Raw genomic sequence first — 223,745 nt, 5'->3', positions numbered from 1 at the left:
TCGAGCCCGGAGGGGCCCCGCCCCACCCCAAACGACAGCCCCCGCATTGAGCCCGTCCGGCGCTTGAGGACGGACACCCCGGCCGCAGTCACGGCACAGGCCAACCCCGTACACCCAGCCCGTCCGGCGCTTGAGGACGGACACCCCGGCCGCAGTCACGGCACAGGCCAACCCCGACAACCACACCCGCACCGCGCAGCGGACCCGCACCGGCCAACCCCGACAACCACACCCGCACCGCGCAGCGCAGCGCACCCGCACCGGCCAACCCCGACAACCACACCCGCACCGCCCGCGCAGCGACCCGCAGCGGACCGGTGGGGGCCAGGGGGAGGTGGTTACGCCTCCCCTTCGGAGTCCTCCGCGTCGGAGGGGACCTCCGTCGGCGCAGACGCCGCGTCGTCCGCCTGCAGCAGGCGCGACAGCTGTCGGCCCACGATGCGCTTGAACTTCCGCTGTTGCGGCCGGGTGCGGTCCAGGATCGCCACCTCCAGCCGCTCCGCGGGGATCTCACGCTCGGTGCCGTTGGTGTCCCGGGACAGCGCCTGCACCGCGAGCTTCAGCGCCTCGGCGAGCGACATCCCGTCGCGGTGCCGCTGGTCGAGGAAGCTGCTGATCTGCTCCGCGTTGCCGCCGACGGCGACCGAGCCGTGCTCGTCCACGATCGAACCGTCGTGCGGCAGCCGGTAGATCTGGTCGCCCTCCGGTGCGGCGCCCACCTCGGCCACGACCAGCTCCACCTCGTAGGGCTTCTCGCCCGCACTGGAGAAGATCGTGCCCAGCGTCTGCGCATAGACGTTGGCGAGACCACGGGCCGTCACATCGTCACGGTCGTAGGTGTAGCCACGCAGATCCGCGTAGCGCACGCCGCCGATCCGCAGGTTCTCGTACTCGTTGTACTTGCCGGCCGCGGCAAAGCCGATCCGGTCATAGATCTCGCTGAACTTGTGGAGCGCGCGGGACGGGTTCTCACCGACGAAGACGATGCCGTCGGTGTACTGAAGGACGACCAGGCTGCGGCCCCGGGCGATGCCCTTGCGGGCGTACTCCGCCCGGTCGGCCATGGCCTGCTGGGGTGAGACGTAGAACGGCGTCGACACCGGCTATCCGTCCCTTTCTGTCAGTGGCGCAGGGGCACCGCCCCGCGGTGGCTGGGAGATCATCAGAGCAGCGCGGCGCGCGGGCCGTCGGGCTCTTCGAGGCGGCGCTCCAGCACCGCGCGGGAGACCTCGGAGGCCTCACCCTCGGTCAGTTTGCGGAAGCCCTCGTCGGTGATGACGGTGATGACGGGATAGATCCGGCGGGCCACGTCCGGGCCCCCTGTCGCGGAATCGTCGTCGGCCGCGTCGTACAGCGCCTGGACGACGAGGGTGACGCTCTGCTGCTCGGAGAGGTCGTCGCGGTAGAGCTTCTTCATCGCCCCGCGGGCGAAGAGCGAACCGGAGCCGGTGGCCGCGTAGCCGTGCTCCTCCGAGCGGCCGCCCGTGACGTCGTACGAGAAGATGCGGCCCTTCTCCCGGTCGACGTCCCAGCCGGCGAAGAGCGGGACGACGGCGAGGCCCTGCATGGCCATGCCGAGGTTGCTCCGGATCATCGTGGAGAGACGGTTCGCCTTGCCCTCCAGTGACAGCTGGACGCCCTCGACCTTCTCGAAGTGCTCCAGCTCCAGCTGGAAGAGCTTCACCATCTCGATGGCGAGGCCGGCGGTGCCCGCGATGCCCACCGCCGAGTACTCGTCGGCGGGGAACACCTTCTCGATGTCACGCTGGGCGATGATGTTGCCCATGGTCGCCCGGCGGTCACCGGCGAGCACCACGCCGCCGGGGAAGGACGTGGCGACGATCGTCGTGCCGTGAGGCGCTTCGATGGCGCCCTGCACCGGTGGCAGGACGCGCTTGCCCGGAAGGAGCTCCGGGGAGTGGTTGCCCAGGAAGTCCATGAAGGAGGACGAGCCGGGCGTCAGGAAGGCCGCCGGCAGACGCCCGGTGCTACGAGGGTTGGCTTCCACGCGATTCCTTCCGAATTGGCGGCGGCCCGCCACCGGGGCCGGGCCGATCTTGCATGCACTGCACGGACATTACCCGTGCCGTCGCCGGTCATCCGTCCCGGCGCCTGCGGCCTTCGGCCGTCGGCACCGGGACGGGCAACCGTGGGTGTCCCCAACGCAGTTAGGGAGTCACTCTCCGCCCTTCTGGACGAAGGACCTCACGAAGTCCTCGGCGTTCTCCTCGAGGACGTCGTCGATCTCGTCGAGCACGGAGTCGACGTCGTCCGACAGCTTCTCCTGACGCTCCTTGAGGTCCTCGGAGGCCTGCGCGTCCTGCGCCTGCTCCTCGACCTCCTCGGTGGAGCGTGTGGCCCGCTGCTGCCCGCCGCCGGTGTCCTTGGTCGCCATATCCCTCACCCCGCTCGGTTTGCCCGTTTGGTTCGGCTCACTCAAGATCAGACCCTACAAGCAGGGTCTGACATCGGCCCCGCACTTTCCTCAACGTCCGGGGGTTACAGCAATGATTCCCGTACGCGGACCATTTCAGCCTCCGGACAGGACCCGGACCAGGTCCTCGGCGGTGCGGCACCGGTCCAGCAGCTCCTTGACGTGGTTGCGGGTGCCCCGCAGTGGCTCCAGGGTGGGCACTCGTTGCAGAGAGTCACGACCGGGCAGATCGAAGATGACCGAGTCCCAGGAGGCCGCAGCGACGTCGTCCGCGTACTGCTCGAGACAGCGGCCGCGGAAGTAGGCCCTGGTGTCCTCCGGAGGCTTGCTCTCGGCCCTCTGGACGTCTGGTTCGTCCAGGAGCCGCTTCATCTTGCCGCGGGCCACCAGACGGTTGTACAGGCCCTTCTCGGGGCGGACGTCGGCGTACTGCAGGTCCACCAGGTGAAGCCGCGCCGCGTCCCAGTCGAGGCCGTCCCTGCGCCGGTAGCCCTCGAGGATCTCCCGCTTGGCGATCCAGTCGAGCTCCCCGGACAGGCTCATGGGGTCGTTCTCGAGCCGGTTGAGGGTGTCCTCCCAGCGGGTCAGGACGTCCTTGGTCTGTTCGTCCGCGTCCACGCCGAAGCGCTCCTCGACGTACTTCCTGGCCAGCTCGAAGTACTCCATCTGCAACTGGACAGCGGTGAGTGTCCGACCGCTGCGCAGTGTGATCAGACACCCCAGGGTCGGGTCGTGCGAGACCTGGTGCAGGGTGCGCACCGGCTGGTCGACCGCGAGGTCGACGTTGATGAAACCGTCCTCGATCATGGACAGCACCAGTGCGGTCGTGCCGAGCTTGAGGTACGTCGAGATCTCGGACAGGTTGGCGTCGCCGATGATCACATGGAGGCGGCGGTACTTCTCGGCGTCGGCGTGCGGCTCGTCCCGGGTGTTGATGATGGGCCGCTTGAGCGTGGTCTCCAGGCCGACCTCGACCTCGAAGTAGTCGGCCCGCTGGCTGATCTGGAAGCCGTGCTCATGGCCGTCCTGGCCGATTCCGACGCGGCCCGCGCCGGTCACGACCTGGCGGGAGACGAAGAACGGCGTCAGATGGCGCACGATGTCCGAGAAGGGCGTCTCGCGCTTCATCAGGTAGTTCTCGTGCGTGCCGTAGGACGCGCCCTTGTTGTCGGTGTTGTTCTTGTACAGGTGGATCGGCTGGGCGCCGGGGAGCTGAGCGGCCCGCTCGGCCGCCTCCGCCATGATGCGCTCGCCGGCCTTGTCCCACAGGACCGCGTCACGCGGGTTGGTCACCTCTGGGGCGCTGTACTCGGGGTGGGCGTGGTCGACGTAGAGCCTGGCCCCATTGGTGAGGATGACGTTGGCCAGGCCGATGTCCTCGTCCGTGAGCTGGCTGGAGTCGGCTGCCTCCCGGGCGAGGTCGAAGCCGCGGGCGTCCCGCAGCGGATTCTCCTCCTCGAAGTCCCAGCGGGCACGTCGGGCCCGGTGCATCGCCGCCGCGTAGGCGTTGACGATCTGGGACGAGGTGAGCATGGCATTGGCGTTCGGGTGGCCGGGGACGGAGATCCCGTACTCCGTCTCGATGCCCATTACTCGCCGTACGGTCATGCGGCCCTCCTTGCCCGGCGGCGCTCCCGTCTGGGGGCGACGCTCAAGTACCGCTCGGTCTCCGGTGCGTGCGCGGTGCCCGTCCCCGCACTGCGCGACTCGGCGGTACCGACGAGCCTAGAACGCCTCTGCGCTGGTGGGGAGATCAATTCGGTCATTGCTCTGTGTCGTCGGGTTACCCGTCCAGGGCCCGTGGAAAGCAGGCGGCTGCGGACGTCCTTCCGGACATCCGCAGCCGGTCTGCGATCTACAGGTACTGACCGGTGTTCGCCACCGTGTCGATGGAGCGTCCGGTGTCCGCGCCCTGCTTTCCGGTGACGAGGGTGCGGATGAACACGATCCGCTCGCCCTTCTTTCCGGAGATCCGGGCCCAGTCGTCCGGGTTCGTGGTGTTCGGAAGGTCCTCGTTCTCCTTGAACTCGTCCACGCACGCCTGGAGGAGGTGGGAGACCCGTAGGCCCTTCTGGTTGTGGTCGAGGAAGGCCTTGATGGCCATCTTCTTGGCCCGGTCCACGATGTTCTGGATCATGGCGCCGGAATTGAAGTCCTTGAAGTACAGGACTTCCTTGTCACCGTTCGCGTACGTGACCTCGAGGAAGCGGTTCTCCTCGGATTCCGCGTACATCTGCTCCACGACCGACTGGATCATGCCGTGGACCGCGGCCTCCTTGGAGCCGGTGTGCTCGGAGAGGTCGTCCGCGTGCAGCGGCAGCGAAGGTGTGAGGTACTTGGCGAAGATGTCCTTCGCGGCCTCCGCGTCCGGACGCTCGATCTTGATCTTGACGTCGAGCCGGCCGGGCCGCAGGATCGCGGGGTCGATCATGTCCTCCCGGTTGGAGGCACCGATCACGATGACGTTCTCGAGGCCCTCGACACCGTCGATCTCGGCGAGCAGCTGGGGGACGATGGTGTTCTCCACGTCCGAGCTGACACCGGAGCCACGGGTGCGGAAGAGGGACTCCATCTCGTCGAAGAAGACGATGACGGGCGTGCCCTCACTGGCCTTCTCCCTGGCACGCTGGAAGACGAGGCGGATGTGCCGCTCGGTCTCACCGACGTACTTGTTGAGGAGCTCGGGGCCCTTGATGTTGAGGAAGTAGCTCTTCCCCGCGGGCTGGCCGGTCACCTCGGCGACCTTCTTGGCAAGGGAGTTGGCGACGGCCTTGGCGATCAGCGTCTTGCCGCAGCCGGGCGGGCCGTAGAGCAGGATGCCCTTCGGTGGCCGCAGTTCGTGCTCCCGGAAGAGGTCCGGGTGGAGGTACGGAAGCTCGACCGCGTCGCGGATCATCTCGATCTGGTTCCCCAGACCGCCGATCTTGTCGTAGTCGACGTCCGGGACCTCTTCGAGGACGAGCTCCTCGACCTCGCTCTTCGGGATCACCTCGTAGACGTAGCCGGAGCGGGGCTCGAGCAGCAGGGCGTCGCCGGGGCGGATGGTGGCGTCGAGGAGCGTGTCCGCGAGCCGCACCACCCGTTCCTCGTCGGTGTGCCCGATCACCAGGGCCCGCTCGCCGTCCTCGAGGATCTCCTTGAGGGTGACGATGTCCCCGGTGCGCTCGAACTCCATGGCCTCGACCACGTTGAGCGCCTCGTTGAGCATGACCTCCTGGCCGCGCCTGAGCTCGTCGAGCTCGACGCTGGGGCTGACGTTCACCCGGAGCTTGCGGCCCCCGGTGAAGATGTCGGCGGTGCCGTCCTCGTTGGCGTGCAGGAAGACACCGAAGCCGGCCGGCGGCTGTGCGAGCCGGTCGACCTCCTCCTTGAGGGCCACGATCTGATCGCGGGCCTCACGGAGCGTGTTCGCCAGTCGTTCGTTCTGAGCGGACACGCCGGCCAGGTTTGTCTGCAGCTCGACGATCCGCTCTTCGAGAATCCTCGTATGACGCGGAGAGTCGGCGAGCTTGCGGCGCAGGACGGCGATTTCCTGCTCGAGATAGGCAACCTGGCCGGCAGGGTCTTCAGACCCCCGTCCCGGCCGGAAGCCGCGGTTGTTGTCGTCGTCGTGGGCTGCCACGGTCCTCACCTCCTCCAAGGGGAGCTGGACGCTTCCTGACCCTACCTGGGTGGGTGGTGATTGAAACCCCTAGATCACAAAGACGGAAGGGGTGTGTCCGATCTTCACCCTTGCGCTCTCCCTCACGCCAGGGGAATACCCACCCATCAACATCGGAAAGCGGGCGGTTGTATCGTCGGAACGGTCAACACCCGTCAGGGCTCGCACCTATTGATGCACACCGCGCAGGAACGGCAGGCGACATGAACGAGGCTCTCGAAGTCTGGATCGATCAGGACCTGTGCACCGGCGACGGTATCTGTGCCCAGTACGCCCCTGAGGTCTTCGAGCTGGACATCGACGGACTCGCCTATGTGAAGAACGCCGGCGACGAGCTGTTGCAGCAGCAGGGCGCCACAACGCCCGTACCGCTGCCGCTGCTGACCGATGTCATCGACTCTGCCAAGGAGTGCCCCGGCGACTGCATCCATGTACGTCGCGTCTCGGACAAGGTCGAGGTCTACGGACCCGACGCCGATCAGTAGACGCAGGGTGACGGGTCAGCCACTGCTTGTGGCCGATACCGGACGGCGGGACTCGACGAACTTCCCGCCCTGCCACCGCCACTTGGCCTTCTCCTGCACGTCCGGGCAGCAGCGCGGGACGTTCAGCGAGGAGTAGCCGAGGAGCGTTGCCGTGACCGCTCCGTCACGGACGGCGAAATCGCTTACGCTGAGCCGCTCGGAGGGCTCGAGGAGGGTCGCCACGACGCGGGGAGCACCGGTCGTGGAGCGCGCCACCACGTAGACACCGCTGGGCGGGGTGCCGGATCCGGCCTCGCAGCGGGCCACCACGGCCGTCTCGGCGCCGCCGTCCCCGTCGAGGTCCCCCGAGGCCTTCTTCACGACTGTCGTACCGGCTCCGCCGCACTCGAGGGGCAGTTCCAGGGCGGTCACGTCCGGCGCGGGCGCGGCGGCTGTGGCCACCTGGGGGCCCGACTGGTTCGCTTTCGCGGCGTCCGGCTGCAGCAGCCCGGCGCCCGCGACGACGGCGGCCATCGCCGTCGCGGTGGCGAGCCAGTGCACCGGGCGGGCGTGCGTGTGCGCGAGGTCCGGAAGCGTCGCGGAAGTCTGCACGCGGGGTGCCTCCTGTGAGGAGCTGTGCTGGTGGGGTGGGACGCATAGTGCCACACGTCACAGGGGGCGGGAACAGGGGGGTGGGCAAGGCAACGTAAAGGTGCCGCCGTCGAGTTCCCCGTGACCCCGGGGAACTCGACGGCGGCACCATGCCGTTGTGCGGGGCGTCAGCCCTGGTACGGGCCTTGTCCTCAGCCCTTGTTCGGGCCCTCGTAGTCCTCGCCGTAGGCGCCCTTGGCGGGGCGGCGGCGGCGCATCGGGGGCTCCACGCCGTCCGCGAGGCGGCGGGCGGTGACGAGGAAGCCGGTGTGGCCGATCATCCGGTGGTCCGGGCGTACGGCCAGGCCCTCGACATGCCAGTTGCGGATCATGGACTCCCACGGCTGCGGCTCGGCGTAGCAGCCGATCTCGCGGATGGACTCGACGGTCCGGGCGAGCTGGGTGGTGGTCGCCACGTAGCAGCAGAGGATGCCGCCGGGGACGAGCGCCTTGGAGACGGCCTCCAGGCACTCCCAGGGAGCGAGCATGTCCAGGATGACGCGGTCGACGTCCGCGTCGGAGAGGTTGTCCTGAAGGTCACCGACGGTAAGTGTCCAGGCCGGATGCGGACCGCCGAAGTAGCGCTCCACGTTGCCTTTGGCGATCTCCGCGAAGTCCTCGCGTCGCTCGTACGAGTGCAGCATGCCCTCGTCGCCGATGGCGCGGAGCAGGAAGCTGCTGAGCGAGCCCGATCCCACACCGGCCTCGACGACGCGCGCGCCGGGGAAGATGTCGGCGAAGGCCAGGATCTGCCCCGCGTCCTTGGGGTAGACCACGGCGGCGCCGCGGGGCATGGACAGGACATAGTCGGGGAGCAGGGGGCGCAGCGCGAGGTAGGCGACGTTTCCCGTGGTACGGACAACACTGCCCTCGGGAGCGCCGATCAGCTCGTCGTGCGGGAAGGAACCCTTGTGGGTGTGGAAATTCTTCCCGGCCTCGAGCGTGAACGTGTAGTGGCGTCCCTTGGGGTCGGTGAGCTGGACCTGGTCCCCGACCTTGAAGGGCCCGCGACGGCGGGCGGCACCGGTCGGTTCGGACATGTGAACAGACTACCGGCCCGAGCTCACGCTCCCGACCGCGCCCACATCCGGCGGAGGTGGACCGGGCCCGCTAGGAGGAGGGTCTCGCCATGGCCTTGACGAAGGCCTTCTCGACGTCCGCCGTGGAGAGCACGCCGTAGATCTCGCCGCTGTCCTCGACGACGAGGTACTCGGTGGCCGGTGTTGCCCGTAGCCGGTCGAGCAACGCCTCGCCGGCGAGTTCGGCGGGCACCCGCATTCCTTCGGCGAGCTCCTGGGCGAGGCCGCCGACGGCCACCCAGGGCCGGCGGTGCTCGGGGACGCCGACGATGGCGCTCTCACGGACGAGAGCCATGGGCGCGCCCAGGCCGTCGACGACGACCAGGGCACGGGCTCCGGCCTGGTTCGCACGGCGGAGGGCCTCGGAGAGCGGGGTGTCGGACTCGACGGGAACGGCGCGCCGGGTGAGGGCGCGGGCGTTCAGCTCGGGGAGGTGTTCACGCAGGCGAGCCATGCGCAGGCTGTTGCCGGCCCCGGTCCAGATGATGGCCGCGAGGATCGCCGCGAGCAGTGCGTCGGTGACGGTGTCCATGCCGCCGATGTCCTGGGTGTCGTTGCCGAGGGCACCTGTGTGGGTCAGCAGGGGAAGGCCGATCAGTACGGCGACGGCGAGTGCGCGGCCGACCCAGGCGGCGGCGACGGTCCCGCTCATCGGCTTGCCGGTGATCTTCCAGACCACCGCGCGGAGCATCCGGCCGCCGTCCAGCGGGAGCCCGGGCAGCAGATTGAACGCCGCGACGATCAGGTTGGAGATCATCAGTCCGGCGAGCAGGACTCCGGGGACGGTGCCGGGCTCGACGGCCCGCATTCCGGCGTAGAAGACCCCGGCGAGGACGAGTGAGAGCAGCGGGCCGACGAAGGCGAGGACGAATTCGCGGCCGGGGGTCTCGGACTCCTTCTCGATCTCCGAGACACCGCCGAAGAACTGGAGCTGGATCCTGCGGACGGGCAGCTTGTAGCGCAGCGCGACCACGGTGTGGGCGAGCTCGTGGACGAGCACCGACGCGTAGAAGGCGACCGCGAAGAACAGCGAGACGAGATAGCGCGCTCCGCCGAGTTGGGGCAGGACCCGGTCGAGCTGGCCGCCGAAGACCCAGGTGATGAGGGCGGCGACGAGGAACCAGCTCGGGGCGACGTACACGGGTACGCCGAAGGGGCGGCCCATGAGGATGCCGCCGCCGGGCCCGTCGGAGTGCTGCTGCTTGCCGCTTTCGGGGTCCGCTTTCCCCGTGCCGGACCGCGGCCGCGTGTGCTCGCCGCTCTCCTCGTCCTTTTTCACGGGTTCCCTTCGTTGCGAGGCGTCACTAGCTCGATCATGCAGTGCGAGCGGGTCTGTCGTCGATGGTATTCCGCTCGCTGTCAGTGGCGGGCCGTAGGGTCTGAGTCATGAGTACGAGTCAGCCGCCCGCATCGGAAGGACCTCTGCCCGCTTCCCAGGGGCCGACGCCTGTCCTGGAGGACCAGCCGCCGGCCCTGGACGGTCACCCGTCGCCGGCCGGGACCGGGTCCTCGGTACCGGAGGTTCAGGAGGCACCGGAGGTCCGGCCGCCGATGTCGCTGTCGCCGTCGCGGGCCGGCGACTTCATGCAGTGCCCTTTGCTGTACCGCCTCCGGGTGATCGACAGACTTCCGGAGAAGCCGAGCGAGGCTGCGACACGCGGGACGCTTGTGCACGCCGTCCTTGAGCGGTTGTTCGACGCGCCGGCCGGGGAGCGCACGCCGCCGCGGGCCAAGGCGCTGGTTCCCGGCCAGTGGGCCCAACTGCTCGAGTCGCGTCCCGAGCTCGGCGAGCTGTTCGCCGGGGACACGGACGGTGAGCGGCTGGCGCGCTGGATGGCGGAGGCGGAGCAGCTGGTGGAGCGCTGGTTCTCGCTGGAGGACCCGACGCGGCTGGAGCCCGCCGAGCGTGAGCTCTTCGTGGAGACGGAGCTGGAGTCGGGTCTTCGGCTGCGGGGGGTGATCGACCGGGTCGATGTGGCGCCCACGGGCGAGGTGCGGATCGTCGACTACAAGACGGGCAAGGCGCCGCGGCCCGAATACAGCGAGGGCGCGCTGTTCCAGATGAAGTTCTACGCGCTCGTGGTGTGGCGGCTCAAGGGCGTGGTGCCGCGCCGGCTGCAGCTGGTCTACCTGGGCAGCGGCGAGGTGCTGACGTACGACCCGGTCGCGGCCGATCTGGAGCGGGTGGAGCGCAAGCTGCTGGCCCTGTGGGACGCGATCATGCGGGCCACGGAGACGGGCGACTGGCGTCCCCGTCCGACGAAGCTGTGCGGCTGGTGCGACCACCAGGCGGTGTGTCCGGAGTTCGGGGGGACGCCTCCGCCGTACCCGCTGCCGCTGGTGCGGCCACGGTCCCCGGAATGAGTGCGTGGAGCGGCCGGGGCCGCGGCTCGGGGGCCGTTCCATCGGGAGCGCGGCGCCGGCCCCCGGCGCCGCGTCGGGGTGCGCAGCGGGTGGTGAGACGCCCGGAGGAGTTTCCGCAGGCGGGTCAGGGCAGAATGGGGCGCGTCTAGCGAAGGAGATCCCGTGGCTGTCCGCGTCCTACTGGTCGATGATCAACCGCTGCTGCGTACCGGCTTCCGGATGATCCTGGAGGCGGAGCAGGACATCGCAGTGGTCGGTGAGGCCGGTGACGGCCTGCAGGCTCTGGAGCAGGTGCGGGCCCTGCAGCCCGATGTGGTGCTGATGGACATCCGCATGCCGCGGATGGACGGCGTCGAGGCGACGCGGCAGATCACCGGTCCGGGGCGCGACGGCCCGGCGAAAGTACTGGTGCTGACGACGTTCGACCTCGACGAGTACGTGGTGGAGGCGCTGAAGGCGGGGGCGAGCGGCTTTCTGCTGAAGGACGCTCCCGCGAACGAGCTGGTCCAGGCGATCCGGGTGGTCGCGGCCGGGGAGGCGATGCTGGCGCCGAGCATCACACGCCGGCTGCTCGACAAGTACGCGGACCATCTGCCGTCAGGCGACGAGCCGGTTCCGAACACCCTGCACACGCTGACGGAGCGCGAGGTCGAGGTGCTCAAGCTGGTCGCCCGTGGCCTGTCGAACGCGGAGATCGCCGCGGATCTGTTCGTCAGCGAGACGACCGTCAAGACGCATGTGGGCCATGTGCTGACGAAGCTGGGCCTGCGCGACCGGGTTCAGGCGGCGGTGTACGCGTACGAGAGCGGCCTGGTCCGCCCGGGCGCGCAGTGAGTCTTCGCCCGCTGTGAGCGAGGGCCCGGTCCGCGCCGCGGACCGGGCCCTCTGCCGTCTGCTCAGCCCTTCTTGATCTCCCAGAAGCGGAAGACGGTCGACGCGTCGAGCGTCCACTCGAGGCCGGTGATGTTGCCGTGGGCGACGGCGTACTGCTTGCCCTGCCACAGCGGGAGGACCGGCACCTCCTCGGCGACCACGTCCTGGAGCTCCTCGAACTTGTCACCGACGGCCCCGCGGTCCGCCGTGGCGGCGGTGTCGGGGATGATCCGGTCGGTGATCTTCTTGTTCTCGTAGTTGTTGCCGAGGACGTTGCCCTCACCGAAGAACGGAGCCGTGAAGTTGTCGGGGTCCGGGTAGTCGGGCACCCAGCCCTTGACGTACACGCCGTACTTCCCGGCCTTGATGTCCTTCTCGTACTGATCGAACTCGACGGACTTGACGCTCGCCTCGAACAGCCCGCTGTCGTTGAGCTGCTTGGCGATGGCGTTGAGCTCCTGGTCGGTGGCGGGGCCGTAACGGCTCGGCGTGGACCAGAGGGTGAGCTCCACCTTGTCGGTGATGCCCGCGGAGCGCAGTGCCTTACGGGCCTTCTCGGGGTCGGGGCTCGACCCGTAGCGGTCGAAGAAGGCCGTGTTGTGACCGCCGATACCGGCCGGGACGATCGAGTACAGCGGCTCGGCCGTGGCCTCGTACACGTCCCTGACCAGCGCGTCGCGGTCGATGATGTACGCGAACGCCCTGCGCACGGCGAGCTTGCCGGCGACGGCGTCCTTGGCGTTGAAGACCAGGTGCTGGACCTCGGCGCTGTCACCCTCGACGACCGCGATCTGCTGATCGTCGGCGGACAGGGATCCCTGGAGTTCCGTGACGTCCTTGGTGGTGAGTCCTCGGTAGGCGACGTCGACGTTGCCCTGCTTCAGGGCGGCGCCGAGGCCCTTCTGGTTCCCGTGGAAGAAGGTCAGCGTGACACCGGCGTTCTTCACCTCGGCGGTGCCCTTGTACTCGGGGTTGACCGAGAAGACCGCTTCCTTGTCGCTGAAGGAGTCGAGCTTGTACGGGCCCGAGCCGACCGCCTTGCCGTCGGTGCGCAGCCCGCCGGCGTCGTACTCGCGGTGGTCGACGATGGAGCCGGCGCCCGAGGCGATCTTGCTGGGGAAGGTGGCGTCGGGCACCTTGAGCCGGAAGACGACGGTCCGCTCGTCGGGGGTCTCGATGCGGTCGATCGTGGAGAGCAGCGGCACCGGACCGGAGTCGCTGTTGATCTTCAGCGCCCGCTCGAACGAGAACTTGACGTCCTCCGAGGTCAGCGGGTTGCCGTTGCTGAACTTGAGGCCTTCCCTCAGCGTGCAGTGGTAGACGGTGCTGCGACCGCCGTCGAACGCGCACTTCTCTGCGGCTTCCGGCTGAGGGGTGGAGCCGCCCTTGGGGAAGCTCATCAGGGACTGGAAGACGTTGTTGAAGAGCAGCCAGGAGCCGGGGTCGTAGCCGTCCGCCGGATCGGTGGCCAGGACCTCGTCGGACATGCCGACGACGATTCTGCTCTCCTCGCCCGACGGGCCGTCGCCCTGATCCGTGCCGCACCCCGCCAGCAGAACGGCGGAGAGCCCCGCGGCGAGCGGGGCCGTCCTTCTCTTGAATCTTGCCTTCACAGAACCTTGCCTCTTGCTCTGATGAACCGGCCGCGACGTTCGCGGCCGGGTACTGAAGATCAGGCGGTGCCGCGCGCGAGTTCCCACAACTGGAGGTCGGAGGAGGCGTTCAGCGTCCACTCGACGCCGGTGATGTCCGACCGGGCGGCCACGTACTGCTTGCCCTGCCACAGCGGCAGCACCGGCACATCGGTGGCGACGATGTCCTGCAGCTTGTCGAAGGGCTCGGACGCGGCGCTGCGGTCGGCCTGGCGGCGCGACTCGGGGATGAGCTCGTTACGGGCGACGGTGCTCACATACGGGGTGTTGAGGAAGTTGTCCTTGTCCAGGAACGGAGCGATGTAGTTGTCCGGATCCGGGAAGTCGGGGAACCAGCCGAGGCCGTACACGGCGTAGTCGCCGCGCTTCTGGGCCGGCCGGAACTTGGACCACTCGGTGCCCTGGACGGTGACGTCGAAGAGGCCGCCGGCGTTCAGCTGGTCGCGCAGCGCGGCGAACTCCTTGGCCGTACCTGAGCCGTAGTGGTCGGTGGTGTAGTGCAGGGTGAGCTTGACCGGGGTGTCGATCCCGGCGTCGCCGAGGATGCGGGCAGCCTTGCCGCGGTTCGGCTCGCCGTACTTGTTGAAGAATGAGTTGGTGTGCCCGGCGATGCTGGTCGGGATCAGCGAGTAGAGCGGCTCTGCAGTGGCGCCGTACACCTTGCTCGCGATCTGACCGCGGTCGATGACGGCGGCCATCGCCTGGCGGACCGCCTTGTCCTTCACGGACGGGTCCTTGGTGTTGAAGCCCAGGTAGCGGATCTCGAGGCCGGGCATCTCGCTGAGCGCGATCCCTTCCTTGGGAGCCGCCGTGAGCTGCGCGATCTGGTCGGGCGACATGGCGCGGGCCATCATGTCGATCTCACCCGATTCCAGGGCCGCGCCCATGGACTCGGCGTCGGGGAAGGAGCGGAGCTCGACCTTGTCGTTGCGGAGCTTCAGATCGCCCTTGTACTCGGGGTTCTTGGTGAACACCGCCCTGACCAGCTTGTCGCCGTCGGTCTCGGTGTCGAGGGTGTACGGGCCCGAGCCCTCGACGTCGAAGCCGTCGCGCAGCTTCTTGCCGTCGTACGCGTCACGGCTGAGGATGCCCGCCACGGGGGTCGAGAGCTTGTACGGGAACGTGGCGTCCGGGGTGCCGAGGTGGAAGACGAGCTCCTTGTCGGACTTGACCTCGATGGTGTCGATGTTGGCCAGCAGACCGGCGGCGCCGTTGTCGGACTTGATGTCGAGAACGCGCTGGATGGAGAACTTGACGTCCTCGGCGGTGACGGGCTTGCCGTCGGCGAAGTTCAGGCCGTCGCGGAGCGTGCAGCGGTAGCTCTCGCTCTCGGTGTCGGTGAAGGAGCAGCGGGAGGCCGCCTCCGGCACGGGCTCGCCGCCGCCGCGCGGCACGTGCATCAGGGTCTGTACGGTCTGACGGAGAACGTTCCAGGCGCCGGTGTCGTAGGCGTAGGCCGGGTCGAAGGGAGCCGGAGCATCGCCGGTGGCCACGAACTGGTCGGTGGTTCCCACGACAAGGGCGTCACCGCCGCCGGCCCCACTGCTCGTTGTGCCACAGGCGGCGAGCACGGGGGCGAGCAGGCCCACAACGGCCGGCAGCACCAGAGTCTTGCGGTTCATCCTCGACGTCTCCTCATCCCACACTGGGATACAGCGTTGTAACGGGATGCTCCACCGCGGCCGCCCGGTCGGAGCGGTGCGATCGGGCCGGGACACGGGGCGATCGGTACCTGTGCGCACGAAGACTTTGGGTGACGCCCGAGGCACAGGATTGGTGCGGCGAAGCTCTCGCCCCGAGATTAATGGGCGGCGCCAGGAACGCCCGACCGGGCGAGAGTTGGGACGCAATCACTCAGTGATCGGTCATGGCAGCATGTCGATATTCATGCAGCAGGACGATTCGTGCAGGTGCCCACGAATAGGGACACAAGGGCACGCCCAGCACACCCCGGGCGGGGCTCGGCCCATTCGGTCGGCCACTTCCGGCGTCACTTCGAGTGACGAACCTCACGCTCGGTGGGGGTTACGGAAAATACACGGTCAGATGCCCAGAGTTCCCAAAGGATTGAAGGGACACCCTCGGTGTAGCCCTTAGTTCATTCGGGTGATCAGGGTGCGGAGGAAGGACAGATCGACTTCCTCCAGGGAGCCCACGATCACCCGGCCGTCGGCGGGTGCGATGGGCGCGACGGACGGGACCGCGACCACCCGGCAGCCGGCCGCCTCTGCCGCGGCGACACCCGTGGCGGTGTCCTCGACGACGGCGCATCTGGCGGGCTCGGCGCCCAGGCCGCGCGCGGCGAGCAGATACGGGTCGGGGTGCGGCTTGGTACGGGCCACCTCGTCGCCCGCCACGGTCAGCGCGAAGCGGTCATGGCCCAGCGAGGCCAGAACGCGGTCGATGATGCGCCGGTGGGAGGCGGAGACAAGGGCCGTGGGGATGTTGTGCGCCGCGAGTTCGGCGAGCAGCCGCTCGGCGCCCGGCATCAGCGGCACTCCCCGGGTGATGCGCTGCTCGAAGCGTTCGTTGAGCAGCACGGTGAGCTCCGCGAGGGTGATGTCCGCGCCGGTCGCCTCGATGAGGTAGCCCGCGCTGCGGGTCATCGGGCCGCCGACCACCACGTCCCGCCATGCCTCGTCCAGCTCATGTCCCAGGTCCGCGAAGACGTCCACCTCGGCGTCCCACCAGAAGCCCTCGGTGTCCACCAGGGTTCCGTCCATGTCGAGGAAGACGGCCTGCAGGGTGTGGGGGCCTCCCCGGCGCAAGCCAGGGGTCGGGCCACCGGCCGCGCGGGACGAGGACGCGGGGACCGTACTGGTCATCGGCACACCTCCGAGAGGGACGAGAAGGCCGGCCCCCCTCCCGGTGAGGGAGGGCGGCCGGCCTGCACTGGACCGACCAGTGTACGTCCACTACGCCCGGCGCGCGCTGTCTGCCCACGCCGGGCGCGTCCCGGCGCCTGCGGGACCGCGTCAGCGGGCGTTGAAGTACTTCGCCTCGGGATGGTGGATGACGATGGCGTCGGTGGACTGCTCGGGGTGGAGCTGGAACTCCTCGGAGAGCTGCACGCCGATCCGCTCGGGCTCGAGCAGGGCGGCGATCTTGGCGCGGTCCTCGAGGTCCGGGCACGCTCCGTAGCCGAGGGAGAACCGGGCGCCGCGGTACCTGAGCGCGAACATGTCCTCGACATCGGCCGGGTCCTCGCCTGCGAAGCCGAGCTCGGCGCGCACCCGGGCATGCCAGTACTCGGCCAGGCCCTCGGCCAACTGGACGGACAGTCCGTGCAGTTCGAGGTAGTCACGGTAGGCATCGGCCTCGAACAGCTTCGCCGTGGCCTCGCCGATCTTCGAGCCGACGGTGACCACCTGGAGGCCGACGACATCCGTCTCGCCCGACTCCTCGGGGCGGAAGAAGTCCGCCAGGCAGAGCCGCCTGCCGCGGCGCTGGCGCGGGAAGGTGAAACGGGTGCGCTCGGAGCCGTCCTCGCCGAGGAGGATCAGGTCGTCACCCTTGGACACACAGGGGAAGTAGCCGTAGACGACGGCCGCCTCCAGCATGTTCTGGGTGTGCAGCTGGTCCAGCCAGCCGCGCAGCCGGGGCCGGCCCTCGCTCTCCACCAGCTCCTGGTAGGACGGGCCGTCGCCGGCGCGGGCCTCCTTCAGCCCCCACTGGCCCTTGAACAGGGCGCCCTCGTCGAGCCAGGAGGCGTACTCCTTGAGCTGGATGCCCTTGACGACGCGGGTGCCCCAGAACGGCGGCTCGGGGACGCGGTTGTCGGTGGCCACGTCCGAGCGCACGGCGCCCTCGTCGGCTCGCTCCTCGACGACGGCGCTGGTGGTGGCCCGTACCCGGCGCTGCTTGAGTTCGGGCAGGGTCGCGCCGGGGACGCCGCGCTTGACGGCGATCAGGGCGTCCATCAGCCGCAGGCCCTCGAACGCGTCGCGGGCGTAGCGGACCTCGCCCTCGTAGATCTCGTGCAGGTCCTGCTCGACGTAGGCGCGGGTGAGAGCCGCGCCGCCGAGGATGACCGGGTAGTCGGCGGCCATCTTGCGCTGGTTGAGCTCCTCGAGGTTCTCTTTCATGATCACGGTGGACTTGACCAGGAGGCCGGACATGCCGATCACATCGGCCCGGTGCTCCTCGGCCGCCTCCAGGATCGCGGAGACTGGCTGCTTGATGCCGAGGTTGACCACGTTGTAGCCGTTGTTGGACAGGATGATGTCCACCAGGTTCTTGCCGATGTCGTGGACATCGCCGCGGACGGTGGCCAGCACGATGGTGCCCTTGCCCTCCGCGTCCGACTTCTCCATGTGCGGCTCGAGATGGGCGACCGCGGACTTCATGACCTCCGCGGACTGCAGCACGAACGGCAGTTGCATCTGGCCGGAGCCGAAGAGCTCGCCGACGACCTTCATGCCGTCCAGCAGCGTCTCGTTGACGATGTCCAGGGCGGGGCGTTCCTGGAGGGCCTCGTCGAGGTCGGCCTCCAGGCCGTTCTTCTCCCCGTCGATGATGCGCCGCTTGAGGCGCTCCTCCAGCGGCAGGGCGAGCAGTTCCTCGGCCTTGCCGGCCTTCATCGACTTGGTGTTGACGCCCTCGAAGAGCGCCATCAGCTTCTGCAGGGGGTCGTAGCCCTCGGAGCGACGGTCGTAGATCAGGTCGAGGGCGGTGGTGACCTGCTCGTCGTCGAAGCGGGCGATCGGCAGGATCTTGCTCGCGTGCACGATCGCCGAGTCCAGCCCGGCCTTGACGCACTCGTCCAGGAAGACGGAGTTGAGCAGGATCCGGGCTGCGGGGTTGAGGCCGAAGGAGATGTTCGACAGTCCCAGCGTGGTCTGCACGTCGGGGCGACGGCGCTTGAGCTCCCGGATGGCCTCGATCGTGGCGATGCCGTCCTTGCGGGACTCCTCCTGCCCGGTGCAGATGGTGAAGGTGAGCGTGTCGATCAGGATGTCCGACTCGTGGATGCCCCAGTTGGTGGTGAGGTCCGTGATAAGCCGCTCGGCGATGGCGACCTTGTGCTCAACGGTGCGGGCCTGGCCCTCCTCGTCGATGGTCAGCGCGATGAGGGCGGCGCCGTGCTCCTGCGCCAGCCGGGTGACCTTGGCGAAGCGCGACTCGGGGCCGTCGCCGTCCTCGTAGTTCACGGAGTTGATGACGGCACGGCCGCCGAGCTTCTCCAGGCCGGCGCGGATGACCTCGACCTCGGTGGAGTCCAGCACGATGGGCAGGGTGGAGGCGGTGGCGAAGCGGCCGGCCAGCTCCTCCATGTCGGCGACGCCGTCGCGGCCCACGTAGTCGACGCACAGGTCGAGCATGTGCGCGCCTTCGCGGATCTGGTCGCGGGCCATCTCCACGCAGTCGTCCCAGCGGCCTTCCAGCATGGCCTCGCGGAACTTCTTCGATCCGTTGGCGTTCGTCCGCTCACCGATCGCCATGTACGCGGTGTCCTGGCGGAACGGCACCGTCTGATACAGCGAGGCGGCACCCGGCTCCGGGCGCGGCTCGCGCACGGTCGGGGTGACGCCGCGCAGCCGCTCGACGACCTGGCGCAGATGCTCCGGCGTCGTACCGCAGCAGCCGCCCACCAGGGACAGCCCGTACTCGCGCACGAACGTCTCCTGGGCGTCCGCCAGCTCGGCCGCGGTCAGCGGGTAGTGCGCGCCGTTCTTGCCGAGGACGGGCAGACCGGCGTTGGGCATGCAGGCGAGCGGGATACGGGAGTGGCGGGCCAGATAGCGCAGGTGCTCGCTCATCTCGGCGGGGCCGGTGGCGCAGTTCAGCCCGATCATGTCGATGCCGAGGGGCTCCAGCGCCGTCAGCGCCGCACCGATCTCCGAGCCCAGCAGCATCGTCCCCGTCGTCTCCACGGTGACCGAGCAGATCAGCGGCAGGCCGGTGCCGGTGGCGTCCAGGGCACGGCGGGCGCCCAGGACCGCGGCCTTGGTCTGCAGCAGGTCCTGGGTGGTCTCCACGAGCAGCGCGTCCGCACCGCCCGCGATCATGCCCTCCGCGTTCTGCTGGTAGGCGTCGCGCAGGACGGTGTACGCGGCATGCCCGAGGGTGGGCAGCTTGGTACCCGGGCCCATCGACCCGAGGACCCAGCGCTGCTGACCGGTGGAGGCTGTGAACTCGTCGGCCACCTCGCGGGCGATCCGCGCGCCGGCCTCGGAAAGCTCGTACACCCGCTCGGGGATGTCGTACTCCCCCAGCGCCGCGAAGTTCGCGCCGAACGTGTTCGTCTCCACGCAGTCGACGCCGACCTCGAAATAGGCCGAATGGACCGAGCGCACGATGTCCGGCCGGGTCACGTTCAGGATCTCGTTGCAGCCCTCGAGGTCCTGGAAGTCCTCCATCGTCGGGTCCTGCGCCTGGAGCATCGTGCCCATCGCCCCGTCCGCCACCACCACCCGCGTGGCCAGCGCCTGCCGGAGGGCATCGGGTCGGGTCCTGCTGACGGCGGAGGTCCCGCTGTCGGCGGAATGCGTGCTGTCGGCGGAAGGGGTCGGCAACGAGGCCATGGAAGTGCTCCCTGGGATGCGACGGCTGTCGGCTTTGCGGCTCCCCTGCGGAAGACGCACCCGGCCAGCGTAGCCGGGCGCGCCGGACGGCGGCGTGCCGTCCCAGCCGGTGGACCACAGGCTGTCCCGGGCAACTGGGTGATGACTCGATGATGTCTGGAGCCACCAGGTCTTGACACACTGTCCTGTCGGTAACACCAATTCGGCATCGACCGATAGTGTTCAGCATTGTCGAACCATGGGGAGAAGGGCCGGGCGATGGCGAAGAACATCCAGTCGCTTGAACGGGCGGCGGCGATGCTGCGACTGCTCGCAGGCGGCGAGCGCCGGCTCGGACTGTCGGACATCGCCTCGTCCCTCGGACTCGCCAAAGGAACCGCCCACGGCATCCTGCGCACCCTGCAGGCCGAGGGTTTCGTCGAGCAGGACGAGGCTTCCGGGCGCTACCAGCTGGGGGCCGAGCTGTTGCGGCTCGGCAACAGCTATCTGGACGTGCACGAGCTGCGCGCCCGCGCGCTGGTCTGGACGGACGATCTGGCCCGCTCGAGCGGCGAGAGCGTACACCTGGGCGTTCTGCACCAGCAGGGCGTGCTCATCGTCCACCATGTGTTCCGGCCCGATGACAGCCGGCAGGTGCTGGAGGTGGGCGCGATGCAGCCGCTGCACTCCACGGCGCTGGGGAAGGTGCTGACGGCGTTCGACCCCGTGGCCCACAGCGAGGCACTCGAGGTGGAACGCAAGGCCTTCACGCCGCGGACGATCACCGGCCTGGCCGACTTCGAGGAGCTGCTGGACCTGACCCGGGCACGTGGCTGGGCGGCCGATGTCGAGGAGACCTGGGCAGGCGTCGCCGCGGTGGCCGCGCCCATTCACGACCGGCGGCGGATGCCGGTCGGCGCGGTGGCCATCACCGGGGCCGTGGAGCGGATCTGCAACGGGACGGAGCTGCGTACCGGGCTGGTGGCTGCGGTACGGGACTGCGCGCGTTCGGTCTCGCGCGACCTGGGCGCCGGCAGGTTCTGAGCGGGGCACCCCGCCGCCGCATCCCGCCCGCCGGGGGATTCGGCTCTCGCCGGACGCTACGGGCCGGACGCTACGGGCCGGCTCCACCCGGACGAGCCCGCGACCGATGCGCCCGGACGGGCCCGGGTGGGCCCGGGTGGGCCCGGGTGGGCCCGTACCGGGATGTCCTCACGGACCCGGGCCGGCTCCTCGCCCGGTACAGCGAACCGTTTCAGCCAGCTGCGTCATGTGCATTCCGGCCGACCGCGGGGCCTCCGACCAGGCGCGCCCGCCTTCTGAGCGCCCTCCCCGAGGCCGTTCCCACCGCCTACACCAGGCGATTCTGATCGTTCCGGCGCATCATCGATAACGATCGGGTTATCAGCTACACAACCCTTGACGGCGTATTAACCCGGGGGCAAAACTGCCGTGCATCGGTCGGCATTGTCGAACACCTACCGGCAATACGCGCTAGAGTGTGGCAACGCCAAGGGCCGGTATCGCTCTCATCCCCGAGGGCGCGAACCGCGGAGGGACCCGTCGGTTCGCCTTCCCCTGGACGAAGGACAAAGGAGTCGCGGGTGTCCAGCTCCGACATCTTCATCGGCGAGATCATTGGTACCGCCGTACTCATCCTGCTCGGCGCCGGCGTCGTCGCCGCCGTCGTACTCAAGCGCTCCAAGGCGCGCAACGCCGGCTGGGTCGCCATCACCTTCGGGTGGGGCTTCGCGGTCCTGACCGCGGTCTACATTTCCGGCCCTCTGTCCGGTGCCCACCTCAACCCGGCCGTCACCCTCGGTATCGCGATCAAGGACGGTGACTGGAGTCAGGTTCCGGTCTACTGGGGCGGTCAGATCATCGGCGCCATGCTCGGCGCCTTCCTGGCCTGGCTCGCCTACTACGGGCAGTTCAAGGCCCACCTGACGGACCCGGAGATCATCGCCGCTCCGCCGCACGAGGAAGGCCTGGTCACCGAGCCGGCCGCCCCGAAGGCCGGTCCGGTGCTCGGTATCTTCTCGACCGGCCCCGAGATCCGAGTCGTCTGGCAGAACCTCGCCACAGAGATCATCGGCACGTTCGTGCTGGTCCTGGCCGTTCTCACCCAGGGCCTCAACGACAGTGGCAAGGGCCTCGGCGCCGTCGGCGGTCTGATGGTCGCCCTCGTCGTCGTCGGCATCGGCCTCTCGCTCGGCGGTCCGACCGGATACGCCATCAACCCGGCCCGTGACCTGGGCCCCCGCATCGTCCACGCCCTGCTCCCGCTGCCGAACAAGGGCGGCTCCGACTGGGGATACGCCTGGATCCCCGTCGTCGGACCCTTGATCGGTGGTGCAATCGCCGCGGGTATCTACAAGCTCGCGTTCGTCTGACCGACCCGTCCAGAGCCGATCTTCCACAGATTTCCAGGAGCACACCGTGACCGACGCACACGCCGGCCCGTTCATCGCGGCCATCGACCAGGGCACCACCTCCTCCCGCTGCATCGTGTTCGACAAGGACGGCCGGATCGTCTCGGTCGACCAGAAGGAGCACGAGCAGATCTTCCCGAAGCCGGGCTGGGTGGAGCACAACGCCGCCGAGATCTGGACCAACGTCCAGGAAGTCGTCGCCGGCGCACTCGAGAAGGGCGGCATCTCCGCCACCGATGTCAAGGCGATCGGTATCACCAACCAGCGTGAGACCACGCTGCTGTGGGACAAGAACACCGGTGAGCCCGTCCACAACGCCATCGTCTGGCAGGACACCCGCACCGACGCGCTCTGCAGGGAGCTCGGCCGCAACGTCGGCCAGGACCGCTTCCGCCGTGAGACCGGTCTGCCGCTGGCGAGCTACTTCTCCGGCCCCAAGGTCCGCTGGCTGCTGGACAACGTCGAGGGCCTGCGCGAGCGCGCCGAGCGCGGCGAGATCCTCTTCGGCACCATGGACTCCTGGGTCATCTGGAACCTCACCGGCGGTGTCGAGGGCGGTCACCACGTCACCGACGTCACCAACGCCTCGCGCACCATGCTGATGAACCTCCACACCATGGAGTGGGACGAGAAGATCGCCCAGTCCATGGAGGTCCCCATGGCCGTGCTGCCGGAGATCCGGTCCTCCTCCGAGGTGTACGGCCATGTCAAGGGCGGCGTCCTGGACGGAATCCCGGTCGCGTCCGCACTCGGCGACCAGCAGGCCGCCCTGTTCGGCCAGACGTGCTTCTCCGAGGGCGACGCGAAGTCGACGTACGGCACCGGCACCTTCCTGCTGATGAACACCGGCGACAAGATCATCAACTCCTACTCGGGGCTGATCACCACGGTCGGGTACAAGATCGGCGACCAGGCGCCCGTGTACTCGCTGGAGGGCTCCATCGCCGTCACCGGCGCCCTCGTGCAGTGGATGCGCGACCAGATGGGCCTGATCAACTCCGCCGCCGAGATCGAGACCCTCGCGTCGTCGGTCGAGGACAACGGCGGCGCCTACTTCGTTCCGGCCTTCTCCGGTCTGTTCGCCCCGTACTGGCGCTCCGACGCCCGCGGTGTGATCGCCGGCCTGACCCGGTACGTCACCAAGGCGCACATCGCACGCGCCGTACTCGAGGCCACCGCCTGGCAGACCCGTGAGATCACGGACGCCATGACCAAGGACTCCGGCGTCGAGCTGACCTCGCTCAAGGTCGACGGCGGAATGACCTCCAACAACCTGCTGATGCAGACCCTCTCGGACTTCCTGGACGCCCCCGTGGTGCGCCCGATGGTCGCCGAGACGACCTGCCTCGGCGCCGCCTACGCCGCCGGCCTGGCCGTCGGCTTCTGGCCGGACACCGACGCCCTCCGCGCCAACTGGCGCCGGGCCGCCGAGTGGACACCTCACATGGACGCTGCGAGGCGCGACAGTGAGTACAAGTTCTGGCTCAAGGCCGTCCAGCGGACCATGGGCTGGCTCGAGGATGACGAGAGCTGACGAGGAGTAATCGAGAATGACCACCCTGCAGAGCGTTCCCACCCTGGGGACGCACCCGGCCTCCGGTTCCCTGCCGAGCCGCGCCGAGACCCGGGAGCAGCTTGCCCAAGGGACCTACGACCTCCTGGTGATCGGCGGCGGCATCCTGGGCATCTCCACCGCCTGGCATGCCGCGCAGGCCGGGCTGCGGGTGGCCCTGGTGGACGCCGGCGACTTCGCCGGCGCCACCTCCTCCGCTTCCTCCAAGCTGCTCCACGGCGGTCTGCGGTATCTGCAGACCGGCGCGGTCAAGCTGGTCGCGGAGAACCACTTCGAGCGGCGGGCGGTGTCCCGTCAGGTCGCACCGCATCTCGCGAACCCGCTCACGTTCTATCTGCCGGTCTACAAGGGCGGCCCGCACGGCGCGGCCAAGCTCGGAGCGGGCGTCTTCGCCTACTCGGCGCTGTCCGCGTTCGGTGACGGTGTCGGCCATGTCATCTCCCCGTCCAAGGCTCAGCGCGATGTGCCGGAGCTGCGTACGGAGAATCTCAAGGCGGTCGCCGTGTACGGCGACGACCAGATGAACGACGCCCGCATGGCGCTCATGACGGTCCGCGGGGCCGTCCAGGCGGGCGCGGTGGTCCTCAACCACGCCGAGGTCACCGGGCTCCGCTTCACCAAGGGCCGGGTCACGGGCGCGGAGCTCAAGGACCGTACGGACGGGGCCGAGTTCGGCGTCAGCGCCCGCCTCGTGCTCAATGCGACCGGTCCTTGGGTGGACCACCTGCGGAAGATGGAGGACCCGAACGCGGCGCCCTCCATCCGCCTCTCCAAGGGCGCGCACCTGGTGCTGAAGCGCACCGCCCCGTGGAAGGCCGCCCTGGCGACGCCCATCGACAAGTACCGCATCACCTTCGCCCTCCCCTGGGAGGACATGCTGCTGCTCGGTACGACCGACGAGGAGTACGAGGGCGACCCGGCGGACGTCGCGGTCAACGAGAAGGACATATCCCAGATCCTCGACGAGGCCGCCTTCTCCATCCGCGACCAGCAGCTGTCACGCGATCTGATCACCTACTCCTTCGCAGGTCTGCGGGTGCTGCCGGGCGGTCCCGGTGACACCTCGAAGGCCAAGCGGGAGACGGTGGTCACCGAGGGCCGCGGCGGCATGCTGTCGGTGGCCGGCGGCAAGTGGACGACCTTCCGCCACATCGGCCGCACGGTGATGAACAAGCTGGCCCAGCTGCCGGGACGGCCGCTCGCCGACGACATGGAGCCGATCTCGCAGCTGCCGAAGAAGCTGCCGCTGCCCGGCATCGCCAACCCCCGCGCCGTCGCCCACCGTCTGCTGGTGGACGGCCCGGCGCCCGGCCCCCGGATGGCAGCGGACACCGCCCGGCACCTGGCCACGCACTACGGCTCGCTTTCGTTCGACATCGCGCGTCTGGCGAACGACAACCCGGAGCTGGCCGAGCGTGTTCACCCCGACGCCCCCGAGATCTGGGCACAGGTCGTGTACGCCCGCGACAACGAGTGGGCCGAGACGGCGGACGACGTACTGCGGCGCCGTACGACGCTGACGATCCGGGGACTTGCGACGGACGACATCCGGACCAGGGTCGAGGATCTGCTGGCCAAGAAGGCCTGACGACAGGCGTATCGCGCCTCCGCGCGGGACGGCGACGACGAGGGCGGCTCCTTCCGGGGCCGCCCTCGATCCACGCCGTCCCCGGTCGTCCGCTGTACGGGTCCCGCCCGGCCTGTGCCCCCTGCCGTACCGAAGTTCACCCGGCCGTGCACAGGGGCTCGGGCGGGCACCCGCAAAGCCGTAAGGTTGGTCCGTACGCAAGGAAACGTCGGAAGGAGGCACTGGGTGATCGAGCTCGAGGGGGTTCCCGAGCTGATCGACCCGGTCATGGTGGCCGCGTTCGAGGGCTGGAACGACGCCGGCGACGCCGCCTCCACCGCGGTCGCACATCTGGACCGGGAGTGGAAGGGCGAGGTCTTCGCGGCGCTCGACGCCGAGGACTACTACGACTTCCAGGTCAACCGGCCCACGGTGTGGCTGGACGGCGGGGTACGGAAGATCACCTGGCCCACCACCCGGCTCTCCGTGGTCCGGGTCGGCGGCGAGAAGCCCCGCGACCTGGTGCTGGTCCGCGGGATCGAGCCGTCCATGCGCTGGCGCTCGTTCTGCAACGAGCTGCTCGGTTTCGCCCATGAGCTGGGCGTCGAGATGGTGGTGATCCTGGGCGCACTGCTGGGGGACACCCCGCACACCCGCCCGGTGCCGGTCAGCGGAGTCACATCGGACCCGGACCTGGCCAGAACCATGGATCTGGAGGAGACGCGGTACGAGGGCCCGACGGGCATCGTGGGCATCCTCCAGGAGGCATGCACGCATGCCGGAGTGCCGGCCGTGTCGCTGTGGGCCGCGGTGCCGCACTACGTCTCGCAGCCGCCCAACCCGAAGGCGACACTGGCCCTGCTGAACCGGCTGGAGGATCTCATCGACCTCCGTATCCCGCTGGGTGAACTGCCGGAGGACGCAAGGGCCTGGCAGCTCGGCGTCGACCAACTGGCCTCCGAGGACAGCGAAGTCGCGGAGTACGTGCAGACGCTGGAGGAGGCGCGCGACACCGCGGAGCTCCCGGAGGCGTCAGGTGAGGCCATCGCCCGCGAGTTCGAGCGGTATCTGCGGCGGCGGGACGGCGGTCCCGGTCCGGGCCAGGCCCCTGGCGGGCATGCCACGGAGAGCGGCGACGGTGGTTCGTATCTGCGTGACACATCGAGCGGGCGGACCCGGCCGCCGAAGCCGCAGCGGCAGGACCCCGGGACGGATCCGGAGACGGGTCAGGATCCGGAGTCGGCCCCCCGGACGGGTCCGGAGCCGCAGTCGCAGTCGGAGTCGGAGCCGCAGCCGCAGTCGAAGAAGGATCCCGACACGGGAAAGGGGACGGAGCCCGGGGAGGGCCCGGATTCCCCTGACCCGTCCGAGGACTCCGAGAACTGAGCAGCACGGAGCGGGGTGGCCGCCGGGTCGGCGGCCGCCCCGCTCTTGTCTCCTGTGCGAGTCGTTCACCCGGACCACGTCGATCGGGTTCCGCTGCTGCTGGACGACGTACATGTCCTGCAGGACGGACCATGGAGCCGGGGGCCCGGTGCCGTCAGCCGTCAGCGGTCGCCATCACCATCAGCCGTCAGCCATCAGCCGCACCGGAATCGGGCAGCCGCCCAGTCCCCGTGGTCACCGCTCTTCGAGCCGTTGGTGTCCGTGACCAGCAGACGCACATGACGCGCGCCGGTCACGTCCACCTCCACAGGCACGGCGGCGGACGCTCCGCTGACCTTCGGCGAGCTCCACAGCCGCCTGCCGTCCGCCTCGACCGAGAAGGCCACCTCCCCGTAGCCGTCGATCTCGTCGTCGATGCCGACATCGGCCGTGAACGCGGTGCAACGGCCCCCGAGATGGACCTCGATGTCGGAGTCGGCGTGCGCCCCTATCCCCTTCTCGTAGGTCTTGCCGGCCAGCGTGAGCACATGTCCGTCGCTCGCTCCCGACTCACCGTTGCTTCGGTCGCGTTCGGGCGGTCCCCAGCCGTTCGTGGACTTCATCCACACCAGGTCGCTCGCCCAGACGTCGGCGCCCGGTGGCTCGGGCACGACCGAAACGGCGAATCTCTCCCCGGCGGTACGGGATTGACCCGCCGCCCGGTACCGGACGGTCGCTCCGAGCGTCGCCTCGCCCACTGCCGCGTCCTGCCCCGGGGTGGCCGTGACCTCGATGCGCTTCGTCGTCCCGGCGGGAATGCGGTCCGTCGTCGCCACCGGTTCCACGTGCCAGCCCGCCGGGGCGTCCAGCGAGACGGAGACCCCGGTCACGTCCCGGCTTCCCGCGGTGACATCGACCGCGATCCTGCCCCGCGTTCCGGCTCCCAGCTCCTGTCCTGCGGGTGCGGCAACAACGGCTGCCGCGCCGGGGACGGCCCCTCCGACCGCCGAGGTGTTCTCCAGTTCAAGCGCGAAAGCCCGGTCGGTGCGCAGGGCCGCAGTCCTGACCCTGACCACGCCTCCGCGGTAGTCCCCGTCGTACCACCAGCCCTGTGCGGCTGCCTCGTACGCCGCCTTGGAGGTGAGCCGGGGCAGCTTGCGGCCGCCGAGTTCCACGGCGCTCGGCGCGTCCCCGGTGTGCACGGTGAACTGGTACGGACGCGCCGTCTGCTTGCCTGTGAACGAGCCCTCGCTCGCGCCGATCCGCACCGTCACGTCCCCTGCGCCGCGGCGCGGGGCCTCGACCTCGGCCCGCTGCGTCGCGTACTTCCCGGCTCGGTGCTCGCGCGTCACCCCGTCGTCCTCGTACAGCGTGAAGGACGACGCCCCTTGGGGGTAGATGTCCCAGGCGAGCGGGGAGCCCGCAGTGCGGTCGGTGTACGAGCGGATGCTGCCGGGCCACATGGGGACGGCGGCCCCCGCGCGGACGAACAGCGGGAGCGTGTCGAGAGGTGCGCTGTAGCCGTCGACGGTGACCGGGCCCTCGTAGGTCCGGCCGCTCCAGTAGTCGATCCAGGTGCCCTTCGGCAGGTAGATGCCGTCGCGCTCCACGGCGTCCTGGTGGACGGGCGCGACGAGGAAGTCCTCGCCGCTCAGGAACTCGTACTTGGCCGCGTCCGTGGCCGCCCTGGGGTCGTCGGGGTACTCCAGCACGAGCGGGCGGGCGAGGCCGACGCCGGTCCTGGTGGCCTCGTGCGCGTGCGTGTAGATGTACGGCAGCAGGGCCTCGTGGAGCTTGAGGTGCTTCCGGTTGATCGAGGTGTACGGCTCGCCGTACCGGAAAGGCTGCTTGTCGTCGGCGGCCCAGCCGTCCATCGTCATCGTGACCGGCAGGAACATCTTCCACTGCAGGTCGCGGGTGTACGTCTTGGGGCTGCCGCCGAAGATGCCGTCCACGTCGCCGGTCGTGTAGGCGAGTCCGGACATGGAGGCGCCCGCGTAGGTCGGGATCTGCCAGCGGATGTACTCCCAGGTGCCGGACTGGTCCCCGGACCACTGGACTCCGCAACGCTGCGCGCCGGACCAGCTTTCCGGCGCCCAGGTGAATCCGCGGGCGTCGCTGTTGGCCTCGATGCCCTTGTACGCGTCCTTGCAGCCGTCGAGAGCGAACTTGTAGCCCGCGCCGACCCAGGCGACGTCGAGCTTGGCGACCCGCTGGCCGGCCTTGACCTGGTCGGCGAGCTTGTCGAGGCCGTCCTCGGTCCACAGACCGAGCTGCATCCCGCGCTGCTGGAGGCCCTGGGCGGCTTCCGCGAGGTTCTCGTAGCCGCAGCCGTAGCCGTCGTTGACGAGCATCCAGCCGTTGGGCATGTCGTTCTCGACGTAACCGTCGGCGACCTTCAGCGCGTCGAGGGTGTGGCGTTCGCCGCGGTTCGCGTTGTGCAGGTAGCAGTCGGCGTCGCCGATCTCCAGGCCGTAGACGGGCGGCATGAAGGGCTTGCCGGTCAGCCGGGTGTACTGCCCGATGACGTCCTTGGCCCCCGGCCCGGCGAAGTAGTAGGCGTCGAAGCGCTGTTCCTTCGCCGTCGTGGCCACGGGATCCGCGAAGACATAGGTGTTGGGTGCGTAAGTGTTGCGGTAGACGCCGTAGCCGGCCGACGAGAGGTAGAACGGGACGGAGTTGGGGTGGCCGCCGTCGTTCCAGTTGTAGTCGACGCCGACCTCGACGGTCCTGCCGCGGTGGGAGGTGTTGCCCCGCCCGTTCTGCATGCCCGCGCCGTAGAACTGCTCGTCGGTGTCGCGCGCGAGGGTCTGGGTGGTGGTGGTTCCGTTCCAGGTGAGGCCCTGGGTCTCGGCCCAGACCCGGGTGCCGTCGGCTCTGTGGAGAGCGAAGCGCAACGGCGACTTGTAGGCGCGCAATGTCACCTTTGACGTGCTGAGTTCGTAGCGGTCGCCGCGGTCCCTCCAGCGGGTGGCGGGCGGCCTGCCCTGCGGCAGGACGATGTCGGTGCCGGTCGGGTCGGTGAAGGCGCCGTCAGGGGCGAGTTCGATGCGGAAGGTCTCCGGGGTGACGAAGCTGACGCGGACCCGGGCCGCTCCGGCATCCAGCCGGTAGACGGGCCCCTCGGCCGTGAATCCGGTGATGTCCCCGACGGTTACGGGGGCCGTCCCGGCGCGCGCACTGCCTGGTCCCGCGAGCACCGTGAGGAGGCCGAGCAGCACCCCGGCCACCCCTGCTCTGATGCGTATTCGTGAGTGCATGACGCGTATTTAGCGCAGAAATGAGCATCGAGCCAGGGATAAAACGCAACTGCCCCTGGACTCATGACGAGTCCAGGGGCAGTCGGGGCGACGGGCGGGGCGGTCCCGTCACACGTCGCGGCCACCGGGACATGGCCAGGACCTGTCGTTCGGATCCGGCCGGGCTCGCGTACCCTGGCGCCGCACCTCGCTCACTGATCCGGCCTGATCCGGACGAACGACCCTAGAGGGCGACACCCAGCAGGGCGTCGACGGCACGCGACACGACACCGGGCGCACCCTCGTCCGTACCGCCCTCGGCGCCCTGGAGTTCTGCCCAGCGGTCGACGGCGGCGAGTGCGGCGGGGGCGTCGAGGTCGTTCGCGAGCGCCTCGCGGATCTCCTCGACGAACGCGTCCGCGGACGGCCCGTCGGGACGGGAGACTGCGGCACGCCAGCGGCCGAGGCGGGCCTCGGCCTCCTCGAGCACCTGGTCGGTCCACTCCCAGTCGGCGCGGTAGTGGTGGGAGAGCAGCGCGAGCCGGATGGCGGCGGGGTCGACGCCGTCGCGGCGCAGCGCGGAGACGAAGACCAGGTTGCCCTTCGACTTGGACATCTTCTCGCCGTGCAGGGCGACCATGCCGGCGTGCACATACGCCTTGGCGAACGGGTGCTCACCGGTGAGGGCCTGGGCGTGCGAGGCACCCATCTCGTGGTGCGGGAAGGCGAGATCGGAGCCGCCGCCCTGCACGTCGAAGCCCATGCCGAGGTGGTCGAGGGCGATCGCGACGCACTCGATGTGCCAGCCGGGCCGTCCGCGGCCGAGGCTGCCTCCGTCCCAGCTGGGCTCGCCCTCGCGGGCGGCCATCCAGAGCATGGGGTCGAGCGGGTTCTTCTTGCCGGTCCGGTCGGGATCGCCGCCGCGCTCCGCGGAGAGCGCGCGCATCACTTCGGTGTCGTAGTTGGACACTTCACCGAAGTGCGGATCGGCTTCGACGGAGAAGTAGATGTCCCCGTCGAGTTCGTACGCGGCGCCGGCGTCGCGCAGCCGCTCGACGAGGGGAACGATTCCGGGTATTGCCTCGACTGCACCGATGTAGTGCTTCGGGGGCAGCATCCGAAGGGCGGTCATGTCCTCCCGGAACAGCGCGGTCTCGCGCTCGGCGAGCCCGACCCAGTCCTCGCCGTCGCGCTGTGCGCGCTCGAGCAGGGGATCGTCGATGTCCGTCACGTTCTGGACGTAGTGAACCTGCCGCTTGGTGTCGAGCCACACGCGCTGAACGAGGTCGAACGCGTTGTAGGTCGCCGCGTGACCAAGGTGGGTCGCGTCGTACGGGGTGATGCCGCAGACGTAGATACGGGCGACGGGACCGGGGGCGAGGGTGACGAAGCCTCCGGTCGCGGTGTCGTGGATCCGGAGGTCGCGGCCCGTGCCGGGCAGGGCGGGGACCTCGGAAGCGGGCCAGGCATGCATGCCACGAGCGTAACCGGATGCCTCTTCCAGATACGAACCGGATGCCTCCTCTTGGCCGGTTCTGCGGTCTTGCGCGGGACTGCGGGCCGGAGGTATGGCCGGGGGCTGCCGCACGGGCCGGGAAGGGGCGCGGGGCTACACCGGGGGCCAGGGGATCGCCGGCCAGGCGCCGGAGGGCTGCGGGTGGCGGGATGCGGCGAGCAGCACGGTCACGCGGGAGCGCACGGCGCCCACCTCGGCAGGGGTGAGGAGTTCCGCGAGGCGTTTCGCCAGACGGCCACCGTCGGCCAGGGAGGCCGCCAGAGCGCCGAGCACCTCCACCGCCTCTGCCGACAGGGGCTCACCGGCCCAGCCCCACAGGAGCGTGCGGAGCTTGTCGTCGACGTTGAAGGTGACTCCGTGGTCGATCGCGTACAGGTGTCCGTCCGCCGTCGGCAGCAGATGCCCGCCCTTGCGGTCACCGTTGTTGATCACCGCGTCGAGGACGGCGAGCCGTCTCAGCCTGTTGTCGTCCGCATGCACGAGGAGCGCCGTCCGCCCCTCCCCCACATCGGCGAAGCCGACCGCTTTCCACCCGTCCCCGGGCTCCTCGTCCTCGACCAGGGCGAGGAGTCCGTCGGCGGACGGATCGGCCTCGATCCAGAGCTGGACCATGCCCTCGCCGTAGGGCCCGTCCCGCAGGACGGTGGGCGGCACCAGCCCCCATCCCGTCGCCTCCGAGATCTCGTACGCCGCCACCTCGCGCTGCGCCAGCGTCCCGTCGGGGAAGTCCCACAGCGGCCGCTCGCCCGCGATCGGCTTGTACACGCAGTGGGCCTCCTCGCCGTCGTACGCGACCGAGCAGTAGAGGACCGCGTTGGAAGCCTCGCGAACCCGCCCCTTCACCGTCAGCTCACCCTTGGCGAGCAGGTCGAGAGCCGTCACGCTCCGCGGCGGTATCCGTTCTGGCGCGGACATACGTGTCCCTCCGGGTCGAGCGGCAGGCTGCACAGCGGGCACGGTGGCCGTCCCGCGTTCACGACGTCGAGGGCGCGCTTGGCGAAGGCCCTCGCCTGCGCCCCGCTCAGCCGCACGCGCAGCATCGGCGGACCGTTCTCCTCATCCTGCAACAGCCGTTCCTCGGCCTCCGCGAGGTCCTCCTCGGAGTCCGCGTCCAGCTCGACCAGCGCCTGCGCCTCGACGATCATGCGCTGTTCCTCGCCGTCCCAGGCCAGTGCCATCGTGCCGACCCGGAACTCCTCCTCCACCGGGGCGTCGAGCGGCGCGGTGTCGGAGACGTCGGTGGGCGCCATGGCCGGCACCGGCGCGTTGCCCCCGGTGCGCCGCACCACTTCGTCGAGCAGTTCGTCGATGCGCTCTGCGAGCGCGGCGACCTGGGTCTTCTCCAGGGCGACACTGGTCACGCGCCCCCCGGCGGAGGCCTGTAGAAAGAACGTACGGCGTCCAGGCAGCCCGACCGTACCGGCCACGAACCGCTCCGGTGGGTCGTAGAGGAACACCTGACGGGACACGTCCTGTCTCCCTTGAGAATCAGCGGGCTTTCGGCCCGTCCACCCTACTGCGCGATCCGATCACGGTGCGCCCGCACCACCACCGACCACAGCGGTACCGTCCGGGCCCTCCTCCTGCGGCTTGTGCGGCTTGAGCGACTCGAAGTCCCCGGTGTCCCCGAGCCGCAGCAGGAACGGCCGCACGCGGGTGTAACGGATCGCCGTCATGGAACACGGTTCGACATGGATCCGCTGGAAGAGATCGAGATGCATCCCGAGCGCGTCGGCCACCACGGACTTGATGATGTCGCCGTGCGAGCACATCAGGTAGACCGCGTCGCCGCCGTGCTCCTCCTCGATGCGCGCGTCCCAGTCGCGTACGGCCTCGACGGCACGCGCCTGCATCGCGCGCATCGACTCGCCCGCCGGGAAGGCCGCCGCGGAGGGGTGCCGCTGCACGACGTCCATCAGCGGCTCGTCGGCGAGTTCGGCGAGTTTGCGGCCCGACCAGTCGCCGTAGTGGCACTCGCCGATCCGCTCGTCGGTGTGCAGCGGCAGTCCGGGGCGCTCGTCGAGCAGCGGGCGCAGGGTCTCCATGCAGCGCTGGAGCGGACTGGTGACGGCGGCGGCGAGCTCCACACCGGCGAGCCGCCCGGGCAGCGCGGCGGCCTGCGCGGCGCCGCGTTCGTCGAGTGCGACGCCGGGCGTCCAGCCCGCGAGCACCCCGGCGGTGTTGGCGGTGGAACGTCCGTGCCGTACGAGGATCAACGTGGCCATGTCGGCCAGGGTAGGCCGCTCATGGCGCAAAGGTGCGGCCGGACCCCGGGCACGGAAGAATGCGCGCCGTGATCGTGGACTGTGCCATCTACCGGGACGGGCGCCGCACCGAGGGCCCGGACGACCTCTCCGACGCGCTCGACCAGGCCCGCGCGACCGGGGACGCCTTCCTGTGGATCGGGCTCTACGAACCGACCGAGGACGAGTTCGAACTCGTCAGCAGCGAGTTCGGGCTGCACCCGCTGGCCGTGGAGGACGCGCTGAACGCTCACCAGCGGCCCAAGCTGGAGGTGTACGACGACTCGCTGTTCATCGTCCTCAAGCCGGCAATCTACGACGCCGAGACCGACACGGTCAGCACCGACGAGGTGATGATCTTCGTCGGTGATTCGTTCGTGGTGACGGTCCGGCACGGCGAGAGCTCGCCTCTGCATGAGGTGCGGAAGCGACTGGAGGCCGATCCGGATGTGCTGAGGCACGGCCCGACGGCCGTGCTGTACGCCGTGTGTGACACCGTCGTCGACCGCTACATCGACGTCGCGGCCGAACTCCAGATGGACCTGGAGGGGCTGGAGGCCGAGGTTTTCGCTCCGAACGGAGGGGCCACCCGGAACACCGCGGCCAAGATCTACAACTTCAAGCGGCAGCTGCTGGAGTTCCGCAGGGCAACCGTGCCGCTGGCTTCGCCGATGGCCCGGCTCGCGGGGGCTTCTGTGCCCTTCGTCCACAAGCAGGCGCAGCCGTTCTTCCGGGACGTCAGCGACCATCTGACCCGCGCCAACGAGCAGGTGGAGGGGCTCGAAAGGCTGCTCTCGGACATCCTGTCGGCGCATCTCGCGCAGATGGGCGTGCGGCAGAACGACGACATGCGGAAGATCTCCGCGTGGGCGGCCATGATCGCGGTCCCCACGATGGCCGCGGGGATCTACGGCATGAACTTCGAGCACATGCCCGAACTGCGGTGGACATGGTCCTACCCGGTGGTCCTGCTGGTGATGGCCGGGGCCGTGTTCGCACTGTTCCGGCTGTTCAAGCGCCGGGGCTGGCTCTAGGACGCGCCCGCGGGGGCCCGCCGGGCCCGCGACTCCCCTCCGCACGCCCGTGCCCCATAGCCCCTGCGGGCACGGGTGGCTCCCCGGTGATGCCAGAGTCAGTGCCCGCACCGCGCGTTGTCGGGCTCGTCCGATTGCGTCCCGTGCGAAGAACCTCCACCGGGTGCCGCCCGGACCGCTTTGCGGTCTCCTCGTGGCGGATCAGGGGGCAGGCCCGGCGTGCGCCCGTGGCGTCCCTGGCCGGGCCGTGACAGGGCACCGGCATGGACGGGCCGGTACGGGCCACCACCCGGGCCCCGCACGGGTGCGGCACGGGCGCCCGGTGCAAGCCGCGTCCGCGGCCCCACGGCGGCGGCCCGGCGGCACTCCGCGGTGCGCGGTGCGCGGTCGCCTGCCGGCCGCATCACCTTCTCGGGTCCTGCCACCGGCTCTTGTTGCCCGGGCGAAGCCAGGGAAGCCAGGGAAGACAGGGAAGGCAGGGGGAACGGCCCCAGCACCGGACGCCGCAGTCCAGGCCCTTCCGGCGGACGGTGCGTCCACCGCTGCCGTCGCCCGCGGGGCGCGGACCCGCGCCTGCACGCCGCGGTGGGCAGGCGCGGCAGGCAGGCGCGGCAGGCAGGCGCGGCAGGCAGGCGCGGCAGGCAGGCGCGGCAGGCAGGCGCGCCTCGTGCGGACACGACCCGGCCGACGGCACGGCGCGACGGGTCCGGGTCGCGCTAGAAGGCCGGAGCCGTCGTCGCGGGGCCGCCGAGCGCGTTGCGCCGTTCCGGCATCGTCAGGCTGACCATGCGCCGCCAGCCGCCCGCCCGCTCGTACGCGTACATGGCGCGGATGCCCGTGGCGAGCGCGGCGGACTTGGGCCGGGGCCACTTCAGCAGCCGGCCCATGTGGGACATGACGGCGAGGCTGACGTCCCGGTAGATCGCGATCTCGATGAGCGCGCACTCGCGGAGCGTGCTCTGGATGTCACGGCCGTGGCCGGCGTAGGCGAGACGGAGCAACTCCTCATGGCAGTAGGCCAGGTGGTTGTCCTCGTCGTGGCAGATCTGCTTGATGGCCTTGCCGACCTCGGGGTGCCCGCCGAAGTACTTGACGAGCATGTCCATCTGGTCGGCGGCCCGCTGCTCGGTGACGCGGCTGTGCGAGAGGTAGACTACGATGTCCCGCTCGGTGAGCCGCTCGTCGCGGCGCAGCTTGTCGTGGGCGAGGCCGATGCCTTGCTTCTCCAGCAGCATCGTGTAGTCGGTGTCGGGCGGAACGTCGACGGGGCCCAGGCCGCGCTTCTTCAGCAGACCGTTGAAGATCCGGCCGTGCTTGTCCTCGTCGGCGCCGTGCCGGGTGATCTTGGGTGCGAGGTCGCTCATGCTCTCGGGCACGAGGGCGGCGATCCTGCCGTTCTCCCAGCCGCCCTGTGTCTCGCCGCTGGCCGCGATCGAGCAGAAGAGCTGGAAGGAATCGTCGTTGTCGAGGATTTCCTGGAACAGGCTTCGGGCCGAGAGCATCACTGCCACCTCCGGTCAGGTGTCCGCAAAGAACGAGTCAAATGCGGACCGGCCGGACGGGCAACAGGTGGGTGCGTGAACTCGGCCGAACGAAGGAGTGCGGGCCCGCTGCGGGGCGCGCCGGCGCAGGACCGGCGTGCGCCCTGTACGCGACCGCATGGCATCGGAGGGCGTGACCGAGGACGGCGTGGCGCGTTAGGAGTCATGACGGCCGTGGCGGGGATGACCCCGAGCCCCCACCACGGCCGCAGGCTTGCCGCGGGGCATTCCCGCGGCGCCCTTACACAAGCCCGGAGCGCTCCAGGGCATCCGTGCCGGCCCTCAGGGCGGCGAGACGCTCGTCCAGCGTGAAGCCCGCGGGGGCGAGGGTCAGGGTGGTCACGCCGGCGGCCGCGTACGCCTGCATCCGCTCGGCGATCCGCTCGACCGGGCCGAGCAGGGTCGTCGAGTCGATGAGCTCGTGCGGTACGGCCGCCGCGGCCCCGTCCTTGTCCCCGGAAAGGTACTTGTCCTGGATCTCCGCGGCTTCCTTCTCGTAACCCATGCGCTGGGCGAGCTGGTTGTAGAAGTTCTGTTTGCGGCTGCCCATGCCGCCGACGTACAGGGCGGTGTACGGACGGAACATGTCGGCCAGGCCCGTGACGTCGTCGCCGACGGCGAGCGGGAGGGTCGGGCACACGTCGAACCCGTCCATCGTCTTCCCGGCCTTCTCACGGCCCGCGCGGATGTGACGGATCGCGGTGTCCTCGAGGTGGTCGGCGGAGGGGAAGATCAGCAGAGCGCCGTCGGCGATCTCGCCGGTCTGCTCGAGGTTCTTAGGGCCGATGGCGGCGATGTACAGCGGGATGTGCTCACGCTGGGGGTGCACGGTCAGCTTGATCGGCTTGCCGGGGCCGCCGGGAAGCGGAAGGGTCCAGTGCTCGCCCTCGAAGGAGAGGCGCTCACGGGTCATGGCCTTGCGGACGATCTCGACGTACTCGCGGGTGCGGGAGAGCGGCTTGTCGAACTTGACGCCGTACCAGCCCTCGGAGACCTGCGGTCCCGAGACGCCGAGGCCGAGGCGGAAGCGACCTCCGGACAGCGAGTCGAGCGTGGCTGCGGTCATGGCGGTCATGGCCGGCTGGCGCGCGGGGATCTGGAGGATCGCGGAGCCGACGTCGATGCTCTCGGTCTGGGCGGCGACCCAGGCGAGGACGGTCGGGGCGTCGGAGCCGTAAGCCTCGGCGGCCCAGCAGACGTCGTAGCCGAGACGGTCCGCCTCCTGCGCGACGGCGAGGTTGTCGCCGTCCATGCCCGCGCCCCAGTAGCCGAGATTGATGCCGAGCCGCATACCGCTCCCCTTACCGATGAGTAACGTCCTTCTCGCGGACTCTAGCGCGGTGGCGCCGGATCCGTCAGGGGCCACCCCGCCGGACCTTCGGGGGCGAGTTGTCCACAGGGTCGCTCCGGGTGGGGCCCTGGCCAGTAATCTCGCGGCCATGGAGCAGAGGCATCTCGGCCGTACCGGCCTGCGTGTGTCCCGGATCGGGCTCGGCACCCTGACCTGGGGGCGGGACACCGACGAGCACGACGCCGCCGACCAGTTGAAGGTCTTCTGGGAGGCGGGCGGCACGCTGGTCGACACCGCCGATGTGTACGGCGGCGGGGAGTCCGAGTATGTGCTCGGCAGGCTTGTGGAGCGGCTGATTCCGAGGCGCGATCTGGTCATCGCGACCAAGGCGGGGAGCGTGCTCGAGGCGGACCGGAGGTCCGACGGCTCGCGCGGGCATCTGCTGGCCGCGCTCGACGCTTCGCTCGACCGTCTCGGGACGGATTACGTCGATCTGTGGCAGATCCACGCCTTCGACCCGCTGACACCACTGGAGGAGACGCTCCAGGCGCTGGACCTCGCGGTCAGCAGCGGGCGCGCGCGGTACGCAGGCGTGTCGAACTTCTGCGGCTGGCAGCTGGCGAAGGCGGCGACCTGGCAGCTGACGTCCCCGGGCGTGCGGACGCGCCTGGCGAGCACCCAGATGGAGTACTCACTGCTGCAGCGCGGGGTCGAGCGCGAGGTGCTGCCCGCGGCGCTGGACCTCGGGGTGGGGCTGCTGCCGTCGTCGCCGCTGGGGCGCGGAGTGCTGACCGGCAAGTACCGCAACGCGACGCCCGCGGACTCGCGCGGGGCCTCTGAGTTGATGGCCGCGTTCGTGGAACCGTATCTGGACGACGCGGCGAGCCGGATCGTGGACGCCGTGACGACCGCGGCGGACGGTCTGGCGACGACACCGCTCGAGGTGGCGCTCGCCTGGGTCCGCGACCGGCCGGGCGTCGTGGCACCGATCGTCGGCGCGCGCAACGCACAGCAGCTCACGGCCGCGCTGTCAGTGGAGGCCCTTAGTCTTCCTGACGAGATCTGCCAGGCGCTCGACGATGTGTCGGCGCCCGTGCACCGCTATCCCGACCAGGACTGGAGCACGCTGTGACTGCGCTTCCCGGGGCGACCCCCGGACCCCCGGCCGACGGGCACGAGGACGCTGCCCTCACCCCCGGCGGCGAGCCCACGCCGCCCGCCGCGGACGGTGATGCCGCCGCTCCGGCGGACGCGGACGGGAAGGACGCTCCGGGCGATCCGGCGGCCGGCCGACCGGATGAGGCCGACACCGACACCACGGAGGCCGCCGTCGGCGCGACGGACGGGGCCGCCGGTGCCACGGAGGAGGCCGCCGGAACCACGGAGCGCGGCGAGGTGTCCGAGGCGGAGGCCGAGCTCGCCGCGCAGCGGGAGCTGCGAGCGCGGATCGAGAAGCGCAGGGTGGAGAAGGACGGGCCGATCGAGGCCGGGGGGAAGCTGAGCGGGACGGCCGCCGATCTGCTGGCGGCGGTACGGGCCGTGGAGAGCGGGGAGAAGTCGGGGAGCGCGTACTTCGCCCCGCCCACCGCGCCACGGCGGCCGACGGCGTCGTCCGTCCCGTCCCCGGCGCGGCCGAAGGCGCCCGAGCCTGAGCAGGGCTCCCGGCGGGCCGACCCCGGGACGGTGGCGGCCGTGCTGGAGGTGCTGGTGTCCGGTGGTGCGCCCGAGGGGCTCGCCGCGCGGGTCGCCGGAGTGCTCGGTGAGCAGGCCGCGCAGGCGCTGCGCGAGGACCCTTGGCGGCTCCTGGCCGTGCCGGGGGTGCGGCCCGAGCAGGCCGACGGATTCGCCCGGGCGATGCTGGGTGCGGAGTGCGGGCCGGACGACGAGCGACGAGGCGTGGCGCTGGTGGCCTGGCTGCTGGAGCAGGCCGCGCTGCAGGGGCACACCGCCCTGGAGGCGGCGGTCGTGCGCAAGGCGCTCGAAGGACGCTCCGTGTCCGACCCCGAGGCGGGGCTTGAGCACGCCGTCTCAGAGGGCGCCGTCCTGGTGTTCCAGGACGGAGCGGACGGAGGGGACGGACCGGGCGGGCCGAGCGGACCGGAGGCGGGCGCGGAGGACTCCGGCGAGCACGAGCAGCAGCAGGCGGCCGTGCCGGTGCTGCTGGGCCTCGACCGGTACGCGCTCGCCGAGGAGAGCCTCGCGGACGGCCTGGCCCGGCTGGTGAGGACGGGACCCACCGCCACCTGGGACGGTCCTGAGCTGGTCAGGGCCGCGGCGGGCCACGGACTCGTGCTGCACACCGGTGGCGAGGCGGCACGCGCCGAGCCCATGGCTCTGGTCGAGGCAGCCCGGGCACAGGGTCTGCGGGCGGTGGCCGCTGTCCACAGTGAGAACGGGCGCCGCCGGCCGGGCGCCGACGCCGTGACCGTGCACGGACTGCTCTCCGGTACCGAAGGCCCCGGCCGGGACGAGGACGGCGCCCTGGCCCTCGATCTGCTCGCCGTCCTTGACGCACCGCAGCTGGACGTCGAGACGGCCGCGATCCTCGTGGAGTCGCTCGCCGACGGCACCCGGCTCGTGCTGAGCGGCGACCCCGGGGTGCTGTGGTCGGCCGGTGCGGGGCGAGTGTTCGCCGATGTGCTGGCGGCCCGGGTGTGCCCGCATGTCGCGTCGCGTACGCCCGACCCGGGTCCGATCGGGGAGCTGGTCTCAGGCATCGGGGCCGGCGAGCTGAACCAGGTGTCCGCGCCGGGCAAGGAGGTCGTGATCGTCCCCGTCCGGGACGCGGGTGAGGCCGTGCACCGTACCGTCCAGCTCGTCGCGGACTCGGTGCCCCGGGCGTTCGGCGTCCCGGCCGGACAGACCCAGGTGATCACGGTCGGCCATGGCGGCTCTGCGGGCACCCGCGCCCTCAACGCGGCGCTCAAGCAGCAGCTGAACCCTGGCCCGGGGCGCTTCGGCGGGTTCGACGCGGGCGACCGCGTCGCCTATGCCCCGGCTGCCGGGCGGACCGTGTGCGGCACGGTGGTCTCGGCCGACGCGGAAGGCCTGAGGCTGGATTCCGAGGGCGCACCCGTCGTCGTACCGAGGGACCGGGTCGAGTCGGCGGTCCGGCACGGCTGGGCGCTCACCGCACACCAGGCGGCCGGGATGCGCTGGCCCGCAGTGGTGGTCGTACTGCCCGGCGATGCGGCACAGGGTCTGAGCCGTCCCTGGGTCTACACCGCTTTCAGCCGTGGCGAGCGCCACCTCTCCGTCGTCCACGGCGTGGAGCAGGCGCTGCCGCGCGCGGTCTCCGAGGATCCGGCCCAGGAACGCACGACCCGGTTGCGCATGCTGCTCGAAGGTCTGCTCACGGCCGCAGCCGACGGAACCGGCTGAAGGGGCTGACGGGCTGGGACCGAGAAGGCCGGGGGCCGGGCCGGGCCGCCCGACGCCGGAGCGGCCAGGACGGAAGGTTCCGCCTTGGCCGCTCCGCGGGAACGTGAAGTCCCCGACCGCGAGTGTTCTCGTCCTCCTGCTGCGTCCAGGGACCCCCTGCCCGCCGGATTCCGTCAGGCCCCTGACGTGCCGAGGTCGTCCGGACCCTCGTCCACCTCGTCCTCGTCGAAGACCGCGCTGACGTCGAAGCGGCACACGACGAGCTCCGGATCGGCCTGGTCGAACGGTGTGCTCAGCCACTCCCCCGGCTCCGGCAGCTCGTCCACCGCGGACACCCACAGCGTGGAGTCGCCTTCCTCCAGACCGAACTCCTTGTGACGGGAGGCGATCTCATCGGGTTCGTACTCTCCGAAGAGCACCCCCAGCGCGGCGTGCACGCTCCTGCCGACCACGGCCGTCCGGTCCGTCGTCCCGTCCTGGTCGACATCGGCGATGCGCTGCGCCTGGGCGAGCAGCCGCTGGGGCTCCGCCACGGCGTAGTCGCGGCGGATCAAGACGCTGAGGGCGTTCGGCTCGTCGGGGCCCGCATACGGTGGCAGAGAGTCGTCCGCTCCGGGGATCTCGAAGGGGGTGACCTCGTCGTAGCGGTCGTAGAGACGTTCGTCGTACGCCTCGGCGGCAGCGGCGAGTGCGTTGAAAGCGTCGTAGACCGCCGGGTCGTCCTCTCCCGTTCGTTGTTCGACCGCTTCGAGGTGGCGGTCCAGCGCGGCTTTTACCGCCTCGGCGGCGGCGCGAACCTCGGCAGCTGTGGGCTGCGCAGGAGCGGATGCATCAGACATAGTGCAGACGCTATCCGTACTGGGGCTGTGCCCGCACAATAGATGCGATGCCGGAATACGAATTTGTCGATGTGTACGTGCCACGCGGGGTCTCCCGCAAGGAGGCCACTCGCCTGCTGACCGACCATGCCGAGTACGGACACTGGGAGTTGGACCGACTGAGTCTCCACCGGGACGGCAGCCGGAAGGTTCGGCTGCGTCGGCGCATCATCCGTCAGGTACGCGCCACATGGTGAGTTCCTGCTGTACGAAGGACGGAGCGGGCCCGCTGTTGCGGGCCTGCTCCGTTGTGTCACGGTGCGATCACGCAGAGGCGCGTGCCCTGCGGTAGAGAACCGCACCGCCGAGCAGCAGGCCGGCACCCGCGGGGATCACGAACCCGAGCGAACCGGAACCGGTGTGCGCGAGCTCATCCGTGGCCCTGGGCGGGGTGACGGTGTCCGTGTCCGGGGTGTTCGGCACCGACGGCTCGATCGGCGTCCCGGAGTCTCCGGGCTGACCAGGCTGGCCGGGCTCACCAGGCTGACCCGGCTCTCCCGGCTGACCGGGCTCACCAGGCTGACCCGGCTCCCCCGGCTCCCCCGGCTCACCAGGCTGACCGGGCTCACCAGGCTCTCCCGGCTGACCGGGCTCACCAGGCTCTCCCGGCTGACCGGGCTCACCAGGCTCACCAGGCTGGCCAGGCTGACCGGGCTCTCCCGGCTGACCGGGCTCCCCCGGCTCACCAGGCTGACCGGGCTCTCCCGGCTCACCCGGGTTGTTCCCGCCCGGGCCGTTGGCGCATTCGTTGCCGACGGCGCCATTACCGAGGCCGCCGATCGTCACACTGTTCCCGCACGCGTTGACCGGCACGTGGACGGGCACCTGGACGGTGTTGCCGGAGCCGACGCCCGGCGAATTCGCCGTGCTGCCCTCGGCATGAGCGCCGCTGCCGTTCTGGCTCGAATTCACGCAGCGGTTTCCGAACGCGGGGTTCAGCACCCCGATGACATTCACCGTGTTGCCACAGACGTTGACCGGGACGTGCACCGGAACCTGGACCGTGTTCCCCGAGAGCACACCCGGGGAGTTCGAGGCGCCGCCATGGGCCCCCGCACCCCCGTGCGCCTGCGCGTATCCACCGCTGAGGACGAGCACGCCACCCGCGGCCGCCACAGTGATCAGGCCTTTTCGCGTGACCTGTCGCATAGGTAGTTCCCTGCCTTCTGACTTACGGAGTACCCCCGGGCGCTGTCGCGCGGGGGTGGAATGCCAACGGCCCCGGAGTACATGGCGCGCACTCCGGAGCCGCCGGGATCAGCCCTTACGGGTTGAGGCACAACGTCACGCGTTGACGCAGGTGTTGCCGAAGGCGGGGTTCAGCAGCCCGATCACGGAGACCGTGTTGCCGCACACGTTCACCGGTACGTGAACGGGCACCTGGACGACATTGCCCGAGAGCACGCCGGGGGAGTTCACGGCAGCACCCTGAGCGCCCGAGTCGGCAACGGCCATGCCCGCACCCGCGAGCACGAGACCACCGGTGGCAGCCGCAGCAGCGACGACCTTCTTGATCATTATTCCTCCTAGTTGGCAATGCGATCCCAGCCGCGGACCGCACACCTGTAACGAGGAGGAGTTAATGGGGCTACTAGCGTATGGTCCCATTCACTCTTTTCAGTCAAGTACGCACGTGCGGACGATTATTGAAGTTTCCACTCAACGGATCGACGGACTTCCCGCGCCCCTTCCTCAGCTTGCGTCGAGGAAACGGTCCAGCACCCGGACACCGAATGTGAGGCCGTCCACCGGCACCCGCTCGTCCACTCCGTGGAACATCCCGGCGAAGTCCAGCTCGGGCGGCAGCTGCAGCGGCGCGAAGCCGAAGCACCGGATGCCCAGATCGTCGAAGGACTTGGCGTCGGTGCCGCCGGAGAGCATGTACGGGACGGCCCGCGCGATCGGGTCCTCGGCCCTGAGCGCCGACTGCATCGCGTCGACGAGATCGCCGTCGAAGCTGGTCTCCAGCGCCTTGTCGCCGTGCACGTCCTCGCGCTTGACGCGCGGCCCGAGGATCCGGTCCAGGTCGGCCAGGAACTCCTCCTCGTAGCCCGGCAGGAAGCGCCCGTCGATATGCGCGGTGGCCTGGCCCGGGATCACGTTCACCTTGTAGCCGGCACCGAGCATGGTGGGTGCGGCCGAGTTCCGCAGCGTCGCCCCGATCATCTTGGCGATGCCACCGAGCTTGGCGAGCGTCGCGTCCATGTCCTCGGGGTCGAGCGGCGTCCCGAGGGCGTCGGACAGCTCGTCCAGGAAGGACCGCACGGTCTTGGTCACCCGCACCGGCCAGGTGTGCCGCCCGAGCCGGCCGACGGCCTCGCACAGCTCGGTGATCGCGTTGTCGTTGTTGGTCATCGAGCCGTGGCCCGCGGTGCCCTCGACCGTGAGCCGCATCCAGTGCATGCCCTTCTGGGCCGTCTCGACGAGATAGAGCCGCAGATTCTCGTTCACCGTGAAGGAGAATCCGCCGACCTCACCGATCGCCTCCGTGACGCCCTCGAAGAGGTCCGGGTGCTTGTCGACGAGATACCGCGCGCCGTACGTACCGCCCGCCTCCTCGTCGGCGAGGAAGGCCAGGACCACGTCGCGCGGGGGCTTGCGTCCGCTGCGCAGCCGGTCCCGTACGACCGCGAGGGTCATCGCGTCCATGTCCTTCATGTCCACCGCGCCGCGGCCCCAGACGCAGCCGTCGGCGATCTCGCCGGAGAACGGGTGGTGGGTCCAGTCGTCGGCGTCGGCCGGTACGACGTCGGTGTGGCCGTGGATGAGCAGCGCCGGACGGGACGGGTCCTCACCCTCGATCCGGGCCACCGTGGAGGCCCGGCCCTTGTGGGACTCGATGATCCTCGGTTCCAGGCCGACCTCGGCGAGCTTCTCCGCGACGTACTCCGCGGCGGCTCGCTCGCCGGGGCCCGAGTGGTCGCCGTAGTTGCTGGTGTCGATCCGGATCAGATCGCGACAGAGGTCGACGACCTCGTCCTCGCCTGAGACCGTCCGGACGGTGCTCGACTCGCTCACGCTGTTTCCTCCCACTGTCGCTCTGGTGGTCCCCCACATCCTCCCGCGCCCCCTGCCCGCGGCCCAAGGGCGCCCCGGCGACGCCATACGCCTGTCACACCGGGGCCGGACCGGGGGCGTGATCGAGCACCCCCGAATGTTTGCTATGGTTTTCCACGTCGGAACGGCCCAGGGCCGCACGACAGACACCTGGTCCGGGTGGCGGAATGGCAGACGCGCTAGCTTGAGGTGCTAGTGCCCTTTATCGGGCGTGGGGGTTCAAGTCCCCCCTCGGACACCATCGAAGAACCCCAGCTCAGCTGGGGTTCTTTGCTTTTTTTGGCCGAGCGCGGAGGAGGTAGGGGCCGTGGCACGCGGACGACGGGCGGCCCCCGTGGCACCGCTGGCGCAGCGGGACGGCGTCGATCCCGTGCGTATCCGGCTGCCCGCTGATCCGGACGGTGCCTGGCGGACCGTGGGCGACCACCTCCTCGAGCGGTTCGGCGGCGCGATCGGGGCGGAGCGGGTGGCGGAGATGCTGCGCCAGGGGCGCTTCGTCGGGACGGACGGTCCCGCCGCCCCGCACGAGCCGTACACAGCGGGGCGGTATCTCTGGTTCCACCGGGATTTCGCGGCCGAGGAGCGGGTGCCGTTCGAGGTCGGCGTCGTCCACCGGGACGAGCGCCTGGTGGTGGCCGACAAGCCGCATTTCCTCGCCACGACTCCGCGCGGCCGGCATGTCACCGAGACGGCGCTGGCCCGGCTGCGCCGCGATCTGGGGCTGCCGGAGCTGCAGCCCGCGCACCGGCTCGACCGGCTGACCGCGGGGCTCGCCCTGTTCGTCGTGCGGTCCGGGGACCGTGGCGCGTACCAGACGCTGTTCCGTGACCGGCTGGTGCGCAAGGAGTACGAGGCGGTGGCACCGTACGACCCCGAGGTCGCGCTGCCCGTCACCGTGCGCAGCCGCATCGAGAAGGAGCGCGGGGTGCCGGCCGCCAGGGAGGTGGCCGGCGAGCCGAACAGCGAGAGCCGGATCGAGCTGCTGGAGCACCGCGACGGGATCGGCCGGTACCGGCTGGTGCCGGCGACCGGCCGGACCCATCAGCTGCGGGTGCACATGAACAGCCTGGGGCTGCCGATCCTGAACGACCCGCTGTATCCGGTGGTCCGCACGGACGAGCCCCTTCGCGACAGGGACTACTCCCGGCCGCTGCAGCTGCTCGCGCGGGCGCTGGAGTTCACCGATCCGCTCACGGGGCGGGAGCACCGCTTCGAGAGCCGGCTCCGGCTCGCCGCCTGGTGATCACAGCACCACCACCGAGCGCAGCACATCACCCTCGTTCATACGGGCGAAGGCCTTCTCGATCTCGCCGAGGCCGATCGTCTCGGTGACGAAGGCCCCGAGGTCGATCCGGCCCTGCTGGTGGAGGTCGATGAGCATGGGGAAGTCGCGGGACGGCAGACAGTCGCCGTACCAGGAGGACTTGAGCGCCCCGCCGCGGCCGAAGACGTCGAGGAGCGGCAGTTCGAGCCGCATCTCGGGCGTCGGGACACCGACGAGGACGACGGTGCCGGCCAGATCACGGGCGTAGAAGGCCTGCTTGTACGTCTCAGGGCGGCCGACGGCCTCGATGACGACGTCCGCGCCGAATCCGCCGGTGAGCTCCCTGATCGCCTCGACGGGGTCGGTGGTGCGGGAGTTCACGGTGTGGGTCGCGCCCATGGCACGGGCCGTCTCCAGCTTGCGGTCGTCGATGTCGACGGCGATGATCCGCGCGGCTCCGGCGAGACGGGAGCCGACGACCGCCGCGTCACCGACGCCGCCGCAGCCGATGACGGCGACGGAGTCGCCACGTCCGACGTTCCCGGTGTTCATGGCGGCTCCGATACCCGCCATGACCCCGCAGCCGAGCAGGCCGGCGACGGCCGGGGAGACGGCCGGGTCGACCTTGGTGCACTGGCCGGCGGCGACCAGGGTCTTCTCGGCGAAGGCACCGATGCCGAGGGCCGGGGAGAGCTCGGTGCCCGCTCCCGGGCCCTCCGCCAGCGTCATCTTCTGCCGGGCGTTGTGGGTGTCGAAGCAGTACCAGGGCCTGCCGCGCAGGCATGCCCTGCAGTGGCCGCAGACCGCGCGCCAGTTGAGAATCACGAAGTCGCCGGGGGCGACGTCGGTGACACCGGGGCCGGTCGACTCGACGACTCCCGCGGCCTCGTGGCCGAGGAGGAACGGGAAGTCGTCGTTGATGCCACCCTGCTTGTAGTGGAGGTCGGTGTGACAGACCCCGCACGCCTGGACCTTGACCACGGCTTCGCCCGGTCCGGGGTCGGGGATCACGATCGTCTCCAGCCGGACGGGCTCGTTCCTGCCGGGGGCGACGACCCCCTGGACCTGCTGCGCCATCGCAGTGCTTCCCTTCTCCGGACAGGTGTGTACCGCACGCACGTGTACGGCACCACCATGCCCCGGCGGAGCGCCGACGGCGAGGCCCCCCGCCGGATCTCTCCTGCGGGGGGCCTCTGTACGAAGGGTCTTCCGGGCGTCAAACCTGCTCGTGTCCGGCGGCGATCTTCTTGACCTTGTTGCGGACCAGGTACCAGCCACCGACGAGCGCGATCGCGATCAGCGGCAGGAAGTTCACCGTGGTACGGCTGATTCCGCCGTCCATCCACATGAGGACCAGGACGGAGGCGAGGAAGACCAGGGTGACGATCTGCGTGTACGGGGCCCAGGGCAGCTGGTAGCCGGGGCGGGTGACCCGGCCGTCCTTGGAGCGGGTCCAGAACAGCAGCGAGCAGACCATGATCATGCCCCAGGTGCCGATGATGCCGATGGAGGCGAAGTTCAGCACGAGCTCGAAGGCATCACCCGGCATGACGTAGTTGAGGAGGACGCCGGCGACGCCGAAGCCCGCGGTGAGCAGGATGCCGCCGTAGGGGACACCGCCCTTGTTCATCACGCCGGTGAACTTGGGCGCGGAGCCCGAGAGGGACATGGAGCGCAGGATACGGCCGGTGGAGTAGAGGCCGGAGTTGAGGCTGGAGAGGGCGGCGGTGAGCACGACGAGGTTCATCACGCCGGCCGCGCCCGGGATGCCGAGCTTGTCGAAGACGGTGACGAACGGGCTCTGGTCGCCGGTGTACGCGGTGTACGGCAGCAGCAGGGCGAGCAGGACGACCGAGCCGACGTAGAAGATGCCGACGCGCCACATGATCGAGTTGATCGCCTTCGGCATGATCTTCTCGGGGTTCTCGGTCTCGCCCGCGGCGACGCCGCACAGCTCGACGGAGGCGTAGGCGAAGACGACGCCCTGGATGAGCAGCAGCATCGGCATCACACCGGTCGGGAAGATGCCGCCGTTGTCCGTGATCGTGGACAGGCCCGGGGTGTGCCCGCCGATCTCGTGCTGGGTGACGACGAGGTAGATGCCGATGAGCATGAAGATCACCAGCGCGGCGACCTTGATGATCGCGAACCAGAACTCCATCTCACCGAAGTACTTCACCGAGATGAGGTTGGCGGCGAGGACCACGGCGAGCGCGATGAGGGCGAGCACCCACTGCGGGACGTCGCTGAACATCGCCCAGAAGTGGGCGTAGGTCGCGGCCGCGGTGATGTCGGCGATGGCGGTCGTCGACCAGTTGAGGAAGTAGAGCCAGCCGGCCGTGTAGGCGCCCTTCTCGCCCATGAACTCACGGGCGTACGAGACGAAGGCACCGGAGGAGGGCCGGTAGAGCACCAGCTCGCCGAGCGCGCGCACGACGAAGAAGGCGAAGACGCCGCAGACCGCGTAGGCGATGAAGAGCGAGGGGCCGGCATTGGCCATGCGGCCACCGGCACCGAGGAAGAGGCCCGTACCGATGGCGCCGCCGATGGCGATCATGTTGATGTGCCGTGACTTGAGGTCCTTGCGGTACCCGGCGTCACCGGCATCCACGTGCTTCGTACCTGTCGCCGGAGCTCCGGTGACGGGCGTATCGGCCGCAGTCATGGTGCGGTCACTCATAGAGATGTTCGCCTTCGTGAGGGGACGTGCGATACCCGGCCGTATGCCGGCGGCCTTCCCGGTGGTGATGAGCGTGGTCACCACGGCTCGGCCTCGGGGCGCAGAAGGCCCGATAGGTCATAGTCACGGCAACCCTGGGATTTTGGCAGTGGCCTACCTCACTCAGATATAGATCTGAGGTATTTCAGAGGTTTCGACAGGGTGAAGCAAGGATGCCATGATCCCCGGGGTGAGTACGCCAAGCCACCGGGCGCGTACGTCCGGCTACGGTGCGAGTACGTCCAGCTCCTGCAGGGCGCCGACGGCGATCTCCCTCGTGAGCCTCTCGGCCCGGTCGGCGTCGCCTTCGCGAACGGCTTCGGCGACCTGGACATGCAGAGTGACGGCGGCCGGATCCGGGTCCTCGAACATCACCCGGTGGTGCGTGCGACCGGCGAGGACCTCGGCGACGACATCGCCGAGCCGGGCGAACATCTCGTTGCCGGAGGCGTTGAGCACCACCCGGTGGAAGGAGATGTCGTGCTTCAGATAGCCCTCCAGCTGGTGACCGCGTGAGGTGGCGACCATGCCGAGGGCGCACTCGGTGAGCTCGGCGCACTGCTCGGGCGTCGCATGGCGGGCGGCGAGGCCGGCGGCGACCGGCTCGATCGCGGAGCGGAGCACGGTGAGGGAGCGCAGCTGGCGGGGGCGGTCGGCGCCGGCGAGCCGCCAGCGGATGACCCGCGGGTCGTAGACGTTCCACTCCGCGGTGGGACGTACGGTCACGCCGACCCGGCGCCGGGACTCCACCAGATGCATCGACTCCAGGACGCGGACCACCTCGCGGATCACGGTGCGCGAGACGTCGAAGCGCTCGGCCAATCGGTCGGTGCGCAGAACACTGCCCGGCGGGTACTCGCCGGCGGTGATCGCAAGGCCGAGGCTGTCGAGGACGTGTGTGTGCAGCCCGTGGCCCTCTGTGGTCATGGGCCAAGAGTACGGGGCAGGTTCAGGATCAAAAAGTATGACGTTTATATCTCAGACTCTTGAATACGTCGTACCTAATGCGTTTCAGTAGCGCGACGGCTCGACGTCGGACCGATGTGGAACAGGTCGGAGCGACGTCGAAGAAGACAGCGAGGCACCAATGAGCACCCCCCACGTCGTTGTGGTGATGGGCGTGGCAGGGACCGGCAAGTCCACGATCGGTCCCCTGCTCGCCGAACGCCTGGGCGTTCCCTACGCCGAAGGAGACGACTTCCACCCCGCGGCCAATGTCGCCAAGATGTCGGCCGGTGTCCCTCTGGACGACGCGGACCGTGAGCCCTGGCTCGACGCGATCGGGCAGTGGGCGCACAGCCGGGAAGGGCTCGGCGGAGTGGTCTCCGGTTCCGCGCTGAAGCGCATCTACCGGGACCGCCTGCGGGCGTCCGCGCCCGGTGTGGTGTTCCTCCACCTCGCGGGCGACCGTGCGCTGATCCAGCGGCGGATGGCGGAGCGCAAGGGCCACTTCATGCCCACGACGCTGCTCGACTCCCAGTTCGCCACCCTGCAGCCACTGCAGGACGACGAGGCCGGCGTCGCCGTCGATGTGTCCGGCACCCCCGAAGAAATCACCGAGCGGGCCGTCGCCGCGCTGCGCCGGCTCGAAGAGTAAGGATCACCGTGACCCGTCTCAGCGTCGAGATGCTGGCAGCGGACCCCGTCGAACCGATCACCTCGGCGGGCGACGCACAACTGGGCATAGCCGTCCTCGCAGGCATCGCCCTCATCGTCCTGCTCATCACCAAGTTCAAGTTGCACGCCTTCCTGGCGCTGACCATCGGCTCGCTGGCGCTGGGCGCCTTCGCCGGAGCCCCGCTCGACAAGACGATCCTGTCCTTCTCCACGGGTCTGGGCACCACCGTCGCGGGTGTCGGTGTGCTCATCGCGCTCGGCGCGATCCTCGGCAAGCTGCTCGCGGACTCCGGCGGCGCGGACGAGATCGTCGACACGATCCTCGCCAGGGCGAGCGGGCGGTCCATGCCCTGGGCGATGGTGCTGATCGCGTCGATCATCGGGCTGCCTCTCTTCTTCGAGGTCGGCATCGTCCTGCTGATCCCGGTCGTCCTGATGGTCGCCAAGCGGGGCAACTACTCGCTGATGCGCATCGGAATCCCGGCGCTCGCCGGCCTGTCCGTGATGCACGGCCTCGTCCCGCCGCACCCCGGCCCGCTGGTCGCGATCGACGCCATCGGTGCCAACCTCGGCGTCACCCTGGCGCTCGGCCTGGTCGTCGCGATACCCACCGTGATCATCGCCGGTCCCGTGTTCTCCAAGTACGCCGCTCGCTGGGTGGACATCCAGGCGCCCGAGCGCATGATCCCCCAGCGCCCCTCCGAGGAGCTGGAGAAGCGTCCGAGCTTCGTCGCCACGGTCTCCACGGTGCTGCTGCCCGTCGTCCTCATGATGGCGAAGGCGCTCGTCGACATCGTCGTCGACGACCCCGAGAACCATGCACAGCGGGTCGCCGACGTCATCGGCTCCCCGCTGATCGCCCTGCTCGCGGCCGTGATCGTCGGTATGTTCACGCTGGGCCGGGCAGCCGGTTTCACCAAGGAGCGGATCTCCTCGACGGTCGAGAAGTCGCTCGCCCCGATCGCGGGCGTGCTGCTGATCGTCGGCGCCGGCGGAGGCTTCAAGGCGACGCTGATCGACATCGGCGTGGGCCAGATGATCCTGGACTTCTCCAAGAACTGGGCCATCCCGACGCTGCTGCTGGCCTGGCTGATCGCGGTCGCCATCCGGCTGGCGACGGGCTCGGCGACGGTGGCGACGATCTCCGCGGCCGGGCTGGTCGCCCCGCTGGCCGCGGGTATGTCGACGCCGGAGGCGGCGCTGCTGGTGCTGGCGATCGGTGCCGGTTCGCTCTTCTTCAGCCACGTCAACGACGCCGGTTTCTGGCTGGTGAAGGAGTACTTCGGGATGAGCGTCGGCCAGACGGTCAAGACCTGGTCGGTCATGGAGACCATCATCTCGGTCGTCGGGATCGTCTTCGTCCTGCTCCTCTCCCTGCTCTTCTGAGGATCGGGGCTCTTCTTGAGGATCGGGCCCTCCCGGGAACCGGTCAGTCGTCGTCCGGGTCCCACAGCGGGTGTTCACGCCGGGCCCAGGGGCGTCCGACCGACCCGGTGCGCATGCCACGGCGCGCCTCCGGGTCGGCGAACGCCATTCCGACATGGCCGACGAGTACGAGTCCGATGGTCAGCGCCAGCCAGTCGTGCACGAAGGTCGCGCTCGTACGCCACACCAGCGGGGCGAGATGCGTGAACCACATCATCAGTCCCGTGCCGAGCATCACCAGCACAGCACCCGCGATCCAGGCCGAGTAGATCTTCTGCCCCGCGTTGAACTTGCCTGCAGGCCGCTCCCCCCGGCCGTGCGCCCGCCGCCGGGCGCCCCGCAGCCACTGGCGGTCGTGCGGTCCGAAGCGGTTGAGCCGCCGCAGGTCCGCCCGGAAGGCGGGCGAGGCCAGTCCCAGCAGGAACGGCGCGGGCAGCAGCAGCCCCGACCACTCGTGCAGGGTCACCACGAGGTCGCGGCGGCCGACGAGCTCGGCGAGCTCGGGTACGTACAGACAAGCCGCGGTCACGACGCACAGCAGCATCAGGGTGGCGGTGGTGCGGTGGACCCAGCGCTCGGCGCGGCTGAACCTCCTTACAGAGGAGGGAGGTTCAGACGGTGGGGGTGTCGTCGCGGCCGTTGGACCGGCCGACCCAGGCGTCGACGTCATAGCCTCGCTCCTCCCAGTACCCGGGCTGCACTTCGGAGGTCAGGGAGATTCCGGAGAGCCATTTCGCGGACTTGTAGAAGTACATCGGCGCGACATAGAGACGCACCGGGCCGCCGTGCGTATGGCCGAGCGGCTTGTCCTGCATGCGCAGACAGACCAGGACGTCGGAGCGGCGGGCCTGGTCGAGGCTGAGGCTCTCGCTGTACGTGCCGTCGAAGCAGACGAAGCGGATCGCCCGGGCCTCGGGGCGCACTCCCGCCGCGTCCAGCAGGACGGACAGCCGCACGCCCTCGAAGGCGGTGTCGGGTACTCGCCAGCCGGTGACGCACTGGACGTCGCGCACGACGCGGGTCTGCGGCAGGGCGCGCAGGGCGTCCAGGGAGTACGTCGTCGGCCGCTCGACCAGTCCGCCGACGGTGAGCCGGTAGTTCGTGGCGGTCTTGCGCGGCACGGACGCGGCCACCGAGTAGTAGCGGAAGCCGCCGCCGTTGGGGAGCAGCCCGGTGAGCTTGGTGGGGTCCTTGTCGGCGACCGAGCCGAGGAAGGCTTCGAGTCCACGCTGCAGATAGGGCGCGGTGGCGACGCCTGCGGCGCCGAGACCGAGCACGGACAGCACGAGGCGACGCCCGAGGGGCGCGCCTTCCGAGTCCGGCGACGGGGCTGGGGTCGGATCCTTCACATGTCGATTCGAACACCCGCGGCCGCCGGAATCCAGTGGCCGCGGGTCTCCGTCAGACTTCTGTCATACCTGCCGGGCCCCGCCCCGGCCCCGGGTCCTGGGATCCGGCGGCGCGCTCGAGCTGGAAGGCCTCGTTGCCCAGCCCGATGCGCGCGTGCACCTCGGGGCGGGTGGATCTGAGCACCGCCCCGTAGAGCAGCCCGCCGACGAGGGCGAGACCGATGATGCCCGGCAGGATCCAGCTGAGCGAGGAGCCGGGTCCGGCGCCGATCAGGACGTCGAAGTCCTTGACGGTGTAGACGGCGATCGCGACGAGGGCGATGCCCGCGAGAGCGGAGGCGACGAGCCGCCAGGCCTGCGCACCGGCCGCACCACGGCGCCAGAAGAAGGCGATCACCGCGCAGGAGGCGGCGGCCATCAGCAGGATGACGCCGAGGGCTCCGACGTTGCCCATCCAGGTGAACAGGCGCAGCACGGGCGTGGTCGGGTCGCCGGCGGGCATGCCGTCGGTGGCCGCGAAGGCCACGATGACCAGGACGGAGACCGCGGACTGGAGGAGTGATCCGGTGGCGGGGGCGCCGCTGGCCTTGTTGGTACGGCCGAACGCAGCCGGGAGCAGCCCTTCGCGGCCCATGGCGAACGCGTATCGCGCGACGACGTTGTGGAAGCTGAGCAGCGCCGCGAACATGCCGGTGACGAAGAGGACGTGCAGGACATCGGTGAACGTGCCGCCGAGCCGGGTCTCCGTGAGCGAGAAGAGCAGTCCCGGGCCCTGCTCGGCCGCTTCGCCGGCGATGGCGCCGGGGCCGGTGGCCACGGTGAGCGCCCAGGCGCTGAGTGCGAGGAACAGCGCGGCGCCCCCGACCGCGAGGAACAGCACGCGCGAGACGACGACCTGGGGGCGGCTGGTCTCCTCCGCGTACACCGGGGACTGTTCGAAGCCGACGAACGCGGCGATGCAGAAGCACAGGGCCGTGCCGAGGCCCGCCCCGGTGAGGGTGTCCGGGTTGAAGGCGGCGAACGACAGCCCTTCGCGGCCGGGTTCGGCGATGGCGGCGATGTCGAAGATGACGACCAGCGAGCACTCCACGACGAGGAGGACGCCGAGCACCCTGGCATTGAGGTCGATCTTGAGCCAGCCGAGTGCGGCGACGACCGCGGCGGCGAGGAGGGCGGGTATCCACCAGGCGACGGTCAGCTCGAGATAGGTGGCGAGCAGGCCGGCGATCTCGAAGCCGAGAATGCCGTAGATGCCGACCTGCATCGCGCTGTAGGCGACGAGGGCGACGAGCGAGGCCCCGGCGCCCGCGGTGGGGCCGAGGCCGCGGGCTATGTACGCGTAGAAGGCGCCGGCGTTGTGGACGTGGCGGCTCATCTCGGCGTATCCGACGCTGAACAGCATCAGGACGATGCCGAGGATGACGTAGAGGAGGGGCTGGCCGACGATGCCCATCACACCGAACACGGTGGGCATGACTCCGGCGACGACCATCAGCGGGGCGCTGGCGGCGAGGACGGAGAGCAGCAGGCCGGCGGTGCCGAGGCGGTCGGCGCGCAGGGCGCGTTCCTGTCCCTTGTACGTGTTGATCTCGCTGGTGCTCGTGCTCGTGACGCTCGTACTCGAACTGCCCGGCGACATGGCGGGGTTGTCCTCTCGGATCAGGCGGTGCCGAGCGCGGCACTGCGCGCGGCATGGAACGCGTCGTGCGGGTCCTGGTCCGGGTAGGACCAGGGGGCAGGGGTGGCGTGCGGGCCGATGCGGTGGAAGAGGGCGGCGGCCTCGGCGGGCCTGCCTTCGCAGAACTTGGCGTGGGCGAGGAAGTTGAGGTCCACGCGGTTGCGGGGGTGGTCCTCGCGCTCCCACTCCAGCCACCAGTCGAAGGCGGCTTTCATGACCTGACGGGCGCGGCGGCCGGTCCAGTGGCCGGAGGCGACGGGGTCGGGCGGCTCGCTTCCTGCGGCGGCCAGCACCCGGTAGCGCTCGGCGTGGGCGACGACGGGAAGGACGGCGAGCGGGGAGTCCGCGGGGGCCTGTTCGGCGGCCCAGGCAGCGAAGTCGTACACCTCGTGCAGCGGGTCCTGTCCGGCGCCGGGGTGGCGTTCGGCCAGCCTGGCGGCCATCAGATGGTGGGCATGATGGTGCTCGGGGTGCCGGACGCGCACTTCGTCGAAGAGACGGGCGACCTCGTCCTCGGTGCCGAGGGTGCGGGCGAGGAGTAACTGGGCGAGCCAGGGGGTCGGGTCGTCGGGGGCGAGTTCGGCCGCGGTCCGGCATGCCGTCCACGCCTCCTCCGGACGCCCCTTGCCGCGCAGCGCACCGCAGACGGTCGCGCAGGCAAGGAGCGCGGTGGCGTCGGGGTTGCCGGGGTCGGCGACCAGCCAGTCGCGCGCCCAGGCGGCGGTCGACGGGGACACGCCGAGCACGATGAGCCGGTGTCCGCGACGGTCCCAGTCGTCGTCCGTCGCGGCGAGCAGCGACCGGGCCGCGGTCCATCGGCCCTGCGCCAACTTGGTTCGCGCGGCCATGAGTTCCGAGTCGCCGAGGGCCGGGTCGAAGGTCTGCCCGGAACGCGCGCCGCGACGTCGGGCGCGGCCGAGCGGCGGCGGAGGTGGGGGCATCCGCGGGGCTTCCTTCACTGCGATATGAGCGCGGGACGTGAGCGAACGGTCGCGCACAGCAAAGCGGTAGGCAATGCTCCGAGTCAAGGGCCGCCCTGCGGGACGGACGCGCCGGCCCGAACACCGGTCAACTCCGTTCGACGGAAACCGGTTTGAGGAAGAACCGCGGTTCCGTCAGGAAACTGCCTTCGCCGCTGCCCGGCCCGCCGCACGGCCCGAGAAGATACAGCCGCCGAGGAAGGTGCCTTCCAGGGAGCGGTAGCCGTGGACACCGCCGCCGCCGAAGCCGGCTGCCTCGCCCGCCGCGTACATCCCCGGCAGGGGCTCGCCGCCGTCCGTGAGCACGCGCGAGGAGAGGTCGGTCTCCAGACCGCCGAGGGACTTGCGGGTCAGGATGTTCAGCCGGACGGCGATGAGGGGGCCGGCCTTGGGGTCGAGGATGCGGTGCGGCGAAGCGGTCCGGATGAGCTTGTCGCCCAGATAGTTGCGAGCGCCGCGGATCGCCGTGACCTGGAGGTCCTTTGTGAAGGGGTTGGCCATCTCCCGGTCGCGTGCGGTTATCTCGTGGCGCAGCCGGTCCTCGTCGATCAGTGGCTCCTTGGTGAGCGCGTTCATTCCGCGCACAAGGGCGCCGAGGTCCTTCTCGACGACGAAGTCCACCCCGTTTTCCATGAACGCCCTGACGGGTCCCGGCACTTCGGCGCGTGCGCGCCCGATGACGCCACGGATCGACCTGCCCGTCAGGTCGGGGTTCTGCTCGGATCCGGAGAGCGCGAACTCCTTGCCGATGATGCGCTGGTCGAGCACGAACCAGGTGTGGTCGTGGCCGGTCCTCATGATGTGCTCCAGCGTCCCGAGCGTGTCGAAGCCGGGGAAGAGCGGCACGGGCAGCCGGCGCCCGCGCGCGTCCAGCCAGAGCGAGGAGGGGCCGGGCAGGATGCGGATGCCGTGCCGGGCCCAGATGGGGTTCCAGTTCTCGATGCCCTCGGTGTAGTGCCACATGCGGTCGCGGTTGATGTGGTGCCCGCCGGCGGCCTCGGCGATCCCCAGCATCAGTCCGTCGACGTGCGCCGGTACGCCGGAGAGCAGCTTCTCGGGCGGCCTGCCGAGACGCTGCGGCCACTGGGCGCGTACGAGATCGTGGTTGCCGCCTATGCCGCCGGAGGTGACGACGACGGCCTGGGCGCGGAGTTCGAAGGAGCCGGTGACCTCGCGGCTGCTCGCCCTGCCCCGCTCGACGCCGGACGGTTCCAGGATCTCGCCGGTCACGGTGTCCACCGTCCCGCCGGTCCGGCCGAGGCCGGTCACCCGGTGCCGGAAGCGCAGCTCGACGAGGCCGCGTGCGACGCCCTGTCCGACCCGCCGCTCGAAGGGCTCGACGATGCCGGGGCCGGTCCCCCAGGTGATGTGGAAGCGCGGCACCGAGTTGCCGTGCCCGTTCGCGTCGTAACCGCCGCGCTCGGCCCAGCCGACGACGGGGAAGAACCGTACGCCCTGCGCATGCAGCCAGGCCCGCTTCTCACCGGCCGCGAAGTCGACGTACGCCTCCGCCCAGCGGCGCGGCCAGTGGTCCTCCTCACGGTCGAAGCCCGCCGTGCCGAGCCAGTCCTGGAACGCCAGGTCCCGGCTGTCCTTGATCCGCATACGGCGCTGCTCCGGCGAGTCGACGAAGAAGAGACCGCCGAACGACCAGTGGGCCTGCCCGCCGATCGACTGCTCCGGCTCCTGGTCCAGCAGGATGACCCGGCGTCCGGCGTCGACGAGCTCGGCGGTGGCCACGAGCCCTGCGAGCCCCGCCCCGATCACGATGACATCAGCGTCGTACGCCATGGGTGGTGGTCCCTCTCGGAGCGGGCGCACGACGGCGCGGGCCTCTGCGGTGGCTTCAGTGGCTCAGACTTCGGTACGCGGCAGTAACTCGTCAACAGTTGCGCGGGGGCTTCGTCAACAGGTGCGGATGAGACTCCTCGACATGTGCGCATGGACCGGGCGCCCCGGCGTGCGGGCGGGACTGCGCGGTGGGCCTGATTGGATGGGCCGCATGAGTGCCGCCGCAAGCCCTTCCGACGAGATCCTCGACATCGTCGACGAGAACGACGAGGTCATCGGGCAGGCCCCGCGCGGCGAGGCATACGCCCGCGGCCTGCGCCACCGCTGCGTGTTCATCCAGGCCCGGGACGCTCAGGGCCGGATCTTCGTCCATCGCCGCACCCCGACGAAGCTCGTCTTCCCCTCGCTGTACGACATGTTCGTCGGCGGTGTCGTCGGCGCGGGTGAGTCGTACGACGCCGCGGCGCTGCGCGAGGCGGAGGAGGAGCTGGGCGTCCGCGGGCTCCCCCTGCCCGTCCCGCTGTTCAAGTTCCTGTACGAGGCCCCGGCCACCGGTCCCGGACAGATCTGGGGGACCTGGTGGTCGGCGGTGTACGAGGTCCGCTGCGAGCTGCCGGTGGACCCACAGGCAGAGGAGGTCGCCTGGCACGCCTTCCTGCCGGAGGAGGAGCTGGAGGCGCGTCTCGCCGAGTGGGAGTGGGTCCCGGACGGCCTCGCCGCGTACGAACGGCTCCGTGACCACCGGGCATCGGCGGGCTGAGTCCACGGAACGGAACGGCCCGCCCGGCCGGCGCCGGGGCACCGGACCGGGCTCCTGCTCGCATCGAGAACGCACAGGCCCGTGCCGGGAACGCCGGCCGGGGCCACCGGCAAGCCGCAAGTAGAGTGCGTCGCGTGAGCGAATTCGTGCGGAGTCTGCGGCTGTGGATCTCGCCCCAGCGGATCCGGGACGAGGGCGAGACCCCGGACTACCGCTTCTCGCTCGCCAACGAGCGTACGTTTCTGGCCTGGATCCGTACCGCGCTGGCGCTCATCGCTGGGGGCTTCGCGGTGGACCAGTTCCTGCCCGATCTGCGCTGGGGTGTCCGGGTGGGACTGTCACTGTCCCTGATCGGTGCGGGAGTGCTCTGCGCATTCCGGGCGGTCAGCCACTGGGTGCGGTGCGAGCGGGCGATGCGGCGCGGTGAGGATCTGCCCATGTCGCGCTTCCCGACGGTGCTGGCCCTGGTGGTGGGGGCCGTGTCGGTGACGATGGTGGTCGTCGTCGCCTGGGGGCGGGGGTGAGCGGGGACAGCCGCGATCCAGGGCTGCAGCCGGAGCGGACGCGGCTGGCGTGGCGACGCACGACTCTGGCGTTCACCGTCGCCGCGGTGCTGGCGGCCCGGCAGATCGTGCACCACGGCGGGATCACCGGTCGCGACGTCGTGGCGTTCGCACTGAGCGCCCTGGTCTGGCTGGGCTTTCTTTCGGTGGCCCATCGGCGCATCGGGGCGATGGCCACGCGGCGCCCGCCGGCAGCGATGCCCCTCGGTGAGGCGTTCGCCGCCACGCTGTGCACGGTGGCGCTCGCCGTGTTCGCCGTCGCGATCGTGTGGTGACCCGCAGCGTCCGTCCGGCCTCCGGTCAGCTCTCCCAGTCGACGGTGACGACGATCTTGCCGCGGGTGTGGCCCTCCTCGTTGAGCCTGTGGGCGTCGGCGGTCTTCTCCAGGGGGAAGGTACGGGCCACGTGCACGGAGATGACCTCCTCCTCTGCGAGTTCGCTCAGCCGGTACAGGTCGGCGGGGTTGGGCCGGACGAAGACATAGCGTCCGCCCAGCGTGGTGACCGTCCCATCGGCGATGGAGGCGATGCGGCCGCCCTCGGCCAGCAGCTGCGCCGAGACGGTCAGCGTCTCGCCGCCGATCGTGTCGAAGACCGACTGGACGCCGTCGGGCGCCAGGGCCCGTACCCGGTCCGCGAGGCCTTCCCCGTACGTCACCGGCTCGGCGCCCAGATCGCGGACGTACTCGTGGGACGACTCGCTCGCGGTTCCGATCACCCGCGCGCCGAAGTGGCGGGCGAGCTGGACGGCCATCGATCCGACGCCACCGGCCGCGGCGTGCACGAGGAGCGTGTCGCCGTGGCCCACGCTCAGCGCGTGCGTGAGCACCTGGTACGCGGTGAGTCCGGCGAGCGGCAGCCCGGCCGCCTCCTCGAAACTCAGATTGCGCGGCTTGCGGGCGAGCGTACGGACGGGTGCGGCGACGTACTCGGCGAAGGTGCCGCGGGACAGGAAGTCCTCGCGGACATAGCCCATGACCTCGTCGCCGACGGCGAACTCGGGGACGGACACCCCGGGCTGCACGACGACACCGGAGACGTCCCAGCCGGGGATGACGGGAAAGACGGCGTCGAGAAACGCGTCGAGGTAGCCCTCGCGGCACTTGCAGTCGACCGGGTTGACGGCCGCCGCCCGCACCTTGACCAGGACACTGTCGGGGCCGACCTTCGGCTCCGGGCACTCGCCGTACTCCAGGACCTCGGGGCCGCCGTAGCGGCGGTAGCTGATCGCCTTCATACGTCCGACCCTCCGGCGCGCCCCGGGCTTCCGCAAGCCGGAGAGCGGGGGCATCACCCGGGCAGCGACGAGGTGCCCGGGCGGGCGCCGTTCTCCGCGGCACACCCCGGAAGACACCGGCAAATCAGACATTTCAAACTAGTCTGACGAGGCCAGGACCACCGGGGGATTCCCCTGAAACCGCCTCGAAGGTGACCGACATGTCCGTTCTCCATCAGGAACACTCCACCCACGAGCACACGCACGGACCGGCCTGCGGGCACACCGAAATCGTGCACGGCGACCACATCGACTACGCGCACGACGGTCATATGCACCGCTTGCACCAGGGTCACTGGGACGAGTGCGAGCCTGGCGACCATGTGACGCACAGTGACCACTCCCATCGGCACGGCGAGGGCTGCGGACACACCGCGGTCAGGCATGGCGACCATCTCGACTACGTCCATGACGGACACCGGCACGCCGCCCACGACGGACACTGGGACGACCACTGACCCGCGGCTCCCTGCGGCCCGCGCCGGCCCCTGCTCCCCGGGGGCCCGACCGACTGGCAGTCTGACGCCGTCAGTTCGTCCACACCCCCGGGGGAGCAACATGCCTGCCAGCGATCCGTACACCGTCGAACTCGCTCCGTCCGTGCACGCGTACGTGCAGCCGGACGGCGGCTGGTGCCTGAACAACGCCGGATTCCTCAGCGACGGCGGGTCCACCCTGCTCATCGACACCGCCGCCACCGAGCGGCGGGCCCTCCGGCTGCGCGACTCGCTGCTCGCGACGGGCGCCCCACTCCCGGGGACCCTCGTCAACACCCACCACCACGGGGATCACACCTACGGAAACGCCGTCTTCCGGCCCGAGGCGACCGTCGTCGGGCATGAGGCGTGCCGCGAGGAGGCCCTGGCCGCCGGGCACCAGCTCCACCTCATCTGGCCGGAGACCGACTTCGGGGACATCACGATCACCGCTCCGGACCTGACGTACAGCGAACGGCTCACTCTCCACACGGGCGGAACGGAAGTACGCCTGATCCACCCGGGTGTGGCACACACCGTCGGCGACACCATCGTTCACCTCCCGGAGCACGGGATCGTGTTCACCGGTGATCTGATCTTCAACGGCGGCACCCCGTTCATCCCGATGGGCTCACTGAGCGGCTCGCTGCGGGCGCTGGAGCTGCTGCGCTCGCTGGACGCCGCGATCGTCGTGCCGGGGCACGGCCCGGTCGCCGACCCGTCGGCGTACGACGCCACCGAGCGGTACTTCCTCCGTGTCGCCGAGCTCGCGGAGGCCGGGCACGCCAAGGGACTGACACCACTGGAGACCGCCAGGGGAGCCGATCTCGGGGAGTTCGGCGAACTCCGTGAGAGCGAACGACTGGTGGCCAATCTGCACCGCGCCTACGCCGAGCTGGAGGGGCACCCCGCCGGCTCACCGCTCGACCCGGTCGCCCTGTTCGGGGACATGGCGGTGATGAACGGCGGCGCGCCGGTGGCCTGCCACGCCTGAACTGCCGGACGCGCCGTCCGTGCACCCGCCGTGCCGGTGCCCGGCAGCCGCGCGGGCGGCAGCCGCGCGCCAGGGGCGCGTGGGGCACGCACGCCTGCGCGTCCGCACCGGCGGGGCGGCGAAGCCCCGGCCGGGCGGACGGTACGCGGCGGACGACGGCGGTCATGGGCGGGGGTCAGCCCCTCCCGTGCCGCAGCGCCGGGTGGGCACCCGCGGCGACCAGATCGGCCACGGCGGCCTTCCGTCGCGGCCGGTGACGGCGAGGTGGAGGCACCTGTTCACATCGATGAACGTCGACCTGCTCGGGCGCTGCACGATCGCTGCACCGGCCTGCACCACCGCCCTCGTACGTGAACGTCGCTCACATTCACAGTCGACGGACCATCGACACCGGCAGGCTTTCCGATCGCACTCTGGACGACATACCGACTGGTCGGTCATCATATGCGGGAACCGATCTGCCGCCCCACCGGAGGTGCCCACGATGAGCTCAGTCCACCCGCCAGGTCTCGACCCCGAGCAGCTGCGCGGCCATCTCGACCGCGAGCGGCCGGGCCTGGTGCGCGGACCGCTCAGCGCCCGGCTGATCCAGGGCGGCCGGTCCAACCTCACCTATGCCGTCACCGACGGCACGGGCCGGTGGGTGGTCCGCCGGCCCCCGCTCGGGCACGTCCTGGCCACCGCTCACGACATGAAGCGTGAGCACCGGGTGATCAGCGCCCTCCACCCGACGGCGGTGCCGGTGCCGGAGCCGGTGCTGCTGTGCGAGGACGAGTCCGTGCTCGGCGCGCCCTTCTACGTCATGGAGTTCGTCGACGGCACGCCGTACCGCACGGCCGAGGAGCTCGCACCGCTCGGTCCCGAGCGCACCCGCAACGCGGTCCTCGGTCTCGTCGACACGCTCGTCGAACTGCACGCCGTGGACCCGCAGGCGGTGGGACTCGGTGACTTCGGACGCCCGGAGGGCTTCCTCGACCGACAGCTCCGGCGCTGGGGCAAACAGCTCGACGCGTCCCGCAACCGGGAACTGGCCGGCATCGACGAGCTGCAGAGCTCTCTCGGCCGCTCGCTCCCCGTCTCACCGGAGCCCGCCGTCATCCACGGCGACTACCGCCTCGACAACGTCCTGATCGGCGGCGACGACCGCATCAAGGCGATCCTCGACTGGGAGATGTCCACGCTCGGCGATCCGCTCACCGACCTCGGACTCCTCGTGATGTACAGCCAGAAGCTCGAGGTCCCTGAGTCGCCGGTGAGCACCACCGCCGGCGCCGCGGGCCACCCGGACGCCGCCGAGCTGGTCGAGCGGTACGCCGCACGCTCCGGTCGCGACACCTCCGCCATCTCCTGGTACACGGCGTTCGCCTGGTTCAAGCTCGCCGTGATCCTGGAGGGCATCCACTACCGGTACACCCTCGGTCAGACCGTCGGCGCCGGCTTCGACCGCATCGGCGATCTCGTTCCCGTCTTCATCGAGCACGGCCTCACCACCCTCCAGGAAGGCTGATCATCCCCATGGACTTCGCATTCGACGCGCGCACCGAGGAGCTGCGGACCAGGCTGCTCGCCTTCATGGACGAGCACGTGTACCCGGCCGAGGAGGTCGAGCACGAGCAGCGGGCGAAGCTCGCCTCGCCGTGGGACACCCCGGCGGTCATGGAGGACCTCAAGGCCGAGGCCCGCAGGCAGGGCCTGTGGAACCTCTTCCTCCCGGACGAGGAGCACGGGGCGGGCCTGACCAATCTCCAGTACGCGCCGCTCGCCGAAATCACCGGCCGCAGCCCCCACTTGGCACCCATCGCGCTGAACTGTGCGGCGCCGGACACCGGCAACATGGAGGTGCTGGCCCAGTTCGGCTCCGACGAGCAGAAGAAGCAGTGGCTCGAGCCCTTGCTGGCCGGCGAGATCCGCTCGGCCTTCGCGATGACCGAGCCCGAGGTGGCCTCGTCCGACGCGACCAACATCGAGACACGGATCGAGCGAGCCTCCGACGGCACGGCCGAGTACGTCGTCAACGGCCGTAAGTGGTACATCTCCGGGGCGATGAACCCGAACTGCAAGATCTTCATCGTGATGGGCAAGACCGACCCGGACGGCGACGACATCCGCCGCCAGCAGTCGATGATCCTCGTCCCTCGCGACACTCCCGGTCTCGAGGTCCGGCGCGCGATGCAGGTGTACGGCTACGAGGACCACTCCCACGGCGGCCACGCCGAGGTCGTCTTCGACAACGTCCGCGTCCCGGCGTCGAACCTGATCGGCGAGGAGGGCGGCGGCTTCGCCATCGCCCAGGCGCGGCTCGGGCCGGGGCGCATCCACCACTGCATGCGGCTGATCGGTATGGCCGAGCGGGCGATCGAGCTGATGTGCCGCAGGGCCGTGTCCCGTACGGCCTTCGGCAAGCCGATCGCCCAGCAGGGTGTCGTCCAGAACTGGATCGCGGATGCCCGGGTCTCCGTCGAACAGCTGCGGCTGCTGGTGCTGAAGACCGCGTGGCTGATGGACACGGTCGGCAACCGCGGCGCGCACACCGAGATCCAGGCCATCAAGATCGCGACACCCCGCGCGGTGGTGGACATCCTCGACAACGCGGTCCAGGTGCACGGCGCCGGCGGTGTCAGCCAGGACTTCCCGCTGGCCGAGCTGTGGGCCGCGGCGCGGACGCTGAAGCTGGCCGACGGCCCGGACGAGGTGCACCAGCGGTCGCTGGCGCGTCGTGAGCTGAAGAAGTACCTCTAGGTTTCCCGGGGGGCCGGGCTCGGCCCCCCGGTTACGGACGCAGGGCGCGCAGCAGCAGGTCGGCGAGGTGATCGGCGACCTGCTGCGGGCTGAGCGGCCCGTCCGGCCGGTACCAGGTGGACAGATGGTGGACCGAGCCGAAGTGGTAGTCCACGACGAGGTCGGCGGGGGTGGCGGCCGAGAACACGCCGCTGCTCTGGCCCTCCTCGATGAGTGCCCGGAACCGCTCGTGATAGCGCCGCCGCTCGGCGCGGACCTGCTTGTTCTTCTCCGGGCTGAGATGGTGCATGGAACGGAAGAAGATCGCCGCGTCGTCGAGGTTGTCGATGGTGGTCACGACGACGTCCGCGGCGGCGGCCCGCAGCCGCTCGTCGACCGGTGCGTCCGCCTCGGCGAAGGCGTCCAGCCGCTCCTGCTGGAGGCGCAGAACACGGGAGTAGACCTCCTGGAGGAGGTCCTCCTTGGAGCCGAAGTAGTGGTACAGGGCGCCTTTGGTGACTCCGGCCGACTCGACGATCTCCTGGACGGACGTACGGTCGTACCCCTGCTCCGCGAAGAGCCGGGTGGCGGCGGCCAGCAGCCTCTGGGGGACGGGAGTGCCGTTCCCGTCCGTCGTCCTGGCCATTGCCGCCACCGCCCTTTCTTTCGGCTGCGCTCTCCGGGAGCACATCATGTCCGTGACCGTCTATGCACGGGAACGCAGTTCCCGTCTGAGGATCTTCCCACTAGTCGTCTTCGGGAGCTCGTCCAGGATCTCGACCTGTCGTGGGTACTTGTACGCCGCGAGCCGGTCCGCGCAGTAGCCGGCCAGTTCGTCGGGGGCCACGGTCGCGCCTGGCAGGAGGCTGACGTACGCCTTGACGGTCTCGCCCCGGTAGGCGTGCGGGACGCCGACGACGGCCGCCTCGCGGACGGCGGGGTGGGTGTGGAGGACGTCCTCGACCTCGCGCGGCCATACCTTGAAGCCCGAGGCGTTGATCATGTCCTTCTTGCGGTCGACGACATAGAGCCATCCGTCGGCGTCCATGAAACCGATGTCGCCCGTGCGCAGCTCGCCGTCCGGGAAGGTGGCGGCCGTCGCGTCGGGCAGCTGCCAGTAGCCGGGCACCACCCCCGGGCCACGGACGGCGATCTCACCGTGCTCACCGAAGGGCACGTCGTGGCCGTTGTCGTCGATGATCCGTACGACCGTGTCGGGACCCGGGACGCCGACGGAGAGAGTGCCGGAGGCGGGGTCGACGGGAGCCTCCTTCTCCGGCGGCACGGAGGCGCAGGGCGCGGTGCACTCGGTGAGCCCGTAGCCGTTGCGGATGTACGGCCCGAAGGCCTCGCGGAACTTCTCGACGAGGGCGGGTGGTACGGGCGCGCCCCCGGAGTAGATCACCTGGAAGGAGGCGAAGTGGTCGCGGGTGACGCCCGGGTGGGCGGCCAGCGCCATGAAGGCGGTGGAAGGGCCGACGGTGTAGGCGGGGCGGTGCTCGGCGAAGGCGTCGAGGACGACGCCCGCGTCGAAGCGGTACGCGAGGGCGAGCGTTCCGGCATTGACGATGCAGGCGGCGAGCTGGCAGACCATGCCGGTGATGTGGAAGAGGGGCGCGAGCGCGAAGTAGCAGCCGCCTTCCGGGACGGGGTGGCCGGTGCGCTGCCGTTCGGCGTTGTGGACGACGGCGCTGTGCGGGTTCATGGCACCTTTGGGCCGTCCGCTGGTGCCAGAGGTGTAGCTGATCAACGCCACGTCGGACGGGCCGAGTTCGCGGCCGCCGGGTGCGGGGCGGCCCTCGCGTGCGACGGTGAGCAGGTCGTCGGTGTCGACGGGCCGCGGCAGCCGCTCGAAGCCGAGGACGCGGGGGTCGTCGCGGCTCTGCAGGTCCAGCTCGCAGGAGGTGACGGCGACGCGTACGGGCGAGGCGGCGGCCGTGTCCCGCAGATACGACTCCCAGGCACGGTCCGAGCAGATCAGCGCCGTCACATCGGCGTCGCCGAGAACGTGGGCGACCTCCGCGGACTTGTACATGGGGTTGAGAGGGACGACGGTCGCGCCGGCCTTCCAGGCGCCGAGTGCAGCGACCACGAAGTGCGGGGTGTTCTGCAGCATGAGCGCCACACGGTCGCCGCGCTCGATGCCGCGGGCGGCGAGATGGCCCGCGACGGAGTCGGAGAGCGCGTCGGTCTCGGCGTAGCTGAGGCGCCCGTCGAAGTAGGCGAGGGCGGTGCGTCCGGGAGCGCGGGCGACAGCGGCACGGAAGGCGTGAAGGACGGTGGCGGGCAGGGTGACGGGGGCACGCTGGGCTTCGGTGAGCTGGGTGAGCCAGGGCTGCGCGGCGTAGATCGGTCCCCTCACTCCCCCGTGCCCTCCCACTTCCGCTGGATGTGGTTCATGCTGCCCAGCCAGCGCTCGGTGTCGGAGGCGCGGGCCTGGTAGTACCCGGCGACCTCGGGGTGCGGGAGGATCAGGAAGCGATCCGCCTCGATGCCATCGAGGAGCGCGTCGGCGACGTCCTCGGGCTCGATGGCGCCCGGGCCGAGGACGAGTTCACCGGCTGATCCGGCGGCGGTGAGCATGTCCGTACGGACTCCCTGCGGGCAGATGGCATGAACCTTGAGACCTCGGTGACGGTACGTCAGCGAGAGCCATTCGGAGAACGCGAACGCGCCGTGCTTGGTGACGCTGTAGGGAGCCGCGCCGATCATGGTGAGCAGTCCGGCCGCGGAGACGGTGGAGACGAAGCGGCCGCTGCCGCGCTCCAGCCACTCGGGCAGGAGGGTGCGTACCGCCCGGACGTGCGCCATGACATTGACGTCCCACGCCGACGCCCAGACGTCCTCGCCGGCGAGACCGTCGCCCGGTGAGGCGAGTCCGGCGTTGGCGCAGTAGATGTCGACGGTGCCGCCGAGCGCGTCCCGGGCCTCTTCGACAATGGTGGAGGCGTCGCCGGGCACGGCGGTGGCGCCGATCTCGTCCGCCACGGCCTTGGTCCTGCCCGGGTCGATGTCGTTGACGACGACCCGCGCGCCCTCCGCGACGAACCGGCGGGCGAGGGCGGCGCCGATACCGCCGCCCGCACCGGTGACCACCACGTTCGCGCCCTGCACCGTACTCATGGGACCTGCCTCTCGGTCGCGGCTCCGTTCATCCGGCAGACTAACCAGTCGGTATGCCACAGGGAAGAGGCACCGGGACCTCGTGCACGGCTTGTTCCGCGCGGCGGGACCGGGCACTAGCGTGCATGGCCATGACAGATGTAGCGATCACGGAGGTGGCGCGATGAGCCTGTCCAGACGGGGTCTGCTGGCGGCGGGAGGCGCGGTCGGCGCCCTGGCGGCGGCCACCGCGCCCGCCGCCGCCCGCACCGGCCGGAGCCGGGTGCGAACCGGCTTCGAGCGGCTGGCCGCCGACGGGTACAGGCCGGTGTCCGGCGAGCGCGTCGGTGTCGTCACCAACCCGACCGGCATCACCCGGGACGCCCGCCACATCGTCGACGTCATGCATGCCGACGAACGGGTGAATCTCGTCGCCGTCTTCGGGCCCGAGCACGGCTTCCGGGGCACCGCCCAGGCGGGAGGCTCGGAGGGCCGGTACGACGACCCGGCGACCGGGCTGCCGGTCTACGACACCTATCTGAAGAGCGGGCAGCCGCTCGCGGACGTCTTCACCGCCTCCGGCGTCGAGACCGTCGTGTTCGACATCCAGGACGCCGGCGCCCGTTTCTACACCTACATCTGGACGCTGTACGACTGCATGGCGGCGGCCGCGCTGGCGGGCAAGCGCTTCGTCGTCCTGGACCGGCCGAACCCGGTGACCGGCCGGGCGGCGCTCGGACCCGTTCTGGACAGGGCGTTCGCGACCTTCGTGGGGCGTGAACCGATCGCCCAGGCGCACGGAATGACCGTTGCCGAACTGGCCGGGCTCTTCAACGGAGAGTTCCTGTCCACGCCGGTGGAGCTGGAGACCGTCCGTATGTCGGGCTGGCGGCGCGACGACTTCTTCGACGCGACCGGACTGCCCTGGGTGCCGCCGAGCCCGAACATGCCGACGGCCGACACTGCGCTGGTGTATTCGGGCACATGCCTGTTCGAGGGCACCAATCTCTCGGAAGGCCGGGGCACCACCCGCCCGTTCGAGCTTCTCGGCGCGGAGGGCATCGACCGGGCCTGGGCGGAGGCGGCGAACGCCCTGGAGCTGCCCGGGGTCCGCTTTCGCGAGGCGTACTTCGCCCCGACGTTCTCGAAGTTCCAGGGAAGGACGGTCGGTGGTGTGCAACTGCACGTCCACGACCGCGACGTGTACGACCCGGTCCGCACCGGGATCGGCCTGCTGGTGACGGCGAAGCGCAGCTGGGGCGGCTTCGCCTGGCGGTCCGACAACTGGATCGACAAGCTCACCGGGTCCACGCGGGTACGGGCGCTGATCGACGCCGGGGCGGACATGGACGAGGTGGTGGGAGCCTGGCAGCAGGATCTGTCCGCGTTCAGGGCCGTACGCCGGGGGTATCTGCTGTACCGGTGAGCGGGGGCTTCCCCCTGCGCCTGTGGGGGTGAGGGCAGGATGGCGGGCCGCGCCGGCCCGCCGACCCCCTTGATCCATGAACTCGTCACACGTCACCCCTCCCGCCGGTTCCTGGTCTCCGCCTTGTGCCTCGCGTCGCCGGCCGTGGTCGCGCCGCCCGCGCGCGCCCGGTCCTCCCCCGTCGGCGCGGAGGTCGCTGCGTTACCCGCGGTTCAACTGGCTCGGGGTGGTGCGCCCCGACCCGCAGCATCGGCAATGCGCGGCCCGTCGAGCCGGAACCGGTCCGGCTCGCGACCTCGTACGACGTACTGATCCATCTTCACGAAGTGACCGCCGCCGACCGGCTCTGACCGGTTCTCGCCACGGGTCTGGCCGTCCCTTCGTCGGCGCGGGATGCTGTGCGGGCAGCGGTCCGCGGTGGGGGTCCCCCCGGACGGAGCCCTACGGGGAAGGGACGCGCCGTGAACGAAATGAGTGTGCAGCCGTACCGGGAGATCACGTTCGACGCCGACGGCGATGCGAACGCCTCCCAGTGTGACGCGCTGAACGGACTGAAGGTCGGGGATCTGGTGATGTTCGCCCACGGCTGGAACAACTCCCCCTCCGTGGCGACGCGTTTCTATTCGCGCTTCTTCGAACCGTTCCCCGGGCTGACCCGGCCGGGCGCACGCGTCGGATACGCGGGGATCGTATGGCCCTCGATGATGTTCACGGACGAGCCGATCCCCGACTTCGAGGCACTCGCCGGCATCTTCCCGGGGCGGGAGCAGGTGCTGGGACGGCTGGCCGTGCTGTTCGCGGAGGAGCCCGAGTCGCGGGCCGCCTTCGACGAATTCGGCGGACTCACGCGCGAGTTGGCCGATTCCCCTGCCGAGGGGGTCGTCGGCGACATGCCCGGGGAGGGCACTCCGGCATTCCTGAGGGACGACCCGGTCGAGGTCTGCCGGACATTCACGGAAGCCCTTGACACCGCGGAGCCGTCACTCGCGGTCGGGGGCGGGCTGAAGAGGTTGTGGAAGGGCGGCAGGGAAGTCCTGCGCCAGGCCACGTACTACACCATGAAGAAGCGGGCGGGAAGGGTGGGCGAGCGCGGCCTCGGGCCTCTGCTCGGGCGGGTCGCCCGTTCCTCCCCGGGCCTACGCGTGCATCTCGTCGGACACAGCCAGGGCGCCCGGCTCGTCGCGTTCGCGCTGCGCGGCCTGCCGGACGGCATCCGGCCGGTCAAGTCCGTGACGTTGCTCCAAGGCGCTTTTTCCCACTATGCGTTCGCCGCCTCCTTGCCTCATGCCGCAGGAAACGGCGGGACGTTGAAGGACATGCAGCGCAGGGTCGACGGGCCGGTGGTCGCCTGCTATTCACGGCATGACACTGCCCTCGGAGTGATCTATCCGCTGGCCTCCAGGATGGCAGGGGACTCATCGACGGTCGTCGGCCTCGACAAACGGTGGTGGGCGGTCGGACACGACGGCATCCAGGCGGTCGCCGGGGCCCGGCAACTGACCCTGGAGTCGGCACTGCGGAACGGAATTCCCGGATCGGGGTGCGTCAGTGTCGACACGGCATCGGTGGTGCGCCACGGCGGGCCGCCTTCCGGTGCGCACAGCGACATCCTCCATCCGGAGCTTGCGCGGATCGTGCTGGCCGCGGGCAGGTTCGGGCGCTGACACCAGCGCCAGGCCCCGGACTCGTGCCTTGGCAGGGGCAGCTCGGAGGCGAGTGACACCGGGTTCGGCGTGGTCCGGCAGCGTTACCGCACGACTGCATCCTGTCCCTTTTGGTGCATTTTGCACTTGAACTGTTGACCGCGTGACTTTCCCCTGCCTAGCGTTGACAGCACGAGACGACCCATAGAGGTCGAAGGAGTTGGCCGCTCGTCGCCTCGAATACCGTTCGGGGCCGTGACCGAGTTCTCACGGTCCCGGGTGGCGGGGGTGTCGCGTGACTGTGGTCTGCCGCCTCGCGTCGGTATGGCCGTAGAAGTCCGACGCCGATCCCCCAGCCATCTGCTCACGACTTTTTATGAGGCTGCGTCACTTCCGGTGATGCGGCGGGTGGATGCCGGTGTCGGACAGGCTCATGAATGCCTCCGACGCGTCGGGGCCCTAGGTGGACCGGACGCGCGCCGGGCTCGGGACTTCCGGGTCCGCGAAGCCTTTTCTCATCCCCCGAAGGGAAACATCATGACCGCAATCGTCTCCCGGAGCGGACGTCTCTTTGCCGCAGTGTTCGCCGCGGTCGTTCTCGCGTTCACCGGTATCGGCGCCGGCACGGCCGCCGCTGCTGACTCCCACCACGGCGGCTCCGGATACTCCAGCCATGACAACGGCGGCCACAACAACGGCAGCCATAACAACCGCGGCCACGACAACGGCAGCCACAACAACGGCAGCCATAACAACCGCGGCCACGACAACGGCCGTCATGACGATGGCGTGCGTTTCGACGACCACGGGCGCTTCGACAACGGCCATCACGACGACCATGGCAACGGAAACTACAACGACGACAACGACGACAACGACGACTACGGAAACTGGTGAGATGACCCGGTCCCCGCTCCACCCGAGCGGGGACCACCTCTGTCCCCATACCCGTGGGACCCGTGTGCCGCAAGCGCCCGGGCGGCCGTTCGGTGCGGTGACGGCGGCGCCTCCGCCGGGGGAATTCTGCCGCGCCTGGGCTCAGGAGTTGGCCCGAGCCTGCTCCATCGATCTCCCCGCGTCACGACTGATCTCCCCGCGTCACGACGGACTAGCCTGAAGGGAGGGCGTCCGTACCCTGGGAGATGCCGTGGATGTCGACCTGCGCAAGTTGCGCTACTTCGTGGCCGTGGCCGAGGAAGCGCACTTCGGCCGGGCCGCCGAACGGTTGCACGTCACTCAGCCGGTGCTCTCCCGGCAGATCCGCGCCCTGGAGCAGGAGTTGCACGCTCAGCTGTTCACCAGGGACAAGCGGTCCACAGAGCTGACGGCCGCCGGCCACCAGCTGCTGGAGGATGCCCGGCCCCTGTTGGCCGCCGCGCAGGCATTGTGCCGTCGCGTTCAGGAGGCGGCGCAGGAGACGTCGACGTTCACGGTCGGCTTCATGCCCGGAATCACGGTGACCGGCGCCGTGCGGGCCTTCGCCACCAGGCACCCCGAGCTGAGCGTGCAGGTGGTGCGTACCTCCTGGGACGACCAGGTGCAGTCCGTGCACGACGGGCTTCTCGACGTGAGCTTCGTGTGACTGCCGGTCGACCGCCGCGGCCTGGCGCTGCGGCCGGTCTTCCGGGAACCGCGCGTCGCCGTAGTGCCGGCCGACCACCGGCTGGCGGGCAAGCAGTCCGTCGGAATCGCCGACCTGGCCGCCGAGCGCCTGCTGCAGAATCCCGACGCCGTCCCCGAGTGGCGCGATCTCCCCGAGCGGAACGGTGCAGAGGGGGCCGGTCCGCCGCCCGCGTTCCGCACCGTCGAGGAGAAGCTGGAACACGTGGCCACGTCCGGGGGCGTCCTCGTCCTTCCGCTGTCGACCGCGGTCTACTACACCCATGCGGATGTCGCCCATGTGCCCATCGACGACATCGGTCCCAACGAGGTGTGCCTTGCCTGGAGCGCCGGCCGGAGCTCCCCCCTGATGTCCGAGTTCGCGGACATCGCCGCCGCGCTGCACCAAGGCCCAGCGGTGATGCCCTGAGAGCATCACCGCTGACGGAAGAGGTCTTGGACACCGTCCGCGGCACGGCATGAGGGTGGAGGAGCGGCGGACCTCCCTGCCGCTGTCGGAAGGGACCGTGGGGAAGATGCAGGTGTTCATCACAGGCGGCTCCGGCTACATCGGCCGCATCACCATTCAGGCGCTGACCCGGCACGGCATCAAGGTGACGGCGCTGGCGCGCAGCGAGCACTCCGCGCGGATCGTGTCGGACCTGGGCGCCGCTCCCGTCGCGGGGGCGCTCACCGATACGGACGTCCTGCGCGCGGCGGCAGGCCGGGCCGACGGGGTGATCCATCTCGGGGTGGACTACACCGAGGGCACCGCTGACGTCGACCGCGCCGCGGCTGAGGCACTGCAGGACGGCGCGGGAAGCCGCCCCTATGTGCACACCGGCGGGGTGTGGGTGTACGGCGACACCGACGGGGTCGTCGACGAGGACGCCCCGCTGAGGCCGCCGCGCATCACCGCCTGGCGGCTGGAGAACGAGAAGCGCGTGCTCGCCCGGGCCGCCACCGGAGAGCGCCCGGTGGTGGTGATGCCAGGTCTGGTCCATGGCCGCTCCGGCGGGCTGGTGCGGTCGTTCTTCGTCGAGCCGGCGCGCGCCGCCGGTGCCGTGCCCTGTATCGGCGACGGCTCCAACCACTGGGCGCTGGTCCACGTCGACGACATCGCCGAGCTGTACGTCCTGGCCCTGAACGCCCCGGCCGGCTCGGTCTACGCCGGGGTCAGCGGACAGAACCCGCCGCTGGCGGACATCACCCGTGCCCTCGGCAACGCCGCCGGATGCCCGGGCAGGATCGACTCGCTGACACTCGAAGAGGCTGTACGGCGGATGGGTCCGATCGCCGAGGCCTTCGCCCTGGACCAGCAGTTCACCGGTGCCCGGGCCCGCCGGGAGCTCGGCTGGAGGCCCACCCGTCTCGACGCCCTTGCGGACCTCGCCGAGGCCTGAACCACCCGCATCGGCGGGCCGCGGCGGGCCGATGAGGCAAACCGGCTGCCGTATCCGGGGCGGTCCTCGGCATGACTCCTCTGTCAGAGTGGGACCAGGGCTGCCCCGGCGGGAAGGCGGTGCCGCATGTACGGCTTGGAAGTCACCGTGGTGGTCCTCGCGGTCGTGGTGGCCGTGACATGGCCGGCTCGCCGCCTGCGCTGGAACGAGCCGGTCATGCTGGTGGCGGGCGGCTGCCTGCTCGGTCTCACGCCCGACTTCCGCACGCTGGTCCTGCCTCCCGAGGTCGTCCTGCTGCTGTTCCTGCCGCCTCTCCTCTACTGGGAATCGCTGACCACCTCGCTCCGTGAGATCCGGACGAACGTGCGCGGCATCATGCTGCTCGGCACCGGACTGGTTCTGGCCACCGCCGCCGCCGTGGCCGCGGTGGGTCACGCGCTGGGCCTCTCCTGGCCGCTCGCGTTGGTCCTGGGCGCCGTCGTGGCACCCACCGACGCCATCGCCGTGGCGGCGGTCGCCAGGGCCCTGCCCCGCCGGATGCGGACCATCCTCCGGGCGGAGAGCCTGATCAACGACGGCACCGCGCTCGCCCTCTACGCGGTGGTGGTCGGGGTCGTCGTGGAGGGGCAGGTCTTCAGCTGGTGGGGCACCGTTGCGCGCTTCCTGCTGGCCTACGCGGGAGGTGTCGCGATCGGCGCCGCCTGCGCAGCCGTCGTGGTGGTCGTACGCACGCGGCTGCACGACCGCGCGGTGGAGAGCGCCCTGAGCGTGCTCACCCCGTTCGCCACCTATTTGCCCGCGGAGGCCGTGGGCGTCTCCGGCGTTCTGTCCGTGGTCACCTGTGGCCTCGTCCTCAGTCAGCTCGGCCCCAAGGTGATCAGCGCGGGCGCGCGGGTACAGGTCGTCGGCTTCTGGGAGGTGAGCACGTTCATCCTCAACAGCGCCCTGTTCGTGCTGGTGGGCATCCAGACACCCGCCGTCCTGAGCGCGGTCAGCTCCGTCTCCCTGGGACATGCGGTGGTCACCGCCCTGCTGGTCAGCGGCGTGGTGATCGCGACGCGTCTGCTGTGGTTGTACTCGGTGCCCTACCTCATCCGCGCCGTCGACCGCCGCGAGGTCCAGCGCAGCTTGCGCTCGGGCGCCCGCCAAAGGTTCCCCGTCGCCTGGAGCGGTGTGCGCGGGGCCGTGTCGCTGGCGGCCGCACTCGCCGTTCCGGCCACCACGGTCGAAGGCCGGCCGCTCGAGGGACGCAGCCTGCTGGTCTTCACCGCCGTGTCCGTCATTCTGGTGACGCTCGTCCTCCAGGGAACGACCATGCCCGCGGTGATCCGCTGGGCCGGACTGCGCGGCGATCCCGCCGAGAGCGCAGAGGAACGTCTCGCCTATCGTCGGATCGCCGCCGCGGCACTGGAGGCCCTTCCCGACCAGGCCGGCCGCCTGAGTACACCGGCGGAGACCGCCGACGCCGTCCTGAGCGAACTGCGCCAGTACGCCCTCGAAGATGCGCAGGCGCCCGACGCCACCGGTCGGGGCGTACAGGCGGGGCTCGAACTGCGCCGCGCCCTGATCGGCGTGAAACGCGGCGCCCTGATCCGTCTGCGGGACGAACGCAGCATCGACGACATCGTCCTGCGCCGGCTGCAGACGCTCCTGGACAGCGAGGAGATCAGGATCGAGCTGGCCCTGCACGCGGTCACCGACCGGTCGCCCGTGCCGCCGGCCGGCGGCACGGGCGATCCGCGCGGCCGGGCCCCCGGGGAATGAGTTCCCGGTCCGCCGGACAGACCACGCATGCGAACCGCGGTGGAGCACTAACGGTGCGAGGGGAACTCGACGACCTGCTGATAGGTCGGGCGGTTCTGCCAGTTGACCGCCGGGTGGGTGATCCCGCCCAGCGCCCGGTGCATGATCGCGTCGGCGCACCACTGGTCACCGGCTCGGCAGCCGGCGTCGCCCGGGTAGACCTCGGTGGCGGGTTCCGAGACCGCCTGCTTGAGCGTGGTCAGCAATGTGTCGCGGCAGGCGGCCAGTTGCCCGTCACCGCAGTAGGTGTGGGCCAGCGGGCCGGAGACCTGCTGCCCCAGCACCTGCCGCAGATCCTTGTCGACGAAGCCCCACCAGCCCGACTGGAACGCCGAGCCGCTGTGCGCGCCCGTCGGCCCGTGGCTCGCGGCCGGAGATTCGTCGACCGCGAGGCTCCCCGTCAGCGCCCGGTAGAGATCGTCACCGAGTCCCGGCCTGAACTCGGCCTCGACCAGCAGCGGCCACCAGGCGTCCATGAACCGTACGGCGTCGCTGTGCCCGTACGTGCGGGATCCCGGCGAGGTCTCCTTGCGCTGCGCCCCCGCAGCGCGCCACGCGTCCAGTTGCTGGATCGCCGCGCCCAGCTGAGGGTCGGTGACCGGTGAGCTCCGTACGACCCGCAGCAGTTCGGGCAGTAGTTGCTCGCCGCGGAGGTCGGTGACCCCCGCTTCCGCCATGGCACGTGTCAGGGAGGCACGGGTGACGCCGCCGTCCGCGACGAGTTCGGCGACCCGGTCGTCGAGCAGGTCGCCTCGGTGGACGGCTCCGAACCCGAAGCCGGCGGTGTTGTAGTCCTTGGCCTGCCGGTTGTTCCAGGAAATGTAGTAGTCCTGGCCACTGGACCGCGGATGCTCGGAGAAGGGCGTGTACGCGGCGGTGTTGGTGGCCGGGTCGAAGCCCTGCCACTCGTACGCCTGCTCCGCCTTCACCGGCAGCGCCGGGTCCACGCCGGACGCCCGCACCGGGTTCATTCCGCTGTTGTAGTAGGCGGCGGTCCCTGAGTCCGCGTAGAACCAGTTGAAGGCGTAGTCGATGTTGTGGACGGCCTGCTGGAAGGAGGCGGCGTCCTTCACGTACGAAGGGTCGTTGAGCATCTGGAAGCCGATGATCGAATCGGCTTCATGGCGGTAGCTGGTCCGCAGCGAGGTGTAGGCGACGGGCTTGCCACCGACCGTCGCGCGGTGGGTGACGACGCCGTACTTGGTGCGCAGGACCTGCAGCCGGTAGGAGCCCTGCGCGGTACCGTCGGCGACCGTGGGCTTCCAGGCGTTGCGCTTCTCCATCTTCTCCATCGGGGTGCACACACCCCGGTGGAGGTAGTGGTCCGCGTCCGGGGCCGGGGTGCCGCCGCCGGGCACGCAGAGCTCGACGGCGTAGGTGTCGGTGATGTCCTGGGCCGCGGAGGTGGCCGACCAGGCGTAGTCCTGTCCGCGGCCCATCTGGACGTACATGCCGACACCGGCGAAGGAGACACCGCGGGCGGAGATGCCCGGACCCTGCAGTTCCTGGAGCATCAGCAACTGCGGCGCGAAGTAGCCGGTCTGCGGGCCGAAGACGGCGATCGGGTTTCCGCTCGCGGTGTGTGCGCCTGAGACGAGCAGAGCGTTGGACATGCCCCGCTTCGGATCGAGCGAACCGGGCGCCACGACGCCGTTGTCGAACATGCCCTGTGCGGGCCTGAGGTTCCTGGGGGCACGCAGCGGGGACTTGGCGTTGGTGCCGGCCGAACCTGTGCGGTCGTACACGAGCTGTTCGGCCCTGACCGAGCCCGGGTCGGGCATCGCGGTGCCACGCGGGGTGGCGGGCTTCTGCGCGTACGGGAAGGAGGTGCCGTCGTGGACGGTGAGGACGGCCTCGGGATCGTTGCGCTGGCGGAACGACTCCCAGACCCTGGTGCCTTCGGCCAACCCGTACTTCTGCTGGGCGGCCAGGAGCGAGAGGGCCGCCTGGACCTCGCCGCCTCCTCCGCCGCCGAACTGGCCTCCGACCACGGACGCGATGGAGATCAGGTCGGTGAGCTTGAACGGCTGGATCTCGCCGGCGTTCGTGATCGCGTCGACATGCCCGGTGAGGACGTACTCCCCCGGGAAGTAACGGCCGTTCTTGGACTGGACGCGGTAGGCGTTGATGCCGTCGATGTACGCCTGGGCGTCGGCCATGGCCTGTTCGCCGCGGGCACCCTCGCTGCTGCGGATACGGGCTATCTGGGCCTCGTAGTCGGCCTCCGTGTACGGGGCCTGTGGCCAGAACTGCTGCTCGAGGCCCTGGTTGGCGAGCGCGCCGCCGGCGAACGGGGTCAGCTCGCCGCGACCGATGTGCCGGAAGAGGTCCATCATCCAGAGCCGGTCCTGCGCGGCGGCGTATCCGGCGCCGAACTCCGTGCCGTAGCGGGTGGTGCCCTTGATGTGCGGCACTCCGGTCTTCTTGTCCCGGGTGATCGTGACGTCCGCGCGGGGGCTGGTCACGGACTCGACCTGACCCGCCGGGACGCCGAACGAGGCGTCGTTGAAGAATTCGGCCAGTGCGGCGTCGGTGAGGCCCCCGTAGCGGCCCACCAGGGCGTCGTAGCGGCCGAGTTGGTCGGAACTGTGGGCGGGGCGGGTGCCGAGGACCCGGTGGGCGAGGATGTCGGCGAGGGTGGCGTTGCCGTTCTGCCCGGGCGGCAGGATGTCCGCGCACTGGCTCCGGCCCTGTTTCAGACAGTGGTCGGTGGCGGGTGCGGGATCCTCGGCGGCAGTGGCCTGCGCGAACGGGGCCCACAGGGCCGTCCCGAGCAGGAGGGCCGCGCATACGGTTCTGAATCGTCCGGTGGGGGGTCGTCCGGTGCGTCGTCGCATGGATTCTCCTCGGAGAGGCCGGTGCGGCGCACGTTACTGACGGTATGACTCCTCGGTAAGGTGAGTAACCGTCACTTTTCCCGATCGCCGCACACAGGGACCGCGCGTCATCTTGGCCGAGTACGGATGTTCGATGGAGCCGGATCGGGTAGTCGTACGTCCATTCCTCGACGCGGAATGACGAGCGACCGAGTACGTGCGACGAAGTACGAGCGACGGAGGTGGCACTGCGATGGCCGGTTTCCGGAGTCTTGCGAGACAGGTACGCGACCCGCGAGGTGATCTGGCGCTGAGGCGTTACTCATTGCGCAAGTGCCTGGAGAGGTTCGCCCCCTATGGGCACCGGGCGACCTGGAACCACCTGTGCGCCAGGCACGGAATGGAGCCGGAGGACCGGGCTCCCGATCCGGCGCGGCTGGTGGCCGCGCTCGATGAGCTGGAGGAGGCGCGGGCCGTTTGGCTCGCGTACGAGGAGAAGTTCGCGGAGCGCCGCAAGCGCGAGAAGCACGACGGGCTGCGGCGGCCGGGGTCGATCGACGACTGGCACCGGCGCACCTGGGGCGGCAACGGCGTCGCACGCTGCGACGACCCTTCTGTGCATCCGGCCGAACCGATGGGAGAGGTACTCCGCCGGCTGATCGGGGCGCTGGGGTCGGCCCCCGGAGCGGGCTGCCCCGTGTGTGCCGGGCGCCGGATCGTATGGCGACAGGATCTGGAGCACGAACCGTGGTTCGGTCCGGTGTGCACGGGATGCGGGGTCGTGGTGCCCACGCCCGTGCTGACTCACGAGGCCCTCAGGACCGCCAAGCGGGTCTGTGCCAGGCCGCTGGCCTCGGTGGCGTAGGGCAAGGCGCGTGGGGGCGCGCCGACGGCGCGCGGACGGCGGGCTCCCGCGTGTTCCGGGAGTTCGGCGCAGGAACAGCCGAACAGTGATCGGTCGGTGGCCGGACCGGACCGCCGAACGGTGTCGTTCGCGGTCTCGGTGTCAGTGACGCCTGACAGCATCGACTGCGTGATCCAGGTCTGCCCGGACGGGGGCGCGCGAGAGCGGCGTCCGGCGGCCGTGCCGATGCCGCCGCGCGCCGGCGGAGTCGGCGGCGGTCGCGGTCATGATCGTGATCGTGATCGTGATCGTGATCGCGGTCATGGTCAACGGCGGGTGCGGCGGGAGTTCATGTGCGCCCTGAAGACGCCGTGCGGCGGCGATTCTCAGCCGCCGCATGTCGTCGGCCCCGTCGGGGTGACGAGGGGAGCCGAGCCCGAGCGCGAGCCGACGCGGCTGGTGCAGCACATCCGGTCCTGGACGGTGCTGTCCGACCGTGCGTCCGTCCATGGGCACGAGGAAGGCGCGCAGGACACTGCGCTGGTGGACCGGGGCGCCGGCCGAGGAGACCGACGCCGCCCCCGCGGCGAGAGCCACGGCCTGCCCGTGCTGTCGCACGGAGAGCAGGGCAGGGTCCGGCCGGCGCGCCTGGCGCGCCAACCGGGTGCGGACACATGGATCGGTCGTGAAGGCTGCTCCAGCGGGGACGCGGCCGGCCCGCTTCGTCGAAACCCGAGCCGGTGTCAGCTGCGGTATGCGCACGGCGGGCTCCGCGTGCCGGCTCTGCGGAAGGTGCGTGCGCCCTGTGGAGGGCGCGACATACCAGAAGCATTAATCACTGGCCCACCACAATTCCGTGCGGCCACAGTGAGCAGCGATGCGAACCGCACCCGAGGAGCCCTGACATGTCGACGCTGCGCGTCACCGCCGAACTGCTGACGATCCATGAGCATCCGAACGCCGACGCCCTTGAACTGGCCCAGGTGGGCCTCTACCGGGCCGTCGTCGCCAAGGGCGCCTACCGCAGTGGTGACATCGCCGTCTACATCCCGGAGCAGGCCGTGCTGCCGACGGCTCTGGTCGATGAACTGGGGCTGACCGGACGGCTGGCCGGGAAGGCGTCCGACCGGGTCAAGGCGGTGCGGCTGCGGGGTGAGCTGTCGCAGGGGATCGTCTGCCGCCCGAAAGCGCTCGCGGATACCGATCTCGAGCGAGCGGCCGCCGACGGCACCGACTTCGCCGAGCTGCTGGGGATCGCCAAGTGGTCGCCGCCGATCCCTCCCACGATGAGCGGCGAGGTCGAGTCGGCGCCGGATCTGCTGCCCTGGGTCGACATCGAGAATCTGCAGCGCTATCCGGACATCTTCACGCCCGGCGAGCCGGTCGTGCTGACGGAGAAGCTGCACGGCACCGCCTGCCTGGTGACGTACGTCGCCGACGGCGTGAGGGTCCCTCCCGCACCCGGAGGGCCAGGGGGAAGGGTGCTGGTGTCGTCGAAGGGGTTCGGGGCCAAGGGCCTCGCGCTCAAGGAGGATCCCCGGAATCTGTACTGGCGCGCGGTCCACGGTCATGGCGTGGCCGAGGCCGCGGCGCGTCTGGCCGACAGGCTGGGGGCGAGCCGGGTCGGTGTCTTCGGCGAGGTGTACGGCGCCGGGGTGCAGGACCTGTCGTACGGCGCGAACGCCCGCTCGACCGAGCTCGGGTTCGCGGTCTTCGACCTCTCGGCGGAGATCGACGGCCAGGTCCGCTGGCTCGATCCAGCGGAGCTGCTCGACGGCGAACTGCCCCTGGTGCCGAGGCTGTACGAGGGTCCGTATGCGCTGGAGACGGTCCTGGAGTTCGCGAGCGGTCGCGAGACCGTATCCGGCCGGGATCTGCATCTGCGCGAGGGCGTGGTGATCCGTCCGGCCACCGAGCGCTACAGCCCGGTGGTCGGCGGGCGGGCGATAGCCAAGTCGGTCAGCCCGGCGTATCTGACCCGTAAGGGCGGCACCGAGTACGAGTGACCGTCCTGCGCATGGTGGCCCGTCACGGGGGTGCGGGCCACCATGCGTTGCGGGCTTGCCCGGCCTCGCCCGGCCCACGGTCGGCGCAATCGGCGGTACGTGCGGCCGGACGCGCCGAGACTCGGCGCGTGAAGGCGAAACGCGAGCCCTCTGTCACATGGGTCATGGTGGCGCTCACGATGGCGACGGGGATGGTCGAAGCGGTCAGCTTCCTCACCCTCGGTCCGGTCTTCACGGCTGTCCAGACGGGCAACATGCTGCTGATGTCCTTCGCGGTCGCCGGTGTCGGCGGTCTGTCCCTGGTCCCGTGCCTGGCCTCGCTGGTGGGGTTCACCGCGGGGGCGGTGCTGTCGTCCCGGTTCGAGTCGTACGGGCAGGTGCGCGGCCGCCGTTGGCTCAGGGACGCCCTGGTCGTCGAGGCCGTGGTGCTGGCCGTCGCCGCACTGGTCGCGTGGGGGATCGAGGCGCGGGGTGGAACGCTGGGCGGCCGGCACTACATGGTGGCCGGCCTGGTGGCCCTGGCCATGGGGATCAGGAACGTCACCACCCTGCGCGTCAACGTGCCCGGAATGCCGACCACCGTCACCACCCGGGCCTTCACCGCCCTCATCGGAGGCTCCCCCCTCGCGGTCGACACGCGGATCGCATCCGGGACCCGGAACCAGATCCGGCGCACGGCCTCGGTCGCGGCGATGTTCGCCGGTGGCCTGCTGGGCGCGTGGATGATCAAGGACGAACGGCTCGATGCGGCGGTGGTCCTGTTGGTCATCGCGGGCTATGTGCTGGCCATCGCCGTCAGCCTCGTCGTCGTCCCGCGGAATGCCTCCTCCGAGCCCGGCTGATCATGCAGGCCGGGCGACCTGCATTCTCACGCGTCGTCCTGCGTGGCGCGCCGCCGTTCCGGCAACAGCCGCGAGCCCGTCATGCGCTCACCGAAGACGTCGTCCGGGTTGGACAGGACGCACGTCTCCAGGGAAAGGCAGCCGCAGCCGATGCAGTCGGTGAGATGGTCCCGCAGCCGCCCGAGCTGCTTGATGCGCTCGTCGAGTTCCGCGCGCCACACCCCCGAGAGCCGGGCCCAGTCCGCGCGGTCGGGCGTGCGCTCCTCGGGGAGTTCGGCGAGTGCCTCCCGGATGGTGGCGAGCGGAATGCCGACCCTCTGTGCCGCGCGTACGAAGGCGACACGGCGCAGCGCGTCACGCCCGTACCGGCGCTGGTTGCCCGGGGTCCTGCGGCTGCTGATCAGCCCCTTGGACTCGTAGAAGTGCAGTGCGGACACGGCGGCTCCGCTGCGCGCGGAGAGCTGGCCGACGGTGAGTTCGTGGGTCTTCCCGGGAATCTGCGGCACTCGGCGAGCCTACGTGACGTCCTGGCCGGGACATCCGTTGACAGACGGCCTCCACCCGAGCATGCTAAGCAGTCGCTTAGGCACACAGGCAGAGACACGCTGGGACGGGTCGAGAGGCAGGGAACAGGGACATGGCCGAGCCGAGGATCTTCACATCCGCCGAGGAACTGACCGCCGGGGTGGGCGAGCAGCTGGGGTACAGCGACTGGCTGGAGATCGACCAGAAGCGGATCGACCTGTTCGCCGATGCCACCGGCGACCACCAGTGGATCCACGTGGACCCCGAGCGGGCCACGGCCGGGCCCTTCGGAAAGACCATCGCGCACGGCTATCTCACGCTGTCGCTGCTGCCGACCCTCGTTCCGCAGATCATGAGGGTGGAGGGCATGAAGATGGGCATCAACTACGGGACCAACAAGGTCCGCTTCCCCTCCCCCGTGCCGGTCGGCTCCCGGCTGCGCGCGACTGCGGCCCTCAAGAGCGTCGAGGAGGCGGGCGGCGGCGTGCAGGTGACGGCCGTGGTCACCGTGGAGCGCGAGGGCGGCGACAAGCCGGTGTGCGTGGCCGAGTCCGTGTCCCGCTACTTCTTCTGAGCGCCGCTTCTTCTGAGCGCCGCTTCCGGTCGGCGCTACTTCTTCCGGGCCCCCGTGACACCCACCATGCGCAGTACGAGGTCGGCGTAGAGCTCGCCGACCTCGTCGGGCGTCCGGCGCCCCTGCGCGTTGAACCACCTGGCCACATCGATGCAGAGGGACAGCACGGCGAGGGTCGTCCCGGGTACGTCCGGGACGTCGAACTCCCCTGCCGCGACACCCTCGTTGACGATGCGCTGCACCACCGCGTCGCTCTTGCGCCGCAGTTCCACGATCTCGGCCCGGTGCGCGTCGCCGAGCGCGTCGAGCTCGTACTGCACGACGCGCGCGGTGGTGTGCCGCTCGGCGTGCCAGCGCACGAAGGAACGTACGGCGTCGGCGAGCCGCTCGGCCGCGGTGCCCTCACCGTTCGCCGCCGCCTCCAGGATCTCCAGCGCCCGGTCGTGACCGATGCGGCTGATCCGGTGGAGCAGCTCTTCCTTCGTCTTGTAGTGGATGTAGAGCGCGGCCGGGCTCATCCCGGCGCGGCCGGCGATGTCGCGCGTCGTGGTGGCGTGGTAGCCACGCTCGGCGAAGGCCTCGACAGCGGCGATGAGCAGCCGTCTGGCCGCCTCCGGGGTAACCTCGCCCCACGGCATGTCCTCGGCGCCGGTCTGCTCCGCCGTACTCATCGCTCGCCCCTTCCCTCTCACAGGACGAACACCATACCCCGAACCTGAGCAAGCGCTTAGAACTGGCTCACAGCTTCTGGAACGGGTCGTGCTCGGCGAGCAGCTTCTCGAGCCGGGCCTGGTCGACGCGGCTCACGATCTGCCCCGCCTCCTGCCTGTCCCGCACCACCTTGGCCAGAGTGAACGCCGACGTCGTGAGGTAGAGGACCGCGATACCGAGGAAGGCGCGCACCCAGGCATCGGCGTCCAGGTTGAAGATCCCGACGGCGACGGCCATGAGAGCGACCGCGAAGGAGGCGACGGCCTGTCCGTAGTACGCCGTCGTGTTCTGCTGCTTGACCGGTGTCTCACTCATGCCCCGGAGCATGCACGGCGTGCGGGCAGGGCCACATCCGCGTCCGTACTCAGGCCGTACTCACATCGGCCTGCGTCAGAACGCCGAGACCCCCGTGAGAGAACGGCCGATGATGAGCTTCTGTATCTGGCTCGTGCCCTCGTAGAGGGTCATCACCCGTGCGTCGCGCAGCAGTTTGCCGACGGGGTACTCGTCGATGTACCCGTAGCCGCCGAACACCTGCAGCGCGTTGTTCGCGGCGCGCACGGCGGCCTCGGAGGCGAAGAGCTTGGCCTTGGACGCGGCGGTGGCGAAGTCCTCACCGCGGTCCACGAGATCCGCGACCCGCCAGGTCAGCAGTCGCGCGGCGTCCACGTCGACGGCGATGTCGCTGATCAGCTCCTGCACGAGCTGGTACGAGGCGATCGGCTTGCCGAACTGCTCCCGCTCACCCGCGTAGCCGACGGCGGCGTCCAGCGCGGCCTGCGCGAGGCCGACACAGCCCGCGGCCACCGACATCCGCCCCTTGGCGAGTGCGGACATCGCGACAGTGAAGCCCTTGCCCTCCGGACCGAGCAGCGCACCGGCCGGGACGCGGACGTCCTCGAGAACCAGCTCGGCGGTGGCCTGGCCGCGCAGGCCGAGTTTGCCGTGAATGGTGCGGCGGGTCAGACCCGGGGTGTCGGCCGGCACGAGAAAGGCGGACACACCCTTGTGGCCGGGCGTGTCATTGGTGCGCGCAAAGAGGACGACGACATCGGCCCAGGTGCCGTTGGTGATGAACATCTTGCTGCCGTTGATGACATACGCGTCGCCGTCCCGTACGGCCCTGGTGGCAAGGTTGCCCGCGTCGGACCCGGTGCCGGGCTCGGTCAGCCCGAAGCAGCCGATGGCCTCGCCCGCGGTCAGCCGCGGCAGCCAGTGGCGCTTCTGGTCCTCGCTCCCCCAGGACGCGACGGTCTTGGCGACCAGGCCGAGGGAGACGGAGACGATCCCCCGCACCGATGAGTCGCCGCGCCCGAGCTCCTCCGTGACCAGGCAGTACGCGAGGTGGTCACCACCGGAGCCGCCGTACTCCTCGTCGATGGTCAGCCCCAGGAACCCGACCGCGCCCAGCTTCTTCACGATCGACCTGTCGACGTTCTCGGACCGGTCCCAGTCGACGACATGCGGGGTGACCTCACGGTCGACGAAGTCGCGCGCGAGCTGCCGGACGGCCTTCTGCTCCTCGCCGAGCTCCAGGTTCACCACGGGACACCCCACTTTTAACTATCACTGCTAGTTTCTGGTTGGCAGGCCCTACTATGTGCCGCATGGCCCGACCGCGCAAGCCCCTCCTCAGCCGAGACCGCATCGTCGGGACGGCGAGCGCGCTCGTGGACGCGGACGGCCTCGACGCGGTCTCCACCCGTCGGCTCGCCGCCGAACTGGGGGTCAGCGGGCCCTCCCTCTACAACCACTTCCGCAACAAGGACGAGATCCTGGACGCGGTCGCCGACGCGGTCAGCGCCAAGGTCGATCTGGCGATGTTCGACGAGACGGACCCCCGTGACTGGCGCACCGCGCTGCACGACTGGGCCGTCTCCTACCGGGCGGCCCTGGCCGACCACCCCAACATCGTCCCGGTCCTCGCCCGGGGCCCCGGCCGCCGCCCGGCGGGCCTGAAGGTCGCCGACGCGGTCTTCGGCGCGATGGTCCGGGCCGGCTGGCCCCCGGCGCAGGCCACCTGCATCGGCGCGCTGATGCGGTACTTCATCATGGGCTCGGCGCTCGGGTCCTTCGCCCGCGGCTTCGTCGACGACGAGTCGGCGTACGACCCTGCCGACTACCCGCACCTCGGCCAGGCCCATCTGCTCGCCGAACGGCAGGAGAAGGTCGACGAGGGCGCGTTCGAGACGGGGCTGCGGGCGCTGCTGGACGGGCTGTCGGTGCAGTACGAGGGGATGGCGCGCGCGTAGAGCGGTGCACAGCAGGACGCCATGGACTCCGCGCCGGGAGCGGCGGTCCTCACCGGGGACGAGGACGCCGCCTGCGATCCGCGGGGCGGATGTCGGCCCGGACGCCGTGGACGAGCTGGGGCTGAGCGCACGTCACCTCGCCATGGCGTCGGGCTCGTGCCACCTCGTCCACGCGGTCCGCGGCATCGGCGGCCGTGGCCCCGCCCGGGGGTCCGGCGAAGAGGAACTCCTCACGCCGGCACGGCACTGGTACGAGACCTGCGCGGTCGCGGAGCTCCGCCGACGGAACGGCGCGGCGCTCCCCTCCACACACGGTGCGAGTGCCCGGCGTAGGCCACGGCGACCGGTGCCGCTCGCTGATGGCGCCATGCCCTTCGCCGACCGGAACCACGTCGCCCGGCACGACCACGACCGGTGCCTGGACGCGCGGCAGCAAGTGATCCCGCCGGCACCGGACTCGCCGTACCACTTCAACCCCGACCAGGTCCGGCGCTGCAAGCTACGCGGGGCGAAGCTTCGGCCGTCGCCGAACAGTGAGTGCGCCACCCTGGAGGCATGGGTTCCAAGGATCTCGCCGCCCTCGCGGCGCTGCTCGCGGACGAGACGCGCGCGGCCTTCTGTCTCGCCCTCCTCGACGGGCGGGCCTGGACCGCCGGTGAGCTCGCCCGGCACGCCGGGGTGGCTCCCTCCACCGCCAGCGAGCACCTGGGCAAGCTCGTCGCGGGCGGGCTGCTCACCGAGGAGCGCCAGGGGCGGCACCGGTACGTGCGGCTGGCGGACGAGCGCGTCGCGCACCTTGTGGAGGATCTCGCCGCACGCTCGGCACCCGATCCTGAGCCGACGCGTTCGCTGCGGGCGGCGAGCGCCCGCAGTGCCATGGCCCGGGGCCGCACCTGCTACGACCATCTCGCCGGGCGGCTCGGCATCGTGATCACGGATGCCATGACGGACCGCGGACTGCTGCGTCAGGACACCGGCTTCGCCCTGACCGACGCCGGGCTCGGCTGGTTCCGGGCGGCGGGGATCCCCCTGCCGCAGGGCGGACGCCGGCCTCTCGCGCGGGCCTGTCTGGACTGGACGGAACGCCGTCCCCATCTCGCCGGCGTCGCGGGTGCGCAGCTGTGCCGGCACGCTCTCGCCTCTGGCTGGTGCGTACGGATCGGATCGGAGCGGGCGGTGAAGGTGACCGCGGACGGTGAACGGGCTCTCGGCGATCTGCTGGACATCGGGGCGGAGGCGCTGCGATGAGGAATATTGCGGTGGGCACCGACGGGTCGACGGCGTACGGTCGCCGCATGACCAGCACCCGGTGGCGGGCCTTCGCCGCAGCCGCCACCACCGTCGTCCTGTGGGCCTCGGCCTTTGTCTCGATCCGCAGCGCCGGTGCCGACTACTCACCCGGCGCGCTCGCCCTGGGGCGGCTGCTCGCCGGGGCGCTGGTGCTGGGACTGATATGCGTCCTGCGCAGGGAAGGAGTGCCGCCCCGGGGCGCCTGGCCCGGGATCGCGATCTCCGGGCTGCTGTGGTTCGGGCTGTACATGGTGGTCCTGAACTGGGGCGAGCAGAAGGTCGACGCGGGCACGGCGGCCCTGGTGGTCAATGTCGGGCCGCTGGTGATGGCCCTGCTCGCCGGCCGGCTGCTCGAGGAGGGGCTGCCGCCGCGGCTGCTGGCCGGGATGGGCGTCTCGTTCGCGGGCGCCGCTGTCGTCGGGCTCTCCATGTCCGGTGAGGGCTCCGCGTCCGTGCTCGGTGTGCTCCTGTGTCTGCTGGCCGCGGTGTCGTACGCGGGTGGTGTCGTCGCCCAGAAGCCGGCGCTGCGGTACGCGTCCGCTCTGCAGGTGACGACGTGGGGCTGTGTGATCGGCGCGGTGGCCTGCCTGCCGTTCACGGGTGTGCTGGTGCACGAGGCCGCGCAGGCACCGCTCTCGGCGACCCTCAACATGGTCTACCTGGGGATCTTCCCGACCGCGCTGGCGTTCACGACCTGGGCGTACGCCCTGGCCCGTACCACGGCGGGGAAGATGGGAGCGACCACCTATGCCGTGCCCGCGCTGGTGGTGCTGATGTCCTGGCTGCTGCTGGACGAGGTGCCGGGCCTGCTGACGATGCTCGGCGGTGCCCTCTGCCTGGCGGGCGTGGCGGTCTCCCGCTCGAAGTCGCGTACGCCGGCCCGGGAGGACCGGGCCGGCGTCACGGATGCCGCCGCGGCGGCTCAGTCGGCGGAGGTCGCGGATGTCACGCCCGGGCAGCCGCCCGCTTCGCGAGAATCCTGATCGACGCGAGCGCGATGACCGCGAGGCAGATGATGTAGCCGGAGACGGCCATCGAGGTTCCGGTCGCCTCCAGCAGCAGCACCATCACGAAGGGCGCGAGGCCGCCGCCGAAGACCGCGGCGATCTGGTAGCCGAGCGAGGCGCCCGTGTACCTCATCTCCGCCGTGAACAGCTCGGCGAACAAGGCCGCCTGCGGCCCGTACATGATGCTGAGGAAGCAGCTGGTGACGAACGTGCCGACGGCCAGCCACAGCAGCGACTTGGTGTCGATGAGCAGGAACAGCGGGACCGCCCACACCAGCAGGCCCACCGCGCCGATCGCGTAGATGCGCAGCCTTCCGATGCGGTCGGAGAGCGCGGCGGACGCGGGTATGAGCGCGAGCTGGGTGAGGCTGACGCAGAGGGACACGGTGAGTACGGCGCTGCGCTCCATGCCGAGTTCGCGCGTCGAGTAGTCAAGGACGCCGGTGATGATGATGTAGAAGGTGGCGGTGTTGACCGCGAAGGACCCGCCGGCGAGGAACACCGTCCCGAGGTGCTTGCGCAGAATCGTCCCCAGCGGGGAGCGGGCCTCGCCCTTCTCCTGCTCGGACAGGGCCTGTTCGGCCTCCCGGAACTCGGGGGTCTCCTCGACACGGGTGTGGATGAACCAGGCGAGGCCGAGGACGAGGACGCCGACGAAGAACGGCACCCGCCAGCCCCATGACGCGAACGAGGCGTCGTCGGTGAAGGCGCCGGCCGCGAGGAAGACGGTGTTGGCGGTGACGACACCGATGGGTACGCCGAGCTGGACGAGGCTGCCGTACAGTCCGCGCTTGCCTTCGGGGGCGTACTCGGTGGCCATCAGCATCGCGCCGCCCCACTGGGCGCCGACCGCGATGCCCTGCATCACGCGGAGCAGCACCAGCAGCAGCGGGGCCGCGATGCCGATCGTCTCGTACGTCGGGAGCAGGCCGATGGCGGTGGTGGCGACGCCCATCAGGGTGAGCGCGAGGACGAGCATCGGCTTGCGGCCGTGCTTGTCGCCGAGCTGGCCGGCGATGATGCCGCCGACGGGGCGGGCGAGGAAGCCGACCGCGAAGGTCGCGAAGGCCGCGAGCACTCCGGCCGAAGGGCTGCCGGAGGGGAAGTAGAGATCCCCGAGGACGAGGGCGGCGGCGATACCGAAGACGAAGTAGTCGTACCACTCGACGGCGGACGCGAGTGCCGCGGCGGTGGCCACGCGTCGGCGGTGGCGATCGGTGGGAGCGGTCACTTGTGCCTGACCGGCGAGCGGGGAAGGGGGTGCCGTGTCCATGCGTGCACACTCCGATGGGTGCGGGGGACGAGGAGTGCGGGGAACGTACCGACCAGTGGGTATGGAGGTCAACAGGTCGCGCAACAGGAGTTTTTGCTCGATCATTACCCGCTGGTAACCGTTGAGCCTGAGACAGCACGACCACCCCGGGCGCATGCGGCGCGGCCGGGGTGGTCGGTGGTGCGGCGGGCCCTAGAACACGATCAGCGCCCTGCCGCCCCTGCCCGCGAGCATGTTCTCGAAGGCGCCCGGAATGCCGTCCAGACCGATCTGTTCCGTGACCAGCGTACTCAGGTCGAGGCGCCCGGCGCGGATGTGCTCCGCCAGCACCGGGAGGTCCCGCGCCGGGTCGGAGTTGCCGTACACACAGCCGGAGAGAGTGCGGCCCCAGTGGAAGATCTCCAGGGCGTTGAAGGTGACCTGCTGGTCCTTGCCGCCGATGCCGACGACCGTCGTACGGCCGCCGCGGCGCGTCGAGTCCCAGGCGGTACGGATCGTCACGGCGCGGCCCACGCACTCGACGGCCACATCCGCGCCCTGGCCTCCGGTCAGTTTGCGGATCTCCCGTGCGGTGGTGTCGGAGGCGACGACGTACTCGGTCGCTCCGGCCCGGCGCGCCAGAGCTTCCTTCTCCGGCGAGACATCGACGGCAATGACCGTCGAGGCGCCGGCGATCCGGGCGGACTGGAGGGCCGCGAGACCGACCCCGCCGGCGCCGAACACGACGACCGACTCGCCCTCGCGGACGCGTGCCGAGTGGTGGACGGCCCCGTATCCGGTGAGGACCGCGCAGCCGAGGAGGGCGGCGTCGGTGAGCGGGACGCCGTCCGGGACCGGCAGCACGCAGTTGGCCGCGACGACGGTCTCCTCGGCGAACGCGGCCACGTTGAGGCCGGGGTGGAGTTCCGTGCCGTCCTCGGTGACGGCGTACACGTTCGCCACGCCCGTGAGGGCGTCGGCGCAGAGCCACACCTCGCCGATCGAGCAGTGGTGGCACTTTCCGCAGGACGGCGCCCAGTTGAGCACGACACCGTCGCCCGGGGCGACATGGGTGACCCCCTCGCCGACGGAGACGACGGTGCCCGCGCCCTCGTGGCCGAGGACGGCGGGTACCGGGACGCGCATGGTGCCGTCGGACAGGGACAGATCGGAGTGGCAGACCCCGGCGGCGGCGAGGCGGACCCTCACCTGGCCGGGGCCGGGCTCGGGGAGCTCGATGCGGGTGATCTCCAGGGGAGAACCGACGGCGGGCAGGACAGCGGCGCGGACCACGCTGAACACTCCTCGGAGGGGTGACGGTCGGGAACTGCTCAGGACTGCTCAGGACTGCTCAGGACTACTCGGACGCTCCGGGCTGAGGGCGCCCTGAGCTGCTCAGGATGCCCGGAGCAGCTCAGAACTGCAGCGATTTGGTCTGGAGATACTCACCGAGGCCGTGCGAGCCGAGCTCGCGCCCGACACCCGACTGCTTGTAACCGCCGAACGGCGCCCGGGGGTTGAACCGGCCGCCGTTGATGTCGACCTGGCCGGTGTCCATGCGACGGGCGAAGGCGACGGCATCCTCCTGCTCTCCCCACACCGCGCCCGCGAGCCCGTACACGGTGCCGTTGGCGATCCGCAGGGCGTCGTCCTCGTCCTCGTACCTCAGGATCGAGACGACCGGGCCGAAGATCTCTTCCTGCGCGATGGTCATGCCGGGCGTGACATCGGCGAAGACCGTCGGGGAGACGTAGTAGCCGGTCTCTCGCGGTGCCTCCGACCCGCCTGCCACGACCCGGGCACCCTCGGCGATGCCCTTCTCGATGTAGCCGAGGACACGCTGCTGCTGCTTGGCGCTGACGAGCGGGCCGACCCGCTCCCCGGGCGGGTACTTGGCGACGGCCGCGGCGGCCAGATCCACGGCCTCGTCGTACTGGTCCTTGTGCACCAGCATGCGCGTCCAGGCACTGCACGTCTGGCCCGAGTTGGACATGACATTGGCGATGCCGACGTTCACGGCACGGGCGAGGTCGGCGCTCGGCAGGATCACGTTGGCGGACTTGCCGCCGAGTTCCAGGGCCACGCGCTTGACGGCGGCGCCCGCGGTCGCGCCGATCTGCCGGCCGACGGCGGTGGAGCCGGTGAAGGAGACCAGATCCACTCCCGGGTGCTCGGCGAGCGCCTGTCCGGCAATCGGGCCGAGACCCGTGACCAGGTTGAACACCCCTGCGGGCAGGCCGGCTTCATGCACGGCCTCGGCGAAGAGCTGTGCGGTCAGCGGGGTGTCCTCGGCGGGCTTGAGCACGAGCGTGCAGCCGGCGGCGAGAGCCGGGGCGACCTTGGCGACGATCTGGTGGAGGGGGTAGTTCCACGGGGTGATGGCGCCCACGACGCCCACCGGCTCCAGCAGCACGGTGGAGTTGCCGACCTTCTCCTCGAAGGAGTACGAGGCCGCCAGCTCGGCGTACGAGGCGGCGACCATGATCGGCAGACCGGCGTGGACGGTCTCGGCGAGCTGCTGCGGCGCCCCGAGCTCGGCCGTCACGGTCCGTGCGATCTGCTCCTTGCGCTCGGCGAGCTCGTCCCGCAGCGCGGCGATCTTCGCGGCGCGCTCGGCGGGCGGGGTGGCGGCCCAGCCGGGGAAGGCGGCCCGTGCGGCTCTCACCGCGGCGTCCACGTCCTCCGCCGTACCGGCCGGCACATGGGCGATGACCTGCTCGTCCGCGGGATTCACCACCGCGATGGTGTCGGCGCCGACGGCGGGCCGCCACATGCCGCCGATGTACATCCCGTCGTGGGCCTTCATCCGCTACTCCTTCGAGGCATGCTCGGGTCGTCCGTCCCAAACTAGCGGTGTTAGTTTTCTGACGCCAGGGGCGTCTCACCGCGTGCCCACCGATTGTCCCTCTTTGTGCGGGGGCACGAAACGGGCCCCTGGCGCGGAAACGTCCGCGCCCGGGGCCCGTCGACAGCCGGCAACCCGTCAGGCCTGAGCCTGGCCGACCGCCGTGGCCGTCGGCTGCACCTGCCGCGCGGGCGGTGGCGAGATCGAGGTGACCCTGGCCGCGGGGTTCCCGGCGATGGCCGCGGTCGTGGGGACCGGGGACGTCACCTGGGCCTGCGCCTGGGCGGCCCTGTCGTCCGTGGTCTTCGACACCGACGACCAGGTACGGAGCCGGTGGCTGGCGGCCTCGTCGAGGCTCACCGGGCCCCCGCGCTGTTCGGCCAGCCGGCTCGCCTCACGGCCGAGCGCGGCCACATCGTCCCAGCCCAGCCGCAGCACCACGGACAACTCGGCCCCTCCGTCCGGGAGCCCCTTCATGATCGGCCCGTCACCACTGGTCATTGCCGCTCCTGTCGGTCGCGCAGAGTCGATTCACCACACCTGGTCGGTCGGCGCGGGTAGTCATGAGTACGCACTGCCCGGGTGTCATGTTCAGCGCCGTCGGGGCGGGACGGGTTCCGGCCCGCCCGCAGCCCGGTCCCCGCCGCCGCCAGCAGGAGCACACCCAGCATCACGAACGGCGCCGCCGTTCCCGCGACCCCTGCGACGAGACCGGCCGAGGCGGGCGCCGCGACCTGACCGAGGCGGTTGCCGGTGAGTCGCAGCGCGAGGGCCGTGGAGCGGGCCCCGGCCGGGGCGGCCCGGACGACGGTCGTCATCGAAAGGGGCTGCCCCACCCCGAGACAGAAGCCGAGCGCCGCCATCACCACGGTGAGTCCCCACACCGGAACCGGCAGGGCGATGACCGCGCACAGCAGCGCGGCCAGCAGACAGGTGACCGTGAGCAGCGCGGTGCGACCCACGGCCCTGATCATCGGGGTCATCACCAGCCGGCAGGCGATCGTCGCCGCGGCGCGCAGGCTCAGCAGCAGTCCGACGACGGCGGGGGCGATCCCCCGGTGCTCTCCGACCACCGGCAGGTACGCGGTGAGGACGTCCGTCGCCGAGAGCACCGCCAGGCTGATGAAGATTCCGGCCGGCACACCGCGGGTGCGCAGGATGTGGTGGACGGGCACCTTGGCCCGTTCGGTGCGGCTCCCGGGCGTCGCGCGGTGCTCGACGCGCCGGAGGAACGCACAGGAGAGCGCCGCGACGGCCGCCGAGGCAAGCAGGGCCAGTGCGCTCGTACGGGCCATGTCGCCGCCGATCACCAGTCCCGCCGCGACCGGTCCGACGAGCTGGCCGAGCGAGGCGCCGATGGTGAAGTGCCCGAAGTTACGGTCCTGTTCGGCCGGGGCGGACCGGCGGGCGACGATCGACTGCGCGCCGATCACGAAGGACAGATGACCGAGGCCCATGATGCCGCTCCAGACCGCCATCGCGGCAAGGGAACCGGCCAGTCCGCTGAGCGCGCAGCCACTGGAGATCAGGACGACACCGGCCGCGAGAAGCGGCACGCACCGGCCGTGGTCCGTCCGCCGGCCGAGCGGTACGGCGGCGAACAGCGGGAACAGCGCGTACACAGCGGCGATCACACCGATGGCCCGCTCGTCGGCGCCGAGTGCCAGCGCCCGGTACGAGACGGCCGGACGCGCCATCGACACCGCCCCCTGCGCGAAGCTGAAGGCGATGACGAGGCGCAGCAGCCAGGTCCTGGAACCGGTCACGTCAGACGATGCCGAAGAGTATTCCGGCGCCGAGTACCACGAGCGAGGTCAGCGCGGCCCACTTGACCGTGAACCTGGTGTGGTCGCCGAACTCGACCTTGGCCATTCCGACGAGGACGTACACGGCGGGGACCAGCGGGCTCGACATGTGCAGCGCCTGTCCGACGAGCGAGGCGCGTGCGATCTCCAGCGACGAGACGCCATGGGCGGCACCGGCTTCGGCGAGGACGGGCAGGACGCCGAAGTAGAAGCCGTCGTTGGACATGAAGTAGGTGAGCGGGAGACTCAGCAGACCGGTGACGAGTGCCATGTGCGGGCCCATGCCCTCGGGGATGGCGCCGACGAGCCAGTCGGCCATGTGCTCGACCATGCCGGTGCCGGTGAGGACGCCGGTGAAGACAGCGGCGGCGAAGACCATGCCCGCCACGTTGAGGACGTTGTCCGCGTGAGCCGCGATCCGGGCCTTCTGGTCGGCCATCTTCGGGAAGTTGACGGTCAGCGCGAGGGCGGCTCCGAGCAGGAACAGCACGGGTATGGGCAGCAGCTCCATGATCATCGCGGCGAGGAGGCCGACGGTCAGCGCGGCATTGAACCAGTAGAGCCCGGGGCGCAGGGTCTCGCGGTGCGGGTCCAGTCCCCGGAATCCCTCGTCGGTCCCGTGCCCGTCGCCGTCGCCGTCGCCGTCGCCGTCGGTCGCGGCGGGATCGCCGGTGCCACCGGTGGCCGTGGCCGCACGGTCCTTCGCGTCCTTGGCGTCCTTCGCGTCCTCGGCGTTCCTACCGCCGCCGGCCTTCACCAGCACCGTCTCGGTCTGCGGCTCCAACGCCTCGTCCAACGTCAGTTGGCCGATGCGCCTGCGCTCCCGCAGGCCGAGCACGTAGGCCAGAACGAAGACGAAGAGCAGCCCGACACAGAGCGCGGGGATCATCGGCACGAAGATGTCGGCGGCGTCCAGCTTGAGGGCGGTCGCCGCGCGGGCGGTGGGGCCGCCCCACGGCAGGGTGTTCATGACGCCGTTGGCGGTGGCGGCGACACCGGTCATCACGACCAGGCTCATCTTCAGGCGCTTGTAGAGCGGGTACATCGCCGAGACGGTGATCATGAAGGTGGTGGAGCCGTCGCCGTCCAGCGAGACGATCGCGGCGAGCAGGGCCGTGCCGACCACGACACGCATGGGGTCGGCCTTGCAGAAGCGCAGGATGCCCCGGACGACCGGGTCGAACAGGCCGACGTCGATCATCACGCCGAAGTAGACGATGGCGAACATCAGCATCGCCGCGGTCGGTGCCAGGTTGCCGACGCCTTCCAGGACGTAGTCCCCGAGCTTCGCGCCCTGACCGACGAAGACGCAGAAGAGTGCGGGGATGAGAACCAGCGCCGCGATCGGCGACATCTTCTTCATCATGATCAGGACCAGGAAGGTCGCGATCATGGCGAAGCCGAGGACTGTCAGCATGGGGGGACACCTAACGTTCATCCTTGAACTCCCGCCGGAGTCGGCGGTCCGGATGACGTTAGGTGCCCTTCATCGGCGTTAACAAGACGTTGACGCGTGAGCAATAAGCGCAAAACCCCAGCTCAGGACGGGTCACTGGACAGGCGGGTCACGGGACGGGCGTCAGATCCACGGCGAAGCCGTTGAGGACTGCGGTACCGGACAGCGGGTCGAGCAGGGTGCCGTCGAGCAGCTGGTTGACGTTGACGCCGGGGCGGGCCGCGGCCACCGACATCCGGGTGCCGGGACGGTCGTGCCCCCAGCCGTGCGGGAGGCTCACCACTCCGGTCCGTACGGCGTCGGTGATCTCCACCGGGACCTCCAGCTCTCCCCCGTCCGCCTTGATCCGGGCGGTGGCCCCGTCGGCGAGCCCGAGCCGGGCGGCGTCGGCGGGGTGGATCTGGAGGGTGCAGCGGTTGGAGCCGCCGTTGAGCGCGGCGATGTTGTGCATCCAGCTGTTGTTGGAGCGCAGATGGCGGCGGCCGACGAGGACGAGCCGGTCGTCGCGCTCCCCCAGGGCTCGCCGCAGCCGCGGCAGATCGGCGGCCACGGGTCCGGGCAGCAGCTCGACCCGCCCGCTGCGCGTCCTGAGAACCTGGCCCAGCCGGGGCTTGAGCGGGCCCAGGTCGACGCCGTGCGGATGCTCGAGCAGATCGTCGAGCGTGAGGTCGTACGGGCCGAGGCGCAGCATCATGTCGAGGCGCCGCTCTGGACCCCTGGCGCCGGTGAGACGGGCCGCCAGTTCCCCGGGGTCCTGGCCGTGGACGGGCGAACGGGGGTCGGCGACCGCCTTGGCGAGCGAGCCGTCGATGACCATGTCGTCGACCGCCGACGGATCGGCTCCGTGCATCCCGCTCACCGCGAGGATCAGCCGCGCGTGGATCTCGCACTCGTCCATCGCGCCCGCGTCGAGGGGCAGGGCCGCCGGGGTGTAGCGGGCCTGGTTGCGGACGGCGAGGCCGTTGAAGGAGAAGTCGAAATGGGCGCTGCGGGAGGGCGGCGGCGGGGGCAGGACGACATCGGCATGGCGCGAGGTCTCGTTCAGATACGGGTCGACGCTGACCATGAAGTCGAGGCTGCCTCCCAGCGCCCGGTCGAGCCGGTCCCCGTCGGGCGCGGAGAGCACGGGGTTGGCGGCGATCGCGATCAGCGCGCGGATCCGTTCGTCCCCAGGAGTCTCGATCTCCTCGGCGAGCGCGGCGATGGGCAGTTCGCCCTTGGCCTCGGGGTGGCCGCTGACCCTGCTCGCCCAGCGGCCGAGAGCGAAGCCCTTGCCGGGACCGGCAGGGCGGGGCGCACGGTCGTGCGCGGCGAGGGGGAAGAGCACACCGCCGGGGCGGTCGAGGTTTCCGGTGAGGATGTTGAGGACGTCGACGAGCCAGCTGGCGAGGGTGCCGTGCTCGACGGTGCAGCTGCCGATGCGTCCGTACACGGCGGCGGTGGGGGCGGCCGCGAGTTGGCGGGCCATCTCACGGATCTCGACGGCGTCCATGTCGCAGGCTGCGGCGACGGCCTCGGGCGTGAAGTCCTTTACCGCCTCACGGACTTCGTCCACGCCTTCCACCTGCTCCGCGAGCTCTCCGAGATCGGTCAGGCCCTCCTCGAAGAGGACATGGGCGAGCGCTGCGAGCAGAAGGGCGTCGGTGCCGGGACGGATGGCGACATGCCGGTCGGCGAGCCGGGCGGTACGGGTGCGGCGGGGGTCGACGACGGTCAGGGTGCCGCCGCGGCGGCGCAGCGCCTTGAGCCTGCCGGGGAAGTCGGGTGCCGTGCACAGGCTGCCGTTGGAGTCGAGCGGGTTGGCGCCGAGGAGGAGCAGATGGTCGGTGCGGTCCAGATCCGGGACGGGGATGGCGACCGCGCTGCCGAACAGCAGCCCGCTGGAGACGTGCTTGGGCATCTGGTCGAGGGTGGAGGCTGTGAAGAGGTTGCGGGTGCGCAGGGTCGAGAGGAGTACGGGCGGGTAGAGGCCGCCGGCCATCGTGTGCACGTTCGGGTTGCCGAGGACGATCCCCACCGCGTTCGGCCCGTGTTCCTCGATGAGCGGGCGTATGCGGGCGGCAACGGTGTCGAAGGCTTCGCCCCAGGTGGCCTCGCGCAGCCGGCCGTCCTCGCCCCGGACGAGAGGGGTGCGCAGACGGTCGGGGTCGGCGTCGAGCTCGCCGAAGGAGGCGCCCTTGGGGCAGATGAATCCCTGGCTGAAGACGTCGTCCCGGTCGCCGCGGGCGCCGGTGACGCGGCTGCCCTCGATGGTGAGCGTCAGTCCGCAGGTGGCTTCGCAGAGGGGGCAGATGCGCAGTGCGGTGCGGGTGGCGTCTGTTCCTGGCATGGGCCCTCCCGGGGCGGCGGCAGCGGTGACGCGCGGGCAGTTGGAGCATACCGACCGGTACGCATGATGGGGAGAGGCGTTTCGGTTACCGGCCGGACACGGCCTGCGGGCGGATGCGGGCGGATGCGGGCGGATGCGGGCGGATGCGGGCACTGCGCGACGGCCGACATCGGACCCGGCGCACCGAGCCGACGGAAACGCCGTGAACGCCCGCGCCTCGCCAGCACCTGCGCGGGCGGTGACCGTACGCGCCGGCAGGCGCCTGCGGCAGTCGCTCCTTGTCGAGGAGGCGGGCAATGCCCGCCCAGGACCCGGTTCAGCTGCTCGCGCCGCGCAACGCCGCGCACGGGTGTACGGCCTACGGCGGCCCGGCGTCGACCGGGGTGCTCACTCGTTCAGGCCTTTCGCGGTGTCGGCCGGGGATGCCGTTGACGAAGGGGCTCCTCCAGGCAATCCTACTGTCAACCATAGGATTCCTTGGGCACGACGCATCGGGAGTGCGGATGAGCGGCATCGAGCAGGCGAGGAAGACGGCCGAAGGGCTGGAGTACCGGTCGGGATTCGGCAATGAACACAGCTCAGAGGCCGTGCCCGGCGCACTGCCGCACGGGCGGAACTCGCCGCAGCGCGCCCCGCTCGGCCTCTACGCGGAGCAGCTCAGCGGTTCCGCGTTCACCGAGCCGCGCGCACACAACCGGCGCTCATGGCTGTACCGGATCCGGCCGTCGGCCGCCCACCCCCCGTTCGCCCGCGTCGACGACGGGGGCGTGCGCAGCGCACCCTTCACCGAGACCGTGCCGGATCCGAACCGGCTCCGCTGGGATCCGCTGCCGGAGCCCGCACCCGGGACGGACTGGCTGGCCGGCCTGTGGACCCTCGGCGGCAACGGCGACGCCGCACAGCGCACCGGCATGGCCGTCCACCTGTACCACGCCAACGCGTCCATGGAGCGGCGCGTCTTCAGCGACGCGGACGGCGAGCTGCTGATCGTGCCGGAGCGGGGCGGACTGCTCATCCGTACCGAGCTGGGACTGCTGGCGGCCCGGCCCGGAGAGGTGGCGCTGATCCCCCGCGGTGTCCGGTTCCGCGTGGAACTGCTCGACGACACGGCCCGCGGCTACGTCTGCGAGAACTACGGACAGCCGTTCGTCCTCCCCGACCTGGGGCCGATCGGCGCGAACGGACTCGCCAACGCACGCGACTTCCAGGCTCCCGTCGCCGCGTACGAGGACGTCGAGGGCCCGGTGGAAGTCGTCAACAAGTTCTGCGGCAACCTGTGGGCGGCCACGTACGACCACTCCCCGCTCGATGTCGTCGCCTGGCACGGGAACCATGTGCCGTACGTCTACGACCTGCGCCGGTTCAACGTGATCGGGACCATCTCGTACGACCACCCGGACCCGTCCATCTTCACCGTACTGACCTCGCCGAGCGACACTCCGGGGCTCGCGGGTGTCGACTTCGTGGTGTTCGCACCTCGCTGGCTGGTCGGCGAGGACACCTTCCGGCCGCCCTACTTCCACCGGAACGTGATGAGCGAGTACATGGGGCTCGTCGAGGGCGCGTACGACGCGAAGACCGCCGGCAAGGGGGGCTTCGTCCCGGGCGGCGGGTCGCTGCACAACATGATGTCCGCGCACGGGCCCGACCGGGAGACCTTCGACCGGGCGAGCGCCGCCGAGCTGAAGCCGCAGAAGATCGACGACGGCCTCGCGTTCATGTTCGAGACCCGGTGGCCGGTGACCACGACCGGGCAGGCCGCGAACGCGGACCACCTGCAGAAGGGGTACGACGCGGTGTGGGAGGGTCTTGAGCGCCACTTCCGGTCCTGACACCGGATCTGATACGGAGTTGCCGTGACCGCCTTCGCCCCCGACTCGCTCGTCCTGAACCGCAAGCTGCCGCTCTGGTACCAGGTCTCGCAGTCCCTGCGCGCCTCGATACTGGGACGCCGGCCGCAGGATCCGCTGAGGCTGCCCACGGAGGAACAGCTGGCCGAGCACTACGGCGTGAGCGTGCTGACCATGCGGCAGGCGCTGAAGGAGCTCGAGACCGAAGGCCTGATCAGCCGGCACCGGCGGCGCGGCACCTTCATCGAGCCGGGGGCGTGGCGTAGCGCGCCGAGGCGGCTGCTGGGCTCGATCGACGCGATCGTGGCCCAGCAGTCGGGCGAGCGGACGACGGTCCTCGGACACGGGCCCTCGCCCGTGCCCGGCGAACTCGCCGAGTACTTCGCGGACGTGGACGAGGTCGTGACCTACCGGAGGCTGCGCTGCGACGGGGAGAGCGGTGAGCCCACGAACTGGGCGGAGAACGCGGTACGCGCGGACGTCGCGGCGAAGCTCGATGCCGGGGACCTCGAACGCTGGCCGATGACGAAGGTGCTGCGGGACGTGGTCGGGGTGAGGATCAGCCGGATCACGGACACGGTGGAGGCCAGACTCGCGGACCCGGAGACCTCGGAGCTGCTGCAGGTGCCGCTGCTGTCGCCGATCCTGCACTACACCGGCGTGACGTACGACGCGGAGGGGCGGGTGGTGGATGTGGCGCGGATCCGGTACCGGGGCGACCGGTTCTCGTTCTCGGTGACCGTCGAAACGGAGTGATCACCACCATGCTGCTCGACGACCTGATGCCCTGGTCCACCGGGCCGTTGCGGCTGGGGCGCGGCTGGGTGACCGCGCCCGATGCCCGGACACTGAGATCCCGTTGGGAAGCACTGGTGCGGGCCGGGGAGCACGAACGCCGCGCGCTGTTCCGGGAATCCCGGGCGCGGACGCTGCACAGCGGCGTCGCGGCCCTGCCCGGGCAGCGGACCGGGACCGGCAGACTGGCCAGGGAGGACGGGCCGTGCCCCGAGCCCGTTCGGATCGTGCACGGGGCCTTCGACGAGCAGTGGGTGATTCCTGACCACCGGCTGATCGACGTGGCCCGGCCCGAGCTGTGGCGGGTCGCCGACGGGCACCAGCTCTTCGCCCTGGAGCAGGGACATGTGCCGGGTGCCACGGGTCCTGCGCTCCTCGTGTCAGGGGTGCTTCCCGAGGGTCGCTCCCCCGCCGGCCGGCCCGGGCGGATACGGCCGCTCTACCGGCGTCCGGGCGGGGCGGAGCCCAATCTCGCGCCGGGGTTGCTGGAGGCGCTCCGGGAGCGTTTCGGGGACGGGGTGATGCCCGGGGACGTCTTCGCGTGGGCCGTGGCCGCGGGCCGGGCCACGGCCAAGGGGTGCGTGGTGCCCTTCACCTCGGACGCCGGGGTGTGGGCGCTCGGCGTGGAGCTCGGGCACTCGCTGGTGAGCATCCAGCTGAGGGGTGCGCGTGGCGGCGCGCGGCCCAGACTGCCCGGGGGGCGGCGGCCGTATGTGCGGGCCGCGATCGCCTCGTGGCCGACGGGTGTGGAGTACGACGCCGAGGACGAGGCGCTGCTCGTCGGGGAGGGGCGCATCGCGCCCGTTCCGGCAGAGGCCTGGGACTTCCAGGTCGGCGGGGTGCGTGTGGTGGAGCACTGGTTCGCGCGGCGGACCGCGGAGGTGGAGCCCGGCACCCTCGAGGCGATCAGGCCCGGGGCGTGGCCGCAGGAGTGGACCTCGGAGCTGCTGGAACTGATCACCGTGCTCGCACTGCTCGCTCAACTCGACGACCGGCGGACCGAGTTGGCCCAGGAGGCGGCGCGGACCGAGTGGCCCGACGTGGGGGTACCGCCGGTGCCGACGGCCGCCCGGCGCCCCGCCTCCGTACTGGATCACCACGAAGAGGGACCCGAGGGGCAGTTCGCGCTGATCTAGTGCGTCTCGTTCGGATCCTGCCGGGCTCGCGCGCCTTCGAACGAAAGACCCTGGGCCGTGCGTGGCGCAGCCCGTCGTGGGCTCCTTCCACACCTTCGCCGCGGTACGTCCGTGGGGCAGGTCGCCCACGGCGATGAACCGCCGGCGCCCGTGTGTGTCCGTCGCCGTCCAGCGGTGGTCGCCGAAGCCGGCGGCGCATGGACGGGCGAAGCCTGAAGCCCCCACGCCCGCACGGCACTTCGCACATCCGAACCGTCGATGTCGTCGGGCTGGTCCTTCATGCCGGTCGAGCCGGCGGTGATCCACGGTCCTCGACCCGCGTACGCGGCACCTGTCCGCGTACAGGTGCCGGAGTATCAGTGCTGACCAGGGAAGGGGTGACAAAGGTGCCCCATACACGATAGGTACGGCTGCATGAGCCCACTGCCACTGCCCCTCGAAGGTGTCACGGTCGTCGCCGTCGAACAGGCCGTCTCTGCCCCCTTCGCCACCCGCCAGCTCGCGGACCTGGGCGCCCGGGTGATCAAGGTCGAGCGGCCCGACGGCGGTGACTTCGCACGCGGCTACGACACCGCCGCCCGTGGTCTCGCCTCGCATTTCGTCTGGTGCAACCGCGGCAAGGAGTCGCTCGCCGTGGACCTCAAGGACCCGCGGGGCCTGGACGTGGTCCGTCGGCTGATCGCCGAGGCGGACGTGTTCGTGCAGAACCTCGCACAGGGCGCCGCCGCCCGGCTCGGCCTGGACGCGGCCACGCTGTGCGCCGCGCACCCCCGGCTGATCGCGGTGGACATCTCCGGGTACGGCGCGGACGGGCCGTACGCCCACAAGCGGGCCTACGACATGCTCGTCCAGTGCGAGGCGGGGCTGGTGTCCGTGACCGGGACACCTGAGCAGCCGGTGAAGGCGGGCATCCCGGCGGCGGATGTCGCGGCGGCGATGTACGCGTTCTCGGGAGTGCTGGCGGCACTGCTGCGACGGTCCACGACCGGGCTCGGCGGGCCGGTCGAGATCTCGATGCTGGAGTCGCTCGCCGAGTGGATGGGGCATCCGCTCCACCACGGGATGCACGGAGGCACCGCCCCGGAGCGCACGGGGGTGGCGCACGCCGTCATCGCACCGTACGACGCGTACCCGACGGCGGACGGCGGGCAGGTGCTGCTGTCGGTGCAGAACGACCGCGAGTGGCGGCGCCTGGCCGAGCAGGTGCTCGGCCGCCCCGAACTGGGCAGCGATCCGGCCTTCGCGACGAACAAGGCGCGCACGGCGAACCGCGCGGGCACGGACGCGGTGGTCGCCCGGGCACTGGGCCTGCTGGACACCCAGGAGGCCGTGGCCCGGCTCGAAGCGGCGGGCATCGCCTGCGCCCGGCTCAACACGGTCGCGGACCTCGCCGTCCACCCGCAGCTCGCGGCCCGCTCCCGCTGGCGCGAGGTGCCCTCCCCGGCGGGTCCGCTGCGGGCCATGCTGCCGCCGATCACCTTCCCGGGCGGCCCGGAGCCGCGCATGGGCGCGATCCCCGCCCTCGGAGAGCACACGGATGCCCTTCTCCGCGAGGCCGGCCTGACGCATGAGCAGACGGCGGAACTCCACCGGGACGGGGTCGTGGCGACGGGCCACACCCCGGACGAGCACCCCCGATGATCGTTTTGTCCGTGCCGTTCACCACAGCGGAACCCCGTCGGTATCGGTCGGTGAGCGTCGTGTGACCCACCGCATTCGGTCTCTGAGCTGCGACGACGTCATGGACCCGCCCACTGCCCCGGTCGGCCGCATACGCCGCGGGCAAGGAGTGGAACAGGCATGGCGACCGAACGCTGGATAGACTCCTCGTTTGCCGTGTGCGCGGCGTGGATACGTTGCGCTTTCCGCACGACTACGGAGGGTGAGAGATGCGCAGGAACGAGCCTTGCACAGCGCCGGCCGGCGATCGGCGGACTGTATGACCGTCGCCCCGGAACCTCCCGCTCTCCTCGATCCACTCCTCGACGCACCGGCGCCGGCCCTCTTCACCGCCGGGAGTGCCCCGGCCGAACGAACCCTCCTCGACATCCTCGCCGAGACCGCCGCCCGCCACCCGGATGCGCTCGCCGTCGACGACGGCGTCGCACCGCTCACGTACCGCTCCCTCCTGACGGAGGTCGAGGCGCTGCGGCTGCGGCTCGCAGAAACGGGGACAGGCATCGGCGACCGGGTCGGCGTGCGCGTCCCTTCCGGGACCGCCGATCTGTACGTCTCGATCCTCGCCGTACTCGCGGCAGGCGCCGCGTACGTACCCGTGGACGCCGAGGACCCGGACGAGCGCGCCGAACTCGTCTTCACCGAGGCCGCGGTCGCCGCCGTGATCGGAGCGGAGCGGACCGTGGTGGCGAGCGGCGTCCCCGGCGGAGTCACCGGTCGGCGGCCCGAACCGGACGACGACGCCTGGATCATCTTCACCTCCGGGTCCACCGGCAGGCCCAAGGGCGTCGCGGTCACGCATCGCAGCGCCGCGGCCTTCGTCGACGCCGAGGCGGGACTGTTCCTGGCCGACGCTCCGCTCGGCCCGGGCGACCGGGTGCTTGCCGGGCTCTCCGTCGCCTTCGACGCCTCCTGCGAGGAGATGTGGCTGGCCTGGCGGCACGGCGCCTGTCTGGTGCCCGCCCCGCGCTCCCTCGTACGCACCGGCCTCGACCTCGGCCCCTGGCTCGTGGAACAGCGCATCACCGTCGTCTCGACGGTCCCCACACTTGCCGCGCTGTGGCCCACCGAGGCCCTCGACGAGGTACGACTGCTGATCTTCGGCGGCGAGGCCTGCCCGCCCGACCTGGCCGAACGCATGGCCGTCCCCGGGCGCGAGGTCTGGAACACCTACGGCCCCACCGAGGCCACCGTCGTCGCCTGCGCAGCCCCGCTGACCGGCGAGGGGCCGGTGCGGATCGGGCTGCCGCTGGACGGCTGGGAACTCGCGGTCGTGGACGCCCAGGGCGAGACGGTGGCGATGGGTGAGACCGGCGAGCTCGTCATCGGCGGCGTCGGCCTCGCGCGATACCTGGACGAGGCCAAGGACGCGGAGAAGTACGCCCCGCTGCCCGCACTCGGCTGGGTGCGCGCGTATCGCAGCGGCGACCTGGTGCGCGCGGAGCCGGAGGGTCTGCTCTTCGTCGGCCGCGCGGACGAACAGATCAAGCTCGGCGGACGGCGCATCGAACTCGGCGAGATCGACGCGGCCCTCCAGGCCCTCCCCGGTGTGGCCGGCGCCGCGGCTGCGGTCCGGACGACGGTCGCGGGCCACCAGCTCCTGGTGGGGTACGTGGTGCCGAGTCGTGGCGCCGCCTCGGCGGCGGACAGCGCGGGGGCGGGCGGCGAGGACGCGGCCCCGGCCGTGGGCGACGCGGACACCCCGTCCGTCGCCGCTGCCGTCGGCGACCACCACAGCCATGTGGCCACCCTTACGGCGGTTGACGACGCACCTGCGGGACCTGCCGCGTCCGGCGGCGGACCGGCAGACCTCGCCCCGGCGGCCACCTCGGCACCCGGATCCGCACACCCCGACCCGGCGGCCACCTCGGCACCCGCGCATGCGGACCCCGGACCGGCACACCCCGCCCCCGCGGCCACCGCGACACCCGCTCCCGCCTCCGGTGCCCCGTCCCGAACAGGCTCGCGCACCGGCGCCCAGGGGCCCACGGCCGGTACGGCCCACGGCGTGGCTGCTGCCGAGGCACCGGCGGGAGCCGCTTCCGCCACGGTCGCGCCTTCCCCGGCCGGCGCTTCTGGCACGCCCGCCGATGCGGAGGACGGCGCTGCAGTCACCACAGCCGCAGCCGCCGGCCCGGCGCAGGCCGACGTCGAGTTCGACGTCGAGTTCGATGTCGCCGAAGCCACGGCGCGGCTGCGCGAGGAGCTGCCCGCAGCGCTCGTGCCCGTCATCGCCGTCGTCGACGATCTGCCGACCCGGACGTCCGGCAAGGTGGACCGGAACGCGCTTCCCTGGCCGCTGCCGCACGACGCCCCGGACGGGAAAGCCGTCGGCGGCGCCGTGTTCAGCGAGACCGAGGCGTGGCTCGCCGAGCAGTGGGCCGAGCTGCTCGGGACCCGGGTCGCAGGGACGGACGTGGACTTCTTCGCGAGCGGCGGCGGCAGCCTCGCCGCCGCGCAGCTGGTGTCGCGGATCCGTGAGCGGTACGGCACCGGGTCCGTGGGGGACATCTATCAGCACCCCACGCTCGGGGCACTCGCAAGGACGCTGGAAGCCCCGTCGCCCCGTGGCGCGAAGGCCCGCACCGTGCGGCCCGTGCCACGACGGGCGGGTGTCGTGCAGCTGCTGCTCATGCTGCCGCTGCTCGGTGTCGCCGGACTGCGGTGGACCGTGGTCGCCGCCGCCGTCGGCAATCTCGTCGGGCTGCCCTGGGCACCCACCGTTTCCTGGTGGTGGGTGGCGCTCGGCTGGCTGCTCGTCATCAGCCCACCGGGGCGGATCGTTGTCGCGGCGGGCGGGGCCCGACTGCTGCTGCGGGGCCTGCGCCCGGGCACATATCCCCGTGGCGGCAGCACCCATCTTCGGCTGTGGACCGCGGAACGGCTCGCCGAACTCAGCGGCGCGACAAATCTGGCCGGTTCCTGGCTCACCTATTACGCGCGGGCCCTCGGTGTCCGCATCGCCGACGACGTCGATCTGCACGCCCTGCCGCCGGTGACCGGAATGCTGCGCCTGGGCAAGGGCTGTGCCGTCGAGCCGGAGGTCGATCTGTCCGGCCACTGGCTGGACGGCGACCGACTGCACATCGGCACCCTGCGGATCGGGGCGGGCGCCACCGTCGGCGCCCGCAGCACGCTCTTCCCCGGCGCACGGATCGGCAAGCGGGCCGAGGTCGCCCCCGGTTCCGGCGTGACCGGCACCGTCCCGGCGGGAGAGCGCTGGGCGGGCGTCCCCGCGTCCCGCAAGGGCAGGGCCAACCGTCGTCTCCCCGAGGGCCGCCCGGTGCGCACGCGCCGCTGGACCTTTGTCTACTCGGTGACGTCCCTGGTCCTCGGGCTGCTGCCCGCCCTTGCCGCGCTGCCCGGTCTGCTGGTGACCGGCGTGTTCCTGCACGGCTCCACCGGCGTCGGCGAGGCGCTGACGGCCGCGCTGGCCGCCGTCCCGGCGGCGACGGTCGTCGCCATGGTCACGTACGCGCTGCTGATCCTCGTGGGCGTCCGCGGGCTCGGTATCGGACTGCACGAGGGCTACCACCCGGTCCACAGCCGGGTCGCCTGGCAGGCATGGGCGACCGAGCGGCTGATGGACATGGCCCGGGTGCATCTCTTCCCGCTGTACGCGAGCCTGTTCACGCCCGTGTGGCTGCGGGCGCTCGGCATGAAGGTCGGGCGTGGGGTCGAGGCGTCGACCGTTCTCGCGCTGCCCACGATGACCACGGTCGGCGACGGTGCCTTCCTCGCCGACGACACCATGGTGGCGTCGTACGAGCTCGGCGGCGGCTGGCTGCACATCGCCGAGGCCCGCGTCGGCAAGCGTGCCTTCCTCGGGAACTCGGGGATGACCGCCGCCGGCCGCAGGGTGCCGAAGCGGGGCCTGGTGGGCGTGCTGTCCGCGACGCCGAAGCGGGCCAAGGCGGGCTCCTCCTGGCTCGGCATGCCGCCGATGAAGCTGCCGCGGGCGGTGGAGGAGGCCGACCGGAGCCGTACCTTCGCCCCGCCCGCGCGGCTGAAGTGGGCTCGCGCCGTGGTCGAACTCTGCCGGGTGGTGCCGGTCATGTGCAGCGTGGCGCTCGCCGTTCTGGCCCTCGGGGTCTTCACGCTGCTGGCCGGACGTTACGGTTTCACGGTCGCGGTGCTGCTCGGCGGGGCCGTGCTCCTCACCGCCGGTGTGCTGGCCTGCCTGGTCGCGATCGCGCTGAAGTGGCTGCTGGTCGGCCGTTTCACCGCCGCCGAGCACCCGCTGTGGTCGGCGTTCGTGTGGCGCAACGAGCTCGCCGACACCTTTGTGGAAGTGCTGGCCGTACCGTGGCTGGTGGGCGCGAGTGCCGGTACACCGCTGATGAACCTGTGGCTGCGCGGGCTCGGCGCCCGTATCGGCGGCGGCGCCTGGTGCGAGACCTACTGGCTGCCGGAGTCCGACCTCGTCACGGTCGGAAGCGGCGCGAGCGTCAATCGGGGCTGTGTCCTGCAGACGCACCTCTTCCATGACCGGATCATGCGGATGGACAATGTCGTTCTCGGAGCGGGTGCGACGCTGGGTCCGCACGGCATCGCACTGCCCGGAGCGGTGATCGGCGACCGGGCCGCCGTCGGTCCGGCGTCGCTGGTGATGCGCGGCGAGAGCGTGCCCGCCGGCACCCGCTGGCTGGGCAACCCGATCGACGCGTGGAAGAAGTAGGCCCGGGCGCAACCGCTCGGCACGCAACAGCACAGACGGCACAGCACGACACGGAACAGCACGGCACAGGGCAAGACCGGAGGACGCACGACGGTGACGGATTCGTACCTGCCGCAGCACGGTGACAGCGGCTACCGGACCACGGAGTACGACCTGGAGCTGGACTACCGTCCGGGCACCGGCCGGCTCTCCGGCCGGGCCACGATCAGTGCCGTCGCCGAGCGGGAACTGCCCGAGATCGTCCTCGATCTCGGGCAGTTCCGCCTCAGCAAGGTCCTGGTGGACGGCGCCCGTCCGGCGCGGTACACCCATCGCGCCGACAAGCTGCGGATCAGGCCCGCACGGCCGCTGCGCGCCGGAGCGGCCTTCACCGTGGAGGTGCGCTACACCGGTGTCCCGCTTCCGGTCCGTACCCGGGACTGGGGCGACCTGGGCTGGGAGCACCTCGACGAGGGCGCGCTGGTGGCCTCACAGCCGAGCGGCGCGCGGTCCTGGTTCCCGTGCAACGACCGCCCCGACGACAAGGCCGCCTACCGGATCGCGGTGACGGCGCCGTCGCCGTACACCGTTGTCGCGAACGGCGCCCTGACCTCCCGTACGATCAGCGCCTCCACCACGACCTGGGTGTACGAGCAGGCCGCGCCGATGGCGAGCTATCTCGCGACCGTCCAGATCGGTCCCTACGAGCTGGTGGACGTGGCGCACGCGGGTGCGGTGCCGCAGCCGGCCGCGGTTCCACGGAACCTGCTCGGCCGGTTCGAGTACGACTTCGCCCGGCAGCCGCAGATGATGACCTTGTTCACGGACCTCTTCGGCCCCTATCCCTTCGACGACTACGCCGTCGTGGTGGTCGACGAGGAACTCGACGTGCCCGTCGAGGCACAGGGCCTGTCGATCTTCGGCGCCAACCATGTCGACGGCCGGCGCGGGAGCGAGCGCCTGGTCGCGCACGAGCTGGCCCACCAGTGGTTCGGCAACAGTCTGACCGTTGCCGACTGGCGGCACATCTGGCTGAATGAGGGCTTCGCGAAGTACGCCGAGTGGCTGTGGTCCGAGATGTCGGGTGGTCCGTCTGCCACAGCCATGGCGGTCAGGTCACGCGCCCGGCTCGCCATGATGCGGCAGGACGTGCGGATCGCCGATCCGGGCCTGCGGCGGCTGTTCGACGACCGGGTCTACGAGCGGGGCGCGCTCACGCTGCACGCGCTGCGCACGGAGATCGGCCACGCGGCTTTCGTGGGGCTGCTGCGGGAGTGGACCGCGACGCACCGGCACGGCGTGGTGACCACCGAGGAGTTCATCGCCCTCGCCCGGCGGCACTCCGCGCGGCCACTGGACAAGATGTTCACGACATGGCTGTACGAGACCAAGCTGCCGCCCCTGCCGCAGCAGCGCCGCTGACCGGGTTGATTCGACGTGCGTTCGGGTGCGTTCGGGGTGCTCGGGTGCTGCGGGAGGGGCGGGGCCGGAGCCCCGTTCTACACGGGACCCGGAACCTCGGCCTACGGGGTTCGGGAAGGAACGCGGCAGGGGTGGTCGGACCTCCGAGCCGGACGGGCGCGGGGGACGGGTGCGCGTGAACGGTCACGCGAGCCCGGCACCGGCAGCCTGCCACCCCGCCGGGCTACTGACCGCGGCTGCCGAACAGCGAGCGGCGCAGTCGGCGCAGCGGCGCGAAGAGCGAGACTCGCGCGCTCTTGCTCCGGCGGGTGTGCGCCACATCACGCGTCGTCAGTTCACGCATCAGCGTCGTCGCCTCCGCAGCCTCACGCTGCGGAACGGCAGGGCCGCCCAGCACCGAGAGATGGCGGTCGAGACGCGTGCTGGTCGCACTGCTCCCGCATGTGATCGCAGGCACTCGTGGCCTGCTGCGCACTGTTATCTGTTCCATGTCACTCCCCACCCGTACGAGGGCACCCGGCCCGGGCAGGTTAACCCTATCGCCCCTCGGTGACACCCGTGTATCCCGGTCGCAGGATTCACCACCCCTGTACGGGTGTTGACGGTCACTCAGTGAATACATCTGATTCCAGGGCGAGTTGGACACCTTCGAATCCAAACCAATCCGGGGGCCCACCGGTCCCGAACACCTGTCACCAGGCAGTGCTGAAAGAACTCCTCATGACAGGACGGGATGGACGCGATGACCGCTTTCAAGTGGAGCGTGCGGGGGCGCAGGAATCTCGCCGCGCTCGTCTGTGGTGCGCTGGCAGCCGGGGGGCTCGCGGCGGCCGGCGTCACGACGACCCTCACGCCGGGAACGGCGAACGCCTCCAGCCACCGTGAGGCCCCGCTGATATCGGGGCAGCCCCAGTTCGACAACACCGATGTGTACGCGTTCGTCAGCCCGGACAAGCCGGACACGACGACGATCGTCGCCAACTGGTTGCCGTTCGAGGAGCCCGCGGGAGGGCCGAACTTCTACCGCTTCGCGAGCGACGCCCGTTACGACATCCACATCGACTCCGACGGGGACGCACAGGGCGATCTGCTCTACCGCTGGACGTTCCACGACCAGCTCAAGAACGGCGACACGTTCCTGTACAACACCGGTCCGGTGACGACGATCGACGACCCGGACCTCAACATCACGCAGACGTACGACCTCGAGCTGGTGAAGCTGAAGAACCAGCATGTGATCTCCAACACCAAGATCGCCGACGATGTCCCGGTCGCCCCGTCGAACGTGGGCAAAGCGTCCATGCCGGACTACAAGGCGCTGCGCGCGCAGGCCGTGCACCGGATGGAGGACGGCAGCTCGGTGTTCGCCGGCCAGGCCGACGACCCGTTCTTCCTCGACCTGCGTGTCTTCGATCTGCTGTACGGAGGCAACCTCTCCGAGGTGGGCAAGGACACGCTCAAGGGATACAACGTCAACAGCATCGCGCTGCAGGTCCCCACGGAGCACATCCGCCAGTCCAAGGGACAGCCGGTGGTCGGTATCTGGTCGACCACCCACCGCAAGAACGCGAGCGGTGACTGGACCCAGGTGTCACGGCTCGGGATGCCGCTGGTCAACGAGGTCGTCGTACCGCTGAAGGCCAAGGACAAGTTCAACGCCTCGTCGCCGTGGAACGACGCGGACTTCCTGCCCTTCGTCACCGAGCCGGAACTGCCGAAGCTCATCGAGGCCATCTACAAGATCCCCGCTCCCAAGACGCCGCGGGACGATCTGGTGTCCGTCTTCCTGACCGGCGTGAAGGACCTCAACCAGCCGCCGAACGTGCGGCCCGCAGAGGCGCTGCGTCTGAACACCTCGATCCCGCCCACCCACAAGCCGAAGCGCCTGGGCGTGCTGGACGGGGACAACGCCGGATTCCCCAACGGACGCCGGCTGACCGACGACGTGATCGACATCTCGCTCCAGGTCGTCGAGGGCGAACTGCTCGGACAGAAGAACGACCTGGGTGACGCGGTGGACGCGAACGACCAGCACTTCGAGAAGAAGTTCCCGTATGTCGCGCTGCCGACCTCGGGCTCGAACGGCCCGCTGGCGGACGGACAGAACGGCGGCAACCGGAGCCAGCTGCAGGGCGGCGCCGCGCTGAGCGCGTCGGAAGCCGGGAACGGCAAGCTGGTGGCCGTCTCGCTCGCGTCCGCCGGCGCCGGAGTCGTGCTCGTGGGCCTCGGCCTGGGGTGGTGGCGCATGCGCCGCCGCAGCAAGGGCTGGGTGTGATGCCGGAAACGGGCAGCCGCAGGTGGCGGCTGGGAGCCGGGGTGGCGGGGCTCGCCCTCGTACTGACGGCCGCGGGAGCGGTCGTCGGCGGCGGGGACGAGGTCCCCGCCGCCCCGGCGGCCGCGGCGGGAGCCGTGGTGGGCGAGGGTGTCCGCGCGCTGCAGGCGCACCTGAAGGCGCAGCCCAAGGATGCGGGCGCCTGGGCGACACTCGGATCCGCTTATGTCGAGGAGGCCAGGAGCAGCGGTGACCCGTCGCTGTACCCGAAGGCCGAAAAGGCGTTCGCGCGGTCCCTCCGGCTGCGGCCGGAGGACAACGCCGACGCACTCGCGGGGCGGGCCGCCCTGGCCGCCGCGCGGCACGACTTCCCGACGGCGCTGGCCGACGCGAAGAAGGCTCTGGACGTCAACACCTACAGCGAGCGCGCACTCGCCGTACGGATCGATGCGCTCGTCGAACTCGGGCGCTACCGGGAGGCGTTGGGCGCGGCGAAGGAGGCCGATGCCCGACGGCCCGGCATCCCGGTCTTCACGCGATTCGCCTATGTGCACGAGCTGCGCGGCGATGTGCCGGAGGCGCGACGGGTGCTGGAGCTCGCCGGTGGTTCGGCGGTACGCCGCCCGGACATCGCGTACACGGCGACAGCGCTCGGCCAGCTCGCCTGGTCCCAGGGCGACTACGCGCAGGCGCTGCGGCACTGCGACTACGCGCTCAAGGCCGAGCCGGGCAATCTGGAAGCCGGGGACTGCCGCGCGCGGGCACTCGCCGGCAAGGGCGATCCCGCCGGTGCGATCAAGGAGTTCGAGGGACTCGTCGAGCGGTCGCCGCTGCCCGGCAGGCTCGTCGCGCTCGGCGAGCTGTACGAGGCGAGCGGGCAGCGGGAACGGGCCGAGCAGCAGTACGCGGTCGTCGGCACCTGGACCGGGCTCGCCCGTGCGGGCGGGGTCAACCCGGACCTGGACACCGCCCTCGCCGCAGCGGACCACGGCGACCGCGCGGAGGCGCTGCGGGCAGCCCGGGCCGAGTGGCAGCGCCGCAGGACCGTCCACACCGAGGACGCCCTCGCCTGGGCGCTGCATCGCTCCGGCAAGTCCGGGGAGGCACTCGCGCATGCCCGTCGGGCGACCGCGACGGGATACCGCAACGCCGCCTTCCTGTACCACCGCGGAATGATCGAGCGGGCTGTCGGCGAGACCACCGCGGCGCGGTCCTCGCTGTCCCGCGCTCTGGATCTCAACCCCGGCTTCTCGCCGGTCGGTTCACGTGAGGCGCGGCGCGCGCTCGACGCCTTGGAGGAGTCATGAGAAGGCGTATCGGAGGCCGGGCCACGGTGGTGCTCACCGTGATCGGGGCGGCAGCGGCCGGGGCGCCGGGCTGCCTCTCGCGTACCCGGCCCGACTTCCGTGCGGTGCACCGCGGGACGCGAGCACCGCGAGCTTCCCGTGTGCGGCATGCCGCGCGCGCGGCCGTCGCCCTGTGTATCGCGGCCGTCGCGCTGCTGGCGGGCGGCGCGGCGCCTGCCGCGGCGCATCCCCTCGGGAACTTCACCGTCAACCGCTACGACGGACTCGTCGTCGGTGAAGGCGAGTTCAGGGTCGACCATGTCGAGGATCTGGCGGAGATCCCGACCGCACGCGTCCGGCCGAAGGAGCTTCCGGCGGGCGGACTCGCCGCATGGGCGAAGGAACGGTGCGCGGCAAGCGCACGCGAGGCCCGGCTGAGCGTGGACGGGCGGCCCGTGGCGCTCGGGGCGGGGACCGCGCGGGCCGAGATCCGTCCGGGTCAGGCGGGTCTGCCGACGCTGCGCCTCGAGTGCGGGCTGACCGCCTCGCTGCCCGACGGCGAGGTCACCATCGACTTCCGGTCGGGCGGCGCAGAAGGGCCCGGCTGGCAGGAGATCACCGCACGCGGTGACCGCACGACCCTCACCTCGTCGGACGTTCCCCGGAAATCGGTGTCCCGCCGGCTGTCCGCGTATCCGGAAGGGCTGCTCGACTCGCCGGCCGACCGTACGACCGCGGCTCTCACGGCGGTACCGGGCGGCCCCGCCCTCGTCGAGGGGAGCGGCGGCGCGGCGCCCGCCTCCGTGCTGCCGCGCGGCGCCGACCGCTGGACGCAGGCGCTGACCGATCTCGTCGAACGGCGTGAACTCACGCTCTCGTTCGGGGCGCTCGCTCTCGCGATCGCCGTCGGCCTCGGCGCTCTGCACGCCCTCGCACCGGGGCACGGCAAGACCCTGATGGCCGCGGCAGCGGCGGCGGGCGGCCGGAGTTCGCTGCGGGACGTCTTCGCCCTCGGCGCCTCCGTGACCGTGACCCACACCCTCGGGGTCTTCGCACTCGGCGCCCTCATCACGGCGGGCTCGGCCGTCAGCCCGTCCGTCGTCGGCTGGCTCGGGGTGGCGAGCGGGTCCCTGGTCACCGTGGCGGGTGCCCTGCTCGTACGCCGGGCCTGGCACAACCGGGCGCACGCGCACGGGCATGGACACACCCACTTCCACTGGCCGGGCGGACACGCGCACAGTCACTCGCACGACCACGACCACGACCACAGCCACAGCCACAGCCACAGCCACAGCCACAGCCACAAGCGTGCGGGCGAGACCGCTGAGCCCGCGCTCGACCACCCCCGCGAACACGGACACGACCATGTGCCGGCGCGCGTCCAGCCGCTCCGCCGCACCGTCCTCCTCGGCTTCGCCGGAGGACTCGTACCCAGCCCCTCCGCCGTCGTGGTGCTCGTCGGGGCCGCGGCCCTCGGCCACGCCTGGTTCGGGCTGCTGCTCGTGATCGCCTACGGCGCCGGACTCGCCCTCACACTCGCCGCCGCGGGCTTCGCCGTCGTGCGGCTCGGGGCACGCGCGGCCGAGTGGCTCACACGGCGGCGGGCCGCGGGGCGAACCGGAGGGCGGCTGGTCGGATTCATCCATCGCACCGCTCCGCTGAGCACTGCGCTCGCCGTATTCGTACTGGGATGTGGATTGGTGTTCAGGGGGGCCGCAGGGGCCATCAGTTGAGCTAGCTTGGAGGGGTTTCCACCGTGATGGTCGCTCTGCTGCGGATGGGGGGCTCGCCATGAGCGTAGGGCCGGGCGACGATCGGGACGACGGGATGCTGGTCGCGGGGCGGTACCGGCTGCTCGGCCGCCTCGGCGAGGGCGGGATGGGCGTCGTGTGGCGCGCCCGGGACGAGGTGCTCGGCCGGGATGTCGCCGTCAAGGAGGTCCGGGCGCCGGCCGCGCTCGGCACCACCGACGTCCAGCGGCTGTACGCCCGGCTGGAGCGCGAGGGCTGGGCCGCCGCCCGTATCTCCCACGGCAATGTGGTCACGGTCTACGACGTGGCGTCGCACGACGGCCGCCCGTGGATCGTGATGGAGCTCGTCCGGGGGCTCTCGCTCTCCGAAGTGCTCGACGCCGAGGGCCCGATGACCCCGCGGCGCGCCGCGCACATCGGGGCCGAGGTGCTGGCGGCGCTGCGCTCGGCGCACGGGGCGGGGGTGCTGCACCGCGATGTGAAGCCCGGGAACGTCCTGCTCGCCAACGACGGCCGTGTGGTACTCACGGACTTCGGGATAGCCACGGTCGAGGGCACCTCGAATCTGACCATGACCGGCGAACTGGTGGGATCCCCCGAGTTCCTCGCCCCGGAGCGGGCCCTGGGCCGCAACCCGGGCCCGGAGTCGGACCTCTGGTCGCTCGGCGTGCTGCTGTACGCGGCGGTCGAGGGGCAGTCGCCGTTCCGCCAGAACACCCCGCTCAGCACTCTGCGGGCCGTCGTCGACGAGGAACTGCCGCCGCCGCGCAGGGCCGGTGCTCTGGCGCCGGTCATCGCGGGACTGCTGCGGAAGGATCCCGCGGAGCGGCTGTCCGCCGCCGAGGCCGAACGTGAGCTGCGGATCGTGGGCGCGGGCGGAACGCCACGGACCGCCTCCGCTCCCCCGCCGGCCACCGGCCCTTACCCGGAGACCGTCACCTCGGCCGCATCCCCGACGGCGGGCGCCGCGGCGGGACCGGCCACGCCCGTGGGCGGCTTCGGACCGCCGACCCCGCCCACGGGGGCGGCGGCCCTCCCGTCCGGCCGGGCGCGGCGTGCCACGGTCGCGCTGGTCGCGGGGATCGCGGTGCTGCTCCTGTCGATCGGCGGCCTCACCTACGCCCTGGTGAAGGAAAACGGCCGGGGCAACGGCGGCACGGGCAACGGCAATTCCGGCGCGAGCGCGAGCGCGAGCGGCGGTACGGCGAACGGCGGCACGGCGAGCGGCGGTACCGGCACCGGCACGGCGGGCGACGGACCGTCCCACGACGGCCCATCAAGCACCTCCGGCAGCCCCGGTACGTCGGACACCGCGGACACGGCATCCGGCGGCGGCCACGACTCCGCCACGGCCCGGCCGCCCCAGACCGTCCATGTGTACGCCCAGGCCGTGACCGGCAGCTACAGCGGTGGCTGCCCGCCGCCCGAGGCCGGGGCGCCCGCCTTCAGAGCGACGGTCACGGTGGGCCGTACGCCCGCCTCCGTCTCCTACCGCTGGGTGACCGAGAGCGGCAGGACGTCGGGCAAGGGCTGGAAAACACTCGACTTCCCCTCCGGTGAGGGGAAGTCGCGGCAGGTCGATCACATCGAGCTGACGTACGAGGAGAACGCGACGCACCACGACCGGATCCGGCTGGAGGTCCGGCGTCCGGTCGAGGCGCGGTCGAACTGGGTGGGGTTCTCTGTGACGTGCAAGGAGGAGTCCCCGTCCCCGTCGGGCGACCCCTCCTATCCGACGGTGTCCCTTACGCCGCCGTCCTGAGGGCCGGCAGATAGCCTCCCGACTGCCCGGACGCGGTGGGGTGGTACGACTCGCCGATGTTCAGCCAGTTGACGCTGTGCAGCCAGGCGGAACCGGAACAGATCTCGTGTCCGGTGAAGGTCGGGACGACATCGGCGAAGGTGAATCCATGGTCGGCCGCGCGCTTGGCGACGGCTGCGTTGAGATGGTCGGCTCCGCCGTTGATCGCGGTGCGTTCCCTCTCGGTGAGTCCGGCGATGCAGTTGCCGCCCAGCTTGTAGAAGCGCGGGTAGCCGAGGACGACGACACGGGCCGCCGACGCCCTGGATCTGATCGCCGAGTACACCGAGTCGAGCCGCCCGGGCAGGGTGGTGTCGACGAACCGCTTCGCCTCCTCGACGCGGGCGACGCACGTGCTCTCGGACTGCAGGACACAGGTGGTCATGACGTCGGCGAAGCCGGCGTCGTTGCCCCCGATGGTGATCGAGACGAGATCGGTCGCCGGGGTGACGGGACCGAGCTGGTTCGCCAGCACATCACCCGTACGAGCGCCCGAGCAAGCGGTGAAAGCGAACGACGAGGGTGAATTGGCGGCTGCCCAGAGGGCGGGGTAGGCACGGTTGGTGCGCTTGCAGTCGCCGCTGGAGCCGATGTAGGAGCCGGCTCCGAGGCCCGAGGAGTACGAGTCCCCGAGGGCCACGTAGTCCAGTGCTGCCGCGCTCCCGGCAGCGTGCGCCTGGCCCGCTCCGGAGAGAGCGAGGACGGCGCCGAGTAGGAGTGAGGACGAGAATGCCGCGATTCGGGACAGTTTCATGGAACCTCCCTTTAGCAGGATCTCTGCCTCAACTGTCGTAGCACCGCTCATACTTCACCGGAAGTGTCCATGCCAAGAACAATCGCCTGTCCGGATCCGTTTCCTGACGGTCCGCCGGCTGACGCCACAGCACGGATGCCACGCATCCGGCGCCTTGGGGGCCGAGCCACCCGTGCGGACGAGCACCGGCGGAACGGACACACTCCGGAAGCGGACACCCAGGAGGCGGGTGCGCTGGACGGGTGAACCCCGGAAGGGGGGCACTTCGCACGGATGTCCTGTCGGTGCTCGCGGGCGGATCCGTGGCCGTGTCAGGAGTGGGCGCGGCTCCGACATCCGGCGGTCTCGACCCGCCACCGCGCGCCCCCTTCACGCCCTTCCAGCCCTTCATGGCGCCCCGTCGGGGCGGGCTCGGGCCGTTCGGTGGGGCGGCCGCCGGGCTGTGGCGTCGCGCCGGCAGGACCCGCCATGGCGCCGCACCCCATGCCGCACGCGGCACGGATCACCCTTTCCGCGCCGGCGCCGTAATGATCGATTTCCTGATCGCACGGATTCTTTTACGAACCGGAGATCAGGCCCGCGACCCGAATCGATTTCACTGGCGTCGCAGCGGCCACATTCCTTCTCTCCCTTATCGGGATCCCGAACAGGATCGAGCATTTCCGCCCGGGAAGGGTAAAGAAGCAGAAAGAGTAAGACCTCGTGCCAGGTCTTGCCATACAGTCCTAATCATCAATACCGTCGTACATCCACCCGCAACGGTCCATCATGCAAAGCGACTCCAGGGGAGGGGTCGAGCGTCGCGATGGTTCCCGAGCGGTGCGCGGTAGGGGGGTGCCGTGTTCGGCCATGCCTTCGGGCATGCGCCGGTTCGCGGGCCGCGCGGCCAGCAATTCCAGCTCACCCAACCTGCACGGAGTTCCATGCCGTCATGGCGGGGGTGAGAACCCCCCTTTCGAACCGGACACACATCCGGACCGCCCGGGGGCGGGCGGTCCACCGGACGAGAGGGATACCGACTCATGAGCTCTTTCCTGCGCCCGGCGGTCCCAGGGACCACCGTCGCCGCTTCTGTAGCGGCCGGCGCCACGGCCACCACTACCGCCACGGCCGCACCGGGCCGAATACCGTCCCAGTACCGCCCGATCTCCACCCACCTCGCGATCGCGCCGCCGGTCAGCGTCGTGATCCCCGCCATGAACGAGGCGGAGAACCTTCCGTACGTCTTCGAGACGCTTCCCGAATGGATCCATGAAGTCGTCCTCGTCGACGGCAATTCCACGGACGACACGGTGAATGTGGCCAGGGAACTGTGGCCCGAGGTCAAGGTCGTCAAGCAGGTAGGAAAAGGCAAAGGCGACGCCCTCATCAGCGGCTTCGCGGCCTGCACCGGAGACATCATCGTCATGGTCGACGCGGACGGCTCGGCCGACGGCCAGGAGATCGTCAGCTATGTCTCCGCGCTCGTCGGCGGCGCCGACTTCGCCAAGGGGTCCCGTTTCGCCAACGGCGGCGGCACGGACGACATGACACCCGTCCGCAAGCTCGGCAACCGCCTTCTGTGCGCGGTCGTCAACGCCAAGTTCGGCGCCCGCTACACCGACCTCTGCTACGGCTACAACGCCTTCTGGCGTCACTGCCTCGACAGAATCACGCTGGACTGCACCGGCTTCGAGATCGAGACCCTCATGAACATCCGGGTCGTCAAGGCCGGACTGCGCGTCCAGGAAGTGCCCAGCCACGAGTACCTGCGCATACACGGCGTCAGCAACCTCAGCGCCGTACGGGACGGTCTGCGGGTCCTCAAGGTGATCCTCAAGGAAAAGGGCGTCCGCCGGCCCGTGCGCCGCCGCACACCCGCGCTCACGCTCAAGGCCCCTCGCGGAGGGCTCTCTTGAGCCATCAGGAGAATCACCGGGGGAACCACCGGCCGAGCCACCGGAGGTTCTCCGTGGTGATCTGTGTCTACACCGAGGACCGCTGGGAGGACATCCTCGCGGCGGTCGACTCGGTGCGGCAGCAGTCGCTGCCCGCGCTGGAGACTCTGCTCGTCGTCGACCACAACCCGCAGCTGCTGGAGCGCCTCACCGAGGAGTTCAAGGGCTGCGGGGCACACCGGGCCGCGGCGTACGAGGAGGAGGTGCGGGTGCTCGCCAACGCGGGCCCCCGCGGCCTCTCCGCGGGCCGCAACACCGGCATCGCGGCCGCACGCGGCGAGATCGTCGCCTTTCTCGACGACGACGCCGTCGCCGAGCGCGAGTGGCTCAGGTACTTCGACGAGGGCTACGACGATCCCCGGGTGATGGCGGTGGGCGGCAGGACGCTGCCGGCATGGGCGTCGGGCAGGCGCCCCGCCTGGTTCCCGGAGGAGTTCGACTGGGTCGTCGGCTGTACGTACCGGGGGCTGCCGCCGGGGCGGGTGCGGGTACGCAACGTCCTGGGCGGCAACGCGTCCTTCCGCCGCACGGCATTCGACGCCTCCGGCGGCTTCGCCACAGGTATCGGACGCGACGGTGACAAACGGCCGCTGGGCTGCGAGGAGACCGAGTTGTGCATCCGGCTCGGGCGGGCGCTCCCCCACGCGGTTCTGCTCATCGACGACCGTGCCGTCATCCACCACAAGGTCCCCGCGGCGCGCGAGCACTTCGGCTACTTCCGTACGCGGACATACGCAGAGGGTCTCTCCAAGGCCCTCGTCGCCCGCAGCGTCGGCAGCGGCAAGGGCCTGGAGTCCGAGCGTCGTTACACCACCCGGGTGCTCCCGGCGGGCGTGGCCCGCGGGCTGCGCGACGCCCTGCTGGGCAGACGCGGCGGCGCGGGCCGGGCGGGCGCGATCGTGACGGGCGTGGCCACGGCAGCGGCCGGGTACGCACTGGCGAACATGCGTACCCGCGCCGGAGTGGCCTTCTCCCACGGCCCGATCGCCGCGTACGCACCGGCGACGGGAGGTGGTCCGCGGTGAATCAGGCCGTGGTGAATCAGGCCGTGGTGGACCGGGCTGTCGTGAATCATCCCGTGATGAACAAGGCCCCGGCGAATCAGGCCGTGCCGATCCTCATGTACCACGCGGTGGGACACCGGCCGGCGCCCGCCGCACACGGTCTCTCCGTAACGCCGGACGCGTTCGCAGAACAGATGCGGCTGCTCGCCGAGCGCGGGTTCACCCCGCTCACCACGGCGGAGCTCGGACGGGCGTGGCGGCGCGCGGGTCCACTGCCTCCGCGCCCCGTGCTCATCACCTTCGACGACGGCTACGAGGGCGTGCACCGCCATGCCCTCCCGGTCCTCGCCGGACACGGCTTCGCCTCGACCCTGTTCGTGTCCACCGGCTGGCTGCGCGGCCCGCACGAGACGGGCGGCGCGCTCGACAGGATGCTCGACTGGGACCAGGTGCGGGAGCTGGCCGCCGCAGGGACGGAGATCGGCGGCCACACCCACACCCACCCGCAGTTGGACCAGCTCGACGACCGGCTGCTTCGGTACGAGACACTGCGTTGCCGGGAGATCATCGCCGAGGAGCTGGGGGCCGCCCCGGTCTCGTTCGCCTATCCGTACGGCTACTCCAGCCGGCGCGTACGACGAATGGTGCGCTCGGTGGGCTTCGCCCAGTCGCTCGCCGTGGGCAACGCACTGGCCCGCCGCCGCCAGGGCCCCTATGCGCTGGAACGAGTGACCGTTCGGCGCTCCACCCGCATCGAGGAGTTCGAACGACTCGTCGAAGGACACGCCGTCGCCCGCTCCTTCGCGAGGGACCGGGCTCTCACGAAGGGGTACGCCGTCGTCCGCAGGGCACGCCGGGCGGTGCGGCTGCTGCGCACATGAACGTACAAGGCGCGGGGGGTGCCACACGTCAAAACATCGTGCGCGGAGCGCCCCCGTGCCGGATCATGGGCGCCATGTCTGCCAACCCTCAGGACGCACTGCCGATCCGGCTCAACGTCGACGACAGCGATTCACCTGCGGATGTCGTCGACGCGCTGTTCCTCGGCCGCTTCGCGACGGGCGAGCAGCCGTACTCACACAGTTCGACGATCGACCGGGTCAAGCCCGGCGCCACGCTGCTGCCACCGGGCGCCGCCGTCCTGCGCGCCGCGCGTGACGACGACCGCAGCGCCACGCTCGCGGAGGGCGACGGCTGGACCCTGCTGATCTCCCGGTGGAACCGGGGCGCCGATGTCACGGTCACCGCCGTGAGCTCCGAACTCGCCGAGAAGATCCACCAGCAGGCGACGGACGGCGTCCAGGACGAACCGGAACCACAGCCCGAGAACGTGACGATGGGCTTCTGGTACGTGTCCCCGCGCCGGGGCCCGCACCGCACCACCCGCCAGATCAGCGCGGGTACGTGGGAGGAGGTGCGGCCCAACTACACGACGCCGGTGGCCGAGGCGATGGACCGGCTGATGAAGGTGACCCCGGACGACATCGCGGGCCGGCTGCTCCTGCTCCACGGTCCGCCGGGCACGGGCAAGACGTCGGCGCTGCGGACCCTGGCCCGCTCGTGGCGGGACTGGTGCCAGGTGGACTGCGTGCTGGACCCCGAGCGGCTCTTCAACGATGTCGGCTATCTGATGGACATCGCGATCGGGGAGGACGACGGGACGGCCAAGGGCCGCTGGCGGCTGCTGCTCCTGGAGGACTGTGACGAGCTGATCCGTGGCGAGGCGCGTCACACGGCGGGCCAGGCGCTGTCCCGGCTGCTGAATCTGACGGACGGACTTCTGGGCCAGGGCCGCAACGTCCTGGTGGGCGTCACGACGAACGAGGACCTGGAGCGGCTGCACCCCGCGGTCGTCAGGCCCGGCCGCTGCCTCGCCCGCATCGAGGTCGGCCCGCTCACCCGTCCGGAGGCGGTCTCCTGGCTGGGCACGGACGAAGGCGTGGGCCGTGAGGGCGCGACGCTGGCGGAGCTGTACGCACTGCGGCGGGGTACGACCCCGGCGTCGGTACCGGCACAGCACGACGGGGCGGACGCGGGCCTCTATCTGTGAACCTCCGGCTCCCGGCCGGAGCCCCGTCACTTCCCGTACGCCGCCCGCAGCGCGTCCTCGACCGCCGACGCCGCGTGCTCGCGCGACAGCCCCAGGCGCCGGACCTGTTCCGCGTATGCCTGCGCGGCCGTCGCGGCCTGACGCTCGGCCGCGTCACCCGCCGCGGCGACGAATGTGCCGCGGCGACCGCGGGTCTCGATCACCCCGTCGCCCTCGAGCGCGCGGTACGCCTTGGCGACGGTGTTCGCGGCGAGGCCCAGTTCCTCGGCGAGGCCCCGTACGGTCGGCAACTTGTAGCCGACGGGCAGCACGCCGGAACGGGCCTGCCCTGAGATCTGGCCGCGGAGCTGTTCGTAGGGCGCGGTGGCGGAGTCCGTATCGATGACGATCTTCAAGGTCACGCGGCGATTGTCCCCCACAGCCGCGCCGGGCGGCGGAAAATGTGAGGCGACGGATCCGGAGCCCGACGTAGCGTGCGGTCTCATGACGTTGATCGTGCGCGAACTGCGAGCCGATGACGCCCAGGACACCGAGGGCTTCGCCCTGGTCCGGCGGGCGGCTCTCCCCTTCATGCTTGCCAGTGCCGAGTCCGTGGCCTTCGAGGTCGCCCAGGCCCATCCGGACGCCCACTACCGGCCGCTGGTCGCGGTGGAGGACGGCGAGATCATCGGCACGGCCCAGACGGGGGTCGCGCACGACAGCCCGGAGCCGGGAATCGGTTTCGCCAATGTCTATGTGCACCCCGACCGGCGGGGGCGGGGCGCCGGGTCGCTCATCGTCCGAACGGCCGAGGAGCGTCTGGCGGCCGCGGGGGCGACGTCCGTGTTCTCGTGGGTGCTGGACGAGCCGTCGAACCGCGCGTTCGCCGAGTCTCGCGGCTACCGTCCGAGCCGCTCGGCGCACTTTCTCCGCCTCGACCTCGTGGACGGTACGCTGCCGCCGCTCCAGCGGCCCCCTGCCGGGGTGGAGATCGTCTCCGGCGAGCATTTCAGGAACGACCCGCGACCGCTGTTCGAGCTCGACGCGGAGACGGCGGCGGACGAGCCGAGCGATGTGGACACGGAGTTCACCGACTACGCACGCTGGCTCGCCGAGACCTGGAACCACCCGCTGCTCAGCCACGGTCTGACCTCGGTGGCCCTGGTCGACGGCCGCCCCGCGGCGTTCACCGCGGCCCGTACGGACGGCTCGTCCCGCTACTACACGGGTATGACGGGCACGGCCCGCGCCTTCCGCGGCCGGGGCCTGGCCAAGCTCGCCAAGAACGACTCGCTGCACCGCGCCCGGGCCGCCGGCCACACGGAGGCGTTCACCGGAAACGACACGGGCAACGAACCGATGCTGGCGATCAACAAGTGGTTCGGCTACGAAATCTGTGCAACGGAGGTCCGCCATGTCCGCACGCTCGGGTGACCATGTGGAGGTCGTCCTCGTCAAGGCGGGGCGTACGAAGATCCGCTATCCGGCGGAGGTCGTGTCGGACGACGGCTCCCGGATCACGGTCCGCGCGCCCTGGGCGGGCGACGGCGCAAGGGACTTCGGCTTCGTCCGCTTCGAGCCGGGTGACATCTTCACGGAGCACTACTGGCGTGAGCGGTGGTACGCCGTGAAGGAGGTACGCGCGGGCGACGGCACGATCAAGGGCTGGTACTGCGACATCACCCGGCCGGCCGTCCTCTCCGGCACCGAGCTTCTCGTGGAGGATCTGGACCTCGATCTGTGGGTCTCGGCGGACAACACGCGGATCCTCCGCCTGGACGAGGACGAGTTCGCCGCGAGCGGCCTCACGGACAAGGACCCGCAGGCTGCCCGGGAAGCCGTACGCGCCCTGGACAACCTCGAACTCCTCGCCCGGGAGAACGGGTTCAGCGCCCTCCTCGGGTGACCGGGAGCGGCAACGCCCGCCCGGGTGAGTGCGGGTCGTACGCGATCGAGTCACCGTCCTCGTGCCAGTGGACGACGAACCGCTCACCCTTGCGATACGCCTCGAACCCGGCCCTGCAGGAGGCCACCATGTCGTCCGGGAGGGCGTCGAACCGGTGCCACGCGAGCTCGGAACACTTGTGCGGCTCACGGTTGTACGGCTCGCCGCCCGCCGGGTACTCCGCCTCGAAGAACCAGCTCGTCCGGGGCGGGTCACCCGGCCCTCGGTGCTGCATCACCAGCGCGACCCGCAGGTCGTCCGGCATCAGTGCGACGCCGATCTCCTCGTTCGCCTCGCGAACCATGGCCCGGCGCACGTCCTCGCCGTCCTCGACATGCCCTGACGGGCCGTTCCACAGGCCGTCGGCGTATCCGGTGCCCTCCCGGCGGGCCAGCAGGACCTCGTCGCCCCTGCGCAGAACGAGATGGACGTCCACCACCTCGCTGTGACGCCGGGGCGCGGCCGTACGGGCCACGACGGCATAGCGCTCGTCGTCCACGGGGCGACCCCACAGGGCCGGATCCGCCGACAGCCGTTCGAGCTGGATACGGTCCGCCAGTGGCGCGAGCGCGGTGATCAGCCACTTCGCCGGCAGCCCTGTCCCGTTCCACACCCCTTCGACCAGGACCAGGCGCCCGCCCGGCCGCAGCAGCGCGGCCCACCGGCCGAGCACCGCCCCGGGGTCGGGCAGCGCCCACAGGACATGGCGGACCAGCACCACATCGAACCGCCGGTCCCCCACCGGCGGCCGCTCCGCGGATCCGGTCAGTACCTCTGCACTCGTTGCCGCGAGTTTGGCGCGGGCGGCTGCCGCCATCCGCGGCGAGAGATCGACGGCGGTCACCCGATGGCCCTGCTCCACGGCCAGCAGGGCCAAACTGCCCGTACCGCAACCCAGATCGAGCACGTCCGAGGGGTCGCCGGGCAGCCAGTCCGCCATCCGCGCGGCCCACGATGCCCGAACGGCGGGATCGCGGAGACCGTGGTCGGGCTCGTCGTCGAAGGTGTCCGCGGCAATGTCCCAGTCGATGCTCGTCATGCGTCCGATCGTCGCAGCCGCCACTGACAGCGCCCCGGCCCCGGCAACCGGGCCGGGGCCCGGTGCTGCCGCACCGGGCCCCACTCGACGAACACCCGCCCCGCCGCCGGCCCTGCCTCATGTCCGCCGGTCAACAGGCCGCGTCGGTCACGGCCTTCACCAGGGACACACAGGGACACAACTGCCATGTTCGCGGGGCGGATGCCGGCGGTCACTGCGTCACACTGCGGCGGCGGGTGACCAGTTTCCTCAGCCAGGGCCACGCCAGCAGCACCACGATCATCGCGTACACCGTCACCGAGAAGGGCGTGTCGACCAGACCGGTCACACTGCCGTCGCTGATCTGCAGGGCCCTCCGCAACTGCTGCTCGGCGGCGGGCCCGAGGATGACACCGATCACCGCGGGCAGGACCGGAAGCCCGTACCGCCGCATCCCGAACCCGATGAGCCCGATGATCAGGAGGATCACCAGGTCCAGGGCCTCACCGCCCACGGCGTACGCGCCGACGGCGGCGAAGAACAGGATCCCGGCGTAGAGGTACGGCCGCGGGATGCGCAGCAGCTTCGCCCACAGGGGCGCGAGCGGCAGATTGAGCGCGAGCAGCAGCACCATGCCGACGAAGAGGGAGGCGATCAGGCCCCAGACCAGGTCGGGTTCGCGTTCGAAGAGCAGCGGGCCCGGCTGAATGCCGTACTGCTGGAACGCGGCCAGCATGACGGCGGCGACCGCGGTGGTCGGCAGGCCCAGCGTCAGCATGGAGACGAGGGTGCCCGCGGCCGATGCCGACGCGGCCGACTCGGGCCCGGCGACACCCTCGATCGCACCCTTGCCGAACTCCTCCTTGTGCCTGGAGAGCCGCTTCTCCGTGACGTACGAGAGGAACGTGGGAATCTCCGCGCCGCCCGCCGGGATCGCCCCGAACGGGAAGCCGATGACCGGTCCGCGCAGCCACGACTTCCAGGTGCGCTTCACATCAGACCTGGCGAGCCAGGGCCGGCCCACGGGTATCGCCTCCTCCGTCGTCCGCCGCAGATGGGCCGCGACCCACAGGGCCTCGCCGATCGCGAAGAGACCGACCGCGACGATGACGACGTCGATTCCGTCGGCGAGCTGGAGCGAGCCGAAGGTGAGGCGCTGCTGTCCGGTCATCTGGTCCAGTCCGACGAGGCCCAGCGTCAGTCCGATCAGCAGCGAGGCGAGCCCTCGGATCCGGGACGAGCCGAGCACGGAGGTCACCGCGATGAACGCGAGCACCATGATGGCGAAGTAGTCCGGCGCACCGATGTCCACGGCGAGTTCGGCGACCGTCGGGGCGAGTACGACGAGCAGGATCGTGCCGATCATGCCGCCCGCGAAGTGACCGACGGCGGCGGCCGCGAGGGCCTGTGCGCCGCGGCCCGCCTTGGCCATGGGATTGCCTTCCAATGCGGCGACCACGGCGGCGCTCTCACCGGGCGTGTTGAGCAGGATGGACGTCGTCGATCCGCCGAACATCGCGCCGTAGTAGATACCCGCGAACATGATGAAGGCACCGGTCGGATCGAGTCCGTAGGTGACGGGGAGCAACAGGGCGACGGCCATGGCGGGCCCGATGCCGGGCAGCACGCCGATCGCGGTGCCGAGCAGTACGCCGAGGGCCGCCCACAGGAGATTGACGGGCGTCAGCGCGGTCCCGAAGCCGTCGAGCAGGGAGTTGAGGGAATCCATCGGCTAGAGCACTCCCATCAGCGGGCCGCCCGGCAGCGGAACCCCGAGCAGATTGTTGAAGACGTAGAAGGTGATGAGGGAGAGCACGGCCGCGATCAGCGGGTCGCGGTGGTGGTGGCGGCTGCCGAGCGCGTACGCCGATCCCCAGAACAGGAGCGCTCCGGAGACGGGGAAGCCGAGGGGGCCGATGAGGACGGCGTTGCCGAGGAAGACTCCGGCGAGGAGCAGCACCGTACGCCAGTCGCCCGGCTCGGTCAGGTCGATGTCCTCGCCGCTCTCGGACTCTCCGCGCCCGCCGCGCAGGACGTCGACGGCGAGGAGGCCTGCTACGACGAGAAGGCCGGCGCCGACGACGACGGGGACGGTCTTCGGGCCGATCGGACCGCGCTGTGCGATGTCGACGTCCATGGTCAGCGCGTCGGTGAGAACGAGGATGCCGATGAGGAAGAGCAACAGGCCGACGCCGAGTTCGGAGTGCTCGCGCAGCCAGGTGCGGCGTGGGGCCGTCGTGGTCTCGGTGCTCACAGTCCCAGCTCCTTCAGCACGGAGTCGACGCGCTGGTTCTGCGCGTCGAGGAAGTCGCCGAACTTGTCGCCGGTGAGGAAGGCGTCGTCCCACCGGTTCTTCTTGAGCGATTCCTGCCACTCGGGCGAGTCGTGCAGCTTCCGGATGAGAGTGACGAGCTTGTCGCGCTCGGCGTCGGAGAGGCCGGGCGGGGCGACGATGCCACGCCAGTTGGTGAAGTCGGTGTCGAGCCCGGCCTCACGCAGGGTGGGCGCGTCCAGGCCGGGCACCCGCTTCGGTCCGGTCACGGCGAGCAGTCGCAGCTCTCCCGACTCGATCTGGTCGAGGTACTCGCCGACGCCCGAGACGCCGAAGGCGACCTTGCTGCCGAGGATCGAGGCGAGCAGCTCGCCGCCGCCGTCGAAGGGGATGTAGTTGACGGACCTGGGGGCGATCCCGGCCGCCTGCGCCATGAGCATGGGGGCGAGATGGTCGGGTCCACCGGGTGAGGAGCCGCCGCCGACGGGCAGCTTGCCGGGGTCCTTCCTCCAGGCGTCGAGCAGGTCCTGGATGGTTTTGTACGGGGAGTCCTCGGCGACGACCACGATGTCCTGCTCCTCGGTGAGCCGGGCGATCGGGGTCGTGTCGCCGAGGGTCTTCTGCGACTTGTTGGTGTGGACGGCGCCGACGACACCGAGCCCCATCGACATGGCGAGCCTGCCGTTGCCGTGCTCGCCGGCGAGACGGGTCAGCCCGACGGTGCCGCCGGCGCCGGGGAGGTTGAACACCTCGATGTTGTGGGTGAGCCCGGCGTCCTCGGCGTTCTTGGCCGCGGTGCGGGCGGTGATGTCGTACCCGCCGCCAGGGGTGTTGGGGACCATGAAACGCAGGCCGGGTATCTGTGTGCCGGTGTCGGCGCCGCTGCCGGTGGTGAGCAGCGGCGGCCCCACGAGCACCAGCAGCGCCGCCCCGAGCAGGGCGAGGGGAGTGCGCAGTCGCACGTGAGCCGCCTTTCGGGCTGAGCCGGGAAGGTGTGAAGTGGCCCACATGTTGCCTGCGCGTTAAGAAGCTGTCTCTCTTCCGGAATCAACGGACGTTGTGGTCCTTGTGGTCGCCGCCTAGCTTGTGGTCGTGACGCTGCGCTTTCCCGGGGGACGACCCCCGGCACCCCGGCAGAAGAGCTTGAGCCCAGGCCGGAGCGGTCCGGCCGCGCGAGGTGGGTCCCGGTGAACGTCCTCGTGGTGGACGACGACTTCATGGTCGCGAAGCTGCACAGCCGCTATGTGGCCGCCACTGACGGCTTCACGGTGGTCGGGGTGGCGCACAGCGGCGCCGGGGCCCTGCACGCCGCGGACCGCCTCCGTCCCGATCTGGTACTGCTCGACATCTATCTGCCCGACATGGACGGGATCGGTGTCCTGCGCGAACTGCGCGCGGCGGAGGAGCGCGACCGGGACGGCCGGGAGCCGGCCGACGTCCTCTTCATCACGGCCGCCCGGGACGCGGGCACGGTCCGCTCGGCCCTGCGCGCGGGCGCGCTCCACTATCTGATCAAGCCCTTCAGCCAGGCGGCGCTCCAGGAGCAGCTGCGTCATGTCGCCTCCTTGCGCAGCCGCCTCGACGCCCTGGACGAGGCCCGCCAGGAGGACGTCGACCAACTCTTCGGCACCCGCCCGCCCGGCTCCCGCGAACTCCCCAAGGGCCTCGCCGCCCACACCGCCGACCTGGTGGACCGCATCCTCCGCGCCCACCCGGAGGGCCTCTCCGCCACGGAGTGCGCCGAGGCGGGCTCGCTGTCGCGGGTCAGCGCCCGCCGCTACCTGGAGTACTTCGCGGAGACGGGGCGCGCGGAGGTCACGCTGCGGTACGGGGGGACGGGGCGGCCGGAGCGGCGGTACCGGCGGATCGGCCGGGGGTAGGTTCCGCGGGGGCGTTCCAGCGCACCGCCGCGGCCACGCCAGGATGTCCGCTCGCCGCGCGGGAAGCACGTCTCAGAGCTGCGCGATCCCACTGCCCGATTCCCTCAACGGGGACGGCCCTCACGTCCGCGGCCACGACGGTGCACCCTCAGCCCGGCTCGCTCCGCTCGCCGAGCGCGGCCTTGGCCGGGGCGGCTCAGCCCAGGTAGAAGTCCCTGCGGGCGGCCACGAACGCCTCGATCGACCGGGCGGGGATGCCCGTCACGCGCTCGACCCGTCGGCCGTGCGGTCGTAGCGGTTCTCCCTGTGCAGGCGTCCCATGACGGCGATGTGCTGTTCGATGTGCGGCGGGAGGCCCATCCTGGAGAGCCCCTCGGCCTGCCACCGGTCCAGCGGCACGTCCACATAGGACACCGGACGACCCAGCGCCCGAGAGAAGGCCGCGGCCAGCTCCGTCATGTCGACCGAGCGCGGCCCGGTCAGCTCGTAGACCTGCCCGATGTGCGGAGCCGGGTCGCCGAGCACGGTGGCTGGACCCGGGGCCTGGCCCGCGCGTCCCGTGCGGCGGGCCCTCAGCCCCGGACGGCGAGCCGCCGGGACCGCAGGCTCACCAGCAGAGCCCCGAGCACGGCCCACAGCGCGAGGGTGAGCAGCGGGCCGGCGACGTGGGCACCGCCGAAGTAGCTGAGGTCGGCGACGGCTCGTGTGGCGGCGCCGGGCGGGAGCAGCCCCGAGACGATGCGGGCCAGACCGGGCAGCAGGTCGACTCCGATGGTGGCGCCGCTGGTCGAGTTGCCGACGGTGAGCAGCAGCAGGGTGGCCACCGGGACGCCGACCGGGCCCAGCCAGGTGCCGAGCAGCTTGGTGGCGAACGCCGCCGCGGCTGCCAGCAGCGTGAGCGTGCCCGCCAGGGGCAGGAACGGTGCCGGTAGGGCTCCCATGACAGGTCCGGCGATGACGGCCGCGATGGTGCCGCAGGCCGCAGAGAAGCCCCAGATCAGCCGGAACCGGTGGCGCAGGGCCAGCACGTGGCCGAGGCCCAGTGTGTTCTGGGCGAGGACGAACCCGGCGAGGGTCACACCGAACGCCACATAGAAGCCGGACAGTCCACGGCTGTCGAACTTGGCCAGCGGGACGATGTCCGCGGTCTCCAGGTGCTGCCCCGCCTGGTTCGCATAGGTGGCGGCGAGGCCGGTGACGGCGCTGGTGGTGGACAGGCCGTTGGCTCCGGCCACGTCCAGCCGCAGTCCGCCGTCACCGTTGGGGCCGAGGGCTGCGACGGCGTCACGGTGGAGCACCGCGCGGCGCGCCGAGGCGGCGTCGTCCGCCTGGTGCACGTCGACGCGGTCGCCGAGCGTCTGCCGGACCTCGGTGGCGAGCTGCTGCCCGGTCACGGCCAGCGGCACTCCGTGCGGCTCGGGGTTGCGCTGGAGGCCTATGTAACAGGCGATAAAGGCCGATACCACGACCAGTCCGACGATCGCTGGTTGCAGCCGGGCCCGTACCGGCACCGCCCGCCGTGCGGACGGTCCGGACGGCACGGGTGGCGTGGACGCCGCGGGCATCGCGGGCTTCTCCGGCGTCTCGGGCTTCTCCGGCGTCTCGGGCGTCGAGGACTCGGTGGGGGCGGGTGGCGATACCAAAGGGGACTCCAGCGCTGTCGGTGGTTCTGCTGTTGCCGGGCGGAGGCCGTCGGCCTCGGACGGTGGGAGGCAGCCCGAGGCCCTGCTCGACCTGCCGGGTGATCCCATCGACATCAAATAGATGTCGCTAATAATCTAAACAGAGGCTAGGATAGATGGCAAGTAACATCCATCCGAGGAGAGTGATTCCGTGGGCCGTGTGTCCCAGGCGCAAGCACAGGAGAACCGGCAGCGCGTCGTCGCCACCGCCTCCCGGATGTTCCGCGAGAAGGGCACCGCGGTCAGCGTCGCCGACCTGATGAAGGCGGCCGGGCTCACCCATGGCGGGTTCTACAAGCAGTTCGCCTCCAAGGAGGACCTGGTCGACGAGGCCATCGCCCACGCCTTCGACGATCCGGCGCCACACTCGGCGGTGGCGCCCGAGGAGCACACCGGGGAGCACGAGGCCGCCCGCCGGACGCTGATCGAGCACTACCTCTCGGTCCGGCACCGCGATCACGCCGGGGACGGCTGCCCCGTCTCCGGATTCGCCGCCGACCTGGGGCGCGAGCCCGACCAGGCCGCCCGCGCCCGCGACGTCTACATCAACGGGGTACGGAACCTCGCCGCTCAGCTGGCCACCGGCGACGACGACGGGATGGCCCAGTTCTGCACCATGGTCGGTGCCCTCGTCCTCGCCCGCGCCACCCGGGGCAACCCGCTCTCCGAAGAACTGCTGCAGGCCGCGCGCACGGCTCTCACCGAGGGCGGCACCGGGCAGTCCGAACCGCAGCAGCGCACGGACTGACCGGGGTCCGGCCGACGGCGTCGCCCGCCGCCCGGACCCGGCTGCACGGCCGACCGGGCCTGCAGGTCGACTCCAGGCCGGGCCCGGCCGTCAGTGCCCGGCCCGCGACCGGCCCGTCTGCACGCTCCGCACCGTTCCTGAGCCGCTCCGTACGGCCCCTCAAACGGCCCCACAGTTGGCGCGCGTCAGTACCGCGGCTCAACTAGGTCGTGAGCCAGGTGAAGAACCTCCGGGGAGCCGAACAGGGAGCCAACCGAGACAACCTCAAAGCCGTCCAGCAACGAGCAGCACCTGAAGGCAGCTCCCCGCAGGCGAGTTGACAGATCGTCGAGCACGGCGACAGTCCCGGGAACGAGAGTCGCCGGAACTCGGCTGCATTCACTGTCCCCACTGTCAGCAGCCCGTCACGATCGACGCTGTGCCGGCGACACCGGGAGCCGCCCGCCCGTCGGGTGCGGACCACCGGGCTCGGAGCCCATCGCCTGATCCGTTCGGCCGGCGTCACCGGCATCCGGTCCCCCTCCGCACCCGCCATACGGCGTGGGGGGTGCCGGTCTGCGGCAGCATGGGCGGTGGGCGCGCTGTCGCCGACGATATGTGCAGCCCTGGGAGCGTCACAGCTCGCCCGCGCCGGCGCCGGCCGTCGCCGAGACTCCTGTCACCCGGCCCCGCCGGGAGTTGACAGTGCTTCGGGGAGGTCCTGGTCAGGCTTCCAGGATGTCGTCGTTGGAGTCGAAGGTGTGGTCCTCAACCGGAAGGTCGTACAGGATTTCGGAGTGGATCTCGCCGGTGATGACAGACAGGATGAACTGGGTGCTTTGTACCGGGTGGTGTTCCCATTCCGGTCCGCGGCCGGCGCTCGCCAGGACGGTCCAGCCTTCTGGCCGCCCGTCCTTGCTGGTGAGCCAGTAGAGGTAGGCGCCGGTTCCTTCGATGTAGGCGAAGGGGAGCAGGCCGGCTCCCGCGGCCTCGAGCTGTACGGGGCGGGGCTCCGGGCCGATCTCCCACAGGCGGCCCAGTATCTCGGCGCGTTCCTCCTTGATGGCCAGGAGGTCGTAGTCGCGGTCCGCGCAGTCGGGCTCCAGCACCCAGATCGTCTCGTCGAAGACACCGCCCCCGTAGGTGTCGACGAGGTCCTTGAAGTCCTCGGGCAGGACGGTGCCCAGGCGCGTCTCGACCTCGGGCCAGGCCCGCCGGTCGCGCTCTGCCGGCGGCGGGACGATCCGGGTGAGCTGTTCCACGTCGGGATGCATCAGGGTGGCTCCTGAGATTGTTCAGGGTTTGGGGAGGTTCAGGTTAGTGACGTGGTCGCTCGGGGCTCCGGAGCCGAACGAGGCGGCACGGGCTGGTTCCCTATGGACGGCCATGGACGATCCCGCGCCGAACCCCGTGGTCGGAGGCACACGCTCCGCAACGTTCCTGAGCCGGTCCTTACCGCCCCCTTAAAGCGGGCATAAGAAACGCCTCCACCCGCTCCCAGCAGGGCATTTCGCTGTTTCGAGGGGCTAGCTTGCTGGTCGTCGGGGCGGGGTTCCAGACGTCGGCGCAGCTGGTTGTCGGGGGCTGTGCCGCCGGTGCGGATCCCGCGCCCCGGCCTCCCCACCCCCACGGATGCCGTTGCTCGAAGGAGAACCTCACCATGACCGCTCCAGCTCACCGCAGAGCCGCCGCCGTCGCCGCGTTCGGGATCGCGCCGCTCGCCCTGACCGGGCTGGCCGCTTCCCCGGCGGTCGCGCACGGGTCGATGACGGATCCGGTGAGCCGGGTGTCCGCCTGTTACGCCGAGGGTCCGGAGAGCCCGAGGTCGGCGGCCTGCAAGGCGGCGGTCGCCGCAAGCGGTCCGCAGGCGTTCTACGACTGGAACGAGGTCAACATCGCCAATGCCGCGGGAAACCACAAGCAGTTGATCCCCGACGGCAAGCTGTGCAGCGCGGGCCGGGACAAGTACAAGGGCCTGGATCTGCCGCGCGCCGACTGGCCGGCCTCGAAGCTCGTCCCGGGCGGTCATACGTTCCGCTACAAGGCGACCGCCCCGCACAAGGGCTCCTTCGAGCTGTACATCACCAGGGACGGATACGACCCGTCCAAGCCGCTGAAGTGGTCGGACCTGGAGGCGAAGCCGTTCGCGAAGGTGACCGAACCTCGGCTGGTCAAGGGTGAGTACGTGTTCGACGGGACCGTTCCGGGCAAGTCGGGGAGGCACCTGATCTACTCGATCTGGCAGCGCTCCGACTCCCCCGAGGCGTTCTACACCTGCTCGGACGTGGTGTTCGGCAAGGACTCCGGCGGCTCCGCGCCGGGCGGCGGTGTGCCCGCACCGACGGCCTCCGCGCCGAGCGACGACCAGATCGAGGACGGTGCGGACGAGTCCACGGTGGACCACGGCGGACATGGCGGCGACGGTCCGGGGGGCCACCCGGAGACGCCCGCGGCTCCGGCCGCCGGGGAGACGGAAGCTGCCGCGGAGACGGAAGCCGCGACGGAGGCGGAGGCCGCGGATTCGGGCGCCCCGTCCGGCAACTCCCCGCAGGTCAACAGCGCCGACGAGAACCTCGCCCGGACCGGGGGCAGCAGCTCGACCCCGTATCTGGCCGTCGGCGGCGCCGCGGTGCTGGCGCTCGGTGCCGCGGTGACGTTCGGCACGGTCCGCCGCAGGTCCGCTCGCTGAGTCCCGGCTGAGCCCCGGCTGAGCCCCGGAAGGGGTGCCGCCCGTCGGCGGCACCCCTGATGCACCTTTACTCGAAGACCGACCCGCAGTTCGTCGGCCTTGCATGCGCCGGGTCCAGGGCGTTGACTGCCTCGTGGTAGGCGATCCGGTCCCAGAGGGCGATCGCCACATGCTCCGAGAGGTCCACGGCACAGAGGTCCTGGAGCTTGACGTTCTTGACGTCCGGCCCGTTCAGATAGCCGGAGGTGTACGGCGTGACCACCTCGTCGTACTTGGTGGCGATGACGGTGTAGCGCACGCCAGGAACCGTGTCGCCGCCCGCGTTGAGCTTGGTGAGGAACGCGGACCCGGTCATCTGGTCGGCGAGACCGGGAGTGGTCGACTTCAGCAGGTCAGCGGCCCCCGGGAAGTACTTGAGCAGGCCGGTGAGCCCGTTGAGTGTGGTGCCGTGGTTGTCGGGGGCGAAGGCGACGAGGGCGTTCACCTTGTCCGCGCCGCCCAGGAACTTCAGGTAGTACCGGGGCATCATCCCGCCCTGCGAGTGCCCGACGATGTCGACCTCGTCGGAGCCGGTCGCGGCCAGGACGTCGTCGACGTAGGCGTCGAGCTGCTCCGCCGACTTGTCGATGGGGCCGAGGCCGTGGAAGAAGGGGACGCCGGGCAGTTGGCCGTAGTCGAGCGAGAAGACGCAGTAGCCGCGCTTGACCAGGTACGGCGCGAACGCGAGCCAGTTGTCGACGGAGTTCCCGAAGGTGCCGTGGACGAGGACGACGGGGCGGGGGTGTGCGGCGGAGGGCTTGCACGAGTAGTTGTTCCAGCCGCTGGTGGGGGCAGCGGCGGCGGCGTTGGCGGTGGCTGCGGGGGTGAGACCGATGGCGGCGGCCAGCAGAAGGGCAGCGAGGGGTCTCAGGGCACGTTTCCAGGGCAGCATCGGGCGATCTCCTTGCGGCTCAAGGCAATGGCGATGACTGGGGATGTGGGGATTCCCTGCGGCCCGGACCACAAGTGAGAGCTGTGCTCATGTCAACGTACGCACGAGTAACCAGAACTGGGAAGTTACGCGTCGGTAAAAACTGATGGATGGTCACAACCGGTTGTCTGTAAGGAAAGATCCGTTACGCGTCCGGTGAGCCCGGTATGACCGCCCGTGGGCCGAACTTGGCGCGGGCGCGGTCGGTCACCGCCTCGATCCTGCGGGCCTTCTCGTACACGGCGCCGGTGAGGGACGCGGAGTGGGCGGTCGGCCCGGGAAGGGCACGGGACCTGGCGGTCGTGGTGCGGCCTCGTCACACGATCCTGTGGGACTGGTCGGCCGTCTCCGACGGGAAGTGGGGACCTTCGGGTGGGGGTGGGGGGCAGACCGTGGATCGTGGACGACGAACTGTGCGCGCTGATCGAGCCGTTGTTGCCCGGCCCGGTCGCCTCATCGCCTGTCCGGCTCGGTCGGCGGGACGATGTCCCGCTTGAGGATCTTGCCGCTGGGTCCCTTCGGCAGTGCGTCCACGATCCATACCTTCCGCGGATACTTGTAGGCGGCGACCTGACGCTTGACGTACTCCCGCAGTTCCTCGGCTGTCGTTCGGGCGCCCGGCCTGAGAACGACCGCCGCACCGACCTCCTGACCGAGATCGGAGTCGGTGAGGCCGATGACCGCGGCGTCGGCGACCGCCGGATGCTCGTACAGCACATCTTCGACTTCACGGGGGTACACGTTGTACCCGCCCCGAATGATCACGTCCTTCTTCCGTCCGACGATCCAGAAGTAGCCGTCCTGGTCGACCCGGCCGATGTCGCCGGTGTAGAACCAACCGTCCCGGATCGCGGCGGCGGTCTCCTCGGGGCGTTGCCAGTACCGCTTCATCACGTTGTGCCCGCGGATCGCGATCTCGCCGCTTTCCCCGTGCGGTACCTCCGTGCCGTTGTCGACCACCCGCATCTCGACGCCCCGGATCGGGGTGCCGACCGAACCGGGCTTGGGTCCGGCCTGCAGGGTGTTGAACGAGGCGACGGGCGAGGTCTCCGACAGTCCGTACCCTTCGAGCACGACGCAGTCGAACGCGGCCTGGAAGTCGTGCAGCACCTGGACCGGCATCGCCGCGCCGCCGGAGAGGGACATGCGCAGCCGGGAGACGTCGTAGGCGTCCCGGTCGGGCTGCCGCAACAGCCTGCTGAACACCGTCGGCACCCCGGCGAAGACGGTCACCCCGTGGTCGCCGAGGATTCCCAGTGCCTTCGCCGCGTCGAGGCGCGGCAGCAGCGTGAGGCACGCGCCGGAGGCGACGGCGGCGTTGAGGGTGCAGGTCTGTCCGAACGCGTGGAACAGTGGCAGCCCACCGAAGATCACATCGTCGGCGGTGAGCTGGAACAGCTCGGTGGCCACGATGTCGCAGTTGCGGGTGAGGTTGGCGTGGGTCAGTTCTGCGCCCTTCGGCTGACCGGTCGTTCCCGAGGTGTAGAGAATCACCGCGCAGTCGTCCTCGTGCCGGTCGACCAGCTCCTCTACGGGTGGGCCGGACACCAGCAGTTCGTCGAATGCGCCGGGACCGACGACGACCGACTCGGCCTCGGCCTGCTGCGCACCGGTCCGTGCCTCGTCGGCGAAGGCGTGCCAGGCGAACAGGAGCCGGCACCTGAGTTGCCGAGGTAGTAGGTGACCTCGCGGGACTTGAGCAGGGGGTTCATCGGGACGACGATGCCGCCGGCCCGGAGCACGCCGAAGTAGGCGAGCGCGAACTCGGGCACGTCGGGCAGCATGATCGCCACTCGGTCGCCGGGCTTCATGCCACGGTCGTGGAGCAGTCCGGCCATGCGGGCGCTGCCCTGGTCGAGCATGCGATAGGACACGGCGACGTCCCCGAGACGGAGCGCGGTGCGATCCTGATGGGTCCGGGCGCTGCTCACCATGTGGGATGCGAGGTTCATGTCAGCTCCTCTCCTCGGCTTTCCGGGTCTTTCGGCCGCGCAGCCCCAACGCGTCGATCCCCCAGGCCGCGCGCCGGAGGGTCCCGTCAGTAACCAGAGGCTAGGCGTGGACCGGACGCCAACCACTGGGCGCGCAGTACGACCTTCGGGCGGGAATTGGTGCCGATGAACCATTCCGTCAGCGGTACTCGCGCAGGCTCGCCGAAATGCGCCCTGTCCCGTCCCGAAGAAACGGATAGGTCGCGGACCCCCTGTAGGATCGATGTATGGCTGCGGATCACCCAGAGGCCGCAAAACAACTTTCCGTGGTCGCGGAGAACGTAGGGTCACATCTCCCGGAGGTCTGCCGCGACATAGAAGAGTATGTTCTTGCCGAGATGCCTCAGCTCAGGGGCGACGCAACCGTCATCAAAAGCCTGCAGACGAGCATCGCGGAAAATGCCGCCACGTTGCTGCACGTTTTCGAGAACGACATGCCTCTGGACAAGATCGAGGGGCCTGCAGCTGCTCTTGAGTACGCCAGGAGGCTGGCCCAGAGGGACGTCCCCCTCAACACGCTGATCAGGGCCCACAGGATCGGCAGCTGGCGTTTTCTGCAGTGGTGCCTGGACGAACTCAACCGACAGGACGCCGACCACGAGCTCTCCACCGCGACCAACCGGCGCATGCTGCGGGCGAGCTTCGGCTACAACGACCGGGTCACCGAGCATGTCATCGTGGTCTACCAGCAGGAACGCGATCACTGGCTGCTCAGCCAGACCGCCGCGCGCGCCGCCCGCGTGCGGGACATCCTCACCGAGAAGAACGTCGACCTCAACTGGGCCGAACCAGCCCTTGGTTACCGGCTCCGGCAGCATCACCTCGGGCTGGTGGCCTGGTTGCCCACGCTGAAGGGTGAGGGTGCGGGACTTGCCCTGCTCGACCGGATCACCAACGAGATCGCCCGGAAGCTCGACTGCCCCGCCAGGCCGCTGTTCGTTCCCCGAGATGCGGTCTTGTCCTGGGCTTGGCTGCCGTTCGGCTCGCACAGCGAAGTCTCCTCGGAACAGCTGTCGAATGCTGTCGAGCGCAGCGATCCTTCCGTGCACGTGTGCGCCGGGAGCATCGGGTACGGCATCGAGGGATTCCGCTCCACGCACCGACAGGCACTGCGCACACAGGAACTTGCGGCAGCGGCCAGTCCGGCGCCCCAGTTCACCGACTTCTCCGCTGTCGCTCCGATCGCCTTGATGGCCACGAACATCGACGACATGCGCGCTTGGGTGTGGGGAATCCTGGGTCCGTTGGCCGTCGATGACGAGAACTCCGCACGGCTTCGGGAGACGGCACAGATATTCCTGGGCACCGGCTGCAGTTACACCGCCACCGCCGGCGCTCAGATTCTGCACAAGAACACCGTGCAGTACCGCATCCGGAAGGCCGAGGAAATCATGGGACACCCGGTCCAGAGAGGGCACGCCGATCTGGAGGTCGCGCTGCGCGCCGTCCAGTACCTCGGCTCGACCCTCCTTCGCACCGGCCCCGAATGACATGCATCGGTGATGCCGTCACTGGCGATGCGGGCGGGCAGCGGGCCGGCCACGCGACTTGGGCGTAGCGACCATGCCCGCCGGAAGGCATGGGAGACGGCACGGGGCTCGTGCCTACAACATGGCTTTCTGGGGCTGTGTGGGGACCACCAGGACCGTGGTGGTGTCGGCGGTGAGGGCCGCCTTGAACTCCCGCTCCAGGTCCTCGGTCGTCTCCACGTCGACGGCATGGCATCCGAAGCCGCGGGCCACGGAGGCGATGTCGAGCCCCGGCAGGTCGAGTCCCGGAACGCCTGGCGTTTCCTCGAGTACCGCGAACGACTTGAGGATGGAGTACTCCTGGTTACGCATGACCACGTAGACGATGGGGAGGTTGTGCTGGGCCGCCGTCCAGATGGCCTGCACGGAGTACTGGAAGGAACCGTCGCCGATCAGGCCGACCACCGGCCGGTCGACGCCCCTGTCCCGGTCGCCCAGCGCGACCCCCACCGCGGCAGGGGTGCCCCATCCGATGCCCCCACTGGCCGTGGCGAAGAACGATCCGGACCTGACCGTGGGAAGCCACTCGACCTGCTGCGCCATCGTGGAGGTCGATTCGTTGACAATGACCGCGTCGGGCGGCCTGACCCTGCTGAGGGCGGCGTACACCTCCGGCGGGGTGAGCGGGCCGCTCGGCACCCGTGGCAGCTCACGGGCCGCGCCATCGGCTCGGGCACGGCGCGTGCGGATCCGTCCGTGACCATGTCCAGGAGCAGCTCGATCGCTGTCCTGGGATCGCCGATGAGGCTGTCGCCCACGCGTGCCGCCGCGGCGACATCGGGGTCCGCGGTGATCTGCAGCAGCTCGGTGCCTGCGGGCAGGTAGTCGCCGGGCACGTAGGGGTAGTACCGGAACACCTCCGCGCCGATCACGACCACCAGGTCGTGCCCGGTCAACCGGTCGCTGATGGTCTTCACGGACATCCCGAGCGGGCCGCGGAAGAGGGAGTGGTCCTCCGGGAAGGAGGCGCGGTCGAGCAGCGGGGCGCCGTAGACGGCCGCGCGCAGCTTCTCCGCCAGGGCGACGGCCCCGTCCCATCCGCCGGCGCGGTCCACCTCCGGCCCGAAGACCAGTGCGGGACGACGACTGGCGGAGATGCGGTCGGCGAAGCCGCGCAGCCGCTCCGTGTCCGGGGCGACGCGGTCGCTCACCGTCCGCACTCGGGCGAAACCGGACAGGGGCCTCTTCCAGTCGTCCATGGGAATCGACAGGTAGACCGGGCCCGTCGGTGGCTGCAACGCCACCGCGTAGGCCCGCATGAACGCCTCCGGTACGTCTTCGGCGCGGGCCGGCTCGTAGGACCATTTCACCCACGGCTTCGGCAGTGTGGTGGCCTCACGGTTGCCGAGATACGGCTCCCCGATCACCAGTTCCCGGTGCTGCTGCCCCGAGGTGATGATCAGGGGCGTGTTTCCGTGGAAGGCCGCCACCAGGTTGCCAATGGCGTTTCCCAGCCCGGCCGAGGAGTGCACGTTGACCAGTGCGGGGCGGCGGGTCACCTGCGCGAAGGTGTCGGCCATCGCGATGACGGAGGCCTCCTGCAGTGCCAGTACGTAGGTGAAATCCGCCGGGAAATCCTGCAGGAACGGCTGCTTGGTGGAGCCGGGATTGCCGAAGACCGTGGTGAGGCGGAGGGTCCGCAGCAGATCGTAGGTCACGCTTCGGACGGTGGGTTGCTCGGTCATCGTTGATCGCCCTTTCTTGCGGTGCGGAGGTGGCTGTGCCTGTGCGGCGGGCCCTGGGCGGGGCCCGCAAGCACCTGTGGGGCGGGGCCGGTGTCAGCGGCCCTGCCAGTGCGGTGGGCGCCTTTCCGCGAAGGCGTGGGCGCCCTCCTGCGCGTCGTGGGACGCCAGAACCGGTGCGACGATCCGGTCCTGCTCGACGAAGGCGTCCTCGTCGCTGAACGCCCGCCGCTCGTTGACGACGCGTTTGACGGCTGCCACGGCCAGGGGCGCGTTGTGCGCGATGCCGGCGGCCAGTTCCAGGGCCCGCTTCAGGGCCTGGCCCGGTTCTGTGAGGTAGTTGACGAGGCCGAATCGCTCGGCGCGCTCGGCGGGCAGAGGCTCGCCGGTGAGCAGAAGCTCCAGGGCGATGTTGCGCGGGATGCGCTCGGGCAGGCGCACCATGCCTCCTTCGGGCGGCACGATGCCGTAGTGGACCTCGGTCTGGCCGAAGGTGGCGTTCCGCGCGGCCACGATCATGTCGCAGGCGAGCGCCATCTCGGTTCCGCCGCCCAGCGCATAGCCCTCGACGGCGGCGATGAGCGGGGTCTTGATCCGGGCGCGGGTGATGCCGGCGAAGCCCCGTCCTTCGACGATGGGCGTGTCTCCGGCCGCGAAGGCCTTGAGGTCCATGCCCGCGCTGAAGACACCGTCGGCCCCGCTGATGATGCCGACCATGAGGTCGTCGCGGGCCTCGAGGCGGTCGACGGCGGCGGCCAGGGCCCGGGCGGTGGCCCCGTCGATGGCGTTGCGGGCCTTCGGCCGGTCGATCGTGATCACGAGGACGCCGTCGCGTTCCTCTGTCCGTACGGTCGGCGTGTCCGTGTCCGTGTCCGTGGCCATGGTCATGATGGTGGTTCCCTTCTTCTCCGGCGCTACCGGGCTGTGACTTCAGTCGATGGCTTCTGCCTTGCGCAGCTCCTCGATTCCGGCGGCGTCGAAGCCGAGGTCGTGGAGCACGGACTCGGTGTGTTCACCCAGGTCGGGGGCCGGGCCCGGACGGACCTTCTGTTCCTGGTCCAGTCGGACGGGGCTGTCCACGGTCAGGTGCGGGTCATCGCTGCCGTCGTCGATCGGCACGAACACCCGGTTGGCGAGGAGCTGGGAGTCCGTGGCGCACTCCTCGAGCGTCTGGACGACTCCGTACGTGAGGCCCGCGGCGTCGAGCACCTCGCGCCACTCGGCCAGGGAGCGAGTCGCGAACGTCTTGTCCAACAGGGCGACGATCTCGGCGGCGTGGGCGCGGCGGCTCGGGGTGTCGGCGTAGCGCGGGTTCTCCGCCTCCTCGGGATGACCGATGGCCTTGAGGAAGGGCGGGACCTGCTTGTCCTCGTTGACGAAGACGAGGACGATCCAGCGGTCGTCCGCCGTGCGGTACATGTTCCCGAGCGCATTGGGCGGGTCGGACCGGTCGACGGGTCGGGGGGGCTTCGCCCCGACCAGCACTGCCTGCAGCCACATGCTCGCCGCCCAGGCGCCTTCGGCGAGCAGCGAGGCCGTGACGCGTGCGCCCTGGCCGCTCTTCTCCCGCCGGTACAGCGCGGTCATGATCCCGGCGAACAGGGTGATCGCCGTGGAGTGATCGCCCGATCCGAACGCGTTCATGGCCGGCGGCACGTCCCTTTGGCGTGTGAGGTCCATCAGGCCGCTGCGCGCCCAGTACGCCGTCACGTCGAAGCCGGGCAGATGCGCATCCGGACCTTCCTCGCCGAAGCCGGTGACATCGGCGTAGATCAGCCGGGGATTGACGGAGGCCAGAGCGTCGTACTCCAGGCCCAGCTTCTCGCGCGTCTGCGGCGGGAAGTTGGTCACCAGCACATCGGCCCAGCGCACCAGGCTCTCGAGCACGGGCCGGGCGCCGGGCGACTTGAGGTTGAGCGCAATGCTGCGCTTGTTGCGGTTGTCCAGCTGCCAGGGGTAGTTGACCCCTTCGACATGGGGGTTGGGAGGGATGCGGCTGAGCGAACGGTACGCGTCGCCCACCTGCGGGGGTTCCACCTTGACCACGTCGGCGCCGAAGTCACCGAGGATGGTGGCCGCGGCGGGCCCGGCGATGAAGCTCGCGAGATCGACGACGTGCAGTCCGTCCAGGAGGGGCGTGTTGCTCATGACTACTCCTTGTCTTGCGTGGGGTCGCACGCGGCGCCCGGGGTTGCCCCGCTGTCACGGGGCGCCGCGATGCACGCCGGGTCAGTGGCTCGGCGCCACAGGCACGAAGGCGTTGTAGCCAGTGATGTCGCGGCCGACGATCAGTGCCTGCACGATGTCGGTGCCCTCGTAGGTGGCGATGGCCTCGATGTCGCAGAGGTGCCGGGCCACGTGGTAGTCGAGCAGGATCCCGTTGCCGCCGAGCATGTCGCGGGCGTCGGCGAGGATGGCCCGTGCGCGTTCGGTGTGGTGCATCTTGGCCAGCGCGATCCGGGGCATCGAGTACTCGCCCTCGTCCAGGAGCTGGCTGAGCCGCAACTGCATGCACAGCATGTCGGTGATCTCCGCCAGCATGCGGGAGAGCCGGTACTGGATGAGCTGGAAGGCGGCCAGCGGCATCCCGAACTGCTTGCGCTGCTTGGCGTAGGCCAGAGCCGTCTCGTAGCCCGCGACGGCGGCGCCGATCGACTCCCAGGCGACGCAGAAGCGCGAGGCCAGCAGGACTTTCTCGGTGTCGCGGAAGGTGTTCACGTTCGCCAGCCGGTTCTCGGCCGGCACCCGGACGTCGGTCAGGGAGATCTGCGCGTTCTGGACACAGCGCAGAGCCGTCTTGCCCTTGATGACCTGGGCGTCGAACCCGGGTGTGCCCTTCTCGACCACGTAGCCGCCCACATGCCCGTCGTCGCCGCGAGCCCAGATGATCACGTAGTCGGCGAAGGTCGCGTTGCCGATCCACCTCTTGTAGCCGTTGAGGACGTAGGAATCGCCGTCCCGGCGCGCGGTCGTCTCCAGCTTGACCACGTCCGTGCCGTGCGCGGGCTCGGTCAGGCCGAAGGCTCCGATCTTCTCCAGACGTGCCATGGGCGGCAGGAAGCGCTGTTTCTGCTCCTCGGAGCCGAGCAGTGCGATCGACATCATGGCCAGGGCCGAATGGACCCCGGCGAACGTCGAGATGCTCAGATCGCCTCGGGCCAACTCGAGGATCACCAGGCCGGCCGTCACATTGCTCATCCCCGGGCAGCCGTAACCGGAAATCTGAAAGCCCGCGATGTCCAGCTGCGCCAGCTTGGGCACCAGCTCGAAGGGGAACTCCGCCCGCTCCCAATACGGGTTGATGATCGGGATGACCTCCCGGTCCATGAACTCGCGGACCTTCTTCCGAAGGGCCCGCTGCTCGTCGGTGAGCAGGTTGTCCAGCAGGTAGTAGTCGGAGTGCTCCGGCCCGCCCAGTACCGGCGGCTCCACCCCGGACGGCTTTCCGTTGCCGCTCGGGAAAGCGCCGTTCGGCACGGTCCGGCCCGGGTCGACTGCTGTGCCCTGTGTCGCCTTCATGTTCCGCTCCTTCCGATCGGGGATCCGATCGCGTCAGTGAGAACGACGCTAGGAGCGAGCATCGGCACGGCCATTGGGCGCGGGACACCACATTTGGTTTCAAGTTGGTGCTCGTAACCCAATTCGCCCGGTAGTGCCTGCGCGTCAGCCTTGCATCACGGCTCTGGGAGAGCCGCGGTGCCGCCTCGGCTGCCCGAACCGACCCGACGATCAGAGGAGACAAACATGAGCACGCCCAACGCATGGGCCGGACTGCTTCCGCCGGCCTTCGACCCGGACTACATCGAGCGCGCCGTGGTGCCCTACCTCTCGAGCAGCGAGTACGTGGGCGAACGGCCCGCACTCCCCATGATCGATCTCGCCCTGAGCAAGGAGAATGCGGCTCCGCCACACTTCTGGGGCATGCTCTACGACGGATGGGCGCCCGACCCCAAGGAGGGCACCACGGTCTTCATCACGGGCTACGACCAGCGAGGACCGGACAACGAGCGCAAGAAGATCTACGCCTCGGCGACCACGCCCGACCTCTACGCAGCCAAGTACGCCCCCAAGGTCCACGGCTTCCTCGCCCGGCTCTTCGCCGGGACCAACGCCGGCAAGCCGCTGATGCACGAGTACTACCAGAACTACTTCGACCTCTACTGGGACCTCCATCTCGGCGTCACCGGCGAGGCCGTCCCGCCCGAGGTGCGGACGATCGGCACCAGCTTCACCGCCGTCCTCGGCCACTGGTACCCCACCGAGGACATCGTGCGGGAGAACATCATGCGGGTGCGCGAACTGCGCCCACGGCTCAAGGAGTGGATCGACCGCCGGGTGCAGGCAGTGATCGACGGCGACGTCCAGGACCCGGAGGGCACCTTCGTCCACTACTGGCTCAAGAACGGCCAAGGGGGCGAGCACTTCCGCCGCGAGGACATCGTCTTCGAGTGCTTCCACAACTTCCTGGCGTTCAGCCAGTGGGGCAACATGCTCTACCACACCATGGCCCTGCTGGACGCGGGCCACGGAGACCCGGCCGTCAGGTCGTGGTTCGAACGGACGATGACGAACGGCCCGGACACGGCGGACGGCGGCGCGTTCACCCCGCTCGACCGCTACGTGATGGAGCTCTTCCGCACGGTTTCACCGAACGGAGGCAGCCTGTCGACCGTGAGCGCCGAGCGTGGTGCCGATCCCCGCTCGGGCAGTGTTCTCACCCTGCACCCCTCGGCGAGCCGAGACCCCCGGCACTGGCGCAACCCGGAGGAGTTCGATCCCGACAGGTACCGGGAAGCACCGACGACCGCCGACGACACCGAGACGAGAAGCCGCCAAGCCGGGCTTGCGCGCTGTCCCTTCCCACCCGCACCGTTCACCGTCATGGACGGTCGCCGGGCAGAGATGACCAACAGCGCTTTCGGAGCCGTGTACGGAGTGGTCGACGGCACCGCGCACCCGGTCTGCGACACGGCCGGTTATGCGCCGTTCGGATTCGGCTACCGGCGATGCGGCGGAGAGCAACTGACCACTGAGTTCGTCAAGGAGTTCCTGCGAAGGGTGTGGAGTCGCGGGATCGAATTCACCACGCTCGACCTTGACCATCCCGAGAAACTGCCCGTTTCACCGCGCACCGTCATCGACGACGACATCGGCTTCCGGCAGGGTCCGTGAGAACCGCAGCTTGAGGCGCGGATACGCCGGAGTCCGCAACGGCGTATCCGCGTACCTGTGAGGAGAACGAGGAAGGACCGTCCGCGCCGGTACAACCGACCAACTCGCGATCCCGTCGTGTTGCCGGTGCTGTCCGGTCGGTGGCGTGGCAAGCGAACGGGGGCCGGGCCGACCACAAGGCCGTCGCAGCCCCCGCTCGGGTTGCTGTCCCCCCGTCCCCCTCCTCAAACCGGGCAGGGGTCGTAACGGCCTGTCCGACCACCTGGTGCCGGGTGCCCCGTCGTAGCAACTGGCCGCTCGTCCATCCCGGCCGACGGCGTCTGCGGCAGGGGCTGCTCGGTCCAGATCACCTTGCCGGCCTGTGTGTGCCGCGTCCCCCAACGCTCGGCGAGCCGGGCGACAAGAAACAGACCGCGTCCGCCCTCGTCCATGGTGGACGCCTGATGCAGATGAGGGATTGCGGGGCTGGAGTCGAACACTTCGCACGTAAGGGCGTGGTCACAGAGCAGCCGGAGGTGGATCGGTCCAGCGGTGTAGCGGATGGCGTTGTTCACCAGCTCGCTGAGGATCAGTTCGGTCGTGAAGACGAGGTCACCCAGGCCCCAATGCGCAAGCTGGCGCGTAACAGCAGCACGCAGGTCCGCCACCGCCGCCGGCTCGGCGGGCACATCCCAGTCGGCGACCTGATCGGGTCGCATGCCGCGGGTGCGGGCGACCATCAGCGCGACGGCGCCGCCGGGGCGGACCGGGAGCAGTGCGTCGAACACGGCCGCGCAGGTCTCCTCCGGGCCCACAACGCCGTTCCGGGTGGCAGCTCGGTTCAGAACCCCGCGCAGCCGTGCGAAACCGGCATCGGCTCCCCTTCCTCGGCGTTGGATCAGGCCGTGGCCGTAGAGCACCAGTTGGCTGCCTTCAGGCACCTCCCACTCCGCAGTGGGGAAGGAGCCGCTGCCCAGGCCGAGGGGCGGCCCGGCGGGCACGTCGGGGAAGTCCACCCGGCCATCGGGGCTTATTACGGCGGGCGGCCGATGCCCGGCCCGGGACATCACGCAGTGCCGGGAGACCGGGTCGTAGATCGCATAGAGACAGGTCGCGCCCCTGAAAGAGCCCTCCCATTCGTCAGGGCCCCGGCCCCACCGGGTCGCGAGATGATCGAGGCGGCCCAGGAGTTCGTCGGGCGGCAGGCCGGCCGAGGAGAGGTTGCGGACCGCGCCGCGCAGCCGGCCGATCCAGGCGCGGGCACGCGGGCCGCAGCCCACAACACTGCCCACGGCCATGGCCACGCGATTCTCCGGCAGCGCAATGAGCTCGATCCAGTCGCCCGATGTCTCCGATCGTGCGGGCCGATGGCGGACCGCCACGTCGACAGCGTGCTGGGCGATCGGGCTCCGGGAGGCGTGGGGCATCTGGTGGGACGACGTCTGTGGCCTGGTCGCGTTCATGTTCCGCTCCTTGTGAGTTGGTGGGATCGGATCGCATCCGTGAACCCGACGCTAGGCGTGCACGACACGAAAGCCACTGGGCGCGGAACACCACCTCTCAGTTGAGGTTTGTACCAACGAGCCAATCGGCCCTCACCAGCACGGAAGCCGTCAGCGGAACACGCCTCAACACGTCTGGTTCGAGAGCCCCTTGGCCCTCCGCGAAGTCGTCGTCTCAGCGCTCAAAGGCCTGCAGCACAGCAGGCGTTCCCGGCCGGGAAACCCCGGACCGGGAACGCCTGACCTGGTTTCAGTAGCCGCCGTCACCCCGGCCGCCACCGTCGTCGCCGTCACCCCAACCGCCACCGCCGTCGTCGTGGCTCCAGCCGCCGCCGTCGCCGTGGCCGCCGCCGTTGCCGTCGCCATGGGCCGAGTAGCCGACTTCGTGGTTCTGCTCAGCCGCCGAGGCCGTGCCGACCCCCATACCGGTGCAGGCGAGGACGACTGCGGCAGAGGTGACGGCAGCCAGGCGGCCGATGCGGGACACATGTGCACTCATGACGATCTCCTTCAGAACTGAGTAACCGGTGGATACGGAGGCGACATCTTTGCGGTGCCACAGATCCGTGGGCACCTCCTCCGTGCTGTCCACCACGCTACGAACGGACGTGAGGCGATCCATCGGACGGAGAACACGAGAAAGTCGGCACCGTTCGTATCCGGGACCCAACACTGGCCACCGAAGGCACCACAGGGCCCCCCTTTCCTGCCGGCACGGGCTGGGACGCAGCCAGGGCGGCTGGACGGACGGCCTTCACCCCGAAACGCCTGCGGGCCCGGTCTGCGGCGGCTTCGGCGGCGCGGGCTCGGGCGTCACCGGGGTCCAGGGAGAGCTGGCGGTAAGCGCCGCCGGCCGGCAGCAGGTCGTCGGCGCGGATTGCGAAGGCGCGGACTCGTGCTCGTTGCAGCCCGAGGGCGGTCAGCAGACCCAGAACAGTTGCGGCGAGGGCCGGTGAGTGGTTGGTGGGTTCCGGCAGCGTCCGCATACGGGTGGTGGAACTGCGGTCGGCATACCGCACCGTGAGGGTGATCCGGCCGGCGACTTGGCATTCGCCGCGCAGACGCTGACCGATCCGGTCGGCGAGCCCCAGGACGGATCGGTGATGCTGTGCCGGATCGAGGCAGTCCCGGTCGAGCACGAGATCGGAGGTCAGGTACGCCGCCGGTTCCACGGGGGTGACCGGGCGGGGGTCGTGGCCGCGAGCACGTTCGGTCAGCAGCCGTGCCTGGCCGGCGCCGAGGAGGCGCTGCAGGGCCGCCGGAGGTAGGTCGACGACCTGGCCGATGGTGTGCAGGCCATATCTGCTGAGCGTTGACGCCGTGGTGCGGCCGATTCCGGGCAGTGCGGTGACCGGTCGGGGGTAAAGCCATTCGGCGGCCAGCTCGGCAGGGACCCAGGTGGTGTCTCCCGGCGCGGACGCGTCGGCCGCCATGGCCGCCAGCATGCGGTTGCCCGCGAGCCCGGCGCTGCTGTCGATGTCGTAGAGGGCCTTCAGCCTGATCTTCGCCAGCTGGACCACGTCGTAGGGGGACAGGTCGAAGTACCGGAGCGCCGAAGTCAGGTCCAGTTGAACGGCGTTGGGCGGGACGGCTTGGACGTGGGGCGTGACACAAGACATCAGTTCGATTACGTCACTGTACTGGTCCTCGGTCAGTGCGGCATGCAGATAGAGGTGGGCGATGTGCCGTTGGCGCGTGGTCATCCTGCACTCCCCGGACTGGTGTAACCGAACTTCTTCAGGTCGGCCGAACGGCTGCCGGCGGGCTGCAGGTCGGCATACGGGTGCAGGCGGGCACCGGTGGTGCCGTTGGCCAGGGTGCGCTGCGGCTGAGCGGGGGTCGGGTGCGGGCGGTCGGCGCCGAGGAGGGCGAGAGCGGCCTCGGGGCCGTTGTCACGACGGGCTGCGGCGATCTCGTCCAGGTCCCAGGCCATGGTGCCGACGACGGTGCGGCGGGTGCCGCGCACCTGGACCGTGCCCCGCACCAGCAGCAGCCCGCTGTGGAAGACGGTGTGCGCGCAGGCGGGATGGGAGTCCTCGAAGAAGGCCAGGTCGACCAGGCCGGAGCCATCCTCCAGGGTGACGAAGATGACCCGCTTGCCGCTGGCGATCGGCGGGGTCTGGGTCGAGGCCCGCACGCCGGCGACGAGGACCTGCTGACCGGCGCGCATTCCGGCCAGGTGGGCGGCGTCGGTCGCGCCGATCTCCCGCAGCAACCGGTGGTGGTGCTCCATCAGGTGCTTGGAGACATCGATGCCGAGGGTGCTCAGTTCGGCGCTCAGGGCTTCGCGTCCGGTCATTTCCGGAAGGCCGCTCGGCTCCGCTCCACCAATGGCACCCGGATCGAGGGGCAGCTGGCCCTTGCCCGCGGACCGGTTGCGGGACTGCCGGTGAAGTTCGGCGATCTGCAGCAGCAGGTCGCGCCGCGTGAGGCGGCCGTCGTGGAGAGAGCTCAAGGCGCCGATCTCCGCGAGGCGTTCGGCGACGGGCCTGCTGGGCCGGGCCCGCTGCCAGAAGTCCGACAGCGATCCGTACGGCTGGCCTTCTTCGATCCGCGCGCATTCCTCCTCACTGATGCCGTGCACCGCTGACAGTGCGAGACGTACGCCCCACTGCTCTCCGTCGGCCTTCTCCACGGTGTGCTTCACCTTGGAGCGGTTGATGTCGACGGGCAGGACCGGCACGCCGCGGCGGCGGGCGTCGGAGACGAGGACACGCTTGGGCCACATGCCGGGGTCGTGTTCGAGGAGGCCGGCCAGCAGGAACGCGGGATAGTGCGCCTTGAGCCAGGCGCTCTGCAGGGCCGGTACGGCGAAGGCGACCGCGTGGGCCCGGCAGAAGCCGTAGGCGCCGAAGGCTTCGGCGGTCTTCCAGACCTCGTCCCGGACGGCCGCGCTGTAGCCGCGGGCCTGTGCCTGGCGGTGGAACCAGTCCTTGATGCCGGGCAGCCGGTTCTTGTCGCCGAGTGCCCGCCGGGCGATCTCGGCCAGCGCGCGGTCGCAGCCGGTCATGACCGAGAGCGTCTCGATGATCTGCTCGTGCCAGATGGTCACGCCGTAGGTGTCGGCGAGCACCGGCTCGAGGTCCGGGTGGGCGTAGGACGGCGTGCCGCCGTGGCGGGCGGCGATGTACCGCTCCGGCATGCCGCCGGCGACCGGCCCGGGACGGAAGAGGCTGATGTCGGCGATGACGTCCTGCGGATTGCGCGGCTGCAGCCGGGACAGAAGATCTTGCTGACCAGGCGACTCCAGCTGGAACAGTCCGAGGGTCTGGCTCTCCTGGATGAGCTTGAACGCGAAGACGTCGTCGAGCGGCACCTGCTGTGGGTCGTCCAGGTCGATGCGGTTGCCGGTCGTCCGTTCGATCTCCGCGACGGCCTGAGCCATTGCGGACTGCATCCGGACTCCCAGGACGTCCAGTTTGATGTTTCCCAGCGCCTCGATTTCCTCCTTCGCCGCCATCGCCATCGGATAGTCGCCCTGCGGAGTCGGCTGCACCGGCAGCCGGTCCAGGAGTGTCGCGTCGCTGATGACCACGCCGCAGGGGTGCATGGCCATGCCGTGGATCAGGGAGTCGAGGCCCTCGGCGAGCTCCCACAGGGGCCCGTACCTGTGCGCCTCCGCGGCCAACTGCCGCAGCTCGGGCAGTTCGGCGAGTGCGCCGGTGATGTCGGAGGCCCGCAGGTGCGGGAAGCTCTTGGCGATCCGGTCGACGTCCGCGGGCGCGATGCCGAGGGCGAGGCCGGTGTCCCGCAGGGCCCGGCGGGCCCGGTAGGTCTCGGGCATCGCGGTGACTGCCACCCGTTCCTTGCCGAACCGGTCGAAGATCGCGTCGTAGCACTCCAGCCGTCTGGCGGACTCCACGTCGATGTCGATGTCGGGCAGCGAGCCGCGGCGCACGCTCAGGAAGCGTTCGAACAGCAGATGATGGTCGAGCGGGTTGGCGGTGGCGATGTCCAGCACGTGGCAGACCATCGAGCCCGCGCCCGAGCCGCGGGCCGCGACCCGGATGCCCTTTGCCCGGATGTCAGTCACGACTTGGCCTACAGCGAGAAAATACGAGTCGTAGGCCAACGTGGAGATCACGGCGAGCTCTTCGTCCAGCCGCTCCAGCGCAGCCCGGTCGCGATCCAGGCCGCGCCGGGCCAGGCCGTCCTCGCACCGCTCACGCAGCAGCCGGGCTGCCCCGTCCGCACCGGGTTCGGCGCCGAGCACTTCCGGTTCCGGGAGGTGCGCTGTGCCCAGTCCGAGGTCCGCCGCGGGGTCGACGGTGCACGCGGTCGCCGTGGCGGCGGTGTCCGCCAGCAGGCGACGCGCCCGTCGGGCGTCGGCTCCGGCGCATTCGGCGATCATCTGCGCGATGCCCGCCGCCCTTCCCTCGTCCTTGAGCCAGCGCTGGCCGCTGTCCAGACGGCGCCGGTCGATGGGCCGCAGCAGCCGCGCGGCGTCCAGAACATCCGCGAGGCGGTGCTGGTCCGGGTCGGCGTAGCGGACAGCGTTGGAGAGCACGGCGGTCGTACCGGTGCGGTCGGCCAGTGCCAGGGTGCGGGCGGCCAGACGCAGCGATCCCGGTCCGGTGCCGAAACGTTTGTGCACGACAGTTTCCAGCCGGACCCCGTTCCCGAAGATCTCCCGCCATGGCGCCAGCAGCTTCATCGCGGCATCCTCCCGACCCACTGCCAGTGCCCTCACCGGCTCCGAGAGGGGGCCGAGCAGGACCACCAGGCCGGGGCCGCCGTACTCGCGCAACGCCTCCCACGGGACCCTCGACGCCCCGCCGGCCACCGCACCTGCATGGGCGGCCGAGGTGATGCGGCACAGCCGGGCCCATCCCGCCCGATTCTGCGCGAGTAGCACGAACCGCAGCGGCGGCTCGATCACGTGGGCGCCGCCGCGCGCCGGAGTACGACGCCGCTGCCCGGGAGGAGGGGGCGCGATGGCCTCCACCGCCAGGTCGACGCCGAAGACCGGCCGGATCCCTGCTCCGGCGCAGGCCTGGGCAAAACGAACGGCACCGGTGATCGTGTCCCGGTCGGTCAGCGCGAGCGCCGCCATGCCTCGCTCAGCCGCCCTTCGAACAAGATGCTCCGGATGGGCGGCGCCGTAGCGAGCGGAGTAACCGGATGCGACGTGCAGATGGGCGAAGCCCGCCATGCCGCACCTCCATCACTCCACCCCTTTTTTGGCCACATGCCCGATACGTTCATCGTACGCTCGTTCGATTACTCTAACCCCATCAGCCCCGGTCAGCGACCAGATTCGAACACATCAACGATTCTTCGGGGAAGTGAGCAGCGGCCGAAACAGGCACCACCCCGTCACCTTCCCAACGGGGTGGAACAGTTGGGGAAATCACCCCATGGCGAGCACCGCGCCGCCGCCATCGAGCGAATCCAGGCGGACGGGCGGGTGACGGTCTGTCATGAAAACGGCACTTTCCGCAACGGGTCCCCCGCCCACCACTCCACCCCGCCCCACCTGTGCATACGGCGTCCGAAGTCAACGGGCTCCGGTCGGGAACACCGCAGGCTCGCGGCTGGAGGGGCGCCTGGGGCCCGAGGGTGCCATCGGGGGAATGTCCGGCCGCACGCGTTGGACCCCCGGCACCGGGTGGTACCAGTCGAGGCGTACCGGGAGGTGGTGACGGGCAGATGCCGAGGCGATCCGCCGCGCGACGCGGCAGCGGCCGGCCCCTGCCGCCCGGTACGGCGCGACGCGGGCGCGGGCGCCCGGCACCGAGCGGCGAGCCGCCGGTCTCCCCCGCTCTGCGCACGGCCGCCGCCTACTCCTGGCGGCTCCTGGTCGTCGGAATCCTCGTGTCCGCAGTCTTCTCGGCCCTCGGGCGCTTCCACGAGATCGCCGTGGCCGTCTTTCTCGGCCTCGTCGGCACGGCGATGCTCCGGCCGGTCGCCGAGTTGCTGGCCCGCAGGCTGCCGCGCCCGCTCGCCGTCGCCCTCGCGCTGCTCGGCAGCATCGTCGTCGCCCTCGGCATCCTCTCCCTGGTCGGCGAGACGGTCGCGAGGGAGTGGGTCACGCTGCAGCAGGAGTTCGGCGCCGGGATCGGCAGGATCGAACGCTGGCTGGAGCAGCCGCCGTTCCGGCTGGACCCGAAGGCACTCCCGGACATCCAGTCACGGATCGGCCGGTTCCTGTCCGAGCACCGGTCGGATCTGTTCAGCAGGGCTCTCAGCGGCGCCGGGCGGGTGGTGGAGGTACTGACGACGCTGGCGCTGGCGCTGTTCTGCTCGGTGTTCTTCCTGTACTCGGGCGACCGGCAGTGGGGCTGGTTCTGCTCCCAGCTGCCGCCCTCCGCCCGGGACCAGGTGTCGGTGGCGGGCCTCGCGGCCTGGCGGACCTTCACCGGATACACACACGGCATCGTGCTCGTGGCGGCGACCAACGCGGTGCTCGTCGGCGTGGCGCTCTTCGTCCTCGGTGTGCCGCTCGCCGTGCCCCTCGCCCTGCTCGAATTCTTCGCCGCCTTCATTCCGCTGATCGGCTCACCCATCGCCCTGGCCGTGGCCGCGGTGGTGGCCCTGGCGGCCAAGGGCCCGGTCATCGCGGTCGTCGTCATCGGACTGATCGTGGTCATCGGGCAGATCGAGGGGCATGTGCTGCACCCGATCGTGATGAGCTGGGCCGTACGGCTGCACCCGGTGGTCGTGGCGCTCACGGTCGTCGGCGGGGCCATCGCGGCCGGAGTGATCGGCGCGATCGTGTCCGTACCGCTGGTGTCGGTCATCTGGTCGGTGCACCAGGCCCTGCGCCGGGGGGACGCACCGGGCCCGGGCCGACCCTGAGGAATGCGACGGGCCCACCCCAGAGGGACGCAAAGGGCCCGGGCCACCCCTGAGGGACGGCCCGGGCCCGTGAGGTTCAGCCGCGCGTCAGCCGATCTCGGCGCCGAAGGCCTGAAGGGCCTCGGTGACCGGCTGGAAGAACGTCTCACCGCCGGCGGAGCAGTCGCCGCTGCCACCAGAGGTCAGACCGATGGCGGAGTCGCCGGAGAAGAGCGAGCCGCCGCTGTCGCCGGGCTCGGCGCACACGTTGGTCTGGATAAGGCCGTTGACGACCTGGCCGTCGCCGTAGTTCACGGTGGCGTCGAGGCCGGTGACCTCGCCGTCGTGCACCTGGGTGGTGGAGCCGCTGCGGGACACCTTCATGCCGACCGTCGCCGCGGCCGCCTGGGTGATCTCCTGAGTGCTGCCGTTGTAGAGGTCCACGGCGCTCGGGTGGTCGGTGTCGCCGTTGTACTTGACGAGGGCGAAGTCGTTCTCGGGGAACTGGGAGTCGACCATCGTGCCGATCGCCGGGCCGCCCGCGGACTCGGACCATTCGGTGCCGGCCTCACCGCAGTGGCCGGCCGTGATGAAGTGCGGCTGGCCGTCCTTGACGACGTTGAAGCCGAGCGAACAGCGGCCGCCGCCGGTGTGAATGGCGTCACCACCGGCGATGAACGGCTTGAACTCCCCCGCCGACTTCTTCAGTTCCGCCTTCGCCCCGAGGCCCTTCACGACCGTCTGGAGCTTGCTCCACTGCGCACCCTTGACCGTGCGGTCGGCCGTGACGACCACCTTGTTGGTCACCGGGTCGGTGGCCCACGACGTACCCGGGATGGTCGCGTCGTCGGTGAGGGTCTGCCGGGCGGACTTCAGCTCGGCCAGGGTGTTCTCGACGATTCTGGCCTTGCCGCCCGCCTCGCGCACGGCCTTCGCGGCCTCCTCGTCCACCACATTCATCACCAGGGCCTTGGCCTGGGCGTCGTAGTACGCACCGGCCGCGTCACCGCCCAGGTCCTTGCCGAGCGTCGAGGCGAGGTTTCCGGCCGCCGTCGCGGACAGGGTCTTCACCGTGACCTGAGGGGTTTCCTCACTGGCGTTCGCAGTCTGGAAGGTGACTCCGGCGGCCACGAGCGCGACGACGGCTCCACCTGCCATCGTGGCGCGCTTCTTGGATATGCGTCGGTGCTTCACGTTCGACCTCCTGTGGGGGCCGCGTACGGGCAAGTGGGGTGACCGCACACGGAGGATGAGGCGCCCACTATTCCGAGACTCGCGGGTAGCACACAAGGTCGACTTCAGGACGCGCACACGACCGGCAGAATGCGCCCCCCGTTCGTTCACAACCGCCGCTCACCACCACCAGTTCCGTTTGCGAACACCCGTTGCAATCGAGCTATGGGCGGCGCGTGAGGACTAGTCCTGTCCGGATTTCATCGGTGCCGGACCCTCCGATTCCGGCCCGCTGATGGGTAATCATCTTGGTGGCGGGGAATGCCAGGACAGTATTGCTGCACACAGCACATACGGACAGATACACAGATACACGGTTATCCACCTGCACGGACCGTACGGTGAAGGAGGCGGGGGGTTGCGACGTCGCATGCGCGCGTCGGACGGGCGGCATCTGATGGTGGAACGCCTCGGGGATCCACAGGGCAGGCCCGTCTTCCTGATGCACGGCACGCCGGGGAGCAGACTGGGCCCGGCCCCGCGCGGCATGGTGCTGTACCAGCGCGGGACGCAGCTGATCGCGTACGACCGTCCCGGCTACGGCGGCTCCGACCGACGGGAGGGCCGCAGTGTCGCCGATGTCGTCGAGGACGTGAAGGCGATCGCCGACACCCTGGGACTCGACCGTTTCGCCGTGGTAGGCCGCTCCGGCGGCGCCCCGCACGCCCTGGCCTGCGCCGCGCTGCTGCCCGACCGGGTGACCAGGGCCGCCGCGCTCGTCACGCTGGCGCCCCGGGACGCGGACGGTCTCGACTGGTTCGAAGGGATGGCCGCGTCCAACGTCCTCGAGTACACGACGGCCACGGCCGACCCGGACGGGCTCACCGCCCGCTTCATCACACGGTCCGACGAGATCCGGCGGGACCCCGTCAGGCTCCTCGACGATCTGCGAAGGGAGCTCACGGACTCCGACCGGATGGTCGTCGCGGACGCCGGCGTACGGACGATGCTGCTGCGCAACTACCAGGAGGCACTGCGCACTTCGGCGTACGGCTGGATCGACGACGCGCTCGCCTTCTGCAGCCCCTGGGGCTTCGATCCGGCCGAGATCAAGCCACCCGTGCTGCTGTGGCACGGCGAGAAGGACGTCTTCTCGCCGGTCGGTCACTCCCGCTGGCTGGCGGAGCGCATCCCGGGCGCGACGGCCGTACTGGAACCGACGGCCGCGCACTTCGACGCCCTGCATGCCCTTCCCAAGATCCTGACCTGGTTGCTGGAGCCGGATCACTGAGCGGCCCGGTTCGCCCTCGAGCGGGCGAACCGGGCCCTCGATCAGACGGCCAGCGGCTCCAGGTCGCGGTGGATCCGCCGCTCGTCGCGGGCGATCCGGGTCATGTTGTGGTCGTCACCCAGCAACCGGCCCAGCTCCTCCACGGTCTCCGACCTGAGCGCCGCGGCCTCGTCCTTGCGGCCCAGCGAGCCGAGGGTCACGCACATGTTGGAGGCGACGGCGAGGGTCTCCGGATGGTGCCCGCCCAGCACCTCGCGGAGCTTCATGAGCGCGCGCCGCTCGGTCTCCAGCGCCGCTTCCAGCTCTCCCATGTCCGCACGGGCGTTGGCGAGATTGACGGTGCAGAAAACGGTGTGCGGATGGGCGCTGCCGAGGACGTCCGTCATCCTCCTGATCGTGGGCTGGAGTACCTCCTCGGCGAGTTCGGGTGCACCGCAGCCCCAGTGGTAGATGCCGAGGTTGTTGATCGCGGCGAGGGTGTACGGGTGCTTCTCGCCCGGCACCTCCATGTACTGGTCGACGACCTCCTGGGCCAGATCCCTGGCCGCGACCGGTTCCCCGGCCGCGAACAGGTCCGCCGCGAGGTTCAGATCACAGGCCAGCGAATCGGGGTGCGCATAGGTGTACTTGGCGCGGTAGCGGTTGCGGGTGGCCGTGGTGAGCCGGCGGGCGTCCTCCAGCCTGCCGGCCCTGCGCAGCGACACCGCGAGGCTCTTGGCCGCCGCGAGCGTACCGGGGAAGGCCCGGCCGAGCGTCTCCTTGTAGCTGTCGTACGTGCGCGCCAGCAGCGCCACCGAGTCCTCGTAGCGGCCCACCTCACGCAGGTCGCGCGCGAGCGAGGTGGCCGAGGAGAGCGTGTACGGATGCTCGGGCCCGAGGACCTCGGTGCGCCGGTCGAAGACGTCCTGGTCGATCTCCCGGGCGCGTGCGTACTGGCCGACCATCCGCAGGTTCAGCGCGAGGTTGTTGGCGGCGGCCAGGGTGCGCGGGTGGGACTCGTGGAAGATCTGGCTGAAGCCCTCGTGGGCCTCGGTGGCCAGTTCCATCGCCTTGCCGTACTGGCCGAGCGTACCGAGGTCCATCGCGAGACCGCTGGTGGTCATGTACGTGTGCGGGTGGGAGGGGCCGAGCACGGCCTGCTGCCGCTCCAGGGTCACCTCGTCCAGCTCCCGCGCCTCCACGTAACGCCCCTGGGAGCGCAGGATGTTGGAGAGGTGGAAGCGCAGATACAGATACTGGAGGTCGTCGTTTCCGAGCATGTCGCGCCAGACGTCCCGCAGTTCCTCGGCGAGCGCCCCCGCGGTCTGCCAGTCGCCGCGCTTCCACAGATAGCGCACCCGGTCGATGAGCAGCCGGCGGGTCTCCGGCTCCTTGCAGAAGCGGGCCTCTGAGGTGCCGAGGTGCGGCCAGATGGTGTTGAACCGCGGCCAGGTCTCGGGGTTGTCGATCGGCTCGTCGTCGTCGGGGCGTGCCCCGGCGAGGATCCGGTGGACGGCATGCCGCGCGTCCATCTGCTCCTCTTCGCTGAGCTGCGCGCGGATGACGGCCTGCACCAGCCGGTGCACCTGGATGGAGTTGGAGACCTGGTCGACCTTGGCGAGGGCGAACCGCCCGATCTCCCGGATGACCCGGCCGAGTACGAGCTTCTCCTGGAGGGACGCATCGTACGGCTTGAGGGCCTCGATCATCTCCTTGCTGTAGAGGAGGTTCGCGGAGATCGGCTCCGGCGCGAAGAAGGCGCAGAGCTGGAGCAGCCGCACGGCGGCGGGTGAGCGTTCCTTGAGCCGTTCGATGGAGACGTTCCAGGTCGCGGCGACCGGCTCGGGATAGCCGGCGGGCTGGTTGAGCGCGAGGACACTCGGGGCCTGCTGGGCGAGCTGCTCCAGATACGCGGCGACGGGTGTGGCGGTCTCTGCGATCCACGCCGCGGCCTGCTCGACGGCGAGCGGCAGGTCACCGACGGCGCTGGCGACCTGGTCGGCGTCCTGCATGGTCAGTCCCGGGGCGCGGCGCTGCAGGTGCTCGACGGACTCCTCGCGGAGGAAGACGTCCACGGGCAGCGCGTCACCGTACTGGGACCACGTCTGGTTCCTGGAGGTGACCAGGATGTGCCCGCCGGTCGGGAAGAACCGCTTGAGCTGCTCGGGGTCGTCGGCGTTGTCGAAGACCAGCAGCCAGCGCGAGGTGGGCACTCCGCGGCGCAGCAGATCGATCGCTTCCTGGGATGCGGCCGCCATGTCCTCGCCGCCCTGCGCGCCGAGCCGGATGGCGAGTTCGGCGAGCCCCGCGACGACGTCGTCCATCTGCTCGGAGGAGATCCACCACACCAGGTCGTAGTCGGCCATGAAGCGGTGCACGTACTCCAGCGCCACCTGGGTCTTGCCGACGCCGCCGAGTCCGTACAGCGTCTGGGGCTGCGGAAGGACGACGGCCATGCCGCCGCCGAGCTGGTCGCGCATCCGCTCCAGGACGACGGAGCGGCCCGTGAACCCGGGGTTGCGGGGCGGTGCGTTCCAGATCTTGGGAACGGTGCCCGGGAAACGCGGCCCGGGCGAGACGCCGTCGGCCAGTTGCACCGGACGGTCAAGGGCGCGCAGCAGCGCGGTGGTGGCGTGCACCTCGTCGAGGCGGAAGAGATCGACGGGATTGCGGTCGATGTACGGCGTGGTGAGACGCACGTCGCCGACGCGCAGCGGCAGGAGATGACGCCTGCCGCCGCCCGGGTCCTCCGACGCGGCGCGCTCCCACACCTCCACCGCCCGGGCGGACTTGAGATAGGCGCTGGAGAGCAGGACCACGGTGCGCGCGGCGGTCTCGGCTGCCGTCGTGGCGGTGCCGTCCTGGGGAGGTTCGGCGGAGACGTCGCGCGGGACGACGCGGAAGCCGGCCCGGGTGAGCACGGACTCGATCCAGTCGGCCCACATCCGGTTCTCTGCGACATAGCTGAGGAAGAGGTCGGCGGGCAGGGCGGGACGGCGTCGGGTGAAGGCGTCCCTGATCCGCAGCCTGACCTCCTCGCCGACCGCGGGCATGGAGGTGATCGCGCCGTCGGTGATGACGGCGGTGAGCCGTTCGAAGGCGGAGAGCAGGGAGTTGGTGAGCCCGGCCTCGTCGCCGAAGGTGGCCAGGGTCTCCTCATAGGCGTAGTAGGGGCGGTACGGAATCTCCACCGCGCCCCAGTAGGAGGTGAGTTCGTCGCCCGCGAGTCCGGTCGGGAAGCGGTCGAACTTCAGCCGGGCGAGGGCCCGTCCGGCGTCGGCCTTCTCCTTCTCTCCCTCGTCGATGCGCATCGGCACGGGGAAGATCCGGATGCCGCGGCCTCCGTAGCGTTCGTCGATCTGGCGGGCGACCGCCGCCGCGCCGTCGATGGACTGGTCGCTGAGGGTGAAGCAGTCGACGAGGACGTCGGGCAGATGGACGGTGCAGATGTCGGCGATGTCGCTGAGGCCGGTGCGGCTGTCGATGAGGACGTAGTCGTAGTTGGCCTTCATGTCGTCGCGCAGGGCGTCGAAGAAGTGCCCGCCGCCGAGGCGGTCGTAGAAGTTGTCCCAGTCGAAGGTGGAGACGGTCGCCGAGTACTCGCGGTTCTGCTTGCCCGCGGAGACGAAGTCGAGGGTGCCTCCCTCGGGGAACTCCCAGCCCAGGCTCTCGGGTGTGAGGGAGACGGCGTGCGGCTGGATGCGGGCGTAGTCGCGGTGCCAGTCGTCGGGGCGCTGCACGGGGCTGGTCGCGGCCCAGGCGTACTCGGTGATCAGGTCGATGACACCGGTGGTGGCGCCGAGGGTGGAGGGGTCGAGGAAGGGGTGGAAGAACTTGTGCAGGCCGGGGGCCTCGAGGTCCCAGTCGACGGCGAGGACCCGCCTGCCGTTCGCGGCGAGTATCCAGGCCGTGTTGGCCATGGCCATCGTCCGGCCGGTACCTCCCTTGTACGAATAGAAGGTGACGATGCGTCCGTCACGACTGGCTGTCATCCGTGTCCTCCGCATCGGGCGCCTGGTCGAGCATGTCGTGGATGAAGTGCGTGGTGGCGTACTCGGCGGCCATGGGGCCGCGCAGCCGGGGGCGTTCGGTGTGACTGCCTCCGGCGGGTGGATAGACCTGCGCGTGTCTCAGGTACTGCTGAGCGGCCGCTTCGACCACCTGGGGAAGGATCTGACCGAAGGCTTCCATGCTGGGTACGCCGCGGGCCGCGGCCCGCGAGGCGGCACGCCCCTGGCTGAGCTTCGTGGGCAGGGTCGCCTCCAGTTTCGCGGTGAGTTCGCTGTCGGCTGCGCGGCTCTGGTGGTCGTCGCGGTTCCAGGGGACGACGACGCTGACCCAGGGACGGTGCTCGGCGTCGAAGGCGGCGAGCCTTTCGCGTCTCTCCTCGTCCTCCAGGGCCCAGCGGTCGATGAGCAGCAACTCGGGCTGGACCGGGGGCTGTTTGGCGTCGAGGGGTGCCGCGTCGTGGTCGAAGGAGGAGATCGTGGCCTGGTAGTTGAGTGAGCGGACCAGGTCCTGTGCGACATATCCGAGCGGTCGGGCGGAGTCCGGATGGTACGGATTCCAGTCCTGCGACATCTCGCCGTAGTACACGGGGTCGCGGCCCTCGGGCAGATCGTGCCGGGTGGGGGCGGCGACGGTGACCCGGATGGGGCGGGGCCCGCTGCTGCGTGGCCCGGCCGCGCTCGGCGGGCCGAAGGCGCTGGGTGCCTGCCGGTAGTCGAGTGGCCGGCTGGGGCCGACTCCGGCGGTGTCGGCGACACTGACGATGCGTTTGGCCAGTTCGTAGACCGCGCGCTCGTACTCCTCGGCGAATATCCGGAGTTTGATGAGCCCGTAGAGGCCGTCGGTGACGTAGCGGTCCCCGAAGGCGCGGTGGTTGAACTGTAACCGCTCGGCCGGGCCCGGGAGTTGCTCCGGGGGCATCGGCACCCACAGCGCGGGCACGATGGCCTCGGCCGGCCGGTTGCTCTTGGCCTGGTGGTAGATGGCCCGCTGGGCGAACGCGTACCACTCCTTGCCGCACATCTCACTGGCGAAGTAGCGGGGCGAGAACAACGGTACGAAGACACGGCAGGTGGCGAGTACCTCGCCGAGCCGCTCCGACCAGCCCTCCCCCGAGCGTATCTCCCGGTCCATGAATCCGGCCGGGGCACCGGCCGGCAGATCGGTCATGGCCATCACGTGGCCGCACAAATCGCGGAATAACCGTTCGACCCACATATCGGGGTCGGGGCCCCCGGCTCCGTACCTCGGCGTGTGCGCATAGCTCAAGAAGAAGTACGGCCGATGATCCGCCGCTCGCTGCTGCGATGACGCGTGCACACGACCCCCGTCCTGGTCCTGTGTGAACACTCGCACTCACGACTGAGGGAGTGCGAGCGAATTAATCATTCCGGAACAGACCGTGCTCCATCCCCTCACCGTCGGTCAATCTGGGGCCGGTTTTCGGTCATCCACGTCACGGCGTGGTCCACGGCATCCCTGATCGAAAACAATCTCGCAGTCGTTCCTCCCAGTTGTCCCTTCTGTTCCCGATTTCCTTCGAACGCTTCCCCGATGGCCGCGAAATCGCTGTCGTCCAGTGAAACGTCCTTGTACTCCGTCCATTCCGCACCGTTCGCCCCATGCACCACACAGCGATAGCTGCGCGGCGGGGAGCCCGTTCGGTATTCGGCCAGATGGAAGGCGGTGCAGACGGAAAATCCCACATTGATCATCAATACGCGGGCCCGCGCCCGGTACAGAGCGGCCAGCGGGGACGTCTCACCGAAATGGGACTCGAGTGGATGCGAGGAGAGCAGTTCCCCGGCCCTTCGTCCCAGCCCGGCGAAGGAGACCTGGGGATGCGTGCTGCGTACCGCGCCACGAGCGGTCCGAACGGACTCGGCCAATCGGCCCATACCGGAACAGGGTGTCGTGGCAGGATCGAAGGCCGGCATCGTGGCCCGGAAGGCCGCCGCCTGTGTGGGTGTCATACCGGACACCTGACGCATGTGGGCGGTGGATGTGTCCGAGTTCTCCGTGGTGAACGCGGGGACGACCAGCGTCCCGTCCGGGCCCACCGCCGTCAGCAGCGCGTCGCGCAGCACCGCGGCGTCAAGACCCGTGCCGCCGAGCGAGGCGTGGACGAGCACCACGTCCCCTGCCGACAACCCGAGCTCCGTGAGGCCGCGCGCGAGCCCGTCCCGGTCAGCCACGGCATCGGTCACGATCCGCCTCTTCCCCCAGCCGGGCCAGCAGACGCTTGCCGCTGACCGTCAGTTCAGCCGCACGCTCCAGCGTCTCCAGCGCCCGCAGTGCCTGCTCGGCGCTGCCCTTCTCGAATGCCGCGAGCCCTGCCCGTTCGTACGCCCCCGCCAGCAGCTCCGACACGGGAACAGGTGCGTCCGTCCAGGGGGCGGGGTGGGTCCACCAGCCGTCCTCGGCATAGAGGTCGGTGACCTCCAGCAGGGCACGCAGCCGGGCCCTGCGCCGGCCCCGCAGCAGTGCGAGCGCCAGCTCCCGGGAGTCTCCGTGCAGGGGCAGTCCGAGGGCGCCGAGGCCGTGCCGCCCGACCGCGGGCCCGGCGCGTCCCGCCAGCGGGGTCAGCGTGGACAGCGATCCCGCGGCGGACCCGGCCTGCTCCGGCGCCCGCTCACGGAGCAGGCTCCAGGCGCCCGCGAGCCGACCGGTCCAGTCGGCGGCCTCGTCGAGACCGAGCCGCGCCAGGACCGGTAGGCCGAAGCAGTCCCGGTACGGGTCGAGGTCGTCGATCGCGAGGTCCGGCGCCCCGTCCCGGCCGAGCCGGCGTACCGGCAGCCAGTCGGCGCTCGGCTCGTCCAGCGGGGTGATACGCCGCTCTACGCCGTGGGCCCGTACCAGGAAGCCCTTCTCGACGGGCCGCACCTCCGCGATCCCGCGCTCCCCGGCACCGCCGAACCGGAGTTCACCGAGGGTCGGCAGCAGCAGGGCACCGTTCTCGTACGGGACGTGGACGTGCAGATCGGATCCGCCCCGCACGGCGGCGGCGGCGACCGACGCGGACAGCCGGGCGGCCGGTGTCGCGGCGGCACCGGGCCGGTCCTCCTGCAGGGCGTCCAGGGTCTCGTGCAGCCAGCTGCGTGTGTACGGATGGGCCAGCACGTCGTCGAACCCGTCGGAGCGCTCCACGGCTCCCGTGAGCTCCCAGGCGCGGGCCCACGCCTCGCCGCCTCGCCCGGCCAGCTCGTCATGGAGTCCGGCGAGCAGCAGCCAGGTCAGCTCGTGCTGTTCGGTGCCCAGCGCCGCGTCGTCCGTGACCGCGGGAGACACGGAGGCACGGGCGGTACGCCGTTCGACACCGCGGACGAGCGCCTCCAGGTCCGCGCAGTACACGGACGTGTTGTCGAAGTCCGTGCCGGTGCGGTAGCGGTGGGTGTAGAGGCCGCCACCGCACGAACGTACGACAGGGCACCGTCGGCAGGTCTCGCTGACTCCGGCCAGGCCGAGCTGGCGGGCGCGGACGCCGGGATGGGCCGCGACCTCGTCGAAGGAGTGGGCGAAGACGTCGAATCCGGTCGCCGCGGCGCCCTCGTAGGCGCTCTTCAGCGAGTCGACCTGCTCCAGTGTGCCGTCGGTCTCCACGACGACGAGGTCGGTGGGAGCCAGGCCGAGCGACTCGGTGAGGCTGGGGCCCCCGGCGAGCGTGGACAGGACCGATTCGAAGAGCCGTACGGGAACCGGCCGGCCCTGGCGGTCCCAGCGGTCGAAGACGGTGAGGAGCCAGTCGGCGTAGGCGGTGGGCGAACCGTCGGGCCTCGGGGGCGGATCGTCCCAGGTGGCGTGCGGCAGCAGGAAGTCGATGCGCGGAGGGTCGAGTTCCATCAGCGCGTCATGAACGGCGACGGGGTCGTTCTGCACGTCGATGGTGCAGAGCAGACCGAGGTCGAGGTGGCGGTAGCGGTCCTGGTGCAGCAGTTCCACGGCCCGCAGGACGAGGGGGTGGCTGCTGCGGCCGTCCGCGAAGCGGCGGTGGCGGTCGTTCGCCGCCTTGTCCCCGTCCAGAGAGATGCCGACCTTGACGCCGAACTCGTCGAAGAGGTCGAGATAGCGGGGGCTGAGCTGCAAGCCGTTGGTATGAATGCGCAGGTCGAGCGCGGCGACGCCGTCGAGGGCGGCCGTCAGCTCCTCGCAGATACGCCGTAAGCGGGCCGGACCCGCCAGCAATGGCTCCCCTCCGTGCAGGATCACTGACACGGAGGGCAGTGCATGGTTCCTTGTATGCTCGGCCAGTCGCCGAGCTGTCGAGATAATCGCCTCGTCAGAGATTGTCTTAGGGCGTGTGCGCCAGCTCTGATCTGCGTGTTCGTAGATATAGCAATGGTCGCATGCGAGATCGCACCTGCTGTGGACCTTCAGCACGATCTCACGGAATGGGACCAGGGGTCCTGTCATTCCACCAGTCTAGGGTCAGGCCCTGCGGCCTGAGGACCAGACTAGAGAGCCGAGTTGAAACTCGACCCCCGCAGGGTGCGGTCGACGGCAGCGGGACGCACGCGACCCAGCTTCCTGGCGGCATCGGCGCCGCGCACGTCGATCTCGGTGACAGGCACACGATTCTTCTTCGCGGCGGCGAAGGTGGCTGAGGTCTGGAAGGTCACGACGGCCGTCCTAGGTCATCTTGTGCGAACAGGGGTACCGCACCGTTGCAGTGTCGGCGGCACGACTTTACTCTCATGGCCACCCACAGCAACTCGGCACGTTGAGCTGAAACAAAAGCGTTGCGCGAGTATTCCCCACCCCGAACGGAACAAGCCATTCCATCGAACGAGTGAAGCCAAATCCGCAGAGGGGGGTGCACATGACCGGGGTTCCCGGACATCTGCAAAGCATGGTCTTCCGAAACGCTGATCTGCCGGTTCTCTTTCACCGCACCGACGAGACGGCCATCTCGCGCCAGCGGGAGGCGATCAACGGCACCCGGCTGCAGTTGCTCCTCCTGGTCCTGGGCGCCGCCCTCGCCGCGCTGCCGTGGCGCGGTTCGATCGGTGACTCCTTCCAACTCATGGGCGCCCTCAGCGCGTCGGCCTACGCCGGGGTGCTCGTCGTCAGCTTCCGCGGATCCCGCCATCGAGCAAAGTCGCATTGGCAACTCAACCGATCCGCAGCCGAGTTCATACGATCCATGTGCTGGCGGTACGCCGTCCATGGCGCACCCTTCGACTCCGACTCCCCTGATCCCGACCGGCTTTTCACCACGCGGCTGGAGGAGGGGCTGCAGGAGCTGCGGAAGGTGGGCTGGGTCGATCCGAGGGAGCACGGGGAGAGTTCGGCAGGCTCCGAGCTCATCACCACACCGATGCGGTTGCTGCGGGAGAAGGTCTTCAGTGTACGCAAGGAGACCTATGTCCGGGACAGGCTGATCGAACAGCGCAACTGGTACCACCGGCGTGCGGAGATCTCGCGCCGGGCGACCACGCTCTGGCAGTTGACGATCGGTCTGCTCACAATGCTCGCCCTGTTCCTCGGGGTCCTGCGCACCTTCTCGGTGACCGGGTCGGCGGAGCCGGCCGGACTGCTGTCGGCAGCCGCCGCGGCGTGCCTGGCCTGGAGCGAGATCCGCAGGCACCAGCCGCTGATCGCCGCCCACTCGCTCGTGGAGGAGGACCTGGCGGCGATCCATATCGCCATGGAGACCTCGGTGACCGAGCAGCAGTGGCCGTCCGCCGTGTACGAGACCGAGCGGATCGTGTCGCCCCAGCACACCGACTGGCTCGTGCGGCACCGGAGTTGAGTGCTGTCGACAGTCGTCGGCCCCGGGCGGAATCCCACGCTCGAAGGGCGGGGCGGGAGGCGTCAGGCACGTTCGACGCCGGCCCGCCAGATGACGGTGACGGGTTTGCCGGCCTCGCGCGCGTACCGCACGATGTCACCGGTGCCGCCGAGGCCACGGGCGGGGAGCCCGTCCCAGACCGCGAGCAGCCGGTCGCAGTTGTCGGCGATGTAGGCACCCGCGGCGTAGTACGCCTCGTCCGTCGAGTGGTCGAAGGCCATGCGGATCTCCTGGGTGGCCCGTGCCCGGAGGTTGCGGAAGCGGGCGAGTTCGTCCGGATGGTCGAAACCGTCCTCATAGTCGCCGCTGGGGATGACCACGGTGAGTTCGGCACCGCACTCCAGGGCGATGTCCGCGAACATCTGGTCGGCCCCCGCCGCGAGACTCGACAGCGCCTCCAGGGATCCCCGGTGGCTGCTGAGCAGCGTCCGCATCACGGCGCTGACGTGGGCGACGGCCCCGGCGGGAATGTTCCTGTGGCCGGTCACTCCGATGCGCTTCACAGACCGCAACCCCCCTGGCGTCTCGGTGCCCGACCGTTCTGACATCCTCTCAAATCCACGCAAGAGGCCGAGCCCCCGTCCTCGTTCCCGGACGGGGGCTCGACTCGGTGTGCTGCTGTTGTGCGAGGACGCCCTGGGGCGCGTGGGATCAGTAGACGCTGACGCCGTACGCGCTGAGGGCTTCGGTGACCGGCTGGAAGAAGGTCGTACCGCCGCTGCTGCAGTTGCCGCTGCCGCCGGAGGTCAGGCCGACGGCCCGGCTGCCGGAGTAGAGGGGACCGCCGCTGTCGCCCGGCTCGGCACATACGTTCGTGCGGATCATGCCGTAGACGATGTCACCGCCGCCGTAGTTGACCGTGGCGTTGAGACCGGTGACGGTACCGCTGTGGGTGCCGGTGGTGGAGCCCCGGCGGGTGACGGACATACCGACGGTGGCGTTGGCCGCGCTGGTGATGTCGACACTTCCGACGGTGCCCGGCTTGGCGATCGAGGTGTTGGTGTAGCGGACGATGCCGTAGTCGTTGCCCGGGAAGCTGGAGCCGGCCGTCGGGCCGAGGACCGTGGTACGGGCGGAGTTGGCGTACCAGGTGCCCGCGCCGTCGGTGCAGTGACCGGCGGTCAGGAAGTACGACGTACCCGCGCTGTTACGGACGTTGAAGCCGAGGGAGCAGCGCCAGCTGGTGGCGTAGACGGCGTCGCCACCCGAGATCAGCTTGGAGAGCTTGCCCGGCGTGCGCTCGATGCGGAGAGCGCCGGCGTTGGCTCCGGCCTCCTGCTTGATCTGGGCCATCTCGGCCTTCGAGACGGTGGAGTCGGCGGTGACGACAAGGTTGTTGGTCGCTTTGTCGATGTACCAGGCGGTACCGGCCACATCGGCGTCGAGCACGGCGTCGCTCGCGGCGGAGAGCTGCGTCGCGCTGAACTGTCGGGGTGCCTGGTCGGCGCTGGCGGTGGGGACGGCCAGAGCTGCGGCTGCCACGAGGCCGGTGGTGACGGCGAGCAGACGGGTTCGTCTCGCCGCGCCGCTGTTGGGGATGGTGCGCTTGATCCTCACTTCTCGTTCCTCCCGAGGGGAATCCGGGGGCCCGACCGTGGGGGTGAACGGGCCCGTGAGGCGCAGTCAGCAGGCCGGGGATGGTCCGGGTTCCGGACTCGCCGTGCTCCTGACAAGCGCTGCTCGGGAGTATCAGCGGCGTCAACCACCCGCGCAAGGGCTCCTTTCGGCCGCCCGCGCCGCTGCATGCCTCGATGCCCCGGCCGGTGGCCTCACCGGTCGGAGCAGAAGCCGCCGAAGTACGTGTCCTGCACATAGGACGGAACAGCGGGCGGGCCGGTTCCCCCTCACCCGTCGACGCACCCACGGCCGGGACGATGCCCGGCCCACCGTAGGCGTCGAGGTCCACCGCGGCGTCCGGCGCGCGGGTCCTACGGCATGGCCCCGAAGCCGAACGGGCCCGCGCTTCACGGAAGGCGGGGCGCGAAGTCCCGCACCGCACAGAGGACTTCGCGACGCAATACGCCCCGTGGTGGCGCAGCGTGCACGAGAAGACGGGAACCCGGGCCGCAGAGGGAGGGGTGCGGTGCACCGTCAACCCGACCGGACTGGTCAGCGGGTTCGGTCGGCCGTGGGCCCTCATCCGCCGGGCGCTGCCGGCACCACGTTGCGCGTCCCTTCCCTTCGCTTACGAGGGACGGCCGGAACTCGACGTTCCGGGCGTCGGGTTCGACGTGCGGAAGCGCACCGTCGGGGTGACACGAAGGGCACGTACGACGTTCACTCCTGCTCGTGAATCGACCGACCGCACGCTTGACGCCACATCGGCGGGTCTCAGCAGCCGTCACAGGGGCAGCAGCAGTCGCAGCCCGGGCAGCAGTCACCGTCACACTTGTGGCAGCAGCCTTCCCGCTTCTTGCGTGACCATGGACCCTCGTACTCTTCCGCGCAGCAGATCCTGCAGGTGCAGAACAGGCCGGTGAAGGCCGCGCAGCCCGCCCAGAAGCCGCGCGGCTTCGGCCTGTGCGGATCGCCTCCGCCGAACCCGGGCGGCAGCCCGCCGGGCCCTCCCGGACCGCCCGGGACGCCGCCTCCGGGCATGCCCTGGCCGCCTCCGTACGGGTTGGCGGACCCGTACGGGCCCGGGGCACCGGCGCCTCCGTACGGGTTGCCGTGGGGCGGCTGCTGTCCGTGCCCCTGGTGCGAACAGGTCGTCGTGCCGAAGGCGCGGTCCACCGACTGTCGCAGCTCGTGCGCGAGCAGCACATGCAGCAGCCTGTCGTCGACGAACTCCGCGTCGCGCAACGCGAGCCTGACCCCGTGCACCGCGTCGTCCGCCAGCCGCCGCGCTTCCCGCAGCGAGGTGCCGGTCGCGGTCAGCGGGTTCCACGCACCCGACGCTGCGTCAGCTTCCCTGTCCTCCACGGCATCCAGCAGATGCGCGAGCCGGCCGAAGAGCCGGCCCGCCTCGGCGAGCGGGGCCATGTTCCGCGGGCGGCCGGCCAGCACGGCGGTGTGCGCGAAGGCGGCCGCGGTCGCCGTCTCCGTGGGTTCGGTCACCGTCAGCAGCGGGGTGCCGGCGCCGGCCACCGCCTCGATCCCGGTCTGACGGTCCACGGCGTCGACCAGCACGGCCGTGTCGAAGCCCAGCTCACGTCCGGTCCGTGCGCCCGCCCTGTCCCAGCCGAGGGCGACCTTGCGGGCAGCCGCGGCCACCGGCCTGCGGGCCAACACCCCGTCCCGGTCGGCGACGTGGTCCCGTACCTTCGCCGACGCCAGTACCAGCGAGACGGCGGCTGCCAGCCTGGCGCCCTCGCCACGCGCGACGGGTGCGGTGCGCATGGCACGCAGCGGACAGGGCCCGGCCGTGCGCCGTGAATCTTCCGTGCGCTCGGCCTGAGCCTCCGTCAGGACCGAGACGATGAGCCCGTCGTAGTTGGTGACGACCCTGGCGAACTGACCGTGGTCCGACCGAAGTGCCAGGCAGAGCCCGCAGAGATGGGCCATCCACTCCGTCTTGAGCCCGTCGGTGAGCCGGTGGGTACAGGGCCTGACCATTCCGAACACGACGTTCCCCCGAAGAGTCGTTGCAGTGCGCGGCCCGCATCGTACCGGCCGGTGCGTTAGCCCGTACGCGCCGGACGTCACCCGTCCGGCACGACTTTCATATATTGCTTCGATATGAGGCCTCTGAGAGGCACTCAGGGCCCCTACGCTGCAAGAATCTTGACGAATCGCCACATCTTCTGCACCAGTACCGTCACGAAACACCTGTGCGGTGACTATCCACTTGGCGCGCGATCCGCATGATGGACGACCATAGGGCATGCGGAACCACAAGTGACCGCGGTGAAAGGAGGCGTCCATGGCATCGGTGCGCAAGGCGAGTGCATGGCTGGGACTCGTCGAGGACAACGACGAGCGCTACTACGACGACGAGTACGCCGAGGGTACGGGAGCGGCCGACCAGTGGGTGACCGACCCGCGGGTACGGGTGGCCTCCGAGTCGGCCGAGGAGCAGGGCCGCCGGATCGCCACCATCTCCCCGGACAGCTTCCGTGATGCGCGGGGTATCGGGGAGCTCTTCCGGGAAGGCGTCCCCGTCATCGTCAACCTCACGTCGATGGAGCCCGCCGACGCCAAGCGCGTCGTGGACTTCGCGGCCGGGCTGACCTTCGGCCTGCGCGGCTCGATCGAGCGTGTGGCGACCCGCGTCTTCCTGCTGACCCCCGCCGACACGGAGATCGTCAACGGGGAGTCCACGGGCCAGGCCGGCGACGGCTTCTTCAACCAGAGCTGAGGGCGGGTGGTCCGGGGCCGGGGGTCCGGGGGTCGCCCCCCGGAAGGCACAGCAACCAGAGCCGAGGCCGGGGCACCCCACGGCCGGGGGTCCGGGGGTCGCCCCCCGGAACACACAGCGGTCGGGTCCGCGCAGGGCGCTCGCCGGTCTACCTGAAGGCATCCAGACCGGTGAGAGCCTTGCCCAGCACGAGCTGGTGCATCTCGACGGTGCCTTCGTAGGTGAGCACCGACTCGAGGTTGGTGGCATGCCGCATCACGGGGTATTCGAGCGAGATCCCGTTGGCGCCGAGGATGGTGCGCGAGGTGCGGCAGATCTCGATCGCCTCACGTACGTTGTTCAGCTTTCCGAAGCTGACCTGTTCGGGCCGGAGCGTCCCGGCGTCCATCCGTCGCCCGAGATGATGGGCGAGCAGGATCCCCTTGTGGAGTTCGAGCGCCATGTCCGCGAGCTTGGCCTGGGTGAGCTGGAAGCCGCCGATGGGCTTGCCGAACTGCTCACGCGTCTTCGCGTAGTCGAGCGCCGCCTCGAAGCTGGAGCGGGCCGCGCCCATCGAGCCCCAGACGATGCCGTAGCGCGCGTGCGACAGACAGCTGAGCGGGCCCTTCAGCCCGGTGACCTCGGGGAGTACGGCATCGGCGGGCAGCCGGACCTCGTCGAGGACGAGTTCGCTCGTCACGGACGCCCGCAGGGACCACTTGTGCTTGATCTCGGGGGCGGAAAGGCCAGGGCTGTCGGCCGGGACGACAAAGCCGCGAATGCCGTCCTCGGTCCCCGCCCAGACGACGGCCACCCCGGCGACGGAGCCGTTGGTGATCCACATCTTGCGGCCCGTCAGCACCCAGTCGGTGCCGTCGCGCTTGGCGTACGTACGCATTCCGGCCGGATCGGAGCCATGGTCCGGCTCGGTCAGGCCGAAGCAGCCGATGATCTCGCCGGCGGCCATGCCGGGCAGCCAGCGCTGCTTCTGCTCCTCGGAGCCGTACTTCCAGATCGCGTACATCGCGAGCGAGCCCTGGACGGAGACGAGGGAGCGGATACCGGAGTCGGCGGCCTCCAGCTCCAGACAGGCCAGTCCGTACTGCACGGCGGTGGCGCCCGCGCAGCCGTAGCCGGTCAGTGACATGCCGAGCGCGCCGATCGAGCCGAGTTCGCGGGCGAGCTCACGGATGCCGGGGAGTTCACCGCGCTCGTACCAGTCGGCGATGTGCGGCAGCACCCGGTCGGCCGCCCAGGTGCGGACCGTGTCCCGGATCGCGAGGTCCTCGGGCTCCAGGAGGTCGTCGATGCCGAGCGGGTCGGCGGGATCGAAGGGCGGCAGCTTCGAGGGTGCGGACATGGGTGCCTCCGGCGGCTACACGGCGCTGAGACGGCGCTGAGTTCAAAACCTAGCAGTGTTAGTTAATGGTCGGCGCCGACGTTACGGCTCAGTGTGCCGTCCGTCCAGAGCCGGCGGCACCCGCCGCCCCGGCCGGAGCGCGCCGTGCCGGCACGGTCAGATGCTCCTGCGCTTCGCGTGCCGTCCGCCCAGGCGCCTCTGTGGCCTGGTGCCCCTGCTGCTCGGGCAGTTCGGCCGACGCCGACGGGCACTCCATCACCTTCGGCAGTCGCAGCGCCGCCAGCGCCCCGAGCAGCAGCAGACCGGCGCTCACCACCAGCGTGACGTGCAGTCCGTGGACGAAGGAGGACCGCGCGGCGATCCGCAGCGCGTCCCCGGCCGGGCCGCCGAGCGCGTCCGCCACCTTGTAGGCCTCGCCGAGCGAGTTGGCCGCTGCCGTGCGAGCGGCGCCCGGGACACCGGACGCATCGGTCAGCCCGGGTGCGTACGCGGCGTTCATGACACTGCCGAGCAGCGCGATACCCATCCCTGCGCCCAGCTGGTACGAGGTCTCGCCTATGGCGGCGGCCCCGCCCGCCTGCGCGGCGGGAGCCTCGCTGAGCATCGACTCGTACGCGCCGAAGAGCGTGGTCTGCAGCCCGAAGCCGAGCAGGACGAATCCCACGGTCAGCAGCAGCGGCCGGTCGTGGTGCCCCATCAGCGTCAGCAGCAGCACGGCGGCCGCGGTGAGGACAAAGCCCCAGCCGACCATCCGGCGCGGTCCGATGCGGCGCAGCGTGAACGAGCCGGTCGCGCCCGCGGCCATCGCGGCGAAGGTGAGCGGCAGCAGCCGCAGTCCCGTCTCCAGCGGACTCAGCTCGAGCACCAGCTGGAGGTACTGGACGGCGATCAGCTCCAGGCCGACCAGCGCCAGCATGGCGAGCACGATGCAGCCGACCGAGGTGGAGAAGGCCGCCCTGGCGAACATCCGTATGTCGATGAGGGGGTGCTCACGGCGCTTCTGGCGGCGTACGAACAGGGTCAGCAGCAGCGCTCCGGCGACCAGCGGGCCGACGGTGCGGATGTCCAGCAGGCCGTGGCCCACTCCCAGGCGCTTCACACCGAGCACCACACCGAGCACACCGGCCGCGGCCGTCAGCGCGCCGATGACGTCCCAGGGCCCGTCGCCGCTGCCCCTGGACTCAGGGAGCAGCCAGCGGCCGACCGGCAGCATCAGGACCATCAGCGGGATGTTGACGAGGAAGACCGAGCCCCACCAGAAATGCTGGACCAGGAAGCCGCCGAGCACCGGTCCCGTGGCGGCGCCCACAGCGGCGACCGCGGTCCAGATACCGATGGCGGTGGCCCGCTCACGCCGGTCCGGGAAGACCGCGCGGAGGATCGAGAGCGTCGCAGGCATGATCATCGCGCCACCGACGCCGAGCAGGGCGCGGGCCGCGATGAGCACCTCGGCGGTGGTGGCCAGTGCCGCGACGGCGGAGGCCACGCCGAAGAGCGCGTAGCCGAGCAGCAGGATCCGGCGGCGCCCGACGCGGTCGCCCAGGGTGCCGAAGAGGATCAGCAGCGAGGCACACACCAGCGGGTACGCGTCGACGATCCACAGGAGCTCGACGCTGCTCGGGCGGAGGTCCTCGGTGACGGCGGGCACGGCGACGTGGAGGACGGTCGCGTCGAGCGCGACCAGGAGCAGGCTGACGCAGAGCACGAGAAGGACGACCCAGCGGTTGGCACCGCCGCCGGCGGCACGCGTGCGTGCTGCGGCCGTGGTCCTCCCGAACATCTACGTACCTCCCGATGAGTCTCTCGCGTCGGTGGGCCTGCTTGGGCGGGGCCCGGCGGGCGGCCCGGCATCGACGGGCGAGTGATCAGCCAGCGTACGCGAGTCGGGACCGGTGTCACGTGGCACACCTCTCACCTCGCCGGGGCGCGGGGTGTGGCGTGCGCCACGCCCCGCGCCCCGCCGGTGGGGTACCCGGTGCGCTCCGAACGGCCCCGGAATTCCCGTCGCCAATCACGTGAACTGTTTTTCTCGCACACAAACGCACTTACGAAGAACGCTGCCCGGCAATTGGGCGCCAGGTCGCTTCCGTTTTCGCGGCCGGCCGCGAAAGAATGTCCGGGTGAGACGCGTTCCACATCACATCGTCATCACGAAGAGCCTGGATCGGCCTGGCCCGACACTCACTCGCTGTAACGTCGATTGGGTGCGTACCGACATCTTTGCCCGTCTGGACCGGGAGCCGGAACCGCCGAAGATAGAGATCCCGCGGATGAGCCGCACCCGTCTCGCACTCTTCGGCGGGACGTTGGCGTTCTATCTCGCCATCGTCGTGGCCGTGCTCGTCTCGTCCTGGCTGGTGACCCTCGACTGGAAGGTCATGCTCTTCCGGCCGTACCAGCAGTGGCCGGAGCTGCACGCGTTTCTGGACTACTTCGTGGTGCTCGGCCAGCGCGGCCCCACCGCCGTCATGGTCGCAGCCTGGCTGGGCTGGCGCTCCTGGCGGCAGCACACCCTTCGGCCGCTGCTCTCACTGGGCGCCGCACTGCTGCTGCTGAACGCGACGGTCGGCTCGGTCAAGCTCGGCCTCGGGCGGCTCGGACCTCACTACGCGACGCAGATCGGCTCCGCCGAGCTCTTCGCAGGCGGCGATATATTCCCTTCGGGTCACACCGCCAATGCCGTGGTGACCTGGGGAATCCTTGCCTACCTGGCCACCACGCCGCGGGCGAGGCGCTATCTGTCGGCACTGTCCGCCGTGGTCGCGCTGGGGGTCGGACTGACCACGGTCTACCTCGGTACGCACTGGCTGAGCGACGTCCTGCTCGGCTGGGCGGCGGGACTGCTGATCCTGCTGGCCCTGCCCTGGTGCGAGTCGCTGATCGGGCAGGCAGAGGCCTTCATCCTTTCGCTGCGCGATCAGCTCCTGGCGCGTCGTCGTCTGCCGGCGCCCTCGCTTCCGGTCGCCGCGGGCGGCCCATGGCCCGCCATATACCCGCAGCGGGCCCCGGCCGAGGACGGCGAGCCGCTTCGCAGGCCCGTGGGTGCCGGCAGCGGCGGCGGGCGGATGCAGGCTGCCGGCGCGGCGGCCGCGGCCACCGCGCAGCTCACGCAGGCCCGCCCGCACGCGGTCGTGCGCTCGGGTCACACCGGTTCGGGGCACACCGCGCACGCCCCGCACAGCAACCCGGTCACCCCGGCGGGCAGCCGCCGTCCACCGCGTTCGCGCCCGGTGACGGGCGGCTGACGGCCGACGGACCGCACGGCCTCGTATGGCGCGGGGCGGCGCGCGCAGGCCGCACGGCGAAGGCCCCGACCTCGGTCGGGGCCTTCGCCGTGCGCGGCACGGCCGCTGAGGTGGTGTCAGCCCTTCCAGCTGCGACGGACCGTGCCGTCGGAGATCTCGAAGTTCAGCCGGCCCGCCAGATATTCCATGGTGATGACGGCGCCGGGCGGCAGCGATCTGACGGTCGTCCAGCCCCTGCTGCGGGCGAGCCGCTCCGCCTCGTCGGCGTCCAGGCCGACATAGGCGTCGGGGGCGTCGTCGGGCTCTGTGGAAGGTGTAGGTATCGGTGCCATGGGACCTCACCGTAGGCGGCAGCGGACTGTGACGGAAGTCCCGCTGGAGCGGGCCTCTGTACATGTATCTCCTTCCCCGCGTACCTCAGCGGTCACACTTGTGTCACAGGATCACGACACGCGTTTGATACCGATACGTTCATTCACGCACTTAAAAGAAGATGTCCCCTCAGGAATTTCACAGACCGTCCGGAAAGTCATCGCAGGACACCGTCCCAGCCCCTGGAATTTCCCCCACGGCGGTCTCTTCTCCAACTGCCGCGCCACGGTGAATTCATCATTCCTTATGCACTCCCTACTTCAGGACGAAGCATGCCATCACCCATACGCGTATCGCGGGGTGCCCGGTTCCGTGTCCCCACCCCGCCGGAGGGTCCTCGCGCCTAGCATCGTGGGTCCGGCCCGAGAGCGATCCAGGACCGGAACAAGGCCCGGACGGTGACCGCGAGGGGGCAACGATGGCTACGGACACCGCCGGGGCACCCGCAGCCGCGGCGCCCCCGCGCGGGCGGGGCCGGATCCTCGTGGACTGGCTCACCACCACCGACCACAAGAAGATCGGGCATCTCTACCTGATCACGTCGTTCGGCTTCTTCCTGGCCGCCGGGTTCCTGGCGATGCTGATGCGGGCCGAGCTGGCCCGCCCCGGGCTCCAGCTGATGTCGAACCAGGAGTTCAACCAGGCGTTCACCCTGCACGGCGCGATCATGCTGCTGCTGTTCGCGACCCCGACCTTCGCGGGCTTCGCCAACGAGATCGTGCCCTTGCAGATCGGCGCGCCGGACGTGGCGTTCCCGCGGCTGAACATGTTCTCGTACTGGCTGTTCCTGTTCGGGGGGCTGATGGTGCTCGGCTCCCTGATGGTTCCCACGGGTCCCGCCGCCTTCGGCTGGACCGCCTACGCCCCGCTCAACAGCCTGGAACGCTCGCCCGGCGTCGGCATCGACCTGTGGATCATGGGGCTCGCCTTCTCCGGCTTCGGCACGATCCTCACATCGGTGAACTTCCTGGTGACGATCATCGCGATGCGGGCGCCGGGCATGACGATGTTCCGGATGCCGATCTTCACCTGGAACATCCTCTTCACCACGGTGCTGGTCCTCGCCGCTTTCCCTGTGCTGGCCGCGGCGTTGCTGGTGCTGGAGTCCGACCGCAGATTCGGATCGGTGGTGTTCCAGGCCGGGAACGGCGGCGCACTGCTGTGGCAGCACCTCTTCTGGTTCTTCGGCCATCCCGAGGTCTACATCATCGCTCTGCCGTTCTTCGGCATCATCACGGAGATCATCCCGGTCTTCTCCCGGAAGCCGATCTTCGGCTATGTCACACTCGTCGGCGCCACCATGGCCATCACCGGGCTCTCCGTGGTCGTGTGGGCGCACCACATGTTCGCCACCGGTGCGGTGCTGCTGCCGTTCTTCTCCCTGCTGTCGTTCCTGATCGCCGTGCCGACCGGAGTGAAGTTCTTCAACTGGACCGGCACGATGCTCAAGGGGTCGCTGTCCTTCGAGACGCCGATGCTCTGGGCGGTCGGCTTCCTCGTGTCGTTCCTCCTCGGCGGGCTGACCGGCGTCATCCTCGCGTCACCACCGATGGACTTCCATGTCACCGACTCGTACTTCGTCGTCGCCCACTTCCACTACACGGTCTTCGGCACCGTCGTCTTCGCGATGTTCGCGGGCTTCTACTTCTGGTGGCCCAAGTTCACCGGGAAGATGCTCGACGAGCGGCTCGGCAGGATCCACTTCTGGGCGCTCTTCACCGGCTTCCAGGTCACCTTCCTGGTGCAGCACTGGCTGGGCGCGGAGGGCATGCCACGGCGGTACGCGGACTATCTGGCGGCCGACGGCTTCACCACGCTCAACACGGTCTCCACCATCGGCGCCTTTCTGCTCGGCACGTCCACGCTGCCGTTCCTCTACAACGTCTGGAGGACCGCCAAGTACGCGGAGAAGGTGGGCGTCGACGACCCGTGGGGGTTCGGCCGCTCGCTGGAGTGGGCGACATCGTGCCCGCCGCCCCGGCACAACTTCACCGCCATCCCCCGGATCCGCTCCGAGTCCCCCGCGTTCGATCTGCACCACCCGGAGTGGGCCGCCGCGCGGCCGGCCGTCCCGGAGGCCCCGCACGACGACGTCAGCCGGGAGATCCCAGGGCCCGGGACAGACGGTCCCGGACCGTCCTGATGTGCCCGTTCAGCTCCTCGGGCTCGACGACCTCGAAGTCGAAGCCCATCAGCACCACATGAATGACCATCACATCGAGGCTCCCGGCGCCCGTGTGCAGCAGACAGCTCTCCGGCCCCTCGGCCTCCAGCACACCGGCCGAGGGTGACACGCTCCCGGCCGCACGCTCGAGCGGTACACGCAGCCTGATCACCGCCTTCCTGGCGTACGCCGTCGTCGACACGCCCTTCGACACATAGGCGGCGAGATCCTCGGCCGGCGGGGTCCGCGGGGTGAACCGGGGGCCGTGCGGCGGCTTCGGAGTGATCCGGTCGACCCGGAACGTACGCCAGCCGGCACGGTCCACGTCCCAGGCGACCAGGTACCAGCGGCGCTCGGTGCACACGAGGCGGTGCGGCTCCACCTGGCGCCGGGTGGCCGAGCCGCCGTGGTCCTCGTACTCGAAGCGGAGCCGGTCGCTGTCGCGGCACGCGTTCGCCAGCTCGGTCAGTACGGACGGATCGACCTGCGCCTGCGGGGCGCGCAGCATCGGCACCGTGAACGCGTTGAGCGCGCCGACCCGGCGTCGCAGCCGGTCCGGCAGTACCTGCTCCAGCTTGGACAGGGCCCGTACGGACGTCTCGCCGATTCCCTCGATGCCGTTGCCGGCCGCGGTACGCAGACCGACCGCCACCGCGACGGCCTCGTCGTCGTCGAGCAGCAGCGGTGGCATCCGGGCCCCGGCGCCGAGCTGATAGCCGCCGCCCGTGCCGGGACTGGCGTTCACGGGGTAGCCGAGCTCACGCAGCCGGTCGACGTCCCGGCGCACGGTGCGGGGGGTGACGCCGAGCCGGTCCGCGAGCTCCGCACCGGACCATTCGCGATGGGCCTGCAGCAGGGAGAGCAGGCGCAGCAGCCGTGCCGAGGTGTCCAGCATGGGACCGAGTCTGCCAGCGACTGCGGACAGGTTCTGTCCGCTTCTCCGGAACTGGACCGTCTGGTTCGGATCGCCGGCGCTGACGACCAGGGTTCCGTCGGAGGCATTGCCGGGGTCGTGAGTCTGTTTCCCAACTGGAGGGGCGGGGCGCAGCCACGGGTGGCGCGACCGGACGGGCAGGTTGTGCAATTGACGTTGGCTCCCCCGATGCGGATCTCAGGAAAGCTGCGCACAGGTGCCCTGACCCTGACCTGGGAGCGGGCTCGACCGCAGCATCTGCCACCGGCAGCTTCTGTACGCGCGGGTCTCGGAATGATCGCCTTCTTGAATTCCTCTACAGCCTGTGAGGACTGCCATGACCGACATCTACGACCCCGCCCGTACCGCAGTCCTGCTGGTCGACCCCTACAACGACTTCCTCTCCGAGGGCGGCAAGCTCTGGCCCGCGCTCAGGCACGTGGCCCTGGAGGTCGGGCTGCTGGACAACCTGCGCGCCGTCGTCGCCTCCGGCCGCGAGAGCAATCTCCGGATCTTCTTCGTCCCCCATCGCCGCTGGCAGGAAGGCGACTACGAGGGCTGGGACCACCCCAACCCCACCCAGCAGCTCGTCCGTGAGCGCCACACCTTCGCACTGGGCACCTGGGGCGGACAGTTCCACCCCGACTTCCGGCCCGCCGACGGTGACGTGGTCGTCCAGGAACACTGGGGCCAGAGCGGCTTCGCCACCACCGACCTGGACTTCCAGCTCAAGCAGCACGGCATCAGCCACGTCATCGTCATCGGCCTGCTCGCCAACACCTGCATCGAGTCCACCAGCCGGTACGCGATGGAACTCGGCTACCACGTCACCCTCGTGCGCGACGCCACCGCCGCGTTCAAGCCCGAGATGATGCACGCCGCCCACGAGCTCAACGGCCCCACCTTCGCCCACAGCATCACCACGACCCACGACCTTCTCCAGGCGCTGAAGAAGACCGAGTAGCAAAGGGACGGCGGCCACGCCGACCAGAAGCGCCGACCAGGGACAGGCAGCCGGGCTCGCCGCCCGTGCGCGAGTCGGACGCGTGTCCGACGACGCGCACCGCGGGAGGCCTGACCACTGGTGGTCTGGCGTGAGCGAGTCGGCGGGACCGCAGCGGCGGCCGGCCTCCACTGGGGCCACCGGTTGCCGGACGCCGATGCGCCGGCTCGGCAAGGCAGGTCGGCCTTTCAGATGCGGGGTTCGGGGTTGAGAGGCTGCGACAGAGCGGCTTTGGCCTGCCGGGTTTCTTCGTCGGCGAGGACCTCGCTTCGATCCTGGGCCAGGGCCTGCATGGTCTGCTCGGCCACGTCGGCCGCGCTGACCTTCGGCGCGTCCATCCAGGCACTCAGGTCCGTGTCCACGAAACCGGCATGAACCCCCACCACCAAGGTGCGCTGTTCGCGCAGTGCCTGCCGCAGGGCGTCCGTCAAGGACCACTGCGCTGCCTTTGCCGCGGCATAGCCGGGGAACAGGGGCTGCCCGACCCAGGAGGCCAGCGACAGCATGTTCACGAGTGCGCCACCGCCGTTACGGGCGAGGACCGGGGCGAACGCCCGGGAAACGGCCCAGGTGCCGAAGTAGTTGACCTCCATCGCCTGACGCGCACCGTCGAAGCTGCCCTCCAGGAGCTTGGTGCCCCCGTCTCCGACACCCGCGTTGTTGATCACGATGGTGACGTCACCAGCGACAGCGGCGGCCTCGGCGATCTCCTCGGGCTTGGTCACATCCAGACGCAGCGGCGTGAGGTCCTGGTCGACGACGGTTGACGGATCTCGCACGCCTGCGTAGACCTTGGCCGCGCCGTGCTCGATCAGTGCACGGGCGAACGCACGGCCGATGCCACGGTTGGCCCCCGTGACCAGGGCGACCGATCCTTTGATGTCCATCGTTTCTCCTTTGCTGCGAGCGTGCCTCCGCCAGGGGCGCGGCGCCACCGAGAACGGAACCGATCGCGGCGAACACGAACACGAACACGGCCGAGGCGGGCCGGGGTGTGGTCGCGGTGCCGCCCGCCGCCGGCGTACGGCCGCGCCCGGGCCCTCCCGTCGGGAGCGATCACCGGCCCGGTCGCCTTGAGCCGGGTCCTGGCATGGGCCCCGTCTCTTGCGGGGCCCGGGGGCGGGACGGCCGGGGGCCTACTGCCGCTTCAGCTGCTCGGCGACGGTTTCCAGCAGTTCGTCGGAGAGAGCGGGATCGGCCACGGCCCTGGAGAGGAGCGTGGCACCGACCAGGGCGCTGAGCGTGAGCATCGCCTCGGCCCGCGCCTCCTCGGAGTCGTCGCCGCCGAATCGGTCCAGGTAGGCGCGGACCCGCTGTTCGTAGGACTCTTTCAACGGCTGGTCGCCGCGCCCGGCAGCAGCGCCGAGCGTGACCAGGGCGCAGCCGGTGGCCGGCGAGTCGCGGTGCCGTTTTCCGAGGTAGGCGTCGATGAGGCCGGTCCGCAGGTCCTGCTGGTTCTTCCCCGCGAGTCTCTCCACCGTCGCCGAGCCCTCGGTCAGAGCCGCAGCCGCAGCCTGGGCGATCAGGTCGTCGCGGGAGGCGAAGTGCTTGTAGAAGCCGCCGTGCGTCAGCCCCGCCTCCTTCATGACCTCCGCGACGCCGGGGCCGGTCATGCCGTCCGCGCGGACCTTGCGGGACGCGATACGCAGCACCCGCTCGCGGGTCGCCGCCTTCTCTGTCTGTGAGTGCCCCATGTCGGACCTCCCTCCGAGGAGCGGCCGTGCCGCCAGATATCTAGATGATGTCCATCATACACATAAACCCGGCCAGGTCGTCTGAGCTGCCCGTACTTGACTTCGGGGATGACCCGTTTCATCCTGAATGTGGATGTTGCACATCATCCAGATCAGGTCGGTGCGGGTCCCGCACCCACAGATTGGGAGAGCGATGAACAGCCATGAGGGAACGGCCCTGCAGATCGCCGATGCGGCGATAGCGGTGATCGACGCCGAGGGGACGGTGGTCGGGTGGACGCAGGCCGCCCAGCGGCTGGTCGGCTACTCGGCCGCGGAAGTGGTGGGCCACTCCGCCGCCGTCCTGCTGGCGGGCGCGGAAGACCGGGCGAAGGCATCGGCGTTCGCCGAGCCCGGCAGCGCCCAGGGTCGCTGGTCCGGCCTCACGGCCGTCCGTCACCGCGACGGCCGCAGGATCGACGTGCGCCTGTGCGTGCAGTCGCTGTCCGGACAGGACGGCCGTGCACGGTGGATCGTGTCGGCGGCCGACAGGGCCACGCTCCCCCCGTGGCCGACGGACGGCTCGGTACTGGAGTCGCTCCCGGCCGCCCTGCACATCCCGAGCAACCTGCCGATCGGTGTCGTGATACGCGACACCCAACTGCGCTGCACCTGGGTGAACGACACCCAGGGCCTCAACGACGGCCTCCCTCTCCACCAGCGGCTGGGACGCACACCGACGGAGGCGGCGCCGGGCACGGAGACAGAAACGCTCGAGGCGCTGATGCGCCAGGTGCTTCAGAACGGCGTTCCGGTGGTCGACGTGGAGTTCCGGGCCTCCCTGCCGACGAATGGGCAAGGGGAACGTACGGTGGCGGCCTCCTTCTTCCGTCTCGACGACGCACAGGGCCGTGCGCTGGGCGTGTGCGTCGTGAGCGTGGATGTCACCAGCAGCCGGCGGGCGCGTGAGCGGCTGGCGGTCCTGGGCGAGGCCAGCAAGCGGATCGGCACCACTCTGGACGTCATGCGGACCGGGCAGGAACTGGCCGACCTCGCGGTGCCCTTCCTCGCGGACTACGCCACCGTCGACCTGGTGGAGTCGGTCCCGTTCGGCGACGAGCCCCTGGCCCGCGTCGGCCCGCAGGGCGGAAGCATCCCCGCCTTCCGTCGCGCGGGCCTGGCCTCGGTCCGCCAGGGGGCCCCGGAATCCCTGTTCGCGCGGGGAGAGCCGGTCTTCGTCCCGCCGGCATCACCCCTCACCGGCGTCCTGCACTCCGGAAGGTCCCACTTCGAGCCGATGCTGGACGCCTCCCGCGGCACATCGATGGACCGCCACGACGCGGCCCGGGCCGAGAAGGTCCGCGACCACGCGATGCACTCGTCGATGGTCGTCCCGATCCGTGCGCGGGGTGCCGTGCTGGGCGTCGCGGTGTTCGTGCGGACGCAGGATCGTCTGCCGTTCGAGGAGGACGATCTGCTCCTGGCCGAGGAACTCGTCAGCTGGGCCGCGCTGTGCCTGGACAACGCCCGCCGGTACGCCCGCGAACGCTTCGCCGCCCTCGCCCTGCAGCGCCATCTGCTCCCCCACCACGTGACCGGCGGGAGCGCCCTCGATGTGGCCTCGCACTACCAGCCGGCCGACACGCACGGCGGTGTCGGCGGCGACTGGTTCGATGTGATCCCGCTGTCCGGTGCCCGTGTGGCTCTGGTCGTCGGCGACGTGGTCGGGCACGGCATCAACGCCGCGGCCACCATGGGCAGGCTCCGCACCGCCGTCCGTACGCTGGCGAGCCTGGACCTGCCTCCGGAGGAACTGCTCGCCCGCCTCGACGACACCGTCATCCGCCTCGCAGAGGAGGACGCCGACCACCTGGACCCGGCCACCGTGACGATGGCGGCCACCTGCCTGTACGCCGTGTACGACCCGGTCACCCGGCGGTGCACGATGGCCGGGGCCGGCCATCCGCCGCCCGCGGTCATCGACCCCCACGGCCACGTCACCTTCCCGGACCTGCCCGCCGGCGCCCCGCTCGGCGTCGGACTGGTCCACTTCGAGTCCGTGGAGCTGGAACTGCCCGAGGGAAGCGTGCTCGCCCTCTACAGCGACGGCCTTGTCGAGGCCTGCGACCACGACCTCGGCGCCGGCATGGACCGCCTGCGCACCGCCCTGGCACGACCGGGCCTCCCGCTGGAGGAGCTCTGCTCATCCGTGGTGAAGACGCTGTCGAGCCCGGCGTCGTGTGACGACGTCACCCTGCTCCTCGCCCGTACCCGGGCACTCGGCCCGGGCGAGGTCGCCTCCTGGGAGTTTCCGGCCGAGCCGTCCGTCGTCAGCAGCGCCCGGTCCCTCGCCACCGCCCAGTTGGCCCTGTGGGGACTGGAGGAGCAGTCCCCGGCCACCGAGCTGATCGTCGGCGAACTGGTCACCAACGCAGTCCTCCACGGCAGCGGCCCGATCGGGCTGCGTCTGATCCGCCACCAGGTTCTGACCTGCGAGGTGCACGACACCGGCGACAGCTCCCCGCGCCGTCGCCGTTCCCGTACCACCGACGAGAGCGGCCGCGGCCTGTTCCTCGTCGACGGGTTGAGCCGCAGATGGGGCACCCGCAACACGGCGGACGGCAAACTCATCTGGAGCGAGCAGCAATTGGCACGGCACGCATGAACAGCCGTGAGCCCGCTCGATGCAGGCCACCGCCCTCAGCACGTCCAAGGGATTCGCCCGGGCTCCCTTGGACGACTCGGCCGGTGCCCTCCACCAAGTGGAAGGCGTAGAACGACCGCAGCACGGTCTCGCAGTGCGCCTGCGTCGACGCCGAGTACGACCGTCCGGGCGCGGCCCGTCCGGTCACTGCATTCGGCACGCCCACCGCTGACCGTGTCGCCGTCGTGGACGTCATCCCACCGGAAGCCCGGTGGCGCCCAACTCCGCGAAGAACGCCGCCACGGGGCGACGACAGCTCCCTCCGCGTCGAGCAGCCGGCCGCGTATTCCCCTCTTGGTTCAGTCGGCGGCACAGGGCCGGTAACAGTCCTGCGAGGTCACTTCGCGGTCAGCCGCACGCACAGGTCGTTGTCGTTGCTGTAGCAGGGCGTGGCCCGGTACCCCCCGGCCTCGTGGGTCGGGTAGACGAAGATGCTCTTGCGGTCCCACACGTCGTCGAGGATGCGGGAGATGCGTACCGGCTCCGCGCCCTCCGCGGGCCGCAGCCACAGCGTCCACATCTGCTGCTTCACGACGGGGGCCTCGACGAGCACGGTGTACGGAAGGGTGAAGCCGAAGGCCGCGCCGTCGCTCGTCACCGCCAACTGGTGGACCTTGCCCCCGAACCGCGCCTCGGCCACGGCTCCTTCGCCGAGGGCGGCCCCGTACAGCACGCCCTCGATCGTGCAGGACCCCTGCTCGAAGCCGATGTCCCCGGCCTCGGCGTGCGGCTCGCGCACCCAGGAGCGCACCGCGAGCCGCCCGTCCGCCGTCGGGTAGGGCACGCGCACGGCGACCCGCGCGGACTCCGGGATCCGGTCCACCAGGGCTCTGAGATCGCGGATGCCGGGCTCGACGGCGATGTCGTCGTCCGTGCAGGCGTCCCAGTGCCCCTCGGCCAGCTCGACGGTGCTGGGCAGGACGGCCCGCGCGCGCTCGCCTCCGGCCGGTGTGAGCGGCAGCCGCAGGGTGTCCGCGGGGGCGGTGCCGCCGCGTCTCCTCAGCACGAACACCGCATCAGCCGCCGCGATGCCCGCCATGTCGAACGTGACGCCACCGGCGGAGTCGGCGATGCAGTCGGCACGCGGCGTCCGCGGCTCGGTGGACGTGGACGTGGTCATGCCCTCTTCCTCTTCCGGATCACATCGGCGGCCTTGTAGCGCAGGGCGTACGCCCCGTCGAGCATCGCACCGCGCGAGCGGTGCACGGCGTCGCGCAGCGCGCCGCGGGAGCGGCCGTTGCCGCCCTGGGCGACCAGTTCGGCGAAGAGCGCCTCGTGGCGCTCCGCGATCCGCGCCGGGTCGAAGCGCGTCGAGGCCTTGAGGGCCGCCTCTCCGGTGCGCCGCCGCAGCTCGTCGTCGTTGATCAGCGCGAGCAGGGCGTCGGCGACCGCGTCCTCGTCCCCGACCGGCACGAGCCGGCCGTCGACCCCGTCCTCGATGATCTCGCCCGGCCCGTGCGGGCAGTCGGTGGAGACGACGGGAAGGCCGCAGCGCATCGCCTCGACGATGGTCATCCCGAAGGATTCGATGCTCGACGTGACCGCGGCGAGTGAGCCCTTGACCCACTCCGGTTCCAGCGGGTTGGCAGGCCCCATCAGGAAGACGTGGTTGTGCAGTCCGCGCTGTTCGATCAGCGTCCGCAGCGCGCCCCGCTCGTTGCCGGTCGCGTCGCCGGTGCCGTAGATCCGCAGCCGCCAGTCAGGCCGGGCCGCCACGACCTTCGAGAAGGCCTTGACCAGCAGGTCGTACCGCTTGACCTTGGTGAGCCGGCCGGCCGCGACCACCCACTTGGCGGCGGGGTCGGCGGGCGCCACCGTCGGTGCGGGCACGCTGTTGGGCACGGAATCGATCCGTACGCCGGGCAGTCTCAGACGCGTGCGGTAGGCCTGGGCGTCGGCCTCTGTGACCGTCGTGAGCGCGTCCAGCAGCGCGTACCGGTGGCCGATCTCGCGGCGCAGCCGGTAGCCGTGGCTGTCCAGGGTGAGGTGCTCCTGCCCGACACGGACCGGGCCACGGCGGGCCTGGCGGGCGATGTGGACATTCAGTCCCGGCCGTGTGCCGACCACGACATCGGCCTCCAGGGACTTCAGATGGGCGGCGATACGGGCATCGGTCAGGCGGCTGTACTGCTTCCAGCGGCCGTCGCCGCGCGGGAAGACCTTCGCGGGCCGCGAGTAGTCGGGGTCCGCGGTGTCGTTGGTGGGGCTGCCCTTGCGCAGATCCACGAGATGACGCATCACCACCCCGGTGGGAGCGCCGAGCATCGGCTCCTCGCGGTGCCGGAAGACGGAGACGATCTCGACGTCATGCCGCTCGGCCAAAACCTGGGCGAGATTGAACGTCGTGCGGATCGTCCCTCCGATCCCGTACGCGTTGTGGAGCAGAAAAGAGATATGCATGCGCTGGCGCGTCCCCCGTTGTTCATGAATGGTCGGTAACGGACTGTACTTGGCGCTTACAAGCGGTGTGCGAGGCGGGGGGCGCTGAGCCAATTCTGCGTCAGCTCGACGCCCGGGGGCCCGGCATCCGCCTTTCCGTCAACGATCCGACGGGGAGAAAGGTCCCACCGCGGTGCCACAGGTCTTCCGCGCCGTGGCCCTCCCGGGCTCGGCCGTGGCACCTCCGGACCTCATACATCGACAAGTCGACTTGACGATCTGTCGCCTGCTGTCGCCTTCCCGCGTGACCCCTGCCACGGATCGCCCGTTGTGCTCGTCATGAGCCGGGGACCCCCCGGCACCAACCAAGTACCGAGTCCGAGGAGCCACCCGTGCCGCGCATGCTCGACGTCAGCGAGGACGTACGCGCCGAGATCGGCGACGAAGAAGCCGACCGGCTGCTCGCCGGCGAGAACGCCCCGGGCAGCTACGACTGCACGTCCTGCCGAACCCCGGGCGACTCCGAGCAGGAACGCACCAGCACCGTGCTGTTCGTCGGCGAGGAGACCGCCGTTCTCGCGTTCGCCCACGCCACCTGCATCCCGTCGCAGGTCGTCCAGGTCGCAGAGGAGCAGCTCAGGGGCGCTGTCCGGTCGATCACGGGCGAGACCCCCGCGCCGGCGGCCTACGGCGGCCCTGCCGCCCAGCCGGACCACGCCGCCGCTGCCGCGACGCCCGGCCCCGCCGTGCTCGGCGTCACCAGCGGTCTCGTCCTGATCGGGGACGACCTCCATCCGGCGCTCGTCGTCGAACCGACCGCGCCCATCGCCCGCCCCGGATCGCTGGGAGGTGGCGACGACTTCCTCCCGCTGCTGATCGAACAGGGCTTCCTGCCGGTGTCCGCGGTCAACGAAGTGCCTCCGGCGCTGCCCGGCTGGTCCGTCCTGCTCGCCATGGGCCAGCTGCACGCCGTGCTCCAGCCCGGTACGGGCGGCGGCGGCCAGGTCGCGTGGTGGCAGGCCCATCAGCCGCTCCAGGTCACCGAGGGCTGGCGTACGGCGGCCAACAAGTCGCACACCGTGCTGGTCTTCGCCGCCCCGGTCGGCTCCATCGGCCAGCAGCCGCGCGAGGACCTGCTGCGCGACGCGCTGGAGAAGGCGGCGGCGAACGGGCGGCTGGTCGCCGCCGCGATGCCGCTGGCGGGCACGTGATCACGCGGGGGTCCGGCCCGGGCCCGGGGGTACCGGGACCCACGCCTCCGTGCGCCCCTCGTACCCCCGCCGAACTGCGATTTCCCGGACCGGCCCGCATCCGACGGGCATGAGGGTCGTTGGCTCATACGTGCACACATACGACCCCCTCCACGAGCCGTACCCCAGCCACATCCCCTCGGCCACTCCGATCTACGACGCGCTGTACTCCGAGTACCGGAGGGCGTTCCGGGCGCTGCCCGGCGACCGGAGCGGCGAGGAGGATCTCGGCTTCAAGGCCTTCGGATCCGCTCCCGGCAGCGGCCACACCGGATTCGGCTCGGGATTCAGCGGGGATCTGAGCATCTGGCAGGCAGGCGTCCGGCAGCGTACCGGGCGGCATCACGTTCCCGCGGCGCTGCCGCCCGCGCCCCGCAGGGGCCTGTGACAGCTGCGGGGGAACGCAGAAGTGGCCGGGGCGGCTGTCGCCCCGGCCACTTCGTCATTGCGGTGCGTTGTCGCGTCCGCTCATGAGCGCGGACTACTTCTTCTTGCCGCGCTTCTCGCGCACCCGGACCGAGATGTGGATCGGCGTCCCCTCGAAGCCGAACTCCTCACGCAGCCGCCGCTCGACGAAGCGCCGGTACCCGTGCTCCAGGAAGCCGGAGGCGAAGAGCACGAAGCGCGGAGGCTTCGTACCGGCCTGCGTGCCGAACAGGATGCGCGGCTGCTTGCCGCCGCGGATCGGGTGCGGGTGGGCGGCGACGAGCTCGCCCAGGAAGGCGTTGAGACGTCCCGTCGGGACACGGGTCTCCCACCCCTCCAGCGCCGTCTCGATCGCCGGGACGAGCTTCTCCATGTGTCGGCCGGTGCGCGCCGACACATTGACCCGCGGCGCCCACGCGACCTGAGCGAGCTCGGTCTCGATCTCGCGCTCCAGGTAGTAGCGGCGCTCTTCGTCGAGGGTGTCCCACTTGTTGTACGCGATGACGAGCGCGCGGCCCGCCTCTACGGCCATCGTGATGATCCGCTGGTCCTGGACCGAGATGGACTCGGTCGTGTCGATCAGTACGACCGCGACCTCGGCCTTCTCGACGGCGGCCGCGGTGCGCAGCGAGGCGTAGTAGTCGGCGCCCTCCTGGAGGTGGACACGCTTGCGGATGCCCGCCGTGTCCACGAACTTCCAGGTGATTCCGCCGAGTTCGATGAGTTCGTCGACCGGGTCGCGGGTGGTGCCGGCCACCTCGTTGACGACGACCCGCTCCTCGCCCGCGACCTTGTTCAGGAGGGACGACTTGCCGACGTTCGGTCGGCCGATGAGCGCGATGCGGCGCGGGCCGCCGACCGCGTTGCCGAAGGTCTGGGCAGGGGCTTCGGGAAGCGCCTTGAGCACCTCGTCGAGGAGGTCGCCGGTGCCGCGGCCGTGCAGCGCGGAGACCGGGAACGGCTCGCCGAGCCCGAGCGACCAGAGCATCGCGGCGTCGGCCTCGCCGGAGGGGCCGTCGACCTTGTTGGCGGCCAGGACCACGGGCTTGCCTGCGCGGCGCAGCAGCTTGACGACGGCTTCGTCGGTGTCGGTCGCGCCGACGGTGGCGTCCACGACGAAGACGACCGCGTCGGCGGCCTCGATGGCGAACTCGGCCTGGGCGGCCACGGAGGCGTCGATGCCGAGGACGTCCTGCTCCCAGCCGCCGGTGTCGACGACCTTGAAGCGGCGGCCGGCCCACTCGGCCTCGTAGGTGACACGGTCACGGGTGACGCCGGGCTTGTCCTCCACGACCGCCTCACGGCGTCCGATGATGCGGTTGACCAGGGTCGACTTGCCGACATTCGGGCGGCCGACGACGGCGAGGACGGGGAGCGGGCCGTGACCGGCCTCCTCGATCGCGCCCTCGACATCCTCGGGGTCGAAGCCCTCCTCGGCGGCGAGCTCCATGAACTCCGTGTACTCGGTGTCGCCGAGCGCCCCGTGGTCGTGCTGGTCGTTCATGAAGTCCGTTTCCTTGATCTTCCGTGGTGATCGGTGAGCGCCCGGCGGGCCCGCGGGCCCGGGTGCTCACTACTGAAGTCTCGCTCAGCGCCCGGTGAGGCGCCTGGCGTTCTCCAGGTGGGCGGTGAGCCGTTCCTGGATGCGTACCGTTGCCGCGTCGAGCGCCGAGCGTGTGCGGCGACCGCTGCCGTCGCCCACGGCGAAGGCGTCGCCGAAGACGACGTCGACATGGCTGCGCAGCGGGGGCAGCGCACGTATCAACCGTCCACTCCGCTCACTGCTTCCCAGCACCGCGACGGGGACGATCGGGGCTCCCGAGCGCAGGGCGAAGTACGCGAGCCCCGCCCGGATCGAGGTGAAGTCGCCTTCGCCCCGGGTGCCCTCGGGGAAGATACCGAGCACGCCGCCGTGGTCCAGCACGCCGAGGGCGTTGCCGACGGCGGCGCGGTCGGCGCTCGTGCGGTCCACCTTCAGCTGCCCGATGCCGCGCAGGAAGGACCCGAGAGGGCCGACGAACGCCTCCTGCTTGATCAGGAAGTGCACCGGCCGCGGGGAGGTGCCCATGAGCATGGGCCCGTCGACGTTGTGCGCATGATTGACGGCGAGGATCACCGGGCCGCCGGCCGGCACCCTCCAGGCACCGAGCACGCGCGGCTTCCACAGCGTGTGCACGATGCCTATCCCCATCCGCCGGCCTACGGCGGCGCCTCTCTCGGACGGAACTGTCACTTCGCGGCTCGCTCGTCCTGCGCCGTGTCCCGGCACCGCCGCTCTGAGACCAGGGTCACGACGCACTCGATGACCTGCTGCAGCGTGAGGTCGGTGGTGTCCACCTCGACGGCGTCGTCCGCCTTGGCGAGCGGGGAGGTCTTCCGGCTGGAGTCGGCGGCGTCCCGCTTGATCAGCGCCTCACGGGTGGCGGCGAGGTCGGTCGCCTCCTTGCCCTTGAGCTCACCGCTGCGGCGGGCGGCGCGGGCCTCCGGGGAGGCGGTCAGGAAGATCTTGAGATCGGCGTCGGGCAGAACGGTCGTACCGATGTCCCTGCCCTCGACGACGATGCCCTTGTCCGCGGCCGCGGCGATGGACCGCTGCAGTTCGGTGATCCGGGCACGCACCTCCGGGACCGCGCTGACCGCGCTCACCTTGGAGGTCACCTCCCGGGTACGGATCGGGCCGGAGGCGTCCACGCCGTCGACGGTGATCGTGGGGGCGAGCGGGTCGGTCCCCGACTCGATCACGGGCTTCCCCGCGGCGTTCGCGATCGCGGCCTGGTCGGCGACGTCCACGCCGTTGCTGATCATCCACCAGGTGATCGCCCGGTACTGCGCGCCTGTGTCCAGATAGCACAGGCCCAGCTCTGCGGCGACCGCCTTGGAAGTGCTCGACTTGCCCGTGCCGGAGGGGCCGTCAATGGCGACGATCACGGATTCCACGGTGTCGGAGACCTTCCTCATACGCGTCTACGGGCAGGCCGGAATGCCAAGGTGCCCCGCACAAGGTTACCGAGTACTGCGGATGGCCCATGCACCGCTTCAGCGGCAGGCCCCGGGAGGCGCCGGGGCCGGGCCGCAGGGCCGATACCCGGGCCAGGCCCTTGGCCCGTCCCTGCCTCCGCCCCGGCCCCGTCCCCGTCCCCTGCCCCGGGATCTTTCTACTGCCGCAGTGCCCAGCCCCGCTCCCGCAGTGCGGCGCTCAGCACCGGCGCCGCGGCGGGCTCGACCATGAGCTGGACCAGGCCGGCCTGCTGGCCGGTGGCGTGCTCGATGCGGACGTCCTCGATGTTGACGCCCGCGCGGCCCGCGTCGGCGAAGATACGGGCGAGCTCACCGGGCTGGTCGCTGATGAGGACGGCGACGACCTCGTACGTGGCCGGGGCCGCGCCGTGCTTGCCGGGAACGCGCTCTCGCCCCGCGTTGCCGCGGCGCAGGACGTCCTCCACGCCGCTGACGCCGTCGCGGCGCTTGTCCTCGTCGGCGGACTGGAGGGCCCGCAGGGAGCGGACCGTCTCGTCGAGGTCGGCCGCCACACCGGCGAGAACGTCGGCGACGGGCCCCGGGTTCGCGGAGAGGATGTCGACCCACATCCGGGGATCGGAGGCGGCGATGCGGGTGACGTCCCGGATGCCCTGCCCGCACAGCCGTACCGCCGTGTCGTCCGCGTCCGCGAGCCGCGCCGCCACCATCGAGGAGATCAGCTGAGGGGTGTGGGAGACGAGGGCGACCGCCCGGTCGTGGGCGTCGGCGTCCATGACCACCGGCACCGCGCGGCACAGTGCCACCAGCTCCAGTGCCAGGTTGAGCACCTCGGTGTCGGTGTCCCGGGTCGGCGTGAGGACCCACGGCCGGCCCTCGAAGAGGTCGGCTGTCGCGGCCAGCGGGCCGGAGCGCTCCTTGCCGGACATGGGGTGCGTGCCGATGTACGAGGACATCTCCACGCCGAGGGCTTCGAGCTCGCGTCGCGGCCCGCCCTTCACGCTGGCCACGTCGAGATATCCGCGGGCGATACCCGCGCGCATCGCCTCGGCGAGCGCGGTGGGCACGAACGCGGGCGGTACGGCCACGATCGCGAGGTCGACCGGCCCCTCGGGCATCTCGTCCGTGCCGGCGCCGAGCGCCGCCGCGGTCCTGGCCTGCGCCGGGTCGTGGTCCGTGAGATGGACGGTGACGCCCCGCCCTGCCAGTGACAGCGCGGCGGAGGTGCCGATCAGCCCGGTTCCGATGACGAGCGCGGTTCTCACTGGGCGATGTCCTTGCGCAGGGCGGCGGCGGCACCGAGGTACACATGCGCGATCTCGGACTTGGGCTTGTCGGACTCGATGTGCGCGAGGATCCGTACGACGCGGGGCATCGCCCCTTCGATGTCCAGCTCCTGTGCGCAGATCAGCGGTACGTCGACGATCCCGAGCCCGCGCGCAGCCGCGGCCGGGAAGTCGCTGTGGAGATCCGGTGTGGCCGTGAACCAGACACTGATCAGGTCGTCCGCAGTGAGCCCGTTCCGCTCCAGGATGGCGGTGAGCAGCTCGCTGACCTGCTCGTCCATATGCCCGGCCTCGTCCCGTTCCAGCTGGACGGCTCCCCGGACGGCTCGTACCGCCACGTCGTCTCCTCTACTCGGCAAGTGCTCCGGCCAGCGTAGTCAGCCGCCCGGACACACCGGCGCGGCGACCGCCCTCCGAGACAGGGGGACGGCCGCCGCGGCACGCTCGTGCGGGGAAATGCGGTCAGAGCCGCTGAGCTCTGATCAGCTCCTCCAGGGATCCGCCCTGCGGGAGCTGCCCGTTCGGGGTGAGCTTGTCGACGGCCTTGGGCAGGGAGCCTGCGATCTCGTCGGCCGCCTTCTGCGGCGACACACCGGTCTCCTGCGCGACCTCCTGCAGGGTGCGGTCCGGCAGCGCCTCGGTGATCTGGGCGCCGGTGACGGGCTTGTTCTCACCGGTGCCGATCCAGGACTGGGCCTGTTCGACGAGGCCGGACCTGTTGAGCATGTCCATCAGGCCGGCGAGCGGGTTGTCGCCGTTCGTACTCGCCGCGCCGGTGCCCGCTCCCTTTGAGCCGTTGCCGCCGAGCGAGCCGAGCAGCGCGCCCAGGATGTTTCCGGCGCTGCTCCGATCGCCGCTCCGGCTTCCGCCGAGGAGACCGCCCAGAAGACTGCCGAGATCGTTTCCCGCCATGGTTCTGCCTTTCGCGTTCGACGGAGGGGGATCACGGCCAATGTCGCCCACACCCGGCCCTGCCGCCACCCGGACCACTACGGAACGTTGACCGGTGGACACATGGCGTGATGTCCGTTTGCATGGAGTTCTCACTACCCGCCCCCGCGGGAGGCGCCGAATGAAGCACCCTGGACCACTGATCACGCTGTTCGCCGGACTGGCGCTCGGACTGATCATGCTGTCGCTCAACGCCACGACCGGTGAGCCCGCGCCCTCGTCGCGCCAGCGCCCGGCCTCGAGCCCGGCGCCCGTTCCGAGTCCCAGCCCGCCCGTGTCCCCCTCGGTGACGCCCAGTCCGTCCCCGTCCACGAATGCGGCACCGCAAACGGAGTACGCGGGCCGTACGAAGGACGACACCGCGTCCGTCGCCATCTCGCTCCGCGGCGACAAGGCCATCGCGTACTTCTGTGACGGCCGCACCCAGGAGGCCTGGATGCGCGGCCCGGTCGAAGAAGACGGGGACATGCACCTGACCAGCACCGACACCCCCGCGAAGCTGGACGGCGTCCTGAGCGGGGGCAAGGTCGCGGGAACGGTCCAGATCGGCGACCGCACGTGGGCGTTCGACGCCGACAAGGCGGTCAAGCCCTCCGGGCTGTACCGGGCGACCGCCGAGGTGCGCGGCGCCGAGCTGAAGGGCGGCTGGATCATCCTGCAGGACGGCCGCCAGGTCGGCATCGTCAGCCGCGACGGCAAGCCCGCGGCCGCTCCCCCGATCGACCCGGCCACCGGTGCCGTCACCATCGACGACACCCGGCTGACCGCCCGCCCCGTCGTCCCCTGAGCGTCCCCGAGGTGCGTCATGAGCGACTCGAACACCCAGGGCGGAGGCTTCCCGCCGCCCCCACCACCGCCGCCGCCGCGCCCGCCCATGCCACCGTCCGGGGTGGAGGAGGGCTCAGGGGCCATGCGTTTCCTCGTCCCGGCTCTGGTCGCCGCGGCCGTCGCCATCCTCCTCGGGGTGTACGGGAAACTGCACAACCCCTCCGCCACCGCCTTCAACCTGGCCGGTTTCAGCAGTCCGAGTGCGGTGAAGTCCTGGCTCGCCACGGCGGCGCTCGTCTTCGCGCTCGTGCAGCTCGTCTCCGCGCTCGTGATGTACGGGCAGATGCCGGGCGTACGGTCCGCCCCCTGGACGCCCGTGCTGCACCGCTGGTCGGGCCGGGTGGCGTTCCTGCTGACCGTGCCGGTGGCCGTGCACTGCCTGTACGCGCTGGGCTATGAGACGTCCACCGCGCGGGCGGCGTGGCACTCGTTCCTCGGCTGCTTCTTTTTCGGTGCATTCAGCGCAAAGATGTTGCTGTTGCGCATGGAGCGACTGCCGGGGTGGCTGCTGCCGGTCGTCGGCGGGCTGGTTTTCGCCGCGCTCACGCTGGTCTGGCTGACCTCGGCGCTCTGGTTCTTCCGCACGTTCGGAGTGACGACATGAGTGACCGCGTGAGTAGTGAAGGCACCACCCGCCGTACGGTTCTGGTGACCGGCGCGGCGGTTATTGCGGCGGCCGGCTGCACCAAGTACGGGGACGAGAGCGGCGGGGGTGAGTCGTTCGTCCCGGCACCCGCCTCACCGACGAAGAAGAACGGCAGTGCACAGCCACCCGCGGGCGAGGTGCTGGGCACCACCTCCGAGGTTCCGGAGGGCGGCGGCAAGATCTTCGATGCGCAGAAGGTCGTGGTGACCCAGCCGGCGAAGGGCGAGTTCAAGGCATTCACGGCCATCTGTACCCACCAGGGCTGCACCGTCGACAAGGTCGAGAACGGCACGATCGACTGCCCCTGCCACGGGAGCAAGTTCCGTATCCAGGACGGCTCGGTGGCGAAGGGTCCGGCACAACGTCCGTTGGAAGCGAAGCGGATCAGCGTCTCAGGGGATCAGATCCGGCTCACGTAATCTGTCGCGCATGACCCCCGAGGCGCTCATACGTGACCACAGCATCTATTCCTGTGTGATGGGCTCCCGGGCCTTCGGTCTCGCGACGGAAGGCAGCGACACGGACCGCCGGGGGGTCTACGTGGCCCCCACACCGCTGTACTGGCGCTTCGAGAAGCCCCCGACCCATGTGGAGGGCCCGGCCGACGAGCAGTTCAGCTGGGAGCTGGAACGCTTCTGCGAGCTGGCCCTGCGGGCCAATCCGAACGTCCTGGAATGCCTGCACTCCCCGCTCGTCGAGCACATCGACGACACCGGCCGTGAACTGCTCGCCCTGCGCGACGCGTTCCTGTCACGCATGGCCCATGAGACGTTCGTGCGCTACGCGAGGGGCCAGCGCCGCAAGCTGGACGCGGACGTACGACAGCACGGGGTCCCGCGCTGGAAGCACGCGATGCACCTGCTGCGCCTGCTCGGCACCTGCCGCGATCTGCTCCGCACCGGCCGGCTGGTCCTGGACGTGGGCGACGGGCGCGAGCGCCTGCTGGCGGTCAAGCGCGGCGAAGTCCCGTGGCCCGAGGTCGAGTCCTGGATGTCCCGGCTCGCCGACGAGGCCGACATGGCTGCCACACGCACCCCGCTTCCGGCCGGCCCGGATCGGGCCCGGGTGGAGGACTTCCTCATCCGCACCCGCCGGGTGTCGGCCTTCCAAGGGCAGCATGTGGGACGACCGTGAAGGGACCGGGGCCCATGACCGACGAGGCGTTCACACTTCCGCCGACACACCCAGGTCGTGCCGCATGGCCCTTCTCATGTCCCGGAGCATGGCCCACACCTCGATCTGTGCCCGGGCCGCGGTCTCGACCGTCTCCTCCGGGCCGGGATCACCTCTTTCGAGACCCTTGGCCTGCCCGTAGACCTTGTTCAGTGCCTGGTTGACGACGCTCGCCCGCTCGAGCACGTCGTCCGGGGCGATCAACTGCGTTCGCCCTGCCGTGGTGCCCGCCTCGGTCACGCCGACGCCCCGGCGGAGGGCCCCGGGCATCGCGGTCCGCCCGACCGCAGGCTCGCGTCCCACTCGATGCGGGTCCGGACGACGAAGTCGTGCAGAGCGCGGACTCCGGAGGGCTCCGCGGGCAGCGTTGTCCGCGACTGCGCCTCGTCCAGGACCGAGTGCAGCGCGTCGATGTCCGCGCGTACCGTCCCGGCGTCGACCGTGGCCGGGCTGTGCTCGGCCTCCGCCTTGGCCGCGACGAGCTCGGACACGTACCCCGGAGCCTTCATCTCCCGCAGGAGCGTGGGCAGATGTGCCTGCACCTCACCGGTGCGCATCAGGTGGATGCCGGTGAGCAGCGCCCGGAAGGTGTAGAGCAGCGGCTTCAGTTCGCCGCTGCTGACGAACAGACGCCATTGGGTCCCGGCGAAGCCTCGGTAGTGGTGTGCGTGATTGCCGGTCAGTACGGACGGTGCGAGGGCGACGAGTTCCGCGTGCGCGTCCGTCGAACGGACCACCAGCGGCGACAGGAGCTGCTCCAGCACATATCCGTTGCGCCGCAGCATCAGCCGGGCGAACTTCCGCACGTCGTGCGTGACGAGATCCATCTCCGTGCCGTCCCGGTCCCACATCCGGGACCGCGTCTCCTCCGGCTCCGTCAGCCCGATGAGCCGCTCGACCGGCAGCACATGGACCCCCCGCAGGTCCACGTCCGAGTCCCGCGAGGGGAATCCGTAGAGATGGGCGCCGGAAACCGTGGCGAAGAGGAGAGGGTCGGGCTGCTCGGCGACGACAGGGGCGAGGTCCACGCTCAGGGCATCCAGCATGGCTCAAGCATCCCAGAGAGCTCCCAGCGTCAGCAGCTCGCTCCGGTACTCGATCCGCTCCGCCCACTCCTTGGGCCAGGCACCCACCCCCAGGTGCGCCCCCGCGAAGGCGCCCGTCAGGCAGGCGATCGAGTCGGAGTCGCCCCGGGTGCAGGCCGCACGCCGGAGCGCCAGAAGGGGCTGCTCGGGGAAGAGCAGGAAGCAGTGCAGCGCCGTCGCGAGGGCCTCCTCCGCGATCCAGCCGTCGCCCGTCGCGAGGCACGGGTCGTTCTCCGGGTTCGCGTCGCGCTGCGCGGATGCCACGCGTTCCAGGGACCGCAGGCACTCGTCCCAGCCGCGCTCGATGAAGGCCTCGGGCGTGGCATCGTGCGCATACGTCCACAGGTCGCCGAGCCAGCGGTGGTGGTACCGGGAGCGGTTCTCGTACGCGTACGAGCGCAGCCGGCCGACCAGGCCGAGTGGTTCCGTGCCCTGGGCGAGCAGGAACACGGCGCGGGCCGTGAGGTCGGAGGCGGCGAGAGCCGTGGGGTGGCCGTGGGTCAGCGCGGCCTGGAGCTGGGCGGCGCCCGCCCGCTGCCCCTCGCTGAGTCCCGGTACGAGTCCGACCGGCGCCACCCGCATGTTGGCGCCGCATCCCTTGGAGCCGATCTGGCTGGCCTCCTGCCAGGGCATGTCGCTGTCGAGCTTGTGGCAGGCGAGCAGGCAGGTGCGGCCGGGAGCGCGGTTGTTCTCCGGGGAGTGGTACCACTGCACGAACTCGTCGCGCACCGGGCGGGTGAGCCTCAGCGGGGCGAGCAGCCCCCGGTCCATCGCGGTGCGGATCCCGCGCGCGAGGGCCAGGGTCATCTGGGTGTCGTCGGTGACGATCGCCGGAGTCGGCAGCCGCATCTCCCGCCACGGCCCGCACTTGGCGAGGATCGACGGCACATCGTTGAACTCGGTGGGGAAGCCGAGCGCGTCACCGAGCGCCAGTCCGGTCAGGGTGCCGGTGGCGGCCTGCTTGGTGACGGTCCTCGTCGTGGTCATGTCGTACGCCGTCCTTCCGGTCGCAGGAGTGGAGGATGCAGGGCGTTCGCCGGCCCCGCCCGGTAGAGCGCGGCCGGTTTGCCCCGGCCGCCGGTCAGACGCGCGCCCCCCTCGACCGCCTCGACGAAGCCGGGCGTGGTGAGGACCTTGCGCCGGAAGTTGGGACGGTCGAGTTCGACGCCCCAGACGGTCTCGTACACCTGCCGCAGCTCCCCGAGCGTGAACTCGGACGGGCAGAAGGCGGTGGCGAGGCAGGTGTACTCGAGCTTGGCGCCGACGCGGTCGTGGGCGTCGGCGAGGATGCGGTCGTGGTCGAAGGCGAGCCGCCCGTGGCTGCCGTGGGGCATCCACTGGGCGTGCGCGGCGTCGCCGCCGCCGTGCGGCTCCGGGAGGTCCGGTACCAGCGCGGTGTACGCGACGGACACGACCCGCATACGGGGATCGCGGTCCGGGTCGCTGTATGTGCGCAACTGCTCCAGATGGAGCGCGTCGGCGGTGCTCGCCGACAGACCGGTCTCCTCGGCGAGTTCACGGCGCGCGGCCTGGCCGGCCGACTCCCTGGGCAGTACGAATCCGCCGGGCAGCGCCCACGCGCCCTTGTACGGCTCCTGGCCGCGCTCGATCAGCAGCACGTGCAACTCGCCGTCGCGGACCGTGAAGACCGCGAGGTCGACGGTGACCGCGAACGGCGGGAAGGCGTGGGGGTCGTAGGCTCCGGGATCGTGGCCGCCTGACACCGGCCCCTCTGTCATGTCGCTGACCGCCTCTCCGGCAGGGGATCGGCGAAGTGACGCCCTTCGGCGAGCAGGGCTTCGACAGCGGCCACGGCCTTGGCCAGCCTCTGCTCGTGCGGGCCGCTCAGAGTGATGAACCTGCGTCCGGTGCGGGCGAGCTGGGCAGCGAAGCGGGCCGTCATCCAGGGCCGCAGATGCTCGCCGTCGCGGAGTCCGTCGTCCTCGAACGGCACACCCCGGTGATCGGTGAGCAGCCACAGGTCGCCGCGGCCTCGCGCCGCGATCTCCGCGACCTCGTCACTGGGTCCGCCCATGTACCGCTCGTGCCAGATGGTCGTCGCGAAGGCGTCGGTGTCGCAGACGAGTACGGGTGAGCCGGTACGGGCGGCGGTGTCCTCCAGCTCGGTCTGGCGTGCGGCGATCAGCGGGAACTCGTCCGTGGAGAGCCGGACGTCGGACCAGGTGGCGCCGGGCCGTTCGGCGCGCAGCGCGGCGAGTTTGCGTTCGCTGAACTCCCTGCCGTACTCGGGCACACAGGCGGTGCGCGACCATACCCCGCCGCGCCGCCGGAAGTGCTCGGCGAGGGCTGTGGCCAGGGTGGTCGTGCCGGTCGACTCCGCGCCGAGTACGACGACGCGGCGGGCGAGGGCGGCGCGCACCGGAGGCTCGAGGAAGTCCCAGCAGCCGACGGGATCCTTGCGCACAGCGGTGCCGGAGACCGGGAAGACCGTGCGGTCGGGGTCGACGCAGACGGAGTCGGCGCGGAAGCGGCGGGCGAGTTCGTCCCCGTACGGCTCCGAGGTGAAGACGGCGTTCACGCGCTCGGGGACGGCCGCGCGGAACACCGCCATGTGTGCGTCCCAGACGGCCGGGTCCGTCAGATCGACGGGGATGTCGTCGATGGCCCCGACGACCCGGACGTCCGGGTGCACCTCTTTCATCCATGCCATGCGCTCGTCGAGCGGGATGGACTCGACGGAGGCGGCGCAGACGAGCACGGTGAGCCGGTCGCAGCGGTCGGCCGCGGTGCGTACGAGATGGTGGTGGCCGGCGTGCGGCGGATAGAACTTGCCGAGTACGAGGCCGTGCCGGTAACGCTTCATGCTGTGGCCTCCGCCAACTGTCGTTCCTGCACGGACAGATCGCGTGTCCAGTTGCGCAAGCCCTGCACGCACAGGGCCATGAACCCGGCGTACAGCAGCGCGGTGAGGTGGAGCTCCTTGTACGCGTACAGCGGTACGTAGACGATGTCGGCCGCGATCCAGAGCCACCAGGACTCCAAGCGCTTGCGGCACTGCCCGTACGTCGCCATGAGGGACAGCGCGGTGGTCAGCGCGTCCCAGAACGGGACGGTCGAGTCGGTCGCCCGGTCCAGGAGGAGCGTCAGCCCCAGTGTCCCCACCACCCCCGCCGCGAGCAGCCACGTCCACTCGGTGCGCGTGGTGCGGCGCACCGGGAGGGCGTCGGAACCTGGTCCACCCCCGTGGGTCCAGGTCCACCAGCCGTACACGGCGAGGGCGATGAAGACGACCTGCAGCGCCGCGTCGGCGTACAGGCCGGCCTGGGTGAACAGCAGGACGAAGAGAACGTTGTTGGTGATTCCCAGGGGCCAGTTGGCGATGTGCTGACGGGCCACGAGCAGGACGCAGAGCGCTCCGCTGCCGAATCCGAGCACTTCGGTCCAGCTGACCGGCGTGCCGAGCAGAGTGAACAGCGGACGCTGCAGTGGTGCGAGTACATCTGTCAGGTCCACACTGGCCACCCCCTTAAGAGTCACTCTGACTATAAAGTGCGGAGGGCGGCCCGACAAGCACGAAAGAGGCCGCAGTTGTGGGAGCGACCGCTGCCGCCGGCACCAGTACTCTGACGATGCTCCAGAGAGCAGTACGCCGCCGCCGCACTGCGGGCGGCCGTGGTTCCTTTTCGAGCCCGCTGAAGGGAGTCGGCCCGGATGAGCAGGCCGGTGCTGCACAGGCGTTGTCCCGGGCTGGCCGCGTCACTGCCGCATCTTTCACTCGGCGAGCGGCCCACGCCCGTACGCGAGTTGACGGGGCTCGCGAAGGGGGTCTCGCTGTGGTGCAAGGACGAGAGCGGTTTCGGCTCGGGAGGCTGGGGCGGCAACAAGGTCCGCAAGCTGGAGTGGATTCTTCCCGATGTCCGTCGCCGTGGGGCCGGCACGATCCTCACGGTGGGCGGTATCGGCACGAACTGGGGCCTGGCCACGGCCCTCTACGCACGGGAACAGGGTCTGCGGACCGCGCTCGCCCTCGTCGACCAGCCGGTCGACGACCATGTCCGGGAACAGCTCGGGCGGCTTCGGCGCTCCGGCGCCACCCTGCACTTCACCAGTACGAAGTCCCGGACGCTCACGGCCGCTCCCTGGCTCTTCCTGCGCCATGCGAACCGTGGCCGGCTGCCGTACTTCCTGCCGGCGGGCGGCTCTGCCCCGGTCGGCACGGTCGGATACGTCGAGGCGGCCTTCGAACTCGCGGAGCAGATAGCGGCCCAGGAACTCCCGGAACCCTCCCATGTCGTCACCGCCGTCGGCTCGGGGGGAACGGCCGCGGGCCTCGCACTCGGCCTCCGGCTGGCAGGGCTGGAGCGCACACGCGTCGTCGGCGTGGTGGTCAACGACACGCTCCGGCTCGACGCGCACGCCGTTGTCTCGCTGGCCAGGAGGACCGAAGACCTGCTCCGTGAGCGAGGGGCGGACCTCCCCCCGACACGGCTCGCGCCGGGCGACGTGACGATGGTGCGGGACTGGCTGGGCCTCGGCTACGGACACGCCACACCAGGGGCACTGGAGGCTCAGCGCCTCGCAGCCGCCGGGGCGCAGCTGGAACTCGAACCCGTCTACACGGCGAAGGCCCTGGGCGCGCTGCTCGACATGGCGGCCGACGGGCATCTCGGCAGCGGCCCTGTTCTGTTCCTCCAGACACACGGTCCACGGGACGCCGACTGAAGCCCCGGCCACCGGCCACCGCATCGGCGGCCCTGCCGCCGCGGCCCGGCGTCACGCGCCCGCCAGCGCGTCCCGCAACCTCCGGGCCTGTGCGACCAGTTGGGACGAGCCCGTCCGCTCCGCGAGCGCGGTCACCTCGGGGACGGCACCGCGCGCACCGGACCGCAGCGCACAGTCCGCGGCAACGGCCAGCAGCGCACCGTGTAGCTGGGGGCGGGTACAGGCCAGGAGTCCGGGGAGCGCCGAGGCCAGCACGTCCCAGACCGGGGCGGCTCCGCCGGGCGCCGCCGCCGCGGCACGGAGCGAGGCGGTCAGCAGCGGCACCTTCAGCGTTCCCAGCCGCACCAACTCGGCGATCTCGCGGCCGAGCAGCGCACCGTCCAGGCGGTCCCGTCCCGCGAGCAGGACCGCCGCCCGGGCGGCGGCCAGCCGGTCCTCGTCCGGCGCCGCGGCGAGTCCGTAGGCCACCGCCAGATGCACGGCGGGCCCGACCGGGCCCTCGCTCATGGCCAGTGCGGGCAGGAACACGGGGTCACCCTGACCGTCCCGGTCGGCGGCCGAGGCGACATCCGACAGCTGCCGGGCCGCGACGATCTCGGGGTGCCACGGCAGCACGGACACCCCGTACCGGTCACGACAGTGCAGCCCCCGGTAGGGGCAGGGGATGTGCGGCTCGAACTTCCGGAACAGCGACCAGAATTGCCTGGGGAACTCTCCCCGGCCCTCGATCGCCTCGGTCCCCACGAGTATCCGCCGTCCGACACGGGCTCCGCGGCGCCTGCTGGGCCGCTCCGGCTCCCCGGACTCGCGCTCACGGGACCACGCCGGGTGCGGCAAGCCGCCCTGCCGCAGCCAGGTCACCACGCGGGGCCCCTCGGGAAGCTCCAGCCTCTCCGCAGCCCGCACCACGCCGGGCTCGGCCGGACCGCCGCCGCAGCGCAGCAGCGCGAGCCCCAGATCGGCGGCGCCCGGCCGGGCTCCGGCCCGCTCGTACGTGCCCAGGCGGGCGACCAGGTCGTGCGGCTCGACGGCCCCGCCGGGTCTGCTCGCCTCCGACAGCAGACAGGGCATGGCGTCGCCGAGCCGCAGCCGCCGGACGATCTCGCCCGTGCGCGCGCCGAAGGCGTAGTCCATCGCCTCGTGCTGGCACAGCTCGAGCCAGCCTGCGCCACTGCTGCCACCGGGCTCGTCGGCCCGCGCAGACTGGATGCCGCGAGAAACGATGTGACGGAGCAGCCACCCGCCCCTCGGCCTGAGCAGGGGGGCCTTCCCGCCGGACGCGCCGGCCGGAGGCCCCAGCGCGTCGACAAGCGCCTCCCGGTCGCGATACGACCAGGTCACCACGGAGTTGAGCAGCCGCTCGAACGTCAGGACGGCACCGTCGTCCCGGCGGCACAACTCGGCGATCTCCTCGGCCAGCCGGCCCGGCGGCAGCGCTGCGGATTCCCCCTCGATCATGTGCCGCAGGCTAGCCCTCGGCACTGACAGCGCGTCGTCCGGACGAGGGCCCGGGCCGTCGCCCGGGCGATCGCATCCGCCCCGACGCGTTCTCCGGGGCGGTTCTCAGAGGCCGACTTCCTTCATCAGCATCCCGACCTCGGTGTTGGTCAGACGGCGCAGCCAGCCCGACTTCTGGTCGCCCAGCGCGATCGGTCCGAAGGACGTGCGCACGAGCTTCTCGACCGGGAAACCCGCCTCCGCGAGCATGCGGCGCACGATGTGCTTGCGGCCTTCGTGGAGGGTGACCTCGACCAGGTAGTTCTTGCCGGTCTGCTCGACGACACGGAAGTGGTCGGCACGGGCGTACCCGTCCTCCAGCGGGATGCCCTCCTTGAGGCGCTTGCCGACCTCGCGCGGGAGCGGACCCTGGACGGCGGCGAGATAGGTCTTCTGAACGCCGTACTTGGGGTGGGTGAGACGGTGGGCCAGCTCGCCGTGGTTGGTGAGCAGGATGATGCCCTCGGTCTCGGTGTCGAGCCGGCCGACGTGGAAGAGGCGGGTCTCGCGATTGGTGACGTAGTCGCCGAGGCACTGACGGCCGTCCGGGTCCTCCATGGTGGAGACGACACCGGCGGGCTTGTTCAGCGCGAAGAACAGGTACGACTGGGTGGCCACGGTCAGTCCGTCGACCTTGATCTCGTCCTGCGGGTCGACACGGACGCCCTGCTCGATCACGATCTTGCCGTTGACCTCGACCCGGCCGGCGTCGATGAGCTCCTCGCAGGCGCGCCGCGATCCCATGCCCGCCCGGGCGAGCACCTTCTGCAGCCGCTCACCCTCCTGCTCCGCGCCCGGGAAGGTCTTGGGGGTCTTGATCTGGGGCTTGTTCGCGTAGCGCTCGCGGTTGCGCTCCTCCGTGCGGGCGTCGTACTCGCGGGAGCGGGCCGGGGCGGTGCGACCGCCGCGCTGCGGGGACTGCTTCGGCCCGCCCTTGGCACCGCCGCGGGCGGCCGCGCCGCGGCCCTTCTTCGGTCCGTCGGACGCCGTTCCCCCGACGTCGTAGCGGCGCTCTTCGGGACGGGGCTTGCCCGCGCGCTTGTGCTTGTCGTCGCGAGAGTTACCGGCACCCCGGTAGTCGCCGCGTCCGCTGCTGTTCCTGCCGCTGCTTCGCATCAAAGTTCCGTCGTCGTCTTGTCGTCATCGTCTGTGTCCGGAGCGTCCGGATCGAACGACGGAACCCCTTCCTGCGTCTCGGCCTCGATCGCGTCGGCCTCAGGGAGGAACGGCGCGAGCTCCGGGAGCTCGTCCAGGCCGCGCAGGCCCATCCGCTCCAGAAAGTAGTTCGTCGTCCTGTACAGGATCGCACCTGTTTCGGGTTCCGCGCCCGCCTCCTCGACGAGACCGCGCTGGAGGAGGGTCCGCATGACGCCGTCGCAGTTCACGCCGCGAACGGCGGAGACCCGGGAACGGCTCACGGGCTGGCGGTACGCGACCACCGCGAGGGTCTCCAGCGCCGCCTGGGTGAGGCGGGCCTGCTGGCCGTCGAGGACGAAGCGCTCGACGGCCTCCGCGTGCTCGGGGCGGGTGTAGAAGCGCCACCCGCCCGCGACGAGGCGCAGCTCGAAGCCACGGCCCTGGACGGTGTACTCGTCCGCGAGCTCGCGCAGGGCGTCCGCGACCTCCCTGCGCGGCCGCTCCAGGACCTTCGCGAGGTGTTCCTCGGTGGCCGGCTCGTCGACGACCATGAGGACGGCTTCAAGGGCGGGCTTGAGGTCGCTCACGCCTTCTCCTCTGGGTTCTCGGGGGCTCGGTCGAATTCATCGGTGACGTGCGCGACGGCATCGCCCGCGGCCCAGGTGACCATGAGCTCGCCCAGGGCGTCCTCCTGGTCGAGGGCGACGGCCTTCTCGCGGTAGAGCTCCAGGAGCGCGAGGAAGCGGGCGACGACGGTGAGGGTGTCGTCGACGCCCTCGGTCAGCTCGCGGAAACTGAGCCTCCCGCGCTCGCGCAGCATGCCCACGACCAGCTCGGCCTGCTCGCGCACGCTCACCAGCGGCGCGTGGATGTGCTCCACGTACACCTGGGGCTTCGGCTTCGGCTGCATGGCCTTGACGGCGAGCCTGGCGAACCCCTCGGCCCCGATGCTGATGACCACCTCGGGGAGCAGCTCCGCGTGGTGGTTCTCGAGGCCGACCGTACGGGGGTACCGTTTGGCCTCCTCCTCGAGCCTGCCGTTGAAGATCTCGGCGATCTGCTTGTACGCGCGGTACTGCAGCAGCCGTGCGAACAGCAGGTCCCGCGCCTCCAGGAGCGCGAGGTCCGCCTCGTCCTCCACCTCGGCGGCGGGCAGCAGGCGCGCGGCCTTCAGATCGAGCAGCGTCGCCGCGACGACGAGGAACTCCGTGGTCTGGTCGAGATCCCAGTCGGGTCCCATGGCGCGGATGTGCGCCATGAACTCGTCGGTGACCTTGGACAGGGCCACTTCGGTCACGTCCAGTTTGTGCTTCGAGATGAGCTGCAGGAGGAGGTCGAAGGGCCCCTCGAAGTTCGCCAGCCGCACGGTGAACCGTCCGTCGTCGGCAGGCTGGGGCTCCTCGCCCTCCACGAGGGGTCGCGGGCCCGCGACCCTCGTGTGCTCCGGCACCTCCCCGTGCCCCGCGCCGCGCGGCTCTGGCGTACTGTCGGGCGCCGCGGCGGGAGCGGCCGTGCCGCCTGTCGCGCGGTCGCCAGGGCCACGGGCACCCACCGGCTCCGCCGCCGGGCGGGAGCCGGGAACCACGGCCCCGGGCAGGCGAGCCTCTGACTCCACCACCGCCGCAACGGCGGTGTGAGAGGCCTCAGGGTCCGACTCGGCCGCCGGACCCGGAACCTCCGCCCCGAGACCGCCGGCCCCGGACCTCGGCGCCACGGCAACGGCGGTGTGAGAGGCCTCAGAGTGCGACTCGGCCGCCGGACCCGGAACCTCCGCCCCGAGACCGCCGGCCCCGGATCTCGGCGCCACGGCAACCGCGGTGTGAGAGGCCTCAGGGTCCGACTCGACCGCCGGACCCGGAACCTCGGCACCTGCCTGGGGGCGGTGTGTTCCGGCCCCCGGGGACCGGCCCTGCGCCGCGACGGGCAGAGCCGCGCCACTGGCCGCATCGGCAACCCGGACGGCGGAAACACCCGGCTCCGCCGGAACGTCTGCGGCCGGAATCCCGGCCCCGAGACCATCACGCCCGGAACCGGTGTTCCGGGGGCCGGCAGGCTGCGGTTCGGGCGCCGCAGGGCCGGTGTCCTGAGGTTCGTCCCCCGAGGGGCGCGGGCCACCCGAGCGCGGCCCGGACGCGCCTGGGCCGCGGCCCAGCGCGCGGCGGGAGGCGCGCGGAGCAGGGGCGGGGGCGTCGTCGGTGGGGGGCATCCGTGGTCCAGGGTGCGGAAAAGGAAGGGGCGCGCGCAGGCTACCCCGTCAGCGACCGCGCAGCCGTCGCACCAGGATGCTCGCGTCGCCCCGGGACTCCAGGTCGGCGAGGACGACGGCGACCGCCTCGCGGACGATACGACCGCGGTCGACGGCGAGGCCGTGCTCGCCGCGGAGCACGAGACGCGCGTGCTCGAGGTCCATCAGCTCCTCGGCCGAGACATAGACCGTGATCTTCTCGTCGTGGCGCTCGCGCCCGCTCGGCCTGCGGTTGGCCGAGGAACGGCCCCTCCGCCGCGGCGCAGCCGAAGCAGATGCGGCGGAAGCAGCGGCAGCGGGGCGGCCTTTGGCCGGGCCGGACTGCTCACCCTCCGCAGCCGCGGTCCGGCTCCGGGGCTCTGCGGTCTCCGCCTCCTCCGGCGCCGGGGAGTGCTCCTCCGCGCCGGAGGCGGCGGGGGCCGCGGACGGCTCCTCCGCCGGAGCGGGAGCCTGGGCCGGTACCGGCACTCGCGGCTCCCCGTTGGCGCCGTTCGCTCCCCGCCTCGGGGAGGACGACTGCAGCCCCATGCCCCCGGTCGTACGGAACAGCTCGTCGGCCCCGGGCAGACTCACTCGGCGTGACACCGGGCGAGCACCTCCCTGGCGAGCTGGCGATATGCGGCGGCACCCACCGAGTTGGACGCGTACGTCGTGATGGGCTCGCCCGCGACCGTGGTCTCCGGGAAGCGCACGGTGCGCCCGATGACCGTGTGGTAGACGTGATCGTCGAACGCCTCGACCACGCGCGCCAGCACCTCACGGCTGTGCACCGTGCGCGAGTCGTACATGGTGGCGAGGATGCCGTCGAGCTCGAGGTCGGGGTTGAGCCGCTCCTGCACCTTCTCGATCGTCTCGGTGAGCAGCGCGACACCACGCAGCGCGAAGAACTCGCACTCCAGCGGCACGATGACCTTGTGGGCCGCCGTCAGCGCGTTCACCGTCAGCAGTCCGAGCGACGGCTGACAGTCGATCACGATGTAGTCGTAGTCCTGCATCAGCGGCTTCAGCGCGCGCTGCAGCGTCGACTCGCGCGCGACCTCGCTCACCAACTGCACCTCGGCGGCGGAGAGGTCGATGTTGCTCGGCAGCAGGTCCATGTTGGGCACTGCGGTCTTCAGCAGAACCTCGTCCGCGGACATGCCCCGCTCCATGAGCAGGTTGTAGACCGTGAGGTCGAGCTCCATCGGGTTGACGCCCAGACCCACCGACAGCGCCCCCTGCGGGTCGAAGTCGACGAGCAGGACACGCCGCCCGTACTCCGCGAGCGCCGCGCCCAGGTTGATGGTCGACGTCGTCTTGCCGACGCCGCCCTTCTGGTTGCACATCGCGATGATCTTCGCGGGACCGTGGTCGGTCAGCGGGCCCGGGATCGGGAAGTACGGCAGCGGACGCCCCGTGGGGCCGATCCGCTCACGGCGCTGGCGGGCCGCGTCGGGCGCGAGTGTGGCCGCGTACTCGGGATCGGGCTCGTACTCGGCGTCTGGATCGTAGAAGTGCCCCTCGGGCACCTCGTCGTAGTCGGCGAAGTGGGTGGACTCTCGGCCACTCTCGTTGCCGGCCGTGGCGTTCACGTGTTGGCCGTCCATCATCTTCATCGTGTGGGCTGTCGTCGTCATGTGCTGGCGGGTCGCGAAGGTTCGGACAGCGACAGAGCCGACAGCTTCGAGCCCGGATGCAGGACCCTGGCCCTGCGCGGGGGATACCCCCACGCCTTCGGGGCGTAGAGGGAGCATGCCTGCTTGACCACCCCCGGGAGAAAATGTCGACTCATTCACAAGTCGTCTTACCTCCTTGGACGTGACCAGGAAACTTATCGATAGGTCAGCGTGGCACCATGCCGACGGTTGGCGACTCTATGGCGTGTCACCGGTCCGCAGCAACACAATCCGCCGGACCCGGCCCGATGTGTCGGCAACCGAACACCCCGCTGTCAAGGGTGCACAGGAGCCGGTCCGCGTGTTTTCACGGGTGTGCGAAACGGCTAAAGGGTTACGTTCGAGGCGAGTTGAGCACGGGTGGTGAAGTGTCCGGACACACATCCGGCCGGACCTTGCTCGACAAGGTCCGGCCGGATACGTGAGGTTGACGACCAGTATTGACAAGTTGGCTGCTCGTCACCGCCGAACGTGTCAGCCGAGGAGCGCGCTCAGCTCGACGGACTCGAGGCCGTGCGCGTCGGCGACCTCCTTGTAGACGACCTTGCCGTCGTGGGTGTTGAGACCCTTGGCCAGCGCGGGGTCACGACGCAGCGCGTCGACCCAGCCGTTGTTGGCCAGCGACACGACGTAGGGCAGCGTGGCGTTGGTGAGGGCGTTCGTGGAGGTGCTCGGCACGGCGCCCGGCATGTTGGCGACGCAGTAGAAGACCGAGTTGTGGACGTTGAAGGTCGGCTCGGCATGCGTGGTCGGACGTGAGTCCTCGAAGCAACCGCCCTGGTCGATCGCGATGTCGACAAGGACACTTCCCGGCTTCATGCGGGAGACGAGCTCGTTGGTGACCAGCTTCGGGGCCTTGGCGCCCGGGATGAGCACCGCGCCGATGACGAGGTCGGCGTCGAGGACGGCCTTCTCCAGCTCGAAGGAGTTGGACATGACGGCCTTGACCTTGGTGCCGAAGATCTTGTCGGCCTCGCGCAGCTTGTTGATGTCGCGGTCCAGCAGGGTCACCTCGAAGCCCATGCCGATGGCGATCTGGGTGGCGTTCCAGCCGGAAACGCCACCGCCGATGACGACGGCCTTGGCCGGGGTCACGCCCGGGACGCCGCCGGGCAGCACACCACGGCCGCCGGCCGGGCGCATCAGGTGGTACGCGCCGACCTGCGGGGCCAGGCGGCCCGCGACCTCGGACATCGGGGCGAGCAGCGGCAGGGCGCGGTTGGGCAGCTCGACCGTCTCGTACGCGATGGCCGTGGTGCCGGACTCGATCAGGGCGTCCGTGCACTCCTTGGAGGCGGCCAGGTGCAGATAGGTGAAGAGGATCTGGTCCTTGCGGAGCCGGTGGTACTCCTCCGCGATGGGCTCCTTGACCTTCAGGATCATGTCGGCGATCGCCCAGACCTCGTCGGCGGTGGGCAGGATCTGCGCGCCGGCGGCGACGAACTCCTCGTCCGTGATCGAGGAGCCGACACCGGCATTGGCCTCGATGAAGACCTGGTGGCCGTTGCGCACGAGCTCGTGCACACCAGCAGGGGTGATCGCCACCCGGAACTCGTTGTTCTTGACCTCGCGGGGGATGCCGACCTTCACGTCGATCACGGTCCTTGGCTCAGGGGGATTTTCTGGTGCACTTCCATACTTACCCGGATGCGCCCGGCGCAACGGGAGAGACCGGGGCGCGACCCGGCAGAGCCAGTCTAATGAAGGACTTCTCGCTGTCTAGCCTTGCAAAGCAAAATTCTTTGAAGGAACCACTACGGATTTCGCAGGTCGGATGAGTCGGGCCCCAGCAGTTGCTCCGCGGCCGATCGATGCAGGCGGGCGGCGGTCGGGTCACCCAGACGCTCCACCGTGTCGGCCAGCCTGAGCTGCAGCGCCGCCTGCAGCCGCACCTCTCCCGCCTGACGTGCCAGCTCGACGGCCTCCTCACAGGTGCGCAGGGATTCCCGCGGCCTCCCCGCGTACTCCTGCACCCGGGCCACCTCGCTCAACGCCCGCGCGTGGCCGGGCAGATCGCCGAGCCTGCGGTATCCGGCCGCGGCCGCGCGCCAGCTGCGCAGGGCCTCGCCGTAACGACCGGCATAGGTGTGCGCGGCACCGAGGCGGCCGTACAGCCGGGCCTCGTCGGCGCGCTCCCCGCGTGCCAGCCGCTGCGAGAGCGCGCGCCCGTACCAGTCGGCGGCCCGCTGCCAGTCCTCCAGCTCTTGATAGGCACCACCTACGGATTCCATTGCGCGACCCATCGCATACGGATCATTCGCTCTTCTTCCAGCGTCCAGAGCCGACCGATATCGCAGCAGGGCGTCCTGGGTGCGGCCGGTCCCCGCATCCAGATCACCGAGGTTGAGCAGCGCGGCGGCCTGCTCGCGGTGCAGCTCCCGGCGCTCGGCGACACCGAGGACGAGCTGGTGCAGTCCGTACAGCTCGGGTGCGGCGGCCTCCGGGCCCTGGTGCGCGATCAGCGCCCTGACGAGCGCGGCGATCAGGCGGCGGGCCAGGGTGTCGATATCGCCGTCGGCGACGGCGAGGCGCGCCGATGCGGACAGTTCGCGGCGCCGGGCCAGCAGCCATGCCTGTGCGGCCTCGGCGTTCGGGAAGCGCAGGGCGCGCGGCAGTCCGGCGAGCCCGCGGCGGGCCGCCGAGCCCTCTGGTTCGGTGATGGCCCGGCAGGACTGCAGCAGCCGTACGGTCCGCTCCAGCATCCGGGCCCGGGCCAGCTGGACCTCGGAGGGCCGGTCGTGGGTCGTCATCAGGTCGTGCAGGAGGGGGGCGAGACAGCCGGGCACCTCGTACGGTCCGCCGTCCCCACCACCGCCCCGCAGCAGCCCGAGGGAGGCGAAGTCCTCCAGCGCCGCCCGGGCCACCGGGACCGAGCAGCCCGCCAGCGCGGAAGCGGTGTGCTCGTCGGTCAGCCCGGCGGGCGCGAGGGCGAGCAGCCGAAGCGTGCGGGCGGCGGACTGCGGCAGGGATTCGTACACGAGCCGGAAGGCGCGGGCCAGCGGCCGGGCTCCGGCGGGCCGCTCGGGGTCGTCGGGCAGTCCGCGCAGCCTCTTCGCGGCATCGGCGACAGAGGCATTGGGCCGGGCCGCGAGCCAGCCCCCGGCCAGCACCATGGCGGCGGGCTGCCCGCCGCACTGCTCGACGAGCGACTCGGCGGCCTGCGGGTCGACGGTGATCCTGACCTCGCCGGTGAAGCGGCCCAACAGCTCGATCGCGGACTTCGGGTCCATGCCGCCCAGGGTGCACGGCCGTACGTCGGGAATTCCGGTGAGCGGCCCCTGGGCGACCGCGAGCACCAGGCAGTCGGGGTTGTCGGGGATCAGCGGGTCGACCTGTTCCGCGTCGCCCGCGTCGTCGAGGAGCAGCAGGCAGCGGCGTTCGGCCAGGGCTTCGCGCACCATCTCGGTGAGTTCGTCCTCGTCCCCGCCGGGCGGGGGGACGATCCCGAGGACGTGGAGCAGCTCGCTCGCGGCACGGCCCGTGGGGACGGGAGCTCCACCCGGCTCGGTGAGCCGGGCCCGCAGCACCCCGTCGGGGTACTCGTCGGCCAGCCGCCGCGCCAGCTCCTCGGCAAGCGCGCTCCGCCCGGAGCCCGGCCGCCCGGCAACGAGCAGCACCCGCGCGCGCGGAGCCTTGCGCCCCGAGATGGTGTCGAGACCGGCGCGCTCGATGTCGGACCGGAGCGCCTTCAACTCGCGCTGGCGCCCGATGAATTGCCCACCCACGCCACTCACGGTCCCATGACCGGGCAGCTCCGTGGCCTGGTGCCCGTCCCCCGGCGACGGGCGGTCCGTGGACGAGGGGCCGTTCGCATCCACCGACTGCTCCCTCACGGGCCACGCTCCAGTCCGCCACCGCACGAGCCGAACCCACCGGGGTTCCCCGCGCGGGCGATCCGAGCGTAATTCAGTCGCCTCGCACAACCGCGCCGAGCGGTGCGGCGCGTGGCGCCCGGTTCCCTCGATCGGATCAGCCGATCGTCGCACCGGAGTGGCGTGCCGGCCCCGGCCACCCTGTCCGGGCGGTCTTCGAGGGCCGCTCCTGGCAGGTGGACCGGCCCGGGCGAGGCGGCGGGTGCCGACGGTGCTCCCCGGCGCCCCGGACCGCGCCGGCCTCGGGCGCCACGCCTCCGCGGCCCGACCCAGACGGACAGCCGCCCGGCCGGACGGCACTTGCACCCCGAACCGCGCCCGACCCAGGCGCCGCACCGCCGCAGCACCCGGAGCACCCGGAGCACCCGGAGCACCCGGAGCACCCGCAGCACCCGGAGCACGGACGCCTCACCGGCGGACGGGACTTGCACCCCGGGCTCTTCCACGCCCGACCCCCACGGGCAGCCGCCCGGCCGGACGGCACTTGCACCCCGGACCGCGCCCGACCCAGGCGCCGCACCGCCGCAGCACCCGGAGCACCCGGAGCACCCGGAGCGCGGACGGCCTCACCGGCGGAGCCGTGTAGCCAGCACCGGATCGCGTGAGCCCCGGCCTTCGGGCGGAGTCGCTACCGCGCGCACACGCTCCGGGTCGGCACGGCCCGGCCCGCTTTCGTTCGGATCAGGACGGATCGGTGAGGGGTTCCGGCGGCGGGCACCGCAGGCAGTGGAAGGGCCCACGCGGTGGGGGCATCTCCCGGCGGTGGCCGGGGGGACGCCGGCGACGGACGACGACGCAGCGAGGCGCGGCACCAGGGCACGCGAGCCCGGCAGGATCCGAACGAGAGGCCCTGCTAGGCGCCGAACGGCCTCGCCGGCCACGGCGCCTCCGCCGGACGCAGGGAGTCCACCCCGTCGCCCGCCAGCGCCGCGCTGAGCGCGAGCACGCCCACCGCCAGGCAGTTGTTGTGCAGATCCCCTGCCAGCACGCCGCGCACCAGTTCTTCCAGCGGCACACGCGCGAGCTCCATGTCGGCCTCCTCCTCGGAGACCTGGAAGCGCTCGCCCTCGGCCTCGGAGAGATCACGGGCCAGGAAGATCCGTACGGCCTCGTCGCAGCCACCGGGGGTGGTGTAGACATCGACGAGAACGCGCCAGTCGACCGCCTTGACGTGTGCCTCCTCGTACAGTTCGCGCTGGGCCGCCGTCAGGGGATTCTCGCCCGGGACGTCGAGCAGCCCGGCCGGGATCTCCCAGAGCCTGTGCCGCACCGGGTGCCGGTACTGGCGCAGCACGAGGACGCGTCCGGACTCGTCGACGGCGACCACCGCCACGGATCCCGGATGGACCTGGTAGTCGCGGCGGGCGACCGTGCCGTCGGGCATGACCACGTCGTCGGTGCGGACACTCGTCTTGTTGCCCTTGAACGGGATCGCGGTCGCGGTGACCGGCCACTCCTCAGGCGTGTCCTTGATGGTCATGTACGTCCTCCCAAACGCCGGAACCGGGGCACGGAGGCTCTCGCACTCCGTACCCCGGTCCACCGTAATGCCTATGCCTTACTTGCCCGTCTTGCGCGCCGCGTCCTGCCCGGCCTCCTGCTGCCGCTGCACGGCCGCCTTCACCAGGCCCGCGAAGAGCGGGTGCGGGCGCGTCGGGCGGGAGCGGAGCTCCGGGTGGGCCTGGGTCGCGACCAGGTACGGGTGGACCTCGCGCGGGTACTCGACGTACTCGACCAGCTTGTTGTCCGGGGACGTGCCCGAGAAGACGACGCCCGCCTTCTTCTCCAGCTCCGCGCGGTAGGCGTTGTTCACCTCGTAGCGGTGGCGGTGGCGCTCCTCGACGTAGGGCTGGTCGTCGTACACCTCACGCACGATCGAGCCCTCGGCGAGCTTGGCCGGGTAGAGCCCGAGGCGCATGGTTCCGCCCAGGTCGCCCGCGCCCTCCACGTACGCCAGCTGCTCCTCCATCGTCGAGATGACGGGGTGGGCGGTGGCGGCGTCGAACTCCGTCGAGTTCGCCTCGGGGATCTCGGCCAGGTTCCGTGCGGCCTCGATCACGATGCACTGCAGACCGAGGCAGAGGCCCAGCAGCGGGATCTTGTTCTCGCGGGCGTACCGGATCGCGCCGACCTTGCCGCTCACACCACGGTCGCCGAAGCCGCCGGGGATGCAGATCGCGTCCACGTCGCCGAGCTGCTTCGCCGCGCCCGCCGGCGTCTTGCAGTCGTCCGACGCGACCCACTTGATCTTGACCCGGGCGCGGTTCGCGAACCCGCCGGCACGCAGCGCCTCGGTCACCGACAGATAGGCGTCGGGAAGATCGATGTACTTGCCGACCAGCGCGAGGTTGACCTCGTGGTCGGGGTTGTGGACGCGGTCCAGCAGGTCGTCCCAGATCGTCCAGTCGACGTCACGGAACGGCAGGTCCAGCTTGCGCACGACGTACGCGTCGAGGCCCTCGGTGTGCAGCACCTTCGGGATGTCGTAGATCGACTTGGCGTCGATGGCCGCGACGACGGCCGCCTCGTCGACGTCGCACATCAGCGAGATCTTGCGCTTGATCGCGGTCGGCACCTCACGGTCGGCACGCAGGACGATCGCATCGGGCTGGATACCGATGTTGCGCAGCGCCGCGACCGAGTGCTGGGTCGGCTTGGTCTTCAGCTCACCGGACGGGCCGATGTACGGAAGCAGCGAGATGTGCACGACGAAGACGTTGTCCCTGCCGACCTCGTGACGGACCTGGCGGACCGTCTCCAGGAACGGCAGCGACTCGATGTCGCCGACCGTGCCGCCGACCTCGGTGATCACGACATCCACGTCGTCCGTGGCCATCCGGCGGATTCGGTGCTTGATCTCGTTGGTGATGTGCGGGATGACCTGGACGGTGTCGCCCAGGTACTCGCCACGCCGTTCCTTGGCGATGACGGTCGAGTACACCTGGCCGGTGGTGACGTTCGCCGAGCCGTCCAGGTCGACGTCGAGGAAACGCTCGTAGTGGCCGATGTCCAGGTCGGTCTCGGCGCCGTCGTTGGTGACGAACACCTCACCGTGCTGGAACGGGTTCATCGTGCCGGGGTCGACGTTGAGGTACGGGTCGAGCTTCTGCATCGTGACCCGCAGACCCCGCGCCTTGAGCAGCGCACCCAGGCTCGAGGCGGTCAGGCCCTTGCCGAGGGAGGAGGCGACACCCCCGGTGACGAAAATGTGCTTGGTCGTCGTGGATTTGGGCGGCATGGCCAAGACAGGGCTCCCGTGGTCGCGAGGTGATCGTGCGTGCCGGCGAACCCACTGCGGAGATCCGGAGACTTCCTGGGGTGCCGTCGCTGCGGTTCGGGGGTCTGCGCCCACCGGTCCACGGGCTACCAGGGTATCAGCGCCGAAGGGAGACTGCTTCCGGCCACACGGGGCATCATGGCCATCACGGGCTTCTCCGGGCTCACCCGCCGCTCACCCGTTCGGCGGCACCGCATTGCCGGGAGCGTCGCACGGATCACCGAGGTGCGTCGTATCCTGCTCGGACACTTGATTAGGAATCTCGCTGCCGAGCCAGGCCGGCGATCGGCACCACCCCCGCCCTTCACCCGGAAACAAGAGCTCGTCAACGACCCATTGACACCCTTGACCGCAGTAAGTGCCACGCAGGGCGGAACGTGGCCGTTCGACTGGAGATCCATGGCCGGGCGCATCGAGGACTACGCACTCATCGGAGACATGCAGACCGCTGCCCTGGTCTGCCGGGACGGCACGGTCGACTGGCTGTGCCTTCCCCGCTTCGATTCGCATGCCGTCTTCGCAGGACTCCTCGGCACCGAGGAACACGGATTCTGGCGCCTCGGGCCGGCGTATCCGGGGCACGCCGAGCCGCCGACCGCTGCCCGCCGCAGGTACCGGGGGGACTCGCTGATCCTCGAATCCGAGTGGGACACACCACGCGGAACGGTCCGTGTGACCGATTTCATGCCGCCGCGCGACGGGGCCCCGCAGCTGATCCGGATCGTGGAGGGCGTGAGCGGCCGCGTCCCGATGCGCTCGGCGCTGCGGATGCGGTTCAGCTACGGCCGGGTCGTGCCGTGGGTGCACAAGGTCGACAACCGGACGGTCGCGGTCGCGGGTCCTGATTCGGTGTGGCTGGACACGCCGACGGAGACGTACGGCAAGGACCTCACGACGTACTCCGACTTCACCGTCTCCCCCGGCGACCGGGTCGCGTTCACCATCAGCTGGCAGCCCTCGCACCGCGAGCCGCCCGCGCTGCCCGACCCCGAGGGGTCGCTGGACGCGACGTCCGACTTCTGGCGCGAGTGGGTCGAGCACTGCACGTACCACGGCCCCTACCGCGAGGCGGTGGTCCGGTCGCTGATCACGCTGAAGGCCCTGACCTACGCCCCGACCGGAGGGATCGTCGCCGCCCCGACGACCTCCCTCCCGGAGGAGATCGGCGGCGTCCGGAACTGGGACTACCGCTACACCTGGCTGCGCGACGCGGCGATCACCCTGTCCTCGCTGCTGCGCACCGGCTACCGCGAGGAGGCCAGGGCCTGGCGCGAGTGGCTGCTGCGCGCCGTCGCGGGGGACCCGGAGAATCTGCAGATCATGTACGGGATCGCCGGCGAGCGTGAGCTCGGCGAGGCGGAGCTGGACTGGCTGCCGGGCTACGAGAACTCCGCCCCCGTCCGGGTCGGCAACGGCGCCGCCAACCAGCTCCAGCTCGATGTCTACGGCGAGGTCACCGAGGCCCTGCACCTCGCGCACATGACCGGTCTGTCACGCAACGACTACGCCTCGGTTCTCCAGCTCAAGCTGATCCGGTACCTCGAGGACCACTGGGACCAGCCCGACGAGGGCATCTGGGAGGTGCGCGGACCGCGCCGTCACTTCGTGCACTCGAAGGTGATGGCCTGGGTCGCCGTCGACCGCACGATCAAGCTGATCGAGTCGGGCGACGCGGACGGCCCCCTGGAGCGCTGGCGCGAGCTGCGGGACGACATCCACCGCGATGTCTGCGAGAAGGGTTACGACAAGGAGCGGAACACCTTCACGCAGTCCTACGGCTCGAAGGAACTCGACGCCTCCCTGCTGCTGATCCCGCAGATGGGCTTTCTGCCGCCGGACGACAAGCGCGTCATCGGCACCATCGAGGCGATCCAGCGGGAGCTGTCCACGCCGGACGGCTTCGTCCTGCGCTACCCGACCGCGGGTGACGAGGCCGGTGTCGACGGGCTCGAGGGCGACGAGGGCGCCTTCCTCGCCTGCTCGTTCTGGCTCGCCGACGACCTGGCGATGATCGGGCGCGTGGACGAGGCGCGGCGGCTCTTCGAGAAGCTCCTGTCACTGCGGAACGACCTCGGGCTGCTCGCCGAGGAGTGGGACCCGCGGCTGCAGCGTCAGGTGGGCAACTTCCCGCAGGCGTTCAGCCATGTTCCGCTGATCGACACGGCACTGCGGCTCACCGCGTCCGGGGCTTACGGCGGCTGACGGGAGTGCAGGCACGCCCGTACGCGGGCGTGCTCCTTCCCGGGTGCGGCCGTACGCGGGCGTGCTCGTCCCCGGGTGCGGCCGTACGCGAGCGTGCTCCTCCCCGGGTGCGGCCGTACGCGGGTGCGCGCCAGGACCGGGCGACCCTACGATGAAAAGGTCCTGCTCGCGCCCCGGAAGGGGGCACCATGGCGCCCCAGCCCATAGCGGAAGCGGCCCTGCGACGACTGCGGGAAACGCTCGTCGGCGACGTCATCACCTCGGCCGATCCCGGATACGACGAAGCCCGCGCCCTCTTCAACGCGATGATCGACGGCCGGCCGGAGGTGATCGCCCAGTGCGAGTCGGCGGCGGATGTCGCCGCGGCGATCCGCTTCGGCCGTGAGAACGATCTCGAGGTGGCGGTGCGGGGCGGCGGCCACAGCGTCGCGGGCCTCGCCACCACCGTCGGCGGACTCGTCGTCGATCTCCGCCGGATGCACGCGGTCACCGTGGACCCGGACGCCCGGACGGCACGTGTCGGCGGCGGAGCGACGATGAGCCATCTCGACCGGGCCACCCAGCCGTTCGATCTGGCGACCACCGGCGGCCGCGCCTCCACCACCGGGGTGGGCGGCTTCACGCTCGGCGGTGGATCGGGGTGGCTGGAGCGGAAGTTCGGCCTTGCCAGCGACAATCTCGTCGCCGTCGACCTGGTGACGGCCGAGGGCACCGAGGTGCACGCGAGCGAGGAAGAGAACCCGGAGCTCTTCTGGGCGCTCCACGGCGGCGGCGGCAACTTCGGTGTGGCCACGTCGATGACGCTGAAGCTCCACCCGCTGCCGGAGATGTCCGTGGCCTTCCTGTTCTTCCCGGCGGCGAAGGGGGCCAAGGTGCTTCCCGTCTACCGGGACGTGCTGGAGTCCGCGCCGGACGAGGTCGGCGGAGGCTTCATCTATCTCACCGGCCCGCCCGAGGACTTCATGCCCGAGCACCTGGTGGAGAAGCCGGTGTGCCTGGTGCTGATCACCTACGCGGGCCCGGAGTCCGAACTGCGCCGGGGGGCGGGGCCGCTGCTCCGCCTCGGACACGAGGCGGAGGTCATCACGGAGCTCCCGTACGCGGAACTGCAGTGCATGATCGACGATCCGCCGGGGCTGCGGAACTACTGGTCGGCGGAGTATCTCCAGGACTTGCCGGACGAGGCGGTGGAGGTCTTCTGCGCCCGCGCGGACAGCATGATCGTGCCGTCGAACTCGCAGCACATCCTCTTCCCGATGGGCGGCGCGCTGGGCCGCGGCGACTCCGCCCATCCGGTGCCCTGGCGGACCGCCGAGTGGGTCTCCCACCCCTTCGGGATCTGGGACAGCCCCGCCGACGACACACGGGGCAGACAGTGGGTCCGTGACGCGCGGGCCGATGTCATGCCGTGGTCCATCGGCCAGGTGTACCTCAACTTCATCGGCGACGAGGGCGAGGAGCGCGTCGTAGCCGGCTACGGCGCCGAGAACTACCGGCGTCTCGCCGCTGTCAAGGCCCGGTACGACCCGGACAATGTGTTCAGCCGGAACCACAACATCAAGCCGGGCTGACAGTTGTCCTTCGAACTTTTGCCCAGGTAGCGTCCCGGCAATGGAAACACAGGGCGGAATCACCGTGCAGCGGGCACTGGAGCTGCCCGGGCTCCGCGGCGGGCTCCCGGAGGTCGTGGCCTGCGCCGACCGGCTCAACCGCACGGTCCGCTGGGTGCACGCCGGTGAGGTGCCGAACATCGCATCGCTGCTCAAAGGCGGCGAGTTGCTGCTCACCACCGGCCTCGGTCTCGGTACCCGGCCGGCCGAGCAGCGTGCGTTCATCCGGCGCCTCGCAGACCGGGGGATCGCGGCGCTCGTCGTGGAGCTGGGCCCGCGGTTCACCCGGCTGCCCGCCGCCCTTGTCGAGGCGGCCGGCGCGGCCGGGCTGCCGCTGATCCAGCTGCACCGCGAAGTCCCCTTCGTCTCGGTGACGGAGGAGGTCCACACCGAGATCGTCAACGGGCACTACGCGTTGCTGCAGCGCGCCGAGGAGGTGCACCGGCGGTGCACGGAGGCGCTGCTCGGCGGCGGCGGGATCCCTCAAGTGCTGCGGATTCTGGCGGACTTCACGGCGAACCCGGTGTTCCTGGAAACCCCGGACGGGCAGCTGCTCTACGCCGCGGGGACGGAGTCGGGCCCCGCCGCGGCCGATCCGCTCCAGGTGTGGGAGGGCCTGCGGGGCCAGCGGGCCGCGCGTGAGGCAGGGCCCCCGGCCGGTGCGGTTCTGGTGGACGTGCCCGGCGGGGGGCACGGGGCCGGTGCGGTACGCGCCCGTGTCGTCCTTCTGGCGGTCTCCTCACCTCTCCTGCCGGTGCACAGGATGGCGGCGGAGCGGACGGCGGGCGTGCTCGCGGTGGTCCTCATGCAGGCCCGGCAGGAGGAGGAGCTGGCGGCGCGCGGCCGCGGTGACTTCCTGACCGACCTCGCAGAGGGCCGCATCACGCCGGAGGACGCGCCGGAGCAGGCCCGGGTGCTCGGCTTCAAACCGGGTGAAGGACCGCTGCTGCCCGTCGTGATGCGGCTGGCTCCCGAGCTGTCCCCCGCGGGCAATTGGTCGTTGCTGGCCCGCGCGGTGCTCGAAGAGCTCGCGTCCGTCGGGGTTCCCGTCCTGCTGGGCGTACGCCCCGTAGAAGGACGTGTCCCGCTGCTGGTCGGCCTGCGTGCCGAGTCGGAGCGCACGCAGGTGGCGGACCGGGTCGCCGTCGCCCTGCGGGCCGGGCTGGAGCGCGCGGGCCTCGACCGTGCCCGAGCCCACCCGCCCGTGGTCGTCGTCGGCGTCGCCGGCGGCTGGGCGGCGGCCTCTGCGGGACTGCGCCACGCGGCCGAGACGGCGACGGCGGCGCTGGGCCTGTCCGACCGTCCCTGGTACGACGCGCGCCGTCTCGACATCGACCTGCTGCTGTGGCGGCTTCGGGACCACCCGGACCTGGCGGCCTTCGTGGACCGTGCGATCGGCCCCCTGCGGGACCACGACCGGGCCTCCCGCCCGCTCCTGCTCCCCACGTTGGAGACCTACCTGGCCCACGCGGGCCGCAAGGCGGAGACGGCCCGCGAGCTCCACCTCAACCGTCAGACCCTCTACAACCGCCTGGCCCGCATCTCCGAGTTGCTGGGCACGGACCTGGACGACCCCCAGACGGTGCTGGCGCTCTCCCTGGCACTGCGGGCCCGGCGGCACACCACCCCCTAGGGCCGCTCGTCAGCCGCCGACGTACGTGGGGAGGTGCCCCCACCGCGTGGGCTCCTTCCTCCACCTTGCGGTGCACGCTGCCGGACCCCGCTCACCGATCCGCCTGATCCGAACGAGAGATGCCGGAGTCCGCTTCCGCCGCCCGTCAGGCGTGCGCGGAGGGACGCGGCTGGGTCAGTTCGTCGTAGATGCTCAGGATCTGGGCGATGGTCTCGTCCTCCGTCGGCCAGGTGGCCGCCTGCGCACGGCCCGCCGCCGCCAGCCGACGACGGCGGGCCGGATCGGCGAGGAGGCCCGTGACAGCCGTGGACAGGGCCTCGGGGTCGCCGTACGGGACGAGTTCCGCGGCCTCGCCGACGAGTTCGGGGATACCGCCGACGCGGGTGGCGACGAGGGGCACACCGAGGCGGAGGGCCTCCTGGGCGAGGAGGGAACGGGCCTCCCAGCGGCTGGGCAGCACGGCGACGTCGGCCGCCGCGAGGAGATCGGTGATGTCGTCACGGCGCCCGATGAGCCGCACCGGGAGCTGCTCCGCGTCGATACGCCGCTGCAGCGCCGCCCGCGCACGCCCCTCCCCCGCGATCGCGACCAGCGGTACGGGATCGAGCGCGAGCCAGCCACGGGCCGCGTCGAGGAGGGTGGCATGGCCCCGGCCGGGTTCGAGCCGGCCCACCGCCATGATCAACGGCCGGTCGACCGCGCCCAGTTCCGCACGGGCCTTGTTCTCGTACGGGCCCGCCGCGTCGCGCGGTCCCGGCACGGAGACCGGTGAGAGCCGGGCGTCCCGCGCGCCCCTTTCGCGGGCCCGGTCGACCAGTTCGGAGGACGTACCGAGGACGACCGCCGCCGCCCGCACCGCCCTGCGCTCCAGAAGCCGCAGCACCTGGCCCCGCGCACCGTCGGCGTGCGGCCGCGTGTGCCAGGTGGCCACGAGCGGCACCCGCTGCTGCCTGCCGAGGGCGAGCCCGGCTCGTACCGCCGCGTTCAGTCCGTGCGCGTGCACGACATCCGCGCCGGCGCACGCCGCCCGCAGCGCACCGACAGCGGCGGGGTCGCTGCGGCGGGGTACGGGCACGAAGTGGGCTCCGGCGCCGAGGAAGTCGTATTCGTGCTCGAGGAACGCGGGGGCGCACACGGTCACCCGCACCCCCCGCGCCACCAGCCCCGCGGCCAGTGACCTGACGTGAGCGCTGCTGCCCGCGCTACCGCCGCCCAGCACCTGGACCGTACGCAGCTGTGTCACGCGCCAAGGATGCCAGCCCGTACGAACGTTCCGGCACCGCATCGGCGTCGATCCCGTGTCCCGGGCCGCAACTGTCCCGCCCGGATCACTCACATGGGTGAGCGCGCAAGTTCGGTGATCCGGTCCCCGTACGCCGCCGCCGCGAACAGCCCGGCCGCGTGGGCCGCCAGTCCCACCCGACCGTTGCCCGCGGCGATCGCGGCTCCGACGGCCGCTCCGAGCGCGTGCGCACCCGCGTCGCCGAGCATCGTGCTCTCCCCCAGATCGTCGACTACCACGGCGGCCGCTGCGCCCACGGGTGCGGCGGCGAGCGGGCCGCGCGGCAGTCCCGGCACCGCGAGTGCGAGCACGGCGAGCGCGCCGCGCCCGGGCCGCACGTCGACCAGGTTCACCAGATGCGCCGTCCCGGCGATCACCACTCCGGCCAGCAGCTTGTCGACGGGCCGCTCCTTCATCAGCGCCCCCGCGAACAGCCCGGCCGCCCCGATCCCGAACAGTTTCACGGCCCCGCTGCTGACCTCACCCCGCTTCAGCGCCCCGAGATGGGCGGCGAACCCGCGCCGGTCGTCCCCGGCCACGTCGTCGTACGCCCCGCACGCCCCGGCCGCCAGCACGGCGGCGGCGACCCCTGGTGCGCCCGCGACCACAGCGCCCGCCGCCGCGCCCACGGCCACGGCGGGCCCGGCACACAGGTCGACGGTGCGCCCGGCGTAGTTGGTGCGCTCCCAGCGCGCACTTCCACGCGTGCGCGCCCGCAGCGCGCTGTATGCCACCCGTGTGACCGCCACCGCGGCCGTCAACGACGCCGATCTGCTGAGGGTTCCCATGATCGGCACCCTAAGCCGGTGGGCGCGGGACGCCGGTGGGTGGGAGGCGCCGGTGGGTGGGGGGCCGGGCCCACCGGACCGACTCCTCGGCCCTGCCGAGCAGCCGGTGGCGGCTTTCGCCCGGGTGAGGGCGTGCGCGAGGTCCGTCGCCTGATCGGCGTCCCGTCGTGCGGTACGGGGCGCCCGAACGGCCTTCGCCGCCCGAGGAGATCCCCGAGTCCCCCCCGGAGAGCGTCCGAGCCGGGCACGGGCGCCCGGGCCGGCGCAGCGCGCGTCCGTACCTCCGCGGGCAGACCTGAGAGGGTCCGGGGGCGCGAGCCCCAGGCGGGGTCCGGTGGCGTGCCTCGCAAGGCGGAGGAAGGAGCCACGCGGTGGGGGCTCCCAGCGGCAGCCGGGGGACGTCTGCGACCGACGACAACGCAGCGAGGCGCGGACCGCAAGGTCTGGCTGCCGGCCGGCGGCTCGCCGCGCCAGGGCACGCGAGCAGCGAGGCGCGGACCGCAAGGTCTGGCTGCCGTCCGGCGGCACGCGGCGCCAGGGCACGCGAGCCCGGCACGATCCGAACGAGAGGCCCTAGATGTATTGCCCTGTGAGGTTGGGGACGCGGCTGGCGGGTGGTTTGCCTGCGAGCGCGGTGTGTCCGCGGTGGTGATTGTAGGTGTGCAGCCATTGCGGGAACGCTTGTCGGCGTTCGGCTTCTGAGCGGTAGGGCTTTGCGTAGGCCCATTCGTCGAGCAGGGTGCGGTTGAGGCGTTCGACCTTGCCGTTGGTCTGGGGCCGGTAGGGCCGGGT

General features: G+C 70.6%; 186 protein-coding genes, 1 tRNA gene and 3 pseudogenes. 76 read left to right on the top strand and 114 right to left on the bottom strand.

Going from position 1 to position 223,745, the window contains the following annotated elements; all coding sequences use genetic code 11:
* Nucleotides 1–338 precede the first annotated feature (338 nt).
* The 5 genes from prcA to arc form a co-directional block, all read right to left on the bottom strand.
* Nucleotides 339–1,100: a proteasome subunit alpha gene (gene prcA, locus ACFU5O_RS23610; protein ID WP_384243652.1), complete on the bottom strand. Its 762-nt coding sequence runs from the start codon at nt 1,098–1,100 to the stop codon at nt 339–341.
* 62 nt (nt 1,101–1,162) lie between these two features.
* Complete coding sequence (gene prcB, locus ACFU5O_RS23605) at nt 1,163–2,008, bottom strand: proteasome subunit beta (protein ID WP_384243650.1); 846 nt, start codon at nt 2,006–2,008, stop codon at nt 1,163–1,165.
* A 168-nt stretch (nt 2,009–2,176) separates the two neighbouring features.
* Complete coding sequence (locus ACFU5O_RS23600) at nt 2,177–2,395, bottom strand: ubiquitin-like protein Pup (protein WP_093657191.1); 219 nt, start codon at nt 2,393–2,395, stop codon at nt 2,177–2,179.
* A gap of 135 nt (nt 2,396–2,530) precedes the next feature.
* Nucleotides 2,531–4,042 carry a depupylase/deamidase Dop gene (gene dop, locus ACFU5O_RS23595; RefSeq protein ID WP_384243647.1) on the bottom strand — a complete coding sequence of 504 codons (1,512 nt, stop codon included), beginning with the start codon at nt 4,040–4,042 and terminating at the stop codon, nt 2,531–2,533.
* A gap of 247 nt (nt 4,043–4,289) precedes the next feature.
* Nucleotides 4,290–6,056, bottom strand: coding sequence for a proteasome ATPase (gene arc, locus ACFU5O_RS23590; RefSeq protein ID WP_384243645.1), 1,767 nt, complete (start codon nt 6,054–6,056; stop codon nt 4,290–4,292).
* 242 nt (nt 6,057–6,298) lie between these two features.
* Here arc and ACFU5O_RS23585 point away from each other — a divergent pair, with 242 nt between their 5' ends.
* A complete protein-coding gene (locus ACFU5O_RS23585) occupies nt 6,299–6,580 on the top strand; it encodes a ferredoxin (protein WP_384243643.1) in 282 nt (93 codons plus the stop codon).
* Between the two features lie 15 nt (nt 6,581–6,595).
* Here ACFU5O_RS23585 and ACFU5O_RS23580 read toward each other — a convergent pair whose 3' ends face one another.
* The 3 genes from ACFU5O_RS23580 to ACFU5O_RS23570 form a co-directional block, all read right to left on the bottom strand.
* Nucleotides 6,596–7,171, bottom strand: a complete 576-nt coding sequence (locus tag ACFU5O_RS23580; protein WP_384243642.1) for a hypothetical protein — start codon at nt 7,169–7,171, stop codon at nt 6,596–6,598.
* 191 nt (nt 7,172–7,362) lie between these two features.
* A complete protein-coding gene (locus ACFU5O_RS23575) occupies nt 7,363–8,250 on the bottom strand; it encodes a tRNA (adenine-N1)-methyltransferase (protein WP_351223935.1) in 888 nt (295 codons plus the stop codon).
* Between the two features lie 70 nt (nt 8,251–8,320).
* The gene (locus ACFU5O_RS23570; RefSeq protein WP_384243640.1) at nt 8,321–9,568 is read right to left on the bottom strand and encodes a site-2 protease family protein; all 1,248 of its coding nucleotides are present in this window, start codon (nt 9,566–9,568) and stop codon (nt 8,321–8,323) included.
* A 272-nt stretch (nt 9,569–9,840) separates the two neighbouring features.
* Between ACFU5O_RS23570 and ACFU5O_RS23565 the strand changes: the two genes are divergently transcribed.
* Together ACFU5O_RS23565 and ACFU5O_RS23560 are read left to right on the top strand one after the other, a co-directional pair.
* Nucleotides 9,841–10,653 (top strand): RecB family exonuclease, encoded by an 813-nt coding sequence (locus tag ACFU5O_RS23565; protein ID WP_384243673.1) that lies wholly within the window; start codon nt 9,841–9,843, stop codon nt 10,651–10,653.
* Between the two features lie 162 nt (nt 10,654–10,815).
* On the top strand, nt 10,816–11,487 hold the full coding sequence (locus ACFU5O_RS23560) for a response regulator (RefSeq protein ID WP_384243638.1): 672 nt from the start codon (nt 10,816–10,818) through the stop codon (nt 11,485–11,487).
* Nucleotides 11,488–11,549: 62 nt separating this feature from the next.
* Here ACFU5O_RS23560 and ACFU5O_RS23555 read toward each other — a convergent pair whose 3' ends face one another.
* The 4 genes from ACFU5O_RS23555 to metH all read right to left on the bottom strand — a co-directional run bounded on the left by ACFU5O_RS23555 (nt 11,550) and on the right by metH (nt 19,702).
* Nucleotides 11,550–13,139: an ABC transporter substrate-binding protein gene (locus ACFU5O_RS23555; RefSeq protein WP_384243635.1), complete on the bottom strand. Its 1,590-nt coding sequence runs from the start codon at nt 13,137–13,139 to the stop codon at nt 11,550–11,552.
* 59 nt (nt 13,140–13,198) lie between these two features.
* Nucleotides 13,199–14,800 carry an ABC transporter substrate-binding protein gene (locus tag ACFU5O_RS23550; protein ID WP_384243633.1) on the bottom strand — a complete coding sequence of 534 codons (1,602 nt, stop codon included), beginning with the start codon at nt 14,798–14,800 and terminating at the stop codon, nt 13,199–13,201.
* A gap of 471 nt (nt 14,801–15,271) precedes the next feature.
* Complete coding sequence (locus ACFU5O_RS23545; protein ID WP_384243631.1) at nt 15,272–16,003, bottom strand: HAD family hydrolase; 732 nt, start codon at nt 16,001–16,003, stop codon at nt 15,272–15,274.
* A 150-nt stretch (nt 16,004–16,153) separates the two neighbouring features.
* Nucleotides 16,154–19,702: a methionine synthase gene (metH, locus tag ACFU5O_RS23540; protein WP_384243628.1), complete on the bottom strand. Its 3,549-nt coding sequence runs from the start codon at nt 19,700–19,702 to the stop codon at nt 16,154–16,156.
* A 258-nt stretch (nt 19,703–19,960) separates the two neighbouring features.
* On the opposite strand from metH, the gene ACFU5O_RS23535 reads away from it, so the two are divergent.
* The 5 genes from ACFU5O_RS23535 (at nt 19,961) to ACFU5O_RS23515 (ending at nt 26,639) form a co-directional block, all read left to right on the top strand.
* Nucleotides 19,961–20,725 carry an IclR family transcriptional regulator gene (locus tag ACFU5O_RS23535; protein ID WP_384243671.1) on the top strand — a complete coding sequence of 255 codons (765 nt, stop codon included), beginning with the start codon at nt 19,961–19,963 and terminating at the stop codon, nt 20,723–20,725.
* 560 nt (nt 20,726–21,285) lie between these two features.
* Nucleotides 21,286–22,074: an MIP/aquaporin family protein gene (locus ACFU5O_RS23530; protein WP_384243626.1), complete on the top strand. Its 789-nt coding sequence runs from the start codon at nt 21,286–21,288 to the stop codon at nt 22,072–22,074.
* A 46-nt stretch (nt 22,075–22,120) separates the two neighbouring features.
* Nucleotides 22,121–23,647, top strand: coding sequence for a glycerol kinase GlpK (gene glpK, locus ACFU5O_RS23525; protein ID WP_384243623.1), 1,527 nt, complete (start codon nt 22,121–22,123; stop codon nt 23,645–23,647).
* A gap of 16 nt (nt 23,648–23,663) precedes the next feature.
* Nucleotides 23,664–25,274: an FAD-dependent oxidoreductase gene (locus ACFU5O_RS23520; protein WP_384243621.1), complete on the top strand. Its 1,611-nt coding sequence runs from the start codon at nt 23,664–23,666 to the stop codon at nt 25,272–25,274.
* A 225-nt stretch (nt 25,275–25,499) separates the two neighbouring features.
* Nucleotides 25,500–26,639 carry a PAC2 family protein gene (locus ACFU5O_RS23515; RefSeq protein ID WP_384243619.1) on the top strand — a complete coding sequence of 380 codons (1,140 nt, stop codon included), beginning with the start codon at nt 25,500–25,502 and terminating at the stop codon, nt 26,637–26,639.
* Between the two features lie 194 nt (nt 26,640–26,833).
* On the opposite strand, the gene ACFU5O_RS23510 is transcribed toward ACFU5O_RS23515, so the two are convergent.
* The 5 genes from ACFU5O_RS23510 to ACFU5O_RS23490 all read right to left on the bottom strand — a co-directional run bounded on the left by ACFU5O_RS23510 (nt 26,834) and on the right by ACFU5O_RS23490 (nt 33,598).
* Complete coding sequence (locus ACFU5O_RS23510; protein ID WP_384243617.1) at nt 26,834–29,878, bottom strand: NPCBM/NEW2 domain-containing protein; 3,045 nt, start codon at nt 29,876–29,878, stop codon at nt 26,834–26,836.
* 223 nt (nt 29,879–30,101) lie between these two features.
* On the bottom strand, nt 30,102–31,331 hold the full coding sequence (gene mshC, locus ACFU5O_RS23505) for a cysteine--1-D-myo-inosityl 2-amino-2-deoxy-alpha-D-glucopyranoside ligase (RefSeq protein ID WP_384243614.1): 1,230 nt from the start codon (nt 31,329–31,331) through the stop codon (nt 30,102–30,104).
* A gap of 135 nt (nt 31,332–31,466) precedes the next feature.
* Entirely contained in the window at nt 31,467–32,288 is an 822-nt protein-coding gene (locus ACFU5O_RS23500) for an SCO1664 family protein (protein ID WP_384243612.1), read from the bottom strand.
* Entirely contained in the window at nt 32,252–32,842 is a 591-nt protein-coding gene (locus tag ACFU5O_RS23495) for a DUF3090 domain-containing protein (RefSeq protein WP_384243611.1), read from the bottom strand. The genes ACFU5O_RS23500 and ACFU5O_RS23495 overlap by 37 nt, the downstream gene beginning before the upstream one ends.
* A gap of 60 nt (nt 32,843–32,902) precedes the next feature.
* Nucleotides 32,903–33,598 carry a histidine phosphatase family protein gene (locus ACFU5O_RS23490; RefSeq protein ID WP_384243608.1) on the bottom strand — a complete coding sequence of 232 codons (696 nt, stop codon included), beginning with the start codon at nt 33,596–33,598 and terminating at the stop codon, nt 32,903–32,905.
* Nucleotides 33,599–33,657: 59 nt separating this feature from the next.
* On the opposite strand from ACFU5O_RS23490, the gene corA reads away from it, so the two are divergent.
* Entirely contained in the window at nt 33,658–34,650 is a 993-nt protein-coding gene (gene corA, locus ACFU5O_RS23485; RefSeq protein ID WP_384243606.1) for a magnesium/cobalt transporter CorA, read from the top strand.
* Nucleotides 34,651–35,366: 716 nt separating this feature from the next.
* Here the strand turns inward: corA and ACFU5O_RS23480 are convergent.
* Both ACFU5O_RS23480 and ACFU5O_RS23475 read right to left on the bottom strand, forming a co-directional pair.
* On the bottom strand, nt 35,367–36,152 hold the full coding sequence (locus ACFU5O_RS23480) for a ferritin-like domain-containing protein (RefSeq protein WP_384243604.1): 786 nt from the start codon (nt 36,150–36,152) through the stop codon (nt 35,367–35,369).
* 280 nt (nt 36,153–36,432) lie between these two features.
* Nucleotides 36,433–37,482: an LLM class F420-dependent oxidoreductase gene (locus tag ACFU5O_RS23475; protein WP_384243602.1), complete on the bottom strand. Its 1,050-nt coding sequence runs from the start codon at nt 37,480–37,482 to the stop codon at nt 36,433–36,435.
* Between the two features lie 148 nt (nt 37,483–37,630).
* Between ACFU5O_RS23475 and ACFU5O_RS23470 the strand changes: the two genes are divergently transcribed.
* Both ACFU5O_RS23470 and ACFU5O_RS23465 read left to right on the top strand, forming a co-directional pair.
* Nucleotides 37,631–38,614, top strand: a complete 984-nt coding sequence (locus ACFU5O_RS23470; RefSeq protein WP_384243600.1) for an aldo/keto reductase — start codon at nt 37,631–37,633, stop codon at nt 38,612–38,614.
* Nucleotides 38,611–40,863: a helix-hairpin-helix domain-containing protein gene (locus tag ACFU5O_RS23465; RefSeq protein ID WP_384243597.1), complete on the top strand. Its 2,253-nt coding sequence runs from the start codon at nt 38,611–38,613 to the stop codon at nt 40,861–40,863. Before ACFU5O_RS23470 ends, ACFU5O_RS23465 begins: the two co-directional genes overlap by 4 nt.
* A 173-nt stretch (nt 40,864–41,036) precedes the next feature.
* Here ACFU5O_RS23465 and ACFU5O_RS23460 read toward each other — a convergent pair whose 3' ends face one another.
* Nucleotides 41,037–41,702 (bottom strand): hypothetical protein, encoded by a 666-nt coding sequence (locus tag ACFU5O_RS23460; RefSeq protein ID WP_384243595.1) that lies wholly within the window; start codon nt 41,700–41,702, stop codon nt 41,037–41,039.
* Between the two features lie 47 nt (nt 41,703–41,749).
* Between ACFU5O_RS23460 and ACFU5O_RS23455 the strand changes: the two genes are divergently transcribed.
* Nucleotides 41,750–41,938, top strand: coding sequence for a DUF5703 family protein (locus ACFU5O_RS23455; protein WP_384243593.1), 189 nt, complete (start codon nt 41,750–41,752; stop codon nt 41,936–41,938).
* A gap of 67 nt (nt 41,939–42,005) precedes the next feature.
* Here the strand turns inward: ACFU5O_RS23455 and ACFU5O_RS23450 are convergent, their stop codons facing one another.
* The 3 genes from ACFU5O_RS23450 to ACFU5O_RS23440 all read right to left on the bottom strand — a co-directional run bounded on the left by ACFU5O_RS23450 (nt 42,006) and on the right by ACFU5O_RS23440 (nt 44,759).
* Complete coding sequence (locus ACFU5O_RS23450; protein WP_384243591.1) at nt 42,006–42,890, bottom strand: chaplin; 885 nt, start codon at nt 42,888–42,890, stop codon at nt 42,006–42,008.
* A gap of 135 nt (nt 42,891–43,025) precedes the next feature.
* Nucleotides 43,026–43,259: a chaplin ChpH gene (gene chpH, locus ACFU5O_RS23445; protein ID WP_384243589.1), complete on the bottom strand. Its 234-nt coding sequence runs from the start codon at nt 43,257–43,259 to the stop codon at nt 43,026–43,028.
* A gap of 174 nt (nt 43,260–43,433) precedes the next feature.
* Entirely contained in the window at nt 43,434–44,759 is a 1,326-nt protein-coding gene (locus ACFU5O_RS23440; protein WP_384243587.1) for a M20/M25/M40 family metallo-hydrolase, read from the bottom strand.
* A gap of 192 nt (nt 44,760–44,951) precedes the next feature.
* Between ACFU5O_RS23440 and ACFU5O_RS23435 the strand changes: the two genes are divergently transcribed.
* Nucleotides 44,952–45,039: transfer RNA gene (locus ACFU5O_RS23435), tRNA-Leu, on the top strand.
* A 66-nt stretch (nt 45,040–45,105) separates the two neighbouring features.
* Nucleotides 45,106–46,041, top strand: a complete 936-nt coding sequence (locus tag ACFU5O_RS23430; protein ID WP_384243584.1) for a pseudouridine synthase — start codon at nt 45,106–45,108, stop codon at nt 46,039–46,041.
* Here the strand turns inward: ACFU5O_RS23430 and ACFU5O_RS23425 are convergent, their stop codons facing one another.
* From ACFU5O_RS23425 to ACFU5O_RS23415, 3 genes are all read right to left on the bottom strand, one after another.
* On the bottom strand, nt 46,042–47,139 hold the full coding sequence (locus ACFU5O_RS23425) for an S-(hydroxymethyl)mycothiol dehydrogenase (RefSeq protein WP_384243583.1): 1,098 nt from the start codon (nt 47,137–47,139) through the stop codon (nt 46,042–46,044).
* 139 nt (nt 47,140–47,278) lie between these two features.
* Nucleotides 47,279–48,742, bottom strand: a complete 1,464-nt coding sequence (locus ACFU5O_RS23420; protein ID WP_384243581.1) for an amino acid permease — start codon at nt 48,740–48,742, stop codon at nt 47,279–47,281.
* A gap of 264 nt (nt 48,743–49,006) precedes the next feature.
* Nucleotides 49,007–49,708 carry a FadR/GntR family transcriptional regulator gene (locus tag ACFU5O_RS23415; RefSeq protein WP_384243578.1) on the bottom strand — a complete coding sequence of 234 codons (702 nt, stop codon included), beginning with the start codon at nt 49,706–49,708 and terminating at the stop codon, nt 49,007–49,009.
* Nucleotides 49,709–49,868: 160 nt separating this feature from the next.
* Between ACFU5O_RS23415 and ACFU5O_RS23410 the strand changes: the two genes are divergently transcribed.
* Together ACFU5O_RS23410 and ACFU5O_RS23405 are read left to right on the top strand one after the other, a co-directional pair.
* A complete protein-coding gene (locus tag ACFU5O_RS23410) occupies nt 49,869–50,378 on the top strand; it encodes a gluconokinase (RefSeq protein WP_384243576.1) in 510 nt (169 codons plus the stop codon).
* 8 nt (nt 50,379–50,386) lie between these two features.
* Nucleotides 50,387–51,784 (top strand): gluconate:H+ symporter, encoded by a 1,398-nt coding sequence (locus ACFU5O_RS23405; protein WP_384243574.1) that lies wholly within the window; start codon nt 50,387–50,389, stop codon nt 51,782–51,784.
* 43 nt (nt 51,785–51,827) lie between these two features.
* On the opposite strand, the gene ACFU5O_RS23400 is transcribed toward ACFU5O_RS23405, so the two are convergent.
* The 5 genes from ACFU5O_RS23400 to ACFU5O_RS23380 all read right to left on the bottom strand — a co-directional run bounded on the left by ACFU5O_RS23400 (nt 51,828) and on the right by ACFU5O_RS23380 (nt 57,621).
* Nucleotides 51,828–52,493: a cytochrome b/b6 domain-containing protein gene (locus ACFU5O_RS23400; protein WP_384243571.1), complete on the bottom strand. Its 666-nt coding sequence runs from the start codon at nt 52,491–52,493 to the stop codon at nt 51,828–51,830.
* Entirely contained in the window at nt 52,435–53,172 is a 738-nt protein-coding gene (locus tag ACFU5O_RS23395; protein ID WP_384243569.1) for a molybdopterin-dependent oxidoreductase, read from the bottom strand. Before ACFU5O_RS23395 ends, ACFU5O_RS23400 begins: the two co-directional genes overlap by 59 nt.
* A 52-nt stretch (nt 53,173–53,224) precedes the next feature.
* Nucleotides 53,225–54,811 carry an APC family permease gene (locus tag ACFU5O_RS23390; RefSeq protein WP_384243567.1) on the bottom strand — a complete coding sequence of 529 codons (1,587 nt, stop codon included), beginning with the start codon at nt 54,809–54,811 and terminating at the stop codon, nt 53,225–53,227.
* Between the two features lie 20 nt (nt 54,812–54,831).
* Nucleotides 54,832–55,791 carry a hypothetical protein gene (locus ACFU5O_RS23385; RefSeq protein WP_384243564.1) on the bottom strand — a complete coding sequence of 320 codons (960 nt, stop codon included), beginning with the start codon at nt 55,789–55,791 and terminating at the stop codon, nt 54,832–54,834.
* Nucleotides 55,792–55,965: 174 nt separating this feature from the next.
* The gene (locus tag ACFU5O_RS23380; RefSeq protein WP_384243562.1) at nt 55,966–57,621 is read right to left on the bottom strand and encodes an FAD-binding dehydrogenase; all 1,656 of its coding nucleotides are present in this window, start codon (nt 57,619–57,621) and stop codon (nt 55,966–55,968) included.
* A gap of 211 nt (nt 57,622–57,832) precedes the next feature.
* Between ACFU5O_RS23380 and ACFU5O_RS23375 the strand changes: the two genes are divergently transcribed.
* The 3 genes from ACFU5O_RS23375 (at nt 57,833) to ACFU5O_RS23365 (ending at nt 59,219) form a co-directional block, all read left to right on the top strand.
* Nucleotides 57,833–58,381, top strand: coding sequence for an NUDIX domain-containing protein (locus ACFU5O_RS23375; protein WP_384243560.1), 549 nt, complete (start codon nt 57,833–57,835; stop codon nt 58,379–58,381).
* A 134-nt stretch (nt 58,382–58,515) separates the two neighbouring features.
* A complete protein-coding gene (locus tag ACFU5O_RS23370) occupies nt 58,516–58,905 on the top strand; it encodes a YidH family protein (RefSeq protein WP_384243557.1) in 390 nt (129 codons plus the stop codon).
* A complete protein-coding gene (locus tag ACFU5O_RS23365; protein ID WP_384243555.1) occupies nt 58,902–59,219 on the top strand; it encodes a DUF202 domain-containing protein in 318 nt (105 codons plus the stop codon). The genes ACFU5O_RS23370 and ACFU5O_RS23365 overlap by 4 nt, the downstream gene beginning before the upstream one ends.
* A 25-nt stretch (nt 59,220–59,244) precedes the next feature.
* Here ACFU5O_RS23365 and ACFU5O_RS23360 read toward each other — a convergent pair whose 3' ends face one another.
* Nucleotides 59,245–60,180 carry an NADP-dependent oxidoreductase gene (locus ACFU5O_RS23360; RefSeq protein ID WP_384243553.1) on the bottom strand — a complete coding sequence of 312 codons (936 nt, stop codon included), beginning with the start codon at nt 60,178–60,180 and terminating at the stop codon, nt 59,245–59,247.
* Nucleotides 60,181–60,380: 200 nt separating this feature from the next.
* On the opposite strand from ACFU5O_RS23360, the gene ACFU5O_RS23355 reads away from it, so the two are divergent.
* On the top strand, nt 60,381–60,677 hold the full coding sequence (locus ACFU5O_RS23355) for a hypothetical protein (protein ID WP_384243550.1): 297 nt from the start codon (nt 60,381–60,383) through the stop codon (nt 60,675–60,677).
* 100 nt (nt 60,678–60,777) lie between these two features.
* Nucleotides 60,778–61,689, top strand: coding sequence for an MBL fold metallo-hydrolase (locus ACFU5O_RS23350; protein WP_384243548.1), 912 nt, complete (start codon nt 60,778–60,780; stop codon nt 61,687–61,689).
* Between the two features lie 4 nt (nt 61,690–61,693).
* Here the strand turns inward: ACFU5O_RS23350 and ACFU5O_RS23345 are convergent.
* Nucleotides 61,694–61,855, bottom strand: a pseudogene (locus ACFU5O_RS23345) (tryptophan synthase subunit(beta)); the annotation flags it as partial.
* Nucleotides 61,856–61,864: 9 nt separating this feature from the next.
* Nucleotides 61,865–61,947 (bottom strand): annotated as a pseudogene (locus ACFU5O_RS23340) (indole-3-glycerol-phosphate synthase TrpC); the annotation flags it as partial.
* Between the two features lie 226 nt (nt 61,948–62,173).
* Between ACFU5O_RS23340 and ACFU5O_RS23335 the strand changes: the two are divergent.
* Nucleotides 62,174–63,196: a phosphotransferase family protein gene (locus ACFU5O_RS23335; RefSeq protein WP_384243545.1), complete on the top strand. Its 1,023-nt coding sequence runs from the start codon at nt 62,174–62,176 to the stop codon at nt 63,194–63,196.
* An 8-nt stretch (nt 63,197–63,204) separates the two neighbouring features.
* On the top strand, nt 63,205–64,428 hold the full coding sequence (locus ACFU5O_RS23330) for an acyl-CoA dehydrogenase family protein (protein ID WP_384243543.1): 1,224 nt from the start codon (nt 63,205–63,207) through the stop codon (nt 64,426–64,428).
* Nucleotides 64,429–64,459: 31 nt separating this feature from the next.
* Here the strand turns inward: ACFU5O_RS23330 and ACFU5O_RS23325 are convergent, their stop codons facing one another.
* Genes ACFU5O_RS23325 through ACFU5O_RS23315 form a run of 3 tightly spaced genes read right to left on the bottom strand, consistent with a single transcriptional unit; the run spans nt 64,460 to nt 67,530 of the window.
* Nucleotides 64,460–65,053 (bottom strand): TetR/AcrR family transcriptional regulator, encoded by a 594-nt coding sequence (locus ACFU5O_RS23325; RefSeq protein ID WP_384243542.1) that lies wholly within the window; start codon nt 65,051–65,053, stop codon nt 64,460–64,462.
* Nucleotides 65,054–65,113: 60 nt separating this feature from the next.
* Nucleotides 65,114–66,769 (bottom strand): class I adenylate-forming enzyme family protein, encoded by a 1,656-nt coding sequence (locus tag ACFU5O_RS23320; RefSeq protein ID WP_384243540.1) that lies wholly within the window; start codon nt 66,767–66,769, stop codon nt 65,114–65,116.
* The gene (locus ACFU5O_RS23315; protein ID WP_384243537.1) at nt 66,766–67,530 is read right to left on the bottom strand and encodes an SDR family oxidoreductase; all 765 of its coding nucleotides are present in this window, start codon (nt 67,528–67,530) and stop codon (nt 66,766–66,768) included. The genes ACFU5O_RS23320 and ACFU5O_RS23315 overlap by 4 nt, the downstream gene beginning before the upstream one ends.
* Before the next feature lie 163 nt (nt 67,531–67,693).
* On the opposite strand from ACFU5O_RS23315, the gene ACFU5O_RS23310 reads away from it, so the two are divergent.
* The 7 genes from ACFU5O_RS23310 (at nt 67,694) to ACFU5O_RS23280 (ending at nt 75,344) form a co-directional block, all read left to right on the top strand.
* Entirely contained in the window at nt 67,694–68,935 is a 1,242-nt protein-coding gene (locus ACFU5O_RS23310) for an exo-beta-N-acetylmuramidase NamZ domain-containing protein (RefSeq protein WP_384243535.1), read from the top strand.
* A 470-nt stretch (nt 68,936–69,405) separates the two neighbouring features.
* A complete protein-coding gene (locus ACFU5O_RS23305; protein WP_384243670.1) occupies nt 69,406–70,599 on the top strand; it encodes a serine-threonine protein kinase in 1,194 nt (397 codons plus the stop codon).
* A 516-nt stretch (nt 70,600–71,115) separates the two neighbouring features.
* Entirely contained in the window at nt 71,116–71,475 is a 360-nt protein-coding gene (locus ACFU5O_RS23300; protein ID WP_384243533.1) for a hypothetical protein, read from the top strand.
* A 250-nt stretch (nt 71,476–71,725) separates the two neighbouring features.
* Entirely contained in the window at nt 71,726–72,160 is a 435-nt protein-coding gene (locus tag ACFU5O_RS23295) for a LysR family transcriptional regulator (protein WP_384243532.1), read from the top strand.
* Complete coding sequence (locus tag ACFU5O_RS23290) at nt 72,161–72,607, top strand: LysR family transcriptional regulator substrate-binding protein (RefSeq protein ID WP_384243668.1); 447 nt, start codon at nt 72,161–72,163, stop codon at nt 72,605–72,607.
* 106 nt (nt 72,608–72,713) lie between these two features.
* Complete coding sequence (locus ACFU5O_RS23285) at nt 72,714–73,580, top strand: NAD-dependent epimerase/dehydratase family protein (protein WP_384243529.1); 867 nt, start codon at nt 72,714–72,716, stop codon at nt 73,578–73,580.
* 126 nt (nt 73,581–73,706) lie between these two features.
* Nucleotides 73,707–75,344 carry a Na+/H+ antiporter gene (locus ACFU5O_RS23280; protein WP_384243527.1) on the top strand — a complete coding sequence of 546 codons (1,638 nt, stop codon included), beginning with the start codon at nt 73,707–73,709 and terminating at the stop codon, nt 75,342–75,344.
* A gap of 47 nt (nt 75,345–75,391) precedes the next feature.
* Here the strand turns inward: ACFU5O_RS23280 and ACFU5O_RS23275 are convergent, their stop codons facing one another.
* Nucleotides 75,392–78,220 carry a penicillin acylase family protein gene (locus ACFU5O_RS23275; protein WP_384243525.1) on the bottom strand — a complete coding sequence of 943 codons (2,829 nt, stop codon included), beginning with the start codon at nt 78,218–78,220 and terminating at the stop codon, nt 75,392–75,394.
* Nucleotides 78,221–78,452: 232 nt separating this feature from the next.
* Here ACFU5O_RS23275 and ACFU5O_RS23270 point away from each other — a divergent pair, with 232 nt between their 5' ends.
* On the top strand, nt 78,453–79,064 hold the full coding sequence (locus ACFU5O_RS23270) for a hypothetical protein (protein ID WP_384243522.1): 612 nt from the start codon (nt 78,453–78,455) through the stop codon (nt 79,062–79,064).
* 141 nt (nt 79,065–79,205) lie between these two features.
* On the opposite strand, the gene ACFU5O_RS23265 is transcribed toward ACFU5O_RS23270, so the two are convergent.
* Nucleotides 79,206–79,661: a hypothetical protein gene (locus ACFU5O_RS23265; protein WP_384243520.1), complete on the bottom strand. Its 456-nt coding sequence runs from the start codon at nt 79,659–79,661 to the stop codon at nt 79,206–79,208.
* A gap of 287 nt (nt 79,662–79,948) precedes the next feature.
* Here ACFU5O_RS23265 and ACFU5O_RS23260 point away from each other — a divergent pair, with 287 nt between their 5' ends.
* Together ACFU5O_RS23260 and ACFU5O_RS23255 are read left to right on the top strand one after the other, a co-directional pair.
* Nucleotides 79,949–81,049, top strand: coding sequence for an RNA ligase (ATP) (locus ACFU5O_RS23260; RefSeq protein ID WP_384243519.1), 1,101 nt, complete (start codon nt 79,949–79,951; stop codon nt 81,047–81,049).
* A 128-nt stretch (nt 81,050–81,177) separates the two neighbouring features.
* A complete protein-coding gene (locus ACFU5O_RS23255; protein WP_384243518.1) occupies nt 81,178–81,891 on the top strand; it encodes a YoaK family protein in 714 nt (237 codons plus the stop codon).
* A gap of 26 nt (nt 81,892–81,917) precedes the next feature.
* On the opposite strand, the gene soxR is transcribed toward ACFU5O_RS23255, so the two are convergent.
* Nucleotides 81,918–82,397 (bottom strand): redox-sensitive transcriptional activator SoxR, encoded by a 480-nt coding sequence (gene soxR / locus ACFU5O_RS23250; RefSeq protein ID WP_384243515.1) that lies wholly within the window; start codon nt 82,395–82,397, stop codon nt 81,918–81,920.
* 131 nt (nt 82,398–82,528) lie between these two features.
* On the opposite strand from soxR, the gene ACFU5O_RS23245 reads away from it, so the two are divergent.
* Complete coding sequence (locus tag ACFU5O_RS23245; protein WP_384243513.1) at nt 82,529–82,990, top strand: MaoC family dehydratase; 462 nt, start codon at nt 82,529–82,531, stop codon at nt 82,988–82,990.
* A 35-nt stretch (nt 82,991–83,025) separates the two neighbouring features.
* On the opposite strand, the gene ACFU5O_RS23240 is transcribed toward ACFU5O_RS23245, so the two are convergent.
* From ACFU5O_RS23240 to ACFU5O_RS23230, 3 genes are all read right to left on the bottom strand, one after another.
* The gene (locus tag ACFU5O_RS23240; protein ID WP_384243511.1) at nt 83,026–83,661 is read right to left on the bottom strand and encodes a TetR family transcriptional regulator; all 636 of its coding nucleotides are present in this window, start codon (nt 83,659–83,661) and stop codon (nt 83,026–83,028) included.
* A 67-nt stretch (nt 83,662–83,728) separates the two neighbouring features.
* A complete protein-coding gene (locus tag ACFU5O_RS23235; RefSeq protein ID WP_384243508.1) occupies nt 83,729–84,016 on the bottom strand; it encodes a YiaA/YiaB family inner membrane protein in 288 nt (95 codons plus the stop codon).
* Nucleotides 84,017–84,091: 75 nt separating this feature from the next.
* Nucleotides 84,092–85,246 carry an acyl-CoA dehydrogenase family protein gene (locus ACFU5O_RS23230; protein WP_384243506.1) on the bottom strand — a complete coding sequence of 385 codons (1,155 nt, stop codon included), beginning with the start codon at nt 85,244–85,246 and terminating at the stop codon, nt 84,092–84,094.
* A 62-nt stretch (nt 85,247–85,308) separates the two neighbouring features.
* Between ACFU5O_RS23230 and ACFU5O_RS23225 the strand changes: the two genes are divergently transcribed.
* The 3 genes from ACFU5O_RS23225 (at nt 85,309) to ACFU5O_RS23215 (ending at nt 88,226) form a co-directional block, all read left to right on the top strand.
* Complete coding sequence (locus tag ACFU5O_RS23225) at nt 85,309–85,953, top strand: TetR/AcrR family transcriptional regulator (protein WP_384243503.1); 645 nt, start codon at nt 85,309–85,311, stop codon at nt 85,951–85,953.
* A 555-nt stretch (nt 85,954–86,508) separates the two neighbouring features.
* Entirely contained in the window at nt 86,509–87,201 is a 693-nt protein-coding gene (locus ACFU5O_RS23220) for an ArsR/SmtB family transcription factor (protein WP_384243501.1), read from the top strand.
* Between the two features lie 47 nt (nt 87,202–87,248).
* Nucleotides 87,249–88,226, top strand: a complete 978-nt coding sequence (locus ACFU5O_RS23215) for a DMT family transporter (RefSeq protein WP_384243498.1) — start codon at nt 87,249–87,251, stop codon at nt 88,224–88,226.
* On the opposite strand, the gene ACFU5O_RS23210 is transcribed toward ACFU5O_RS23215, so the two are convergent.
* The 7 genes from ACFU5O_RS23210 to ACFU5O_RS23180 form a co-directional block, all read right to left on the bottom strand.
* Nucleotides 88,189–89,523 (bottom strand): MFS transporter, encoded by a 1,335-nt coding sequence (locus ACFU5O_RS23210; protein ID WP_384243496.1) that lies wholly within the window; start codon nt 89,521–89,523, stop codon nt 88,189–88,191. The genes ACFU5O_RS23215 and ACFU5O_RS23210 overlap by 38 nt on opposite strands.
* 192 nt (nt 89,524–89,715) lie before the next feature.
* The gene (locus ACFU5O_RS23205) at nt 89,716–90,795 is read right to left on the bottom strand and encodes a Zn-dependent alcohol dehydrogenase (protein ID WP_384243494.1); all 1,080 of its coding nucleotides are present in this window, start codon (nt 90,793–90,795) and stop codon (nt 89,716–89,718) included.
* 121 nt (nt 90,796–90,916) lie between these two features.
* Complete coding sequence (locus ACFU5O_RS23200) at nt 90,917–92,308, bottom strand: aldehyde dehydrogenase family protein (protein WP_384243491.1); 1,392 nt, start codon at nt 92,306–92,308, stop codon at nt 90,917–90,919.
* Between the two features lie 177 nt (nt 92,309–92,485).
* Nucleotides 92,486–92,848, bottom strand: coding sequence for a hypothetical protein (locus ACFU5O_RS23195; RefSeq protein ID WP_384243490.1), 363 nt, complete (start codon nt 92,846–92,848; stop codon nt 92,486–92,488).
* A complete protein-coding gene (locus tag ACFU5O_RS23190) occupies nt 92,845–94,113 on the bottom strand; it encodes an MFS transporter (RefSeq protein ID WP_384243488.1) in 1,269 nt (422 codons plus the stop codon). Before ACFU5O_RS23190 ends, ACFU5O_RS23195 begins: the two co-directional genes overlap by 4 nt.
* A gap of 1 nt (nt 94,114) precedes the next feature.
* Nucleotides 94,115–95,569 carry a CitMHS family transporter gene (locus ACFU5O_RS23185; RefSeq protein ID WP_384243485.1) on the bottom strand — a complete coding sequence of 485 codons (1,455 nt, stop codon included), beginning with the start codon at nt 95,567–95,569 and terminating at the stop codon, nt 94,115–94,117.
* A 148-nt stretch (nt 95,570–95,717) separates the two neighbouring features.
* Nucleotides 95,718–97,937, bottom strand: a complete 2,220-nt coding sequence (locus ACFU5O_RS23180) for a molybdopterin-dependent oxidoreductase (RefSeq protein WP_384243483.1) — start codon at nt 97,935–97,937, stop codon at nt 95,718–95,720.
* A gap of 503 nt (nt 97,938–98,440) precedes the next feature.
* Between ACFU5O_RS23180 and hmgA the strand changes: the two genes are divergently transcribed.
* The 6 genes from hmgA to ACFU5O_RS23150 all read left to right on the top strand — a co-directional run bounded on the left by hmgA (nt 98,441) and on the right by ACFU5O_RS23150 (nt 109,474).
* Nucleotides 98,441–99,769, top strand: coding sequence for a homogentisate 1,2-dioxygenase (gene hmgA, locus ACFU5O_RS23175; RefSeq protein ID WP_384243481.1), 1,329 nt, complete (start codon nt 98,441–98,443; stop codon nt 99,767–99,769).
* Nucleotides 99,770–99,793: 24 nt separating this feature from the next.
* Nucleotides 99,794–100,543 carry a GntR family transcriptional regulator gene (locus ACFU5O_RS23170; protein ID WP_384243479.1) on the top strand — a complete coding sequence of 250 codons (750 nt, stop codon included), beginning with the start codon at nt 99,794–99,796 and terminating at the stop codon, nt 100,541–100,543.
* 8 nt (nt 100,544–100,551) lie between these two features.
* Nucleotides 100,552–101,718 (top strand): type ISP restriction/modification enzyme, encoded by a 1,167-nt coding sequence (locus ACFU5O_RS23165; protein WP_384243666.1) that lies wholly within the window; start codon nt 100,552–100,554, stop codon nt 101,716–101,718.
* 414 nt (nt 101,719–102,132) lie between these two features.
* A complete protein-coding gene (locus ACFU5O_RS23160; protein WP_384243476.1) occupies nt 102,133–103,359 on the top strand; it encodes a CaiB/BaiF CoA transferase family protein in 1,227 nt (408 codons plus the stop codon).
* 298 nt (nt 103,360–103,657) lie between these two features.
* Nucleotides 103,658–108,073, top strand: a complete 4,416-nt coding sequence (locus ACFU5O_RS23155; protein WP_384243474.1) for a Pls/PosA family non-ribosomal peptide synthetase — start codon at nt 103,658–103,660, stop codon at nt 108,071–108,073.
* A gap of 93 nt (nt 108,074–108,166) precedes the next feature.
* Nucleotides 108,167–109,474: a M1 family metallopeptidase gene (locus tag ACFU5O_RS23150; RefSeq protein ID WP_384243472.1), complete on the top strand. Its 1,308-nt coding sequence runs from the start codon at nt 108,167–108,169 to the stop codon at nt 109,472–109,474.
* Between the two features lie 223 nt (nt 109,475–109,697).
* Here ACFU5O_RS23150 and ACFU5O_RS23145 read toward each other — a convergent pair whose 3' ends face one another.
* On the bottom strand, nt 109,698–109,964 hold the full coding sequence (locus tag ACFU5O_RS23145; protein WP_384243470.1) for a hypothetical protein: 267 nt from the start codon (nt 109,962–109,964) through the stop codon (nt 109,698–109,700).
* Nucleotides 109,965–110,216: 252 nt separating this feature from the next.
* Here ACFU5O_RS23145 and ACFU5O_RS23140 point away from each other — a divergent pair, with 252 nt between their 5' ends.
* From ACFU5O_RS23140 to ACFU5O_RS23125, 4 genes are read left to right on the top strand one after another with little or no spacing between them, the layout of a single operon-like run.
* Complete coding sequence (locus tag ACFU5O_RS23140) at nt 110,217–111,749, top strand: DUF4331 domain-containing protein (RefSeq protein WP_384243468.1); 1,533 nt, start codon at nt 110,217–110,219, stop codon at nt 111,747–111,749.
* Nucleotides 111,749–113,053, top strand: a complete 1,305-nt coding sequence (locus tag ACFU5O_RS23135; protein WP_384243465.1) for a tetratricopeptide repeat protein — start codon at nt 111,749–111,751, stop codon at nt 113,051–113,053. The genes ACFU5O_RS23140 and ACFU5O_RS23135 overlap by 1 nt, the downstream gene beginning before the upstream one ends.
* On the top strand, nt 113,050–114,765 hold the full coding sequence (locus ACFU5O_RS23130; RefSeq protein WP_384243463.1) for a sulfite exporter TauE/SafE family protein: 1,716 nt from the start codon (nt 113,050–113,052) through the stop codon (nt 114,763–114,765). Before ACFU5O_RS23135 ends, ACFU5O_RS23130 begins: the two co-directional genes overlap by 4 nt.
* A gap of 58 nt (nt 114,766–114,823) precedes the next feature.
* On the top strand, nt 114,824–116,545 hold the full coding sequence (locus tag ACFU5O_RS23125; RefSeq protein ID WP_384243461.1) for a serine/threonine-protein kinase: 1,722 nt from the start codon (nt 114,824–114,826) through the stop codon (nt 116,543–116,545).
* Here the strand turns inward: ACFU5O_RS23125 and ACFU5O_RS23120 are convergent.
* On the bottom strand, nt 116,529–117,338 hold the full coding sequence (locus ACFU5O_RS23120) for an SGNH/GDSL hydrolase family protein (protein ID WP_384243459.1): 810 nt from the start codon (nt 117,336–117,338) through the stop codon (nt 116,529–116,531). The genes ACFU5O_RS23125 and ACFU5O_RS23120 overlap by 17 nt on opposite strands.
* Before the next feature lie 1,022 nt (nt 117,339–118,360).
* On the opposite strand from ACFU5O_RS23120, the gene ACFU5O_RS23115 reads away from it, so the two are divergent.
* The 4 genes from ACFU5O_RS23115 to ACFU5O_RS23100 all read left to right on the top strand — a co-directional run bounded on the left by ACFU5O_RS23115 (nt 118,361) and on the right by ACFU5O_RS23100 (nt 122,329).
* Nucleotides 118,361–119,236: a glycosyltransferase family 2 protein gene (locus tag ACFU5O_RS23115; protein ID WP_384243457.1), complete on the top strand. Its 876-nt coding sequence runs from the start codon at nt 118,361–118,363 to the stop codon at nt 119,234–119,236.
* Nucleotides 119,233–120,300: a glycosyltransferase family 2 protein gene (locus ACFU5O_RS23110; RefSeq protein WP_384243455.1), complete on the top strand. Its 1,068-nt coding sequence runs from the start codon at nt 119,233–119,235 to the stop codon at nt 120,298–120,300. Before ACFU5O_RS23115 ends, ACFU5O_RS23110 begins: the two co-directional genes overlap by 4 nt.
* A 56-nt stretch (nt 120,301–120,356) precedes the next feature.
* On the top strand, nt 120,357–121,160 hold the full coding sequence (locus ACFU5O_RS23105) for a polysaccharide deacetylase family protein (protein WP_384243453.1): 804 nt from the start codon (nt 120,357–120,359) through the stop codon (nt 121,158–121,160).
* A gap of 74 nt (nt 121,161–121,234) precedes the next feature.
* Nucleotides 121,235–122,329: a DUF5925 domain-containing protein gene (locus tag ACFU5O_RS23100; RefSeq protein WP_384243450.1), complete on the top strand. Its 1,095-nt coding sequence runs from the start codon at nt 121,235–121,237 to the stop codon at nt 122,327–122,329.
* A gap of 26 nt (nt 122,330–122,355) precedes the next feature.
* Here the strand turns inward: ACFU5O_RS23100 and ACFU5O_RS23095 are convergent, their stop codons facing one another.
* Nucleotides 122,356–122,730, bottom strand: a complete 375-nt coding sequence (locus ACFU5O_RS23095) for a GntR family transcriptional regulator (RefSeq protein WP_384243448.1) — start codon at nt 122,728–122,730, stop codon at nt 122,356–122,358.
* 82 nt (nt 122,731–122,812) lie between these two features.
* Between ACFU5O_RS23095 and ACFU5O_RS23090 the strand changes: the two genes are divergently transcribed.
* Nucleotides 122,813–123,742, top strand: a complete 930-nt coding sequence (locus ACFU5O_RS23090) for a GNAT family N-acetyltransferase (protein ID WP_384243446.1) — start codon at nt 122,813–122,815, stop codon at nt 123,740–123,742.
* The gene (locus ACFU5O_RS23085) at nt 123,723–124,214 is read left to right on the top strand and encodes a DUF402 domain-containing protein (protein ID WP_384243443.1); all 492 of its coding nucleotides are present in this window, start codon (nt 123,723–123,725) and stop codon (nt 124,212–124,214) included. Before ACFU5O_RS23090 ends, ACFU5O_RS23085 begins: the two co-directional genes overlap by 20 nt.
* Here the strand turns inward: ACFU5O_RS23085 and ACFU5O_RS23080 are convergent.
* The 4 genes from ACFU5O_RS23080 to ACFU5O_RS23065 all read right to left on the bottom strand — a co-directional run bounded on the left by ACFU5O_RS23080 (nt 124,195) and on the right by ACFU5O_RS23065 (nt 128,505).
* Nucleotides 124,195–125,292, bottom strand: coding sequence for a methyltransferase domain-containing protein (locus ACFU5O_RS23080; protein ID WP_384243441.1), 1,098 nt, complete (start codon nt 125,290–125,292; stop codon nt 124,195–124,197). The genes ACFU5O_RS23085 and ACFU5O_RS23080 overlap by 20 nt on opposite strands.
* A gap of 211 nt (nt 125,293–125,503) precedes the next feature.
* Entirely contained in the window at nt 125,504–127,000 is a 1,497-nt protein-coding gene (locus ACFU5O_RS23075; protein ID WP_384243439.1) for a tripartite tricarboxylate transporter permease, read from the bottom strand.
* A 3-nt stretch (nt 127,001–127,003) separates the two neighbouring features.
* A complete protein-coding gene (locus ACFU5O_RS23070; RefSeq protein ID WP_384243437.1) occupies nt 127,004–127,525 on the bottom strand; it encodes a tripartite tricarboxylate transporter TctB family protein in 522 nt (173 codons plus the stop codon).
* A complete protein-coding gene (locus ACFU5O_RS23065; RefSeq protein ID WP_384243435.1) occupies nt 127,522–128,505 on the bottom strand; it encodes a Bug family tripartite tricarboxylate transporter substrate binding protein in 984 nt (327 codons plus the stop codon). Before ACFU5O_RS23065 ends, ACFU5O_RS23070 begins: the two co-directional genes overlap by 4 nt.
* Before the next feature lie 225 nt (nt 128,506–128,730).
* Between ACFU5O_RS23065 and ACFU5O_RS23060 the strand changes: the two genes are divergently transcribed.
* Nucleotides 128,731–129,423, top strand: coding sequence for a response regulator (locus ACFU5O_RS23060; RefSeq protein WP_384243433.1), 693 nt, complete (start codon nt 128,731–128,733; stop codon nt 129,421–129,423).
* Between the two features lie 261 nt (nt 129,424–129,684).
* Here the strand turns inward: ACFU5O_RS23060 and ACFU5O_RS23055 are convergent, their stop codons facing one another.
* Complete coding sequence (locus tag ACFU5O_RS23055) at nt 129,685–129,948, bottom strand: hypothetical protein (protein ID WP_384243432.1); 264 nt, start codon at nt 129,946–129,948, stop codon at nt 129,685–129,687.
* A 47-nt stretch (nt 129,949–129,995) separates the two neighbouring features.
* Nucleotides 129,996–131,066: a hypothetical protein gene (locus ACFU5O_RS23050; protein WP_384243431.1), complete on the bottom strand. Its 1,071-nt coding sequence runs from the start codon at nt 131,064–131,066 to the stop codon at nt 129,996–129,998.
* 190 nt (nt 131,067–131,256) lie between these two features.
* Here ACFU5O_RS23050 and ACFU5O_RS23045 point away from each other — a divergent pair, with 190 nt between their 5' ends.
* The gene (locus ACFU5O_RS23045; protein ID WP_384243428.1) at nt 131,257–131,853 is read left to right on the top strand and encodes a TetR/AcrR family transcriptional regulator; all 597 of its coding nucleotides are present in this window, start codon (nt 131,257–131,259) and stop codon (nt 131,851–131,853) included.
* A gap of 704 nt (nt 131,854–132,557) precedes the next feature.
* On the opposite strand, the gene ACFU5O_RS23040 is transcribed toward ACFU5O_RS23045, so the two are convergent.
* Entirely contained in the window at nt 132,558–133,106 is a 549-nt protein-coding gene (locus ACFU5O_RS23040; RefSeq protein ID WP_384243426.1) for an SMI1/KNR4 family protein, read from the bottom strand.
* A gap of 386 nt (nt 133,107–133,492) precedes the next feature.
* On the opposite strand from ACFU5O_RS23040, the gene ACFU5O_RS23035 reads away from it, so the two are divergent.
* Nucleotides 133,493–134,521, top strand: coding sequence for a lytic polysaccharide monooxygenase (locus tag ACFU5O_RS23035; protein ID WP_384243424.1), 1,029 nt, complete (start codon nt 133,493–133,495; stop codon nt 134,519–134,521).
* A 67-nt stretch (nt 134,522–134,588) separates the two neighbouring features.
* On the opposite strand, the gene ACFU5O_RS23030 is transcribed toward ACFU5O_RS23035, so the two are convergent.
* From ACFU5O_RS23030 to ACFU5O_RS23020, 3 genes are all read right to left on the bottom strand, one after another.
* Nucleotides 134,589–135,452, bottom strand: coding sequence for an esterase/lipase family protein (locus ACFU5O_RS23030; protein WP_384243422.1), 864 nt, complete (start codon nt 135,450–135,452; stop codon nt 134,589–134,591).
* 492 nt (nt 135,453–135,944) lie between these two features.
* Nucleotides 135,945–137,039 (bottom strand): AMP-binding protein, encoded by a 1,095-nt coding sequence (locus tag ACFU5O_RS23025; protein ID WP_384243419.1) that lies wholly within the window; start codon nt 137,037–137,039, stop codon nt 135,945–135,947.
* Entirely contained in the window at nt 137,021–137,443 is a 423-nt protein-coding gene (locus ACFU5O_RS23020; RefSeq protein WP_384243417.1) for an AMP-binding protein, read from the bottom strand. Before ACFU5O_RS23020 ends, ACFU5O_RS23025 begins: the two co-directional genes overlap by 19 nt.
* A gap of 266 nt (nt 137,444–137,709) precedes the next feature.
* Between ACFU5O_RS23020 and ACFU5O_RS23015 the strand changes: the two genes are divergently transcribed.
* Nucleotides 137,710–138,972 (top strand): PucR family transcriptional regulator, encoded by a 1,263-nt coding sequence (locus ACFU5O_RS23015; protein WP_384243415.1) that lies wholly within the window; start codon nt 137,710–137,712, stop codon nt 138,970–138,972.
* A 114-nt stretch (nt 138,973–139,086) separates the two neighbouring features.
* On the opposite strand, the gene ACFU5O_RS23010 is transcribed toward ACFU5O_RS23015, so the two are convergent.
* The 5 genes from ACFU5O_RS23010 to ACFU5O_RS22990 all read right to left on the bottom strand — a co-directional run bounded on the left by ACFU5O_RS23010 (nt 139,087) and on the right by ACFU5O_RS22990 (nt 144,212).
* Nucleotides 139,087–139,485: a thiamine pyrophosphate-dependent enzyme gene (locus tag ACFU5O_RS23010; protein WP_384243664.1), complete on the bottom strand. Its 399-nt coding sequence runs from the start codon at nt 139,483–139,485 to the stop codon at nt 139,087–139,089.
* On the bottom strand, nt 139,404–140,669 hold the full coding sequence (locus tag ACFU5O_RS23005; RefSeq protein WP_384243414.1) for a thiamine pyrophosphate-binding protein: 1,266 nt from the start codon (nt 140,667–140,669) through the stop codon (nt 139,404–139,406). The genes ACFU5O_RS23010 and ACFU5O_RS23005 overlap by 82 nt, the downstream gene beginning before the upstream one ends.
* Before the next feature lie 120 nt (nt 140,670–140,789).
* On the bottom strand, nt 140,790–141,575 hold the full coding sequence (locus tag ACFU5O_RS23000; protein ID WP_384243662.1) for a crotonase/enoyl-CoA hydratase family protein: 786 nt from the start codon (nt 141,573–141,575) through the stop codon (nt 140,790–140,792).
* Between the two features lie 48 nt (nt 141,576–141,623).
* Entirely contained in the window at nt 141,624–142,841 is a 1,218-nt protein-coding gene (locus ACFU5O_RS22995; protein WP_384243411.1) for a CaiB/BaiF CoA transferase family protein, read from the bottom strand.
* An 81-nt stretch (nt 142,842–142,922) separates the two neighbouring features.
* Nucleotides 142,923–144,212, bottom strand: a complete 1,290-nt coding sequence (locus tag ACFU5O_RS22990) for an acyl-CoA dehydrogenase family protein (RefSeq protein ID WP_384243410.1) — start codon at nt 144,210–144,212, stop codon at nt 142,923–142,925.
* A gap of 225 nt (nt 144,213–144,437) precedes the next feature.
* Between ACFU5O_RS22990 and ACFU5O_RS22985 the strand changes: the two genes are divergently transcribed.
* Nucleotides 144,438–145,865: a hypothetical protein gene (locus ACFU5O_RS22985; RefSeq protein WP_384243408.1), complete on the top strand. Its 1,428-nt coding sequence runs from the start codon at nt 144,438–144,440 to the stop codon at nt 145,863–145,865.
* 224 nt (nt 145,866–146,089) lie between these two features.
* Here the strand turns inward: ACFU5O_RS22985 and ACFU5O_RS22980 are convergent, their stop codons facing one another.
* The 4 genes from ACFU5O_RS22980 to ACFU5O_RS22965 form a co-directional block, all read right to left on the bottom strand.
* The gene (locus ACFU5O_RS22980; protein WP_384243406.1) at nt 146,090–147,307 is read right to left on the bottom strand and encodes a SpoIIE family protein phosphatase; all 1,218 of its coding nucleotides are present in this window, start codon (nt 147,305–147,307) and stop codon (nt 146,090–146,092) included.
* Between the two features lie 289 nt (nt 147,308–147,596).
* Entirely contained in the window at nt 147,597–147,845 is a 249-nt protein-coding gene (locus tag ACFU5O_RS22975; RefSeq protein WP_384243403.1) for a hypothetical protein, read from the bottom strand.
* A gap of 97 nt (nt 147,846–147,942) precedes the next feature.
* Nucleotides 147,943–149,049, bottom strand: a complete 1,107-nt coding sequence (locus ACFU5O_RS22970) for an ImpB/MucB/SamB family protein (protein ID WP_384243402.1) — start codon at nt 149,047–149,049, stop codon at nt 147,943–147,945.
* Complete coding sequence (locus tag ACFU5O_RS22965; protein ID WP_384243400.1) at nt 149,046–152,498, bottom strand: DNA polymerase III subunit alpha; 3,453 nt, start codon at nt 152,496–152,498, stop codon at nt 149,046–149,048. The genes ACFU5O_RS22970 and ACFU5O_RS22965 overlap by 4 nt, the downstream gene beginning before the upstream one ends.
* A 497-nt stretch (nt 152,499–152,995) precedes the next feature.
* Here ACFU5O_RS22965 and ACFU5O_RS22960 point away from each other — a divergent pair, with 497 nt between their 5' ends.
* A complete protein-coding gene (locus ACFU5O_RS22960) occupies nt 152,996–154,144 on the top strand; it encodes an AI-2E family transporter (protein WP_384243397.1) in 1,149 nt (382 codons plus the stop codon).
* A gap of 87 nt (nt 154,145–154,231) precedes the next feature.
* Here ACFU5O_RS22960 and ACFU5O_RS22955 read toward each other — a convergent pair whose 3' ends face one another.
* Entirely contained in the window at nt 154,232–155,317 is a 1,086-nt protein-coding gene (locus ACFU5O_RS22955; RefSeq protein ID WP_384243396.1) for a S1 family peptidase, read from the bottom strand.
* 409 nt (nt 155,318–155,726) lie between these two features.
* Here ACFU5O_RS22955 and ACFU5O_RS22950 point away from each other — a divergent pair, with 409 nt between their 5' ends.
* A complete protein-coding gene (locus tag ACFU5O_RS22950) occupies nt 155,727–156,587 on the top strand; it encodes an alpha/beta fold hydrolase (protein ID WP_384243660.1) in 861 nt (286 codons plus the stop codon).
* 41 nt (nt 156,588–156,628) lie between these two features.
* Here ACFU5O_RS22950 and fxsT read toward each other — a convergent pair whose 3' ends face one another.
* From fxsT to ACFU5O_RS22925, 5 genes are read right to left on the bottom strand one after another with little or no spacing between them, the layout of a single operon-like run.
* Nucleotides 156,629–160,558, bottom strand: a complete 3,930-nt coding sequence (fxsT, locus tag ACFU5O_RS22945; protein ID WP_384243394.1) for an FxSxx-COOH system tetratricopeptide repeat protein — start codon at nt 160,556–160,558, stop codon at nt 156,629–156,631.
* Entirely contained in the window at nt 160,542–161,930 is a 1,389-nt protein-coding gene (fsxC, locus tag ACFU5O_RS22940) for an FxsC protein (RefSeq protein WP_384243391.1), read from the bottom strand. The genes fxsT and fsxC overlap by 17 nt, the downstream gene beginning before the upstream one ends.
* 59 nt (nt 161,931–161,989) lie before the next feature.
* The gene (locus tag ACFU5O_RS22935; protein ID WP_384243389.1) at nt 161,990–162,781 is read right to left on the bottom strand and encodes an aminoglycoside N(3)-acetyltransferase; all 792 of its coding nucleotides are present in this window, start codon (nt 162,779–162,781) and stop codon (nt 161,990–161,992) included.
* Nucleotides 162,762–164,984, bottom strand: coding sequence for a radical SAM/SPASM protein FxsBH, inactivated beta-hydroxylase extension form (gene fxsBH, locus ACFU5O_RS22930; RefSeq protein WP_384243387.1), 2,223 nt, complete (start codon nt 164,982–164,984; stop codon nt 162,762–162,764). The genes ACFU5O_RS22935 and fxsBH overlap by 20 nt, the downstream gene beginning before the upstream one ends.
* 41 nt (nt 164,985–165,025) lie before the next feature.
* Nucleotides 165,026–165,190 carry an FXSXX-COOH protein gene (locus ACFU5O_RS22925; RefSeq protein WP_384243385.1) on the bottom strand — a complete coding sequence of 55 codons (165 nt, stop codon included), beginning with the start codon at nt 165,188–165,190 and terminating at the stop codon, nt 165,026–165,028.
* Between the two features lie 230 nt (nt 165,191–165,420).
* Here ACFU5O_RS22925 and ACFU5O_RS22920 point away from each other — a divergent pair, with 230 nt between their 5' ends.
* Complete coding sequence (locus ACFU5O_RS22920) at nt 165,421–166,323, top strand: DUF4231 domain-containing protein (protein ID WP_384243383.1); 903 nt, start codon at nt 165,421–165,423, stop codon at nt 166,321–166,323.
* A gap of 62 nt (nt 166,324–166,385) precedes the next feature.
* Here the strand turns inward: ACFU5O_RS22920 and ACFU5O_RS22915 are convergent, their stop codons facing one another.
* From ACFU5O_RS22915 to ACFU5O_RS22905, 3 genes are all read right to left on the bottom strand, one after another.
* Complete coding sequence (locus ACFU5O_RS22915; protein ID WP_384243380.1) at nt 166,386–166,865, bottom strand: hypothetical protein; 480 nt, start codon at nt 166,863–166,865, stop codon at nt 166,386–166,388.
* Nucleotides 166,866–167,013: 148 nt separating this feature from the next.
* Complete coding sequence (locus ACFU5O_RS22910) at nt 167,014–167,919, bottom strand: S1 family peptidase (RefSeq protein WP_384243379.1); 906 nt, start codon at nt 167,917–167,919, stop codon at nt 167,014–167,016.
* 774 nt (nt 167,920–168,693) lie between these two features.
* Nucleotides 168,694–169,926: a DUF5685 family protein gene (locus tag ACFU5O_RS22905; protein ID WP_384243377.1), complete on the bottom strand. Its 1,233-nt coding sequence runs from the start codon at nt 169,924–169,926 to the stop codon at nt 168,694–168,696.
* Nucleotides 169,927–170,224: 298 nt separating this feature from the next.
* Between ACFU5O_RS22905 and ACFU5O_RS22900 the strand changes: the two genes are divergently transcribed.
* Nucleotides 170,225–170,659: a cell division protein SepF gene (locus tag ACFU5O_RS22900; RefSeq protein WP_384243375.1), complete on the top strand. Its 435-nt coding sequence runs from the start codon at nt 170,225–170,227 to the stop codon at nt 170,657–170,659.
* A 148-nt stretch (nt 170,660–170,807) separates the two neighbouring features.
* On the opposite strand, the gene ACFU5O_RS22895 is transcribed toward ACFU5O_RS22900, so the two are convergent.
* Both ACFU5O_RS22895 and ACFU5O_RS22890 read right to left on the bottom strand, forming a co-directional pair.
* Complete coding sequence (locus ACFU5O_RS22895; protein WP_384243372.1) at nt 170,808–171,998, bottom strand: acyl-CoA dehydrogenase family protein; 1,191 nt, start codon at nt 171,996–171,998, stop codon at nt 170,808–170,810.
* Nucleotides 171,999–172,086: 88 nt separating this feature from the next.
* Nucleotides 172,087–173,778: an MFS transporter gene (locus ACFU5O_RS22890; protein WP_384243370.1), complete on the bottom strand. Its 1,692-nt coding sequence runs from the start codon at nt 173,776–173,778 to the stop codon at nt 172,087–172,089.
* 424 nt (nt 173,779–174,202) lie between these two features.
* Here ACFU5O_RS22890 and ACFU5O_RS22885 point away from each other — a divergent pair, with 424 nt between their 5' ends.
* Complete coding sequence (locus tag ACFU5O_RS22885) at nt 174,203–175,243, top strand: phosphatase PAP2 family protein (protein ID WP_384243369.1); 1,041 nt, start codon at nt 174,203–174,205, stop codon at nt 175,241–175,243.
* 116 nt (nt 175,244–175,359) lie between these two features.
* Here the strand turns inward: ACFU5O_RS22885 and ACFU5O_RS22880 are convergent, their stop codons facing one another.
* A complete protein-coding gene (locus ACFU5O_RS22880; protein ID WP_384243367.1) occupies nt 175,360–175,575 on the bottom strand; it encodes an I78 family peptidase inhibitor in 216 nt (71 codons plus the stop codon).
* Between the two features lie 458 nt (nt 175,576–176,033).
* Between ACFU5O_RS22880 and ctaD the strand changes: the two genes are divergently transcribed.
* Entirely contained in the window at nt 176,034–177,758 is a 1,725-nt protein-coding gene (ctaD, locus tag ACFU5O_RS22875) for a cytochrome c oxidase subunit I (RefSeq protein WP_384243364.1), read from the top strand.
* Here ctaD and ACFU5O_RS22870 read toward each other — a convergent pair.
* The gene (locus ACFU5O_RS22870) at nt 177,709–178,674 is read right to left on the bottom strand and encodes a helix-turn-helix transcriptional regulator (protein WP_384243362.1); all 966 of its coding nucleotides are present in this window, start codon (nt 178,672–178,674) and stop codon (nt 177,709–177,711) included. The genes ctaD and ACFU5O_RS22870 overlap by 50 nt on opposite strands.
* 355 nt (nt 178,675–179,029) lie before the next feature.
* Here ACFU5O_RS22870 and ACFU5O_RS22865 point away from each other — a divergent pair, with 355 nt between their 5' ends.
* On the top strand, nt 179,030–179,656 hold the full coding sequence (locus ACFU5O_RS22865; protein WP_384243360.1) for a cysteine hydrolase: 627 nt from the start codon (nt 179,030–179,032) through the stop codon (nt 179,654–179,656).
* Nucleotides 179,657–179,883: 227 nt separating this feature from the next.
* On the opposite strand, the gene ACFU5O_RS22860 is transcribed toward ACFU5O_RS22865, so the two are convergent.
* Both ACFU5O_RS22860 and ACFU5O_RS22855 read right to left on the bottom strand, forming a co-directional pair.
* Nucleotides 179,884–180,582, bottom strand: a complete 699-nt coding sequence (locus ACFU5O_RS22860; RefSeq protein ID WP_384243359.1) for an SDR family oxidoreductase — start codon at nt 180,580–180,582, stop codon at nt 179,884–179,886.
* A 249-nt stretch (nt 180,583–180,831) separates the two neighbouring features.
* On the bottom strand, nt 180,832–181,389 hold the full coding sequence (locus ACFU5O_RS22855; RefSeq protein WP_384243356.1) for a TetR/AcrR family transcriptional regulator: 558 nt from the start codon (nt 181,387–181,389) through the stop codon (nt 180,832–180,834).
* Nucleotides 181,390–181,582: 193 nt separating this feature from the next.
* Here ACFU5O_RS22855 and ACFU5O_RS22850 point away from each other — a divergent pair, with 193 nt between their 5' ends.
* Complete coding sequence (locus tag ACFU5O_RS22850) at nt 181,583–184,033, top strand: SpoIIE family protein phosphatase (protein ID WP_384243354.1); 2,451 nt, start codon at nt 181,583–181,585, stop codon at nt 184,031–184,033.
* A 376-nt stretch (nt 184,034–184,409) separates the two neighbouring features.
* Here the strand turns inward: ACFU5O_RS22850 and ACFU5O_RS22845 are convergent, their stop codons facing one another.
* Complete coding sequence (locus ACFU5O_RS22845) at nt 184,410–185,192, bottom strand: hypothetical protein (protein WP_384243352.1); 783 nt, start codon at nt 185,190–185,192, stop codon at nt 184,410–184,412.
* Nucleotides 185,189–186,472, bottom strand: coding sequence for a glycosyltransferase family 4 protein (locus tag ACFU5O_RS22840; RefSeq protein ID WP_384243350.1), 1,284 nt, complete (start codon nt 186,470–186,472; stop codon nt 185,189–185,191). Before ACFU5O_RS22840 ends, ACFU5O_RS22845 begins: the two co-directional genes overlap by 4 nt.
* Before the next feature lie 371 nt (nt 186,473–186,843).
* On the opposite strand from ACFU5O_RS22840, the gene ACFU5O_RS22835 reads away from it, so the two are divergent.
* Nucleotides 186,844–187,662 (top strand): hypothetical protein, encoded by an 819-nt coding sequence (locus ACFU5O_RS22835; RefSeq protein ID WP_384243347.1) that lies wholly within the window; start codon nt 186,844–186,846, stop codon nt 187,660–187,662.
* Nucleotides 187,663–187,792: 130 nt separating this feature from the next.
* On the top strand, nt 187,793–188,089 hold the full coding sequence (locus ACFU5O_RS22830; RefSeq protein ID WP_384243345.1) for a hypothetical protein: 297 nt from the start codon (nt 187,793–187,795) through the stop codon (nt 188,087–188,089).
* A 93-nt stretch (nt 188,090–188,182) separates the two neighbouring features.
* Here the strand turns inward: ACFU5O_RS22830 and der are convergent, their stop codons facing one another.
* The 6 genes from der to ACFU5O_RS22800 all read right to left on the bottom strand — a co-directional run bounded on the left by der (nt 188,183) and on the right by ACFU5O_RS22800 (nt 193,301).
* The gene (der, locus tag ACFU5O_RS22825; protein WP_384243343.1) at nt 188,183–189,631 is read right to left on the bottom strand and encodes a ribosome biogenesis GTPase Der; all 1,449 of its coding nucleotides are present in this window, start codon (nt 189,629–189,631) and stop codon (nt 188,183–188,185) included.
* 84 nt (nt 189,632–189,715) lie between these two features.
* Complete coding sequence (locus ACFU5O_RS22820) at nt 189,716–190,360, bottom strand: lysophospholipid acyltransferase family protein (protein WP_384243341.1); 645 nt, start codon at nt 190,358–190,360, stop codon at nt 189,716–189,718.
* Nucleotides 190,357–191,085 carry a (d)CMP kinase gene (gene cmk / locus ACFU5O_RS22815; RefSeq protein WP_384243339.1) on the bottom strand — a complete coding sequence of 243 codons (729 nt, stop codon included), beginning with the start codon at nt 191,083–191,085 and terminating at the stop codon, nt 190,357–190,359. Before cmk ends, ACFU5O_RS22820 begins: the two co-directional genes overlap by 4 nt.
* Nucleotides 191,086–191,282: 197 nt before the next feature.
* Nucleotides 191,283–192,368, bottom strand: a complete 1,086-nt coding sequence (locus ACFU5O_RS22810; protein ID WP_384243337.1) for a prephenate dehydrogenase — start codon at nt 192,366–192,368, stop codon at nt 191,283–191,285.
* Complete coding sequence (gene aroH / locus ACFU5O_RS22805; RefSeq protein ID WP_384243335.1) at nt 192,365–192,727, bottom strand: chorismate mutase; 363 nt, start codon at nt 192,725–192,727, stop codon at nt 192,365–192,367. The genes ACFU5O_RS22810 and aroH overlap by 4 nt, the downstream gene beginning before the upstream one ends.
* Nucleotides 192,728–192,851: 124 nt before the next feature.
* On the bottom strand, nt 192,852–193,301 hold the full coding sequence (locus ACFU5O_RS22800) for a YidB family protein (RefSeq protein ID WP_384243333.1): 450 nt from the start codon (nt 193,299–193,301) through the stop codon (nt 192,852–192,854).
* A gap of 160 nt (nt 193,302–193,461) precedes the next feature.
* Between ACFU5O_RS22800 and ACFU5O_RS22795 the strand changes: the two genes are divergently transcribed.
* The 4 genes from ACFU5O_RS22795 to ACFU5O_RS22780 are packed head-to-tail and all read left to right on the top strand — an operon-like array spanning nt 193,462 to nt 195,948.
* Nucleotides 193,462–194,127, top strand: a complete 666-nt coding sequence (locus ACFU5O_RS22795) for a hypothetical protein (protein ID WP_384243330.1) — start codon at nt 193,462–193,464, stop codon at nt 194,125–194,127.
* 18 nt (nt 194,128–194,145) lie between these two features.
* Complete coding sequence (locus ACFU5O_RS22790) at nt 194,146–194,772, top strand: DUF6529 family protein (protein WP_384243329.1); 627 nt, start codon at nt 194,146–194,148, stop codon at nt 194,770–194,772.
* Nucleotides 194,769–195,233 (top strand): Rieske (2Fe-2S) protein, encoded by a 465-nt coding sequence (locus tag ACFU5O_RS22785; protein WP_384243327.1) that lies wholly within the window; start codon nt 194,769–194,771, stop codon nt 195,231–195,233. The genes ACFU5O_RS22790 and ACFU5O_RS22785 overlap by 4 nt, the downstream gene beginning before the upstream one ends.
* Before the next feature lie 10 nt (nt 195,234–195,243).
* Nucleotides 195,244–195,948: a DNA polymerase beta superfamily protein gene (locus tag ACFU5O_RS22780; protein ID WP_384243325.1), complete on the top strand. Its 705-nt coding sequence runs from the start codon at nt 195,244–195,246 to the stop codon at nt 195,946–195,948.
* A gap of 30 nt (nt 195,949–195,978) precedes the next feature.
* On the opposite strand, the gene ACFU5O_RS22775 is transcribed toward ACFU5O_RS22780, so the two are convergent.
* Genes ACFU5O_RS22775 through pnuC form a run of 6 tightly spaced genes read right to left on the bottom strand, consistent with a single transcriptional unit; the run spans nt 195,979 to nt 200,546 of the window.
* Nucleotides 195,979–196,227 carry a hypothetical protein gene (locus ACFU5O_RS22775; RefSeq protein ID WP_384243322.1) on the bottom strand — a complete coding sequence of 83 codons (249 nt, stop codon included), beginning with the start codon at nt 196,225–196,227 and terminating at the stop codon, nt 195,979–195,981.
* Complete coding sequence (locus tag ACFU5O_RS22770; RefSeq protein WP_384243320.1) at nt 196,224–197,033, bottom strand: DNA polymerase beta superfamily protein; 810 nt, start codon at nt 197,031–197,033, stop codon at nt 196,224–196,226. The genes ACFU5O_RS22775 and ACFU5O_RS22770 overlap by 4 nt, the downstream gene beginning before the upstream one ends.
* Nucleotides 197,034–197,036: 3 nt before the next feature.
* Complete coding sequence (locus ACFU5O_RS22765) at nt 197,037–198,059, bottom strand: ADP-ribosylglycohydrolase family protein (protein WP_384243318.1); 1,023 nt, start codon at nt 198,057–198,059, stop codon at nt 197,037–197,039.
* A complete protein-coding gene (locus tag ACFU5O_RS22760) occupies nt 198,056–198,811 on the bottom strand; it encodes an NUDIX domain-containing protein (RefSeq protein ID WP_384243315.1) in 756 nt (251 codons plus the stop codon). Before ACFU5O_RS22760 ends, ACFU5O_RS22765 begins: the two co-directional genes overlap by 4 nt.
* Nucleotides 198,808–199,896 (bottom strand): AAA family ATPase, encoded by a 1,089-nt coding sequence (locus ACFU5O_RS22755; RefSeq protein WP_384243313.1) that lies wholly within the window; start codon nt 199,894–199,896, stop codon nt 198,808–198,810. The genes ACFU5O_RS22760 and ACFU5O_RS22755 overlap by 4 nt, the downstream gene beginning before the upstream one ends.
* The gene (pnuC, locus tag ACFU5O_RS22750; RefSeq protein ID WP_384243312.1) at nt 199,893–200,546 is read right to left on the bottom strand and encodes a nicotinamide riboside transporter PnuC; all 654 of its coding nucleotides are present in this window, start codon (nt 200,544–200,546) and stop codon (nt 199,893–199,895) included. Before pnuC ends, ACFU5O_RS22755 begins: the two co-directional genes overlap by 4 nt.
* Nucleotides 200,547–200,744: 198 nt before the next feature.
* Between pnuC and ACFU5O_RS22745 the strand changes: the two genes are divergently transcribed.
* On the top strand, nt 200,745–201,755 hold the full coding sequence (locus ACFU5O_RS22745) for a 1-aminocyclopropane-1-carboxylate deaminase/D-cysteine desulfhydrase (RefSeq protein ID WP_384243310.1): 1,011 nt from the start codon (nt 200,745–200,747) through the stop codon (nt 201,753–201,755).
* 51 nt (nt 201,756–201,806) lie between these two features.
* On the opposite strand, the gene ACFU5O_RS22740 is transcribed toward ACFU5O_RS22745, so the two are convergent.
* From ACFU5O_RS22740 to ACFU5O_RS22695, 10 genes and pseudogenes are all read right to left on the bottom strand, one after another.
* Nucleotides 201,807–203,213 carry a hypothetical protein gene (locus ACFU5O_RS22740; RefSeq protein WP_384243307.1) on the bottom strand — a complete coding sequence of 469 codons (1,407 nt, stop codon included), beginning with the start codon at nt 203,211–203,213 and terminating at the stop codon, nt 201,807–201,809.
* A 105-nt stretch (nt 203,214–203,318) separates the two neighbouring features.
* The gene (locus tag ACFU5O_RS22735; protein ID WP_384243305.1) at nt 203,319–204,368 is read right to left on the bottom strand and encodes a pseudouridine synthase; all 1,050 of its coding nucleotides are present in this window, start codon (nt 204,366–204,368) and stop codon (nt 203,319–203,321) included.
* A complete protein-coding gene (gene scpB, locus ACFU5O_RS22730) occupies nt 204,368–204,940 on the bottom strand; it encodes an SMC-Scp complex subunit ScpB (RefSeq protein WP_384243658.1) in 573 nt (190 codons plus the stop codon). Before scpB ends, ACFU5O_RS22735 begins: the two co-directional genes overlap by 1 nt.
* Nucleotides 204,941–204,972: 32 nt before the next feature.
* Complete coding sequence (locus tag ACFU5O_RS22725) at nt 204,973–205,839, bottom strand: segregation and condensation protein A (RefSeq protein ID WP_384243303.1); 867 nt, start codon at nt 205,837–205,839, stop codon at nt 204,973–204,975.
* Between the two features lie 804 nt (nt 205,840–206,643).
* Nucleotides 206,644–207,219 (bottom strand): hypothetical protein, encoded by a 576-nt coding sequence (locus ACFU5O_RS22720; protein WP_384243300.1) that lies wholly within the window; start codon nt 207,217–207,219, stop codon nt 206,644–206,646.
* On the bottom strand, nt 207,204–208,367 hold the full coding sequence (locus ACFU5O_RS22715; RefSeq protein ID WP_384243298.1) for a ParA family protein: 1,164 nt from the start codon (nt 208,365–208,367) through the stop codon (nt 207,204–207,206). Before ACFU5O_RS22715 ends, ACFU5O_RS22720 begins: the two co-directional genes overlap by 16 nt.
* A 396-nt stretch (nt 208,368–208,763) precedes the next feature.
* A complete protein-coding gene (ald, locus tag ACFU5O_RS22710; RefSeq protein WP_384243656.1) occupies nt 208,764–209,879 on the bottom strand; it encodes an alanine dehydrogenase in 1,116 nt (371 codons plus the stop codon).
* A 49-nt stretch (nt 209,880–209,928) separates the two neighbouring features.
* Nucleotides 209,929–212,122 (bottom strand): annotated as a pseudogene (locus tag ACFU5O_RS22705) (tetratricopeptide repeat protein).
* An 892-nt stretch (nt 212,123–213,014) separates the two neighbouring features.
* Nucleotides 213,015–213,641, bottom strand: coding sequence for an NUDIX domain-containing protein (locus tag ACFU5O_RS22700; RefSeq protein ID WP_384243297.1), 627 nt, complete (start codon nt 213,639–213,641; stop codon nt 213,015–213,017).
* Between the two features lie 78 nt (nt 213,642–213,719).
* The gene (locus ACFU5O_RS22695) at nt 213,720–215,399 is read right to left on the bottom strand and encodes a CTP synthase (protein WP_384243294.1); all 1,680 of its coding nucleotides are present in this window, start codon (nt 215,397–215,399) and stop codon (nt 213,720–213,722) included.
* 438 nt (nt 215,400–215,837) lie between these two features.
* Between ACFU5O_RS22695 and ACFU5O_RS22690 the strand changes: the two genes are divergently transcribed.
* The 3 genes from ACFU5O_RS22690 to ACFU5O_RS22680 all read left to right on the top strand — a co-directional run bounded on the left by ACFU5O_RS22690 (nt 215,838) and on the right by ACFU5O_RS22680 (nt 220,883).
* Nucleotides 215,838–217,640 (top strand): glycoside hydrolase family 15 protein, encoded by a 1,803-nt coding sequence (locus tag ACFU5O_RS22690; protein WP_384243654.1) that lies wholly within the window; start codon nt 215,838–215,840, stop codon nt 217,638–217,640.
* A 188-nt stretch (nt 217,641–217,828) separates the two neighbouring features.
* A complete protein-coding gene (locus ACFU5O_RS22685; RefSeq protein ID WP_384243293.1) occupies nt 217,829–219,211 on the top strand; it encodes an FAD-binding oxidoreductase in 1,383 nt (460 codons plus the stop codon).
* Between the two features lie 40 nt (nt 219,212–219,251).
* A complete protein-coding gene (locus tag ACFU5O_RS22680) occupies nt 219,252–220,883 on the top strand; it encodes a PucR family transcriptional regulator (RefSeq protein ID WP_384243291.1) in 1,632 nt (543 codons plus the stop codon).
* Nucleotides 220,884–221,028: 145 nt separating this feature from the next.
* On the opposite strand, the gene ACFU5O_RS22675 is transcribed toward ACFU5O_RS22680, so the two are convergent.
* The 3 genes from ACFU5O_RS22675 to ACFU5O_RS22665 form a co-directional block, all read right to left on the bottom strand.
* The gene (locus ACFU5O_RS22675) at nt 221,029–222,126 is read right to left on the bottom strand and encodes a glycosyltransferase family 4 protein (RefSeq protein ID WP_384243288.1); all 1,098 of its coding nucleotides are present in this window, start codon (nt 222,124–222,126) and stop codon (nt 221,029–221,031) included.
* 89 nt (nt 222,127–222,215) lie between these two features.
* Complete coding sequence (locus tag ACFU5O_RS22670; protein WP_384243286.1) at nt 222,216–222,953, bottom strand: hypothetical protein; 738 nt, start codon at nt 222,951–222,953, stop codon at nt 222,216–222,218.
* Nucleotides 222,954–223,526: 573 nt separating this feature from the next.
* Nucleotides 223,527–223,745: integrase core domain-containing protein (locus ACFU5O_RS22665; protein ID WP_384243284.1), on the bottom strand; the 219-nt coding region annotated here is incomplete at its 5' end.

Source organism: Streptomyces sp. NPDC057445 (assembly GCF_042802855.1).
Taxonomy (GTDB): domain Bacteria; phylum Actinomycetota; class Actinomycetes; order Streptomycetales; family Streptomycetaceae; genus Streptomyces.
The sequence above is the reverse complement of the archived record's forward strand: the minus strand, read 5'-3'. Positions and strand labels throughout refer to the sequence as shown.

Coding starts and splice junctions, on each gene's coding strand:
- ACFU5O_RS23135 (WP_384243465.1), top strand. CDS start 111,749: ATGCCGGAAACGGGCAGCCGCAGGTGGCGGCTGGGAGCCGGGGTGGCG.
- ACFU5O_RS23400 (WP_384243571.1), bottom strand. CDS start 52,493: ATGACGTCGACGCCTGGGTCGGCCGGTCCAACGGCCGCGACGACACCC.
- ACFU5O_RS23360 (WP_384243553.1), bottom strand. CDS start 60,180: ATGAAGGCGATCAGCTACCGCCGCTACGGCGGCCCCGAGGTCCTGGAG.
- ACFU5O_RS23510 (WP_384243617.1), bottom strand. CDS start 29,878: ATGCACTCACGAATACGCATCAGAGCAGGGGTGGCCGGGGTGCTGCTC.
- ACFU5O_RS23210 (WP_384243496.1), bottom strand. CDS start 89,523: ATGGACACGGCACCCCCTTCCCCGCTCGCCGGTCAGGCACAAGTGACC.
- fxsBH (WP_384243387.1), bottom strand. CDS start 164,984: ATGACAGGACCCCTGGTCCCATTCCGTGAGATCGTGCTGAAGGTCCAC.
- ACFU5O_RS23500 (WP_384243612.1), bottom strand. CDS start 32,288: ATGTCCGCGCCAGAACGGATACCGCCGCGGAGCGTGACGGCTCTCGAC.
- ACFU5O_RS23015 (WP_384243415.1), top strand. CDS start 137,710: ATGGCTGCGGATCACCCAGAGGCCGCAAAACAACTTTCCGTGGTCGCG.
- ACFU5O_RS22790 (WP_384243329.1), top strand. CDS start 194,146: ATGAGCGACTCGAACACCCAGGGCGGAGGCTTCCCGCCGCCCCCACCA.
- ACFU5O_RS23310 (WP_384243535.1), top strand. CDS start 67,694: ATGAGCCTGTCCAGACGGGGTCTGCTGGCGGCGGGAGGCGCGGTCGGC.
- ACFU5O_RS23390 (WP_384243567.1), bottom strand. CDS start 54,811: ATGTCGCCGGGCAGTTCGAGTACGAGCGTCACGAGCACGAGCACCAGC.
- ACFU5O_RS22980 (WP_384243406.1), bottom strand. CDS start 147,307: ATGAACGCGACCAGGCCACAGACGTCGTCCCACCAGATGCCCCACGCC.
- ACFU5O_RS23410 (WP_384243576.1), top strand. CDS start 49,869: ATGAGCACCCCCCACGTCGTTGTGGTGATGGGCGTGGCAGGGACCGGC.
- ACFU5O_RS23040 (WP_384243426.1), bottom strand. CDS start 133,106: ATGCATCCCGACGTGGAACAGCTCACCCGGATCGTCCCGCCGCCGGCA.
- ACFU5O_RS22880 (WP_384243367.1), bottom strand. CDS start 175,575: ATGGCACCGATACCTACACCTTCCACAGAGCCCGACGACGCCCCCGAC.
- ACFU5O_RS22680 (WP_384243291.1), top strand. CDS start 219,252: ATGGAAACACAGGGCGGAATCACCGTGCAGCGGGCACTGGAGCTGCCC.
- ACFU5O_RS22965 (WP_384243400.1), bottom strand. CDS start 152,498: ATGGCGGGCTTCGCCCATCTGCACGTCGCATCCGGTTACTCCGCTCGC.
- cmk (WP_384243339.1), bottom strand. CDS start 191,085: ATGAGGAAGGTCTCCGACACCGTGGAATCCGTGATCGTCGCCATTGAC.
- ctaD (WP_384243364.1), top strand. CDS start 176,034: ATGGCTACGGACACCGCCGGGGCACCCGCAGCCGCGGCGCCCCCGCGC.
- ACFU5O_RS23260 (WP_384243519.1), top strand. CDS start 79,949: ATGTCGACGCTGCGCGTCACCGCCGAACTGCTGACGATCCATGAGCAT.
- ACFU5O_RS23115 (WP_384243457.1), top strand. CDS start 118,361: ATGAGCTCTTTCCTGCGCCCGGCGGTCCCAGGGACCACCGTCGCCGCT.
- ACFU5O_RS23490 (WP_384243608.1), bottom strand. CDS start 33,598: ATGGCCACGTTGATCCTCGTACGGCACGGACGTTCCACCGCCAACACC.
- corA (WP_384243606.1), top strand. CDS start 33,658: ATGCGCGCCGTGATCGTGGACTGTGCCATCTACCGGGACGGGCGCCGC.
- ACFU5O_RS23220 (WP_384243501.1), top strand. CDS start 86,509: ATGGGTTCCAAGGATCTCGCCGCCCTCGCGGCGCTGCTCGCGGACGAG.
- ACFU5O_RS23030 (WP_384243422.1), bottom strand. CDS start 135,452: ATGCTGCCCTGGAAACGTGCCCTGAGACCCCTCGCTGCCCTTCTGCTG.
- ACFU5O_RS23460 (WP_384243595.1), bottom strand. CDS start 41,702: ATGTCTGATGCATCCGCTCCTGCGCAGCCCACAGCTGCCGAGGTTCGC.
- ACFU5O_RS23600 (WP_093657191.1), bottom strand. CDS start 2,395: ATGGCGACCAAGGACACCGGCGGCGGGCAGCAGCGGGCCACACGCTCC.
- hmgA (WP_384243481.1), top strand. CDS start 98,441: ATGAGCGGCATCGAGCAGGCGAGGAAGACGGCCGAAGGGCTGGAGTAC.
- ACFU5O_RS23085 (WP_384243443.1), top strand. CDS start 123,723: ATGTCCGCACGCTCGGGTGACCATGTGGAGGTCGTCCTCGTCAAGGCG.
- ACFU5O_RS22745 (WP_384243310.1), top strand. CDS start 200,745: ATGAGCAGGCCGGTGCTGCACAGGCGTTGTCCCGGGCTGGCCGCGTCA.
- dop (WP_384243647.1), bottom strand. CDS start 4,042: ATGACCGTACGGCGAGTAATGGGCATCGAGACGGAGTACGGGATCTCC.
- ACFU5O_RS22855 (WP_384243356.1), bottom strand. CDS start 181,389: ATGGGGCACTCACAGACAGAGAAGGCGGCGACCCGCGAGCGGGTGCTG.
- ACFU5O_RS23245 (WP_384243513.1), top strand. CDS start 82,529: ATGGCCGAGCCGAGGATCTTCACATCCGCCGAGGAACTGACCGCCGGG.
- ACFU5O_RS22975 (WP_384243403.1), bottom strand. CDS start 147,845: ATGAGTGCACATGTGTCCCGCATCGGCCGCCTGGCTGCCGTCACCTCT.
- ACFU5O_RS23180 (WP_384243483.1), bottom strand. CDS start 97,937: ATGCCAGGAACAGACGCCACCCGCACCGCACTGCGCATCTGCCCCCTC.
- ACFU5O_RS22950 (WP_384243660.1), top strand. CDS start 155,727: ATGCGCGCGTCGGACGGGCGGCATCTGATGGTGGAACGCCTCGGGGAT.
- ACFU5O_RS22870 (WP_384243362.1), bottom strand. CDS start 178,674: ATGCTGGACACCTCGGCACGGCTGCTGCGCCTGCTCTCCCTGCTGCAG.
- ACFU5O_RS23315 (WP_384243537.1), bottom strand. CDS start 67,530: ATGAGTACGGTGCAGGGCGCGAACGTGGTGGTCACCGGTGCGGGCGGC.
- ACFU5O_RS23585 (WP_384243643.1), top strand. CDS start 6,299: ATGAACGAGGCTCTCGAAGTCTGGATCGATCAGGACCTGTGCACCGGC.
- ACFU5O_RS23100 (WP_384243450.1), top strand. CDS start 121,235: ATGTCTGCCAACCCTCAGGACGCACTGCCGATCCGGCTCAACGTCGAC.
- ACFU5O_RS22670 (WP_384243286.1), bottom strand. CDS start 222,953: ATGGGAACCCTCAGCAGATCGGCGTCGTTGACGGCCGCGGTGGCGGTC.
- ACFU5O_RS23215 (WP_384243498.1), top strand. CDS start 87,249: ATGACCAGCACCCGGTGGCGGGCCTTCGCCGCAGCCGCCACCACCGTC.
- ACFU5O_RS23225 (WP_384243503.1), top strand. CDS start 85,309: ATGGCCCGACCGCGCAAGCCCCTCCTCAGCCGAGACCGCATCGTCGGG.
- ACFU5O_RS22920 (WP_384243383.1), top strand. CDS start 165,421: ATGGTCTTCCGAAACGCTGATCTGCCGGTTCTCTTTCACCGCACCGAC.
- ACFU5O_RS23480 (WP_384243604.1), bottom strand. CDS start 36,152: ATGCTCTCGGCCCGAAGCCTGTTCCAGGAAATCCTCGACAACGACGAT.
- ACFU5O_RS23375 (WP_384243560.1), top strand. CDS start 57,833: ATGAGTGCCGCCGCAAGCCCTTCCGACGAGATCCTCGACATCGTCGAC.
- ACFU5O_RS22860 (WP_384243359.1), bottom strand. CDS start 180,582: ATGGACATCAAAGGATCGGTCGCCCTGGTCACGGGGGCCAACCGTGGC.
- ACFU5O_RS22840 (WP_384243350.1), bottom strand. CDS start 186,472: ATGCATATCTCTTTTCTGCTCCACAACGCGTACGGGATCGGAGGGACG.
- ACFU5O_RS23355 (WP_384243550.1), top strand. CDS start 60,381: ATGTCCGTTCTCCATCAGGAACACTCCACCCACGAGCACACGCACGGA.
- ACFU5O_RS23275 (WP_384243525.1), bottom strand. CDS start 78,220: ATGCGACGACGCACCGGACGACCCCCCACCGGACGATTCAGAACCGTA.
- ACFU5O_RS23535 (WP_384243671.1), top strand. CDS start 19,961: ATGGCGAAGAACATCCAGTCGCTTGAACGGGCGGCGGCGATGCTGCGA.
- ACFU5O_RS23335 (WP_384243545.1), top strand. CDS start 62,174: ATGAGCTCAGTCCACCCGCCAGGTCTCGACCCCGAGCAGCTGCGCGGC.
- ACFU5O_RS22865 (WP_384243360.1), top strand. CDS start 179,030: ATGACCGACATCTACGACCCCGCCCGTACCGCAGTCCTGCTGGTCGAC.
- ACFU5O_RS23420 (WP_384243581.1), bottom strand. CDS start 48,742: ATGAGTGACCGCACCATGACTGCGGCCGATACGCCCGTCACCGGAGCT.
- ACFU5O_RS22845 (WP_384243352.1), bottom strand. CDS start 185,192: ATGACCACGTCCACGTCCACCGAGCCGCGGACGCCGCGTGCCGACTGC.
- ACFU5O_RS23300 (WP_384243533.1), top strand. CDS start 71,116: ATGACCGCAATCGTCTCCCGGAGCGGACGTCTCTTTGCCGCAGTGTTC.
- fxsT (WP_384243394.1), bottom strand. CDS start 160,558: ATGACAGCCAGTCGTGACGGACGCATCGTCACCTTCTATTCGTACAAG.
- ACFU5O_RS23520 (WP_384243621.1), top strand. CDS start 23,664: ATGACCACCCTGCAGAGCGTTCCCACCCTGGGGACGCACCCGGCCTCC.
- ACFU5O_RS23380 (WP_384243562.1), bottom strand. CDS start 57,621: ATGGCGTACGACGCTGATGTCATCGTGATCGGGGCGGGGCTCGCAGGG.
- ACFU5O_RS22735 (WP_384243305.1), bottom strand. CDS start 204,368: ATGCGAAGCAGCGGCAGGAACAGCAGCGGACGCGGCGACTACCGGGGT.
- ACFU5O_RS23455 (WP_384243593.1), top strand. CDS start 41,750: ATGCCGGAATACGAATTTGTCGATGTGTACGTGCCACGCGGGGTCTCC.
- metH (WP_384243628.1), bottom strand. CDS start 19,702: ATGGCCTCGTTGCCGACCCCTTCCGCCGACAGCACGCATTCCGCCGAC.
- ACFU5O_RS23325 (WP_384243542.1), bottom strand. CDS start 65,053: ATGGCCAGGACGACGGACGGGAACGGCACTCCCGTCCCCCAGAGGCTG.
- ACFU5O_RS23130 (WP_384243463.1), top strand. CDS start 113,050: ATGAGAAGGCGTATCGGAGGCCGGGCCACGGTGGTGCTCACCGTGATC.
- ACFU5O_RS23020 (WP_384243417.1), bottom strand. CDS start 137,443: ATGAACCTCGCATCCCACATGGTGAGCAGCGCCCGGACCCATCAGGAT.
- scpB (WP_384243658.1), bottom strand. CDS start 204,940: ATGGTCGTCGACGAGCCGGCCACCGAGGAACACCTCGCGAAGGTCCTG.
- ACFU5O_RS22700 (WP_384243297.1), bottom strand. CDS start 213,641: ATGACCATCAAGGACACGCCTGAGGAGTGGCCGGTCACCGCGACCGCG.
- ACFU5O_RS22715 (WP_384243298.1), bottom strand. CDS start 208,367: ATGCTCCCTCTACGCCCCGAAGGCGTGGGGGTATCCCCCGCGCAGGGC.
- ACFU5O_RS23450 (WP_384243591.1), bottom strand. CDS start 42,890: ATGCGACAGGTCACGCGAAAAGGCCTGATCACTGTGGCGGCCGCGGGT.
- ACFU5O_RS22800 (WP_384243333.1), bottom strand. CDS start 193,301: ATGGCGGGAAACGATCTCGGCAGTCTTCTGGGCGGTCTCCTCGGCGGA.
- ACFU5O_RS23565 (WP_384243673.1), top strand. CDS start 9,841: ATGTCGCTGTCGCCGTCGCGGGCCGGCGACTTCATGCAGTGCCCTTTG.
- ACFU5O_RS23350 (WP_384243548.1), top strand. CDS start 60,778: ATGCCTGCCAGCGATCCGTACACCGTCGAACTCGCTCCGTCCGTGCAC.
- ACFU5O_RS23125 (WP_384243461.1), top strand. CDS start 114,824: ATGAGCGTAGGGCCGGGCGACGATCGGGACGACGGGATGCTGGTCGCG.
- ACFU5O_RS23035 (WP_384243424.1), top strand. CDS start 133,493: ATGACCGCTCCAGCTCACCGCAGAGCCGCCGCCGTCGCCGCGTTCGGG.
- ACFU5O_RS23550 (WP_384243633.1), bottom strand. CDS start 14,800: ATGAACCGCAAGACTCTGGTGCTGCCGGCCGTTGTGGGCCTGCTCGCC.
- ACFU5O_RS23160 (WP_384243476.1), top strand. CDS start 102,133: ATGAGCCCACTGCCACTGCCCCTCGAAGGTGTCACGGTCGTCGCCGTC.
- ACFU5O_RS23475 (WP_384243602.1), bottom strand. CDS start 37,482: ATGCGGCTCGGCATCAATCTCGGCTACTGGGGCGCGGGCATGGACGGC.
- ACFU5O_RS23145 (WP_384243470.1), bottom strand. CDS start 109,964: ATGGAACAGATAACAGTGCGCAGCAGGCCACGAGTGCCTGCGATCACA.
- ACFU5O_RS22785 (WP_384243327.1), top strand. CDS start 194,769: ATGAGTGACCGCGTGAGTAGTGAAGGCACCACCCGCCGTACGGTTCTG.
- ACFU5O_RS22755 (WP_384243313.1), bottom strand. CDS start 199,896: ATGAAGCGTTACCGGCACGGCCTCGTACTCGGCAAGTTCTATCCGCCG.
- ACFU5O_RS22760 (WP_384243315.1), bottom strand. CDS start 198,811: ATGACAGAGGGGCCGGTGTCAGGCGGCCACGATCCCGGAGCCTACGAC.
- ACFU5O_RS23235 (WP_384243508.1), bottom strand. CDS start 84,016: ATGAGTGAGACACCGGTCAAGCAGCAGAACACGACGGCGTACTACGGA.
- ACFU5O_RS23285 (WP_384243529.1), top strand. CDS start 72,714: ATGCAGGTGTTCATCACAGGCGGCTCCGGCTACATCGGCCGCATCACC.
- ACFU5O_RS22685 (WP_384243293.1), top strand. CDS start 217,829: ATGGCGCCCCAGCCCATAGCGGAAGCGGCCCTGCGACGACTGCGGGAA.
- ACFU5O_RS23415 (WP_384243578.1), bottom strand. CDS start 49,708: ATGACCACAGAGGGCCACGGGCTGCACACACACGTCCTCGACAGCCTC.
- ACFU5O_RS23165 (WP_384243666.1), top strand. CDS start 100,552: ATGCTGCTCGACGACCTGATGCCCTGGTCCACCGGGCCGTTGCGGCTG.
- ACFU5O_RS22795 (WP_384243330.1), top strand. CDS start 193,462: ATGAAGCACCCTGGACCACTGATCACGCTGTTCGCCGGACTGGCGCTC.
- ACFU5O_RS23270 (WP_384243522.1), top strand. CDS start 78,453: ATGGCCGGTTTCCGGAGTCTTGCGAGACAGGTACGCGACCCGCGAGGT.
- ACFU5O_RS22900 (WP_384243375.1), top strand. CDS start 170,225: ATGGCATCGGTGCGCAAGGCGAGTGCATGGCTGGGACTCGTCGAGGAC.
- chpH (WP_384243589.1), bottom strand. CDS start 43,259: ATGATCAAGAAGGTCGTCGCTGCTGCGGCTGCCACCGGTGGTCTCGTG.
- ACFU5O_RS22690 (WP_384243654.1), top strand. CDS start 215,838: ATGGCCGGGCGCATCGAGGACTACGCACTCATCGGAGACATGCAGACC.
- ACFU5O_RS23545 (WP_384243631.1), bottom strand. CDS start 16,003: ATGACCAGTACGGTCCCCGCGTCCTCGTCCCGCGCGGCCGGTGGCCCG.
- ACFU5O_RS22695 (WP_384243294.1), bottom strand. CDS start 215,399: ATGCCGCCCAAATCCACGACGACCAAGCACATTTTCGTCACCGGGGGT.
- ACFU5O_RS22985 (WP_384243408.1), top strand. CDS start 144,438: ATGAGCACGCCCAACGCATGGGCCGGACTGCTTCCGCCGGCCTTCGAC.
- ACFU5O_RS23000 (WP_384243662.1), bottom strand. CDS start 141,575: ATGGCCACGGACACGGACACGGACACGCCGACCGTACGGACAGAGGAA.
- ACFU5O_RS23090 (WP_384243446.1), top strand. CDS start 122,813: ATGACGTTGATCGTGCGCGAACTGCGAGCCGATGACGCCCAGGACACC.
- ACFU5O_RS23575 (WP_351223935.1), bottom strand. CDS start 8,250: ATGTCCGAACCGACCGGTGCCGCCCGCCGTCGCGGGCCCTTCAAGGTC.
- mshC (WP_384243614.1), bottom strand. CDS start 31,331: ATGCATGCCTGGCCCGCTTCCGAGGTCCCCGCCCTGCCCGGCACGGGC.
- ACFU5O_RS22970 (WP_384243402.1), bottom strand. CDS start 149,049: ATGACCACGCGCCAACGGCACATCGCCCACCTCTATCTGCATGCCGCA.
- ACFU5O_RS23155 (WP_384243474.1), top strand. CDS start 103,658: ATGACCGTCGCCCCGGAACCTCCCGCTCTCCTCGATCCACTCCTCGAC.
- ACFU5O_RS22740 (WP_384243307.1), bottom strand. CDS start 203,213: ATGATCGAGGGGGAATCCGCAGCGCTGCCGCCGGGCCGGCTGGCCGAG.
- ACFU5O_RS23075 (WP_384243439.1), bottom strand. CDS start 127,000: ATGGATTCCCTCAACTCCCTGCTCGACGGCTTCGGGACCGCGCTGACG.
- ACFU5O_RS23330 (WP_384243543.1), top strand. CDS start 63,205: ATGGACTTCGCATTCGACGCGCGCACCGAGGAGCTGCGGACCAGGCTG.
- ACFU5O_RS23385 (WP_384243564.1), bottom strand. CDS start 55,791: ATGCCCCCACCTCCGCCGCCGCTCGGCCGCGCCCGACGTCGCGGCGCG.
- ACFU5O_RS23105 (WP_384243453.1), top strand. CDS start 120,357: ATGAACAAGGCCCCGGCGAATCAGGCCGTGCCGATCCTCATGTACCAC.
- ACFU5O_RS23140 (WP_384243468.1), top strand. CDS start 110,217: ATGACCGCTTTCAAGTGGAGCGTGCGGGGGCGCAGGAATCTCGCCGCG.
- ACFU5O_RS22995 (WP_384243411.1), bottom strand. CDS start 142,841: ATGAGCAACACGCCCCTCCTGGACGGACTGCACGTCGTCGATCTCGCG.
- ACFU5O_RS22960 (WP_384243397.1), top strand. CDS start 152,996: ATGCCGAGGCGATCCGCCGCGCGACGCGGCAGCGGCCGGCCCCTGCCG.
- ACFU5O_RS22850 (WP_384243354.1), top strand. CDS start 181,583: ATGAACAGCCATGAGGGAACGGCCCTGCAGATCGCCGATGCGGCGATA.
- ACFU5O_RS22770 (WP_384243320.1), bottom strand. CDS start 197,033: ATGCTGGATGCCCTGAGCGTGGACCTCGCCCCTGTCGTCGCCGAGCAG.
- ACFU5O_RS23200 (WP_384243491.1), bottom strand. CDS start 92,308: ATGAAGGCCCACGACGGGATGTACATCGGCGGCATGTGGCGGCCCGCC.
- der (WP_384243343.1), bottom strand. CDS start 189,631: ATGAACGACCAGCACGACCACGGGGCGCTCGGCGACACCGAGTACACG.
- ACFU5O_RS23080 (WP_384243441.1), bottom strand. CDS start 125,292: ATGACGAGCATCGACTGGGACATTGCCGCGGACACCTTCGACGACGAG.
- ACFU5O_RS22895 (WP_384243372.1), bottom strand. CDS start 171,998: ATGTCCGCACCCTCGAAGCTGCCGCCCTTCGATCCCGCCGACCCGCTC.
- ACFU5O_RS23185 (WP_384243485.1), bottom strand. CDS start 95,569: ATGCTGACAGTCCTCGGCTTCGCCATGATCGCGACCTTCCTGGTCCTG.
- ACFU5O_RS23280 (WP_384243527.1), top strand. CDS start 73,707: ATGTACGGCTTGGAAGTCACCGTGGTGGTCCTCGCGGTCGTGGTGGCC.
- ACFU5O_RS23240 (WP_384243511.1), bottom strand. CDS start 83,661: ATGAGTACGGCGGAGCAGACCGGCGCCGAGGACATGCCGTGGGGCGAG.
- ACFU5O_RS23470 (WP_384243600.1), top strand. CDS start 37,631: ATGGAGCAGAGGCATCTCGGCCGTACCGGCCTGCGTGTGTCCCGGATC.
- ACFU5O_RS22990 (WP_384243410.1), bottom strand. CDS start 144,212: ATGAAGGCGACACAGGGCACAGCAGTCGACCCGGGCCGGACCGTGCCG.
- ACFU5O_RS22890 (WP_384243370.1), bottom strand. CDS start 173,778: ATGTTCGGGAGGACCACGGCCGCAGCACGCACGCGTGCCGCCGGCGGC.
- ACFU5O_RS22765 (WP_384243318.1), bottom strand. CDS start 198,059: ATGACCACGACGAGGACCGTCACCAAGCAGGCCGCCACCGGCACCCTG.
- ACFU5O_RS22780 (WP_384243325.1), top strand. CDS start 195,244: ATGACCCCCGAGGCGCTCATACGTGACCACAGCATCTATTCCTGTGTG.
- ACFU5O_RS23305 (WP_384243670.1), top strand. CDS start 69,406: ATGAGTGTGCAGCCGTACCGGGAGATCACGTTCGACGCCGACGGCGAT.
- ACFU5O_RS23195 (WP_384243490.1), bottom strand. CDS start 92,848: ATGACCAGTGGTGACGGGCCGATCATGAAGGGGCTCCCGGACGGAGGG.
- ACFU5O_RS23120 (WP_384243459.1), bottom strand. CDS start 117,338: ATGAAACTGTCCCGAATCGCGGCATTCTCGTCCTCACTCCTACTCGGC.
- ACFU5O_RS23425 (WP_384243583.1), bottom strand. CDS start 47,139: ATGGCGCAGCAGGTCCAGGGGGTCGTCGCCCCCGGCAGGAACGAGCCC.